The organism is Pontibacter mucosus, from assembly GCF_003054055.1.
Classification (GTDB): Bacteria; Bacteroidota; Bacteroidia; order Cytophagales; family Hymenobacteraceae; genus Pontibacter; species Pontibacter mucosus.
This window is the reverse complement of record NZ_QBKI01000006.1, coordinates 1-230,686: the sequence shown is the minus strand read 5'-3', so window position 1 is coordinate 230,686 and position 230,686 is coordinate 1. Positions and strand designations below refer to the sequence as shown.

174 protein-coding genes, 1 pseudogene and 1 riboswitch (1 of these 176 cut by a window edge) are annotated in these 230,686 nt (G+C 52.6%); of the genes and pseudogenes, 99 read left to right on the top strand and 76 right to left on the bottom strand.

Annotation, left to right across the window (positions count from 1 at the left end; all coding sequences use genetic code 11):
* Positions 1-1,551, bottom strand: partial view of a glycoside hydrolase family 10-like protein gene (locus C8N40_RS13205; protein ID WP_108212241.1) — the 5' portion only. The gene continues 30 nt to the left of window position 1, outside the view; only the first 1,551 of its 1,581 coding nucleotides appear in the window; its start codon is at positions 1,549-1,551; its stop codon lies beyond the left edge, outside the window.
* A 320-nt stretch (positions 1,552-1,871) separates the two neighbouring features.
* Between C8N40_RS13205 and C8N40_RS13200 the strand changes: the two genes are divergently transcribed.
* Positions 1,872-4,850 (top strand): serine hydrolase domain-containing protein, encoded by a 2,979-nt coding sequence (locus C8N40_RS13200; RefSeq protein WP_108212399.1) that lies wholly within the window; start codon positions 1,872-1,874, stop codon positions 4,848-4,850.
* Between the two features lie 153 nt (positions 4,851-5,003).
* Here C8N40_RS13200 and C8N40_RS13195 read toward each other — a convergent pair whose 3' ends face one another.
* Together C8N40_RS13195 and C8N40_RS13190 are read right to left on the bottom strand one after the other, a co-directional pair.
* Positions 5,004-5,468 carry a hypothetical protein gene (locus tag C8N40_RS13195; RefSeq protein ID WP_108212240.1) on the bottom strand — a complete coding sequence of 155 codons (465 nt, stop codon included), beginning with the start codon at positions 5,466-5,468 and terminating at the stop codon, positions 5,004-5,006.
* A 76-nt stretch (positions 5,469-5,544) separates the two neighbouring features.
* Positions 5,545-6,150, bottom strand: a complete 606-nt coding sequence (locus C8N40_RS13190; RefSeq protein ID WP_146173570.1) for a hypothetical protein — start codon at positions 6,148-6,150, stop codon at positions 5,545-5,547.
* A 241-nt stretch (positions 6,151-6,391) separates the two neighbouring features.
* On the opposite strand from C8N40_RS13190, the gene C8N40_RS13185 reads away from it, so the two are divergent.
* Positions 6,392-7,279 carry a DUF3078 domain-containing protein gene (locus C8N40_RS13185; protein ID WP_108212238.1) on the top strand — a complete coding sequence of 296 codons (888 nt, stop codon included), beginning with the start codon at positions 6,392-6,394 and terminating at the stop codon, positions 7,277-7,279.
* Between the two features lie 358 nt (positions 7,280-7,637).
* Here C8N40_RS13185 and nagB read toward each other — a convergent pair whose 3' ends face one another.
* The 3 genes from nagB to C8N40_RS13170 all read right to left on the bottom strand — a co-directional run bounded on the left by nagB (position 7,638) and on the right by C8N40_RS13170 (position 13,080).
* Positions 7,638-9,605, bottom strand: a complete 1,968-nt coding sequence (nagB, locus tag C8N40_RS13180) for a glucosamine-6-phosphate deaminase (protein WP_108212237.1) — start codon at positions 9,603-9,605, stop codon at positions 7,638-7,640.
* Between the two features lie 44 nt (positions 9,606-9,649).
* Positions 9,650-10,717: an ROK family protein gene (locus tag C8N40_RS13175; RefSeq protein ID WP_245905113.1), complete on the bottom strand. Its 1,068-nt coding sequence runs from the start codon at positions 10,715-10,717 to the stop codon at positions 9,650-9,652.
* 839 nt (positions 10,718-11,556) lie between these two features.
* Entirely contained in the window at positions 11,557-13,080 is a 1,524-nt protein-coding gene (locus tag C8N40_RS13170) for a hypothetical protein (RefSeq protein ID WP_108212235.1), read from the bottom strand.
* 632 nt (positions 13,081-13,712) lie between these two features.
* On the opposite strand from C8N40_RS13170, the gene C8N40_RS23445 reads away from it, so the two are divergent.
* Positions 13,713-13,811, top strand: a complete 99-nt coding sequence (locus tag C8N40_RS23445) for a hypothetical protein (protein ID WP_170114104.1) — start codon at positions 13,713-13,715, stop codon at positions 13,809-13,811.
* A 213-nt stretch (positions 13,812-14,024) separates the two neighbouring features.
* Positions 14,025-14,159: a hypothetical protein gene (locus tag C8N40_RS23320; RefSeq protein WP_281259524.1), complete on the top strand. Its 135-nt coding sequence runs from the start codon at positions 14,025-14,027 to the stop codon at positions 14,157-14,159.
* A 71-nt stretch (positions 14,160-14,230) separates the two neighbouring features.
* Here the strand turns inward: C8N40_RS23320 and C8N40_RS13155 are convergent, their stop codons facing one another.
* The gene (locus tag C8N40_RS13155) at positions 14,231-15,622 is read right to left on the bottom strand and encodes a SusD/RagB family nutrient-binding outer membrane lipoprotein (RefSeq protein ID WP_108212232.1); all 1,392 of its coding nucleotides are present in this window, start codon (positions 15,620-15,622) and stop codon (positions 14,231-14,233) included.
* Positions 15,623-15,634: 12 nt separating this feature from the next.
* On the bottom strand, positions 15,635-18,871 hold the full coding sequence (locus C8N40_RS13150) for a SusC/RagA family TonB-linked outer membrane protein (RefSeq protein WP_108212231.1): 3,237 nt from the start codon (positions 18,869-18,871) through the stop codon (positions 15,635-15,637).
* Positions 18,872-19,141: 270 nt separating this feature from the next.
* Here C8N40_RS13150 and C8N40_RS13145 point away from each other — a divergent pair, with 270 nt between their 5' ends.
* The 4 genes from C8N40_RS13145 (at position 19,142) to C8N40_RS13130 (ending at position 23,974) form a co-directional block, all read left to right on the top strand.
* A complete protein-coding gene (locus C8N40_RS13145; protein WP_108212230.1) occupies positions 19,142-20,491 on the top strand; it encodes a D-alanyl-D-alanine carboxypeptidase in 1,350 nt (449 codons plus the stop codon).
* Between the two features lie 111 nt (positions 20,492-20,602).
* A complete protein-coding gene (locus C8N40_RS13140) occupies positions 20,603-21,616 on the top strand; it encodes a dipeptide epimerase (RefSeq protein WP_108212229.1) in 1,014 nt (337 codons plus the stop codon).
* Positions 21,616-22,704 (top strand): aminotransferase class I/II-fold pyridoxal phosphate-dependent enzyme, encoded by a 1,089-nt coding sequence (locus C8N40_RS13135; protein WP_108212228.1) that lies wholly within the window; start codon positions 21,616-21,618, stop codon positions 22,702-22,704. The genes C8N40_RS13140 and C8N40_RS13135 overlap by 1 nt, the downstream gene beginning before the upstream one ends.
* A gap of 88 nt (positions 22,705-22,792) precedes the next feature.
* Entirely contained in the window at positions 22,793-23,974 is a 1,182-nt protein-coding gene (locus tag C8N40_RS13130; RefSeq protein ID WP_108212227.1) for a C40 family peptidase, read from the top strand.
* A 92-nt stretch (positions 23,975-24,066) separates the two neighbouring features.
* On the opposite strand, the gene C8N40_RS13125 is transcribed toward C8N40_RS13130, so the two are convergent.
* Positions 24,067-25,110, bottom strand: a complete 1,044-nt coding sequence (locus C8N40_RS13125; protein ID WP_170114103.1) for a serine hydrolase domain-containing protein — start codon at positions 25,108-25,110, stop codon at positions 24,067-24,069.
* Between the two features lie 256 nt (positions 25,111-25,366).
* Here C8N40_RS13125 and C8N40_RS13120 point away from each other — a divergent pair, with 256 nt between their 5' ends.
* Entirely contained in the window at positions 25,367-26,626 is a 1,260-nt protein-coding gene (locus tag C8N40_RS13120; protein ID WP_108212225.1) for a DUF819 family protein, read from the top strand.
* A gap of 180 nt (positions 26,627-26,806) precedes the next feature.
* Here the strand turns inward: C8N40_RS13120 and C8N40_RS13115 are convergent, their stop codons facing one another.
* Positions 26,807-27,727 (bottom strand): N-acetylmuramoyl-L-alanine amidase, encoded by a 921-nt coding sequence (locus tag C8N40_RS13115; protein ID WP_108212224.1) that lies wholly within the window; start codon positions 27,725-27,727, stop codon positions 26,807-26,809.
* Positions 27,728-27,899: 172 nt separating this feature from the next.
* A riboswitch (SAM riboswitch) is annotated at positions 27,900-28,001 on the top strand.
* A gap of 238 nt (positions 28,002-28,239) precedes the next feature.
* Here C8N40_RS13115 and C8N40_RS13110 point away from each other — a divergent pair.
* Positions 28,240-29,580, top strand: coding sequence for a Na+/H+ antiporter NhaC family protein (locus tag C8N40_RS13110; RefSeq protein ID WP_108212223.1), 1,341 nt, complete (start codon positions 28,240-28,242; stop codon positions 29,578-29,580).
* Positions 29,581-30,386: 806 nt separating this feature from the next.
* Here the strand turns inward: C8N40_RS13110 and C8N40_RS13105 are convergent.
* Genes C8N40_RS13105 through C8N40_RS13080 form a run of 6 tightly spaced genes read right to left on the bottom strand, consistent with a single transcriptional unit; the run spans position 30,387 to position 36,446 of the window.
* Complete coding sequence (locus C8N40_RS13105; protein WP_108212222.1) at positions 30,387-31,718, bottom strand: DUF58 domain-containing protein; 1,332 nt, start codon at positions 31,716-31,718, stop codon at positions 30,387-30,389.
* Positions 31,718-32,710 (bottom strand): AAA family ATPase, encoded by a 993-nt coding sequence (locus tag C8N40_RS13100; protein WP_108212221.1) that lies wholly within the window; start codon positions 32,708-32,710, stop codon positions 31,718-31,720. The genes C8N40_RS13105 and C8N40_RS13100 overlap by 1 nt, the downstream gene beginning before the upstream one ends.
* Before the next feature lie 3 nt (positions 32,711-32,713).
* Entirely contained in the window at positions 32,714-33,901 is a 1,188-nt protein-coding gene (locus tag C8N40_RS13095; protein ID WP_108212220.1) for a DUF4350 domain-containing protein, read from the bottom strand.
* Entirely contained in the window at positions 33,898-34,635 is a 738-nt protein-coding gene (locus tag C8N40_RS13090; protein ID WP_108212219.1) for a DUF4129 domain-containing protein, read from the bottom strand. Before C8N40_RS13090 ends, C8N40_RS13095 begins: the two co-directional genes overlap by 4 nt.
* The gene (locus C8N40_RS13085) at positions 34,619-35,509 is read right to left on the bottom strand and encodes a hypothetical protein (RefSeq protein ID WP_108212218.1); all 891 of its coding nucleotides are present in this window, start codon (positions 35,507-35,509) and stop codon (positions 34,619-34,621) included. The genes C8N40_RS13090 and C8N40_RS13085 overlap by 17 nt, the downstream gene beginning before the upstream one ends.
* Positions 35,484-36,446: a stage II sporulation protein M gene (locus C8N40_RS13080; protein WP_108212217.1), complete on the bottom strand. Its 963-nt coding sequence runs from the start codon at positions 36,444-36,446 to the stop codon at positions 35,484-35,486. The genes C8N40_RS13085 and C8N40_RS13080 overlap by 26 nt, the downstream gene beginning before the upstream one ends.
* An 81-nt stretch (positions 36,447-36,527) precedes the next feature.
* On the opposite strand from C8N40_RS13080, the gene C8N40_RS13075 reads away from it, so the two are divergent.
* Positions 36,528-37,247, top strand: a complete 720-nt coding sequence (locus C8N40_RS13075) for an RDD family protein (protein ID WP_108212216.1) — start codon at positions 36,528-36,530, stop codon at positions 37,245-37,247.
* Positions 37,248-37,531: 284 nt separating this feature from the next.
* Here the strand turns inward: C8N40_RS13075 and C8N40_RS13070 are convergent, their stop codons facing one another.
* The 4 genes from C8N40_RS13070 to C8N40_RS13050 all read right to left on the bottom strand — a co-directional run bounded on the left by C8N40_RS13070 (position 37,532) and on the right by C8N40_RS13050 (position 41,427).
* Complete coding sequence (locus C8N40_RS13070; RefSeq protein WP_146173568.1) at positions 37,532-37,897, bottom strand: hypothetical protein; 366 nt, start codon at positions 37,895-37,897, stop codon at positions 37,532-37,534.
* A 169-nt stretch (positions 37,898-38,066) separates the two neighbouring features.
* Entirely contained in the window at positions 38,067-38,735 is a 669-nt protein-coding gene (locus C8N40_RS13065) for a V-type ATP synthase subunit I domain-containing protein (RefSeq protein WP_146173567.1), read from the bottom strand.
* A gap of 246 nt (positions 38,736-38,981) precedes the next feature.
* Positions 38,982-40,283: an NCS2 family permease gene (locus tag C8N40_RS13060; protein ID WP_108212213.1), complete on the bottom strand. Its 1,302-nt coding sequence runs from the start codon at positions 40,281-40,283 to the stop codon at positions 38,982-38,984.
* A 376-nt stretch (positions 40,284-40,659) separates the two neighbouring features.
* Positions 40,660-41,427: a S1/P1 nuclease gene (locus C8N40_RS13050; RefSeq protein WP_108212211.1), complete on the bottom strand. Its 768-nt coding sequence runs from the start codon at positions 41,425-41,427 to the stop codon at positions 40,660-40,662.
* A gap of 302 nt (positions 41,428-41,729) precedes the next feature.
* On the opposite strand from C8N40_RS13050, the gene C8N40_RS13040 reads away from it, so the two are divergent.
* Positions 41,730-42,167: an acyl-CoA thioesterase gene (locus C8N40_RS13040; RefSeq protein ID WP_245905112.1), complete on the top strand. Its 438-nt coding sequence runs from the start codon at positions 41,730-41,732 to the stop codon at positions 42,165-42,167.
* Here C8N40_RS13040 and C8N40_RS13035 read toward each other — a convergent pair.
* The gene (locus C8N40_RS13035; protein WP_108212209.1) at positions 42,164-44,626 is read right to left on the bottom strand and encodes a penicillin-binding protein 1A; all 2,463 of its coding nucleotides are present in this window, start codon (positions 44,624-44,626) and stop codon (positions 42,164-42,166) included. The two genes, C8N40_RS13040 and C8N40_RS13035, sit on opposite strands and share 4 nt — an antisense overlap.
* Positions 44,627-44,959: 333 nt before the next feature.
* Between C8N40_RS13035 and C8N40_RS13030 the strand changes: the two genes are divergently transcribed.
* From C8N40_RS13030 to glgX, 3 genes are all read left to right on the top strand, one after another.
* Positions 44,960-46,417 carry a potassium/proton antiporter gene (locus tag C8N40_RS13030; RefSeq protein ID WP_108212208.1) on the top strand — a complete coding sequence of 486 codons (1,458 nt, stop codon included), beginning with the start codon at positions 44,960-44,962 and terminating at the stop codon, positions 46,415-46,417.
* A 58-nt stretch (positions 46,418-46,475) separates the two neighbouring features.
* A complete protein-coding gene (locus C8N40_RS13025) occupies positions 46,476-47,240 on the top strand; it encodes an oxygenase MpaB family protein (protein WP_108212207.1) in 765 nt (254 codons plus the stop codon).
* Positions 47,241-48,576: 1,336 nt separating this feature from the next.
* Positions 48,577-50,694: a glycogen debranching protein GlgX gene (gene glgX / locus C8N40_RS13015; RefSeq protein ID WP_108212205.1), complete on the top strand. Its 2,118-nt coding sequence runs from the start codon at positions 48,577-48,579 to the stop codon at positions 50,692-50,694.
* Positions 50,695-50,760: 66 nt separating this feature from the next.
* Here the strand turns inward: glgX and C8N40_RS13010 are convergent, their stop codons facing one another.
* Positions 50,761-52,575, bottom strand: a complete 1,815-nt coding sequence (locus C8N40_RS13010; protein ID WP_108212204.1) for a hypothetical protein — start codon at positions 52,573-52,575, stop codon at positions 50,761-50,763.
* 277 nt (positions 52,576-52,852) lie between these two features.
* On the opposite strand from C8N40_RS13010, the gene C8N40_RS13005 reads away from it, so the two are divergent.
* The 4 genes from C8N40_RS13005 (at position 52,853) to C8N40_RS12990 (ending at position 57,315) form a co-directional block, all read left to right on the top strand.
* A complete protein-coding gene (locus C8N40_RS13005; RefSeq protein ID WP_108212203.1) occupies positions 52,853-54,394 on the top strand; it encodes a sensor histidine kinase in 1,542 nt (513 codons plus the stop codon).
* Between the two features lie 2 nt (positions 54,395-54,396).
* Entirely contained in the window at positions 54,397-54,849 is a 453-nt protein-coding gene (locus C8N40_RS13000) for a response regulator (RefSeq protein ID WP_211318111.1), read from the top strand.
* 175 nt (positions 54,850-55,024) lie between these two features.
* Positions 55,025-56,257, top strand: a complete 1,233-nt coding sequence (locus tag C8N40_RS12995) for an ATP-binding response regulator (RefSeq protein ID WP_108212202.1) — start codon at positions 55,025-55,027, stop codon at positions 56,255-56,257.
* Complete coding sequence (locus tag C8N40_RS12990; protein WP_108212201.1) at positions 56,254-57,315, top strand: response regulator; 1,062 nt, start codon at positions 56,254-56,256, stop codon at positions 57,313-57,315. Before C8N40_RS12995 ends, C8N40_RS12990 begins: the two co-directional genes overlap by 4 nt.
* Positions 57,316-57,930: 615 nt before the next feature.
* Here the strand turns inward: C8N40_RS12990 and C8N40_RS23315 are convergent.
* A complete protein-coding gene (locus C8N40_RS23315) occupies positions 57,931-58,065 on the bottom strand; it encodes a hypothetical protein (protein WP_281259523.1) in 135 nt (44 codons plus the stop codon).
* Between the two features lie 321 nt (positions 58,066-58,386).
* Between C8N40_RS23315 and hemA the strand changes: the two genes are divergently transcribed.
* Positions 58,387-59,649, top strand: a complete 1,263-nt coding sequence (gene hemA / locus C8N40_RS12980) for a glutamyl-tRNA reductase (RefSeq protein WP_108212396.1) — start codon at positions 58,387-58,389, stop codon at positions 59,647-59,649.
* 41 nt (positions 59,650-59,690) lie between these two features.
* Here the strand turns inward: hemA and C8N40_RS12975 are convergent, their stop codons facing one another.
* The 7 genes from C8N40_RS12975 to C8N40_RS12945 all read right to left on the bottom strand — a co-directional run bounded on the left by C8N40_RS12975 (position 59,691) and on the right by C8N40_RS12945 (position 64,068).
* Positions 59,691-60,221 carry an ankyrin repeat domain-containing protein gene (locus C8N40_RS12975; protein WP_108212199.1) on the bottom strand — a complete coding sequence of 177 codons (531 nt, stop codon included), beginning with the start codon at positions 60,219-60,221 and terminating at the stop codon, positions 59,691-59,693.
* A 102-nt stretch (positions 60,222-60,323) separates the two neighbouring features.
* Positions 60,324-61,166 carry an alpha/beta fold hydrolase gene (locus C8N40_RS12970; protein WP_170114102.1) on the bottom strand — a complete coding sequence of 281 codons (843 nt, stop codon included), beginning with the start codon at positions 61,164-61,166 and terminating at the stop codon, positions 60,324-60,326.
* A gap of 234 nt (positions 61,167-61,400) precedes the next feature.
* Positions 61,401-61,601 (bottom strand): hypothetical protein, encoded by a 201-nt coding sequence (locus C8N40_RS12965; protein ID WP_108212197.1) that lies wholly within the window; start codon positions 61,599-61,601, stop codon positions 61,401-61,403.
* A 156-nt stretch (positions 61,602-61,757) separates the two neighbouring features.
* Positions 61,758-62,180: a hypothetical protein gene (locus C8N40_RS12960; RefSeq protein WP_108212196.1), complete on the bottom strand. Its 423-nt coding sequence runs from the start codon at positions 62,178-62,180 to the stop codon at positions 61,758-61,760.
* 126 nt (positions 62,181-62,306) lie between these two features.
* Entirely contained in the window at positions 62,307-62,723 is a 417-nt protein-coding gene (locus C8N40_RS12955; RefSeq protein WP_108212195.1) for a hypothetical protein, read from the bottom strand.
* A 91-nt stretch (positions 62,724-62,814) separates the two neighbouring features.
* Positions 62,815-63,444 carry a hypothetical protein gene (locus C8N40_RS12950; RefSeq protein ID WP_108212194.1) on the bottom strand — a complete coding sequence of 210 codons (630 nt, stop codon included), beginning with the start codon at positions 63,442-63,444 and terminating at the stop codon, positions 62,815-62,817.
* A gap of 81 nt (positions 63,445-63,525) precedes the next feature.
* Positions 63,526-64,068 carry a hypothetical protein gene (locus C8N40_RS12945; protein ID WP_108212193.1) on the bottom strand — a complete coding sequence of 181 codons (543 nt, stop codon included), beginning with the start codon at positions 64,066-64,068 and terminating at the stop codon, positions 63,526-63,528.
* A 69-nt stretch (positions 64,069-64,137) separates the two neighbouring features.
* Between C8N40_RS12945 and C8N40_RS12940 the strand changes: the two genes are divergently transcribed.
* Together C8N40_RS12940 and C8N40_RS12935 are read left to right on the top strand one after the other, a co-directional pair.
* Complete coding sequence (locus C8N40_RS12940) at positions 64,138-65,136, top strand: acyl-CoA synthetase family protein (protein ID WP_108212192.1); 999 nt, start codon at positions 64,138-64,140, stop codon at positions 65,134-65,136.
* Between the two features lie 22 nt (positions 65,137-65,158).
* On the top strand, positions 65,159-66,073 hold the full coding sequence (locus tag C8N40_RS12935) for a zinc-dependent peptidase (protein WP_108212191.1): 915 nt from the start codon (positions 65,159-65,161) through the stop codon (positions 66,071-66,073).
* Positions 66,074-67,101: 1,028 nt separating this feature from the next.
* Here C8N40_RS12935 and C8N40_RS12930 read toward each other — a convergent pair.
* Positions 67,102-68,268 carry a sigma-54-dependent transcriptional regulator gene (locus tag C8N40_RS12930; RefSeq protein WP_108212190.1) on the bottom strand — a complete coding sequence of 389 codons (1,167 nt, stop codon included), beginning with the start codon at positions 68,266-68,268 and terminating at the stop codon, positions 67,102-67,104.
* Positions 68,269-68,347: 79 nt separating this feature from the next.
* Positions 68,348-68,887, bottom strand: coding sequence for a DUF4126 family protein (locus C8N40_RS12925; protein ID WP_108212189.1), 540 nt, complete (start codon positions 68,885-68,887; stop codon positions 68,348-68,350).
* 266 nt (positions 68,888-69,153) lie between these two features.
* On the opposite strand from C8N40_RS12925, the gene C8N40_RS12920 reads away from it, so the two are divergent.
* From C8N40_RS12920 to C8N40_RS12905, 4 genes are all read left to right on the top strand, one after another.
* Complete coding sequence (locus C8N40_RS12920) at positions 69,154-69,969, top strand: MlaE family ABC transporter permease (protein ID WP_108212188.1); 816 nt, start codon at positions 69,154-69,156, stop codon at positions 69,967-69,969.
* Between the two features lie 9 nt (positions 69,970-69,978).
* On the top strand, positions 69,979-70,752 hold the full coding sequence (locus tag C8N40_RS12915) for an ABC transporter ATP-binding protein (protein ID WP_108212187.1): 774 nt from the start codon (positions 69,979-69,981) through the stop codon (positions 70,750-70,752).
* Between the two features lie 9 nt (positions 70,753-70,761).
* Positions 70,762-71,790: an MlaD family protein gene (locus C8N40_RS12910; RefSeq protein WP_245905111.1), complete on the top strand. Its 1,029-nt coding sequence runs from the start codon at positions 70,762-70,764 to the stop codon at positions 71,788-71,790.
* 160 nt (positions 71,791-71,950) lie between these two features.
* Positions 71,951-72,688, top strand: coding sequence for an EcsC family protein (locus tag C8N40_RS12905; RefSeq protein ID WP_211318110.1), 738 nt, complete (start codon positions 71,951-71,953; stop codon positions 72,686-72,688).
* A gap of 71 nt (positions 72,689-72,759) precedes the next feature.
* On the opposite strand, the gene C8N40_RS12900 is transcribed toward C8N40_RS12905, so the two are convergent.
* The 3 genes from C8N40_RS12900 to C8N40_RS12890 form a co-directional block, all read right to left on the bottom strand.
* On the bottom strand, positions 72,760-77,253 hold the full coding sequence (locus C8N40_RS12900; protein WP_108212185.1) for a DUF7619 domain-containing protein: 4,494 nt from the start codon (positions 77,251-77,253) through the stop codon (positions 72,760-72,762).
* A 207-nt stretch (positions 77,254-77,460) separates the two neighbouring features.
* Complete coding sequence (locus C8N40_RS12895) at positions 77,461-77,910, bottom strand: 6-pyruvoyl trahydropterin synthase family protein (protein WP_108212184.1); 450 nt, start codon at positions 77,908-77,910, stop codon at positions 77,461-77,463.
* Between the two features lie 147 nt (positions 77,911-78,057).
* Positions 78,058-79,344, bottom strand: coding sequence for a citrate synthase (locus tag C8N40_RS12890; protein ID WP_108212183.1), 1,287 nt, complete (start codon positions 79,342-79,344; stop codon positions 78,058-78,060).
* 599 nt (positions 79,345-79,943) lie between these two features.
* Here C8N40_RS12890 and C8N40_RS12885 point away from each other — a divergent pair.
* Positions 79,944-80,540, top strand: coding sequence for a DUF4268 domain-containing protein (locus tag C8N40_RS12885; RefSeq protein ID WP_342749969.1), 597 nt, complete (start codon positions 79,944-79,946; stop codon positions 80,538-80,540).
* 2 nt (positions 80,541-80,542) lie between these two features.
* Here the strand turns inward: C8N40_RS12885 and C8N40_RS12880 are convergent, their stop codons facing one another.
* The 4 genes from C8N40_RS12880 to C8N40_RS12865 form a co-directional block, all read right to left on the bottom strand.
* Positions 80,543-80,857 carry a hypothetical protein gene (locus C8N40_RS12880; protein ID WP_108212181.1) on the bottom strand — a complete coding sequence of 105 codons (315 nt, stop codon included), beginning with the start codon at positions 80,855-80,857 and terminating at the stop codon, positions 80,543-80,545.
* A 627-nt stretch (positions 80,858-81,484) separates the two neighbouring features.
* Complete coding sequence (locus C8N40_RS12875) at positions 81,485-82,684, bottom strand: MFS transporter (protein ID WP_211318109.1); 1,200 nt, start codon at positions 82,682-82,684, stop codon at positions 81,485-81,487.
* A 171-nt stretch (positions 82,685-82,855) separates the two neighbouring features.
* A complete protein-coding gene (locus C8N40_RS12870; protein WP_108212180.1) occupies positions 82,856-83,281 on the bottom strand; it encodes a hypothetical protein in 426 nt (141 codons plus the stop codon).
* A gap of 45 nt (positions 83,282-83,326) precedes the next feature.
* Positions 83,327-83,794 (bottom strand): MaoC family dehydratase, encoded by a 468-nt coding sequence (locus C8N40_RS12865; RefSeq protein WP_108212179.1) that lies wholly within the window; start codon positions 83,792-83,794, stop codon positions 83,327-83,329.
* A gap of 671 nt (positions 83,795-84,465) precedes the next feature.
* Between C8N40_RS12865 and C8N40_RS12860 the strand changes: the two genes are divergently transcribed.
* The 4 genes from C8N40_RS12860 (at position 84,466) to C8N40_RS12845 (ending at position 91,052) form a co-directional block, all read left to right on the top strand.
* The gene (locus tag C8N40_RS12860) at positions 84,466-86,394 is read left to right on the top strand and encodes a PrkA family serine protein kinase (protein WP_108212178.1); all 1,929 of its coding nucleotides are present in this window, start codon (positions 84,466-84,468) and stop codon (positions 86,392-86,394) included.
* Positions 86,395-86,497: 103 nt separating this feature from the next.
* Complete coding sequence (locus tag C8N40_RS12855; protein ID WP_108212177.1) at positions 86,498-87,760, top strand: YeaH/YhbH family protein; 1,263 nt, start codon at positions 86,498-86,500, stop codon at positions 87,758-87,760.
* Between the two features lie 352 nt (positions 87,761-88,112).
* A complete protein-coding gene (locus C8N40_RS12850; protein WP_108212176.1) occupies positions 88,113-89,627 on the top strand; it encodes a SpoVR family protein in 1,515 nt (504 codons plus the stop codon).
* A gap of 528 nt (positions 89,628-90,155) precedes the next feature.
* Positions 90,156-91,052 carry an aldo/keto reductase gene (locus C8N40_RS12845; RefSeq protein ID WP_108212175.1) on the top strand — a complete coding sequence of 299 codons (897 nt, stop codon included), beginning with the start codon at positions 90,156-90,158 and terminating at the stop codon, positions 91,050-91,052.
* Between the two features lie 1,302 nt (positions 91,053-92,354).
* On the opposite strand, the gene C8N40_RS12840 is transcribed toward C8N40_RS12845, so the two are convergent.
* Together C8N40_RS12840 and C8N40_RS12835 are read right to left on the bottom strand one after the other, a co-directional pair.
* Entirely contained in the window at positions 92,355-92,687 is a 333-nt protein-coding gene (locus C8N40_RS12840) for a hypothetical protein (RefSeq protein WP_108212174.1), read from the bottom strand.
* 239 nt (positions 92,688-92,926) lie between these two features.
* The gene (locus tag C8N40_RS12835; protein WP_108212173.1) at positions 92,927-93,481 is read right to left on the bottom strand and encodes a 3'-5' exonuclease; all 555 of its coding nucleotides are present in this window, start codon (positions 93,479-93,481) and stop codon (positions 92,927-92,929) included.
* Positions 93,482-93,828: 347 nt separating this feature from the next.
* Between C8N40_RS12835 and C8N40_RS12830 the strand changes: the two genes are divergently transcribed.
* Positions 93,829-94,500, top strand: coding sequence for a porin family protein (locus C8N40_RS12830; protein ID WP_245905110.1), 672 nt, complete (start codon positions 93,829-93,831; stop codon positions 94,498-94,500).
* 94 nt (positions 94,501-94,594) lie between these two features.
* Here the strand turns inward: C8N40_RS12830 and cphA are convergent, their stop codons facing one another.
* Both cphA and C8N40_RS12820 read right to left on the bottom strand, forming a co-directional pair.
* Positions 94,595-97,225: a cyanophycin synthetase gene (gene cphA, locus C8N40_RS12825; RefSeq protein WP_108212172.1), complete on the bottom strand. Its 2,631-nt coding sequence runs from the start codon at positions 97,223-97,225 to the stop codon at positions 94,595-94,597.
* Positions 97,226-97,504: 279 nt separating this feature from the next.
* Positions 97,505-98,620 carry an MBL fold metallo-hydrolase gene (locus tag C8N40_RS12820; protein WP_108212171.1) on the bottom strand — a complete coding sequence of 372 codons (1,116 nt, stop codon included), beginning with the start codon at positions 98,618-98,620 and terminating at the stop codon, positions 97,505-97,507.
* Positions 98,621-99,518: 898 nt separating this feature from the next.
* On the opposite strand from C8N40_RS12820, the gene C8N40_RS12815 reads away from it, so the two are divergent.
* From C8N40_RS12815 to pcaF, 12 genes are all read left to right on the top strand, one after another.
* Positions 99,519-99,878, top strand: coding sequence for a hypothetical protein (locus tag C8N40_RS12815; RefSeq protein ID WP_245905109.1), 360 nt, complete (start codon positions 99,519-99,521; stop codon positions 99,876-99,878).
* Between the two features lie 8 nt (positions 99,879-99,886).
* Positions 99,887-100,978: a toxic anion resistance protein gene (locus C8N40_RS12810; protein ID WP_108212169.1), complete on the top strand. Its 1,092-nt coding sequence runs from the start codon at positions 99,887-99,889 to the stop codon at positions 100,976-100,978.
* Positions 100,978-101,154 (top strand): hypothetical protein, encoded by a 177-nt coding sequence (locus tag C8N40_RS22690; RefSeq protein WP_170114101.1) that lies wholly within the window; start codon positions 100,978-100,980, stop codon positions 101,152-101,154. The genes C8N40_RS12810 and C8N40_RS22690 overlap by 1 nt, the downstream gene beginning before the upstream one ends.
* Positions 101,151-101,996, top strand: coding sequence for a hypothetical protein (locus C8N40_RS12805; protein ID WP_108212168.1), 846 nt, complete (start codon positions 101,151-101,153; stop codon positions 101,994-101,996). The genes C8N40_RS22690 and C8N40_RS12805 overlap by 4 nt, the downstream gene beginning before the upstream one ends.
* Positions 101,997-102,142: 146 nt before the next feature.
* Complete coding sequence (locus tag C8N40_RS12800; protein ID WP_108212167.1) at positions 102,143-103,030, top strand: AraC family transcriptional regulator; 888 nt, start codon at positions 102,143-102,145, stop codon at positions 103,028-103,030.
* 160 nt (positions 103,031-103,190) lie between these two features.
* On the top strand, positions 103,191-104,312 hold the full coding sequence (locus C8N40_RS12795) for a muconate/chloromuconate family cycloisomerase (protein ID WP_108212166.1): 1,122 nt from the start codon (positions 103,191-103,193) through the stop codon (positions 104,310-104,312).
* A gap of 3 nt (positions 104,313-104,315) precedes the next feature.
* Positions 104,316-104,612 carry a muconolactone Delta-isomerase gene (catC, locus tag C8N40_RS12790; RefSeq protein WP_108212165.1) on the top strand — a complete coding sequence of 99 codons (297 nt, stop codon included), beginning with the start codon at positions 104,316-104,318 and terminating at the stop codon, positions 104,610-104,612.
* Between the two features lie 44 nt (positions 104,613-104,656).
* Entirely contained in the window at positions 104,657-105,574 is a 918-nt protein-coding gene (gene catA, locus C8N40_RS12785; RefSeq protein ID WP_108212164.1) for a catechol 1,2-dioxygenase, read from the top strand.
* 115 nt (positions 105,575-105,689) lie between these two features.
* On the top strand, positions 105,690-106,472 hold the full coding sequence (gene pcaD / locus C8N40_RS12780) for a 3-oxoadipate enol-lactonase (protein ID WP_108212163.1): 783 nt from the start codon (positions 105,690-105,692) through the stop codon (positions 106,470-106,472).
* A gap of 25 nt (positions 106,473-106,497) precedes the next feature.
* Entirely contained in the window at positions 106,498-107,847 is a 1,350-nt protein-coding gene (locus C8N40_RS12775) for a 3-oxoacid CoA-transferase (protein WP_108212162.1), read from the top strand.
* Positions 107,848-107,890: 43 nt separating this feature from the next.
* A complete protein-coding gene (locus C8N40_RS12770; protein WP_108212161.1) occupies positions 107,891-108,388 on the top strand; it encodes an FUSC family protein in 498 nt (165 codons plus the stop codon).
* A 16-nt stretch (positions 108,389-108,404) separates the two neighbouring features.
* Positions 108,405-109,613 carry a 3-oxoadipyl-CoA thiolase gene (gene pcaF, locus C8N40_RS12765; RefSeq protein WP_108212160.1) on the top strand — a complete coding sequence of 403 codons (1,209 nt, stop codon included), beginning with the start codon at positions 108,405-108,407 and terminating at the stop codon, positions 109,611-109,613.
* A gap of 992 nt (positions 109,614-110,605) precedes the next feature.
* Here the strand turns inward: pcaF and C8N40_RS12760 are convergent.
* Positions 110,606-112,009 (bottom strand): M16 family metallopeptidase, encoded by a 1,404-nt coding sequence (locus tag C8N40_RS12760; RefSeq protein WP_108212159.1) that lies wholly within the window; start codon positions 112,007-112,009, stop codon positions 110,606-110,608.
* Between the two features lie 6 nt (positions 112,010-112,015).
* Positions 112,016-113,476, bottom strand: a complete 1,461-nt coding sequence (locus tag C8N40_RS12755) for a M16 family metallopeptidase (protein ID WP_108212158.1) — start codon at positions 113,474-113,476, stop codon at positions 112,016-112,018.
* A gap of 193 nt (positions 113,477-113,669) precedes the next feature.
* On the opposite strand from C8N40_RS12755, the gene C8N40_RS12750 reads away from it, so the two are divergent.
* Positions 113,670-115,052 (top strand): alpha/beta fold hydrolase, encoded by a 1,383-nt coding sequence (locus C8N40_RS12750; protein WP_108212157.1) that lies wholly within the window; start codon positions 113,670-113,672, stop codon positions 115,050-115,052.
* A gap of 116 nt (positions 115,053-115,168) precedes the next feature.
* Positions 115,169-116,812 carry an ABC-F family ATP-binding cassette domain-containing protein gene (locus C8N40_RS12745; RefSeq protein ID WP_108212156.1) on the top strand — a complete coding sequence of 548 codons (1,644 nt, stop codon included), beginning with the start codon at positions 115,169-115,171 and terminating at the stop codon, positions 116,810-116,812.
* Positions 116,813-116,919: 107 nt separating this feature from the next.
* On the opposite strand, the gene C8N40_RS12740 is transcribed toward C8N40_RS12745, so the two are convergent.
* On the bottom strand, positions 116,920-118,464 hold the full coding sequence (locus tag C8N40_RS12740) for a hypothetical protein (protein ID WP_092098931.1): 1,545 nt from the start codon (positions 118,462-118,464) through the stop codon (positions 116,920-116,922).
* A 156-nt stretch (positions 118,465-118,620) separates the two neighbouring features.
* On the opposite strand from C8N40_RS12740, the gene C8N40_RS12735 reads away from it, so the two are divergent.
* The 6 genes from C8N40_RS12735 (at position 118,621) to C8N40_RS12710 (ending at position 123,869) form a co-directional block, all read left to right on the top strand.
* Positions 118,621-119,787 carry a 2-isopropylmalate synthase gene (locus tag C8N40_RS12735; protein WP_092098929.1) on the top strand — a complete coding sequence of 389 codons (1,167 nt, stop codon included), beginning with the start codon at positions 118,621-118,623 and terminating at the stop codon, positions 119,785-119,787.
* A 1-nt stretch (position 119,788) separates the two neighbouring features.
* On the top strand, positions 119,789-121,180 hold the full coding sequence (gene leuC, locus C8N40_RS12730; RefSeq protein ID WP_092098927.1) for a 3-isopropylmalate dehydratase large subunit: 1,392 nt from the start codon (positions 119,789-119,791) through the stop codon (positions 121,178-121,180).
* A gap of 4 nt (positions 121,181-121,184) precedes the next feature.
* Complete coding sequence (gene leuD / locus C8N40_RS12725; RefSeq protein ID WP_108212155.1) at positions 121,185-121,781, top strand: 3-isopropylmalate dehydratase small subunit; 597 nt, start codon at positions 121,185-121,187, stop codon at positions 121,779-121,781.
* Positions 121,769-122,890, top strand: a complete 1,122-nt coding sequence (gene leuB / locus C8N40_RS12720; protein ID WP_108212154.1) for a 3-isopropylmalate dehydrogenase — start codon at positions 121,769-121,771, stop codon at positions 122,888-122,890. The genes leuD and leuB overlap by 13 nt, the downstream gene beginning before the upstream one ends.
* 247 nt (positions 122,891-123,137) lie before the next feature.
* Entirely contained in the window at positions 123,138-123,632 is a 495-nt protein-coding gene (locus C8N40_RS12715; protein WP_108212153.1) for a DinB family protein, read from the top strand.
* 15 nt (positions 123,633-123,647) lie between these two features.
* A complete protein-coding gene (locus C8N40_RS12710) occupies positions 123,648-123,869 on the top strand; it encodes a hypothetical protein (protein WP_108212152.1) in 222 nt (73 codons plus the stop codon).
* Between the two features lie 350 nt (positions 123,870-124,219).
* Here C8N40_RS12710 and C8N40_RS12705 read toward each other — a convergent pair whose 3' ends face one another.
* The 6 genes from C8N40_RS12705 to C8N40_RS12680 form a co-directional block, all read right to left on the bottom strand.
* Complete coding sequence (locus C8N40_RS12705) at positions 124,220-125,200, bottom strand: helix-turn-helix transcriptional regulator (RefSeq protein ID WP_108212151.1); 981 nt, start codon at positions 125,198-125,200, stop codon at positions 124,220-124,222.
* Positions 125,201-125,341: 141 nt separating this feature from the next.
* Positions 125,342-125,779 carry a contact-dependent growth inhibition system immunity protein gene (locus C8N40_RS12700; protein ID WP_108212150.1) on the bottom strand — a complete coding sequence of 146 codons (438 nt, stop codon included), beginning with the start codon at positions 125,777-125,779 and terminating at the stop codon, positions 125,342-125,344.
* Between the two features lie 34 nt (positions 125,780-125,813).
* The gene (locus C8N40_RS12695; RefSeq protein WP_245905108.1) at positions 125,814-126,518 is read right to left on the bottom strand and encodes a formylglycine-generating enzyme family protein; all 705 of its coding nucleotides are present in this window, start codon (positions 126,516-126,518) and stop codon (positions 125,814-125,816) included.
* Positions 126,519-126,599: 81 nt separating this feature from the next.
* On the bottom strand, positions 126,600-126,926 hold the full coding sequence (locus C8N40_RS12690) for a hypothetical protein (protein WP_108212149.1): 327 nt from the start codon (positions 126,924-126,926) through the stop codon (positions 126,600-126,602).
* Positions 126,927-126,991: 65 nt separating this feature from the next.
* Positions 126,992-127,591, bottom strand: coding sequence for a hypothetical protein (locus C8N40_RS12685; protein WP_108212148.1), 600 nt, complete (start codon positions 127,589-127,591; stop codon positions 126,992-126,994).
* Between the two features lie 46 nt (positions 127,592-127,637).
* Positions 127,638-128,615 (bottom strand): GlxA family transcriptional regulator, encoded by a 978-nt coding sequence (locus tag C8N40_RS12680; protein WP_108212147.1) that lies wholly within the window; start codon positions 128,613-128,615, stop codon positions 127,638-127,640.
* Positions 128,616-128,777: 162 nt separating this feature from the next.
* Between C8N40_RS12680 and C8N40_RS12675 the strand changes: the two genes are divergently transcribed.
* The 5 genes from C8N40_RS12675 (at position 128,778) to C8N40_RS12660 (ending at position 133,653) form a co-directional block, all read left to right on the top strand.
* Complete coding sequence (locus C8N40_RS12675) at positions 128,778-129,071, top strand: SRPBCC family protein (protein WP_211318108.1); 294 nt, start codon at positions 128,778-128,780, stop codon at positions 129,069-129,071.
* The gene (locus tag C8N40_RS22975; RefSeq protein WP_211318107.1) at positions 129,005-129,214 is read left to right on the top strand and encodes an SRPBCC family protein; all 210 of its coding nucleotides are present in this window, start codon (positions 129,005-129,007) and stop codon (positions 129,212-129,214) included. The genes C8N40_RS12675 and C8N40_RS22975 overlap by 67 nt, the downstream gene beginning before the upstream one ends.
* A gap of 46 nt (positions 129,215-129,260) precedes the next feature.
* Entirely contained in the window at positions 129,261-129,782 is a 522-nt protein-coding gene (locus C8N40_RS12670) for an SRPBCC family protein (RefSeq protein ID WP_108212146.1), read from the top strand.
* Between the two features lie 113 nt (positions 129,783-129,895).
* The gene (locus tag C8N40_RS12665) at positions 129,896-130,375 is read left to right on the top strand and encodes a VOC family protein (RefSeq protein WP_108212145.1); all 480 of its coding nucleotides are present in this window, start codon (positions 129,896-129,898) and stop codon (positions 130,373-130,375) included.
* Positions 130,376-130,599: 224 nt separating this feature from the next.
* On the top strand, positions 130,600-133,653 hold the full coding sequence (locus tag C8N40_RS12660) for a lantibiotic dehydratase (protein ID WP_108212144.1): 3,054 nt from the start codon (positions 130,600-130,602) through the stop codon (positions 133,651-133,653).
* A 15-nt stretch (positions 133,654-133,668) separates the two neighbouring features.
* Here C8N40_RS12660 and C8N40_RS12655 read toward each other — a convergent pair whose 3' ends face one another.
* On the bottom strand, positions 133,669-134,793 hold the full coding sequence (locus C8N40_RS12655; RefSeq protein ID WP_170114100.1) for a sensor histidine kinase: 1,125 nt from the start codon (positions 134,791-134,793) through the stop codon (positions 133,669-133,671).
* An 85-nt stretch (positions 134,794-134,878) separates the two neighbouring features.
* Here C8N40_RS12655 and C8N40_RS22685 point away from each other — a divergent pair, with 85 nt between their 5' ends.
* Positions 134,879-135,040, top strand: a complete 162-nt coding sequence (locus C8N40_RS22685) for a hypothetical protein (protein WP_170114099.1) — start codon at positions 134,879-134,881, stop codon at positions 135,038-135,040.
* A 19-nt stretch (positions 135,041-135,059) separates the two neighbouring features.
* On the opposite strand, the gene C8N40_RS12650 is transcribed toward C8N40_RS22685, so the two are convergent.
* The gene (locus C8N40_RS12650) at positions 135,060-135,797 is read right to left on the bottom strand and encodes a LytR/AlgR family response regulator transcription factor (protein WP_108212142.1); all 738 of its coding nucleotides are present in this window, start codon (positions 135,795-135,797) and stop codon (positions 135,060-135,062) included.
* A gap of 556 nt (positions 135,798-136,353) precedes the next feature.
* Here C8N40_RS12650 and C8N40_RS12645 point away from each other — a divergent pair.
* Positions 136,354-138,996, top strand: a complete 2,643-nt coding sequence (locus C8N40_RS12645; protein ID WP_108212141.1) for a S8 family serine peptidase — start codon at positions 136,354-136,356, stop codon at positions 138,994-138,996.
* A gap of 158 nt (positions 138,997-139,154) precedes the next feature.
* Positions 139,155-139,313: a hypothetical protein gene (locus C8N40_RS22970; RefSeq protein WP_211318106.1), complete on the top strand. Its 159-nt coding sequence runs from the start codon at positions 139,155-139,157 to the stop codon at positions 139,311-139,313.
* A 666-nt stretch (positions 139,314-139,979) separates the two neighbouring features.
* Here C8N40_RS22970 and C8N40_RS12640 read toward each other — a convergent pair.
* Both C8N40_RS12640 and C8N40_RS12635 read right to left on the bottom strand, forming a co-directional pair.
* Entirely contained in the window at positions 139,980-140,780 is an 801-nt protein-coding gene (locus C8N40_RS12640; RefSeq protein ID WP_108212140.1) for a M57 family metalloprotease, read from the bottom strand.
* 303 nt (positions 140,781-141,083) lie between these two features.
* A complete protein-coding gene (locus C8N40_RS12635) occupies positions 141,084-142,049 on the bottom strand; it encodes a helix-turn-helix domain-containing protein (protein WP_245905107.1) in 966 nt (321 codons plus the stop codon).
* Between the two features lie 186 nt (positions 142,050-142,235).
* On the opposite strand from C8N40_RS12635, the gene C8N40_RS12630 reads away from it, so the two are divergent.
* Positions 142,236-142,526 (top strand): DUF983 domain-containing protein, encoded by a 291-nt coding sequence (locus C8N40_RS12630; protein WP_245905106.1) that lies wholly within the window; start codon positions 142,236-142,238, stop codon positions 142,524-142,526.
* 754 nt (positions 142,527-143,280) lie between these two features.
* Here C8N40_RS12630 and C8N40_RS12625 read toward each other — a convergent pair.
* Both C8N40_RS12625 and C8N40_RS12620 read right to left on the bottom strand, forming a co-directional pair.
* Positions 143,281-144,234 (bottom strand): calcium/sodium antiporter, encoded by a 954-nt coding sequence (locus tag C8N40_RS12625; RefSeq protein ID WP_108212138.1) that lies wholly within the window; start codon positions 144,232-144,234, stop codon positions 143,281-143,283.
* Between the two features lie 1,173 nt (positions 144,235-145,407).
* Positions 145,408-145,803: a DUF7793 family protein gene (locus C8N40_RS12620; protein WP_108212137.1), complete on the bottom strand. Its 396-nt coding sequence runs from the start codon at positions 145,801-145,803 to the stop codon at positions 145,408-145,410.
* 107 nt (positions 145,804-145,910) lie between these two features.
* Here C8N40_RS12620 and C8N40_RS12615 point away from each other — a divergent pair, with 107 nt between their 5' ends.
* Together C8N40_RS12615 and C8N40_RS12610 are read left to right on the top strand one after the other, a co-directional pair.
* The gene (locus C8N40_RS12615; protein ID WP_108212136.1) at positions 145,911-146,138 is read left to right on the top strand and encodes a hypothetical protein; all 228 of its coding nucleotides are present in this window, start codon (positions 145,911-145,913) and stop codon (positions 146,136-146,138) included.
* Positions 146,139-146,212: 74 nt separating this feature from the next.
* Positions 146,213-147,868, top strand: coding sequence for a PAS domain-containing hybrid sensor histidine kinase/response regulator (locus C8N40_RS12610; RefSeq protein ID WP_146173566.1), 1,656 nt, complete (start codon positions 146,213-146,215; stop codon positions 147,866-147,868).
* Here the strand turns inward: C8N40_RS12610 and C8N40_RS23310 are convergent.
* The gene (locus C8N40_RS23310) at positions 147,863-147,997 is read right to left on the bottom strand and encodes a hypothetical protein (RefSeq protein WP_281259521.1); all 135 of its coding nucleotides are present in this window, start codon (positions 147,995-147,997) and stop codon (positions 147,863-147,865) included. The genes C8N40_RS12610 and C8N40_RS23310 overlap by 6 nt on opposite strands.
* A gap of 111 nt (positions 147,998-148,108) precedes the next feature.
* Between C8N40_RS23310 and C8N40_RS12605 the strand changes: the two genes are divergently transcribed.
* Complete coding sequence (locus C8N40_RS12605; RefSeq protein ID WP_108212134.1) at positions 148,109-150,697, top strand: phosphoenolpyruvate carboxylase; 2,589 nt, start codon at positions 148,109-148,111, stop codon at positions 150,695-150,697.
* Positions 150,698-151,213: 516 nt separating this feature from the next.
* Here C8N40_RS12605 and C8N40_RS12600 read toward each other — a convergent pair.
* Together C8N40_RS12600 and C8N40_RS12595 are read right to left on the bottom strand one after the other, a co-directional pair.
* Positions 151,214-152,362 (bottom strand): serine hydrolase domain-containing protein, encoded by a 1,149-nt coding sequence (locus tag C8N40_RS12600; RefSeq protein WP_108212133.1) that lies wholly within the window; start codon positions 152,360-152,362, stop codon positions 151,214-151,216.
* Between the two features lie 104 nt (positions 152,363-152,466).
* Positions 152,467-153,552, bottom strand: a complete 1,086-nt coding sequence (locus tag C8N40_RS12595) for an endonuclease/exonuclease/phosphatase family protein (protein WP_108212132.1) — start codon at positions 153,550-153,552, stop codon at positions 152,467-152,469.
* A 260-nt stretch (positions 153,553-153,812) separates the two neighbouring features.
* On the opposite strand from C8N40_RS12595, the gene C8N40_RS12590 reads away from it, so the two are divergent.
* Positions 153,813-155,054 (top strand): serine hydrolase, encoded by a 1,242-nt coding sequence (locus C8N40_RS12590; protein WP_245905105.1) that lies wholly within the window; start codon positions 153,813-153,815, stop codon positions 155,052-155,054.
* Positions 155,055-155,129: 75 nt separating this feature from the next.
* Here C8N40_RS12590 and pbpC read toward each other — a convergent pair whose 3' ends face one another.
* A complete protein-coding gene (gene pbpC, locus C8N40_RS12585) occupies positions 155,130-157,478 on the bottom strand; it encodes a penicillin-binding protein 1C (RefSeq protein WP_108212130.1) in 2,349 nt (782 codons plus the stop codon).
* Between the two features lie 270 nt (positions 157,479-157,748).
* Positions 157,749-163,184, bottom strand: a complete 5,436-nt coding sequence (locus tag C8N40_RS12580) for an alpha-2-macroglobulin family protein (protein ID WP_170114096.1) — start codon at positions 163,182-163,184, stop codon at positions 157,749-157,751.
* 476 nt (positions 163,185-163,660) lie between these two features.
* Between C8N40_RS12580 and C8N40_RS12575 the strand changes: the two genes are divergently transcribed.
* A complete protein-coding gene (locus C8N40_RS12575; RefSeq protein WP_108212390.1) occupies positions 163,661-164,344 on the top strand; it encodes an NAD(P)H-binding protein in 684 nt (227 codons plus the stop codon).
* Between the two features lie 183 nt (positions 164,345-164,527).
* Here C8N40_RS12575 and C8N40_RS12570 read toward each other — a convergent pair whose 3' ends face one another.
* From C8N40_RS12570 to C8N40_RS12560, 3 genes are all read right to left on the bottom strand, one after another.
* Positions 164,528-165,415 (bottom strand): ribose-phosphate pyrophosphokinase, encoded by an 888-nt coding sequence (locus C8N40_RS12570; RefSeq protein WP_108212128.1) that lies wholly within the window; start codon positions 165,413-165,415, stop codon positions 164,528-164,530.
* A complete protein-coding gene (locus tag C8N40_RS12565; protein ID WP_108212127.1) occupies positions 165,412-166,926 on the bottom strand; it encodes a thymidine phosphorylase family protein in 1,515 nt (504 codons plus the stop codon). The genes C8N40_RS12570 and C8N40_RS12565 overlap by 4 nt, the downstream gene beginning before the upstream one ends.
* Before the next feature lie 247 nt (positions 166,927-167,173).
* Positions 167,174-168,031: an ATP cone domain-containing protein gene (locus tag C8N40_RS12560; protein ID WP_108212126.1), complete on the bottom strand. Its 858-nt coding sequence runs from the start codon at positions 168,029-168,031 to the stop codon at positions 167,174-167,176.
* 244 nt (positions 168,032-168,275) lie between these two features.
* Between C8N40_RS12560 and C8N40_RS12555 the strand changes: the two genes are divergently transcribed.
* Together C8N40_RS12555 and C8N40_RS12550 are read left to right on the top strand one after the other, a co-directional pair.
* A complete protein-coding gene (locus C8N40_RS12555; RefSeq protein WP_108212125.1) occupies positions 168,276-168,905 on the top strand; it encodes a hypothetical protein in 630 nt (209 codons plus the stop codon).
* 371 nt (positions 168,906-169,276) lie between these two features.
* Positions 169,277-171,043 carry an APC family permease gene (locus tag C8N40_RS12550; protein WP_108212124.1) on the top strand — a complete coding sequence of 589 codons (1,767 nt, stop codon included), beginning with the start codon at positions 169,277-169,279 and terminating at the stop codon, positions 171,041-171,043.
* A gap of 157 nt (positions 171,044-171,200) precedes the next feature.
* Here the strand turns inward: C8N40_RS12550 and C8N40_RS12545 are convergent, their stop codons facing one another.
* Positions 171,201-172,151 (bottom strand): NmrA/HSCARG family protein, encoded by a 951-nt coding sequence (locus tag C8N40_RS12545; RefSeq protein WP_108212123.1) that lies wholly within the window; start codon positions 172,149-172,151, stop codon positions 171,201-171,203.
* A 271-nt stretch (positions 172,152-172,422) separates the two neighbouring features.
* Here C8N40_RS12545 and ypfJ point away from each other — a divergent pair, with 271 nt between their 5' ends.
* Together ypfJ and C8N40_RS23305 are read left to right on the top strand one after the other, a co-directional pair.
* Positions 172,423-173,325: a KPN_02809 family neutral zinc metallopeptidase gene (gene ypfJ / locus C8N40_RS12540; protein WP_108212389.1), complete on the top strand. Its 903-nt coding sequence runs from the start codon at positions 172,423-172,425 to the stop codon at positions 173,323-173,325.
* A gap of 37 nt (positions 173,326-173,362) precedes the next feature.
* Complete coding sequence (locus C8N40_RS23305; RefSeq protein WP_281259520.1) at positions 173,363-173,491, top strand: hypothetical protein; 129 nt, start codon at positions 173,363-173,365, stop codon at positions 173,489-173,491.
* Positions 173,492-173,694: 203 nt separating this feature from the next.
* Here the strand turns inward: C8N40_RS23305 and C8N40_RS12535 are convergent, their stop codons facing one another.
* The 6 genes from C8N40_RS12535 to C8N40_RS12510 all read right to left on the bottom strand — a co-directional run bounded on the left by C8N40_RS12535 (position 173,695) and on the right by C8N40_RS12510 (position 182,763).
* The gene (locus C8N40_RS12535; RefSeq protein ID WP_108212122.1) at positions 173,695-174,450 is read right to left on the bottom strand and encodes an SDR family oxidoreductase; all 756 of its coding nucleotides are present in this window, start codon (positions 174,448-174,450) and stop codon (positions 173,695-173,697) included.
* Between the two features lie 394 nt (positions 174,451-174,844).
* Positions 174,845-175,573 carry a phosphatase PAP2 family protein gene (locus tag C8N40_RS12530; RefSeq protein WP_108212121.1) on the bottom strand — a complete coding sequence of 243 codons (729 nt, stop codon included), beginning with the start codon at positions 175,571-175,573 and terminating at the stop codon, positions 174,845-174,847.
* 7 nt (positions 175,574-175,580) lie between these two features.
* On the bottom strand, positions 175,581-176,714 hold the full coding sequence (locus C8N40_RS12525; protein ID WP_108212120.1) for a VIT1/CCC1 transporter family protein: 1,134 nt from the start codon (positions 176,712-176,714) through the stop codon (positions 175,581-175,583).
* A gap of 31 nt (positions 176,715-176,745) precedes the next feature.
* Complete coding sequence (locus C8N40_RS12520; protein ID WP_108212119.1) at positions 176,746-177,891, bottom strand: efflux RND transporter periplasmic adaptor subunit; 1,146 nt, start codon at positions 177,889-177,891, stop codon at positions 176,746-176,748.
* Between the two features lie 4 nt (positions 177,892-177,895).
* Positions 177,896-182,266, bottom strand: coding sequence for a CusA/CzcA family heavy metal efflux RND transporter (locus C8N40_RS12515; protein WP_108212118.1), 4,371 nt, complete (start codon positions 182,264-182,266; stop codon positions 177,896-177,898).
* Positions 182,267-182,277: 11 nt separating this feature from the next.
* Positions 182,278-182,763, bottom strand: coding sequence for a hypothetical protein (locus tag C8N40_RS12510; RefSeq protein ID WP_108212117.1), 486 nt, complete (start codon positions 182,761-182,763; stop codon positions 182,278-182,280).
* Positions 182,764-184,164: 1,401 nt separating this feature from the next.
* On the opposite strand from C8N40_RS12510, the gene C8N40_RS12505 reads away from it, so the two are divergent.
* Positions 184,165-184,422 (top strand): hypothetical protein, encoded by a 258-nt coding sequence (locus tag C8N40_RS12505; protein ID WP_108212116.1) that lies wholly within the window; start codon positions 184,165-184,167, stop codon positions 184,420-184,422.
* On the opposite strand, the gene C8N40_RS12500 is transcribed toward C8N40_RS12505, so the two are convergent.
* Positions 184,410-184,706, bottom strand: a complete 297-nt coding sequence (locus tag C8N40_RS12500) for a hypothetical protein (protein ID WP_108212115.1) — start codon at positions 184,704-184,706, stop codon at positions 184,410-184,412. The two genes, C8N40_RS12505 and C8N40_RS12500, sit on opposite strands and share 13 nt — an antisense overlap.
* Positions 184,707-184,711: 5 nt before the next feature.
* Here C8N40_RS12500 and C8N40_RS12495 point away from each other — a divergent pair, with 5 nt between their 5' ends.
* The 17 genes and pseudogenes from C8N40_RS12495 (at position 184,712) to C8N40_RS12420 (ending at position 206,147) form a co-directional block, all read left to right on the top strand.
* A complete protein-coding gene (locus C8N40_RS12495; RefSeq protein ID WP_108212114.1) occupies positions 184,712-185,293 on the top strand; it encodes an RNA polymerase sigma factor in 582 nt (193 codons plus the stop codon).
* A gap of 59 nt (positions 185,294-185,352) precedes the next feature.
* Positions 185,353-186,363 carry a FecR family protein gene (locus tag C8N40_RS12490; protein WP_108212113.1) on the top strand — a complete coding sequence of 337 codons (1,011 nt, stop codon included), beginning with the start codon at positions 185,353-185,355 and terminating at the stop codon, positions 186,361-186,363.
* A 90-nt stretch (positions 186,364-186,453) separates the two neighbouring features.
* The gene (locus C8N40_RS12485) at positions 186,454-189,870 is read left to right on the top strand and encodes a TonB-dependent receptor (protein WP_170114095.1); all 3,417 of its coding nucleotides are present in this window, start codon (positions 186,454-186,456) and stop codon (positions 189,868-189,870) included.
* A gap of 21 nt (positions 189,871-189,891) precedes the next feature.
* Positions 189,892-191,412 carry a RagB/SusD family nutrient uptake outer membrane protein gene (locus C8N40_RS12480; RefSeq protein WP_108212388.1) on the top strand — a complete coding sequence of 507 codons (1,521 nt, stop codon included), beginning with the start codon at positions 189,892-189,894 and terminating at the stop codon, positions 191,410-191,412.
* 5 nt (positions 191,413-191,417) lie between these two features.
* The gene (locus C8N40_RS12475) at positions 191,418-192,221 is read left to right on the top strand and encodes a glycerophosphodiester phosphodiesterase (RefSeq protein WP_108212111.1); all 804 of its coding nucleotides are present in this window, start codon (positions 191,418-191,420) and stop codon (positions 192,219-192,221) included.
* Between the two features lie 59 nt (positions 192,222-192,280).
* Positions 192,281-194,209: a PA14 domain-containing protein gene (locus tag C8N40_RS12470; RefSeq protein WP_108212110.1), complete on the top strand. Its 1,929-nt coding sequence runs from the start codon at positions 192,281-192,283 to the stop codon at positions 194,207-194,209.
* Between the two features lie 359 nt (positions 194,210-194,568).
* On the top strand, positions 194,569-195,192 hold the full coding sequence (locus C8N40_RS12465; RefSeq protein ID WP_108212109.1) for a hypothetical protein: 624 nt from the start codon (positions 194,569-194,571) through the stop codon (positions 195,190-195,192).
* A gap of 79 nt (positions 195,193-195,271) precedes the next feature.
* A complete protein-coding gene (locus C8N40_RS12460; protein ID WP_108212108.1) occupies positions 195,272-196,852 on the top strand; it encodes a calcineurin-like phosphoesterase C-terminal domain-containing protein in 1,581 nt (526 codons plus the stop codon).
* Positions 196,853-197,054: 202 nt separating this feature from the next.
* Positions 197,055-197,282 (top strand): transposase, encoded by a 228-nt coding sequence (locus tag C8N40_RS12455; RefSeq protein WP_170114094.1) that lies wholly within the window; start codon positions 197,055-197,057, stop codon positions 197,280-197,282.
* On the top strand, positions 197,198-197,524 hold the full coding sequence (locus C8N40_RS23440) for a transposase (protein WP_425440665.1): 327 nt from the start codon (positions 197,198-197,200) through the stop codon (positions 197,522-197,524). The genes C8N40_RS12455 and C8N40_RS23440 overlap by 85 nt, the downstream gene beginning before the upstream one ends.
* A pseudogene (locus tag C8N40_RS23435) lies at positions 197,521-197,956 on the top strand (transposase). The gene C8N40_RS23440 and the pseudogene C8N40_RS23435 overlap by 4 nt, the downstream one beginning before the upstream one ends.
* A 67-nt stretch (positions 197,957-198,023) precedes the next feature.
* Entirely contained in the window at positions 198,024-199,283 is a 1,260-nt protein-coding gene (locus C8N40_RS12440; protein WP_108212104.1) for a YdcF family protein, read from the top strand.
* 111 nt (positions 199,284-199,394) lie between these two features.
* Entirely contained in the window at positions 199,395-200,180 is a 786-nt protein-coding gene (locus C8N40_RS12435; protein ID WP_245905104.1) for a hypothetical protein, read from the top strand.
* 55 nt (positions 200,181-200,235) lie between these two features.
* On the top strand, positions 200,236-201,696 hold the full coding sequence (locus tag C8N40_RS23125) for a SusC/RagA family TonB-linked outer membrane protein (protein ID WP_425440664.1): 1,461 nt from the start codon (positions 200,236-200,238) through the stop codon (positions 201,694-201,696).
* Positions 201,590-203,551 carry a SusC/RagA family TonB-linked outer membrane protein gene (locus C8N40_RS23120; RefSeq protein ID WP_425440663.1) on the top strand — a complete coding sequence of 654 codons (1,962 nt, stop codon included), beginning with the start codon at positions 201,590-201,592 and terminating at the stop codon, positions 203,549-203,551. Before C8N40_RS23125 ends, C8N40_RS23120 begins: the two co-directional genes overlap by 107 nt.
* Positions 203,552-203,612: 61 nt before the next feature.
* Entirely contained in the window at positions 203,613-205,145 is a 1,533-nt protein-coding gene (locus C8N40_RS12425; protein ID WP_108212103.1) for a RagB/SusD family nutrient uptake outer membrane protein, read from the top strand.
* A gap of 105 nt (positions 205,146-205,250) precedes the next feature.
* A complete protein-coding gene (locus C8N40_RS12420) occupies positions 205,251-206,147 on the top strand; it encodes a glycerophosphodiester phosphodiesterase family protein (protein WP_108212102.1) in 897 nt (298 codons plus the stop codon).
* Positions 206,148-206,335: 188 nt separating this feature from the next.
* On the opposite strand, the gene C8N40_RS12415 is transcribed toward C8N40_RS12420, so the two are convergent.
* Entirely contained in the window at positions 206,336-208,489 is a 2,154-nt protein-coding gene (locus C8N40_RS12415) for a glycoside hydrolase domain-containing protein (RefSeq protein ID WP_108212101.1), read from the bottom strand.
* A gap of 1,005 nt (positions 208,490-209,494) precedes the next feature.
* Between C8N40_RS12415 and C8N40_RS12410 the strand changes: the two genes are divergently transcribed.
* The 7 genes from C8N40_RS12410 to C8N40_RS12385 all read left to right on the top strand — a co-directional run bounded on the left by C8N40_RS12410 (position 209,495) and on the right by C8N40_RS12385 (position 226,224).
* Positions 209,495-210,379 carry a helix-turn-helix domain-containing protein gene (locus C8N40_RS12410; protein ID WP_108212100.1) on the top strand — a complete coding sequence of 295 codons (885 nt, stop codon included), beginning with the start codon at positions 209,495-209,497 and terminating at the stop codon, positions 210,377-210,379.
* Between the two features lie 51 nt (positions 210,380-210,430).
* Complete coding sequence (locus C8N40_RS12405) at positions 210,431-210,886, top strand: hypothetical protein (protein WP_108212099.1); 456 nt, start codon at positions 210,431-210,433, stop codon at positions 210,884-210,886.
* 1,994 nt (positions 210,887-212,880) lie between these two features.
* Positions 212,881-222,393, top strand: coding sequence for an Ig-like domain-containing protein (locus C8N40_RS12400; RefSeq protein WP_170114091.1), 9,513 nt, complete (start codon positions 212,881-212,883; stop codon positions 222,391-222,393).
* Positions 222,394-222,398: 5 nt separating this feature from the next.
* Positions 222,399-223,394 carry a PorP/SprF family type IX secretion system membrane protein gene (locus C8N40_RS12395; RefSeq protein WP_108212097.1) on the top strand — a complete coding sequence of 332 codons (996 nt, stop codon included), beginning with the start codon at positions 222,399-222,401 and terminating at the stop codon, positions 223,392-223,394.
* A gap of 11 nt (positions 223,395-223,405) precedes the next feature.
* Complete coding sequence (locus C8N40_RS12390; RefSeq protein WP_108212096.1) at positions 223,406-224,629, top strand: OmpA family protein; 1,224 nt, start codon at positions 223,406-223,408, stop codon at positions 224,627-224,629.
* Positions 224,630-225,009: 380 nt separating this feature from the next.
* On the top strand, positions 225,010-225,168 hold the full coding sequence (locus tag C8N40_RS22670) for a hypothetical protein (RefSeq protein WP_170114090.1): 159 nt from the start codon (positions 225,010-225,012) through the stop codon (positions 225,166-225,168).
* Between the two features lie 102 nt (positions 225,169-225,270).
* A complete protein-coding gene (locus C8N40_RS12385; protein WP_108212095.1) occupies positions 225,271-226,224 on the top strand; it encodes a sugar phosphate isomerase/epimerase family protein in 954 nt (317 codons plus the stop codon).
* A 369-nt stretch (positions 226,225-226,593) separates the two neighbouring features.
* On the opposite strand, the gene C8N40_RS12380 is transcribed toward C8N40_RS12385, so the two are convergent.
* Positions 226,594-226,968 (bottom strand): hypothetical protein, encoded by a 375-nt coding sequence (locus tag C8N40_RS12380; RefSeq protein WP_108212094.1) that lies wholly within the window; start codon positions 226,966-226,968, stop codon positions 226,594-226,596.
* A 106-nt stretch (positions 226,969-227,074) separates the two neighbouring features.
* Between C8N40_RS12380 and C8N40_RS12375 the strand changes: the two genes are divergently transcribed.
* The 4 genes from C8N40_RS12375 to C8N40_RS12360 all read left to right on the top strand — a co-directional run bounded on the left by C8N40_RS12375 (position 227,075) and on the right by C8N40_RS12360 (position 230,523).
* Positions 227,075-228,532 (top strand): tyrosine-type recombinase/integrase, encoded by a 1,458-nt coding sequence (locus tag C8N40_RS12375; RefSeq protein ID WP_245905102.1) that lies wholly within the window; start codon positions 227,075-227,077, stop codon positions 228,530-228,532.
* A gap of 156 nt (positions 228,533-228,688) precedes the next feature.
* The gene (locus C8N40_RS12370; RefSeq protein WP_146173564.1) at positions 228,689-229,363 is read left to right on the top strand and encodes a hypothetical protein; all 675 of its coding nucleotides are present in this window, start codon (positions 228,689-228,691) and stop codon (positions 229,361-229,363) included.
* A gap of 67 nt (positions 229,364-229,430) precedes the next feature.
* Positions 229,431-229,880: a hypothetical protein gene (locus tag C8N40_RS12365; protein ID WP_108212092.1), complete on the top strand. Its 450-nt coding sequence runs from the start codon at positions 229,431-229,433 to the stop codon at positions 229,878-229,880.
* A 79-nt stretch (positions 229,881-229,959) separates the two neighbouring features.
* On the top strand, positions 229,960-230,523 hold the full coding sequence (locus C8N40_RS12360; protein ID WP_108212091.1) for a hypothetical protein: 564 nt from the start codon (positions 229,960-229,962) through the stop codon (positions 230,521-230,523).
* The last annotated feature ends 163 nt before the right edge of the window (positions 230,524-230,686 follow it).

Here is a 230,686-nt window from a genome sequence, read left to right as displayed (position 1 = left end):
CGAAGGCTCGCTCTCGTTCTGCTGGCGGTCCAGGGCGGTTACCACGTAAACATACCTGCCGCTCTCCAGAGGTGTTTCGTCGATGAACACAGTGTTGGTGCCGAAGACCTTGGCCACGATGCTGGCCGGGTTGTTCAGGTCATTTATACCTGGCTTCCACTTGCGATCCTCCCAGAAAGCGCGTTTCCAGATAGGCGTTTCCCAGATGTCTGCTTTCTCGAAGCGGTAAATCAGGTAGTAACGCACGTTCTGGTCGTGTTGCCAATGCAGGCGCACCCCATTGTCTGTCTGGCGAGCCTTCAGGGAGAACGGCGGCTCCAGTTCCTCACTTTTCTTCCACGCCATCACGGGCGGCAGGGCAGGGTATTTATAGTATGATGTGCGCAAAGAATCCTGCAGGTTATTCGGGTTGCTCATCACCGATTTGGAGCTGAAAAACACGCTGCCCGTAATGTTGGGGGTGTGCCTGGTAAGCTGCAGCTGGCGTGGCATCTGGTTCGGGTCGTGCCAATCCGAGTAGGTAGGGTCGGAGGCGATTTTATAAGCACCCAGTCCTATGTACAGGTGGCGCTGGAAGGAGTTCTGCGACCACCACTCCACCAGCGTCTTAAAATCGGCGGCTGGGTTGCCGATGTGCCAGTACAGTTGCGGCACCAGGTAATCAATCCAGCCCAGCTGCATCCATTTGCGGGTATCGGCATAGAGGGCCGTGTAGCTCGGGGCACCCGCGCGGGTATCGGAGCCGTCCGGGCCGTCAGCCAGGTTTTTCCAAACACCCGAAGGGCTGATGCCGAATTTTACCCACGGCTTCACTGCGTTTATACTATCCGATACAGCTGCTATCAACTCATCCACATTGTAGCGGCGCCAGTCGTCCTTGTTCGTAAAAAGGCCTTTGTAAGCAGCATAGGTGTTGTCGTCCGGGAACTTCAGTTTGCCCACCGGGTAAGGGTAGAAGTAGTCGTCGAAGTGCACTCCGTCTATATCGTAGCGGTTCACCACGTCCATCACCACGCTGGTAATGTACTGGCGCACCTCCGGGATGCCCGGGTTAAACAACAGCTTGCCGTCATACTGCACAAACCAGTCCGGCTTGCGTTTGGTGATGTGGTCCGGGGCTACCTGCGCCTTGGCATCGAAGGTGGCACGGTAGGGGTTAAACCAGGCATGAAACTCCATGCCGCGTTTGTGGGCCTCATCGAGCATGAACTGCAGCGGGTCGTAGGGCGGGTTGGTGGCCACTCCCTGTTTGCCGCTCAAAAACTCCGACCAGGGCTCCAAATTGCTGCGGTAAAGGGCGTCTGCGGCGGGGCGAACTTGCACTATTACCGCATTCATCCCGTTTTTCTGGTGCTCGTCTAAAATGTACTTAAACTCTTGCTGCTGCACGGCGGGCGAGAGGCCTTTCTGCCCCGGCCAGTCGATGTTGGCCACGGTGGCAATCCAGACGGCGCGGAATTCACGCTTCAGCGGCTGCTGTTGTGCCTGCGCGAACGAAGCAGAGGCTCCCACGAAAAGTAGCAGGAAATACTTGAGTAAAAATTTACGCATTAGCAGTAAGGGTTAAGATGGTATTATACTTTATTAAGTTGATGTTTTCCTAAAAGCAGTTTTTGGGATTGAAGCTGTACTTTATCGAAATATAGTAATAGGATGTTATTTAGGAAATAATCCGGCTTAAATTAACTGCTTAATTTGCACTATATTTTAGCGGGAGGAGGAGGGTGTAAGAATCTGTGATAACATGGGTCACCTTTCTTATAAAAGGTTTAAATTTACCCTCTGACATGCTAATCACTAACCCTTAACAAACCTTGAAAAAGCGTTCCTATCTTTTGCTCACCCTTATTGCCCTGCTGTTGTTTGGGGCGATGGATGCGGATGCTCAGAGGAGCACCTCTAAGACACGCCGCAGCACTACTCAAAAAGCGATAGCCAAAACCTTTAATCCGGCCACTGATCCGCCTTTCCTGAACGCCAACCAGGCCTGGGTGGACTCTGTGTTTAACACCCTGACACCGGAAGAGCGCATCGCGCAGCTCATCATGATCCCTGTCTACTCCAACAAAGACCAGGCGCACATGGATTCGGTGAGCAGGCTGGTGACAAAGTATAAAGTAGGCGGGCTTATCTTCTTCCAGGGCGGCCCGGTGCGCCAGGCACACATGACCAACCGCCTGCAAAGCGAAAGCAAGGTGCCCCTGATGGTCAGTATAGACGGGGAGTGGGGCCTGGCCATGCGCCTCGACAGCACCATCCGTTTCCCGTACCAGATGGCTTTGGGCGGCATCGAGGATGAGCAACTCATCTATGAGATGGGGGCCGAGATTGCCCGCCAGTGCCGCCGCTTGGGCATCCACGTAAACTTCGCGCCGGTGGTGGACGTGAACAACAACGCTAACAACCCGGTAATCGGCTTCCGCTCTTTCGGCGAAGACAAGTATAACGTAACCCGCAAGGCCATGGCTTACATGCGCGGCATGCAGGACGAGAAGGTGCTGGCCAACGCCAAGCACTTCCCCGGCCACGGCGACACCAACGTGGATTCGCACTACGGCCTGCCGGTAATCCATTTCTCCAAACTGCGCCTCGACTCGCTGGAGCTTTACCCGTTCCGCCAGCTGATGAAAAACGGACTGGGCAGCCTGATGGTGGCCCACATGAACATCCCGGTGCTGGACAACACCGACAGCCTTGCCTCCACGCTTTCGAAGCCTATCGTAACGGACCTGCTGAAGAAGGAGATGGGCTACCAGGGACTGGTGTTTACCGACGCCCTGAACATGGATGGTGTGGCTAAGTATTACCCGCCGGGGATTGTGGACGTGAAGGCGCTGTTGGCCGGTAACGATATGCTCCTGAACACGATGGACGTGAAGACAACCATCCAGGAAATTAAAAAAGCAATTGCCAACGGAGAGATTACGCAGGAAGAAGTGGATGCCCGCGCCCGTAAGGTGCTGGCCGCCAAGCAGTGGCTGGGGCTTGACAAGTATAAGCCGGTGGAAATCGAGAACCTGGTGGAGGATCTGAACAACCCGCACGCCAAGTACCTGAACCAGCAGTTGGTACAGGCCTCGCTCACGCTGCTGCGCAACAAGAACAACATCCTGCCTATCCAAAATATCGATACCCTGAAAGTAGCAGCGATTGCCATTGGCACCAGGCAGGAAACGGATTTCCAGAAAGGCCTGTCGCGCTATACCAAGGTTGATACCTTCTACCTGCAGCCTACTGCCTCATTAGCGGAACTGATGGCCCTTAAAGAGCAGTTGCAGGAGTATAACCTGGTTATCGCCGGACTGCACAGGCTGAACCTGAAGGCTGGCAGCAGCAACTTCGGTATCTCTGCCGAAATGAACCTGTTTCTCAAAGACCTTATCCGCTCCAAACCAACCATTGTGGGCGTATTTGGCAACGTGTACAGCCTGGCAGAACTGGAAAGCCTGGACAAGGCACATGCTGTGATTGCCGCTTACCAGGAAACCCCTGAAACGCAGGACCTGACCGCGCAGATGATTTTCGGTGGCATTGGCGCGAAAGGTAAACTGCCGGTAACCATCAACAATTTCTTTAGGATTGACGATGGCCTGAGAACAGAAGGCGGTCTGCGCTTTGCCTATACGATGCCGGAGGCCGTTGGCCTGAGATCAGCTGACTTAGCGGGCATTGACTCGCTGGTGGCGCAGGCGATTGCCGAGAAGGCGACGCCCGGAGCGCAGGTACTCGTTGCCAAAGATGGAAAGGTGATTTACCACAAAGCCTTCGGCCACCATACTTATGACAACGAACGCCCGGTGCAGGTAACTGACCTCTACGACCTGGCTTCCGTGACCAAGATTAGCACAGCGCTGGCAGCTTTTATGAAGCTGAGCGGCGAGGGCCGTTTCGATGTGGACCGCACGCTGGGCGAGTACCTGCCGATGATGGAAGGCACTAACAAAGAGAACCTCAGGTACCGCGACATCCTCACGCACCAGGCAGGCCTGAAGTCGTGGATAGCGTTCTGGAGAGAGACGGTGAAGAAAAACGGTAAATTTAAGTGGGACACCTTCAAGGCCGATTCGTCCCGCCGATTCCCGGTAAAAGTGGCCGATAACCTGTACATCCACCGCAAGTATGCCGATAAGATTTACAAGGAAATCGCCAAGTCGCCGCTGAACGAGAAGCCGGGCTATGTGTACAGCGACCTGTCGTTTATATTGGCACCGCTGGTGGTGGAGAACATCACCGGAGAGGATTTTGAAACGTACCTGAAAGAGAAAATTTACAGACCAATTGGTGCGACCACGCTGACGTTTAACCCTTACAAGTACTACAAGTCGGAGCAGATTGTACCGACAGAGTATGAGCCGCACTTCCGTAAGCAGCTACTGCATACGTATGTGCATGATGAGGGCGCAGCCATGCTGGGCGGCGTAAGTGGCCATGCCGGACTATTCGGCAACTCCAACGACGTGGCCAAACTCATGCAGCTATACTTGCAGGACGGTAAATTTGCAGGCCAGACCTACATTGGCGGCAACACCGTGAGCCAGTTCAGTAAGTGCCAGTTCTGTGACCAGGGCAACTACCGCGCCTTAGGTTTTGACCGTCCGGCCAAGCCAGGCCAGCAGAACAGCAACGCTGCACCAAGCGCCCCGGTTGAGAGCTTCGGCCACTCGGGCTTTACCGGTACCTACGCTTGGGTAGACCCGGTGAACAACCTGGTGTACGTGTTCCTGTCGAACCGCGTGAACCCAACCCGCGAGAACCCGAAACTGAGCCAGTTGAACACCCGCACCAATGTGCTGCAGGTGGTATACGATGCCATAGATAAAAGCAAATTAGCGCAGCGCACCAACCCATAAACAGCTGCTTTATACTTTAACAAAAAGAGGCACTAGTAATGGTGCCTCTTTTTTTGTGGGGTTTATACTTTGGAGGGCCAATTAAAATTTGGTTAGTTTAGAAGGCCATCAGATAGGCAATTAAGAATCCGATGATGATGTTAGTGGTTGTTTTTACCCTTCTCTCCATTCATCAGCTATTCCTTCACCACCAGCAAACTCTTTAGGATCCAGGCCTGCAGCAACTGTAATTCGGTCTATCAGAGCACATAGCTCTTCTCTTTCTCCTGTCTCTATTAGACCTGGTACTTTATTATTCAGGTCATTTAAAGAAAGTATAGCCGTTTTAAAAAGCTTAATCTTTTCTTCTTTAGGAGCATGCTCTCCGATAGCAATCAGACCTCCAATAAAATCATCGAATACCTGCTTCGACTTCTCACAGTTATCTTTTGTGTATTGCTTCAGCCCATGCCTGAAAGACTTTCTCCACCTTGTAAATGGATAGCTGGTTTTTGCTACTAACAACTTCTCCTTATAGGTCATGCTTTCTGCTTTTTCTATAGGATTTAATGCTAGTGCATCTTCTGCTATGCTAAAGCAAAGTAACGCTGTTATGAATGCTATCATTGAGGTTTTCATTTCTTATATAAATTGCCGCTGATGTGCTGGGACAATGCAAGCTTTAGGGTACGTTAATACTTGTAGTTCTATTATATCACAATTCTGAAGGTGGTTCTTTCACACGGTAAAGACCCATCATGTCGTCCTGCCAAATTAGTAATCCCCAATCAGAAAGAGCATCAATCAGATACGCTTGCTCTGCAAAGTCAAGAGGCCTTCTTTGATAGCCTTCTTCATCAAAGTAGTATTCAAGTGTATATTCTTTACCATGTGACCTAATAGAATCAATGCTTGCAGATGGTCTGATTACATACGCTTCTTTCAAAGCTTCTTCATTTAATTTTAAAAAGCTGTTCCCTTTTACAAGTGAGGCTATAGAAGCAGAGTCGACAGGTGCATCAGCCATCTCACTAAGGCTGACAAGTTCTCTTACAGTATCTACTAGTATGCGCAAGCTGTCCCCCTTGTAAGTTGCACCTACTGTCAGGTAAGACCAACCAATAGGCGGTGGAGGCACTGTTACTTCATATCTTTCACTCGGAGCTACATACTGAACCATGAGCGTGCTCACATAGCTTTCGTTTTTTCTCCCAAACTCATCAGCTTTCTTTTCTTCAGCGTTTTTGGTTTGGCAGCCAGCAAGCAGCAGTACAAGGAATGTGAATCTCCTATAGTAAATACATCTCTCTTTTATTTTCATGATTCCTATTAGCCCTAACCACTGAATAAACTCCACTATACTTATATTGTATACAAGCAGCACTTATGTATGAATGTGTAATACTAATTTATAGTACTAATACTTTGTTCAGTTATCAAGCTAAGACTCAGATTCCCCAGGCGCTCCTGCTTACATAGCCAGCCAAATTACCTATAACTTTCCTCCCTAAAATCAGTAAGTATAGCAATTAATAAATATAACCATTGTTTTATACTTGCCCATGATGCGATCTCTATTTATACTTTTTGTACTGTTGCTGAGCGTGCCCAGCGTGTTTGCCCAAACTGTTACAGAGCCGGATACGGTGTGGCGGCGCTCATTTGCGGCGGGCATCAACCTCAACCAATCGGCCTTTAGCGACAATTGGAAAGCCGGCGGTATCAGTTCTATTGCCTTTAACACCAACCTTGATGCGCGGGCCGATTACAAGCGGGACAAAATTAGCTGGGACAATGCCGTGCAACTGCAGTATGGCCTTATCAAAAACAAGGATGAGGAAGGGCGCAAAAGTATAGACCGCATCTACCTCGACACCAAGTATGGCTACGCCTTCTCTTCCGACTGGAACACTTTTGTGTCGGCCAATTTTCTGTCGCAGTTTACCAGAGGGTATGAGTATGATGTAGACGACGACGGGACAGACAGGCTGATATCTAACTTCCTTTCGCCCGGTTTCCTGACGTTTGCGCTGGGTGCGGAGTATAAGCCTAACCCATACTTCTCGCTGAGGCTGAGCCCGTTTGCACCGCGTTTTACTTTTCTGGCCGACGAGTCGGTGGGGGAGAACGAGCGCTATGGCGTGCCTGAGGGCAAACAGGTGCGCACCGAGTGGCTGGCTGCCATGGTGCAAGCCTCCTATACCCGCGACATTATGGCTAACCTGAATTTCAAGGCCAATTACCTCTCCTACATCAATTACAAAGAGCTGGAAGGGAAGAAGATTGACCACATGCTGAACGCCACGCTGGCGGCTAAGGTAAACCGCTATATCAACGTAAACCTGATGGCCAACTTTGTGTATGACTATGACCAGGACGCCGCCGTGCAGTATAACCAGTCGCTCGGGCTGGGTATACTTTATACAGTACAGGGCTTTAGCGCCAGGTAAGTATAAACGTGTGGCTGCTCGAGTTGCTAAAGCCCTCGCTCGCCTCCGGCGAGTGTGCGGCATCCCGCGGCCTCTGGCCGTTTAAGTTTATACTCTATACTTCAGGCTCTACTATTTTTTATACTTGCTGCGTAACTATACTTGTAAAACGCGGCGCGACGCCATCTTATAGCTCACACTCGCCGGAGGCGAGCGAGGGTGGTATTTATACTTTGTACACTTCTGTGTATTAGCGCCGGGTAAAGTATAAACCACAGCCTCCTAAAAAGCCTAAAGCCCGCTCAGAAACTGAGCGGGCTTTTTCGTAGCTCTAAAACCTTAATTTTTCCTATGTGTTTCCCTTGAGAGAGGGTGTGGTTTAGTAGTGAAAGCGTACGAATGCCTCCATGGCCTCATAATCGGCGAGGCCAAGTTTATGATATCTTTCTGCGGTTTCGCGGTTGCGTTCCTCAGCGCGTACCCAGAACTCGCGCGAGTCGTCGCCCGGGAATACCGGCGTGTCTTTCTGTGACTGGTGCTTGAAAATTGCCTGGCGCTTGCGGATAACCTCCTGCGGCGACAGTGGCACAGCCATCTCGATTTCATAGGTCTCGAACTCGTGCCATGCGCCGCGGTACATCCACAGCCAGCAGTCGTTTACCCACGTTTCGCCTTTGTCTCTCAGGCGCTGCAGGGCATCTACAATGATTTTGAAGCAGACAATGTGCGTTCCGTGCGGGTCGGCAAAGTCGCCGGCGGCAAATACCTGGTGCGGCTTCACGCGCTGCAGCAGCTCCATGGTCAGCTCAATGTCTTTGTCAGAAACAGAGTTCTTCTTGTGCTTGCCTGTTTCATAGAAAGGCAGGGCCATGAAGTGGATGTGGTCGTCTTCCAGACCGGCGTAACGGGCACCGGCAATGGCTTCGCTCTTACGGATAAAGCCCTTCACGTTCAGGATGTCCTGCGTGTCTACCTGGTTCGGGTGCTTCTCCTCGATAAAGCCACGCATGTCATCGTAAATCTTCTCCAGCTTGGCCGTGTCGTTGCCGATGCTTCTGTTAAAGTCGATGGCGAACTCCACGTAACGCAGCACGTCATCGTCCCAAACGGCGGTGTTGCCGGAGGTCTGGTACGCCACATGCACGTCGTGGCCCTGGTCTACCAGTCGGATGAAGGTACCACCCATGGAAATCACGTCATCGTCCGGGTGCGGGGAGAAGATGATAGCGCGTTTCTGCGCCGGCTCGGCACGCTCCGGACGCTGCGTATCATCGGCCTTTGGCTTACCACCCGGCCAGCCGGTAATGGTATGCTGCATCTGATTAAAGACGTCGATGTTGATGTTATAGGCAGGACCAAACTCGGTGGCCAGCTGCGCCATGCCGTTGTTGTTGTAATCTTCTTCAGTCAGCTTCAGGATTGGCTTGCCCAGCTTCTCGGAAAGCCAGATAACCGCCTTTTTCTGCATCTGCTTGTCCCAAACGCAGTCTTTTACCAACCAAGGCGTGTTAAAACGGGTCAGGTCAGAGGCAGCAGCCTCATCCAGCACAAACTCCACGCTGTTGGAAAGCTGCAGGTAGGTCGCAGGAACGTCGCTCGACATGTCGCCTTCCACAGCTTTCTTAATGATAGGTGCTTTCTTCTGGCTCCAGGCCATCAGGATGATTTCGCGGGCTTTGAAGATGGTGCCGATACCCATGGTGATGGCCTTGGTGGGCACGTTCTCCTTACCGCCAAAGTCGCGGGCAGCGTCGCGGCGAGTCAGGTCGTCCAGCGTAACCAGGCGTGTACCGGAGTTTGGCGCAGAACCAGGCTCGTTAAAACCGATGTGACCCGTACGGCCGATACCCAGGATCTGGAAGTCCAGTCCGCCCACTTCTTCAATCTTGCGCTCGTAGCTCAGGCAGTAATCGTGTATCTCCTCTTTTGGCAGCGTGCCATCGGGGATGTGCACATTCTCCCTGTCGATATCGATGTGGTTGAACAGGTGCTCGTTCATGAACGTAACGTAGCTCTGAGCGGCGTCAGGCTGCATCGGGTAGTACTCGTCCAGGTTAAAGGTGATCACGTTGCGGAAGCTCAGTCCTTCCTCGCGGTGCAACCTTACCAGCTCGGCATACACACCCACCGGGGTAGCGCCGGTTGCCAGGCCCAGTACGGCGGCCTCGCCAACCTCCTGCTTGCTTCTGATGATGTCGGCAATGCGCTTGGCAACCTTCACAGAGGCAATGTGCTGATCGGGATATACAGTTACCGGAAGCTTCTCAAAACGAGTTTCTTCCAGCAGGTTTAGTCTTGGAGCGGATAGCTGCGGGTTATAGGCAGCTTTCTTTTTAAGTAGATGCATAGTGCGTGTATACTTTTACTTTGTTTTACCTCGGTTTAATTCATTTAGCGGGCCTGTTCCAGCTGTTTCTCCAGTATGTTTTCCAGCACCGTAGCGGTGGCACCCATCATATTTGCCTGTGGCCCTAATGCCGACAGTGCGATATTCGTTGACTCCCGTAGCTGCGCCATGCAATACGTGTTTATCGATTGCTGGATGGGCGTGGTGATCAGCTGACCGGCTTCGGCCATGTTGCCACCAAGTATAACCAGCTCAGGGTTGAACAGCTGTATCAGTATGGCGATGCCTTTGCCCAGGTTAACGCCCGTTTCAGAGAGCAGGTTAATGGCAAACTGATCGCCCTGTTGGGCCGCCTGTATGATTTGTTTTGGTTCCAGTTGCTCCAGTTCCTCGGCAGAGAGCTTGCTCAGCAACGACTTCTGACCGGATTTTATACCTTCGCGGGCGGCACGTACCATGGCGATACCGGAGGCCAGGGTTTCGAGGCAGCCGCGTTTGCCGCAGTGGCAAAGTGTGCCGTCCTCCACGAGCGGGATGTGCCCGAACTCGCCGGCAAAGCCAGCAGCCCCGCCACGCAAATTCCCGTCCATAATCACACCGGTACCCACCCCCCAATCGATGGAGATGACCAACACATCCTGCCTGCCTTTGGCCTGCCCGAAACGGAGCTCTGCCAGGGCGGCGCTTTTTACGTCATTCTGTATAAACACCGGCTTGCCCAGCTTGCGGCTCAACACCTCCTGCAGCGATTCGTCCAGTACGTCGGTGCGGAGGTAGGTCCGGCTATCGCCTTCCTTGCTGGCTACCAGGCCAGGCATACTTACACCAATGCCCACCAGCTTCTCTTTGTCAATGCCGGATGTCTCGATTAAATCCTGCACCCAGCCGCAGAACGTATCCAGGCCAGTTAAGTCCTCGGGCAAGGTATAGCTGTAGGTGCGGATGGGGGTAATCTGGTTATTGTTGTTGTCCATGATCGCCATGCGTGTGCTGAAGCGGTTCATGTCGATGCTGAGGACAAAAAGGGAGTTGTTGCGGAGTCCGTAGAGGTCAGGTTTGCGGCCGCCCACTGATTTGCCAAGCCCTTGCTTCTCCACCAGTCCCTCTGCCATGAGTTCACCTAATAAACCCATGGAGGTAGGAGAGCTGATGTTGAAGCGAGAGCAAATGTCGGCATTTGTGCGGGCTCCCTTAACATATAAGTGTCTGATTATCTTGATTTTTTGAGAGAATTTCTTCTTCTCAACATTATTAAGACTATCCAGATACTCTGTATGCGATGTTAAGGTGCTCATACACATAGCGCGGTAAAACCTATCGTTACAAAAGTATTTAAAGTTTACGAAAGACCAAAACTTTTATAAAGTTTTTTACTAAAGTAAATAAGTAACGGGAAAAATATAAAGTATGTTTTAACATAGTTAGATTTGATACTTTGGCTAAAGCCTCTTACAAAGTATAAAGTGCGCAAGTATGCTTCTGTTTTCAGCTTGTTGTCCATACTTATACTTTTAACACCCTCTGAATCAGCCTGTGTTATACTTTCATACTTTCAAAAACGTGGAAATATGAAGGGTGTTAGCGGGCTGAGGTAATACACTCTGCTATCGCGAAGTATGATTGCTGCTGCAGGCAATAAAAAAGGCTCTCCGTCAGGAGAGCCTTTTTTACCAGGGGAAGTTGGACTTATTTATCCCACCATACTTTGCCGTAGAGGCCATCGGTGCCGCCAAACTGGCGCTGTACAGCCTCGTTAAAGTGAACAGTGTTGTTCTGGGCTTCCAGGTCCGGGTACATTTGTATGCTGGAATAGCAGCCCCACATGGAGATATTAAATTGCCGCGGTAAATTTTTCTTCCATCATCAGCTCTGTCTCCGAAACCCTGCATAGACAATTGATATTAAATAAATGGCTGCCTACTCCTGTGGCTGGATACTAAGTGCTTTAAGGTTAGATCTCTATAGTATCAGCCACAAAGGTCTTAATTATTCTCACTGTAGGGCTTCCATCATTAGGGACAACATCAAATGTGACCCTTACATATACCTTTACCTCCCGACCGTAACCAACGTCAATTTGATCAAAACTTGTAATACGGCCAACCTTTAAAAAGTTGCCATTAAAAGTTTGTATTCTTTGATATATACTTCCATCTACTGATTCATACAAACCATGTTCAATAGGATCGATACTCCAATGATCATCTATCAGAACCTCATGATTAACATTAGTTATGCTTGCAATGTTTAACACCTCAGGATTATAAATAATGTTATATGAGCTGTTATCCAGTTGAAACTTATAGTCGCTTAACAATCTTCCTCCTTCGGGGTTTTCTAAATGGTCAAGTTTAATCCTAACAAGAGGACGGGATGATAAATAAAATACTCCTAAAGGTTTATTATATGCAGGGACAAATCCTGTTGTAAATGTCTGATTATATCCAGGAATTGAGAAGGCTGGAGACGTAATTAAAAAGTCAGAAGTTAACTGACCAGTAAGACTTACATCTGCTTTTATTTTGAGATTTACGTTCTCTTCAGGGGTTGTTGTTGTGTTCTTTTTGAATATCCCACTAATAAAGTTGCTAACAACTCCACTACCTCCACTTTTTACACCGCTGATAATAGCACTTTTCAATGCATCCATGATTTGACTGCCAAAAGTTGGTTTCAGTTTGTCGGCATCACTTGACCCATTAACAGTTATCGTGCTTTTGTTTCTGCTTTTGTCTATGCTGAAGTTAGGTGATAAGGTAAAATCTATACCAGGGGTACTTACTGTTCCTGTCAACGATCCTGTTACAGTTCCATTTAGACTTATGTTTGTAAGTTGTCCAGATCTTATGGGCCAAAAGAAATTAAAAGAAGAGTAACTCTGAGTACTCATATTCTCATCATATGCCAATTCATGTTGTAATACATACCAAGTTGAACGTGCCACCTGCCATTGTTCTATAGAAGAGGCAAATCGCGAATTTGTGTTTACATCAACAAATTCTTGGGCTGAGAAATTCAACATAGGTGAGCTCTGGGCATATGGACCCTCAATTGCCAACTTTTGAATTATGTTTGCTGACGATATATAATTTGCACTACTTGGAACATAATAATACATGCGTATGAGGCCTCTGTATTTGTTATATAGAATAAAATACAAGTTGTCATGCGTATGTTGCGTATTAAAAGTATTGTAAACTAACATCCATCCATCAGACGATTTGTAATCATTAGCTATCTCAGAGGTAAATTGCCTTGATGCGCCTGAAGCCCAAGGCACCAAAATCAAAGGTGTACCAGGAGGAGTAGGCATTAAGTCGATGTTTTCCCAATTCAATGGATAAGTAGCAATTGCATTTGAACTTTTGTTGAGAGAAGTTAAACTCTTTACAGGCTCAACTTGATGGTCTTCTTTACTACAGCTTATTAGAAATAAGAAAAAGAAGACAGGCAAAATCTTGTACAATGTTTTCATTATTTAAATATTTTTAGATGTGGAAAATACTTATAATTCAATTATAAGTATATACATATCAATATCATAGCAATGATTGGTGTTAATTGTAACTATAAATATTTAAATAATTATTTTAATTGTTTAAGTGTATGTCTAAATAAATGCTGACGAGTGTTTTTTTCAGATATCTTTGTTGTAAAGAAGGGTGAATGATGTATTTATGAGTATTTAATAACAGTTGACTAACTGTTTTAAGTGATTTTATAAAAATAATAAAATATTATACGAATAAGATTATGTTGTAACCTTATGAGCAAGTACGCTTTAGATTAGTCAGTACTGTTCAAAAACTTCTTAGATGGTGTTAAATAAATTGTGATTTAGAGAGATGAGTTTAAATAGGGTGTTATTTTTGATTGTTCTAAGTTGAAGCATAATATAAACAAGTGTTGTGTGCTTTCAGTATTATTATGAGCGCCTGGTGCTGGGCGAATTGAAAAGATACTTCTCCCGAGCTGTCCCGTATGTGCACTTGCTGCTGACCTACTACCTGGCAGGCCGCTCAGAAAGAAGCGGTCTCTTCTACATCAACTCCAAGAAGCCGCCGGTGAGGCTCCTGCCGCATCCACTCCCACAAAGTCTTTGAGGAGGTGGCCAGCCAAGGCTGGTTCTTTGGCCTCAAGCTGCACCTGGTGATCAGTAAATACAGATTGCAGGTACGGTTCTTGGTTACACCAGCCTGTGGCTGACAATATCCCGAAGGTGCTCAGCTTCCTGCTCTCCGGCCTAAAGGGCTAGCGCTACGGCGACAAGGGCTAACTTACCTCACTTTTCGAGGAGTTGCTGGGAGAAGTCCTGCACTTGGTCACTAAGGTGCGGCGCAACATGAAAAACTTGCTCCTTACCCTACAAGCTAAGCCTGTTCAAGTGAGGCAGCATCAAGGCGGTCAACTACATTCTTAATGACCGTCTGCGATATCGACCACACCCGACACGGCAACCCGCTTAGATCCCTGGCCCAGATCTTCTCGCGCCTCGCTACCTACACCTTACTGGACCAAACAAGCAGCTTTAAACCAGCCAGAATTCATGATTAATTGCTTAGATCAAGTATAAATGGAAAAGCCCCCGATATCGGGGGCTTTTCCATTTATACTTGATCTAGGGGCTATTTATCCCACCATACTTTGCCGTAGAGGCCATCGGTACCGCCGAACTGCCTTTTTAACGCTTCGTTATAGTTAGCTGTGTTGTTGGCAGCTTCCGTAGCTGTATACATTAATCTGGTTGGAACGGCTTTCCCTTCCGGAGAAACTAAATTGTTAGGGTACCCGGTTCTGCGCCACTCTGCCCATGCTTCGTAGCCATGCATGAACAAGTGGATGTAACGCTGTGTAGCAATTTGCTCTAGTGCAGTGTCAGGCTTATAAGCTACTTCAGCATTTGCAAGGTAATCTGCTGCTTCTGTAGTGCTTCCGGTCCATTGTGCGATAGATTGTTTAATAGCTTCGTTATAGTTGGCTTCTGCTTCTGCATCACCACCTTCAATCCAGCCACGCTTGGCAGCCTCTGCCTTTGCAAACAACGCCTGTGCGTACGTAAGCAGATAAACAGGTGCATCTTGCTTCCAGAGCTGACCTCCCAAGGTAGAGTATTTGATAGGGTCGCCTCCGTTAGGAGAACCAAATCTTAAACCTGCGTATTCCTGTGTGTCGTTTGTATTGGCAAAAACAGGAAGGCGGGGATCAGCATTAGCTTTTAGTGTGTTCACGAGGTTTTCGCTCAGAGACCACCATGTTAAACGATTTTGACGGCCAATTTGTGAGTACCAGAAATTTTCATTGACCTGAACAGGCAGGTGCTTGAAAACAAAATTGTCAGCATTGGAGGTCATGATTCCAGCTGCCAAAGCCTTGTTGAACTCCTCTTTGCCTTTGGCTGGGTTTACTTCTGAAATTCGGAGTGCCATTAGTAGCCTTACAGTGTTCCCAAGCTTTCTCCATTTCTCTACGTCACCCCCATAAACAATATCATTGCTTATAGCACCGGATACAATCTGCTCATTTGCCTCATCCAGAAGTATAAATAAGTTGTTATAGATGGATTCCTGGGTATCGTAGGCTGGTGCAAAGTTCTCATTGCCTTTCAAGGCCTGAGAGTATGGCACGTCGCCCCAGCGATCGGTGATATTCCAGAAATAATAAGCTTTCAGAATTTTAGCCACAGCTTTCTGATTGGCTATCGGACCTTCTTTGCCATCTAGCTCTTCTGAGTTAATAACAGTTTCAAGGTTCATGAGAGGACCGGTGTACCACCCATAAAAGTTAGTAGCCCCTTCTGGGTAAAGAGAAGCCCCAACATATTGTAATTCCGACAGGTACTGGGCCATAAACTGAGCCTGTGTAGAAGAACTTAAGCCGGGCAGGCTGAGCATCGAGTTCGCCAATAGCTGCCCGCCAGATGCCTTACTTGGCTTGTTCGGGTTCACGTTAATGTCCTCGTCTATCTCACAACTTGTGAGAGACAGACAGGCTAATAGAAAAATATATAGTTTCTTCATGAGTTTGTCAATTTAGAATGAAATGTTCAGGTTTACCCCGTACGATCTTACCGTATTCAGACCGCCTGTTTCTAACCAACCGAAGGAAGATGCGCCGGTTGCAAGTTCTGCAGGGTTCAGGCCTTCAGGTGCTTTTTGCCAAATCATCAATGGGTTTCGGGCAATAAATGCAATACCAACTTTCTGGAATGGTAAGCTGCCCAAGGAGGCTTTATCCAGGCTATAACCTAATCTAATCTCTCTTAATCTCACATAAGAAGCATCATATATCCATTCCTCGTAAATTCTGGTACCCAGTGTATTTCTGTAGTAAATTCTGGCATCTACAAATCCAGTAAATTCTTTACCAGAAACGTCTTCGCCGTCAATTTTTACGCCTGGGCCGTAGATACCACTAACTTTTACACCACCACCTTCAGCTAGTGGGTCGCGTACATTTTTGCCATTTTCGTTGATAGCGGCTGTTTCAGGAGCCAGACCAGCCTTCACTGCCAGCATGCGAGACCAGCTGATAAACTGACCACCCAGCTGATAATCAATCATAGCGCCTAGGTCAAATTTGCCAATGCGGAAAGTATTCTGGAGTCCACCGGTGGCATCTGGTAGTACGCTACCAAAATTATGTGTCGCAGTAGTATACAGTGGCATATTGTTGCTGCCGAGCAGTATTTTGCCAGTTTCAGGATCGCGCTGGTAGGCCTGTCCTACGATGCTGCCGAATTGTTCCCCAACATTAGAGTATAGGTACATATACACGCCACTATAATAGTTTGATGCTAACTCACGGGAGTCCAGACCAGGGTAAAGTTTTTTTATAGTGCCTCTGTTTCTTGCAGCGTTAAATGCTACATCCCAGGAGAAGTTTTGGGTCTGAATTGGTGTTCCTGTAAGAGCGATTTCAATGCCTTTGTTTACCATCAAACCTGCATTTACGTAAGCGGAGCTGTAGCCACTTGCTCCGGATACATTCAGCCTGATTACATCATCTTCGTTACGCTGTTCATAGAATGTTACATCAGCTCCTAAACGACGGTTAAAGAACTTTAACTCAGCGCCTACTTCATATGAGGTAGCAAAGGATGGTTTGATGAGTGGGTTGTTGAGTATATCAGGAACATAAGAGGTGTTAACGGTCCCGCCCTCATTACCGTATAAACCGCCTGTTTCGTAGTTAACAGAAGTAGCATATACATCTACATCGTTACCTGCCATGGCATAGCTCGCTCTTAGTTTACCAAAGGATAATGGCTGCCAGTTAAGCAATTCACTAAACACGAACGAAGCAGATACCGATGGATAGTAATAAGGGTCTGGCAGGGTGGAGGAGTGGTCTCTTCTTAAAGAGAAATCAACAAAGTACGTGTCTTTGTACCCAACTGTTGCCATACCGTAAACGCTGTATAATTGCTTTCTCAATAGGTAAGAAGGGTAGTCTTCTCTTCCGCTATTAGGTCTTTCTCTGGATCCTTCAATATTATAGAAACCTGGGCTGGTCAGACCGCCCACAGTACCCTGCGACAGGAAGGTGTAATGTCTTTCGAAGAGATTAGAGCCGACATTTACATTTAGAGAGAAATCATTCCAGTCTTTAGTATACTGTGCCAAGAATTCGTAGTTAGTTTCTCTATTCTGATATTTTGCTACAGAGTAGGCTGCATCTAGGCTTCTACCGCCAGCTGCTACTCTGCTTTCAATATTTTGTGTAAACATATCAGAACGTACGAAGCCACTTACTTTTAAAGCTGGTAATACCTGGTAGGTTAAACCTACGTCGCCAAAGAAGCGATCACGGCTGTCGTTATTCAGGTTCTCGTAAGCCTCAAAGTATGGGTTGTTCCAGTCAGATGGTCGCCAGTTTGTGATCTCACCTTGAGCGTTTGGACTGCCAATGTTCCAGTGGTAGAAAGTACCGTCATCATACTTGTAATTCTTCAGGCGTTTCATGTCCAGGTTGCGCTGAAACCACTGCATAAAGTTTCTGGAACCTTCATAGTACCCTTGTGAAGGACGCTGCGCATCGTTGTTAGCATAGTTGATGTTAGCCGAAGCGGTTATCTTGTCACTCAAATCTAGTGAGGCACTCAAGCCAAGATTATTTCTTTTCAGCCATGTGTTCGGCTCAACACCCTCAATGCGCGTGTTATTGTAGCTTAAACGGAAAGAGGAGTTTTCGTTACCGCCGGAAATACTTACCCCATTGTTCAGGTTGTATCCTGTTTCAAAGAAGTCTTTAATGTTATCCGGCTGAGGTACAAAAGGCTCTAATTGACCATACATTGGGTCCTGAGGATAGAAGCTGTGCATGTGGCGAACCATGGTGCCGTCCATTTTTGGTCCCCAGCTTTCGTCTGTGCCATCAACATACTTTTCGCCATTTGCCAATGTGTTCCAGGTCTGTTTGTTGCCTCCACCTCCCCCATAGATGTTCTGCATCGGCATGAAGTTGCCAACTCTTTCCACAGAGAAAGCAGAGTTCAATTGCACATCAACCTTTTTAGGGCCCTTTTGGCCCTTTTTAGTGGTAATCATAACTACCCCATACTGGCCACGAATACCATACAGGGCAGATGCAGCTGGGCCTTTAAGCACGTTAATAGATTCAACATCTTCCGGGTTGATATCCTGAGCTAAGTTACCATAGTCAGCTCCGCTTCTGCCGGCGAAGTTTGCGTTAGAGATTGGTGTTCCATCTACTACAATCAAAGGTTGTCCACCTCCGGTCACAGAGTTTACACCCCTGATCTGAATTTTCTGAGTGCCCCCCATACTAGAACCGGAAGAGCCAGTCATCTGCACACCAGCCACTTTACCGGAAAGAGAGCCAAGCACGTTCTGCTCTTTGGTAAGGGTAAGGTCATCGCCTTTCACCTCTTGGGTAGCGTAGCCAAGCGAGCGCTCATCTCGTGCAATGCCCAAAGCGGTTACCACCACTTCCTGCAGCTGTTTGTTGTCAGGGTTCAGGCGCACGTTAAATACGCGCTGGTTGCCTACCCTTGCTTCCTGCACCTCGTAGCCCAGAAAACGGAAAAGCAGCACCGACTCCTGGTTGGGCACATTAATTTGGAAGGAACCGTCCGCAGAGGTGGTGACCCCGGTGGTGGTACCCTTTACAATAACACTGACACCGGGCAGTGGAATGCCGCTATCAGCGCCTGTTACCGTGCCGCTTACGTTAACTTGCTGGGCAAGGGCCGTGCCGCACCAGCAAACTAACAGCAACAGTAAAGTTGACAGGTATAATTTTCTCATGAGTGTTTTAGGTTAGTTAAAATTTAGATTAGCCAACTAATTTACTTATATTAACTATATAGCCAAATTTCTATAGATAAATTTGGTAGTTAATAAAGGTGTTGTGACATTAAAAATGGTTTCGTTATTGTTTTAGATGAAAAGATTGGACTGTGGGCAGGAGTAAGTCCCAATGGCTTAGCAAACAGACAGCCTGGCCGCAAACATTTTTGATTATATAGCACTTTTTACTTATTTAAGCGTTTCAACCTGCTTCGAAAGCCTATCCCTATGCGCCTGACAAAACTATCGTATACTTACGGCCTGCTTTGCAGCCTTTTCCTGACGGCGGCCTGCGGCAGCAAGGTACCATCAGCCTCGAAAGAAGCGGCTCGTTTTGGGCCTGCTGAGATAAAGCGGGAGGTGGCTGAGTCGCAGGTGCTGCGGCAGAGTTTTGTGGGCTTTGCCTTGTATGATCCGGAACTGGGGCAGATGGTGGTGGAGCACAATTCCGACAAGTACTTTGTGCCGGCCTCCAACACCAAGCTGTTCACCTTCTATGCCACCCACAAAATGCTGGGCGACTCCATCGCTGCGCTGAAGTATGTGAGCCGTGGCGACTCGCTGATCTTCTGGGGTACCGGCGACCCAACCTTCACACACATGGACCTGAAGAACTCGCTGGCCTACGACTTTCTGAAGAACCGCCCGGAGAAGAAGTTATACTATGTGGAGGCTCCCTACACCAGTACGCCCTTTGCTACCAACTGGGGCTGGGACGACTATAATTATTACTATCAGCCGGAGCGTAACGTGTTTCCCATCCACGGCAACGTGATTAAGTTTTACAAGGAAGAGACGAATCCCACTTTCACGATAACGCCTTCTCACTTTGAAAACAGCGTGGTGGTGGATACCTCCAAAACCCGCTCCCGCACGACCTTTGTAAGGGGCTGGCGCACGAACAACATCACCTACTACACGCGCAACCTCACCAACAACTTCTCAACCGAAGTGCCTTTTATCACGTCTCCGGAGATGGTGGTAACGTTGCTGTCGGACACACTGAAGCGAGAAGTGGAGCTGCTGAAAATGCCCGTGCCTGCTGGCGGCAGCGTGTTCTATGGCATGCCCACTGATACCGTGGTGAAACGCATGCTGCAGGTGAGCGATAACCTGATGGCTGAGCAACTCATGGCGCTCTGCTCGGGCACTATCTCCGATACCCTCTCGGTAGAGCGGGCCATCAAGCACGTAAAAGAAAACTACCTGGCCGACCTGCCGGATGAGCCGGTGTGGATTGACGGATCGGGTCTGTCAAGTATGAATATGTTCACGCCACGCAGCATCATCGCCCTGTTACAAAAGCTCATGCAGGAGCGGCCGCAAGAACAACTGCTTCCCATGCTGGCGGTAGGCGGCAAGCCCGGTACGTTCCGCAACATCTACAAAGCCGAGGTGCCCTTCGTGTTCGGCAAGTCCGGTACCTTGTCGCACGTACATAACCAGAGTGGCTACATCATGACCAAGAGCGGCAAGCTGCTACTTTATAGTTTCATGAACAACAACTACAAAGTACCTACCTCTGCCATCCGCGACGAGATGGTACGCATCATGACGGAGGTACATAACCGCTATTGAGAGATTTAGAGAGTTAAAAATTTAAAAGGAAGTATAACCCGGTAATTCTTCGTAACCTGTAAACTGATCTGACACCTAAAACTTAACCTATACAACCATACTTACACAATCATGAAACTTACCATCCGGTCTTTCGACCTACCCCTTAAGTATACGTTCACGATTTCCTATGATTCGCGCGATGTGCAGCCCACCCTGATTGTGGAACTGGAGCACAACGGGCAAAAAGGCTATGGCGAAGCTACCAGCAATCCCTACTATGGCTTCACGATAGAAAACATGACGGCGGCCCTGGAAAATATCCGTGGGCTGATTGAGGAAACGGAGCTGGATAGCCCCGAGGCTTTCTGGGCAAAAGTACAGCCGCACCTGCAGGACAACCCTTTCGCGCTGTGCGCCCTCGACCTGGCCGCCAACGACCTCTATGGAAAATTACAAGGACAGCCGCTTTATAAAATTTGGGGCCTGAGCACCGAGCATATCCCGCTCACCAACTATACCATCGGCATCGACACCATCGAGAACATGGTAAAAAAGCTGAAGGAAATGCCCTGGCCGCTATACAAGATAAAGCTAGGCACCAAAGAGGATGTGGCCATTATACAAGAGCTGCGCAAGCACACCGATGCCACTTTCCGGGTAGATGCCAACTGCGCATGGGGCGTGGAGGAAACTATCGAGAACTCGAAGCAACTCAAGCCACTGGGGGTGGAGTTTATCGAGCAGCCTATGCGTGCCGATGACCTGGAAGGCATGAAGAAAGTATACGCGCAGTCGGTGCTGCCGCTGATAGCTGATGAAAGTTGCATTACCGAAAGCGATGTAGCCAAGTGCGTGGGCCACTTCCATGGCGTGAACGTGAAGCTGATGAAGTGTGGCGGCCTGACACCTGCCCGCCGCATGCTTAAAGAGGCGCGTGAGCTGGGCCTGAAAACCATGGTGGGCTGCATGACCGAGTCTTCGGTAGGCATTTCGGCCATCGCGCACCTGCTGCCGATGCTGGATTACGTGGATATGGACGGCGCCCTGCTGCTGAGCAAGGACATCGCCCGCGGCGTGACCATCACCGACGGAAAAGTAACTTACAGCAACGTAAACGGAACAGGAGCCGAGCTACTGGCCTAATGGGCGCCCCATTTTATACGGACCTTCTGCCCGGCCGAACCGTTACCTTAGACGGGGAGGAGTTTCTCTATTGCAGCGGCACGTCTTACCTGGGCATGGCCTGTAACGAGGCGTTTCAGAACCTGGTGGTAGAAGGCCTGCGCCGCTATGGCACTAACTACTCTAGCTCGCGGCGCTCTAACCTCAGGCTGGAAGTATACCGGCAGGTGGAGGAGCAGCTGGCACGTATAAGTGGGGCAGAGGCAGCTGTAACCATGTCGTCGGGTTTTCTGATGGGGCAGACGCTGGTGCAGGTGTTGCGCAGGCGGGGCCGATTTTTGTACGCGCCCGGTGCGCACCCGGCCCTGTGGGAAAACGATACCGCCGCTGCCCAGGCAAACGCCCAACTCAGCTTCGAGGACTGGACAAGGCAGGTGGTGGAGGAAGTGCAGCAGTCTAAAGAGGCTTCCTTTGTAATCATCTGCAATGCGCTGGACCCGCTTTGGGCCAGGCCTTATACTTTTGACTGGTTAGGCCAGTTGCCGGCACACAAAAGTATAACCGTGGTGGTGGATGATTCCCACGGCTTTGGTGTAACTGGGCCAGATGGGGTAGGCATTTACCCGGAACTGAGCAAGTATAAAAACGTGGAACTGGTGGTCGGTAGCTCCTTTGGCAAGGCCTTGGGCATCCCGGCGGGTTTTATACTTGGCTCGCGTACATTGGTGGAGGAGGTGAAGAGCAGTCCATACTTTGGGGGAGCGTCACCGGCGATTCCGGCTTACCTGTACGCCTATTTGCAGGCCGGCGAAATTATAGCGGAAGCCAGGCAGCGCTTGCAGCAGAACATTCATACTTTTACAGGATTGGTGGAGCAGCCTGAGGCGCGGTTCAGCTTCATCCCGGATTATCCGGTGTTCAGCACCAGTATGGAAAGTATGGCCGAGCACCTGCACCGCCACCGCATCCTGATTTCCAACTTCCGCTACCCGACGGCCGAGAGTCCGCCCATTATCCGGGTTATCCTTAACAGCCTGCACACTGCTGCGGATTTGCAGCGACTGGCTGAAGCAGTAAACCAATTTAACCCGGATAATGTCTTTAAATAAGAAGTAATTGTAACGCAGATACTTAAATAAAATCTGAATCCTAGTCACCTTAGCTGTAGCCCTTAAGGCGACAGAGAACTTAAACATCATGATGAAGAAGCATTATTTTATACTTGCCCTTGGGTTGCTGGCGGCCGCCTGCACGCCAGGGAAAGAGACCGCTACCTCGGCCAATGGCGCCATGGAGGCGCACATTGAGGCGGTGCGACAGGAGTATGCCCCTGATAAGCGCGTGGCCTTGTTTAAAATAGAACAACGCGGCAACGTGCTGGCCGGCGAAACCAACATGCCCGAAGCCAAGCAGGAACTGCTGGGTAAATTAAAAGCCGAAAACATCGCTTTTGTAGACAGCATCCAGGTGCTGCCCGACGCAGAACTGGAGGGCAAGACGTATGGCGTTATCACCATTTCTGTAGCGAATCTTCGCTCAGAGCCCAAGCACCCGGCCGAACTGGCGACGCAGGCTACCATGGGTACGCCGGTGAACGTGCTGAAGAAACAGCGTGGCTGGTACCTGGTGCAGACCCCGGACAAATACCTCTCGTGGGTGGATGCTGCGGGCGTGAGCCTGATGGACAAGGCCAGCTTTGAGAACTGGCAGAAGAGCCCGAAACTGCTTTACACCAAGCCTTACGGCTTTGCCTACGCCACTGCCAGTGCTACTGCCGGCACCGTATCGGATATGGTGTATGGGGATGTGGTGGCCCTGAACGAGAAGCAAGGAAATTTTTATGCCGTTACCTTCCCCGATGGAAGAAAAGGCTTTATCCCTGCCGCTGAGTCTGCCAGGTATGACGAGTGGGTAGCCAGCCGCAAGCCGACAGGGGAGAACCTGGTGAACACGAGCAAGCAGCTCATGGGCCTGCCTTATCTGTGGGGTGGTACTTCCTTTAAAGGCGTGGATTGCAGCGGCTTTACCAAAACGGTATACTTCATGAACGGCCTCGTGCTGCCGCGCGACGCCTCGCAGCAGGTGCATGTGGGCGAGCTGGTAGATACCTCTAACGGTTGGGATAAGCTGCAGCCCGGCGACCTGCTTTTCTTCGGCTCACCAGCCAAGGACGGCAAGCCGGAGCGCGTGGTACACGTGGGCATGTGGATTGGCGGCAACCAGGAGTTCATTCACTCTGCAGGTCGTGTGCGCATCAGCAGCATGAACCCACAGGCCGAGAACTTCGACGAGCCGGAGCTGAAGCGTTTCCTGCGCGCCAAGCGCATCACCCCGGAAGATGTAGTGGTAGATTTGCGCAAAACCGCTCTTTACCAGTAGAAGGCACAGCATCACTTTCTTATACTTCAAAGAGGCGCATCACGTATGCGCCTCTTTTATTTTCAGGCTATAGTAAGTATAAACTTAGCAGTTTATCGCGTCAGTTCCTGCAGGTGATACGCCAACGCAGATTTGGGGCTAAACTCCGGAAACCCCTTTAACTCCTGCAGCAGTTCGTGCAGGAAAGTATGGTTTTGGGCGATGTTGGAGAAGCAGGCCACCAGGGTATCGTGCTCCGGCTGCCGCAGCACCAAATTGGTAAAACCCGACGTGTCGCCGCTGTGGCAGTATTCATACTTGCCGTTCCCAATGTCCGATACAAACCAGCCCATACTATACTTCCAACCCTTCGAATCGTCGATACTTGAGTATTTGGTTTTCGGTTGATTAGTTATGTTAAATAATGGGTGGTTCTTCAATGCCTGCCACCACCTGAAGTAATCCAAAGCTGAAGTATAAAGGCAGCCGTCCCCGCGCGTGGCGGTGCCGATGTTCTGGTCTGCAATTATAAAGCCGCCATTGCTAGCCTGTCGGTAGCCCATGGCCCGGTCCGGAATTGAGGCATCTACCCCGTAAAGTATAGAATGCTGCATCCCGAGAGGGTTAAAAATATACTCCTGCAGCACATCGGCATAGCTTATCCCTGAAACGCGCTCTGCCAGCAGCCCCAGCAAGACGTAAGCAGTGTTGCTGTAACGGTATTGGGTGCCAGGGGAAAAGAGTAGCGCCTTTTGCTGTGCGGTTATCTGCAGCACGTCCTCGTCGGTTAGCTGCGTTTGCTGGTTTTCAGGAATGTGCTCTTCAAAATCAGGAAGGCCGGAGGTGTGGTTAAGCAGGTGCAGCAGCTGTACCTCGCGCCAGTGTATTAGCTCCGGAAAGTATAAAGCGAGCCTTTCTGTGAGTTGCAGCAGCCCTTGCTGCGCCAGCAGGTGCACGCACATGGCCGTGAACTGCTTCGACACCGAAGCCAGCCGGAAGGTAGTATCGGGGGTGATGGCTGCGCCCGTTTGGAGGTTGGCAAGGCCCCGGCTGCCCGAGTATACCACCTCTTTTCCTTTGGCCACAAGCAATACTGCACCGGGAGTGTTGGCAGTATAGTGGCGGTCCAGCAGGGCGTCGAGGGTATTTGGTAACATGGCGGGCATCTGTTTTCGGGGCGATACATCTGTTCTGCTCTAAATTTAGGAAATCACCACGTAAAACTTGCTTTAGGCTATACTTACCCTTGCGGAAAGCAGCAAAGTATAGGAAAAATGGTATTAAATCGGCGCTAAGTGTTGGCATTGGGCGGTAGTAATTCTAACTTTAAAGCTTCGGGCCTTATGTTACGACGTAGCACGAGGATTTCCGAACAAGCATCACCCTTAACAACTTAACACTACTACCAACCTCATGACCGAAACTAACGCACCGCTGATCACCAACGATGCCGTAGTGCTGGGCCTGCTGCTCTTTATCCTGGCCTTTGTATTCCACACCTCTACCAGCACCAACCGCTTCTGGATGAAGTTTTACCGGGTGGTACCTTCGCTGCTGCTCTGCTACTTTATCCCGGCCTTATTTAACACCTTCAACATCATTTCCGGGGATTCCTCGCAGTTATACCACGTGGCCTCACGCTATTTTCTGCCCGCCTCGCTTATCCTGCTTACTCTCAGCATCGATTTTAAGTCGTTGCGGATGCTGGGCAGCAAGGCCGTAATCATGTTCTTTGCCGGAACGCTGGGCGTGATGTTCGGCGGTCCGCTGGCCCTGTTCCTGGTGGGCTCGGTGTTCCCGGACATCCTCTATACCAGCGGCGACGAAGTATGGAAAGGCCTGTCCACCATCTCCGGAAGCTGGATTGGCGGTGGCGCTAACCAGGCGGCCATGCTGGAGGTGTTTGGGGCCAGCAAGGATGCTTTCGGGCAGATGATTGCCGTGGACGTGCTGGTGGCTAACGTGTGGATGGGGGTGCTGCTGTACTTCTCGCAGAAACCTGAGAAAATCGACAGGATTCTGGGAGCCGACAGTCGTCCGATAAAAGAACTCGAAGCGCGCCTGGAGGGCTTGCAGAAGGGTAAAAGTATACTTCCAACCACTTCTACCACCATCGTACTGCTGGGAGTAGCCTTCGGCTTTACGGGCATTTCGCACTTCCTGGCCGACATCATCGCGCCATATTTTGCAGAGAATTACCCGGAGCTGGCCACATACTCCATCACCAGCGGCTTCTTCTGGCTTGTAATCATTGCCACGACCGCCGGACTTATACTTTCCTTCACCAAAGCCCGTAACCTGGAGAGCTACGGAGCCTCGCGTTTCGGCTCGGTGTTTTTATACTTCCTGGTGGCTACCATCGGTATGAGCATGGACCTTGGGGCTGTTCTGGATAACCCGAAATTGTTTTTAGTGGGGGCCTTCTGGATTTCCTTCCATGTGCTGATTATGCTGGTGGTGGCGCGCATCATCAAGGCGCCGTTCTTTTACGTGGCTGTGGGCAGCCAGGCCAATATCGGTGGGGCAGCCTCTGCGCCCATCGTGGCGGCGGCATTTAACCGTTACCTGGCCCCGGTGGGCGTTTTGCTGGCGGTGCTGGGTTATGCGGTAGGCACTTACGGGGGCTACCTCTGCGGGTTGATGCTACAGTACGTCTGGAATATACTGGCGTAGGGAGTTTAGGAGTTTGAGAGTTAAAGAGTTTGGGAGTTAGAGCGTCTTCCTCTCAAAGTATAAAGCTTAACCTGGCTCAAGTATAAAGTATAAAAATCGGCCCCGGTAGGAGAGTGGTTCTCCTGCCGGGGCCGGTTTGTTTATGATTTCTCTGTAGGTTGGGCTTAAGCCTAACTTATCTTAGAGATACTTCTGGTACAGGTTGTAAAGTACGGCTTTATCGCGGTCGGTGAGCTCCATGTTTACCTCATCCTGAATAAAGTGCAGCTTAAAGGCCCGGATAGCGGCCGGCAAATCGCGCGTATCATAGCCGATGATGCGGAGCGCCTCCTTCGGGTTAAAATGCGGTGGAATGGTCAGTACCGAATCGAGCGGTTGCAGGATGAGCGCTGCCTGGGTGCCGGTGCTGTCAAGGACGATGATTGGGGCAGCTGGCTGTAGGTACTCTTTCACCACGTCCTCATCATACCACAGGCCAAAGCCATGCTCGGCCAGTTTCTTCCACGGGAAAGTCTGGTTGGGGTCTACCTTGCGCACCGGGGCAATGTCGGAGTGGCCGATAAAGTTCTCAGACGGAATCTTGTGTTTCTCCTTCAGCATGGCCAGCACCTCCAGCAGGCTGTTTATCTGCTCATCCGAAAAAGGCTCAGTGCCGTTGTTGTCCAGCTCAATGCCGATAGAGGAGGAGTTCAGGTCGGTGTTGTTGCCCCAGCGGCTGTTGCCCCCATGCCAGGCGCGCAGGTTATCGTGCAGCATGTGGAAGACCTTGCCGTTGCGGCCAATCACGTAATGGGCACTCACGCTGGTTCTGGGCAGGGTGAAGGTCCGCAGGGTGTGGTCCGTGGAGTTCTGCGCCGTATGGTGGATCACCACATAATTGGCCTTGCGCATGTTAAAGTTGGTCGTGCCCACCCAGTAATCCCCCAACTGCAGTGGAGAATCTTTTGGGTTGATAGCCGGTACTGTGCGCAGTTCCTTGGCGTAAGCCTTTAGTTGCTTTTTGTGTGAACGGTTGGTGCTGGCGTAAGGGTTGGGCGTGCAGCTAAAGAGGCCGGCGCCCGCCAGCAGCAGGGATAAAAGGGCAGTAGAAGTATACTTCATGCAGGTTAAGAAAGTATAGGTTGTTCAAAGTATAAACTTGAGCGAATTTACCATCATATGCAAGTTTAGACACTGAACAATTCGGGTACCCAAGTATAAAGTTTAGGGGAAAATGCGGCTGGATTTGATTTTGTCGCTTTGCTGGCTTTACCTTTGCAGCATCTTTATGCAAGATTTATAAAGAAGAGGGGAGAGAGCAGGCTCTGAGAACCTCTAGCAACCACGGCCTCGCCGTAAAGGTGCTAACACCTGCCCAGTTTGGGACCTATAAATTTATCTACATGCACTTACTACATCAGCTTCTCGCTACCATTTTCCGTGCCTATACTGCCGTAACTGCGCCTAAACAGGTGCTGTGCTGCTGCTGCTGTTGATTCGGCCATAGCGCCGACACATTGCTGGTTCAGGCATCCTTATTCAATTTATACTTTCTTTTAACCTTTCCGGAGCAACTGCCGCGTGCGCATCTAACGCTATAGGTAGCCATGCCTGTTTGTAGCTCCACATTACATATGCAACATATTCAGAAAACCGGCGGCTGGGCGCTCATACCTTTCCTGGTGTTTGTACTGACGTTTTTAGGTGCTGGTATCCTTCTAAATGACTTTTATGCGCTGCCGGCACCGGTGGCCGTAACACTAGGTATTATCTCCGCCTTTTTTATACTAAGGGGTTCTTCAGAGGCCAAGGTGGCCGCCCTGATACGTGGTTGTGGTGATTCTAAAATCGTTACCATGTGCCTTATTTACTTACTGGCTGGTGCTTTTGCCTCGGTAACAAAGGCGGTGGGAGGCGTGGATGCCACGGTAAATCTGGGCCTGAGTGTGCTGCCGGTACAGTACCTGGCGCTGGGTGTGTTTCTGCTGGCGGCCTTTTTGTCCACAGCTACGGGCACCTCCGTGGGAGCAATCGTGGCCCTGGGGCCAATCGTGGTGGGGCTGGCGGAGCAGAGCCATACTTCCATGCCTTTGCTGCTGGGGGTGCTGTTGGGCGGTGCTATGTTTGGCGACAACCTCTCCTTTATCTCCGATACAACCATTGCTGCCACGCAAACGCAGGAGTGCAGCATGCGCGATAAGTTCAGGGTTAATATCCTGATTGCCGGTCCTGCTGCCCTGGTAACCATACTCCTGTTGCTACTAACAGGCTGGTATACGACAGGTGCAGCGGAGGCGCAGCTCCCGGAGCTACAGGCGGCAAACTTCTGGCAAATTGCTCCTTACCTGCTGGTTATCGGACTTGCCGTTTCCGGCATAAATGTGTTTGTCGTGCTTGTTTTAGGAACCATCGCTTCCGGCGCCGTAGGGCTTTGGCAGGGGCAACTGGAGGTGCTGGCCTTCGGCAAGAGCGTGTACGAAGGTTTTACAGGCATGACAGAGATTTTCCTGCTCTCGATGCTGACAGGTGGGCTGGCACAGATGGTAAGCGAGGCAGGGGGGATTACGTTTCTGCTGCAAAAGGTGAGCAAAGCGGCAAATGGCATGCGCTCTGCGCAAGTGGGGATTCTCTCGCTGGTAGGCGGCACCAACTCCGCTATTGCCAACAACACCGTTTCCATCGTGGTAACCGGGCCGGTGGTGAAAGAAATCAGCCGGAAGTATAGCATCGACAAGCGCAAAACCGCTGCCCTGCTGGATATTGCCTCCTGCGTGGTGCAGGGCCTGCTGCCTTACGGGGCGCAGATCCTGCTGCTGGTTAGCTTTACAAACGGGCAGCTGAACTTCCTGGATCTCTGGGCGAATGCCTGGTACCTGTACCTGTTGCTGCTGTTCAGCCTGCTGGCTATTTACACGCCTTTTGTAGATAAGTATCTAGATAAGCAACCAGCAGCAGAACAAGCGGTGGCGGTGTGAGTGTAATAGCTGAATTATTGAAGGGAAGTCGTCCCCTCAAAGGAGTATGAAGTATAATCTTCGTCCTAAGAACAGGGCGAAGTAAGTTTGCAATTCCGGGTCCAACCACCCCTGCCCCTCCTTGTCAAAGGAGGGGAGTTTGTATTTGCTTCTGCTGAAGTATAAGTTCTATAGCTGTTGTCCTTGCGCGGACAGGTTGAGACCTGTCCCTACAAAGTATGAATCCAACAGGCGATTAACATCCCCCTACCCCCTTCGAAGGGGGACTCTGGCTGAAGCTCCGTTAGCAGTGGCTATCGATTCTTTCCCAGCCTTTGGGTTGAGCGCCTTCTAGATTTCCGGTTTCGCTTCAGCGAAATTGTGACGTCAGGAGCAAAGGAAATGTAGACAGTGCGATGCCCTTATCGAGGGCCCCTACCCCCAAGGCGAGGCCTCCCGTCCTTGAGGGAGCCAAAGCTAGACATGCAACGATGGGCATGTGAGTCTGGAGGATGAGCCGTAGCTAGTAAGGATAGCTTGGTTAAGGTTACAGAAAGCAGCGGCTATGAAAGTATAGCCAAAGTATAAGTATGGCTTTTCAAGCCAGTTGGGTTACAAACCCAACATCATAGGTAGGCACGAGTTGCAAACCCGCGCCAGCAATGGAACACAAGTCTGAAGACTTGCGCCAGGAAAGTATAAAGTATAAAAACAAAGTATAACCGAAACAGAACGATATCGAAAAACCTTTACTCTCACCTTAACGCACACTACTCTAACTTTACTAACCTTACACAAAAAAAGGAGACAAGCTTTGTCTCCTTTTTTTATAGTAGCCCCCGTGCCTTCAGTTCAAGGTACTTGTTGATGGTATTTACCGTGAGGTCTTTGGGTGGAGTGAGGATGGCATGGATGCCGTGCTGCTGCAGCTCCTTGACCACCTGCCGTTTGTCGTGGGTAAACTTTTCGGCGATGGCTTTGGTGTATACTTCCTCGGTCGTGGAGGCAGGCTCGTGCAGCAGGCCGTGCAGCTCGGTGTTTTCAAAGAAGATAACCACGAGCAGGTGGTGCCTGGCCAAAGCGCGCAGGTAAGGCAGCTGGCGCTGAGCACTGTTCAGGGTCTCAAAGTTGGTGAAGAGCAGGAGCAGGCTGCGCTGTTTTAAAGTATGGCGGATGGTGCCGTAAAGGCGCTCATAGTCCGTTTCCTGGTACAAGGTTTTCTGGTTGTAGAGCACCTCCAGAATGCGACGCAGCTGGTCGGCTTTCCGCTGGGCCGGCAGTATGTTGCTGATTTTGTCGGAGAAGGTGATGATGCCTGCCTTATCCTCTTTTTTAAGGGCAATGTTGGAGATAACGAGCGAGGCGTTGATGGCATAGTCCAGCAGACTCAGCCCCTCAAATGGCATCTGCATTACGCGCCCCTTATCAATGAGGCAATATACCTGCTGCGATTTCTCGTCCTGGTAGCTATTCACCATCAGCTCTGCCCGGCGTGCGGTGGCTTTCCAGTTAATGGTGCGCTGGTCGTCTCCGGCCACGTAAGGACGAATCTGCTCAAACTCGGTGCTTTGCCCAATCCGTCGGATTTTCTTCAGACCAAACTCGTGGAGCCTGTTGGAGATGGTAAGCAGCTCGTACTGCCGCATCTGAATAAAGGACGGGTAAACCGGCACTTCCTGGTTCTGGGCGAATTTGTAGCGGCGTTTTACCAGCTGTAGCACGCTCATGACAAACACATTGATGGCCCCGAAGCTGTAGCTACCGCGTTTGGTGGGCCGCAAGGTATAGTGGATGATGTGCATACGGCCTTCGGGAACAATGGCCTTGAACAGGCTGTCGCGTTTCTGGAACTGGAAGGGAAGCTCGTCAATGACTTCAGTGTGCAGGGTAAAGCCATACTTGTTTTCCAGGTACAGGTACACGTCGTTGTCGCTGCCGTTGGAGAGCTTTTCCTGCATGCTGCGACTGGCATGTACGCCCTCCCGGTTCCGGTACAGCAGCAGCAAATCCACCAACGTCAGCAGCACCAATACGGCTACGGCCACCTTGGCCAGCACCAGCAGCAAGGGCACGAAAAAGGCAAGCACGAAAAGGCATGCCAGGCCGGCCAGGCCCAGGTAAAAGCGGTTGGTGAAGTATAAACTGCGGATAAACGGCACTAGCGCGGCACTTCTATTTTCTGAACAATCTGTTTAATCACCTCGTCCGGCGTAATGCCCTCCATCTCGCGCTCCGGCGTGAGCAGGATGCGGTGGCGCAGCACCACAGGCGCCAGTTCCTGTACATCCTCCGGCGTCACAAAGCCGCGACCACGCAGGGCAGCCAGGGCCTTGGAGCTGTTGAGCAGGGCAATGGAAGCGCGCGGCGAGGCGCCCAGGTATAAAGACTTGCTCACCCGGGTCTCCGCCACAATATGGGCAATGTACTCGAGCAGTTTTTTATCCAGGTGCACGGCCTGCACCGCCTGTCGCAGCGCCAGCAGCTGCTCCGCCGACAGCACCGCTTGTACCTGGTCCAGCTCCTTTTTCAGCTGCGGGCCTTTGTGCTGCAGATCCAGTATCGCCACTTCCTCCTCCAGGCTCGGGTAATCTACCAATACCTTGAACATGAAGCGGTCAAGCTGGGCCTCGGGCAAGCGGTAAGTGCCTTCCTGCTCAATCGGGTTTTGGGTGGCCAGCACGATAAAGGGCGCGGCCAGCGGGTATACTTTGCCGTCGTGGGTTACGTGTTGCTCCTCCATCACCTCAAACAAAGAAGCCTGAGTTTTGGCTGGGGCACGGTTTATCTCGTCAATCAGCACGATGTTGGCGAAGATGGGACCCTGTTTATACTCGAAAGAGGCCGTGCCCGGGTGGAAAACCGAGGTGCCCAGCACATCCGACGGCATCAGGTCCGGGGTGAACTGGATGCGGCTGAAGTCAACGTCTACGGTGCGAGCCAGTAGTTTGGCTGTCAGGGTTTTGGCGATACCGGGCACCCCCTCGATGAGCACGTGCCCGTCAGCAAGTAGGGCTACTAATAGCGTTTCCACGAGCCGCTCCTGGCCCACAATTATCTGCCGGAGCTCCTGTTTTATACTTTCGGTAGCGGCGCGCAGGGCGCTGTAGTCGGTTTTGTTTTCCTGTGCGGTGATAAGTACGTCTTCTTGCATAAGCTATACATTGGCCTTGGGCCGTATGGAAGTTTGGCTGTAAAAGTCTTCTAAATAAGTGTTGAGCATCAGCAGGGTCTGGTCGTTGAGGGCGCTGCTCTGGTGTATACTTTGGATAAGCGCGAAAATCTGGTCTACCAGTGCCGCGTCAGCCCCGGACTTAACTTTTACCCGCTCGCGCAGCTCCTCGTCCAACGTATGGGTGGCCAGGTGGTAGTGCAGGCGCAGGTACTCCAGAAAATAGGCAATTTTCTTCTCGGCGATGTTCTTGTGGCTGCCGTGGTTGAAGTATAAACCACCGATAGCTTTCACAAAGTCGAGGGTGGTGTTGCGCGGCGGCTCCATGACCGGGATAGTGCGCTGGGTGCGCTTGCTCTTGAACAGCAGGAACAGCACCAGCCCAATCAGGCTGAGGTAATAGGCCCAGGTGAGTGGCTCATGGCGCATCAGCACCCGGAAAACCGACTGATCCTCCTCGCGGCCCAGGTTCTGGTAATCGTCCCAGATAACGGGCTGCACCGGCAGGTGGGAGAGGGCCGTGGCGGCATAGCCGCTCTGGTTTAGCGTCAGGAGTTGGTAATTGCTGAAGGCTAGCGGTACGGAATTGATATAAAAGCTACCTTTTCCAAGAGGCACACGCATGAAAGTAAGTTGGCCGGCCTTGTTCCTGCCCAGCGCCTCATGGCCACGCTGTGAATCTACCCAGATGCTGCGCATGTGGCTATTAGGAGGGAAAGTATAGACCTGCTTTTCTGACTGGCTGGTAAAATAAAAGCCGGTTGTATCAGAGTTGGTGGTGTTGAGGTAATCGGTAGTAAAATGCAGCGTGTCCCGCAGGTAAGAGCTGAACTCGTCTGCCGCAATGAAAACCTGATTGCCCCGGTGCACAAAGTCGAGCAGCAGGTTGGTGTCCAGGCTATCGGCTTCGAAGTATTTTGTGATAAACACATAATTCCCGCTTAGGGTGGAATCCTGTAGCACGTTGTAGGCCGGCTCCCGTACCAGTTGCACCGGCTGGCTTGGGAACATGTCCGGAAGCAGCTCATACAAGGCGTAGGTGCCGTAGGGGATCTTGTCCTCCCGCGAGAAGGTCTGCGACCAGTCCACCGGCTTAGGGCGGAAGTACTCCAGCAGCAACAGGGCCACGAAGAGCAGGCCGATCAGGGCGATATAGCTACGGTAGCCTTTCATGCGCGCTGCTGAACCAGGTGATTGAATTGGGTGAACTCCTCGCGGGCCGAGGTATACAGTTCGTCGCTGAGGGCTGCGCCGCCGTACCACACGTACTCAAACATGCCCGTAAGTTGCTCAAACTCCCGGCGCACCTGCTGGTTCGGAATTTCGTGGATGTAGCTGCGGTTGGTCTTGCCTGGTTTCCACTCAATCAGGCCCGTGTTGGTGAGGAACTTCAGGCTCTGGAGGTAGTGCAGGCGCACCGCCTTGCGGTAGTTTCGCTCTCCTACTGCCTCGGCTATCAGCGCCTTCATGTCCATCTCATGGATGTTTTCCTCGAACACATCGTAAGGCGTGGCCATACTTCCGGCCCTGCGGCCAAACAAACTACCGGTATCCACCTGCTGCATTTTTATCACGATAAAGACAATGGTACCCGCAATGGCTATGTAAAGCAGGGCTTCCCACAGGCCGCTGGCCCGGCCTTCGTAAAATACCTCGCGCAGCCAATTCTGGAAGCGGCGCTTCAGGCGTTCCCACAGGCTTTCTCCCTCCGGAATGGCTTCGTAGTATTGGAAGTCTTCATCCGTGCGCAGCTTCTCCACCTTTTCAGCATCGAAGGGGCGGACTACTACAGGCTTGGCAGCGTTAGGGATGCTGTCTGGCTGCTGGGCGTGGGCGATGGTGCCAATACCGAGCAGCAGGCAAAGTATAAGTATAAACGTAGACGTATGCCTAAAACTCACCCTCATTGGCAGCAGTATTCGTGTCGGTTTTGCCGATAAGTTCTACCTGCTCCATCAGGCCCACACCGTCTTTCTCCTCCACCAGGTTAAAATACTGGAAGCCAATTGCCAGAACGGAGATGCAGTAGGTAAAGGTGGTAAGCAGGGTCGTGATAGTGTTCGATATGATTAGTAGCGCATCGCTTTCAGCACCGGGCACCAGCAGGCCGCGCAGTATCATCACAGCGCCCAGCGGAATAGCCGCCAGCCAGGCAATCACGGTTTGTATAATGCCCGCCACGATCATAAGTCCCAGGGTAGCCCACCAGTTGCCTTTGATCAGGTAAAAGCAACGCTCAATCGTGTCCACAAAACCGGTCTCCTCGCGCACCATTACGGCCAGGAACAGCGAGAGCACCACCATCAGGTAAATGCCCAGGCCAAACAAGAAGATGCTCAAGATGCAGACCACGCCGATGACAATGCTGGAATAAGTAGCTTGTATAATATTTCGTTTGATATGATCCCATACTGCCGCTGGCCTTACCTCGCCCTCCTCATCCATATACGCCGCCATAAACCCGTAGATAGTAAGCGCCACCACCACGTAGGCCAGTATCGCAAAGAAGATGGAGATAAGTTGATTGAGCGAGGTGACCTGGCTAAAAACAGTAAACTCGCCCACGTTGCTGTAGGGGCCTTCGCCGTTAAGCTGCTGGAACAACCGCGACTGGTAGATGCCTGAAAAAATACCCGCCAGTATGGCCACCGGCGACACATACAGCAGGATGCTTTTAGATAAAGGCTTAAAGTTTTGCTTGATAAAGGTGAAGGTGGCGTTCAGTTTCTCCCCGAAATCCCTTTCTTCTCTTAAGTTAATTTTCTGGCGGGTCTGGTACATGTTTTTGGTGCAGTGAACGTGGGTATAGTATAAAGTAATAGAGTATAAAGGCGGCAGAGGAAAGTATGATAAACAGGCTCAGGGCCAGCGGCATACTGGTATGGCGCGTCACAAAACCTTCCAGAAACCCCGCTGTGATAAACACCGGCACCAGCCCCATCACGATTTTAAGTCCCCGGCGGGCGCCTTGTTTAAAGGCGTGCATGCGGGAGTAGGTTTTCGGGAAAAGCAGGCTGTTGCCCATTACAAACCCGGCGCAGCCCGCAATCACAATGGCTGCTATCTCCAGGGTGCCGTGTATCCAGATGGTAAGCATGGAGGTAACCAGCAGGCCCTGTTTGTAGAAGAAGTACTGAAAGGCTCCCAGCATCACGCCGTTCTGAAACAGCACCCAAAAGGTGCCGATGGAGAAGAACACGCCCATCACAAAGGCCAGAAAGGACACCCGGATGTTGTTGATGGTGATATAGAGGAACATCTCCGCCTCGCCACTGCTTTTGTAAACCGCCATCGGGTCGCCCTTGCGGATGTTCTCCAGGGTCATGTTCACGTAGTGGTCACCGAGTATGAGGCGCACAAAAGTATCGTCCATGGCGGCCGACAGCGCCCCTAGGCCACAGGCTACAGCAAAAACCAGAAAAGCGTAAAAAAGTTGCCGGTGGTGCTGCCGGAAAAGGTAAGGGAGCTCATACTTCCAGAAACGGGCGATGCGGTTGCGCTTCTCTTTCTTGTTGCGGTAAATGGCCTGGTGGGTACGCCCGGTCAGGCCGTTCAGATATGCGGTGGTGTCAGATTCCGGGTAGAAGGTGCGGGCATAGGCCAGGTCGTCGGTCAACTCAATAAACCTATCGGCCAGCGCATCGGGGCTGGAGGCCGGCTGGGTTTCGTATGACTTCCACTTAAGTTTGTTTTTGCGGATAAAGGCAGCTTCGCGCACGGGTACGGCATTTTTAACTCTACCAAATATATGTATATTGTGATGTAAAAAGAAAATGAAAACAAGCTTATTTTACTGAGGATGAATACCGTTAAAATCCGGACCACGCAAAACGTGGAGGTAGAGTACCCGCTGGCCAGTGCAGGAGACCGTGTGGTGGCGCATATGATTGACCTGGCCGTTTACTTTTTGTGGCTGATGATGTGTGGCATCGTGATGGCAACAACTAATATGGACTATGGACCGGTTCTATCTGTTTTGCTGTTTCTGCCGCTGATGTTCTACCACCTGCTGTGTGAGATTTTCCTGAACGGGCAGAGCGTTGGCAAAATGGCCCGCGACATAAAAGTAGTGAAGCTGACAGGCGAGGCCCCGACCATTGGCGATTACCTCTTGCGCTGGCTTTTCCGGCTGGTGGATACGTTCGCCTCACAGGGCCTGATTGCGCTTATTACGGTGATTGTCAGTAATAAAGGTCAGCGCCTCGGCGACATGGCGGCCGGCACCTGTGTTATCCGTACCCGCGCTATCCGGAAGGCAGAGGCGGTTACGGTAGAATCAGAAGCAGGGTATCAGATCCGTTTCCCCGAGGTGCATCTGCTCACCGACAAGGATGTGGCGCTTATCCGCAAGCTCCTGTTCAAAGCCCAGAAGTATAACAACTACGAGCTGCTGGAGAAGATGGCTAAACAGGTGCAGGAGGTTACCGGCATCCAGCCTGGCGAGCTTTCGGAGTGGGATTTTCTGCAAACCGTCCTCAAGGACTACCATCACTATACTCATGGGGAGATTGAGGTGTAGGGGTGAATTTAAGGGGAAAGTGTGAGGGCAAAGTCTGTTTTGTACATTGATGCCAGCCTTTGTTTGCAGAGCCGGGCCCAACCACCCCTGCCCCTCCTTAGCCAAGGAGGGGAGTCTGTAGTTACTGAGGCTGAAGTATAAGTTTTATAGCATCAGGTACTGGAGAATCATCCCCCTGCCCCCTTCAAAGGGGGACTTGGTTACTGTTGCATCAGCAAGGTTTGTGGCTATCGAATCTGTTCCCAGTCCTTGGGTTGAGCGCCTTCTAGATTTCCGGTGCCCGTCTAGGGCATTGCGACGCCAGGAGCAAAGGAAATGTACACCGCGCGATGCCCGAGGACGAGCCCTCTCGGGCTTGAGAGCACCAAAGTCGGAAATGCAACAGTTGGTATGTAAGTCTGGAGGATGAACGGTAGTTTGGAAGTATAGCTTATGTCCAGTTGCGGGAAGCCGTGGCTAGGAAAGTATAAACCGGCAAGTATAAACCGGCAAGTATAAAAGTATAGCTCAAGTATAAAGTATAACACACGCGGACTAGGAAGTCTGCAGCAACCTTCGCCCCAGACAAGTATGTCCGGAACAGCGGTATGGATCAAGTATAAAGTATAGCCAAAGTATAAATATGGCTTTTCAAACCAGTCAAGTTGCAAACTTAACACTATAGTAGGCACGAGTTGCAAACTCGCGCCAGCGGGGTAGTAAGGCACAAGCGGACGCTGGGGCAAGAGAAAGTATAAAGTATAGCTCATCTATAAACCTATAGCCCCGGCAGCTTCGAAAAACTGCCGGGGCTATACGTTTATACTTAGGATAGTGGATTTACAGCTGCGGCTGCTTCTTTACCGAAGCCAGTTGCTGCTTCAACTCTTCCACACGGTTCAGCTCCGTCTGTAGCTCACGCTTAATTTTCAGCTCGCGCTCGCGGGCACTCTTCTTGTACTCGGTCAGCTCCAGTTCCATCTCATCATAAGCTCTGCGCTTCTCGTTAGCAACAGCTCTGCTGCTCTTATGCTGCACCGCCATCACACCCAGGGCAATCAGCAGGCCTATAATGATACCACTGTTGAGCAGCACGTAAAACTGCTTTGGCAGGTCGATACCCAATATCGAAATATGGGTGATGTCGTGCATGCTCTGCTGAATCTCAGCCTCTTTCTTCTTCACCTCTTCCTGCATCGCCTTCAGTTGCTGCTCCTGTGCAGCCACGTCTTTGCGCGCCTCCTGCAGCTTGGCATCGGCCTCTGCCTCGAAGTTGTCTAACTTTTTGTCCTTGGCAGAAACGGTTTCCTGCACGGTTTTCCAGAACGACTCCAGCGTGGTGATCTTGACGACCTTGTAGCCCTGCCAGGTGTTGGAGCTGGTTTTAAGATTCTCGTATTGTTTCTCCAGTTTTGCGTTGGCTGCAGGTGCTTTTTCTGCTGCATTACCCTGCGCTTGTACCAATGTAGCAGAACATACGAGGGCTAGGGAGAAAAAGAGTGCCTTCATAATTTAATTATTTGGTTTGTACTAAAAGTTGTATTGCTGCGGCAGGCGGAAAGCGCAGTGAAGCAAAAGAATTATATCTTTTTTAGTCCTGTAGCCAGTATGCCTGATCCTGCAGCGATTTAAATATGGTTTAAGATTACTAAAAATTCCGGTAACTCAACAGTACTTCCAACACAAATATGCTAAAAGCAAGTTCAGTATGTGGAAAGATTCCACACTTCCGGGCAGGAACTGGCGGAGGAGGTGCTATAGTAGCAGGGCAAGTATGGCGAAGAAGTCGATGATCCAGAGAGCCGGGCTTACCTCTTTTCGCTTCCCGGTCGCCACTTTCAGGGCTGTCCAGCTCAGGAAGCCCCAGATAATGCCCTGGGTGATGGAGTAGGTGAAGGGAATAAGCGCCATGGCCAGAAAAGCCGGAATAGCCTCGTCCATTTTATACCAGTCTATCTTGATGATGGGGCGCACCATAAAGGCACCTACCAGCACCAGGGCAGGGGCTGTGGCAATGGCCGGAATCATGGAAAGGAGCGGGGCCAGAAACAGGAAAGGCAGGAACAGCAAACCGCCTACCACTGCGGTTAAACCGGTGCGGCCACCGGCCTCTATCCCCACCGCCGACTCTACATAGGCCGTTCCGGGGCTGGAGCCGACAAGCCCGGCCAGGGTGGTGGCCACGGCATCGGTCGTCAGCGAGCGCTGGATGTTGCGCGGCTCCCCGTGCTCGTCCATCAAGTCTGCCGCCTCTGCCAGCCCTACAAACGTAGAGATGCTGTCGAACATATCCGTAAAGACGAAGGCAAAGATCACGGGCACGATCGCCAGTTGAAAGGAGTTAACCAGGTCCAGTTGCAGGAGCAGGCTGAAGTCGGGAGAGGAGAGTACGCCCTGCCAGTTGATGATTGGGTCCAAATCGGTAGCCCACCAGCGGCCCAGCGGGTAGGCAGCCAGCGTGGTGAATAAAATGCCCAGCAAAATGCCGCCTTTCACGTTGTGCACCACCATGAGGGAAGTTACCAGCAAGCCAGCCAGAAAAGTGAGCAGCGTGGGTGTCATGTCGCCTACCCCGATAACCGTGGCCGGGTTGGCGACGATGAACTCAGCATTGATGAGCCCGACAAGGGTGATAAACAGGCCGATACCGGCGGCAATGGCAAAGCGCAGCGGCCGCGGGATGGCCCGCACGATGAGGGTGCGTATGTTGAAGACCGAAAGGATAAGGAATACAATGCCCGACCAGAAGACAGCTCCCAGCGCCACCTGCCAGCTAATGCCCATGCCTAGCACCGCCGAGAAAGTGAAGAAAGCATTCAGGCCCATGCCGGGCGCCACCAGCACGGGGTTGCGGGCGTACAGGCCCATCATCAGGCTGCTGAAAAACGCCACCAGCACCGTAGCCGTGAGCACACCGGAGAAAGGCATGCCCGCCTGCGCCAGTATGGTAGGGTTTACCACAATGATGTAGGCAGTGGCCAGAAAAGAGGAGATGCCGGCAATTACCTCTGTTTTGATGTTGGTGTTGTTGCGCTTCAGTTGGAAGAATGACTCCATGCGTTCTCGGTGTTGGGTTATGTTTTCCCTAAAATGAAGAGGGCAAAATTACGGGAACTTGCCGTAAGATAAAACTGATAATCAGGAGACTGTATAACAGGCACATATACTTTATACTTTGAAAAGTATAGATACTTCATTCAAGCCGTTCCGTTTTTCAAGCAAACTCTTGCTTCCGGCCTTCTGCCTTTTGCACATTGAAAGTATAGACTGCTGAAGTATAAAGTATATATCCTGTGGCCGGAGGCCGTGGGATAGTGCATACTTGACGGACGCGAGTGAACGTATAAACTGTACAAGTATAATTCCCCTAAAAGCAAACAGCCACAGCACTCGGTTAAAAGTGCTGTGGCTGCGGAAAAGTTTAAGTTACGGTTTAACCGTAGATTTCGTTCAGGAGACCTGCCAGGCGGATGCCGGCCTGCAGCAGGCGCTGCTCAACCAGGCTGTAGTTCTCGTAGGCGTAGCGGTAGCCCAGCTTCTTGTCCTCAGGCAGGTTGTATACCTGTGGCCGGTACTTCATCGACTCATAGGCCCAGTCTCTTACCGTGGCTGCCTGCCACTGCTTTACCTGCTCCTTGCCCGGTTCGCCCAGGAAACGCACAATTTCCGTAAAGCTCAGGTTTTTGCCGTCGATCATGTCGCTGTCCCACACGCGGTGCAGGTTGGATGGCTGGTAAAACCACTGCACTTTCACGGCATTTCCGCCCTGGTCGTCGCCACCGCCCACGTGCAGCGGTTGGTGGATGTCGCCTACCAGGTGCACCAGATACTTCAACAGCTCCTGTTCCTTCGCCTTGTCCAGGTTACCGGCCTTCAGCGTTTTAGTGATTTCCTCAATCTTTTCTACGATGTCGCCGTTGGGGTTCTTCTCTGCCTGCTCATAAGTCTGCCCGTCCTGAATGGTTACCCAATGCCAGTCGTGGGTGTGGTCATAAGCCTTGTCGCTCTTGATGTCGTCCATCCAGACCGATACTTCTGCCAGTGAGTTGTCGTTCAGCAGGTTCATGATTTTCTTCCTGGCTTTTTTGCTCAGGTGCTGCTCGGCTACCTGCCCGACGGCGCGGTGGCCGTTCTGCCCCCAGGCGAAGGCCTGGCCGCACAGCAGCAGGCACAGGAAGAAAATGCCCGATATTTTTTTCATGGAGATGTTATGTGTTGTGTTAAATTCTCTGCAAAACAACAAAATTTATGCGGAAAGGCGGCGCATGCCGGGGAGTTTTGTGTGCAAACTTTGCGAGGGAGCCAGTAGCGGCAAGCCAGCATCTGATTTCACGGTCACTATAGGTGTTGTTATACTCCAAGGCAACCTGGTAGAAGGGAGGTCCCGTACTTTAGCTGCTGATCAAACAAGTGCCATACCCCTCAACGCTGGCGAGTGGTTGCCGGAAACCCAAAACCCATTTTCGGTTTAAATGTTGTAGCTTTGAGAAAAACACGAAAACGATGAACAACCAATACGAAGGCACGGTGATGTGGTCTCACCTGGATGCCAACATGCACATGCGCCACTCCGCTTACGCTGATTTTGCTGCCCAGGCCCGCATCGTGGTGCTCGAGCGGCTGGGGATGGACATGAAAGCCTTTAAGCACCTGCACATCGGGCCTATACTTTTCAGAGAGGAACTGACCTACCTGCGCGAAGTGGGCCTCAACGAGCAACTGACCGTGACGGTAGAACTTACCAAAAGCCGCCCCGATGCCTCCCGCTGGTCTATCCGCCACGAAATATACAGGACTGATGGGGTAAAGGCGGCCGTGGTAAACGTGGATGGCGCCTGGATGGACCTACACAAACGCAAGCTTACCACGCTGCCGGCCGAGCTTCTGGAGCAATTCAACACTTTAAACAAAAGCGAAGATTTTCAGGAAGAAGGGGCTTAATTGTTCCTTCTTCGCTTCCGCTCTTCTCTTTGCTGCTTGCGGCGCTCCTTCCAGTTCTCTTTCCACTCCTCGTAGCTTTGGGCGGCTTTCCTGCCCACGTTATCAAACAGGCGCTCCAGGAAGTTCTCTCTTGGCGGCTCGGCCCGGAACGAGTCGCAGGTGAGGGCTTCCAGCAACCTGGGTGGCAGCGGCTCGAAGCGGCTGCTGTAGTAGCCCTTGTAAGCCGGGTCTATGGCTACGCGACGGATGAATTCGCCCCAAATAGGCAAGGCGGTGCGGGCGCCCTGGCCCAAATCCAGCGTCCGGAAGCGTACCTCCGGGCTCTCGCCGCCAACCCACACACCCGTTACCAGTTGGGGCGTGATGCCAATAAACCAACCGTCTGCGTGGTTTTGGGACGTGCCCGTTTTACCGGCAATGTCCATTTTTAGTCCGTATCCGGAGCGGAGTCTTACTGCACTGCCTTCTTCCACCACACCCTTCATCAGGTGCAGCATCACGGCAGCTGTTTCCTCCGAAATAACCCGCTTGGCACCCTCGCCATCACGGTGCTCCCGCAGTACGCGGCCCTCACGGTCTTCTATGCGGGTAATGTATACCGGCTCCACCTGCATGCCCCGGTTCGCAAAAGTGGCATAGGCCGTCACCATCTCCATCAGCGACAGATCAGCCGTGCCCAGCGCCAGTGAAGGCACCTCCGGCAGCTTGGACTCGATGCCGAGGCGGTGGGCCATGGCTACCGTTCTGCCCACACCCGCCTGCATAATCAGCTGCGCCGATATGGTGTTCACAGAGTGGGCCAGGGCGCCCTTCATACTATACTCGCCCCCATACTGTTCATTGGCGTTCCTTGGCGACCAGTTGTCATACTCCGGGTAAGTGGTGCGTTCGTTGGGGAAGAAGTCGCATGGTTTAAGGCCCTGCTCCAGGGCGGCGGCGTACACAATCGGTTTAAAGGTGGAACCGACCTGACGTTTGGCTTTTACGTGGTCATACTTGAAGACGTGGTGGTTGATGCCGCCAACCCATGCCCGCACGTAACCCGAATGCGGCTCCACGGAGAACAGGCCGGTGTTGAGAAAGCGCGAGTAGTAGGCCAACGAGTCCAGGGGGCTCATGTCTTTCCTGCTGTTTCCGCCCCAGGCGTATACCTGCATGGGCACCGGCTGCCGGAAAGCCTCCTGAATATCCGCTTCTGATTTCCCGGCCTCCTTCATTTTCCGATACCTGTCTGAGCGCTGCATGGCTACCTGTATCACATCCGAGTTGCGGCCCCAGGGATTGCGTCCGCGCCAGTGCGCGTCGAACTGCTTCTGCAGCTGCGTCATATGCTTTCGCACGGATGCCTCGGCGTGGCGCTGCATGCCGGCATCAATGGTGGTGTAGATCTTCAGGCCGTCTTTGTAGAGGTTGTATGGCTCCCCGTTTGGTTTCCGCTTGCCCGCGGCCCATACTTCCAGCTCCTTGCGCAGGTGCTCCCTGAAGTATGGCGCGATGCCGTCGTTGTGGGAGGTAACGTTATACTTCAGTTTCAGGGGAAGCTGCTTCAGCGAGTCGGCTTCGGCGGGAGTGAGGTAATTATACTTGGCCATCTGGCCCAGCACCACGTTGCGGCGAATTTTGGAGCGATCCGGATCAAGGCGGGGGTTGTAGGTGGTGGTGGCCTTCAGCATGCCAATCAGCACGGCGGCCTCCTCCACTTTAAGGGAGTCGGCGGAGGTGCTGAAAAAGCGGCGGGAGGAGCGTTCGATGCCATACAGGTTGCCCCCCATGGGCACGGTGTTCAGGTACAGCTCCAGCAGTTCTTCTTTCGAGTAGATGCTTTCCAGCTTGCGGGCAATGATCATCTCGCGCAGCTTGTTTACCGGCATGTCCCAGAAGCCATACTTGCGGCGCGGGTACAGGTTCTTGGCCAGCTGCTGGCTTAGGGTACTGCCGCCCCCGGAGCTTTCGTTCTGCATCAGCAGGGTTTTTATGAACACACGCGCCAGGCTGCGGGCATCCACGCCGCTGTGCTCGTAGAAGCGGGCATCCTCGGTGGCAATAAGCGCCTCAATGGCGGCAGGGGCGATATTGGCATACTTCACGTTGGTGCGGTCCTGGATGTAGTAACGGCCCAGCAGCACCCCATCGGCCGAGTATACTTCGGAGGCGGTGTTGTTACGAACCGATTTCAGCTCTTTTGTGGAAGGCATGCCTCCCAGAAAGCCGGAGTAGACGGCAAAGTAAAAAATCGTCAGCAGCAGCACCCCCACCACCGAAAGTTTAAGGAAGGTGCGGAGCAGAAACCTGCCCTTTCCCTGTCGCCATTCCGCTGCCTTTTGTTGCCAGTAAGTGCGGGTGAATTTAGGTTTCTGGCTCTTCCAGAAAGCGGAAAGTTCGCCGTGGACCAGGCGCACAAAGGGCGCCATAACCTTGGTAATAATGAATTTAAGTATCTTTCTGAGCCTTGCCCTCATGTGGAGTCTAACGTGCTGTTTCGCTGTGGCAGCTGCTACTGCTGTGCCCGGTTAAAACGCAAAAGTACAGCTTTTGGTGCATTTACGGGAGCTTGCAAATTTTGCGCCACAGTGGCAGAAAGCTAATCACCGGAAATCAGAAACCACTATATTTGCAGTATCCTCCAGTGCCTTTACGTTTTCGCTCCTCCTGTAGCCGGCGAAAAGCATTATCCGGGAATTATACTTGCTGCACTATAGAATCATGCCTTTATCCAGAAGGGCGGGGCTGGCAAATTTTTTTAAACTCGTAGCGTAAGAGTGGTGTAAATCCTAAAAGTATAAAAGTCATGTATGAGTTTTACCGTTGAAGACATCCTCTTTGCTGTTGCCATTCTGCTGTTCCTGAGCATACTGGTTAGTAAGAGCCTGGGCAGGCTGGGCATTCCGGCACTGGTGCTCTTTCTGGGTGTGGGCATACTGGCCGGGTCTGAGGGCTTAGGCGGGATATACTTTGACGATGTACAGACGGCGCAGTCGCTGGGAACTATTGCCCTGGTCCTGATCCTGTACTCGGGAGGACTTGACACGAAGTGGCAAAGCACCAGGCCCGTGCTGTGGCGGGGAATCGTGCTGTCTACCTTTGGGGTATTAATAACAGCCTTACTACTGGGCGTGTTTGCCTCCTACCTGCTCGGTTTTACGCTACTGGAGGGTTTGCTGCTCGGGTCCATCGTTTCCTCCACCGATGCCGCGGCCGTTTTCTCCATCCTTCGCTCCCGCAATATCGGCCTCAAGCACAACCTGCGGCCCACGCTGGAACTGGAGTCGGGCAGTAACGACCCGATGGCCTATTTCCTCACCATCAGCTTCACGTTTCTGCTCACCAACCCTGGTACTGCGCTTGTCAACCTGGTGCCCATGTTTTTTATGCAGATGAGCATCGGTGCGCTGATGGGCGTGGCGATGGGCTACATCATGGCCTGGGTTATCAACCGCATCAGCCTGGAGCAGGAGGGGCTTTACCCGGCCCTGACGCTGGCGATGGTGCTGTTTACCTACGCTTTTACGGCTTTCATAAGCGGCAACGGGTTTTTGGCCGTCTATACGGCTGGGGTTATACTTGGCAACAAGAACTTCATCCACAAGCGCAGCCTCACCCGCTTTTATGATGGGGTGGCCTGGCTCATGCAAATCCTGATGTTCCTTACGCTGGGCCTGCTCGTGTTCCCATCGCAGGTGATGCCGGTGCTGGGGGTAGGGGTGCTCATCTCCGTCTTCCTTATCTTCGTTGCCAGGCCTATCAGCGTATTTGTCAGCCTTATCTTTTTTAAGGTGTCCTTCAGGGAGCAGATCTACATTTCCTGGGTGGGTTTGCGTGGCGCGGTGCCTATCCTATTTGCCACGTATCCCATGCTGGCCGGCGTGGAGCAGGCGGGGATGATCTTTAACATCGTGTTCTTCATCGTGCTGATCTCGGTGATGCTGCAGGGCACCACCTTGAAAGTGGTAGCCGAATGGCTGGGACTGAGCGAGGAGGACAATGCACCCAAGCGCCTGCAATTGGGGGAGGAGCTGGGCTACAACGCCAAAAACGAACTGGTGGAGTTGCAGTTAGGACCGGGTGCCTCAGGCGTCGGTAAGTCGCTGGTGCAGTTGCAGATGCCTAAAAATTCGCTCATCGTGCTTATCGACAGGGGCGGTAAATTTGTGACGCCCAACGGAGCCACTGTGCTGGAACCCTACGACAAACTGATGGTGATGATTGACAACGAGGAGGAGCTAAAGCATGTGCGGGAAGTGCTGCTGTGATTTATACTTTGGCCACCGTTCTGCAGCACGATTTATACCTTGGTCTTGTTAGGCAGGTATGAAGCATTTTGTGCAGCCAAACTCGGTGGTGCGCCAAATCTGGGGCAAGAGCGACACCATCCTTTTCATATTTGCCGGTGCCTCCGCAGAGTTCGCCCTGAACAAAGCAGTGGACTGGCTATACTTTACCGGCCGCCTTCCCGCCGATCCGCTGGGCAGGCTCTTCTCCACGGTAGGCTACGCCCGCCGCATTGTTTTCTCGGATGAGGCAGGGGCCCACCGTGCCATCGACGGTATGGCCGCTATCCATGCCGGGGTGGAGGCCAAGCGCGGCTATTCTATCCCCGACTGGGCCTACCGGGACGTCCTTTTTATGCTCATCGATTACTCCATTCGGGCCTATGAGTTGCTGGAGCGCCGCCTGACAACCGCTGAAAGGGCTGAGGTGTTTGAGGTGTTTAACCGTGTAGGCACCCGCATGGGCATAAACGGCCTGCCGGAAACCTACAGCGCGTGGCAACAGGCAAGGGAGGAACACCTGCAGCAGAACCTGCAACGGAGTACCTATACTTCTGACCTGTACCGCCAGTACAGGGCGCACCTGGGTAACCTGCGCTACTGGCTGCTGTTGCAGGCGCAGGTGCTGGTAGTGCCCGAACTGGTGCGGGCTCAGCTGAACCTCTGGCGTGTGCCCATCCTGAAACCCGTGCTGGTGGCTTACAAACTAAGCCGGGCATTCAACGGCGACCGCCTCTTAAAAGAGCTTATACTTCCGCCTGCCTATAAGCGGGAGATAAAGGAGCTTGATGTGGATAGGGTTTAGTAGGATTGTTATGTTAAGTAAGGGGGGTGTGGTTAGTAATCTGTACCTCCACTGTCAGATCAGGGGAGGTTGTTCACAAGAATTCTCAGTTACGTAGGGGATACTGTTCTGGGAAGTATAGCTATAGTATCCTTTGTTGAGAAAACTTGTTGGGATAGAGGGCTGCTTCACACTAGTGGTTAGGCTTGTGCAACTGGCCCACAAGATCCTTTCAGGATGACAAAAATGGAGAAGCTTCCTGTTGAGTGCTGCTCGCAAATGAAAAACTCCTGTTGTCACTTGTTCTCAAGGGTATAATTTATACTTCATTTATTCTTTGTCATCTCGAGTACTCTCGAGGCGGGAGCCGAAGAGAGCCAGCGTAGCTGTGAGAGATCTGGGTGAAATTCTCTTCAGATTTCTCCCGAAGGTCGAGATGACAGCAAGGGCGGATGTTCCTTGTCTCAGGCAAGCAAGTCTCAGCAGGACCGGGTCCAACCACCCCTTTATCCCCTCAGAGCTACGCTCGCTACCTTCGAACTCCCGTTCTCGGTAGTCTAAGGAGGGGAGCCTGTAGTTACTCTTGCTGAAGTATAAGCTTTGCGGCACTAGTTCTTGCGTGGACAGGTCGCGACCTGTCCCTACAAAGTATAAAACACCCACAGTCCCTCCGAGGAGGGGAATTACACTTGCTACTTTCTCTGTCATCTCGAGCAGTGCGAGAGTACTATCCGGAATCCTAAAGAGATCTCTCCCAAGGGTCGAGATGACAGCAGGGGCAGCGGCTATCGACCTTATCCCAGCCTTTGGGTTGAGCGCCTTCTAGATTTCCGGTGCCGCTGTGGCGGCATTGCGACCGAAGGGTAGCAAAGGAAATGTAGACAGCGCGATGCCCTTATCGAGGGCCCCTACCCCCAAGGCGAGCCCTCTCGGGCTTGAGAGCTCCAAAGTATAAATGAAACGATAGGTTGGTGGGGCTGGAGGATGAACGGGAGCTAGCAAAGATAGCTTGGTTCAAGTCGCGGGAAGCGGCGGCTAGAAAGAAGAGACAGGCAAGTAAAAAAGGTACAAGCGGACGCTTGCGCCAGAGAAAGTTTAAACCGGGAATTATGGGTGTCGTTTAAAGTTCGCGCTTTTCAGCCTGAAACCCTACCTACACCACACTTTTAAAGTATAAACCCTGCCCAAAACTATAATACCCTTAACCAATCCCGCAAAGTATAAATCGGCAAACAAATTCCGGTGGTTAAAGTATAACCGTTGTACAAATTGCAGATGCTGCCCCTGAAAAGTATAGCTTCTCATTCCCATACTTTTAAAACCTGCAGCATCTCCACCTACTAACCACTGATAATTTATGGATATAAAAAGTTACCCCGGCAGGCCTTTCCCGCTGGGCGCCACCTGGGATGGAGAGGGCGTAAATTTTGCACTTTTTTCAGAGAATGCCACCAAGGTAGAGCTCTGTCTTTTTGATAAGGACGAATCTGAAACTGCCCGTCTGGAGGTGCCGGAGCGAACCCACAACATCTGGCATGTGTACCTGCCTGACCTGAAGCCCGGCCAACTCTACGGGTACCGTGTACATGGGCCATATGAGCCGCAGAACGGGCACCGGTTTAACCCCAACAAGGTCTTGCTAGATCCCTATGCCAAAGCTATCTCGCGCACCATTGAGTGGCACGATTCGCTTTTTGGGTACGAGCTGGGGCATGCGGAGGAGGATTTGAGCTTCAGCAAAACAGACAGCGCACCGTATATCCCTAAATCCGTGGTGATAGACACGGCCTTCGACTGGGAGGGCGACAGAAAACCCCGCATCCCATACCATAAGTCCATCATTTACGAGACGCATGTAAAGGGCTTTACCAAACTGCACCCCGACATCCCGGAGGAGATAAGGGGCACCTATGCGGCACTGGCCCACCCGGTGACGATTCAGTACCTGAAAGATTTAGGCATAACAGCGGTAGAGCTGATGCCGGTGCACCACTTCATCAACGACAGGCACCTGGTAGAGAAAGGGCTCTCGAACTACTGGGGCTATAACACGATTGGCTATTTTGCCCCCGATGTGCGCTACTCCAGCAGCGGTACCCACGGCGAGCAGGTGGTGGAGTTTAAACAGATGGTGAAGGAGCTGCACAAGGCGGGCATCGAGGTGATTCTGGACGTGGTGTACAACCACACAGCCGAGGGGAACCAGATGGGCCCGACGCTCTCCTTCCGGGGCATTGATAATGCAGCGTACTACCGCCTGACAGAGGACAAACGCTACTACATGGATTATACAGGCACGGGCAACACCCTGAACGCCAACCTGCCCAACGTGCTGCGCCTGATCATGGACAGCCTGCGCTACTGGATTCTGGAGATGCACGTGGACGGCTTCCGCTTTGACCTGGCGGCTACCCTGGCCCGCGAGCTGCATGAGGTGGACCGCCTGAGCGCCTTCTTCGACATCATCCACCAGGACCCGGTGATCTCGCAGGTAAAGTTGATTGCAGAGCCCTGGGACATTGGAGAGGGCGGTTACCAGGTAGGGGAGTTTCCGCAGGACTGGGCCGAGTGGAACGGCAAGTACCGCGACTGCATCCGCGATTACTGGCGCGGGGCCGACAGCATGCTGGCCGAGTTTGCCGAGCGCTTCACAGGTAGTTCCGACCTGTACAAGAACGACAACCGCCGCCCGACGGCCAGCATCAACTTTATCACCGCCCACGATGGATTTACGCTGCACGACCTGGTGTCTTATAACGAGAAGCATAACGAGGCCAACGGAGAAGACAACAACGATGGCGAGAGCCACAACCGATCTTGGAACTGCGGCGCGGAAGGCCCGACGGACGATCCGAAAGTGCTGGCACTGCGGGCGCAGCAGAAACGCAATTTCCTCACGACCTTGTTCCTGTCGCAGGGCGTCCCCATGCTGGTAGCCGGCGACGAGCTAAGCCGCAGTCAGCAGGGCAACAACAATGCCTATTGCCAGGATAACGAAATCTCGTGGCTTGACTGGCAGCAGGCCGACAAGGAGCTGTTGGATTTTACCCGCCGCCTGATACGTTTCAGCAGGAAGCACCCGGTGTTTAACCGCAGGGGGTGGTTTCAGGGCAGGCCCATTAAAGGCAACAACTTAAAGGACATTGCCTGGTTTCTGCCGGAGGGCCGCGAGATGACGGAGGAGAACTGGAGCCATGACTTCGCCAAGTCGCTGGGAGTATACCTGAACGGCAAGGGCCTGCACTCCAGAGGCCCGAAGGGCGAGCAGATAACAGACGACAGCTTCTATGTCATCTTCAACGCGCACCACGAGCCGCTGAAGTATAAACTGCCGCCCAAGAAGTATGGCGAAACCTGGCGTAAGGTAATTGACACGGCCACCGGAACGATGGATGAGCAGGGAGAGGAGTTTGTCTACAGCAAAACCCTGGAGGTGGCGGCCCGCTCAGTGGTAGTGCTGCAGCAGCCTCAGTAAAAAAGTATAAACAAGTATAAAAAGTATAAAGGCCGGCAATAACCGGCCTTTATACTTTGCAGGGCGCTAAATGGCCACCGCTTTTTCCAGTTTCTGAAACTGGAGTTGGTCCTCGACCGCCATCAGTTCGTCGAGCATGATGGCTTGCTTTTCCAGCTGGTCTTTAAGCATGGCCGGAATGAGCTGTTTGTAGTAACTAATGCCCTGCTGCAGGTTGTCACGGAAGGTTTGCAGGTACTTTAGTTGTTTATCCGTCAGCTCTTCCAGCTGCTCCTCTTTCTTCTTGGTCCAGTAGTCTACATACATGGCCAGCTCGTTGATGAACATGTGCGGGCGGTAGGTCTGGTTCAGCGCGTTAAACCGGCCGTAGATGTGGCCCACCATCTCGTGCAGCTTAAAGATACCCGAGAAGTACGCCAGGTTCGGGCCGGGGCAGATGGTGACAGCCTTGGTCGCCGCCTTTTTGGTCATGTTAAAGAGCAGCAGGGCAGAGGTAGCCAGGCCATCGCAAAGACATTCCTTGGCCAGTACCTTGGCTTCTTCGGCCTGGTATACTTCAGGGGCCAGTTGCTGTGCCTTCAGCTGCTCCAGCTTGCGACGCTGGTATTTGCGGGAGGCAGTGCAGATGGGCTCATCCGTGAATTCGGTGTTAGAGACCAGGTGCTTCTTCTCGCAGGGGCTGCCGGGCTTGCCGCGGTCGATGCGGTCCAGCTTCTGCTGCTCGCTGGAGGTGCCGCGCATGGCGTTAAAGGGCACGCCGAGTGGTGAGATCGGGCTCAGGTACAGATCATCCGAGGTGGCCTTTACCAGTTGCTGCAGCGTAGGCTCATCCACCGTGGTGGCCTCGGGTACCAGCAGGAACGGCGTTCCCCAACCGGTGGCATCCACCCCATAGTGTTGCCTTAAGAAGGTGTCTTCCTCTGCCGTGCCGATGCCGCCCTGCACGGTCAGGCGCTGCGCCGGAATGGTAACGGGAACATGGATTCCCTTGGAGGCCAGCGCCGAGCTGAAGAGGCTGTAAAGCTCCTCGCGCAGGGCCTCACGGCTTTGCCTGAACTCCTCCAGGATGGGGCCGAGCAGGTAGCCGTCGGTGGCAAAGGCGTGGCCGCCGCAGTTCAGCCCCGACTCAATCCGGAACTCCGATACCCAGATACCTTTTTTGGCCAATATCTTGCCCTGCACCATTGCCGAGCGGTAGTCGCTTACCTTGATAATCACTTTCTTCTGGAAATTACCGGCTGCATCTGGTAAAAAGCAAGGAAACTGCTCCATATACCCGTAAAGGCGCATGTTCATGCCAGCCGAGAATATAATGGACGACTTTACGGTGCTTTTGGCGAACCCGCGCAGGGCAGCCAGCGCATCGGTATACTCCTGCGGCAGCGGCTCTCCGTTTTTGCCATAGTTCACGCGGTCCAGCTTCGTCATGATGTTCACATCTATACTTCCGGGCACCACGACGCTGCGGAGCTGCTGCTGCAACGCTTCTTTCTGCTGTGCATCCTGGGTTTGCAGCATCTGCTCATACTTCACCTTTAGCGGAGAGGCATCGGGCAGCAGGGTAAAGTATTTTGTCAGCTCTGTGTCGGCTTCGAACTCCTGCTGACGCAACTCTTCCACCTGCTGTGCCACCAGCTCATCGGCCAGGTTCAGGAAAGCCTCCACACGGCGGGCCCTGTAATCCTCCTCTTTCTGGGTGATGGGCAAGTATGGCTTGTTGTAGAGCTTGCTGTAATGCTCGCGGGTGTATTCCAGGAGGGCATCGTCGCTGAGCGAGGCAACAGAGGATATGCCAAACCGGGCCACTTTAAGCGCAGTGTCAATGGAGAAAGCAAGTCCCATTACCGGGATGTGAAATGTGTGCGGAGAAGATTGAACCATGGTGGTTGAGTAGAACTAAGTATAAAATGAAGAAATATCGTATGTTTAAGTGTTTTCCCGCTTTGCCGAAGTATAACTGCCGTGGCAGGCACGTTCGAAAGCAGGCCCCAGAACATCGGGAAAACGGTTTCACAAGGTAGGCACATGCCGGGGCGGCTTAAATGAGTAGCGTCAGCAACACGAATGACATACGTCATTTTATATGTATATTTATTAATGTATGCGGTTTTGCAGGATGCCGCATTTGTCTTTATCTTTATAGTAAAAACACACCCCTTTGGAAGAAAAACAGCAGAAGGACCATAGCTTGGAAAGCCGTAGCCGGCTGAAGGCCATTATCGAAACCGCCGTGGATGGGATCATCACCATAGACACACGCGGTATAATGGAGAGCGCGAACCCGGCAGCAGCCCGCATCTTTGGCTATGAGCCGGAGGAGATGATCGGCCGGAACGTGAGTATGCTGATGCCCGAGCCCGACCACAGCCTGCACGACAGCTACATTGCCCGCTACATGCGCACCGGTGTGGGGCAGATTATAGGGAAAGGGCGCGAAGTGCTGGGAAAAAAGAAGACCGGCAAGCTGTTCCCCTTCTTCCTGAGCATCGCCGAGGTAAAGCTCGAGGACCGCACCATCTTCACCGGCATTGTGCACGACATCACCGCCCTGAAGAAAACCGAGGCCGCCCTGCGCGAGAGCGAGAGCCGCATCAACTCCATCATCCAGACGGCCGTGGATGGCATCATCACCATTGATACGCGGGGGGTGATTGAGATGGTGAACCCGGCCGCTGCGAAGCTCTTCCAGTACGAGGAGCGCGAGCTGATTGGGCAGAAGATAAACATGCTGATGCCCGAGCCGGACCGCAGCCTGCACGATAACTACATGCAGCACTACCACGAGACCGGCGAAAGGCGCATCATCGGCATTGGCCGCGAGGTATCCGGCCTCAAGAAGAACGGCATTGTTTTTCCGCTCTACCTAAGTATAAGCGAGGTAATGCTAAACGACCGCAAAGTATACACGGGGTTCATTCACGACATTACACAGCAGAAGCTGAGTGAGGAACGCCTGCGCCGCTACGCTGCCGAACTGGAACGCAGCAACCGCGAGCTGCAGGATTTTGCCTACGTCTCGTCGCATGACCTGCAGGAGCCGCTCCGTAAAATACAGGCCTTCGGCGACAGGCTGAAGACGAAGGAATACGAAAAGCTCAGCGACCAGGGAAAGGATTACGTGGACCGGATGCTGAACGCGGCCATGCGCATGCAGAACCTGATCAACGACCTGCTGGACTTCTCCAGGGTTACCTCCAAAGCCAAACCTTATGTGCAGGTGGACCTGGAGCAGGTGCTGCGTGAGGTGCTCTCCGACCTGGAGATCATGATCGAAAACACCGGGGCCAGGATAGAGCATACGCCGCTGCCCGTCATCGATGCCGACCCCACCCAGTTGCGCCAGCTGTTCCAGAACCTGATCAGCAACGCCATCAAGTTCCGGAAGGAAGGCAAGGCGCCGCAGATACACATCAGTTCCCGCGACCTGCAGCTTAAGGAGCACTTAACCTCTACACCGGGCGATGAATTGGTGGAGATCCGGATCCAGGACAACGGCATTGGTTTCGACGAGAAGTACCTGGACCGCATCTTCAATATTTTCCAGCGCCTGGAGGGGCAAAAGTATGAGGGCTCCGGCATAGGGCTGGCCATCTGCCGTAAAATTGCCATCCGCCATGGTGGCGACATCACGGCCCGCAGCAAGCCTGGCGAGGGCACCACCTTTATTATAACCTTAGCGAAGAAGCAATTCAATAACTAGTTATGATTCCAAACAACAGAAGAACTATAGTGATACTTATTGCTGACGACGACGCAGAAGACCGCATGCTGGTAAAAGAGGCTCTCGACGAGAGCCGCCTGAAAAACCAGGTGCAGTTTGTGGAAAACGGGGAAGAACTGCTGGATTACCTGCACAACCGCGGCAAGTATGCCGACAAAGAGCAGTACCCTACCCCGGGCCTGATTCTGCTGGACCTGAACATGCCCAAGAAAGACGGGCGCGAGGCGCTGAAGGAAATAAAATCCGACGAGCGCCTGCGGGTGATTCCGGTGGTGGTGCTCACCACTTCCAAAGCCGAGGAAGACATCCTCCGCACCTACGACCTGGGCGTGAGCTCCTTCATCACCAAACCCGTAACCTTTGCCTCGCTGGTAGACGTGATGCGAACGCTGAGCAAGTACTGGTTCGAAATTGTTGAATTGCCAAAACCCTAAGAAGTTTAGGAGTTTAGGAGTTTAAGAGTTTAAGAGTTAGAGAGTTTAAGAGTCAGAAGGGAGTATTATGATGCTGCACATGGCTTGCTTTTAGCGACTTTACTTCCCAAACTCCTAAACTCTCTAACTCTCTAACTTCCCAACTCTCTAACTCCCCAACTCTCTAACTAAAACTATGCCTGATAAGATCAAAGTACTGCTGGTTGATGACGACGAGGACGATTATATCATTACCCGTGATATAATGGACGACATCCCCGGCCGGTATTACCTGCTCGACTGGACTTCCTCGTTCGACGAGGCGCTGGAGCTGATACGGCAGGAGAAGTATGACGTGTACCTGGTGGATTTTTTCCTGGGAGCCCATAATGGACTGGAACTGATTGAGAAAGCCGTGAAGGAGGGCTCCAAAGCCCCTTTTATACTTCTGACCGGGCAGAGCGACCGCGAAACCGATGAGCGGGCGATGCGGGTTGGGGCCATGGATTACCTGGTAAAAGGGACGTTCAACCCCTTCGACCTGGAGCGCTCCATACGCTATAGCCTGGAGCACGCCAAAAGCCTTACCGAAATCCAGAAGCTGAACGAGGAACTGGAGCAGCGTGTGGAGGAGCGCACCCAGGAACTGGCAGAGGCCATCAAGGAACTTGAGTTCACGAACCAAAGCCTGGAAGAGGCCCAGCATGAGATACAGAAGGCACTGCAGAAGGAGCGGGAGCTGAACGAGCTCAAGTCGAGGTTCGTGACTATCGCCTCGCACGAGTTCCGGACGCCGCTGAGTACGGTCCTGTCATCGGCCTCGCTGCTGAGCAAGTATAAAACCGAGCAGGAAGACGAGAAAAGACAAAAGCACGTGGACAGGATAAAATCAGCGGTGAGCAACCTTACCTCCATCCTGAACGATTTCCTCTCCATCAGCCGCATAGAGGAGGGCCGCATTTACAATGTGCCAAGCACCTTTCACCTGGAGCCCTTTACCCGCGAAACAGTGGAGGAGATGAACGGCTACCTGAAAAAAGGCCAGCATATTGCCTACCACCACAGCGGCTCCGTGGATACCGTAACCATAGACAAGCAGCTGCTCAAGAACATATTTTTGAACCTGCTCTCCAACGGCAGCAAGTACTCTGCCGAAGGCAAAACGATATACCTGGACACGAACCTGAACGACGAGACGCTTACGGTGCAGGTACGGGACGAAGGCATCGGCATTCCGAAAGCCGACCAGACACACCTCTTCACACCATTTTTCCGCGCTCAGAACGTAACCAATATACAGGGAACGGGGCTGGGCCTGAACATCGTTAAAAAGTATGTAGAGATTCTGAGCGGGACGCTTACCTATGAAAGCGAGCTCGACAAGGGTACCACATTCACCATCACTTTTCCAAACATTGCTGAAGCATGAGAAAGATCTTATTGATAGAAGACAACCCTGAGATCAGGGAAAACACGGCTGAAATTCTGGAACTGGCTAACTATAACGTGCTGCAGGCCGAGAACGGCAGAGTAGGCGTGGACCTGGCCCGAAAAGAACAGCCCGACCTGATCATCTGCGATATCATGATGCCGCAATTGGATGGCTATGGCGTACTGCACCTGCTCAGCAAAGAGCCCGCCACGGCAAGTATCCCCTTCATTTTCCTGACGGCTAAAACAGAGAAAGAGGACTTCCGCAAAGGCATGAACCTAGGCGCCGACGATTACCTGACCAAACCCTTTGACGATGTGGAGTTGCTCGATGCCATTGAAATGCGCCTGAAGAAGAACGACATCCTGAAAACCAACTTCCGGAAGACGGCAGAGGGCATGGAGGAGTTTATAGAGGAAGCCAGGGGCTATGAGGAGCTGGAGAAACTGATTTCATCGGAGCGGCGCACTTCCATACTTAAGAAAAAGCAATACCTGTTTATGGAGGGCAACAGGCCCAACTCACTCTTCCTGCTCAACAAGGGTCGCATCAAAACCTTTAAATCGAACGAGGAGGGAAGGGAGTACATCACCCACCTTTACAAAGAAGGCGAGTTTATAGGCTATCTGGACCTGCTGGAGGAAACCAATTACCGCGAATCGGCCATGGCCCTGGAGGACTCCGAAGTTTACGTGATCCCAAAAGACGATTTCTTCTCGCTCCTGCACCGCAACCGCGATGTAGCGGCCAAGTTCATCAAAATTCTCTCCGACAACTTGGCCGACCGTGAGGAGCGCCTGCTGAAACTGGCTTATAACTCGGTGCGTAAGCGCGTGGCCGAGGCGCTGCTGCTGGTGGAGAAGCAGTACCAGCGCGAGCAGGGCAGCGTGCAGCAGATCACCATCTCCCGCGACGATTTGGCCAGCATCGTGGGCGCATCCAAGGAGACCGTTATCCGCACCCTCGCCGACTTTAAAGACGAAAAACTGATCGACAGCCAGGGCAGCCGCATCACCATCCTGAACCAGGCAAAGCTGGAGCGCATGCGGAATTAATCTTCTAGCTAGTGTTCAATAGACAAACAGAGACGCAATGAAATGCGTCTCTGTTTGTATTTAGAGCGTTTCGAGTCCGATTGCCTTGCTTTAAGGTGTTGCACAAAAGCTTCGGCCTCGCGGTGTCCGAAAATCCCGCGAGTGTCTGACGTTGGTTATACTTTATACTTTGTCTGCATCAGGATTTACAGGATTTGGGGATGAGCAGGATTTCTGCAGTACCGGGCCCAACCACCCCTAGCCCCTCCTTGGCTAAGGAGGGGAGCCTGATGTTACTCTGGCTGAAGTATAAGTTTTATAGCCTCCGTTCTCGCGCGGACAGGTCGCGACCTGTCCCTACAAAGTATAAATTATTTTCTCCCTGTCATCTCGAGCAGCGCGAGAGATCTGGCTGGAATTCTAAACAGATCTCTCCCGATGGTCGAGATGACAGCAAGGGCAGCAGCTATCGACCTTATCCCAGCCTTTGGGTGGAGCGCCTCGAGAGGTTCCGGTGCCCGTAAGGGCATTGCGACGTCAGGAGCAAAGGAAGCGAAAGCAGCGCGATGCCCGAAGGCGAGGCCTCCCGGCCTGGGAGGGCAGAAAGCAAGCTATGGAAAGGTAGGTTTGTGGGAACTAGAGGATGAACGGTGATTTGAAAGTATAGCTTGGTTCGGGATGGGGGAAGTATAGACCGGAAGTATAAATGCATTTCAGAAGCATAAAGTATAAGCTGGAAGTATAGCCAAAGTATAAAGTATGGTTTCTCAAGCCAGTTGGGTTACAAACCCAACATCATAGTAAGCACGGGTTGCAAACCAGCGCCAGCGATGGGGGAACTCAGGGAACAGCTATCTTTAAAGTTTGAAGTATAGCCTAACTATAAAATCCAGTTTATCCATAAATCCTGCAAATCCTGATTCAGACAAGCATACAAATCCGACTAGAAATCACTATAAAAATGTAACTAAAGTATAAAACCAGCATCTTATACTTTAAACTGATATAAAACGCCCCATAAATTGACAAATGTCATGTTGCTGAAAGAGCAGATTGCTGAAATTTGCAGCGTAAATGATGAGACACAACACCATGCAGCAAACATTCAGGGCCCTTACACTATCCTACAAAGTAGCACCCATTGCCGTACGCGAGGCAGTATCGCTAAATGAAATAGCCTGTAAGAACCTGCTCGACAAGATCGGCGAGTTTACGGAAGCCCGCGATGTGCTCGTGCTCTCTACCTGCAACCGCACCGAGGTATACTATGCTTCAGAGAAGGACCTTTCCAAAGAGCTGATCAAACTCATCGCCATTGAGAAGGGCTTTATTGCCACAAAAGATGTGTCGCCATACTTTAAAAGTATAACCGGCCACGAGGAGGCTGTGCAGCACCTGTTTTATGTGGCGCTGGGCCTGGAGTCGCAGGTGGTGGGCGATATGCAGATAATGAACCAGGTGAAGAAAGCTTACCAGTGGGCGGCTGATGCCAACATGGCCGGACCGTTTCTGCACCGCCTGATGCACACTATCTTCGCCGCCAACAAGCAGGTGGTAAACGAAACTGCTTTCCGCGACGGGGCTGCCTCTGTATCTTATGCCACGGTAGAACTGGTGGAGGAACTGACCAGAGGAATGGAAAACCCGCGCGTGCTCATGATCGGGGTAGGGGAGATAGGCGCAGACGTGTGCGACAACTTCCGCAAGTCTTCTATCCGCAACGTGGTTATCGCTAACAGAACGCACCACAAGGCGCTGGAACTGGCCCAGAAAACAGAGGCCACAGCCGTATATTGGGAGCAAGTATGGGAAGAGGTGCAGAAGGCAGAAGTGGTGGTTTCTTCCGTTCCGGGCGATTGTTTCTTCATCGGCAAAAGCGCCCTGCAAAACCATGAGGCAGGCAAGGCCAAGTTCTTTATCGACCTGTCCATGCCGCGAAGTATAGATGCGGAATTGGAAACGCTGGAAGGCGTGCGTGTGATCAATATCGACAACATCCGTAACCGCTCCACCGCAGCCCTGGAAAGGCGCATTGCCTCCATTCCTTCAGTAAAGGAAATTGTGGTGGACACGGTGGCAGAATTTCAGACCTGGACCAAGGAAATGGCCATGTCGCCGGCGCTCCAGCAATTTAAGAGCCGCCTGGAGGAGATACGCCAGCAGGAACTGGCGCGCTACCTCAAAAACCTGGGCGATGCGGAGAGAGCGGCTGTAGAGGCCATCACCAAAAGTATGCTGAACAAGATCGTGAAGCTGCCCGCCATAGAACTGAAGGCTGCCTGCATGCGCGGTGAATCCGAAGAATTACTAAATGGACTTAGCACACTGTTTCAGTTGGAGAAGCAGGAAGCGTAATATTATACTCACATACTTGCTCTAAGAAGCCAGGCTATACTTTATTCAGTAGGCCTGGCTTCTGTGTTTTCCCGCAGTTGCCTGGCGTGTTCCTGAAACAGCTTCAGCGCCTCTTCGTTGCCTTGTTGTATGGCCAGGTCGAAAGCGGTGAGGCCGCGAATGTCGCGTAGGGTGGCATCGGCCCCGCTATCGAGCAAGGTTTTCACGAGCACATTTCGGCCGAATAAAGACGCAAACATCAGGGCCGTGCCGCCGTTGCCGGTCTGCAGGTTCAGGTTGGCATCTTTGGAGATCAGCAGCCTCGCAATGTCATCATAGCCTTTAAAGCTAACCCCCATCAGGGCTGTGTTGCCGCCTGCATCAGCGGCATTTACGTCGGCACCGGCCTCCAGCAAAACGTTTACGGCCTCCAGGTTGCCGTTATAGGCGGCCAGTATCAGGGCCGTGTAGCCGCGTGCATCACGGGTTTCAATGTCTATACCCGACGCGATAACTTGCTTCAGGTAGGCAACATCGCCTTTTCGGGCAGCATCCAGGAAAAGATCTTCGGGGTGGGTGGAGTAGAAAGTCATACGCGGATTTAGTTAAGGGTTACCAGCTTAGTACGGGAACAGGCGCAAAAAGGTAAACCGGCCGCTTTTTGCTCAGAAAGTAAGCATTCTCAAAGTATAGTTTTACTGTGGCAACAGGCCAAAATGAGTTGAAATGATGCGGTAAAAGTCCTGTTCGTTCTGGAGCCAGGGGAAGTGGCTGCTGCGGGGTATGGTCAGGTAATTGGCGTAGGGGTAGCGCTCCTGCACATACTTTTTGCTCTCCCCGTAGATGTCGTCATCGCCGTAGGTGATGGTAAACGGAAAACCCTGGTCAATCATGGGGTCCTGCTCCGGCTCTTTAAGTATGGCCCGGCGGGTGCGGTTAACGGCTTTGGCGCTGATGTGGTCTACCATGACCGGAACAGGATCGCTCACGTGGTAGCCTTTGTTGCAGTTGAGGCAGAACTGCGTGAACAGCCTCTCGTATGCCTCGTCTTTGCCCAGGAAACCAAGTATGGCATCTTTCACCATGTTCATCCACTCGTTACCGGCACACTTGCTTTTGTTGTAGCTGGCTGCTTCCTTCATCATCTGGGCCCACTGTGTGCCGGTGCCGGAGGCGGGGCTGCAGAGGAACAGGCTCAGGATGCGGTGAGCATTTTGGTAAGCGTACAACTGGGCATAGAGCCCGCCCCAGGAGTGGCCAAGCAAATGGAATCGCTCTGCCTTAAACCGCTCTGCCACTTTATCAATATCGGATAGGAGGGCCGCGATGGAGTAGTTGCTGTTGTAGCAGGGGGAGCTAAGGGTGCCGCGCTGGTGAAAAGTGATAACCTGGTAATGGGGTTGCAGAAACTCGGCCACCGGGCCCAGCCCATCGGGCACCCCAGGTCCGCCATGCAGCAGGATAATGGTCTCTTTTCCCGGGTTGGGGAAGGCCACGGTATACAACCTTGTCTCCTCGTTTTTGACTAAGATCTCCATCGTTTTTTCCATGGTAGTCTCTTACGGAAGATGCTGGCTTAGAGTGGCTACGAAAGTATAACTTAGGAAACGCGGGAAGTATAAGGATAGGTGTTGCTGACTGTCAGATGCCTCAGCAACAAAGTATAAATGGGGCTTTAGAGCTGGGCAGGTTCATAGATAAGCAGCGCGACTCCTGAGCTTGTAAGGCTGGGTTTCAGAAATGGCCTACGAGAAGCTATTGTAATCTCTATTTCAGGTCGTTTGAGCTTCTTTTTGACTTTTCAGGGTCAGGCCAAAACCAATTGCCAGAAAAGCTGCGAAGGTTGGATAGATAGTATAAAAAGCTTTATGTGCGGAAGTGACCGACAATCCCAAAGCCAGGAACATATGCAGGAGAGAAGTTACAATCATTCCTACTATTCCGATAATGAAGAATGGATGGAAGTTTTTCATTCTGTTTTATTTACTGGTTGATGGTTTAGCTGTCGGTAACCTGTATGGAAGTATAGGTAAGGGCGGGGCTGCTGGTAATGGAATGGTGTAGATGATGTGGAGGCACCAGTCGAAGATACAGCTATGCGGTGTTAGGCGCTTGTATTCTGTCGTTTTTTAGAACTTCACTGATTCGAAGATTTTCAAAACAGTATCTTCATCCTTGATGTCCAGACCTGAAAGGCTGAATTTGTTTTGGCTGTCAACTTGAATAAATAAACCAATAACACCTTTTCCTTTTTCAACAGGTTTTACTATTAAAGCTGGTTTTCCGTCAATCGTGATTGAAATTCGAGAATGAGTAGCTGTAGTTTCATTCTTAAAGTCATACGAGTACCACCCGTAATCATAGGTTAATTTATCCTTCCCATTCGTTATGCCTCCAGTTTTTGAATCATAACCTTGACTTGTAAAGCTTTCCCAGTTGGAAGGTACTTCGATTGTAAAGCCCTCAAAGTTCAAGGTCTTACTCAACTTGTCTTTCTCACAGCTCATGAGCAGCAGCGATAAGAGGAAAACTAATTTTAAATTATTTTTCATAGTTATACCCTTTTATCATCACGACCCTGAGATTGACAAATAGGTTGCATTCTTCTTAGCTACTGCTTAACGTGCGCTTGCTTAAGATGCCCGAGCGTGAGTGAGGGTAACTTAAGCAAGCGCACGTTAGACTACGATTATTCTTTTTAATTTCTGTTCCCTCCAATATTGGGTCACTAAAAACGATAAGGCTAAAGTTATCCAAAGCCAGTATTCATACTCAAAAGCCCAACCGATGAATATAGGAATAATTAATAGCCACTCTACAAGAAGAATAGTTCTAATACTGGATTTAGTAAACCTAAACCCAATCAGGTCTAGTAAAACTAAGACTCCAAAGAACCCCACTATGATTTTTAGTCCGTAAGTAAAGAACAGAAACGGAATTGAGACTAAACTTAGCAGAAGAGTTTGAATCCAACTCCCACCACCATAGTGTGGAACACCTAGTAGTTTGAAGAGAGCTATACTTACATAGGTTGTGATGTAGAATCCAACCAAATGAACCCAATTTGTTGCAAGTATATTTAATGTCTTTTTCAAATACTTAAATTGAAGCCTAACGGTCTGGTATAGCAGATGGTAAGGCGTAGCCGAAGCATAACTGCTATACTTGGTTGTGCATCGATTTTCTTCAATAACAGTGCAATACAAAGAGCGTTTCTTCAGAATGTTTTAAAATTTCTCCAGATTTTGGATTTATATTAAGAATCTCTACATCAGAAGAGCATTTTTCTTCTTTGAGCGTATTTATGACTGCCCAATAGTACTTCTTTTCTTTAATATAATACTCTAAATACTTTCTCGGCTTCTCTTTTGCTACCTTTAAATTCTGCTTGTTTATGATACTATCAATTTGGCCAACGCTTAACCAATCAGATTCTCTGCCATCCAGCAGGAAATCAGGGATTCTCTCCAAGTTAATTTTAGATTCTAAACTTAAATCAGATGTTAGAGGAACAGTAACGGTAGTAGGGTATGGAAATTCAGGATGTTTTAAGGTAAACCTTATATTTTTCCCGTTCACAAAGTTACCTTTTGTTTTGCTGCCCTTGTTTATACTTCTCCAATTCTTTCTTCCTAATCTGGTTTTGTACTCGTAATAAGAATTTGGGTCAAGCTGAAAGTACTTAGATAGCTCATCACCTACAGCCAATTTCAAATATGATTCTGCTTTTTCAATAACTTCTTTTGTCTGATAACTCTGTGATTTAACAGATTCAGAAAGAAAAGTTAACAACAATATAAATAGCAGCTTTTTCATGTTTCAATTGTTGCACAACTACCAGATAAACGTAAACCTACGCTTATCTGCACTATGTGCGAAGTAGGTTAGCCTGAGAAGCTATTGCCCCTGGTACAGGATTACATCGTCGGTATACACCACGTTGCTCTTGTTCAGGGCGCGGTCGTAGATGAAGACCTCGAAGCGAACGGTGTCGCGGAAGGGGTAGCTTTCGGTGGTGAAGCTGGTAATGGTGTAGCGGATTTCGCCCTCCAGTGCCTCCGGCTTTTCATCGCCGGATAGCCTCGGAAAACGGCCGTTGAAGTTGACAAAGCTGGGCTCGTAGGTGTTCCCACGCTTCACCTGTAGGTTCACGATGAAGTTGTCGAAGTACTGAGAGCCTGGGTTGAAGGGAGGTTCAAAGTCGGGGCCGGTTTGCGAGCCGTTATCGCCGCGGCTCAGGCCCAGGTCGCCGTCGCCATCCTGATAGTCCACCACCACCACCAGCGAATCGAAAACCACCCGGTTCTTAGTATAAGTATACTGTTCCACCCTGTCGAACGTAATGGCAGGTATGTCGCTGTAGTTAGGTTCTTCGCGGCAGCTGCCCAGGGCAAATGCCAACACCAGCAGCAGGAGGCTATACTTTAGCATGTATTTCATGTGGAGTATCAGAAAATGAAGCTAAATTTACTAAATCAAACGCAGGAAATATAGCAATTGTTGTATTCAATGGAATTTAAGACCCAGCATGCCAGTTTATTGGCTCAGCCGCAACCGTTCGACTTTCTTTCTACGGCTTTGGCGCTGTTCCGTTTCCAGGCGCAGCACAACCTTATCTACAAAAATTACCTGCAAAACCTGCACGTAAATCCGGAGGAGGTACAGGCGCTGGAGCAGATTCCGTTTCTGCCGATTGAGTTCTTTAAAGAGCAGGAAGTCGTAACCGGCACCTTCTCACCAGAGACCGTTTTCTATAGCAGCGGTACCACCCTGCAGGCGCGCAGCCGCCACCTTGTTTCCAGCCTGGAACTGTACCACCGGGTATCAGAGCGTATATTCGAAAGCTTTTACGGTCCGCTGCAGGACTATGTGGTGCTGGCCTTGCTGCCGTCGTACCTGGAGCAGGGCGGTTCGTCGCTGGTAGCGATGGTAGACCATTTCATAAAACGGTCCGGGCAAGAGGAGGAAGGCTTTTACCTGCGCAACCATGCCCAACTGCTGCAGGCGCTGCGGCAGGCCAGGGCAAGAGGCAAAAAAGTGCTGCTGATGGGCGTGTCTTATGCGTTGCTGGATCTGGCGGAGGAGCTGAAAGGGCAGGAGGATTTTGCAGGCGTCACCGTGATGGAAACCGGTGGCATGAAGGGGCGCCGGCGCGAGATGATTCGGGAGGAGCTGCACGCCCAGCTCACAAAAGGCTTTAATGTGCCTTCCATCCACTCCGAGTATGGCATGACGGAGTTGCTCTCACAGGGCTACTCCAAAGGCGAGGGCATTTTCTGGCCCGGCTACACCATGCGCATCCTGCTCCGCGACCTCAACGATCCCTTCGATATGAGCAACAGCACCCGCAGCAGCGGCGGCATAAACGTCGTAGACCTGGCCAACGTGGACTCCTGTGCTTTTATCGAGACAAAGGACATTGGCCGCCTGCACCCGGACGGCAGCTTCGAGGTGCTGGGCCGCTTCGATAATTCCGATATCCGGGGCTGTAACCTGCTCTTGAGCTAAGTATAAAGTATAAACCGCACCCATGGGATATCTTGCCTTTATACTTTTCGTAGCCGTTGTCGGGTTCGTTTTTTACCGCTGGGCCACCCGGAGCGAACGGCACCGCAGGCAGGTGCTGGCAACCGATTTTCCGGTGGAGTGGCGAAACATCCTGCAAAACCGCGTAGGCTTTTACCATACTTTAAAGACCGACGAGGAGAAGCAGCGCTTTGAAAAAATGGTTCAGCTGTTCCTGTCCGAGAAGCGCATCACGGGTATCGATGTGGAGATTGACGACCTGACGAAGGTGCTGGTCGCCGCCAGTGCCATCATCCCCATCTTCGGCTTCCGCGATTGGGAGTACCGCAACCTGGGCGAGGTGCTGGTGTTTCCGGGAAGTATACAAAAGTATAAAGATGAGAAAAGCGAGGTCGTTAGTGAGGTGCTGGGCCGCGTAAATCCCTTTCAGAACGACCACTACGTTACCCTCTCCAAGCCGGCCCTGGAGCAAGGCTTCCGGGACATGGCAGACCGGAAAAATGTGGGCATCCATGAGTTTGCGCACATGCTTGACCAGGCAGATGGCGAAATAGACGGCACACCCACCGCCTACCTGCCAGCGAAACTGGTGCAGCCATGGCAGGAGCTGATGTACCGTAAGATCCAGAAGATTCTCCAGGGCAAATCGGATATCGACGACTACGGCGCCACCAGCGAGGCTGAGTTCTTTGCCGTAGTCACAGAATACTTTTTCGAAAAACCCGGCCAGCTGGCTGAGAAGCACCCACGGCTATATGAACTGCTCACGCAAATCTTTCAGCAAAACCCGAAACGGCGTTTCCGCATTAATTTCAGGGAGCTGCTAAACCCGCACGGCAAGCGCCTCGGCCGCAACGAGCCTTGCCCGTGTGGCAGCGGCGAAAAGTATAAAAACTGCTGTCTGTTGAAGCGGAAGTAGGGGGTTCTTGTGGCAAGTGTAAGCTTACTTGCGGATTTATACTTGATCTATACTTGATATCATCTCCTATCGCTGGCGCGGGTTTGCAACCCGTGCCTACCTATGATGTTGGGTTTCCCCGAAATACTTCGGGACAGAGCAACCCAACAGGCTTGAAAAGCCATACCTTATACTTTAGCTATACTTTTAGACTTGAGCTATACTTTTATACTTACCAGTTTATACTTTCCTAGCTACCGCTTCCCGCGGCCTGAACCAAGCTATCTTTTCTAGCCTCTGTTCATCCTCCAGACTTACATACCCATCGTTTCATCTCAAGCTTTGGCTCCCTCAAGGCCGAGAGGCCTCGCCTTGGGGGTAGGGGCCCTCGATAAGGGCATCGCGCTGTCTACATTTCCTTTGCTCCTGCGTCGCAATGCCGCCACAGCGGCACCGGAAATCTAGAAGGCGCTCAACCCAAAGGCTGGGAACAGGTTCGATAGCCGCTGTCTTTGCTATGCAACAGGTATAGACTGTCCCCTTGAGGGGACTACAGGGGTGTAAAGCCAGTGGTAAAAGTTTTTGCTAAAAGTAAACACCCCTATAGACCTCTGGTCGCAAGTTTCGACTCTTGTCTCACTTGTCCTCAAGGGGACAGTTTCTGTAGAACTTTACAACCCTGCTTCCTTGGAGGGGCAGGGGGATGATAATCGTGTGCAGAGAGGGGCTAGGGCCGAGTTTACACTTGTAGGGACAGGTCCGACCTGTCCGCATGATACCCGCAACTATGAAACTCATACTTCATCATCAGTAATCACAAGCTCCCCTCCTTGGACAAGGAGGGGTAGGGGTGGTTGGACCAGGTACCACAAAATATGTTAGCGAAATATATAACCACTAAAGCAGGCACAGAAAAAAGAGACTACTCTACGCAATTTATACTTCTGATAAATTTTTCTTACCAATTAAACACCTCTCAAATGCCAAGTATAAAAAAGCCCCGGTAGAACATTACCGGGGCCTCTTCAGCAAATCATACTTTATAAGTACTACGCAACCACTGGCCTGGCATACGCCCTGGCGTCTTCCGCGGTAATTTCCGGGCCGCTCATAATCACCAGGCGCTCCACCACGTTGCGCAACTCGCGCACGTTGCCGCGCCAGTCGAGTTCCTGCAGATACTGCAAGGCCTCCGGTGTGATGGCCTTTGGCTTATTGCCGTAGTCGTTGGCGATGTCGTTGAGGAACTTCTGCACCAGGTCCGGAATATCCTCGCGCCGCTCGTTCAGCGGGGGCACGTGGATCAGGATAACTCCCAGGCGGTGGTACAGGTCCTCGCGGAAGTTGCGGGCCTCGATCTCCTCCAGCAAGTTCTTGTTGGTGGCCGCCACTACGCGCACATCCACCTGAATGTCCTTGTCGCCACCCACGCGGGTAATCTTGTGCTCCTGCAGGGCACGCAGCACCTTGGCCTGAGCCGATAAACTCATATCGCCGACCTCATCCAGGAATAGCGTGCCGCCGTTGGCCTGCTCAAACTTGCCGATGCGCTGCTTTACCGCCGAGGTAAAAGAGCCTTTCTCGTGGCCGAACAGCTCACTCTCGATCAGCTCGCTAGGGATGGCGGCGCAGTTTACCTCAATCAGCGGACCTTGGGAACGGTTGCTGTGCTCGTGAATGGCGCGCGCCACCAGTTCCTTGCCCGACCCGTTTGGGCCGGTAATCAGCACGCGGGCATCGGTGGGAGCTACCTTTTCAATCGCTTGCTTCACGCGGGTGAGGGCAGGCGAAGAGCCCACCATCTCGTACGTCTTAGAGATCTTCTTTTTGAGGATTTTCGTCTCCGTTACCAGGTTTGACTTGTCGAGGGCGTTGCGCACAGTCACCAGCAGGCGATTCAAATCAGGTGGTTTCTGCAGAAAGTCGTAGGCGCCTTTTTTAGTGGCCTCCACGGCCGTGTCAATCGTGCCGTGGGCCGATACCATGATAAATGGCGTGTCGGGCGTCATCTCCATGGCTTTCTCCAGCACCTCGATGCCGTCCATGCCAGGCATTTTAATGTCGCAGAGCACCACGTCATACTTGGACTTGCCGAGCAGTTGCAGGCCTTTCTCGCCGTCCTCGGCTTCGTCCACATTATAGTTCTCGAACTCCAGGATCTCCTTCAGGGTGCTTCGGATGGCCCTTTCGTCGTCTATGATCAGAATTTTGGGCATAGTCTTCTTTTAAAATCAGGTTAAGTATAGCTATTTCGCAGCCTCCAGTCAAGGCGGCCCTTATACATTTACACCAAATCTAACGCTGGTGCAGGCGTTTGCCATACGTGTGGGTGCGGCGGCAGTTTTTAAGTATAAAGTATAGAGCGGCATACGCTTTGGCAGCCTTCAGTCCACTGGCAACCACAAGCACATCCTCCAGGGCTCCGAAAACAGGGTCGGCGATGCCGGTCTTCTCGCAGAGAAACTTACGGAGGTAAAAACTGGCATACGTGGCCGCCACGGCTGCCACCGCACCCAGCGCGGCACCCTCGGCCATACTTTTATGTCGGCCAGCGAATACAGCAGCGCCTACTGCCGCCCCGGAGGCTGCCCGCATCAGCAGGGAGGGCGTTTCAATCCGGTCAGGGGCTATGGGCAGCTTATCGCCCAGCAGCTCGGTGGCGGCAAGCCCGGTGAGCGTGTTGGCCACATACCTGTGCTGCAGAAACCTGAAAGGTGTGCCCGACAAGTTAGTGTTCTGTTTATCCAGCAAGGCCCTGCTCAGTAACGCCGGTGCCGATAAGCTGCGCATGCCTGCCAGGGCTCCCATCGCAAGCGCTTTATACGTTGTTTCCATAGATTTATACTTGGTTTTTAACCGTGTACGGGCAAGAGCGCGCGCAAGCTGCTTAAAGTATAAAGCCAGGCAGGGTGCATCCCTGAAAAAAGATTCCTTAACTTAAACAAGCGAGCCAAAAACACAGTTTGGGATAAATGGCGTATAGGAATAGCTAAAATCGAAGAATATCTGATTTTACCATCCTCTACAGACTAAAAATACTTAATTTAGCTGCTCGTTTGCAGCCCGGGTGGCTTTAAGATACATACTGGATACAGACCTTAATGGAGTTAAAAGATAATAATGCCGGGACTGGCAGGAAGCGAAATTACTTTGTATCACGGCGCATAGACCGCATTTTTCTGGAGCTGTACAAGATCTACGCTTTCCATGTCCGGTTTTTTAAGGAGGTGTTTGTGCCACCTTACGAGTTTAAGGAGGTGGTGCGCCAATGCTATGAGGTAGGTGTCCGGTCGCTACCGCTCATCTCGCTTACCGGTTTCATCATCGGTATTGTGTTCACCAACCAATCCAGGCCGTCGCTGTCTGAGTTTGGGGCCACCTCCTGGCTGCCCTCGCTCGTTTCCATTGCCATTGTGCGGGCACTGGCCCCGCTGGTAACGGCCATTATCGCCGCCGGCCGTGTGGGATCGGCCATCGGAGCAGAGTTGGGGTCGATGCGCGTGACCGAGCAGATTGATGCCATGGAGGTGTCTGCCACCAACCCCTTTAACTACCTGGTGGTGACGCGTGTGCTGGCTACTACCTTCATGGTGCCGGCGCTGATGATCTACACCGTTTTTGTATCCCTGATGGGCGCCTACCTCAACGTGAACCAGAACGAACTGACAAGCTTTACGACCTACATCACGCAGGTGTTTGAGGCCATTTCCTTCCTCGATATCTTCTCCTCCATCATCAAGACCTTTATTTTCGGTTTCACGATAGGCATGGTGGGCTGCTACAAGGGGTATTATTCGTCTAAGGGGACGGAGGGCGTAGGCAAGGCGGCGAACTCATCGGTGGTAACGGCCATGTTCCTGGTCTTCATAGAGGAGTTGTTGTCGCTGCAGGTGATTAACCTGTTCCGGGCCATGTAAGCAGAACGTATGAAGAAGATCAATCCGAACATAAATTACGATAACAAGGTAATCGAGATCAGGGGGCTTAAAAAGGCCTTTGATGATTTCGAGGTACTGAAGGGCGTGGATCTGGACCTCTACCAGGGCGAGAACCTGGTGGTGCTGGGCCGATCAGGAACGGGTAAGTCCGTTCTGATTAAAATCATTTCCGGTTTGCTCACTCCCGATGAGGGCCTGGTGAAGGTACTGGGCCAGGAAGTGGACAAGCTGTCGACCAAAGGGCTGGAGCAGCTTCGCCTGAAAGTAGGCTTCTCGTTTCAGAACAGCGCCTTGTATGATAGTATGACCGTGTATGAGAACCTGGAGTTCCCGCTTATCCGCAACTCCAAGTCGCTCACCAAAGCAGAGCGGGACCAGCGAATTCACTTCGTACTGGACGGCGTGGGGCTGCTGCAGGCCATCAACCAGATGCCTTCTGAGCTTTCCGGCGGACAGCGCAAGCGCATCGGCATTGCCCGCACGCTTATCCTTAAGCCGGAGATCATGCTCTACGACGAGCCCACCGCCGGCCTCGACCCGATTACGTGTATCGAGATCAATGCGTTGATAAACGACGTGCAGGAGCGTTTCAATACCTCCTCCATCATCATCACCCACGACCTTACCTGCGCCCGCGCCGTGGGCGACCGCGTGGTGATGCTGCTGGATGGGCAGTTTCAGCGGCAGGGCACTTTTGAGGAAGTGTTCAACTCGGATGATGAGCGGGTGAAGATGTTTTACGACTACAACTTTGTTAACTAAAGTATAAAAATGACAGAAAATAAACGTTCCATCATGGTGGGCATCTTTGTCCTGATAGCCATCGTGATTTTCGTGATCGGTATCCTGACACTGGGTGGCCAGCAGAAACGGTTTATAGAGAGTATTACTGTGAGCACGGTGTTTGATGATGTGGAAGGCCTGAAGGTGGGCAACAACGTGTGGTTCTCCGGAGTGAAAATTGGTACTGTGAAAGCGATTGAGCTTTTTGGAGAGGCGCAGGTTAGGGTGGTGATGAACATTGAGCAGGAAGCCCAGAAGTATATCCGCCAGGATTCCAGGGCGCGCGTAAGTTCGGAAAGCCTTATTGGTAACAGAATTATCGAGATTATCGGCGGTACCCCTTCGAGGCCGGCCGTGCAGGATGGGGATATTCTTGCTGCCGAGCCCGGCATGAACACCGACGATATCATGAAAAAACTGCAGCAGAACAACGAGAACCTGGCAACTATTACAGGTAACTTCAGCCTGATAAGCGAAAAGCTGGTACGCGGAGAGGGAACGGTAGGAACGCTGCTGACCGACACCACACTGGCAAAAGACTTCAGAAACATGGTGGCCAGCCTGGAGAATACCTCCCGCAACGCCTCCCGCGCGTCGCAGGAGCTGAGCCGCTTTAGCCGTAAACTGAACACAAACGGTGGCCTGGCCGACGAACTGCTGACAGATACTGTTGTCTTTAGCAGGCTGCAGCAATCCATGACAGAGCTGGAGAAAGCCACGCAGTCGGCTACCCAGATGGTGCAGAACCTGGAGCAGGCCAGCTCCAAGGTTAATAACGACAATAATGCCGTAGGTGTGTTGCTGAACGACCCTGAGTTTGCCCGTCAGCTGCAGAGCACCATGCAAAACCTGGAAACCAGCACCGAGAAACTGGACGAGAACATGGAAGCGATGCAAAGTAACTTCCTACTGCGCGGCTTCTTCCGGAAAAGGGAAAAGGAGCAGCGCAAAGCCGCCGAGAAAGCCCAGGAACAACAGCAGCAAACCGAGCAAATCCCTGTAAAGCAAGAAAATTAGTAGTATAAAGTATAAAAGCCGGCAAACGCCGGCTTTTATACTTTAACCCGCCTGGCACCCGCAAACGTAGAGACAAAGTATAACAGGTACCAGAATCAGACGCTACGTATTGCGTCTCTCTAACTCCCAAACTTCCTAACTCCTAAACTCCCAAACTTCCATGCCTTCTCCCTACGAAACACAGGTTATGTATGAGCTGCGGCGGTGGCAGTATGAAGTGCAGCGCGAACCGTCATTCTTCAATGATCTGGCCCATAAGACACAGGTAAAGATCAACAGTTTCATTCCGGAGAAGGTGCACCGGGCTATTACCGCGACAATGAAGCAGATGATACGGGGCGTGTTGTTTGGGGCTGAGTACATCTCGCAGAAGCCGCTGGAGCAGGCACCCCTGGAGGTGCGGGAGGCACAGGTACGGGGGCAGATAAAGTACTACCAGCAGGCGGCTGCGGCCGAAGGAGGGGTAACCGGTGCAGGCGGCATTTTCTTGGGCCTGGTGGATTTTCCGCTGCTGCTAAGCCTCAAACTTAAACTGCTCTACGATATTGCCGCCAGCTATGGCTACGATGTGCGGGATTACCGGGAGCGGGTGTACCTGCTGCACATCTTCGAACTTGCCTTTAGCTCCCAGCAGCACCGCCGCAACGTATACCGCCACCTGGCCGACTGGGAGACACAAAAAGAGCTGTTGCCGGAGGATATCAATGCCTTTGACTGGCGCAGCCTGCAGCAGGAGTACCGTGATTACATCGACCTGGCTAAAATGGCGCAGCTGATACCAGTGATAGGTGCCCCGATTGGCGCAGTGGTAAACTACCGCCTTGTCACCAAGCTGGGCGAGGCAGCCATGAACGCCTACCGCATGCGCTGGAAGGAGCAGGGATACTTGCTACAGTAGAAATTCGATCATAAAGCAAAAGGGCCGGTATAACTACCGGCCCTTCTGGGTTATGTATGCTGCAGTATCGGTTAACGCACGTACAGTTTATAGGTAAACAGCCCGCGGTTAGTGTGCAGGTGCACCAGGTAAATACCAGCCTGCGGTTTAGGTAGACGCACGTGCAACACATCTGGCCGTGGTATAGCTAGTCGTTGCTCCAGCACCAGCTGGCCCAGGCTGCTGTATACCTGCAGTTGCTGTACATCGAAATCAGCGCGGTGCAGGTCCAGTATAAAGCTTCCGTTGTTTGGGTTTGGGGAGATGATGACAGCCTCGGCCAGCGTCAGGTCTTCCACCACAAAGTCTGCGGCGCTGTAGGCTTTGCCGCCATAACCCGTTATCTGCACCTTGCCCGTGGTGGCCCCGCGCGGCACCCTGACCTTGTACCTGTCACCGGAGGCTTCCAGCACCAGCGCTTCCTGCCCGTTGAAGGCTATTTTATCCTGCAGCCCCCTTACCCCGAAGTGCTGGCCGCTGATTTCCACCACCGTGCCCACGCTTCCCTTTGCCGGTTGCATGGCTGAGAATCTAGGTCCCGGAATCACCTCGAACGTGGCAAAGGCCGGACCTCCCGGTGTCTCCACCACCAATACGTTAGACTCGGCCTGCTCCGGCACCCGCACCACCAGGTGCCCGGGGCTTGCCTCCAGCACCTGAGCTTGCACTAACCCAAACCACACATTGATGCGGGCCTTGTCAGCGGTGAAATTTTCGCCCGTGATGGTGAAGGTGCTCCCCACGATACCGCTCTCTTCGCTCAGGCTGCTGATAGCAGGCCTGTACCAGACGGTAAAAAGGTGTGGTGTTCTGTGCTCGCCCCCTTTGGTGCGGATGGTGAAAGGGCCTGTCACAGCGCCTTCAGGCACCTGTACGGACACGGTGTTGCCCTTGTGGTTGACAATCGCGCAATCCAGGTCGCCCAGCTTTACAGCCTCTACCAGTTCTGGTAGCACGTGCAGTCCGTGCAGGTTCACGATATTGCCTACCAAGCCCTCTGCCGGGCTGAAGGAGCTGAGCACCGGCGGCTGGTATACTTCAAAATTCTCCGTTGCCGTAACGCCGCCGTCCGGTGTAACGACTTTCAGGGCACCCGTCGCGGCACCTGCGGGCACCAGCACGCGCAGCTCTGCGGTGGTGGCACTGACCACGGTAGCGGCTTTCCCGTTCAGGTATACTTTGTTGTCGGCGGCGTTGGTGGCAAAGCGTTTGCCTGTGATGGTGACCTCGGAACCTACCTTACCCGCAGCCGGCTCAAAAGCTGTAATGGTTGGTGTGGCCAGCACATCCTCCATCCTCACCCGCACTTCCTCGTCCACCACAGGCGGCATGTCGTAGATGCGGTTTACGGTGACGTTGGTGCGGACAGGGGAGTTGAAGTCGAAGAAAATGTCGGCAAAGTTCTCCACTGCCGTTTTCTCGGGCAGGTCTGCCTTTGGTTTGATGCTGAAGAGGATGTAGCCGTGGCTACCGGGCTCATTGGCCGTGGAGTCGGGCAGCAGGATGTTGTCGAAGGTCCAGGTAAGCACCGGGCGTCCCTTGCCGCTCACCTCAAAGCGGTGCGTATGCGAGGCAGCGCCCAGCTGAAGCGTGCTCAGGTCCAGGTGCTCGGAGAGCGTGTCGACCACCACCACGCGGTAGGCCACGTCGGTTCCCGTGTTCTGGAAGCGTATTTTATACTTGAGCGCCGTGTTGGTGGGAGAATAGTTTTCCTCTGTCCTGCCCACCGGCGTCACCAGCTTGTCGTTCGGGTCAAAGGAGTCGGTTATCAGCAGGCACTCCTCCGATACCTCGGCCTCCTCGTCATCGGTGGGCAGCAGGTTGACCAGGCCGGAGCTGACAGATGCCGAAGTGGCGTCGGTACAGCCCTCTATCGTGACGCTGGCCGTTTTATTGTCGCCGTTGCCCTCTGGCTGGTCGGCCTCCAGGCGCCAGGTGTAGCCCATGGAAGGCACCCAGAGCACCATGCTGTCGCCGGCAGCCAGCTGGAACTGCTCTATGGAGGCCAGCCTGCCATCCCTGTACTTGCGGAACAGTTCGTGTTTATCCATATCGGCCTTGCCCGAGTTCCTGATAACAAAGCGGATCATGCCTGTCTGGGAGTCGCAGCGGCCTGTGATGGAAATGGTTGGAGTTGGTTGTGCAGGCGCGTTGTTCGATGGCGTTATCCAGACGCGGGTGCAGACGGTGCGGCCGCGCACACTCTCGTCGCCGCAGGTTACGATGTCTGTGATGGTGATGGTGCCCTGCTGGCCGGCTGCCAGGTCGCCGACAGCGAATTCATAGGTTCCGTCGGGCAGGCGTGTATAGGCTTTATCCGCGGAGAGCAGTTCTACCTCGGAAGGCAGTTGCAAGTATACTTTGGCATCGGGTGCTGTGGCAAAACCGGAGTTTACGTAACGCACCGTAGTAGTGCTCTCGAAGCAGCGCCGGCGGCGGTCGGAGGAGACGCTGACGGAGAGGTAAGGGGAGAGGGTGACCTGGTTGCCATGGTGAAGCGTTTGGGTTTGCCCAAGCGATGAGAAAGTTACTTGTATGGCTTCGTCCTGGCAGGCAACGATTTTTTTAGTAGCCTCGTTTGCTGGCAATATTTGCTTTACCTGATAGGTTCCGGAGCCAACAGGCAGCGAATAGTTGCCGTTTTTGTCTGAAAACGAATAGTATGGGCCAGGTGTGGCTTCGACTAAAATCCCCGGAAGTGGGCTGTCGTTCTCGTCGAACGAACAGTTATTGTTCTTGTCGTGATATACAGTGCCAGTTATATTGTTCGTGTCGGGCAAGGTAATTGGCTCGTTGTTCGTAAAGCTCGCTACCGTGTTGTTTGGGCTTAAAACGACGATACGGGAACCCGACTTGTTTACCGAAAAAGAATTTTGGAGAATATGGAAGATATAGGAGTAGTTCCTTGAACTCGCCACCAGGGCTTTTGTGTGGGCATCATACTTGTAAATGTGTCCCCAATTGGAAAGATACATGTTGTTCTGCCCGTCAAAATCCATATCATAGGCCGTAAACCCGTCCGGGTAAGCGTTTGGTGGCATAAAGTCTCCCAGGAACTCTCCATTTAGGGTGAACTTTTTAGATTTCCGGACAAGCATAATGTAAAGCGCCCCTTCTTTATCTATACTGAATTTAAGCCGGCTGTTAAACACGCCTTCCTTAAAATTAATAGGTGCACCGGTTTCATTGTTGATGTACGATTGCCTTTTTATAAACTTCCCTTCAGGGCTATACTGGTACAGAAAAATGTCATCAGAAACATAGGCATTGCCCTGCGGGTCCAGTTTAAGGTATATGGGATTGGCTAAGGTTGTTCGGCTCGCTGTGCCTGTACTGGAAGCGGGCGCAAACCTGGAGATAAATACACCGTTAGGGGTGAACTTCTGAACGCTGCCCGCAGTCTCCTTCGAAAGCACATAAAGGTTGCCTGCCTGGTCTATTTCCATACTTGTGATCTGGCTAGTAAACTTTCCGTTGTCCGTGCCCTTGCCTCCAAAGGCGAACAATAAGTTTCCTTCCGTGTCATACTTCTGGATGATACCATTGCTGAACGCAACATAGTAATTCCCCACCTGGTCCGACTTGATGGCATAGGGGTACAGTTTATCGGCGCTTCTGCTTCTGAAATTGCCGAAATCCAACAGGAAATCACCTTGCGGAGAAAACTTTTGAACACGGCTATCATTATCCCTGTCGGCTACATATATGTTTCCTTCCCCGTCAAGGGTCAGGCTCATACTGGGGCCGGTAAACTGACCGTTCCCGGTTCCTTCAGACCCGAAATTCATATGCCAGTACCCCGTAGTATCAAACTTAATAACCTGATGGGAATAAAGCTCAGTTATATAGACATACCCTTCCGCGTCTAAGGCGATATCACCAGGATGGATTGCCCAACCACTACCGAAATAAGTGAGGAGTTTGCCGGACTTATCGAATATCTGAATGCGGGCATTATTGGGGTCGCTAACGTACAGATTCTCTTCCTTATCGAGGGCAAGGCTGTTCGGCATGTTGAATTGCCCGGGTAGCTCTCCAAAACTCCCAATCACGGAAAGTAGATTTCCCTGCTGATCGAATTTCTGAATACGATGGTTTTCAGTGTCTGCTATGATGATGGTGCCGTCTTTGGTTACGACTAAGGCTTTGGGATCATTTAGTTGGCCAGGTAAGCTGCCTTCTTCTCCAAAGCTGAGTAATATCTCGTTGTCAGGACTAATCTTCTGGATGCGGCTGCCAAAGCTGATGGTGTACATATTCCCCTCGCTATCCACGCTGGTTGCCATGTGCGAGTTGGAATCATGGTACCGGCCTGTCAGATGGTACTCGTCTAGCATGGTGCCGGAGAGGTTGAAAACGCGTGTGCTGTAATCATCGGCAAGGTACAGTTTATTGTCTGGGCCTACGGTGATATCGTAGGGAAAGGAAACGGTATTACCGATGACGTAGCCGAGCTTGTAGTCCTGCGCGAGGGCAACTGAAATAGAAACACACAGAAAGGTTAAAGCAAGTAAAGTTGTTCTCATAGGCTAAAAGTGAACGGTGGTGCTAAAGTATAGGTGGTTCAGTAACAGGGGCTAAAGGTATACATTTTGATTTAAATATATACCTCTTCAAGCGAGGGCAGCGGTTAAAATATATTTGCTGGAGTTAGTGAATGCCTGCAAACAAAAACAGCGGCCCTTATACTTTCTAAAGTATAAAGGCCGCCGCCAAAGTATAAATACTGCGTTTTACCGGTTATCCTCTGCGTACCACTCGGCAAAGGAGTTCTGTGTTTCCCAGAGCTTGAGGTGGTGCAGCTGCACATGGCCCGGCAGGCGCTGCCGCAGGCGGTGCTGAAAGTCGATGAGCATGTTCTCGCAGGTGGGCTGGTAGGGGGTAAGCACGAGTTTGTGGTCATACTTGCGCAGCTGCTCCAGCAAGTCCTGCGGGCTTTCCTGTGCCAGCACCAGGGCGTGGTCGAAGGGCTGCACGATGTGCTCCTGCACCAGCTGCTTCAAGTCCCCGAAGTCCATCACCATCCCGTTCTTGGGGTGCTCTTCCTCCACCAGGGGCGTGCCGATTACCGTTACCTCCAGCTTGTAGGAGTGGCCGTGTATGCGGCGGCAGGGGCCGTCGTAGTGCAGCAGCGCGTGCGCCGTCTCAAACGTGAAAAGCCTGGTGAGCCTGATTTTCGTCATGAAAGTATAAAACTATAGTATAAGGTATACGCGCAAGGTAGTACCAGGGTAGAAAGTATAAAATGACGCCGGTCATTGCGGGGGAGAGGCAAAAGAAAAAGGCCGACCCGAGGGTCAGCCTTTCCTGTTTTTATACTTTAAACCAGATTAACGGTTCTCCACAGCTACGTAGTCGCGCTTGGTGGCGCCGGTGTAGATCTGACGCGGACGGCCGATTGGCTCCTTGTTCTCGCGCATTTCTTTCCACTGGGCGATCCAGCCTGGCAGACGGCCTAGAGCGAACATCACCGTAAACATGTCGGTTGGGATGCCCAGGGCACGGTAGATGATGCCGGAGTAGAAGTCCACGTTCGGGTATAGCTTACGCTCCACGAAGTATGGATCGTTCAGGGCAGCCTCTTCCAGTTCCTTCGCGATGTCCAGCACCGGATCATTGATACCCAGGGCGGTCAGCACTTCGTCAGCGGCCTTCTTGATTATTCTGGCGCGCGGGTCGAAGTTCTTGTACACGCGGTGTCCGAAGCCCATCAGGCGGAACGGATCATCTTTGTCTTTCGCCTTTGCAATGAATTTCTTCGAGTCGCCACCGTCTGCTTTAATAGCCTCCAGCATCTCAATCACAGCCTGGTTGGCACCTCCGTGCAGCGGTCCCCACAGGGCGCTGATACCGGCCGACACAGAAGAATACAGGCTGGCGTTGGCAGAACCTACCAGGCGCACGGTTGAAGTAGAGCAGTTCTGCTCATGGTCGGCGTGCAGAATCAGCAGTTTGTTCAGCGCGTCCACTACCACCGGGTTCAGCTCATACTCCTCGGTTGGGTAGGCGAACATCATGTGCAGGAAGTTGGAGCAGTAGTCCAGCTTGTTCTTAGGGTAGTTTACCGGATGGCCGATGGAGTTCTTGTAAGACCAGGCAGCGATGGTTGGCAGCTTTGCCATCAGGCGGATGATGGAAAGGTCAACCTCCTCTTTGGTCTGGTTCGGGTTAAGCGACTCGGGGTAGAAAGCCGTAAGCGAGCTGATCAAAGCCGACAGGATGCCCATCGGGTGCGCCGTAGACGGGAAGCCGTCGAGGATCTTGCGCATGTCCTCATTTACGAGCGTGTGCAGCCTGATCTTGTTGCTGAAGTCATTTAATTCCTGCTGGGTGGGCAGGGAACCGTAGATCAGCAGGTAGGCCACCTCAATAAAGTTCGACTTCTCGGCCAGTTGCTCTATCGGATAACCACGGTAGTGCAGAATGCCTTGCTCCCCATCGAGGAAAGTGATGGCACTGGTGGTAGCGCCTGTGTTTTTATATCCTGAATCCAGGGTAACATAACCTGATTGAGCGCGCAGCGCAGAAATGTCAACCGCTTTCTCATTTTCTGTTCCCTCTACAACAGGTAGCTGGTAGGATTTACCATCTAAAATTATTTCAGCAAATTCTGACATGTGTATTAGCTTTTTATTGCGTAGTAGTGTCTTTTTGTTTACAGCGAAATTATACAAAATTGTTCTAAAATGAAACGAACCGTTGGCTTTATATCTCCATTTTACAATGCTTTAATATAGGCGAGTAACTTTGCTATCATCATAAACGATAAAAGAGCGGAATGTTTCGGAAAGCAGCTTTAAAATGTAAATGCCTGGTCATAGCCACTTTATTTTCATACTTAAAGTATAGATTTTAGTTAATCGGTATATAAATATGATTGTCAGAAAACTAAAGACATTCACTTAAACATAAAGATTAAGATACTTTTGCTGCTGTTACCCGGTTAAAATACGATAATCAACCTGCTTAGGCTGCCTGGCAGGCCTGCGCGCTGCTACCTGTTCTTTGTGGGCGCTTCACCAAGCGTGTCGTTCGTGTTGCCAACCATTTAGATGGGCCGGTTTACGCCCTCGTCGCTGTTAAACAAGCCTTGCTGCTATAGTCGCTTAGGTAACTGATTCCCATGCGGTAATAAAGCATGAAAGTCTAATGAAGCACCTCTTGCTCGCTCCCATACTTTGGTACTACGGCCGGCCAGGCAAAACCCACTTTTCTCATGAAACAAAAGTTGCCAAACTGGTCTCTCTATCCTGTTGTTGCAGGGTCGATGACCTGCAAGAAGGAATGGTGGAAGTGTCGCTGGAAGGCATCGCAGCCAAGGGTAGTTTTAAAGTATAGAATCCGCTATTTTTGCAGCATGTATACCCGCGAGCAGGCATCCCAGTTAAGGCAGCAGTTCTGGACCACCTTCGGCCAGTACCTCTCTCCGCAGCTTTCGGCTGAGGGCTGGAAGGTGAACTGGCTCAACTATAAAACCGGGGTGAAGGATGTATACTTCCGGATGAACGCCGACAACAAGCGCGGGTATATCGCCATCGAGCTTACGCACCCGGACACGGAGTTGCAGCAGCTGGTGTTCGAGCAATTTGAGGAGCATAAGACCATGCTGCACGAAACGCTGGGTGAGGAGTGGGAGTGGGTGCTGCATGCCCCGGATAATACAGGGCGTGTGGTGAGCCGCATCTACAAGGAAATTGCCCCGATAAACGTGTTCGACAAAGAAGACTGGCCGGCGCTTATCTCTTTTCTGAAGCCCCGCATCATCGCCCTCGATGCCTTCTGGAGTGATGCCAGATATGGCTTTGAGGAATAGGCCTACCAGGTGGTGTCGTCGTCGGATTTGGTAAAGCCGATGCCGGGGCGGTAGCGGGTTCCCTTGCCGTGCAGGTGGTTCCAGATGTCAAGCTCCATCTTCTGTTTGTCCAGCCGCATAAACTCTTCCCATCGCTCCTTGTCTTCCTCGCTCAACTCGTTTACTAGCTGCTGCAAGTGCATGGTGGTGTCTTCCTGCTGCTGAGCCACTAAATTTGGGTTGGTGCGCAGCATGAGTTCGATTTTGATACGGAAGTAGGTGTTGAGCTCTTTATAGCGTGCCTCGTCCCAGTTCTCCAGGTTTGGGTTTTCCATCATAGTGTGCGTGCTTGGGTTTTATAGTATACCTTAAATGAGAGGCGAAGTTATGCTGATTTGCTTAATCCGGCGTTTCTCCCATACATCTTTGCAATTAAGTTGCTGGGTTTTTCGAGTCTGCACTAGCTATACTTTATACTTGTCTGAATTAGGATTTGCTGTATTAGGGGATGAACAGGATTTTATACTTTGGTTATACTCTATACTTTCGCTGGCGCGAGCTTTTAGCTTGTGCCGTTTTATACTTACCAGCCTATACTTCCCTGAGCCACCGCTTCCCACAACTTGAAACAAGCTGTCCTTTCTAGCTGCTGTTCATCCTCTAGTTCCCACAAACGTCTCGTTGCATTTCGGGCTTTGGAGCTCTCAAGCCCGAGAGGGCTCGCCTTCGGGCATCGCGCGGTGTACATTTCCTTTGCTGCCCTTCGGTCGCAATGCCGCCACAGCGGCACCAGAAATCTACAAGGCGCTCAATCCAAAGGCTGGGAATAAGTCCGATAGCTGCTGCTGATGCAACAGGCACAGACTGTCCCCTTGAGGGGACCATAGGGGTGTAATCGTTAGCAGAAATTCCCCGCCTTAGACAAGGAGGGGCTAGGGGTGGTTGGACCCGGAGCCGAAAACTCGTTATAAAGACTTGCTCACCTTCCGGGAAAAGATCAGGTGCACAGCCAGCGCCAGGGCTGAGAAAATAAGCCCTACAGCCACCACGCCGTTCCAGCGCCATACTTGCCAGGCCTGGGTGGCGAGGATGGTTCCGGTGGCCCCGCCGATAAAGTAGGTAAACATGTATACCGTGTTCAGGCGGTTACGCGCCTCGGGGTGAAGGGCAAAAATCTGGGTTTGGTTGGAGATGTGGGAACCCTGCAGGCCGAGGTCCAGCAGTATAACGCCTACCACCAGTCCAATCATGCTCTGACCCGAGAAGCCGAAGACTATGTAAGACACCACAAGCATGGCTAGCGTGACGATCTGGATGGAGCGCGTATCGAACCTGTCGCTGAGGCGACCCATGACAGAGGCCATGATGGCACCACCCGCACCCACCAGCCCGAAAGCGCCGGCTACATCACTGCCGGCAAAGAAAGGCGGGCCCTCCAGCAGAAAGACGAGCGTGGTCCAGAAACCACCGAAGCAGGCAAAGGACAGCGCCCCGCGCGCCGAGGCCAGCCTGAGCAGGGGCTCTGTGCGGAACAAGTGCACCAATGACTTCATCAAACTTTTATAATTACCCTTAAACTGGGGCTGTATCTCGGGCAGCAGAAAGTATAGGGCTAGCCATAAGAGCACCATCAACCCGGCAGCAATCAGGTACATGGCCCGCCAACCCAGGTGCTCGCCCACAACGCCACTGAGCGTACGCGAGAAAAGGATACCTACCAGTAAGCCACTCATCACGGTGCCCACGGCTTTGCCGCGTTCTTCCGGCCGGGCCAGGTGCGCGGCCATGGGCACAAACAGTTGCGGCACCACGCAGGTAGCGCCGATCAGCAGGCTGGCTGCCATCAAAGTATAAATGTTCGTGGAGAAGGCCGCCAGCAGCAGCGAGAGCACGATCAGCACAAAGTCGATCAGGATAAGCCGCTTGCGGCGCAGCATATCGCCCAGCGGAATGATAAAGAGCAGGCCAATAGCGTATCCTACCTGCGCCAGCATGGCCACCATGCCCGCGCTCGCCTCCGACACCCGAAAAGTGTCCGCCATTTTTACCAGCAGCGGCTGGTTGTAGTAGTTGTTGGCAACCACCATACCGGAGGCAATGGTCATCAGCCAGAGGGTAGTGCGGGTAAGCTGTGGGGCAGGGGCAGAAGTAGGGGCAGGCGTCATGGCAGGGGTTTTATACTTTGCGTAAGTTCAGGAGCTGCAAAAGTATAAAGCAGTTCTTTACAAACCCTGCTTTTACGGAGGAAGGTGGTTATCGGGTGAGCAAAAAGTATAATGCCCATACCCTGGGCAACTGCCTGGCCGGGAATGGGAGAAGTCTATTGGAAAAAGGGCCTACAGGCTATCCTCCTTTGTAGCGCCCGGAGGGTTAAACAGGCCCCAGTCGTCCCAGATGTAGTTCCAGGGATCGAAGGTGGCAACCCAGGCCACAAACAGCACCCTGTATTCCTCGATGGCGTTGCGCAGCAGGGGCAGGTAGGTGAATTCCTCAAAGCCGTACATCTTCAGGGCCGTGCAGTTGGTGAGCAGGTCGCGGGCTGCTTTGCGGATAAGCACAGCGTTCTCCATCTGCATGTCGTAAATGTCTGCGCCCACGGCACTGGCTACCTTCACCGTCAGCATGGCAGCGTCGGTCAGCATTACCTCCCGCAGGTGCTGCAGCAGCGCATTGTCCTCCGGTATCAGCCCCACAATAGAAGTAGTGAGGTGGAAAATCTCTTCTCCTTTGCGGTAGATGGGGAGGTCTTCTGGTTTTAGCATAGGAACCGGATTTAAAAGTATAGCGCTGCTGCAGCAGGGGCGTACCTAATCGTTAAAGTGGTACAGGAACGTGATGATGCCCGTGAAGGCGGGCTTTTTGCTGTTCTCAATCTCCAGCGTTACCTCCAGCCGGGCTTTGGCAATGCCGCGCAGGTTCTTCACCGACAGCAGCTTGGCGCGCAGGCGCACACGTCCGTTTACGGTAACCGCCTGGTTAAAGCGAAGGCTTTCGATCTCATAATTTACCTGCATCTTCAGGTTCTGGATGGAGGTAATCTGCGACCACAGGTAAGGCAGCAGCGAAACGGTCAGATAACCGTGGGCAATGGTAGCCCCGAACGGCGACTCTGTTTTGGCCCGCTCGGCATCCAGGTGAATCCATTGGTGATCCAGGGTGGCATCCGCAAATTTCTGAATCTGCTCCTGCGTAATGGTATGGTAATCCGAAACGCCCATTTCGGTGCCCTCATACTTGGTAAGTTCGTCGAGGGAGCTAATAACTAACTGGCTCATATCTGTTGTTGTTTGTGTTGGCGTGGCTGCAAGAGATGCGGTTATACTTCCAGGTGTTCATCAATCTTTGCTATAACGCATCTTCTAGACGCACAATATACAAATTAGCCTATAAACTTCAGCCCAGGCCCCTGTTACGAACACAGGTATTTGTGCCTAAGCAGGCACTATTTTGCTGCTGGTGGCAAAAATATTTAGCAAGGAGGTATACTTTTTATAACCTTAATAGTATAAAATATAAACCTTTTTGAATCTAAAGCGGAAAAGCGATGTTTCTAAGGTAGTCACTATTGCCACCCGTAAGGCAATAAATGCAGGCTCTTCCTCAGGGAGCGGCAGGTGACGGGGAGCAGGTCCCTGTAGTCTGTAACACAAGGCATAAGGCGTCAGTAGGGTGCCGATTGCCTGTAAAGTATAGGCAAACGTGCAGCGGATGGCCCTAAAAGCCATGGCTGCCTGGTTATCAGGGTTACAAAGTCCCGCATGAGGGATGCTTCTTTAAAATAAAAGGCACGGGCTGCCTCTCAGTCGTTTGGAAATCAGCTTATAAAAAAGACCTACAGTTATGCTCAGATTATTTGCTTAGCAGCGCTCCGGAACGTTAGCCACTCTCAAAGGTGCTGCTCTGTAATCTTGATGGAAATGATTCTGACATGTAAGAAACACCCGATATGAACATTTTAGAAAAGATTAAAACGAATTACAGCGCCTCCCTGAATGAGATGACAGTAGCTGCCTATCTCGAGGAGTGTAAGCAGGACCCGAAAATGTATGCCAAGCCCGCAGAGCGGATTCTGGATGCCATCGGGGAGCCTGAAATTCTGGATACCCGGCAGGACCCGGTACTCAGCCGCATCTTCTCTAACAAGAAGATAAAGATTTACCCAGCTTTCCGTGACTTTTATGGCATGGAGAGCACCATCGAGCAGATCGTTTCCTACTTCCGCCACTCGGCGCAGGGGCTGGAGGAGAAGAAGCAGATCCTCTACCTGATGGGGCCTGTGGGCGGTGGCAAAAGCTCGCTGGCCGAGAAACTCAAGCACCTGATGCAGCAAAACCCTATTTACGTGCTGAAGGCCGGTGAGGAGGTGAGCCCCGTGTTCGAGAGCCCGCTGGGCCTGTTTGCCGACTATACCGACGAGCTGGAGAGTGAGTATGGCATCCCATCCCGTTACGTGCCCAGCTGCATGAGCCCCTGGGCGTCCAAACGCCTGCGCGAGTTCGATGGCGATGTGAACCGCTTCAAGGTGATCCGGCTGTACCCCTCCATTCAGGAGCAGATCGCGATTTCCAAGACAGAGCCGGGTGACGAAAACAACCAGGACATATCTACACTGGTGGGCAAGGTGGATATCCGCAAGCTGGCCGAGTACCAGCAGAGCGACCCCGATGCCTATTCTTATACCGGCGGCCTGTGCCTGGCCAACCAGGGCTTGCTGGAGTTTGTGGAGATGTTTAAGGCGCCGATAAAGGTGCTGAACCCACTGCTGACTGCCACCCAGGAGAAAAACTACAAAGGCACTGAGCCCATTGGCGCCATCCCGTTCGATGGTATCATCCTGGCGCACTCCAATGAATCGGAATGGGCTAAATTCCTGAACGATAAAAAGAACGAGGCCTTCCTGGACCGTATTTACAAGGTGCAGGTGCCTTATGTGCTGCGTGTAAGCGAGGAGATTAAGATCTACGAAAAGCTCATCCGCGAAAGCTCGCTGCGTGACGCGCCTTGCGCCCCCAAAACCATTGAGTTGCTGGCCGAGTTTTCGGTGATGTCGCGGTTGAAGGAGCCGGAGAACTCGAGCATTTACTCTAAAATGCGCGTGTATAACGGCGAAACGCTTCGTGAAACCGACCCCAATGCCAAATCCATACAGGAGTACCGCGACGATGCCGGTATCAACGAGGGCATGCAAGGCATTTCGACACGTTTTGCCTTTAAGATCCTCTCCAAAGTCTTCAACTTCGACAGCGAGGAGATTGCTGCCAACCCGGTGCACCTGCTGTACGTGCTGGAGCAGGAGGTAATCAAGATGATGCTTCCGCCGGAAACGGAGACGAAGTACCTGCATCTGATAAAGTCGGTGCTGGCCAGCAGGTATGCCGAGTTTATTTCAGATGAGATACAGAAGGCCTACATCGAGTCGTACAGCTCCTATGGCCAGAACATCTTTGAGAAGTATGTGATCTACGCCGACCACTGGATGCAGAACAACGATTACCGCGACCCGGACTCCGGTGAGATTTTCGACAGAAGCATCCTGAACGAGGAATTGGAAAAGATCGAGAAGCCGGCCGGCATCGCCAACCCGAAAGACTTCCGTTCTGAGGTGACCAACTTCTTTTTGCGTTACAAGGCCAACCACGGCGGGCAGAGCCCACGCTGGGACTCTTATGAGAAGATCAAGAACGTGATTGAGAAGAAGATCTTCACAAACACCGAAGATTTGCTGCCGGTGGTTTCCTTCAACGTGAAAACGAATGAGGAAGATGAGAAGAAGCACCGCGACTTCACACGCCGTATGCGCGAGCGCGGCTACACCGACAAGCAGATCCGCATCCTGGTAGACTGGTTCATGCGCGTACGCAAAACGATGGCCTAAATAAGTTAGAGAGTTGGGGAGTTTAGGAGGGAAGAGTTAGAACTCGAGTATCTCCGAATTCCCAAACTCTCTAACTCCTAAACCCTTTAACTCCCAAACTCCCATGTCCCACATCATCGACAGACGCAAGAACGATAAGGGGAAGTCTACGGGCAACCGGCAGAAGTTCCTGAAGCGGGTGGAGAACCAGATAAAGCGCGCCATTCCGGATATCATGGGCCAGGAAAGTATAACCGACAGCAAAACCGGTGGCAGCGTAAAGGTGCCGGTACGGGGGCTGGATGAACCGCATTTCCACCACGACCCGAAAACAGGCAAGAAGTACATCGTGCAGCCCGGCAACGACCGCTACAGTGAGGGCGACCGTGTGCCGAAGCCTAAAAGCGGCTCGGGGAGTGGCAAAGGCAAGGGCTCCAACAGCCCCGAGGTAACAGAGGACGAATTTACGGTGGTGCTCTCCAGAGAGGAATTCCTGAAGTACTTTTTCGATGATCTGGCCCTGCCCAACATGGTGAAGAAGCTGATGGAGAGTACCGAGAGCTTTTCGATGCGCCGCGCCGGCTATACCCGCGATAGCGTACCTTCCCGGCTCAATGTCAAAACCAGCTACCAGCAGTCGCTGGGGCGGCAACTGGCTTTGCGGGGTGTGTTCGAAAAGAAGCTGAAGACGCTGGAGGAGCAACTGGCCAAAACCCGGAAAAAGGCGGAGCGGGAGGCGCTGGAGCTGGAACTGGAGAAAGTCAAAAGGCAGGCCAATACTATTCCGTTCTTTGAGGACATCGACCTGCGCTACAATAATTTTGAGCGCGTGCCTGTGCCGGTAACATCGGCTGTCATGTTCTGCATCATGGACGTGTCGGCCTCGATGGGTTACCACGAGAAAGATATTGCCAAACGCTTTTTCACGCTGCTCTACCTCTTCCTGACGCGGCAGTACAAGAACGTGGAGCTAGTCTTTATCCGGCACCATACTGAGGCCAAGGAAGTAAACGAGGAGGAGTTCTTCAACTCGCGTGAGAGCGGCGGTACGGTGGTGGCCCCATCGCTGAAACTAATGGACAGGATCAGGCGCGAGCGCTACGACGAGAGCTGGAACGTGTACTGCTGCCAGGCCTCGGACGGCGATGTGTGGTCGAAGCAGGATGCGCTGGAGTGTAAGAACCTGGTACTGGAAACCATACTTCCGGCGGTGCAATACATGGCCTACATCGAGATAAGCAACAAAGACCGTGAGAGCGACCTGTGGCAGGCCTACAAGCGCATCAGCAACGACGAGGATTTCTCCATCAGGCACGTGTATGAGCCCTACGAGATCTGGCCCGTGTTTCAGGGGCTGTTCCGGAAAAGAAGTGAGGTGGTTTCTTGACTGTTAGACAAAGGATTTTGTGACAAAAGACTTTATCGCTCTTTTGGATTTGCAATCCGAAAGTATATGGCCCGCGGATTTGTAATCCGCATCACAATGGTCGGGACTTCTGGCAAGCAAGCGGATTATAAATCCTTATAGTATGTGGTTCCGGATTGCAAATCCGGAACAGCAGTAGGTGAAAGTATAAATGTGGTGAAAAAAGCCAGTTGCGGACCGATCATACTTACACGCTGGCTGAATCTTAAAAATTGATAAAGACTTATGTCTTTTGTCCTTTGTCAAACAGTCCTTAGTCTAAATAAAAACCTGCAGGCATCTTGCTACATAAAACGCAAAAACACCCTTAAAAATGACAGAGAAAGATCAATATAAGGCCATGTTCTGTAATCCTAACTGGGATTACCAGACGCTGGAGGCTGCGGATGAGGTGATCAGCAGGATAGGGAAGGAGTACCTGAAGCTGAAGACCTACCCCAACCAGATAGAGATAGTCACCTCGGAGCAGATGCTGGATGCCTACGCCCTGACCGGCCTGCCCACGTCGTACCCGCACTGGAAGTTTGGTAAGGACTTCGTGCTGAACCAGAACAACTATACCAAAGGTCGCATGGGGCTGTCCTACGAGCTGGTAATAAACTCCAATCCCTGCATCAGCTACAACATGGAGAACAACTCCACCTGTATGATGCTGCTCGTGATAGCACATGCCTGCCAGGGCCATAATGCCTTTTTCGCCAACAACTACATGTTCCTCGACTGGACCTCGGCCGACTCTATAGTTGACTACATGGCTTTTGCGCGGGAGTATATTCTAAAATGCGAAGAGGAGTATGGCGAGGAGGAGGTGGAGCGCGTGCTGGATGCAGCCCATGCGTTAATGTACCACGGGGTAGACAAGTATAAAAAACCGTCGAAGGTATCGGCCCTGCAGGAAAACGAGCGCCTGAAGAAACTCACCCTGATAAAACGCGAGAACTATAACGAACTGTGGCGCACGCTTCCTTCCCAGCCCGAAGTGCCGGAAACCAACAGCAGCGACGAGCACAAATTCCCGAAGGAGCCCGAGGAGAACATTCTATACTTTATAGAGAAGTACGCGCCAGCCCTGCCACAGTGGAAGCGCGAGATCATCCGGATTGTGCGCAAAGTGGCGCAGTATTTTTACCCGCAGGGCGCTACCAAAGTGATGAACGAGGGCTTTGCCACTTTTTCGCATTACCACATCATCAACAAGATGTTTGAGGAGGGCTACCTGAACGATGGCTTTATGTTGGAGTTCCTCAAGAGCCACAGCGGCGTGCTCTACCAGCCGGAGTATAACAGCAAGTTTTACTCAGGCCTCAACCCCTATACTCTAGGTTTCAATATTTTTATGGATATCAAGCGCATCTGCCAGAACCCTACTGCAGAGGACAAACTGTGGTTCCCGGACCTGATTGGCAAGGACTGGCTGCAGCAGGTGCATTACGTGATGGAGAACTTCCGCGACGACAGTTTTATCCTGCAGTACCTCTCGCCCAAGGTCATCCGCGACATGCGCCTGTTCATGATTATTGACAACGAGCACGAGGACGATTATGAGATCGGGGCCATCCATAATGAGCGAGGCTACCGCCGAGTGCGCGAGCACCTGAGCCACCAGTACGACCGTGCCTCGCTGGTACCCAACATTCAGGTAACCAAAGTAGACCTGCACCGCACCAGCAAACTCTACCTGACGCACTACATCCAAAAGGACCGCCGCCTGGACGCCAAAAGCGCCAAGGAAACGCTGGAACATATCCGCTACCTGTGGGGCTTCCCGGTGGAACTGCACTCCAAAAACAAGCTGGGCATAAACGAGACAAATATTGAGGTGAAATGATCACTTCCTGTTAAGAGGAGGAGGCTTAACCTCTCTTCTACCTTGCTGGCGCGGGTTTGCAACCCGTGCCTATTATGAAGCCGGATTTGTAATCCGACTGGGCCGGCCTGTCCCGGGTGCAGTCCCGGGTGCAGTCCCGGGGAGGCCCAAACGATAGCCCGTCACGAGCGTGGACGCTTGCACTATAACAAACAATTTTACCAGCATGAAAAGGTATAGCCTTGATTGCGGCACCTTTTCTTTTTGGCATCCTGTAAGGATCTTGGTGGCTAGATGCAGAAATATGACCTCCGTGCGTCAGGGTTACTTGCCAACATGAAAGAAGCTTTTAGTGTTAGTAAAGCCAGCATGTAAAGGTTTCCTTCCTACTGGTTCGGAATATACCTTCCCTAACTCTCTTTACGCGCAGGATTGCTAACACCATCTCACTGCTTCAAAGCGCTGTGGGGGTATTTTCTGCTTCTTATCCAGCAACCATCTATACTTTTACCAGTTATTTATACTTTAGCAGATCATCAAATCAAGGGTATGAAGTATAAACAACTCGGAAAATCTGACTTACACGTGAGCGAGGTAAGCTTTGGCTGCATGTCACTGCAGGGCGATGAAAATGGAAGTATAAAACTGCTGCACCAGGCGCTGGACAAGGGCATTAACTTTTTTGATACCGCCGATCTCTACGACAAAGGTCAGAATGAAACGACAGTGGGGAAGGCTTTTAAGGAGATGCGCGACAAGGTGATACTGGCCACCAAAGTAGGCAACCAGTGGCGCCCCGATGGCAGCGGCTGGGACTGGAACCCACGCAAGGCTTATATCCTGCAGGCGGTGGAGGAGAGCCTGAAGCGGCTGCAAACCGATTATATTGACCTCTACCAACTGCACGGCGGCACTATGGACGACCCTATCGATGAAACCATAGAGGCCTTTGAGCAGCTGAAGGAGCAGGGCAAGATCCGGCAATATGGCATCTCGTCCATCAGACCGAACGTGATTCGGGAGTATGTGCGCCGCTCCACTATAGCCAGCGTCATGCTGCAGTATAGCTTGCTGGACCGCCGCCCCGAAGAGGAGGTGCTGGAACTGCTGCAGCAAAATGATATTGGGGTACTGGCTCGCGGCAGCCTGGCACAGGGACTACTGGCCGGTAAACCTGCCAAACCCTACCTGACTTATACTTTGGAGGAGGTACAGCAGGCCGCCGGGGCAGTAAATACTGTAGCGGGCAACACCAGAAATGCCTCTGAAACGGCAGTGCAGTTCGTGTTGCATCACCCGGCAGTAACCTCTGCTGTACTCGGCATCCGTACGGATCAGCAGCTGGAAGGCGCACTTTTGGCTGCCCAGGCCGCCCCGCTGACAGAGGCAGAAGTGCAGCGGTTGCAGGCAGTGCTGGAGGCTGGTAAGTATGAGCAGCACCGGTAGTTTCTTCTGTTTTTCTAAAAACAAGAGGAGTTTCCTGCTCGAGTAAGCCATACTTATACTTGGGCTATACTTCCCTAGCCACGGCTTACTGCAACTTGAATCAAGCCATCCTTATTAGCCACCGTTCCTCCTCCAGCCCCACATACCTACAGTTGCATTTATACTTTGGTGCTCTCAAGCCCGAGAGGGCTCGCCTTCGGGCATCGCGCTGCTTTCGCTTCCTTTGCTCCTGACGTCGCAATGCCCTTACGGGCACCGGAAATCTAGAAGGCGCTCAACCCAAAGGCTGGGAATCATTTCGATAGCTGCTGCTTATGCAACTTCAGCCAAAGTCCCCCTTTGAAGGGGGTAGGGGGATGTTAATCGCCTATAGAGACAATAGAAGGGAGTAAGTGTGAGAGCCACTGCCCCTGCTGTCATCTCGACCTTCGGTAGAGATCTGTTTAGAATTCCAGATAGATCTCTCACAGCTACGCTGGCTCTCTTCGGCTCCCGCCTCGAGAGTACTCGAGATGACAGGGAAAGGAGTAAGTAAAATCCCCCTCCTCTGGACTTGCCAAAACGGGAGTTTTGAGCTAGCGAGCGCAGCTCATAGGGGTGGGTTTATACTTAGTAGGGACAGGTCGCGACCTGTCCGCGAGAGGACAACAACTATGAAACTTATACTTCAGCCAAAGTAGCTACAGAACTCCCCTCCTTGATTAAGGAGGGGCAGGGGTGGTTGGACCCGGTACTGCAAAACTCCCTCCCTTCCTCGAAGGGTTCTAGGCTTAAGAGACAAGTACAGCAGCGGCCTTTCTATACTTTAGGCATCTAGCCTGGCGCACCCATGAGGCCCTTTCTCAGCTCGCGAGCAAACGTATAGGTGGCATTTTATACTTTCGCCAGTTGAAAACTGGCCCCATAATAGCTCCAAGTTGTAAACTTGAAGCAGCAATCGACTGGTGTCCTAAGTGTAGCCTCGGAGGGGTAGGGGTGGTTGGACCGGTGTCTGCGAGAGTGTAAAGCTGCACCTCAGAAACGGCCAGCCACAAAAAAAGCAGCAGCAAATGGTTTTGCTGCTGCCTTGTGTATGCCAGCGCCGTACTTTTGCGGCAGGGCGCCCGGGCTGCTTAGTCGTAGCTGTTCTTTTTCTTTTCTAGCTTAGCGGCCTTCTTTTCCTTGTCGGTTTTGGCCGGCTTCTTCTTTGTTTCCTTTTTAGCGTCTTTAGACTTTGCCATAATCTTAGGGTTAATGGTTTACCTAAAGATACACTATTTTCGGATGCGTTGCTTGCAGTTGAGGCCTTCCCGGAAAAATTTCTCAGGTTTCCGGAAAGCCCGGCCAGGAGTAGTGTACTTCCAGCTCCCCGGCCTCCAGGCCCAGCGCGATGCCCTGCAACAGAATGCGGGAGCTGGGGTGCGACGGGTCGCTCAGATCGTTTTCGATGTCGCGGATGGTGGTTTGGAACGGGTCGCCGCTAAAGAAGCAGAACCACAGCACTTTTCCCGTTTCCTCTTCTGCCTCATCGTCGTGCATCACCTGCAGCTCGATTTCCCGCAGCCGTGCAATCAGCTCGTCCAGTTCTATGTGGTTGTCCAGGTACTCGTTAAATGCCGCGCTGGCGATGGAGGTATACTGAGGTACTTGTGTCATAAAGGGTAAACGCAAAAAAAGTATAAAACGGCTGCTAAAGTATAGAACTGATTACAAATTTGGGTTTATACTTCTGAACTGATTTCTGATAAAACCATTTTAGCTCCCCATCATGTAGCTCTACCACGAAGCGCCAGCCTCTTTTGGGGGTATGTCTTATTTTCCGTACTACGCCCAAGGCCCCGAAGGTTACTACATATTATTTCTTTAAAATCAGGAACACCTCTAAAGTTATGCAGCTACACACGGCCTATCTTGCTGCCCATCTTATCAGCGAACTCCGCCTCTGAGGTTGTGCCAGTCAGCTCCAAGGCTTTAATAGATAACCTGGCGCAGGCATCGGCGTCTGATGCCGCCCGGTGGTGGAGAAAGTTGATGCGGTGCATGTTGCAGAGCGTTTTCAAATCATACTTGCTCATGCCTTTCCAGATGTTTTTGGAGAACTTCAGACTGCAGGCGTAGCGGGCCTCCGGCAGCGGGATGTTGTATGTTGCCAGCGTCTTGCGCAGCACGCTCATGTCGAAGCTGGCGTTGTGGGCAATCAGGAACTGCCCCTCCAGGTAGGGCTGCAGCACCGGCCACAACTCCCGGAAGTCCGGCTGGTCTTTCACGTCGGCCGGCCGGATGCCGTGCACGGCCACGTTAAAAGAATTGAAGTGCGGATAGTACAAAGGCTTGATGAGCCAGGAGCGCGTTTCTACAATCTGCCTGTCCCGCACCACCGTCAAACCTATCTCACAGGGGCTGTCGCGTTGCGGCGTGGCCGTCTCAAAATCAACAGAAATAAAATCCATGGCCAAAGGTAGGGAATTGTACCGATTCGTACTGCCGGTAGGGAGAAACGGCAACTTAACTTTAAGGCATGGCCAATGCTCCCGTTATACTTTTTCTCGCCTAACAGTAAAGCATACCTATACTTTTTCAGCTTCATTTTTTCAGGGAAATGTTACCCCAATCGAAGAACTTTTCTATCACTTAACCAAGGTGTGTTTTATAGCTGGTTAGTAGCGTGTTGATAGTCAGTTGTATAGGATGGTTAATAAAGGAGCCAAGGTTCTGCCACTCAAAATAACATAGCAACCACCTATATAAGAAGGCACGTATATTGCCCGTTTACTACCAAACTAACATACTTATCATTATGATGAAGAAGTTTTTCTTTGCAGTAGCTCTGGCCTTTGGCACATTCACTGCTGCGCAGGCGCAGGCAACATTGGGCGTAAGGGGTGGTGCGAACCTCAGCAACCTGTCCGGCGACCTGAAAAACGAAGACAGATTCGAAAACAAGGTGGGCTTTCACGGAGGTCTTATCGTGAACTTCCCGGTAGTGGAGGATTTCTTCTCCATCCAGCCGGAGCTGTTATACTCCAGAAAAGGCTTCAAAAACAACAGCGAGGAGTATACGAGCCTCCCTTTGTTAGAGAAAAGAAGACGTGAGGGCAGCGTGGACTATAACTACCTGGAACTGCCGGTGCTAGGCCACTTCAACGCCGGTCCGCTATACTTTGAGTTTGGCCCGCAGCTGAGCTACCTGCTGAGCGTGAACAACAAAACAGAGTTGTATGATAGCAACGGCACCCGCATCTCCAGCGAGAAAGACGCCAAGAGCAAGGACGGCCTTTCGGAGTTTGAGGTAGGTTACGCGGCCGGACTTGGCTTTAGGGCCAGCAACGGCATCAGCCTGGGCATCCGCTACAACGGCGCCTTCTCCGACTTCGTGAAAGAGGACGTGAACTTTGAAGGAGACCTGACGAACGCCCGCCACTCGGTGTTTATGCTCACGCTGGGGCTGCGTTTCCCGTCGGGTAACTAAGTATAAAGTATAAACGATGAAAGCTGCCAGCCTCGCCCTTTGGGTGGGGCTGGCTTTTTTAATTAGCTTCCATGGGCCTTCTGATTCCCTACCGTTACGGCTCGCTCTTAGCTTCCCGATGCTGGATAACCCTGAAATTCTCCACCAGCTTTACGGCCTCCGGTATGTCTTCTGAGAAAAGCGCAATAAAGGAACCCTCCGGCGCATACTCCAGAGCATAGGCCAGGGCGCGTGTTTCCTGGTTAATTTCCTTTGGTTCCAGCTCCGGCTTCACCATGTAAATGCCCTCCTTGAGCAAATGATTGATTTCGTCGCCGTTGCGGCCGCGCAGGTCCTTGTCCTGCCGGATAATGATCTCGTCAAACACCTCGGCGGCCAGCCTGCCCACCTGCTTCACATCCTCGTCGCGGCGGTCGCCGATGCCTGCAATAATGCCGATTTTGGGGTGGGCATCAGTGTGTTTGATAAAATCACTGATGGCCTGCATGCTGGCAATGTTATGAGCATAGTCGATGAGCACCTCCGCTTTGGGCAACCTGAACAGGTTCATGCGTCCGGGAGTGGTTTCCGGTGAGGGAATGAAGGTGCGCAGGGCCGTCCGGATTTCGTTTATTTCCATGTGCGAGATGTACGCGACCAGAGTGGCTGCCAGCACATTGTAAATGTTAAATTTGGCCTTGCCTCCGAAGGTAAGGGGGATATCAGCCACCCGATCCACCCGTATCTTGTAGGTGTTTTTGAAAATGGAGATAAAACCTGCTTCGTACACGGCAGCCAGTCCGCCCTTGGCAATGTGCGCCGTAATGCGCGGGTTTTCCTCGTCAAGGCTGAACAGGGCGATTTTGCAGCGCAGACCATGGCTCATCTCGTATACCAACTCGTCATCGGCATTCAGAATGGCATAACCCTGCGAGCATACGGTTTTAGGGATAACGGCTTTCACACGCGCCATATCCTCCACGGTATGGATATCGCCCAGGCCCAGGTGGTCCTCCGACACGTTCATGACAATACCAATATCGCACTGCCTGAAGGCCAGCCCGGTACGCAGCATTCCCCCGCGGGCGCACTCCAGCACGGCATAGTTCACCGTGGGGTCCTTCAGCACGAACTCGCTGCTATAGGCGCCGGTCGTGTCGCCCTTCACTACCCGTTTGCCTTGTATGTAGATACCGTCGGTGGTGGTGTAGCCCACTTTATAGCCCTTAAAGTTGAGAATGTGTGCCGTGAGGCGTGTCGTGGTGGTTTTACCGTTGGTGCCGGTTATAGCCACTATCGGGATGCGGGACGGGGAGCCAAACGGAAACAGCATGTTGATGATTGGCTCGGCCACGTTGCGCGGCAAACCCTCGGTAGGGGAGATGTGCATGCGCAGGCCCGGGGCGGCGTTCACCTCTATCACGGCTCCGCGTGCCTCCGGCAACGGGATGGCAATGTCGGAGGTTATCACGTCAATGCCGCAGATGTCCAGGCCAATGATACCGGCGATGCGCTCCGCCATCAGCACGTTGTAGGGGTGCACCAGGTCCGTCACATCGGTGGCGGTGCCGCCGGTGCTCAGGTTGGCGGTCGTTTTCAGATACAGTACCTCTCCGGCGGGTAGCACGGCCTGCAAAGTAAGCCCGCGATCGCGCAAAATACCCCGTGTGATTTTATCTACCTTGATATGGGTGAGGGCTTTTTCATGGCCCACCCCACGGCGCGGGTCTTTGTTTACCTGGTTTATCAGCTGCCGGATGGTGGACTTGCCATCACCTACCACCAGGGCGGGCGTGCGTCTGGCCGCAGCCGTGAACTTGCCGTCTATCACCAATATTCTGTAGTCGAAGCCCTGGATAAATTGCTCCACCATCACCTCCTCCGAATAGCGCTGCGCCTCACTAAAGCCTCGCAAGGCCTCTTTCCAGGTTTGCAGGTTTATGCTGGCGCCTTTGCCCTGGTTGCCGTACAGGGGTTTGGTTACGATGGGGTAATCCAGCTCGTCGATTGCATGCTCCAGTTCGCGGGAGGTCTTTACAATCCTGCCCAGCGGCACCGGAATGCCTGCCTCTTCCAGTATGAGCTTTGTCTGGTTCTTATCGCCGGCACTTTCCACGGCAAAGCAGGAGGTATTGCTGGTCATGGCCGCCTGGATGCGTTTTTGGTGTACGCCGAAGCCCAGCTGGATAAGCCCCATCTCCTTGTTCTGAATGTAGGGGATGTTGCGGTTCACCGCTTCGCGCACAATGGCCTCGGTGGAGGGGCCAAAATACTCATCCTCCCGTATCTGGTGCAGCCTGGCCACATCCTGTACCACGCTTACCCGCTCACCGCGCACCAAAGCCTCGGTAATGCGCACGGCTGCCTGGGCGGCATATTCCCCGGCACGCTCCTGCTGGTAGGAAAACACGACGATATCCACTCCGGGCTGATCGGTGGCGTAGCGCCTGCCATAGCCGCTGTCCATGCCACCTACTGTTTGCAGCTCCAGGGCAATATGCTGCACTACCTTGCTCAGGGAGGTGCCCTCATTCAGCAGCCGCACAAAGCCGCCTTCTGTGCCCACATAGGATCTGTGCTTGTGCAGACCGGGGAACAGCCTGAGGAGCCGTTGCGCCAGGTTCGGGATTTCATTGGTGAGAGTGTTTTGCAGGTCCTCCAGGTCCAGCTTGAGCACAATGATTTTCGGATGCTTAATGGACCAGTAGTTTGGACCACGCATTATCTTAAGTTCTAGGATTTTCATAGTTTCAGGATAAATAGGCCTGGCGTCGCCTTCAGGAAGTATGTGCCATAGTTTATCGCCTAATGGGGAGGATGACAAGGAAGATGTATATTTCTATACGTAATTCTGTCTGCAAGAGAAAAGCGTGCCTGAGGAAATTACTAGCGGCTGTCTGAAATTAAGTATAAATGCGGCCAAGGTTCGGGTGATACGCACCTTTTATGGAGGCAAGGGCTGCCGGAGGCTTTGATAGCCACTGGCAGCCCTTGCCTTGGAATTGTCAGGAAATGCCTGGTTTGATTAAGGCCGCCACCAGGCGGTTTTCGGAGCAGCACCATTCAGGATAACAGGTTCTCCGATAAGCGGCGTAGTGATGGGTACCTGTCGCGCTGCGGCCTCTTTGGTAACGCGTTCGATGGGGTCGGTCCAGCTGTGCATGGCCAGGGAAAAGGATCCCCAGTGGATGGGCATGAGCAGCCTGCCCTTCAGGTCGAGGTGGGCCTGCACGGTTTGCTCGGGCATCATGTGGATACTCTTCCAGAGCTCGTTGTACTGGCCGCACTCAAGCAACGTGATATCGAAGGGGCCATACTTTTCGCCGATTTCCGTAAAGCCCGGGAAATAGCCCGTGTCGCCGCTAAAGAATATCCTGTCCTTCTGACCCATGATGACCCAGGAGGTCCAGAGGGTTTTCATCCTGTCGGTAAGGCCGCGGCCGGAGAAGTGCCGGGAGGGCGTTGCGGCAAAGGTGAGCCCCTGCAGAGTCGCTTCCTGCCACCAATCCATCTCCGTTATCTTTTCGGCCGGCACGCCCCAGCGCTCCAGGTGCGCGCCCACGCCCAGTGCCACGTAAAAATGGCCGGTTTTCCCGTTGAGTGCCTGTATAGAGCCATAATCGAGGTGGTCGTAGTGGTCATGGGAGATGAGGACAGCATCGATAGGGGGCATCTCCGCGGCAGTGATAGGTAAGGGGGCGAACCGCCTGGGGCCCATGAAAGAGAGCGGGGAAGCGATATTTCCCAGCATCGGGTCCAGCAGCAGGCGTTTGCCGTCTATCTCCACGATGAAGGAAGAGTGCCCCAGCCAGGTGACTATGGTAGCTGTATCCTGTACTGTCTTGGTTTGGGCAGCTTTTACAGGCAGGTAGGGGATGGGGCGGTCAGGCAGCTGCTCGACTGTCTCTCCAAAGATCCGCGTGTGTAACAGCTTGAGGTATCCCTTAAAGCCGATGTCCATGTTGGTAGGTACAGGGTTCTGGAACACGCCCTCCGCGTAGTTCGGCGACTGCTGCATCTTTTTCAGGCGCGCACACTCTGCCTCAGCTCCAAACTGAGGGGATAGCCGCAGGAAGGAGCAGCCGGCTACGGTCACCAAAAGTATAAAAATGCTGAGGGTGTAAAGTATAAAGCGGGTCATGAAGGCAAAAGGCTAGTTGCTGCCGGTTGAAGAGCAAAGGTACAAATTACTTGGAAATGGGTTTGGCTGTAATGAAACTGCTGCATGGTTTCAATGTTCGCGAAATTTATACTTGAGCTATACTTTTATACTTGAGCTATGCTTGCCATTTATACTTTCATAGCGCTGCTTCCTTCTATTTGAACCAAGCTATTCTTGCTGGCTACCGTTCTTCCTCTAGTTCCCACAAACGTCTCGTTGCATCTCTGGCTTTCTGCCCTCCTAGGCCGGGAGGCCTCCCCTTCGGGCATCGCGCTGTCTACATTTCCTTTGCTCCTGACGTCGCAATGCCCTTACGGGCACCGGAACCTCTCGAGGCGCTCAACCCAAAGGCTGGAATAAGGTCGATAGCTGCTGCTAATGCAACTTCAGCCAAGTCCCCCTTTAAAGGGGGCAGGGGGATGACAATCATCTGCCGACAATTCCCCTCTTGGGAGGGGCTGGGGTGGGTTTATACCTTGTAGGGACAGGTCGCGACCTGTCCGCGCGAGAACAGCAGCCATGAAACTTATGCTTTAGCATAAGTAACTACAGGCTCCCCGCCTTGGCTAAGGAGGGGGCAGGGGTGGTTGGGCCCGGCACTGCAAAACCCCTTCCCAGTTCTAAGAGTAAGGACACACCTGCACGATATCATAAAAACCTGGCACAACCATTAGAACTTTCAGGATTTGTTCCTGTTCTTAGCAGTGGCGGGTGGCGGTAGAAGCGCATCATCTACCCAACCTTAATCGCCGTATAAAAAAGTATACGCTTAAACATCAGCTAAAAAGTACAATCATATATGCTACTCTTTTGGATTTTCGTTATAGGGGCAGTACTGGGCTATATGTACGGCCACTACTTAAAACCCAACCTCAGTTTGCGCAAAGCCATACAGGAGGCGCGACAGGCAAGCCAGGCAGTGCTGCAGGAAGGGCATCAGGGCGTCTACCGGACCGTCGTGTCAGACCATAACGAACAATCGGAGCTGGTGGTGGAAGTGAAAGAACTGGCTGTGACCCAAGCCGGAATGGTGAAAGTAGAGTACCTGAGCGCCTTCTACAAGAACCCGTCGTTCCGTACAAAAAAAGGGGAGGCCCTGATGCGGGAAGTGCGCGAATTATTAGGAGATTATCTGCCATTATCCGATATTGAATGGTACGAAACGACGGAGCGCCAGGAGCAGGCCCGCAAAAGCCTGCAAACACTGGACGCACTGGGCAAAAATAATGTTGGCTAAATAAAACCATGGAAAACAACACAGAGATCACCATCACCGAGAACAAGGAACTGCTACAGCAGCGGGCCACAGACCTCTCTAAGACCATCGACCCCGAGAAACCCGAAAGCCTCACCAATTTTGGAGTGGAGACACAGCGCAAGCTCGGGCATTACTCCAACGAGTTGCTGGCCAAGGTGAAAGCCAAAGACTCCGGTGATGCGGGCACGGCCATTAACGAGCTGCTCACCCAGATCAACATGATCAAGATCGACGAGGGGGAGAAGCGCAGCTTCCTGTCCCGGCTACCATTTGGCAAAAAAATAGAAGACCGCTCTAAAAAGCTGGCCATCCAATACAACTCCATCTCCGATAACGTGGACGATGTGGTGATAAAGCTGGAGAAAACGCGCCAGAGTATACTAAAGGACTCAACCAGCCTGGAAGTGATGTTTAAGCAGGCCGTGGAGTACATCCACGAGGTGCGCGCGGTGATTGCGGCCGGCAAGATGAAGATAGAGGAGATTGAAAACGAGCTGATTCCGAAGTTGCAGAGCGAGGTTGAGAGCAGCAACCAGGATGAGCTGGTGGTGCAGCGCCTTAGCGACCTGATCGCCTTTAAGGACAGGCTGGAGAAGAAGGTGCACGACCTGACCCTCTCCCATACTATCGCCACGCAGTCCATGCCACAGATCCGCATGATCCAGACGACGAACGACGTGCTGGCCCAAAAGATACAGAACTCGATCGTAACAGTCATCCCGGTGTGGCGCCAGCAAGTGGCCATTGCCCTGGGGCTGGAGAAACAGCGTAAGGCGCTGGAAATACAGAAAAAGGTAACCGATACCACCAACGAGATGCTGCTCAAGAACTCGCAGTTGCTTAAAACCAACGTGGTGAACGCCGCCAAGGAAAATGAGCGCGGCATTGTGGATGTAGAAACGCTCAAGAAAGTGAACCGCGACATGGTGGAGACGCTCGACGCGGTGGTGAAGATATCGGAGGAGGGAAGCCGCAAACGCATGGAAGCGGTAAAAGAACTGGCTGCGGTACAGGAAGAGCTCAACAACAAGATCATTGGCTCGTTCAGCAGCAAGACCAAAAAGATTGAAACAGAATAATGGCTGCGGAGAAAGATAAAAAGCAATCACCGGATAAGCTCCTGACAGGGGAGCAGGAGGAGTTGCTGGATTTATACTTGCACAAGCTCGACTTTTACATGGAGGAGCTAAAAGCTGCCGATGCCGTACAGGTAGAAATTGAAACGCAGCACCTGAAAAAGATCCTGCATAAATGAAAAAGCTCTTGCAAGCGCTCTTCGGGCTGAACGGACAAACCGGCAACAGGAAAGTGGTAGGAAGCCCCGAAAGTACAGATACGGGAAGTATGCCTTACCTCCGGGAGTCGGAACAGCGGCTGATGGCGCTGGAGGATCTTTATGCAAAGTATAGGCATACCCCCCATGCGGCGCAGTTTAAGCTAGCTATTGAGAAGACCAGGCGCATCCATGCCTACTTAGTGTCGCGCGGCAGAGGGCACGAGCTGGAGCTTTTTCATGTGCAGCACACCGATCATTTCCTGAGTACTTATACTGCCATTCTGGATGCCCATCAAGAGCCAACGGAGCAAATACAGCCTCAACCGTCGAGGCGGACGCCGCAGCCGGTTAGCAGGCCGGGCGGCGTGCTGGGCCGGACAGTGGTGTTTGGCCCGTTCCGCAGCGAGCACAAGGAAGTGAAGGCCGCCCGCACCGTGAACCGGGAAACAAGCCAGCGGGCCTACCAGGCCACTGCCGAGGCGAAGATCGAGGTGCCGCGACTCTCCCTTCCCGAAATCGCCATTAACACCTACGCCACCATCGTATACTTGCGCGAGGATATCTCAGACGGGCTTACCACGAGCGAGATCGGGTTTACCTCGACGCCGGAGGAGAAGGAGGCCTTTGTCAATTACATAAGCTCCCGCCTGGGCATCGACCACCTTACTTATGCGGGCAATGCCATGGTCTACGTGCCCACCCACGACACCAAGCACCCGGCGGAGATGCTGCCGGTACTGCACTGGCACGGCACGCCCTATGTGCTTAGCCTGGAGGATTACCGCCTCTACCCGGTGCGCACCTACAGAACCAGGCGCTGAGGCAAAGCTTGGCCGGCGTTTCTATACTTTTCCGGGGTGGTTATACTTGCTAAAGCTCTGGGGGTAGGGTAGAAACAAAGCATCCCTCTGCTGGTTCTTTAGCTTTAAAGAATCTGTCTTATATCTGCCACCCAACACCCCGAGCCATGCCGGACAAGCGTTTCTACAAGGGCCTCTATGGCACCAACTCCATCGAGTTTGCGAAGGGATTGATTAACGTGCACCCCTTTGGGGAGATCGGCAGGCAGTACGATGGGCAGGTAAAGCTGCACGCGCACAATAACCTCTTCCAGATATTTCTGATGGAACAGGGAACGACCGTCCTTTACCATGCCGCCGCGCAAACCACCATCGAAGGGCCTGCCCTCATCACGGTTCCCAAAAATTACGAACACGGCTTTTTGCACCAGGGCGAGGTATCCGGGTGGATTATCAGCTTATCAGACACCGTGCTGGAGCACATGCTGCAGCGGGAGGCGGAGGTGGTTTATACCCTCGATAACATCTACCTGTTCGCGCTATCACCAGACTTCCCGGATGCCATGGCAGTGTCCCATACTATTCAGAAGTGCGTGCAGGAGTATAACCGGCAGTATCCGGGGCGCTTGCTGATGCTGCACTACCTGGTAGGGCAGTTGCTGGTACAGCTCTACCGCCTCTCCATCGGAAGCGGGAAGCAGGAGATGGGGGCGGACAATGTGAGCAAGATATACTTCCGCAGGTTTCAGCAACTCATCAAAGAAGAGCATTCCTATAAGAAAGGGGTAGAGGCGTATGCCTGCCAACTCCATATCTCCACGGGTCACCTCAGCCGGGTGTGCCGAAGTATAGCCGGAAAATCCCCTAAAGATATCCTGATAGATTACTTTATCACCGAGGCGCAGCTGGCTCTGGCAGACGTGGAGAAATCCGTGTCGGAAGTATGCTTTGCGCTGGGCTTCGACGACCCGGCATACTTTACCAGGCTCTTCAAGAAAAGAACCGGCCTGACACCCATGGCCTTCCGGAAGCAGATCGGCGTGAAGCGCGCTTAGGTACCTTTTCCTCTGAGAATGTTCGATTTGTCATACTATTAATCAGAAAGTCCTACTCCTCCAAAGCAAGAATGGGTAAATTTGTTTATAGTAGTGAGTGCTTACTTCCTTAACGGATTAAAGCGCTTACTATTAAATGATTATCCCGTATTGTTATACTATGAGAGAAGCGAGGATTGAGCGAATAGAGACCCTGATTGTGGACCTGCCCACCATCAGGCCACACCACCTGTCGATGGCTGTGATGCGCAACCAGACCATGGTGATTGTGCGACTGTTCTGCAGCGATGGCATAGAGGGGGTAGGCGAGGCTACCACAATTGGCGGCCTGAGCTACGGAAATGAGTTTCCGGAGGGGATGAAGTTCACCATCGACACTTACCTGGCCCCGCTACTGACAGGCAAGCCGGCCACCAGCATAAATGCGGTGATGGCCGAGCTGGAGCACCAGGTGCAGGGCAATAACTTCGCCAAGTCCGCCATCGAAACCGCCCTGCTCGACGCGCAGGGTAAGCGCCTGGGCGTGCCGGTATCCGACCTCCTCGGAGGGGCTGTCACCAACACCCTGCCTGTGCTCTGGACCCTTGCCAGCGGCGACACCGACAAAGATATACAGGAAGCCCGCGACCTGCTGGCCAATGGCCGCCATCATACCTTCAAGCTTAAAATCGGAAGGAAAGACCCCAGCGTGGACATAGCCCATGTGGCTGCCATCAAACAAGCCGTGGGGGCTGACGTGAAGGTTACCGTGGACGTGAACCAGGCTTGGACCGAAAGCGCGGCCAAGCAGGGAATTGCCAAACTTCAGGAGGCTGGCGTGGACCTTGTCGAGCAGCCGATCGTAAAGACGAACTTCGACGGGCTGGCCCGCCTGACCAACTATTTCCGCGTACCCATCATGGCCGACGAGGCCGTCGCCACGGTATCCGATGCTTTCAAGTTGGCCAAAATTGGGGGCGGCAGCGTGTTTGCCCTCAAAATCTCCAAAGCCGGCGGCCTGACCAACACCCAGCGACAGGCGGCCATTGCCCGGGGCGCTGGCATCAGCCTCTACGGCGGCACCATGCTGGAGGGCACCATTGGCACCCTTGCCTCGGCCCACCTCTTCAGCACCCTCTCTGACCTGGACTGGGGCACCGAGCTTTTCGGCCCGCTCCTGCTCACCGACGACATCGTGAAAAAAAGAATCACCTACGCCAACGGGGGAATGGAGCTGCCACAGGGACCGGGCCTGGGCATTGAACTGGATCTAAACCAAGTAGAAAAGTATAAACGAAAATAAGCCATGCTATTTCACGTACACATGACCGTTAACATCCCCCTGGACCTGGACAAGGCCTACGTGGATGAATTGAAAGCCAAGGAAAAAGCCCTCTCGCAGGAACTGCAGCGGCAAGGCAAATGGACGCATATCTGGCGCATCGCCGGTCAGTATGCTAACGTCAGCATCTTTAATGTAGACAGCCCCGGCGAGCTGCACGACATCCTGATGTCACTGCCCCTATATCCTTTCATGCAGGTGGAGGTAACCGCCCTTTGCCAGCATTACTCTTCCATTAAAAACGAGGAAGAAGCACACTAACGCACCTTATCAAACCAAACTATAATCTATAAAACTTTACGACCATGGAAAGAAGTCAAATTGATGCCGTTATAGAAAGAATCACGTCCACAGAGGATCCAAGCAAAGGCTCTGCCCGCGTGAAGGAAATCGTGAACCGCCTGACCCGCGACCTGTTCTACGCCATTGAAGACCTGGATATACAGCCGGAGGAGATCTGGCATGCTGTGGATTGGATGACAAACACCGGCAGAAGCAACGAGTGGGGTTTGGTGGCAGCCGGTCTCGGTCTGGAGCACTTCTTGGACCTGCGCATGGACGAGGCAGAAGCAAAAGCAGGCATCACCGGCGGTACGCCCCGCACCATCGAAGGGCCGCTTTATGTACCGGGCGCTCCGGAGTCGGTTGGGTATGCAGAGCTGGAGACAGAGCCCGAGGTGGGCGCTGAAAGGCTGTACATGCAGGGACAGGTGAAGGACCAGGACGGCACGCCGATCCCGAATGCCAAAGTGGAAGTATGGCACTGCAACCTTAAGGGCATGTACTCCATCTTCGATACCTCCCAGCCTCCTTACAACCTGCGCCGCAGCATCATCACCGATGCCGAGGGCAAGTATAAATTCAAGAGCTTTTTGCCGGTTGGCTATAGCTGTCCTCCGGGCGGTAGCACCGACCAGTTGCTGAACGCCCTCGGTCGCCACGGCAGTCGCCCGGCCCACATACATTTCTTTGTAACAGCGCCCGGCCACCGCAAGCTCACCACGCAGATCAATATCGAGGGCGATCCGCTCATTTGGGACGACTTTGCCTTTGCCACCCGCGAAGACCTGGTGCCACACATTACCCGCTACTCCGCATCAGAGGCCAAAGAGAAATTCGGCATCGACGAGCCTTTCGCCTCCATCAACTTCGATTTTGAAGTGCACAAGGAGAAGGAGGGCGTGTTTGCCGCAGAAATCGAAAGAACCCACGGGCCGCGCTAACCTGGGCTAAGCAACCGGAAGTATGGCGAAAGAAAGCCATACTTCCGGTTGATCTTGAAGTAAAAAAATTCCAGCTGCGCGCCAGCACCACCATTACTGATTACTTACCTGCCTTATGCCAACTGTTAATCTAACGAACCATACCTGCTTTTATACTGTCGAGGATGCTGGGAAAGAGGACACCATCGTGTTCTCCAACTCCCTAGGCACAGACTACACGATGTGGGACGAGCTGGTGCCCATACTTCGCCCATACTATAATATCCTGCGCTACGACACGCGTGGCCACGGGCAAAGCACCATTCAGGCAGACACGGTAAGTATAGCGGAGCTGGGGCAGGATGTAGTGGAATTGCTGGATCACCTGGAGCTTGGTAAAGTATACTTCTGCGGCCTGTCCATGGGCGGGCTGATCGGGCAGTGGCTGGGCATTCACGCTCCGGAACGCTTTAAGAAGGTTGTGCTGGCTAACACGGCTTCTAAAATCGGCACCGAGGAAGGGTGGAACTCCCGCATCAAACAGGTGAGGGAGCATGGGCTGGAGAGTATACTAGACGGCACGGCGCAGCGCTGGTTTACCCCAGCATTTCGTGAAAAGCATCCCGATGTGGTGGCTGCCATCCTGGAAAAGTTCACGCAGAACTCAGTACAGGGCTATACGGCCTGCTGCGCCGCCGTGCGCGATGCTGACTTCCGGGAGAAACTGCAGCGCCTGCAGGTGCCGGTGCTTGTCATCAGCGGCGAGCAGGACGAGGTAACCACCCCAACTGACGGGGAGTTTATGGTCAGCCGTATGCCCCAGGCCCGCCACGTCACGCTCGATGCCAACCACCTCTCCGCCGTGGAGTTGCCCCAGGCCTTTGCTGAAAGTATGTTGCACTTCCTCCAAAAAGATTAAGACTTCTACAAAAGAATTAAAACATATGAAATCGGTACCACAAATTAGCCTTGAAGAAGCCGTTGCTTTGGTAAAGGATGGCGATATACTACTGCAGGGCGGCTTTGGCATGACGGGCAACCCGGTGCACCTGATGCACGCCCTGGCCGAAACCAACACCAAAGACCTGACCTTTATTGGCAACAACGTCGGCGAGGCCGGTATCGGCGGCGGCAAGCTGCTGCGCAATGGGCAGATCAAAAAGATGATCGGCTCGTTTTTCACCAGCAACCCGGAGGCCGTGAAGGCGGCCCAGGAGGGAAAGGTGGAGTATGAGCTCCTGCCACAGGGAACGCTGGCCGAGGCCATTCGTGCCGGCGGGGCAGGCATTGGCGGCTTTTTTACCCCCACCTCCGCCGGCACCGAGCTGGCCAAGGGGCGCGAAACAAAGGTAATCCAGGGCAAGGAGCAGGTGTTCATTGAGGGCATTCGGGGCAATGTGGCCTTCATCCGCGCTTGGCGCGCTGATACTGCCGGCAACCTGACCTACCGCATGACGGAGCAGAACTTTAACCGTGCCATGGCCACAGCTGCCGACCTGGTGATAGCCGAAGTGGAGGAAATTGTGCCGGTGGGCGAGATAGCGCCGGAGCACGTACATACGCCAGGCTCTTATGTCGATTACCTCGTAGAGGCCAAACTGACGCTGGAAGACCTGGGTTCCTCAGCATCGGTAGCCTCGTCTAAAAAAGTGGATGAGAAACGCATGCACATGGCCCGCCGCGCCCTAAAAGAACTCAAGAAGGGGGATGTGGTCAACCTGGGCATCGGTATCCCGACATTGGTAGCGGATTTAATTACTCCGGCAGACGGCATTGTGATGCACACCGAGAACGGGATGCTGGGCGTAGGGCCAACCCCGACAGACGGAGGCGGGGCGATGGATTACCCGGTGAACGCCGGCAAGATTCCGGTAACGGCCCTGCCAGGCGCCAGCTATTTCGACAGTGCCGATTCGTTTGCCATGATCCGGGGCAGGCATGTGGATGTGGCCATTATGGGCGGTCTGGAGGTGGACGAGAAAGCCAACCTGGCCAACTGGGCAGTGCCGGGCCAGCCGCTGCTGGGTGTGGGCGGCGCCATGGATCTGGCCTCCGGAGCCAAAACGCTCATCATTACCATGACGCATGTGAACAAAGACGGATCTGCCAAGGTCGTACCTAGCTGTCAGCTGCCGCTCACGGCGCTCAAGGCCGTGGACATGATCATCACAGACCTGGCCGTGTTCCGGTTCATCGACGGGCAGCTGACGCTTACGGAGCTGATGCCGGGCGCCACACTGGAAGAAGTGCGGGCAAAGACTTCAGCAACATTTAAAGAGGCACTGATGGCATAAGAAAAGTCCCGGGTTTCGTGTATTGTTAACGTATGACCAAGCAATGGCAGACAGAAGGTATGGTTTGGATATGGACATGGTTCTATACATTATCCGGTGTACCATTGGCTTCCTCATCGGTTATGCACTATACCTCGCTTTCCCGCAATTCGAGCTTTACTGGACGATGATTTCCATCTTGCTTGTCCTGTCTCCGGAATTAAAGGATTCGTCCAGGCTTACGGTGGAGCGCGTGAAGTCTAACCTGATTGGGTCGAGCGTCGGGCTGCTATGTGTTTTGCTGCCCGTTCCCGAAGTGGCCATGATGGTGCTGGGAATTGCCGTTTCCATCATCATCTGCCATTATTTTAAACTGATGAATGTGGCCCGGACAGCGGTGGTGGCCCTTGTCATTGTCGTAATCCATGAGCAGGAAACCATGACCAACTGGGCGGCAGTAGAACGCTTTCTGTGTGTTACGTTGGGCTGTCTGATCGGCTATGCCGTCTCCGGCACCACCTCGTTTTTATCTGATAAATTGAGAAGAAAACAAACCAGTTAAACCAACAATTACAAGTATGAGCAAAGAAGCCTATATCATAGATGGAATCAGAACCCCGATTGGGAGCCTGGGCGGTAAACTTTCTCCGGTGCGTACCGACGATCTGGCGGCCATGGTTATCCGGGAGCTGGTAAGCCGCAACCCCGGCATCCCGCAGGAGGCGGTGGACGACGTTATACTTGGCTGCCATAACCAGGCCGGCGAAGACAACCGCAACGTGGCCCGAATGGCGCTGCTGCTGGCCGGCTTGCCGGTAACAGTGCCGGGCGAAACCGTTAACCGCCTGTGCTCCTCAGGGATGTCGGCGATCATCCACGCGGCGCGTGCCATCAAAGCCGGGGATGGGGATGTGTTTATCGCTGGCGGCGTGGAACACATGACACGCGGTCCGCTGGTAGTTTCCAAACCCAGCAAGGCCTTCGGCACCGACTCGCAGATGCATGACTCGAGTTTCGGTTGGCGTTTCGTCAACCCGAAGATGAAAGAGATGTACGGGGTAGACCCGATGGGCATCACAGCCGAAAACCTGGCCGAGAAGTATGAGATTTCCCGTGAGGATCAGGACAAGTTTGCCTACCACTCACAGCGGAAGGCAGCGCAGGCGCAGCAGAACGGCATCCTGGCCGAGGAGATCATGCCGGTAACCATCCCCCAGCGCAAAGGTGACCCAGTGGTGGTATCTGAAGACGAATTTATCCGCCCCAACACCACGCTGGAAACTCTGGCTAAATTGCGTCCGGCCTTTAAGGCAGACGGCACCGTTACTGCTGGCAACGCCTCCGGGTTGAACGATGGCGCCGCGGCGACCTACGTGGTGTCCGGTGAAGCGGTGGAGAAGTATGGCCTTAAGCCTTTGGCTCGCATTGTGAGTTCGGCGGTGGTAGGAGTGGAGCCGCGCATCATGGGCATCGGCCCGGTGCCAGCTACGCAGAAGGCACTGGAAAGAGCAGGCCTCCGCCTGTACGACATGGACATTATTGAGCTGAATGAGGCCTTCGCCGCCCAAAGCCTGGCCTGCACCCGTGCCCTGGGGCTGGAGGACGAGGACCCGCGCGTGAATGTAAATGGAGGAGCCATTGCCCTGGGCCACCCGCTGGGCATGTCGGGCACCCGCATCGTATATACCGCAGCTTTGTCTCTGCAGCGAACCAACAAACGCTACGCCCTGGCTACCATGTGTGTAGGCGTAGGGCAGGGGTACGCAGTGGTGCTGGAGAAAGTATAAATTGTTAGGCTGAAGGTGCGGTGGCTGTTGACTCAAGTATGGGTTAGCTGTTGCCGCATCTTCTGCCTATACTTTATACTTTGGCTATACTTTTATACTTGCCGGTTTATACTTTCCCCTCGCTGGCGCGGGTTTGCAATCCAACTGGCTTGAAAAGCCATACTTTTATACTTCTGCTATACTTCTTATACTTGCCGATTTATACTTTACTTTCGCTGGCGCGAGCTTGTAGCTCGTGTCTTTTTATACTTGCCAGCTTATACTTTCCTAGCCAAAGCTTCCTTCCATTTGAGCCGAGCTATCCTTTCTAGCCACTGTTCATCCTATAGTTCGCAAATACGTCTCGTTTCATCTCCAGCTTTGGCTCCCTCAAGGCCGGGAGGCCTCGCCTTCGGGCATCGCGCTGTCTACATTTCCTGCCCTCGTACCTCGGGCTGCCTGCGGCACCGGAAATCTAGAAGGCGCTCAACCCAAAGGCTGGGAACAAGTTCGATAGCTGCTGCCACTACTGTCATCTCGACCTTTGGGAGAGATCTGATTAGAATTCCCGATAGATCTCTCGCGCTGCTCGAGATGACAGGGAAGGTGGCAAGTATAGGCTGTCCCCTTGAGGACAAGCGAGAACGAGAGTTCGAAGCTTGCGAGCAACGCTCAATAGGGGTGTAATCGCTTGCTGGATTAATACTTTGTAGGGACAAGTCGCGCCTGTCCGCACTATAACAGTTGCTATGAAACTTATACTTCAGCCAAAGTAATCACAGGCTCCCCGCCTTGGCCAAGGAGGGGCCAGGGGTGGTTGGACCCGGTTTCTGCAAATCTCCTATTGCTTCTTTTGGGCAAAGCACTCACGGCAACTTATACTTGGCCTAAAAGTCCCTCTCCTAAAACCTCTCACAAGAAACATGCACTGCCCTACCACAAAGTATAAAAGAAAAATGCCAGGCCCCGGAAGCAACTCCGGGGCCTGGCATTTTTGGAAAGTATAAACAAACTTATTGCACGGCAGGCATCTTCTTCAGGTCGTCCTGAAATTTCTTCAGTTGCTTGTCGATCACTTTTTTATCGCCTACCACTACCAGCGTCATTTCTTTCGGGCGCATGTAGGTTTTGGCGATTTCCTGTACTTTCTGCGGCGTCACGGCATGTATGTTTTCCACCTGGTTGGTCAGGAAGGTTTCGGGCAGGTCGTGCAGGTCGAGGAAGTTGAGCTGGCTGATGATACCGGAGGGGGTGGAGTTGCGCAACACAAAAAGACCGGCCTCATAGTTCTGGATGCCTTTCAGCTCTTCTTCGGTTGGTGGCTCCTTACGCAGCCTGTCGATCTCATACACGATCTCCTTAAGCGAGTTTCCGGTATGCTCAGTCGTCACATCAGCCTGCTGGTACCAGTCGCCTACCTTATACCTGGCCGAAATGGAGCTGTAGGGGGAGTAGGTATAGCCTTTGTCTTCGCGGATGTTGCGGGTGATGCGTGAGCCAAAAGAGCCTCCCAGCAGTGAGTTGGTAACCCGTAGTGCCATGTAGTCGGGATGAGAAGGGGGAACTACAGGCAAGCCGATAACGAGCGTGGACTGGGGAGCACCGGGACGGTCCACCACAATCATATCGCTTTTCGTAACAGGCTTAGCCACCTGAATCTCACGTGCCGGGCCTTCGCGCCAGCCGCTAAGCGAAGAAGTAATGGCTTCTTTCATGGCACTTTCATCGAACCTGCCGGCTACATACACATTGGTACGCTTCGCCCCGAACTGATTCTGGTAGAAGTTTCGCACCTGCTCCAGGGTATAGCCGTCTATCTCCTTATCGGAAGGAAGGTCGCGGCCATAGGGATGGTCGCCATATAGGGCCTTGGTAAACCTGATTTGCGCCTGCATGCCCGGCTGCGCGCGGGCCAGGTTCATCTGCCGCTTAAAATCGTTCTTCACACGCTCCAGCTCCGACTCCGGAAAAGAAGGGTTCTGCAGCAAGCCCGCCATCAGGGTGACCAGCTCCGGTCCATACTCGGAGAGCGCATCGGCATAAATGATGGTTTGGTTAGCGCCGATGCTGATGTCCAGCGAGCCACCCATGCGCGCCACTTCCTCGGCTATTTGGGTAGCGCTGCGGGAGGTGGTGCCTTCCTGCATCAGGTGACCGGCGATGTCTGCCAGTCCGTTCTCGTTGGCCTGCTCATGTACGTTGCCGGTCTGCACTACCAGGTTTATGGTAACCTTCGGTAGTTCTCCGTAAGGCACCATAGTAGCTTCCAGGCCGTTGGGCAGTTTAAATTCTTCCTTGGCAGGCAGGGTAAAGTTTTTGGGCTGCCCGCCTTCCGGTGGGGTCTGTTTCTGTGCCACAGCTATACTTGTGCTTATAGCCAGCAGCACGCTCAGCGATATCGAAAGTATATTTTTCATGATGCTCTAAATTTGGGCCTGTGGGTTAATGACAAGTATGGTGCGGTTAGTGGGCCGCAGGTATTCCTTGATGGTCCGCTGGATCACTTCCGGCGTTACTTTTCTAAACTCCGCCTCCAGTTCGTTGATGCGGGCGGGGTTATCGTCAAACAGGGCGAAGCTTGCCAGCAGGTCTGCCTTGCCAAAGCCGTAGAGCTCGCTCAATTGGTCGTAGAGGGAGGAACGCACCTTTACCATGGCCAGGTCGAGCTGTTCCTGGCTGATGCCTTCCTGCTGCAGCCTTGCCACCTCCTGGTCCAGCACGGTAAGGATAGAGTCGGCTGAAACATCCTTGTCGTACACCAGGTTGCCCATCCACAGCATCGGGCCGTTGTAGTTAAACATGTTGCCCAGGTAGGCGTTTATGCCACCGGTAACCGAGCCTGTATAGCCTTTCTCCTGCACCAGCGCCTGGTACAGGCGGCTGTCGTTGCCCTGCAGCAGTATCTGGTCCAGCAGGCCCATGGCGTAATACTCGGGTGTGTTGCGCTCCGGCATGTGGTAGGCAAAGGCCAGGGCCGGCTTGTTGGCCAGCTTGTCATCCTTGGTAAAGCGCTGCTCTTTCTCCTGGCGCGGCTCGGTCAGGTCTACCGGTGCGGGCAGGGTAGAGGATGCGATTTGCCCGAAGTACTGCTGCACCCACTGTTTGGCCTGCTCCGGCTCAAAATCCCCGACAATCACCAGGGATGCGTTGTTGGGCGAATAGAATGTCTTGAAAAATGACTGCACGTCCTCCAGGTTGGCGGCATCCAGGTCTTTCAGGTCGCCATAGAAGTTGTGGGCGTTGTACCAGTTCTTGTTAGCATACTGCGGCATGTCGAGCCACGGGAAACCGCCATAGGGCTGGTTCAGTACGTTTACCTTCACCTCGTTCTTCACCACGCCCTGCTGGTTGGTCAGGTTTTCCTGCGTGATGTTGAGGCCCTTCATGCGGTCGGCCTCGGCCCAGAGCATGGTCTCCAACTTGTGCGCCGGCACAATCTCAAAGTAGTTGGTGTAGTCGAAGCGCGTGCTGCCGTTCAGGATGCCGCCGTTCTTCTGCACCAGCTGGATAAACTCCATCTTGCCCAGGTTCTCCGAGCCCTGGAACATCATGTGCTCAAATAAGTGGGCAAAGCCGGTGCGGTCCTTTGGCTCAATCCGGAAACCGATATTGTAGTACACCGCCACCGTTACGACAGGGGCCGTCTTGTCAGGTGAGAGCACCACTTTCAGGCCATTGTCCAGCTTGTAGTAATCTACCGGCACCTGATAGGTTGGGGCGGCGGTAGCCACCTCGGCTGTATCGACAACCTCGGCACCTTCGGTGGTACTAGCAGTAGGCGCCGTTGTTTTCTGGCTGCAGGAAGCCGCCAGAACTGCCGCACCAAATACCAGCGGTATCAGTCGCCGCCTGGTCGGATGGAATAGGTTAGGGATAAATTGCATAGGAACAATTAGTTAGGATTAGGTTTCAGTATTAAATATAGCACTATACGATTATTGTGCAGTATAGTGCAAAATATTATTAGTTAATCTAAAAATAAATTCTGAACCATACGTTATACTTGAAATTTATTTTTGCAGCTCCTGCGCATTCGTCACCCCAGTCTTAAATAGCTTAACCTGACCACCTTAAACTATGAGCAAAAGTATACTTTCAGTTCTCGTCTTTTTTGCCTGTTCCCTGGCCTTTCCGGCCCAGGCCCAGCACCTGAAGCGCCGGCCTTTTCTGGGCGTGCAGATTGCGCCGGTCTCTGACTCACTGGCAGTGGTAAATCAGCTCGGGGATGGAGAAGGAGCCATGGTGGTGGCCGTCATCCCCAACAGTACTGCTGCCGCGCTCAGGCTTAAGCCAAACGATGTCATCATCAGCATCAACAAGGAAACCATCCGGACAGCGAATGATGTGGTGGCCAAGGCCCGTACTTTTACTACTGCTGAGCCCGTTTTGGTGAGCATTATCCGAAACAAGAAGCAATTGACGCTGAAAGGGAAGGTCAAGGAAATGCCCCGGGAGGAGGATGCTGCCGCTGAGGTGATCTATGATGAAGTGAAGGTTGACCACGGCTACGCCCGCCTGATAGCGAAGAAGCCCAAAGGCAAGGGCAAATATCCCACGGTTTTCTTTCTGCAGGGCTACGGCTGTAGCTCCATCGATAACCTGCCCCCGTACGACCCGCAGCGCCGGTTGATGGATGGCCTGGTGGCCAAAGGTTATGCCGTCTTCAAGATGGACAAGCCAGGTGCAGGTGACAGCCAAGGCAGTGGGCCTTGCACTGAGATTGGTTACGAAGAGGAACTGACGGCTTTCTCGGTTGCCCTAAAAAAGCTGCAAACCTATGACTTTGTGGATACAGGCAATGTGTTCCTGTTCGGGCACTCGCTTGGCGCCAACACGGCACCTGTTATCGCCGCCGATACAAAAGTGAAAGGCATCATCGGGTATGGCATGGCAGGAAAACCCTGGTTTGAGTACATGCTGGACGTGTTCCGGGAGCAGCGCGCTGAGATAGGGTTTGACCCTGTGCGGATTGATGAGGACATGCAGGTGCTGGGGCCGCTGACGTACGAGCTGCTGGTTGGGAAGAAGCCGGCAGAGGAACTGGCGCAGGATCCGAAGTATAAACAGCACCTGGAGCAAAGCTTCGAGTACGATGGCAAGGGGCATATCTTCGGGCGCCATTATCGCTTTATGCAGGAAATACAGGACGTGCCCTATCACAAAACCTGGCGCGATGCCGACACAAACGTGCTGATAATATACGGTGGCGCTGACCTGCCTTCCATCAGCCCGCATAACTCGCAGCTGCTGGTAAATGCGCTCAACACCATGCGCCCCGGCTCAGCCACCTATCAGTTCCTTTCCGACACCGACCATGGCTTCATCAAGGTCGGAACCAAACAGGACCTGCTGCGGCTGCAGCAAAGCGACGATTTTGAGGCCTACGTGCACGAGCACTTTAACCCGGAGCTGGTGGAGATGCTGGATAGCTGGATGAAGGGAATCATGCAGCACCAATAAGGCTGGGGGAAAGGTTTTACGGAAGTATAAAAAGTATAAACCTCTGGATACTTCCTGTAAAGTTCTGAGGCATACGCAGAAATATCTCTTATCTTTGCAGCCCTAAAATTGATTGTATGATTTCAGTAGACGCGGTTGCAGTAGAATTTAACGGGGCAGCCCTTTTCAGTAACGTTACCTTTAACATCAACGAGAACGACCGGATTGCCCTGATGGGGAAAAACGGCGCCGGAAAATCCACCTTGTTGAAAATCATTGCCGGCGTAAACAAGCCTACCCGGGGAAAAGTGTCGGCGCCGAAAGATGCCGTTATTGCCTACCTGCCGCAGCACCTGCTCACCGACGACGACTGTACCGTGTTTGAGGAAGCCTCCAAAGCCTTTGCCAGAATTCTGGAGATGAAGAAGCAGATGGAGTTTCTGAACAAGGAGCTGGAGACGCGCACCGACTACGAGTCAGATGAGTATTACGCCATCATCGAGCAGGTATCGGAACTGAGCGAGAAGTATTACTCGGTGGAGGAAATCAATTATGATGCGGAGGTTGAGAAAACCCTGAAGGGCCTCGGTTTTACGCGCGAGGACTTTTCGCGCCCGACCAAAGAGTTCAGCGGTGGCTGGCGCATGCGCATCGAGCTGGCTAAAATCCTGTTGCAGCAGCCCGACCTGATTCTGCTCGACGAGCCCACCAACCACCTCGATATTGAATCGATTCAGTGGCTGGAGGAGTTTCTGGTGAACAACGCCAAGGCGGTGATGGTGATCTCGCACGACAAGGCCTTCGTGGACAACATCACCAACCGCACCATCGAAGTGACGATGGGCCGCATCTATGATTATAAGGTAAACTACAGCCAATACCTGCAGCTGCGGCAGGAGCGCCGCGAGCAGCAGCAAAAGCAGTATGACGACCAGCAGAAGGAGATTGCCGAAATCACGGCTTTCATCGAGCGTTTTAAAGGCACTTACTCTAAAACCCTGCAGGTGCAGTCGCGGGTGAAGATGCTGGAGAAGATGGAAATTATTGAGGTGGATGAGGTGGATACTTCAGCACTAAACCTCAAATTCCCGCCTGCCCCGCGCTCCGGTAACTACCCTGTTATTGTAGAAGGGCTTACCAAGAAGTATGGCGACCACACCGTTTTCCAGGATGTGTCCCTGACCATCAACCGTGGCGAGAAAATAGCCTTTGTGGGCAAGAACGGTGAGGGTAAGTCCACGCTGGTGAAAGCGATTATGGGCGAGATTGACTTTGACGGAAAGCTGCAGTTGGGCCATAACAGCATGATTGGCTACTTCGCCCAGAACCAGGCTTCGCTGCTGGACGAGAGCCTAACCATTTTCCAGACGATTGATGAGATTGCCGTAGGGGATGTCCGTACGAAGGTAAAAGACCTGCTGGGCGCCTTCATGTTCAGCGGCGACACAATTGAGAAGAAAGTAAAGGTGCTGTCTGGCGGTGAGAAAACGCGCCTGGCCATGATCAAGCTGCTGCTACAGCCGGTTAACCTGCTCATACTGGACGAACCTACCAACCACCTGGACCTCAAAACGAAGGGAATCCTGAAAGACGCCCTGAAAGCCTTTGACGGAACCATCATCCTGGTTTCGCACGACAGGGATTTTCTGGATGGGTTGGCTACCAAGGTGTTTGAGTTTGGCAACAAGCGCGTGCGGGAGCACTTCGAGGACATCAACGGCTTCCTGCGCAACAAGAAAATGGAGAACCTGCGCGAAATTGAGCGCAGCACAACGAAGTAACAATTTTATACTTTGCAGAAAGTATAAATCCGGAATTAAAAAAGCGGTGCAGGGGAAGGCTTGCACCGCTTTTTTGCTTTGGGCAACTGGGTTATACTTTATTCCACCTACTTCAGCTGGCTGAACTTCCGGCGGATAATCTCCTGCACCGGGATGTTTTCAATCTTGCTTTCCAGCCAGGAGATGATGTCCAGGTAAAGGAAAGGGCGGCGCTGGAAAGGGTTTTCCGCAATAACCGTAAGCTTCTCTTTCAGGTCAACAAAGGCATGCTTTAGCTCATGGGGCGGTATACTTCCCAGCCTGCGCAAGAACCTGAAAATCTCCACCTGCATCTCGTGCTGGTCGTTCATTTTGCCCAGGAAACGGTATACAGAGCGAATCTGCAGCTCCAGCTCGTAATCGTCCCCGGCCTCGTAGTAGGCAATCAACCGCAGAATTCGGGCAAAGCACTGGATGTCTACGCGCAGGCTGGTGTCCTGGTAGTTGATGATCTTGTTCAGGTAGCGGATGGCTGTCTCGTTATCGCCGCTGCCAAAGTATAAACTGGCTATTTTAAAGTAGAAGATAAGCTGCCGGTGCGGGTCGAGTTGCTGCTGGAACTGCTCCAGCTTTTTGAGCAGGTTGGGCAGCCATACTACGCCGCCCTCAAAATCGCCCCGCATGAAGAAGGCATTAATCCGGTTGGTATAGCCGTAGAGAAACAGCTGCGCCTCGGTGTTTGGCGTGTGTCTTCTGTCCTCGTCCTCTGCAAACTGCTCCAGTTCCTGCAGCACCTGCTCAAAGCGGGAGTAGTACTGCAGGTTAAACAGCGCGGCCAGCAGGTTATGCAATCCTTTGATATAGAGTGAGGACTGGATGTTCTTCATCTCTGGGTTGTCTTCAAACAAGTTTACCCACTTTTGCGCAAAGCGGTAGCAGGCTTTGAAGTCCTGGCCCAGGTAATGGTACCATACATGCGCCTGGTAATAGTATAGCTTCTCCATGAAGCTGGCCGAAGCGATATCAATGTCGGGCAGGTTCTCCCGGAAATAGGCCTCGAAGTGGGCATAGTCTTCCTGCGTCTTGGCGTGACCCGCCTGTATGTATACCCCGTAGAGGCGCAGTGCCAGGTTCGAAAGCTCGTGTGCCCGCGACACATGCATGGCCAGCTCGGTTGCCTCTTCCGACAGGGAGTCGGCGCGGCCGCTCAGGCTTCGGGTGATAAACTGCGACTCTATCTGCTTCTCAAAATCGATGGCGGCGAGGGCTATGTGCTGCAACTCTGCCTGCTTGGCGGCAGTCTTCACTTTGTCCAGCAGCTTCAGGCATTGGCGGTAGAGCCCTTTGTTATAGAGCACGCGGGCATGGCCCAACTGCTCCAGCAACTGTATGTCCAGGTTCTGGTTGGCATGGTAAAGCCGCAGGCTGGAGAGCAGCTGCTTGTACAGGTTTGCTTTCAAGTTGGGCAGCTGCACTTTTTTCAGCTCCGGCATTTGCTCCAGTATCCGCTCTTCCTCGTAATCCGACAGCCTGTCGAGCACATCGAACAGCTGCAGAAATTTTAAGCCCTCATTAGTGCCCTGCCGCTTGGTGAACAGGCGGAAGTGCCGCTTCTCGGAGCGGGTAAGCGACTTAACGAGCTGGAAAACGGGATCGGAACTCAAATTAGCCATGGTAAAAGTGTAAACGTTATTTGTTTGATTTACAGCAAGTTGTGTTTGTATGTTCTGCCTATAGAAATAGTAGCGTTTTGGAAATTTGGTTTCCCTTGCTGCAGATTCTCCGGGATATTTAGAGCAGTACCATAACTGTAAAAGACCAAATAAAGGATGTCAGCAGAGAAAATACAAATATTTGATACCACCTTGCGTGACGGGGAGCAGGTACCCGGCTGTAAATTGAACACAAATGAGAAGCTTGTTATCGCCAGACAACTGGAGCTGCTGGGCGTGGATGTAATCGAGGCCGGTTTCCCGATCTCCAGCCCCGGCGACTTTGAGGCGGTTAGAGCAATAGCCCTTCAGACAAAGGAGGCAACCGTTTGTGGACTCTCCAGAGCTGTGGAAGGCGACATTCGTACGGCAGCGGAAGCCCTGAAAGGGGCTGTTCGTCCGAGAATCCATACCGGCATTGGCACTTCTGACCTGCACGTGCAGTATAAGCTGCGCACCTCCCGCGAAGAAGTTATTGCCCGCGCTGTGGAAGCGGTGAAGCTGGCCAAAAGCTTTGTGGAGGACGTAGAGTTCTATGCCGAAGATGCCGGTCGCACCGACAACGAGTTCCTGGCCAGAGTCTGCGAGGCAGCTGTTAAGGCAGGTGCTACTGTGCTGAATATCCCTGATACGACTGGGTACTGCCTGCCAGAGGAGTATGGGGCCAAGATCAAATACCTGTATGAGAACGTGAAGGGCATCGAGAATGTATGCCTCTCCACACACTGCCATAACGACCTTGGCCTTGCCACGGCCAACTCTATAGCCGGCGTTGTCAACGGCGCCCGCCAGATAGAGTGTACCATTAATGGGGTAGGGGAGCGCGCAGGAAACACCGCTTTGGAAGAAGTCGTGATGATCCTGCGCCAACACCCATACCTGAACCTGATGACCGGCGTGAACAGCAAACTGCTTACCGAAACCTCGGCGTTGGTATCGCACATGATGCGCATGCCGGTACAGCCGAACAAGGCCATCGTGGGCTCCAACGCCTTCTCGCACTCCAGCGGCATCCACCAGGACGGGGTAATCAAGCACCGCGAAACATATGAGATCATTGATCCAAAGGATGTGGGAGTAGACAGCTCCTCCATTGTGCTCACGGCCCGCTCCGGCCGCGCAGCGCTGGCGTACCGCTTCCAGAAGCTGGGCTATAACTTCGATAAAGAGACATTGGATAAGGCTTACGGCGTGTTCCTGCAGGTAGCAGACGAGAAGAAAGAAGTAGGCGATAGCGACCTGCATGTGTTGGTAGAAAAGCAAAACCTTGTTACGGCAGGATAAGATGGGAAAGACCTTATTTGACAAGATTTGGGATGCACACGTCGTGCGAACCATTGCAGGAGGTCAGGATGTATTTTACATCGACAAGCACCTGATACACGAGGTAACCAGCCCGCAGGCGTTTGAGGAACTCGAGAAGCGCAACTTGCCGCTGTTCCGCAAGGAGCAGATTGTGGCTACCGCCGACCATAACGTACCTACCAAAAACCAGCACCTGCCTATCGAGGAGCCGCTGTCGCGCTCGCAGGTGGATAAGCTGACGGAGAACTGCGCCAAGTATGGCGTAGAACTCTACGGCTTGGGCCACCCGTACCAGGGCATCGTGCACGTGATTGGTCCGGAGTTGGGCATCACCCAGCCCGGCATGACCATCGTATGCGGCGACAGCCATACTTCCACGCACGGCGCTTTCGGCACGATTGCCTTCGGCATCGGCACGAGCCAGGTGGCGCAGGTGATGGCTTCACAGTGTTTGCTGCTCTCGCGCCCCAAGCGCATGCGCATCACTGTAGAAGGGGATTTGAAGCCAGGTGTTACCGCCAAAGACCTTATCCTCTATGTGATCGCTGCCCTCGGAACAGGAGGGGCCACCGGCTACTTCGTGGAGTATGCAGGAAGCGCCATTCGCTCCCTAAGTATGGAAGGCCGCATGACGGTTTGTAACATGAGCATCGAGATGGGCGCTCGCGGTGGTATGATTGCCCCGGACGAAACCACCTTTGCCTACCTGAAAGGCCGTCCGTTTGCGCCACAGGGCGAGCGTTGGGAAGAAGCAATAGCTTACTGGCAAACTTTATACTCTGATGAGGACGCCACCTTTGAGATGGAGTATACTTTCAACGCCGCTTCTATCACCCCGATGATCACCTACGGCACCAATCCGGGCATGGGCATTGCCCTGAATGCAAATGTGCCTTCCCAAGTAAAGGCCAGTGAGCAGGTGAGCTTCGAGAAGTCGCTGCAGTACATGGGTTTCCAGGCGGGCGAGTCGCTTCTGGGCAAGCAGGTGGACTACGTGTTCATCGGCAGCTGCACCAACTCCCGTATCGAGGATATCCGCATGGTGGCCAATTACGTGCAGGGCAAGAAGAAAGCCAGCCACGTGGAGGCCATTATTGTACCAGGCTCGAAGCAGGTAGAGCAGCAGGCCATCGCCGAAGGGCTCGATAAAATACTGGCTGAAGCGGGCTTTGAACTGCGCGAGCCGGGCTGCAGTGCCTGTTTAGCCATGAATGAAGATAAGATTCCGGCAGGCGCTTACTGCGTGTCTACCTCGAACCGAAACTTTGAGGGGCGCCAGGGACCTGGGTCACGCACTTTGCTTGCGAGCCCACTGGTGGCGGCGGCATCTGCCGTGGAAGGAAAGATTGTAGACGTAACTGAATACCTCTAAGGAAATGGAAAAGTTTGAGATACTCCGAACGTCAGCCGTGCCGCTGCCGATCGAAAACATAGATACAGACCAGATTATACCTGCCCGTTTCCTGAAGGCCACCTCCAGGGAGGGTTTTGGCGAGAACCTGTTCCGCGACTGGCGCTACAATGGCGACGGCACGCCTAAAGCTGATTTTGAGCTGAACAACCCGCGTTATCAGGGGCAGGTATTGGTGGCTGGCAAGAACTTTGGCTGCGGCTCCAGCCGCGAGCATGCTGCCTGGGCGCTGTCTGATGCCGGCTTCCGCACCGTGATCTCCAGTTACTTTGCCGATATCTTCCGGGGCAATGCCCTGAACAACGGCCTGCTGCCCGTGCAGGTGTCGGATGAGGTGTTAGAACGCCTCCTGGTGCAGATTGAGCAGGATCCGGAGACAGAGCTTATTGTGGACCTTCCTGCCCAGCAACTGCACGTGCCGGTTTGGGAAAAGAGCATACCGTTTGAGATTGATCCTTATAAAAAGGAGTGCCTGCTGAACGGGTACGACGACATTGATTTTTTAGTGAGCCAGAAAGAGGCGATTGAGACTTATGAAACAAAGAGAGTATGGGTGTATTAACTAAGAAAATAGCAGTGCTGGCCGGGGACGGAATAGGTCCGGAAGTATGCCAGGAAGCCATTAAAGTGCTGAATGCCGTAGGCGATAGGTTCGGCCATACTTTTACGTTTGACCACCAGCTGATGGGTGCCTGTGCCATCGACGCCACGGGCGATCCGCTGCCGGAGGAAACGCTGCAGGCTTGTTTTGAGGCCGATGCTGTGTTGCTGGGAGCCATCGGCGATCCAAAGTATGACAACAACCCGGCGGCCAAAGTAAGACCGGAGCAGGGCTTGCTGCGCCTGCGCAAGTCGCTGGGCTTGTATGCCAACATCCGGCCGGTAACAGCCTATGAAATGCTGATTCCGCACTCCCCGCTAAAAAATGACCGTATTGCCGGGGCCGATATGATTTTCTTCCGGGAGCTGACCGGGGGCATTTATTTCGGGGAGAAGGGCCGCACCGAGGATGGCGCCTACGATAACTGCACCTACAGCCGCCATGAAATTTCCCGCATCGCGCACCTGGCTTTTAAAGCAGCGCAGAACCGTCGCGGAAAGCTGACGCTGGTGGACAAGGCCAATGTGCTGGAAACCTCGCGTTTGTGGCGGGAGGTGGTGCAGGAGCTAAGCCCTTCGTACCCGGACGTGAAGGTGGACTACCTGTTCGTGGACAACGCGGCCATGCAACTCATCCTCAATCCAAAACAATTTGACGTAATCCTGACGGAGAACATGTTCGGGGACATCCTGTCGGACGAGGCCTCAGTGATTGCGGGTTCATTAGGATTACTGCCTTCTTCTTCTGTGGGAGATGCGGTGGCATTATTCGAGCCGATCCATGGTTCTTATCCGCAGGCCAAGGGCAAGAACATCGCCAACCCAATTGCCACCATACTTTCCGCTGCCATGATGCTGGAGCACTTTGGTCTGCTGCAGGAGGCCGGCCTGGTGCGCTACGCCGTGGAGGAAGCCCTCGACAAGAAAATCGTAACGCAGGATCTGGCTTCTCCGGTAGTAGCTTACTCCACTGAGCAGGTGGGTACTTTTGTCGCTTCCTGCGTGATGGGTGGCGTATTGGAAGGCCTGCACAAGGAGAATGTGCAGCTTGGCATGAGCACAGTGATTTAGAATTAAGGTTAATTTCTTTGCCATTGTAAGCAGCCCGGTAAGTTTATACTTGCCGGGCTGCTGCTTTTTGTAGCTGATGGAAATATAGAGTTTGGCAGTGGTAATGTAGCTTCGCAAAGCCACAGTAGAATGCGTTTCAGCATGAGTAAAATAATGTCGAAAAAATCTGAACACTGCTGACAAAGGGCTGTCACTGGGCGGGTATAGCTTTGCTGTAAATAAAAGTTATACTTAAAAAAAAGAACGTATGGAAAATGCAGTTGCCAACCCCCAAACCGCTACCGTTATTACACCAACTGAGCTGCTGGAGCACTGGCAGGGCCACCGGAGCCTCACTCGCCGGGTAATCGAGGCCTTTCCGGAGAAGGAACTTTTTGAGTATTCTATCGGCGGTATGCGCCCTTTTGCAGCCATGGCGCAGGAGCTTTTAGCCATTGCTGCTCCGGGTATGAAGCAGGTTGCCAGCGGACAAGTTGAGGAGTTGAATGAGGAGATCAAGGAGGCTACTACGAAAGAGCGTATCCTGGCGCTCTGGGATCAGAGCACGGAGGAGATCAACAAGTACTGGGCACAGGTTCCAGAGGAAAGATTCCGCGAACGCATTCTGACTTTCGGCAAGTATGATAACGTGGTGTGGTGCACCATTTTATACTTCATCGATAATGAAATCCACCACCGGGCACAGGGTTATGTCTACTTGCGATCCCTCGGCATAGAGCCGCCAGCCTTTTGGGAGAGATAAAACGCAACGTATACGATGAAGAACGTTTTGGTTTTCAGAACATCCGTGAACACGAGCCGGGCAGCGCATCTGCTTCGCCCTGTGCTGGATGGTTTGATGGGCCACGGCGAAACCTGGAACTTCGACCTGGAGGATTGCGATCGCATTCTCCGGGTCGAGGCTACCACGCTGCAGGCAACTACCGTTATCCGCCACCTCAAGCGGGCAGGATTTTGGTGTGAGGAGTTGGAGGATTAAGTAACCTAAGTTTCGGTAAACCTACCCCTAACGCTTACTAGGAGGCAGGGCTGTAAAATTCTACTGCAAACTGTCCCCTTGAGGACAAGTGAGAACGGGAGTTCGAAACTTGCGAGCAGAGCTCACAGGGGGGTAAAGCCACTGGCAAAAATCTTCCTTAAAAGATAAAACTCCTCCATGAACTGCGTTCGCAAACTACGCACTTGCGTACTTGTTTGTCCTCAAGGGGAGAATCCAACTCTTGCTATTTTCAGCTTAGATTGCAAGAGAGGAGTAGTTGATTTAGAACTTAACGCCTCTACTCTGAGGTTGGGAATTGCTGCACGTTAAGTTGTAAATCTCAGCTTGAGTTAAGTATAGCTTTGTACTCCCGCCTCCAGGTTCATCCGGGCTTTTTCCAGCAGCTCGCTTACCCGGTTTCGGAAGCTTTCAGGGCCGACTATTTCGGCGCAATCCGCGAACATCATGTACCAGCGCGGTATACCATCCTGCATATCATTGGCCAGAAAGGTCATCTCCACTTTATCACCCACTATACTTTCCGACACCAACCCGTAGTACTTGCTACCGGACCGGATATAGCGGGCCGCTTCCTTGTCTACCCGAATTGTGACCTCTGTGCCAGGTGCCGGAGACGCTGTTTTCCTGTAGTTCTGCAGGGGTCCGTGCTCTTTGGTGAAAGGGTGCTGAGTGAGCCGGATGCCCTGCATCCGGTCGGTGCGGAACTGCCGGTAGTCGTGGCGCAGGAGGCAATAAGCCATCACGTACCAGTAATTGTTTTCGTTAAACAAGCCTATGGGCTCTATGATACGGTCTGTTAGTTCGTCGTTGTAGGGAGTGCGGTACTGCAGCGTTACCTGTTTTTTCTCGGCAATGCTGCTCAGCAGTACGTTCAGTGCGTCGGGCGTACGCTCGTTAAACAGCTCCAGCGAGGTCTCCACCCAAATCTGCGACTCCAGCGCGGCCACCTGGTCTTTGGCACTGCCCTTCAGCACCGACTTCACCTTATACATGGCCGATTCGTAGTGGGAGCTGAGCGCTTTGTCGCTGAACTTCTGCATGAGCTTTTCAGCGGCTACGAAGCTGGCGGCCTCTTCCTGCGTAAACATAACCGGCGGCAGGCGATAGCCGTCTACCAGCGAATAGCCGATGCCCGCTTCGCCCGTGATGGGCACCCCGGCAGCTTCCAGCGAGCGGATATCGCGGTACACGGTGCGTAGGCTCACCTCAAAACGCTCGGCTAGGTCCTGCGCCTTCACCACGCGCCCTGACTGCAGGTGAATCAGGATGGCTACAATGCGGTCGAAGCGGCTTAAGTTTTCGTTTTTCATAGTTTGGGGTTTGTAATTAGCTTGGTGGTGCTCGGTGCGCTTTGCTTCCTGTCCAAATTGAACTTGGGTAAGCCTTTCGTTTATCGTGCTGTGCTATAAGATGGCGTAGCTAACCTATAGGTTTTGTTGTGCAGGATTTTTTTAGTTGATTTTTTTAAAATCAGCAAAAGTGCTAAACCATTCTTCTTTGATACTCCTGGCATTGTAATGACTTTCTAAAAGGCTTATATCTCGGTTGAATATACCGCACATCCTTTTCCAATTTTCTCTTTCTGCTTTCCAGTACTCTTTGTCGCTTTTCAAAACTACTTGCAATAAGTCACCATCATATAAGTCACCGTCAGCCAGTATATTTTCATCTAATTTATCGAGTGCTAAAGGTATCAGATACCTAAGCCCAATGTTCTGCCCAATCATGATTCTTAGGTCTTCTGTTTCAAAGTCCTTAAGTGGCTTCTTTCTAAGTCTGTGGCAGGTTGTTACCAAGTGACTGTTGTATTTTGGTTCACCCCAATAGTCCCTTTCTAAACTTTCTAATGTCTTTAAAAGCCAATTATCATCAAGCTTGGTTTTGCTCACTTTGTCTGTTTTCTATTACTTAAATGTCGCACAACTACTTCATTTTATTCGTCGCTACTCTGAAACCTAGATCGTCTATTTTAAACGAGAAAGGATGGCTTCTTCTTCGGGTTGTCGCCATAACACTTCTTTCCTCATCGCTCCAGCCGCCACCCCGGAAAACCCGGTAAGACCCATAGACGTTTTCGTCATAAATGTCGGTACACCATTCCCAGACGTTCCCCAGCATATCGTAAAGGCCCCATTCGTTGGGTTGCTTTTTCCCTATTTCCTGCGTTTGGTTTCCAGAGTTGCCCTTATACCAGGCTATGGCATCTAAGTCCCCGTACCTGATGTTCTTTTCCCCTGCCTGGCAGGCATACTGCCATTCCGCCTCCGTAGGCAACCGGAATCCATTTGCATCCGAATCAAACGCTACTTCTTTTGTTTCTAAGTCAATAGTATAGCATAGGCTTCTTCCCATCTGCTCCGATAACTTGTTGCAGAAAGTAACAGCCTCGATCCACGAAACTGTCTCAACGGGAAGATTGTTACCTTCAAAAGTAGCTGGATTTTCATTCATCACAGCTTTATATAGGTCCTGCGTAATCGGGAATTTGGATAAGTGAAATGATTCAATCCCGACCTCCCATACCTTTTTGATGCGGTCGTCCCTCATTTCAACCTTTCCTGCAGGAACCGCTACAAAAAGCTCGTTAGTTACGCTTTTGTCTATCGTTCTTTCTATGACTGGTTTCACTTTATCTCAATTAATCCATGAGGGTTGGGTCATGTAGCTGTGCGCAATAGCTTATAGGGGTTGGTGAAGCCTATATAAATTTTATCCTGGCACATTCGGCACATCAATTTTTAAATCTCCTTTACCCTGACGAAACGTGACGTTTATAAATATCCACCATTCTTTACCAGCGTTAACAATTAAGTTATCGAATCCTGGCTCTGAAATCGTCATGGATTCTTGTATTGATGCGTACAGTTTAAGGATATCATTTTCTTGGATTTCAATCGTGAGGCTCAAGGCCAGGTCTGAGAAAAAAGTAGAGTTTATGATATACCCGCCATTGCTTAAGATTTTACCTTTTAACTCCTCAATGGCTTTATTTCTATCCTGTTCTGTAAATACTTGCCAGTTTAATTTTCTAATCACTTACAAAATAGACTTTATGTTTAATGGTGTGGCTACAACAGTTCTGTACGGTGCGTTTAAATGCACTATAGGTCTTGTTGGCGTTTATTATTCTTCCACGGGTTCACCACTTTTTTCAGGTAAAAGGTATCCTGTCCAGTAACATAAACTGTGGGTATTCTTTTTTCGAAGTCAAGCTTGTAAAGCCGTAGAGAATCCAAAACAGGTGCATTATGAATTTCTTCATAACTTCTTATTGATGAGTTCATATTGCTTGTCCTAATCAACCTGCTCCGAGGATTGCCTGTTACCCCTGTCTCGTAATACTGAATTATCAGGTTCTGCTGCTTCTTACCTCCATAAATTGCAATGTCTGTATGAGTTGGTCTCAAATCGCTGAGGGACATATATAAAATCATTGCAGACACAGCAAGCAAAACGGATACAAGCAAACCTACCAAATGCTTCTCGGCTTTAATTAGCCCAAACACCATAAAAGCAAAGGTTGCTGTTAATGTTCCCCAGAACAATGCCCCTTGGTCGAGTGCGACAAAAAATTTGCTTCTTGCTTCTTGTCCATGAAAGCCAGTATAGCGCAGAGGCATATAAATTCCAGTAATCAGCAAGAGAACTATAAAGCCTACAATGAATTGTGGTAAGTACTTTCTTAGGCTACTTCTATTCATGATTAAAATTGACGCCAACTAAAGTATATAAAAGTGGAAACCGCACCTACACCGGCATTACCCGCTGGTAACGGCTGCGGTACTGCACTGGCGAGAGCCCGGTGATGCGCTTGAACACGCTCCGGAAGGCCTTCACATCCGTGTAGCCCACCTGGTACATCACCTCATTTACGTTCTCCTTCGAGGTTTCCAGACTCATTTTGGCCGCCTCTATCTTTACCCGCTGCATGTACTCGATAATGGAATTGCCGGTGGCTTTTTTGAAGCGGCGCTCTAGGTTGCGGCGACTCAAGGCTAGCATGTCAGCCAGCGTATCCACCGTAATTTTCTCCTGGAAGTTTTTCTCGATATACTCTTGAGCCGTCTTGATTGCCTCATCCTCATGCTCTTTTTGTCCGCTGAAAATGGTGAAGGGGGACTGGCTGCGTCGGTCGATGTCGATCTGGAAGGCCTTGGACATAAACACGGCCACATCGCGGCCTGCATACTTTTCTATCAGGTAAAGTATAAGGTTGAGGTAGGAGAAGGCGCCGCCGCTGGAGTAGAGGCCCTGCTCGTCAGTGATGATGCGATCCTGCACCAACTGCACCTTGGGGAACATCTTGCGGAAATGGTTAGCAGCCATCCAGTGGGTGGCGCACTGGCGGCCATCCAGAAGACCGGTGGATGCCAGCAGGAAAGCACCTACGCAAAGGCTGCCCACTTCGGCGCCCGCTTGGTGCTGCTCCACAATCCAGGGGATAAAGTCGCGGTTTAGCTCCATGGCTGCGGCAAGGTCTCCATCCAGCGCAGGAATGATAATAAGGTCCGGTTTCTCAGCGTCGGAAAGCAGCGCGTCGGTGTAGACGGTGTAGAGCCCGCCGGCCACCTTTACCTGTTCGGTCAGCCCCACCAGCTGTATCCGGAACAGCGCGGGTTTGCCCGTGTTTTGCAGGAATTTGTTCACCTCGGTGAGCACCTGGCGCGGTCCCTCGATGCTGCCCAGTATGGCTCCCTTAGGCACAAGAATGGCGATGTTTTTCATAGTTTTTCAGGTCAGGATTTTGTCGTAATCAGCCCCTTTTATTGGCGTAAAAGCACTCGCAATAAAACGCCTTTTTCACCTAAGTTTGTATTGTTGCCAGCAAGCACTGAAAGCAACAATGGCTTGATAGCTAAGGGAGTAAACATACTAAAATTTACGACTATGGAAAACAGAACCATCAGAAAAACCATCACCATCAATGCCCCTAAAGAGCAGGTTTGGGAGGCGATGATGCAGGACAAGTATTACCAGGAATGGACAGCCGCATTCAGCGAGGGCTCAAAGGTTGAGACGGATTGGGAGTTGGGAAGTAAGGCCGTTTTCACGGACAAGAGCGGCGGTGGCATTGTCGCGAGGGTAGTAGAGAAGGAGCCCTATAAAAGGTTAGCTTGGAGTTTAAAGGACTGGTGCATGAGGGCAAGGAAGATTACGAAAGCGAAGAAGCCAGGCAGGTAAAGGGCAGCCGGGAATCCTATGTGCTCACGGAAGAGAATGGCAAGACCCGGCTGGATATTTCCTCCGAAATGGGGGAGGAGTACTACGAGCAGATGTCGCAGGCCTGGGACAGGGCGCTGCAAAAACTGAAGCAACTGGCCTAGGGCCTGACAGAGAAAGCAGTTTGATAATTAACATAAAAACAGAACTATGGAAAAAGCACCTGAAGCCGTGGAAGCAACTACTGGCCGCGCGTTTATACTTTCCCGCACCTTCGAGGCAGACCGGGAAACCATTTTCAAAGCCTGGACGGAGGAAGACCAACTGGCGCAATGGTGGGGGCCCAAGGGGATTCCCCTGCAAATTGTTAGGCTGGACGCCCGCCCGGGCGGTTACTTCCATTACAACCTGCAACTGCCCGACGGGAGCCTGATGTGGGGCCGTTTCGATTACCGCGAGTTGGCGGAGCCGGAGCGAATCGTGTATGTGTCGGCTTTTTCGGATGAGGAGGGTAAGGTGGTGCGCGCGCCGTTCAGTGCGGACTGGCCTCTTCAAATCCTCAACATCGTGACGCTGGAGGAGGAAAATGGCAGGACCACTCTCACCTCTAAAAGTATACTTGAAAATGCAACCGCGGCCGAGCAGGAAACCTTTGAGCAGGCCTTTGACAGCCTGCGTCAGGGGCTAACCGGCACCTTTGACCAATTGGAAACTTATCTTAATAAAGTATAAAGTATGAATTCCTGTGGCCGGAGGCCGCCTTCTACCTCACACTCGCCAGAGGCGAGCGAGGGCATAAGTCTTAATAAAGTATAAAGTATAACCACCTTAAATATCCAGAAACTATGATTACCATCAATCCTTATCTGAACTTTAAAGGCAACACCGAAGAGGCGTTCGACTTTTACAAATCTGTTTTCGGAGGCGAGTTTCTCGGCCTGATGCGCTTCGGAGACACCCCGGGCTGCGAGAACATGCCCGAGGCAGACAAATCCAAGATCATGCACATTGCCCTGCCAATCGGCAAAAACAACATCCTGATGGGTACCGATGTGCTCGAAGGCAGCGGAACAAACTGTGTGGGACCCGATTTCAAGGCAGGAAACAACATCTCCCTATCGCTGAGCCCTGAAAGTGAGGAAGAGGCCGATAAATTATTTGCCGCCTTATCAGAAGGAGGGCAGGTGGTAATGCCGCTGGAGAAAGCCTTCTGGGGAGATTACTTCGGGATGGTAGCCGATAAGTTTGGCATTCAATGGATGGTGAGCTACGCCTACCAGCAGGAAACGGCAGGAGCGGAGCGTGCAGCGGCTGCAAATGCTTAATCACAAAGTATAAACTACTCAGGAAGCGGGCGGGAAAGTATAAATTCCCCGCCCGCTTTTTTTGTGGCTATACTTGCGGAGGGGCAGCGAGGCTTAATGCTTAGGTTAGAAGCTTGAGAAATGGTAAGCAGCCATCACTTCAGGGAAGCCTACGGGCACAGCTTCGGCTGTAGTATAAATCCCGGTAAAGTGATAACTTAGGGCAAGACCCTAACCCGTACCTGATGGCGACATTCAGATTTCACCCTGGCCTGCTGCTGCGCACCCCCGCGCTTCCCCTTACTTCCTACGATCCGGAATCACTGCCTGCGCCGCTCTCAGATTCATATTTTCTGGCAGCCCTGCGTTTGGCGAGTCCGGTGCTGTATCAGGTGGTGGAGGGTAGCAACTTTACCTATGAGGATCTGACTCCGAAAGTGAAAGCGAGCCTGCAGAAGTATGTGAACAGAATGTGTTTCCGGCCCACCCCATTCGGGCTTTTTTCCGGTTTCGCATTTACCAATTGGGGCAAGCCCGAGCCATTTATACTTCAGGAAGAGAAGAGTAGATCGCATCTTTCCCTGTCGTTTTCCTGCTCCCAGCGGCTGGCAGCGGAGCTGCTGGCTAACGAACTGGCACCCGTTCAGCGGTTCCGGCCAAACCCCTCACTTTACAAGGTTCCGGGAGGTTTCCGATACATTCGTTTTCAGGAGGATGCCACGGGCAGCAAGCGGGAATTCTCCATCGACAACCTACAGGGGGGAAGTATACTGGATAAGCTACTGCGGGCTTGCTCCGAAGGCTACACCCGACAGCAGTTAATAGGGGAAGTGGTAAAACTGGCGGATGTGGAGGAAGCGGAGGCGGCCTTTTACGTGGAGCAGTTGCAGTCGGAGCAGGTGCTGGTACCGCTTAGCGGCATGCGTGTGACGGGACCGGATAGCTTGTTAGGGCTGCTGGAGGAATGCAAGGCGCAAGGTGTTACAAGTCACAGGGTAGAGCAGATTTGTTCTCTGCTGAGTGGGCTCAACAAAACAGGGCAGGCCATCAGCACCTCGAAGTCAGCTTTATTCGAAGAACTGTCGCAGAAAGAATTAGCTGACCTGGCTATTTCTCCGGAAAATGACCTCCAGGCTACGCTGGAGAACGCGATACAGGGCACGCTGGATGCAGCCTACCAGACGAAACTAACTGAGGCCCTCGACTGCCTGCAGCACCTGGTACCTGCGCCCGAACCAAAGGGACTGCGGGAGTTTGTCAGCGCCTTCAGCAAAAAGTTCGACCGAAGGGCCGTACCACTGCTCATCGCCCTTGATCCGGAACTGGGCGTAGGGTACGAAGATCTGGCGGTACGGCACCAGGCGCCGCGGCTGCTGGAAAGTATAAAATTGGAGGAACCTCTCACAGCAACACAGCCCCTAAACTGGACGCCTGCCCACCGCCTGCTGCTGGAAAAGTGGCAGTCGGCCGGTGCTTTCCCGCATGAGCTCATACTTTCCGGGCAGGATCTGGAGCAACTGCCTGCATCGGAGGAGACTTCGTTGCCGCCAAGCTTTTCGGTCGTGTTCAGGCCCATGGGGGAGCAGGTGTACCTGGAGCAGGCGGGCGGCATCAGCGCCACGGCCCTGCTGGGGCGCTTTACCCCACTTCACGAGGGCGTCAGAAGTATGGCCCGGGACATTGCAGCGGCAGAGGAGAAGTATAACCCGGGGGTAGTTTTTGCTGAAATTGGCTACTACAACAATGCACACACCGCCAACATCGACCGGCGCGAGGTTGTGCGCAGCTACGAGGTTCCGTTGCTGGTGCCATCGGCACATCCTGCAGAAGAACAGGTGCAGTTATCGGAGCTATGGGTTCGGGTGGAGGCGGGGCGCATCGTGCTGTGGTCGGAGCGCTTGCGGAAGGAGGTAGTGCCGCGCCTTGGCTCCGCCTACAACTATTTCCGCGACGACCTGGCCGTTTTCCGTTTCCTCTGCGACATGCAATACCAGGGGTTGCGGAGCAACTTCACGCTCGAACTGAGCCACTTCTTTCCCGGCTTAACCTATTACCCGCGGGTGCGTTACCGACAGACCATTCTGCACCTGGCTTGCTGGCATCTGCAGGAGAAGCAACTGGAGGCTATCTTTGCAAAGGGCGAGGGAAGCCCGCTGCTCCGGTTGAAGCAACTGGCCACAAGCCTGCGCTGGCCGCGCCATGTGGCCCTTACCCAAAACGATCAGCAACTTGTGTTTGACCTGGAGCGGGAGTCGAACTTGCACCTGCTGCTGGAAAGTATAAAAGGCAAGTCCAGCGTGCAGGTACGGGAGTTTCCGTTCACCGCGGCAGAAAATCAGCTGGTTACAGACGCCACGGGCCAACCTTACGTGCACCAGTTCATCACGGCAGTGTATCAGGAGCGGACCGTCTACAAGTCACTGCCCGAACTTTCAGCACCAAATCGTAAATCACAAAAGCGAACCTTTGCCCCCGGCGAGGAGTGGCTATACTTTAAAATCTATTGTCATCCCTCCCGGGCCAACCAGTTACTTACCCACACGCTTCTGCCGCTTTGCCGCAAGTTGCAGCAACAGGGAGCTGTTGCGCAATGGTACTTTTTGCGCTACCGTGACCCGGACTACCACCTGCGCCTGCGGCTTAAAGTACCGGCAGGGGCAGGTCAGGTGATGGAGCAGGTGAGCAGAAAAGTAAGTGGCTTGCTGCAGCAGGGGCTGGTGCAGGATCTGCAGCTGGCCGTGTATGAGCAGGAGCTGGAGCGGTACGGGTCGGAGCTGATAGAGGCCGCGGAGCAGGTGTTCTGGGCCAACAGTCGTTGGGTGGGGGATTACCTGCGCCACGTGCCCTTTGGCGAGGAGGAGTATGCCTTCTACCGAATGGCCTTCCTCGGCTTAGAGGAAGTGCTGGAGGCGTTCGGCTTTTCTGCAGAAGAAAAGGAAACGCTGCTGGAACAGCTCTACCATACTTTCTACCAGGAGTTCGGTGCGACGAAAGCGCTGCGCCTGAGCCTGGCGGCCACGTACAGGGAGCTGAGTCAGGTGCCGGGGATACTTTCTGATGAAGGCTCACCGCATCGCCCACCACTCAAAGAGCAGCGAAAAACCCACCGGGAGGCGCTACAGGTGATGGCAGGGCTGGCAGAAAAGCTTCCACTCCAGAGGCGTCAGCAGCTGGCCTCCGACCTGATGCACATGCACCTCAACCGCCTGCTTTCGGACCAGAGCAGGCAGCAGGAACTGGTGATTTATTTCTGCTACTGGAGGCACTGCCGCTCTGTCCGGGCGCGCTCTACTGTCTGAGCCATTCCTATACTTCTACACAATCACCGCAGCCCGCAAGCCTTGCGCAGCAGGGGCAATGTTGTTGGGGGATGTGACCCTGGTTTCGGTCATGAAGTGGCCATCCGGGGTGGCGTAGGCTGCAAAAGAGGCCCGCTCGCCGTAGGCATGCGCGAGTCGCCGCTGCAGGTTGTCGAGCCCGATGCCGTGGCCACCTGCCTGGTTCTGGTTCCTGAGGTTCCTCGTCGTGATACAAAGCACCCCGTTCTCATGGTTTATCCTTACCTGGGCCGCATCCTCCTCCTTGGTCAGGTCTCCGTGCTTAAAAATATTCTCAGCCAGCGTGATGAGCACCAGCGGGATGAACCGCACGCCAGCCAGGTTATCACCGTAGCATAAGTTTACCTGCAGCCTGTTGTTGTGCCTGATCTGATGGATGTTGATCAGGTGCTCCAGGTGCTCAATTTCCTCCAGCAGGTCCGATTCCTGCAGCTCGTTCTCGTTCTGCAAGGCATAGCGCATCATCTGCGACAAGGACATAATGGCCTCCGCTGCCTCCGAAGAGGTTTTCCGGACACTGTTATACACGTAGTTCAGGGTGTTAAATAAAAAGTGTGGGTTGATTTGCGCCTTCAGGAAAGCGTTTTGGGACCTGACCAGCTCGTGCTGCAGCTTCTGCTTTTCGATGATGTGCAGCAGGTGTTGCTTGGCTGCCTCCTCGGCCCGCTTCAGTTCCTGCAGGTAATTTCGCAGGAAGAAATAGCCCGTGGCAAATCCTATAAAGTATACTGCCCGCCAGATAGCCCTAAGCCAGTAGTGGAAGTCAGAAGTTAGCGGGCGTGTTAACACAACCTGCATGTATTGCGTAAGCCACAGTTCCAGCAGGTAGGTAAGGGCAGCATACACTGCTATCTCACAGACAACCAGCAGGGGAATAAGCCAGTAGCGTGTTTTCCTCCTTTTTGCCAGGGGAAGCACCAGGCAGGCGTGGCAGTAAAAAAGGCTGATGTGCAGCGCATAGTGGCCCAGGTAATCCCAGAAAGAGTTAAACCTGCCGTTCAGGGCAGACACCAACGATATTTCATAAAGTATAAACAGAGCCCAGGTAATAAGGTGGCCTTTAAACTTTTTGGCAAAGCCGATTATATTATTTAGCACCATAAGCCGTTTGTCCTGAGTATGAAGTAGTTGGTGTAAAATTAAGCAGAGTGTAATTGAATAGTTATATCTTATAAAGAAAAAACCTATGGCAACTAATCGAATCTCTAAACTCGTTGTAAGCAAGCGCACTTTGTTCAGATTCTCAGGCAAGGAAGCTGCCGGGCGCGCCATCAGCACAGACCCTACCACTGTTACCATCACCTCCACTTTCCTGTCCGACACGGCGCAGGTTACGGCTAAAAAGTAATCGGATACTGGTAACCGGCTTACCTGCCGGTTACCAGTATTTTATCTGAAAGATACTCCTGGAACCCCTGCCTGTAGGTATCCCCGATGGGAACCTCCAGGTTGTTACGAAGCCATATCGAGCGGCTCTCTACCCGTTCGATATGGCTTTTAGCTACTATATAGGACTTGTGCACCCGCATAAATCCCCCGAAAGTATAAAGCGCGTCCTCCACTTCCTTCATGGTGAGGTAGGCAATGTGGCGCTGCCCCAGCGTATGCAGCAGCACATAGTTTTTCAGCCCCTCCACACAAACCAGTTCCTGCAGGTTTATCTTAATGAGCTTGTGCTTCTGGTCGCTTTTGATAAAGAAGGTTTGCTCGGCGGGTGGGGCAGAGGCGGCACTGCGCTCTATATTTTTCAGCAGGAGATCCACCGTCAGGGCAAACTTTTTCAGGCTGATGGGTTTGAGCAGGAAATGATCGGCCTGAACATCGAAGGCCTCCAGGGCATATTTCTGGTGCGCGGTCGTGAAGACTAAAAACCGTGTCTTGTCCCGCAGCGATCTGGCCAGGTCCAGCCCTGAAAGGCGGGGCATGTCAATGTCCAGAAACACGAAATCATACTGCTCCTCCTCATCCATCAGGGCCGCCACAGGGTCCTGAAAGGTTTTAACGAGCTGCAGCCGCGGGGTGTCGGCAATGTAATCGGAGAGTACTTCAATGGCATGGTTCTCGTCGTCGATTACCATACAGCGATAGGTTTTCTGTAGGCTCATGGTGTTGTAGGTTTAGTGGTGCAGTACCCTGCTCAGGGTGTAAACAGATCTCTGGCAATCGGCGAACACGTATGGCCTGAACCGGTGTTCCGACAAGGCCTAGCTGTTGCGTTCTGAGATTCTGAAACTCCTAAAACAGGTATATCTGAAGTATAAAGGCAATATATATAACATCCTAAATGCTTCTTATCAGGGTGTCTGTTTGACTAATTTCCGGTCATAAAGTACAAAAAATAATGTACAGTGCAAGTAGTAGCCAGCAGATCTGTGCCAGGCATCAGTCCTATACGTAGCCAGCTGGTTTGCGGCGCATCAAGCCTCAGGTGATGTTTTTTTAAACGTAATCAGGCTTCAGAATAAAGGAAGAAGCGCGGAGGCATCGCCTGGTAAAGGCTGCAAGTTCGTCAGGCGGAAGAGGGAGTTGGTGTAATATTCTGTTTGGGGATGCGGCTAAACCGTAATATCAACGTGCTGGTGGTATGGAGCGGGCAGGAAAGTATGAATAGGAGCTTCTGCCCATACTTGTCGCATATTTCTATTTTAGAATGGCAAACCTATGATGTATAAGAGGCTCCGTAAGTGGCGCATCAACGCAAGTTGGATGGTTGTTTTACTCGCCTGTCTCACGTTGGTAACCTTTGGGGTGCAGGGGCAAACCCCGCAGGTCAGGTCCAGGCTAGCACCGGCGCTCACAACTGGCAGCGACCGGCCGGCCTCCTACAGGCTGCAGGTAACCAGCAGAGAGGCTTTTGAGGAGTGCCTGCGAAAGTATAACATCAGCGCCAAAGTATACGCAGAGCCCAGGGCGCCGCAGTTGGTACTGGTATCGGGTGTAAGCGCCGCGCAGCTTCGTGATCTTGCCGCATGCCCCGCTGTAAAGTACATAGACCAGGGAAACAGACAACCCACCGAGGAAGCCGAGCTGCGCGATGCGGATTTGTCGGCCAACCATATCCCTGCCGTCCATAGCCAGTACCCGCAGCTGAGGGGGCAAGGGCTGGTGGCCTCGGTCAAGGAGCGGCCCTTCGATCCAAATGACCTGGATTTGCGAGGCCGTACCTTGCCAGCTGCGGAAGCTACGGAAGGATACTCGCCACACGCTACCACCATGGCTACCTACATGGCGGGTGCAGGCAATTCAGGGCCTTCGGGATTGGGCGTGGCCTCGGGCGCTAAACTAACCTCTTCGAGTATGGAAGAGCTTTTGCCGGACCCGACCGCGCAGCTGCTTGAGGCAGGGGTGAGCGTACAGAACCATTCCTATGGCGTAGGGGTGGAGAATTATTACGGGCTGGAGGCGCAGGCCTATGATGCGCAGGTTATCGAGGCGCCTCAGCTACTGCACGTATTCTCCTCCGGCAACAGCGGGGGTGAGGCAGGTGCCACAGGCAAGTATGCTGGCATTCTTGGTTTCGCCAACCTGACAGGCCAATTCAAGCATTCAAAAAACTCCCTGAGCGTAGGAGCTTTAGACCCGGATGGAAGTATAGGAGCCAGAAGTTCGAAGGGGCCGGCCTACGATGGCCGCGTGAAACCAGAACTGGCAGCCTACGGAAAGGGAGGAACATCAGAGGCTGCGGCAGTTGTCTCGGGCATTGCACTCCTGGTGCAGCAAGCTTATAGGGAACAGCACGAATCGCAACTGCCGCCAGCCTCTCTTGTTAAAGCCATCCTCATTAACAGCGCAGACGATGTGGGCAGGCCGGAGGTGGATTTTGAGTCCGGCTTCGGAAACGCCAATGCTCTGAGCGCCATCCGCACCACCAGTAACAGGCAATACATCACCGAAAGTATAGCGCAGGGGCAACAGTTAACCTTCCGGATTTCAGTGCCTGCCGGTGTGCGCCGCCTTAAAGCTACCCTGGTGTGGCACGACCCTGCGGCAGAGGCCGGAGAGGAGCAGGCCCTTATCCACGACCTGGACCTGAGCCTGCACCATGCTGCCACCGGGCAGGTGTGGGAGCCCTGGGTGCTGAGCCCTTACCCGCACCCCGACTCCTTGAGGCAACCAGCCAGGCGTGGCAAAGACCGAATCAATAACGTGGAGCAGGTGACGCTTGACTCTCCGAATGCCGGCGTGTATGAACTGCAGGTGCAGGGGCACCGGGTTATTTCCGGGACTCAGCCTTTTGCCCTGGTTTATACTTTCGAAGCGGGCGGGGAATGGAAATACCCTGTAGCGGGAAGCCACCTGGTCGCGGGGCAGGTAAACCGCATTCGCTGGCAAGGGATGCAACAGGGCAGTGCGCGCCTGGAGTACCGCATAGCTGGGAACGATGTATGGCAGCTGATTACTGAAGGAGTGGACGCCACCGCTTTCGGCTATGACTGGCTTGCACCCGATACAGTGGCCGAGGTACAGGTGCGCTTAAGTATGGCAGGGGAGGTGCTGGAGTCGGACACGTTTCTGCTGAGCAAGGCACTGCCCCTGACGATTGGCTATGCCTGTCCAGGCCAGGTAATGGTACACTGGCCGCGGCTTTCTGCGGACGCGCAATATCAGGTATATAAAATGGGGGAGGCTTATCTGGAGCCGCTGGCACTGCTGTCGGATACGCTCCTGGTGCTTGATGAGGAACAGTTGCAGGCGCTACGTGCGGGTTATCTGGCTGTTGCCCCTGTGGTGGCGGGCAAAACCGGGATGAAAAGTATGACAGTGAGTTATGCGGATGAAAGCGCGGCTTGCTATATTTCCCGGTTCCTGGCGGCCAGTTATGTGGCGGAGCAGGTGGTGCTCGAACTGCGACTTTCCTCTACGCACCAGTTAGCCTCCCTCACACTGGAGCGGCTCGATAACGGCACATTTCGCTCGCTCAGCACTGTTAGCCCGGTCAATAGGCAGGATTTTAAACTTGAAGACTCATCTCCCGGACCTGGCAAGAATGTGTACAGGGTAAAACTGACGACTGTTAGTGGTTTGACTTATTACAGCCAGCCCGAGGAAGTGGTGCATACTGGCGCCGGGCAGATGCTGGTTTATCCGAACCCCGTGGAGGCCGGTCAGCCGCTCTTTATTGCCCTCAGCAGCGAAACAGCCCAAGTGGAGTTATTGGATAAGCTAGGCAGGCTGCTGTACCGGGGCACCCGGGAGGGGATGGTAAAGGAGATCTCTACCATGCAGCTTCAGGCTGGTTTATACCTGGTACGAGTGCGCACCGATAGAGGTAATTTGCTGGTGGAGAGAGTGCAGGTGCGGTGAGGCCAAAAGAAGTATAGCTTGGTTATACTCTGGCTATACTTTATAATTTCTATGGCGCAAGCGTTCGCTTGTGCCTTTGCTCTTTCCTGGCCTCCTCCCGCTGGGGCAGGTTTGCAACACGTGCCTACCTATGGTGTTGGGTTTGCAACCCAACTGGCTTGAAAAGCCATACTTTATACTTGGGCTATACTTTTATATCTGCCGGTTTATACTTTCCGCTGTTCCGGATGTCCTTATCCGGAACCACTTCTGCTGCGGACTTCCATGTCCGCGTAGGCCATACTTTTATACTTTGCCCATACTTTATACTTTCATAACGGCTTCCTTCCATTTGAACCAAGCTATCCTTGTTAGCTTCCGTTCCTCCTCCAGCCTTACATAAGCTACAGTTGCATCTATACTTTGGCTCCCTCAAGGCCGGGAGGCCTCGCCTTCGGGCATCGCGATGTGTACATTTCCTGCCCTCGTGCCTCGGGCTGCCTCGCTGTCGCTCGTCACCGGAACCTCTCGAGGCGCTCAACCCAAAGGCTGGGAACAGAATCAATAGCCGCTGCTGCCCCAGCTGTCATCTCGACCTTTGGGAGAGAACTCTTTTGAATTCTAGCCAGATCTCTCGCGCTGCTCGAGATGACATAGTGAGTAGTAAGTATAAACTGTCCCCTTGAGGGGACTATAGGGGTGTTAATCGTTAACTGATAATTCCCCTCCGCGGAGGGGTTGGGATGGGTTTACACTTGTAGGGACAGACACGACCTGTCGGGGCGAGAAAGGCAGCAATTAGACTTATACTTCAGCCAACGGAACTACAGCGTTCCCCGCCTTCGCCAAGGCGGGGCCAGGGGTGGTTGGGCCCGGTACTGCAAAAGTCCTGCTGCTTAAACAAGGCAGAACGTTCCTGAAACTTCCTACTAAAAATAAACACCCCGCCCTGCCGGTTGCCAGCAGGGCGGGTGTGATGTATGGTTGATTAGTTCTTTACTTCCTTAGTACAGGTAGTTGAGCGCGGTTCTGTCGTTAGAGTTAAAAGGTCTGTTCTGGCCGGTGCCGATGCAGGCAAGCATCCAGGAGTTAGGGTCGGGACCAGTTGGCGTACCCGGGATGTGGATAGCACCAACCGTGGAAGCACCCTCGTTGTAGTAAGCGCCGCCGCAACTGTAGCTCCTGTTCATGTAATCGGTGTGGCGGAAGCCGATGGTGTGGCCGATCTCATGCGCAAGGATAGTTGCCAGGTAGCTGGTGCCGGGGCTGGAGCCCAGGTAATCGGAATTCACCTTAATCGAGTTGTAGGGGTTGCCACCGGAAGGGAAGCCGGCAGAAGCCAGGTAAGAAGAGCCGCTTGGCGCTTTCGACACCAGAATGTTGTAGCCTGAGGATACGCGGCGGAACTTGATGCGCAGGTTCTCGGCGTTAAAGCGGCGAATCGCCTCATCCAGCGCCGTTACATAGGACGATGGGAGGCTGGTAGTGATGGCAATGTTGATGGTGCGGCTTGTGCCCACGTTCACCAGGTTGGAGGTGCGGTACTGTTCCTCCTCGCCAACGCGAAGTGCCTTTGCCTCAGCAGAGCCCCTCAGGTTTTCTTCTGTCAGGATGATGTCACCCTCAACCAGGTAGCCCTCAGCAATACGTTCTACCTGCTGGGTGTTAAAGCCCAGCTCGCTGATCTGGTCCAGGGTTAGTTGCGAGATTTCGTCCTGGGAGACGGCCTGTTCCTCTTCTTGGCACGAGGAGAATGTGAAAATGGCGGCTAACGCAGCCAGGGGGAGTAAGCGACTTGCTCTCATAAAGGTTAAGTTTTGAGGTTTAGAAATGATTGATATGAGAGAAGTACGCAGGCGGACAAGCCAGGTAAAATGTATTACACCAACCACAAGCTGGCATACACATACGATGTTATAAAGTACACGTGCCACAAGCCAAGGAGTCTGTCCTGCTGTAGATAACAGTTACTCCGGACTTAAAATGAGCGGGTGATAACACTGTTTTGCGCCAGGGAAACAGACCGGTCAGGTGCAGGTTCTAACCCGGTGCTTTTATACTTTAAGGGCAAAACCCTTACTTGCCGGCAAATTAAACTGACACAGGTGCTATTGGTGCATGGCTCTGAACTGCTCGGGCGTGCAGCACAGCTGCTTTTTAAAAAAGCGGAAAAAGTAAGCGTTGTCCAGGTAGCCCAGTTCTGCCGCTATCTGCGAGCTGGTTAAGTCGGCATGTACCAGCAGCCGCTGCGCCTCCAGCAGGAGCCGCTGCTGGATCAGTTCCTTAGTGGTTTTGCCGAGTTTTTTCTTGCAGACCTCGTTCAGGTGCTTGGGGGTTACATACAGGTGCTCCGCGTAAAAGGCCACCGGCCGGTGCGCTTTGTAGTGCAGGTCGATGAGCCGCTCCAGGTTCTGAAGCAGCGTTTGGTCTCTTCCGGTACCTCCGGCTATACTTTCGGAGGGCTGGAAAAGGCGCGTCAGCTCAATCATGAGGATGTCCAGGTACCGGCTGAGCATGACGCCTCGCATGGGCTTGTCGTCCTCATACTCTTGCTGCAGCCGGAGCAGGACAGGCCGCAGCAATTGCTCGTCATCACCCGAAAGGCGTAGCACCGGAGTGGAGAGCAGGGCATTGAAGAAGGGGTAGTCGTAGAGCACCCTGTCGGGATACTGCCGCGAGTAGAACCCATGCGTAAAGAAGATGACATAGCCGTCCGCATCGGCCGACAGGTCCCAGCTGTGCACCTGCCCCGGCGTCATGAAAAACACGGTGCCTGGCTTTACCTCATATTCCCTGAAATCGATGGTATGGTTGCCCGTGCCTTTTGTCACGATCATGATGATGTAAAAATCGTGCTTGTGGGGCTCCCGGATAAACTGGTGCTCCTCCAGGTGGGTGGCAAAAGAACTAAAGTAAAAGTACCGCTCCTTCTGGCTGAGGGCTTCAAAATCCTGAATCTGGTAAATCGGTAAATGTTCTTTCTGCATGTTTGCTTCGGGCTTGCCTGCGGTATTCGCAACGATTCGGGTGCTATACTTGTTGGTAAGGTATAACCGGGCATAAAAGTACAGCATTTAATCATTTTTATGCCGAGCTTATGCTCTTTAGTTGTTGTATCTTTGTTGTATCACAAATCAAGGTTATTGGCCATGAGCGAGGGAAACTCTTTACTATACAGTATAGTTACTGCAAAATGTCCGCGTTGTCGTGAGGGGGCTATGTTCCCGCCGGGCACTTTGTACACCACCAGGTTTGCAGACATGCACAAGAGCTGCCCCAAATGCGGGCAGACCTTTGAGCCGGAGCTGGGTTTTTACTATGGGGCCATGTATGTGAGCTTTGCCTTTAACGTGGCTATCTTCCTGGTTTTCCTTTTCATCTTATACCACTTGCTGGGCGAAGTTACCATGGCGATGATGATAGGTGTGGTAGCAGTGGTCGTACTAGGTTTCCTGCCAATTATTTTCCGGTTGTCCAGAGTTATCTGGATCAACTTTTTCATCCGGTACGAGGGGCCAGCCAGCCGGATTCCCAGAAAAGCAGAAGCCTGATTTAATAAATCCAGGAGCAAGTATTGCCACCACAACAGGCCTTGCGGCAAGTATAGAGACCAGTATTTAAAATTTATTCATAAAGCCCAGTTAGTGCCACATTGCCCCCCGGCTTGCTGCAACGCACATTGTAAGTATGGCTGGTGCAGCTCGTGGCTTTCTGAGGATTTAGGATGTGTGTGTGGAGCTCCTGATAAGGGAGCTCCTTTTTTTCTATACTTGCTCTTTACTTCGGCCTAGTGCTTTGGGTGCCAAAGGGTGAGCGAGGCTGCGCAGGGTTTACTTTAAAGTCTTTAGCAGGTCCCTGAGGTTTTAGCACCCCCACCTTCGTTAAGCCCTGGGAAGAACTTATCAGCGCGTGGCTTAAACATTCGTGTGAACCTCTCTATTGGAAAGTCATTTTCGCCGTCATAATTGGTGATGTTTTCCAGCAATACCTACTTCAAAGCCAAGCGCCCCGTCTCATTTCCTTACGCCCGCATCTGTTCTGCAAAGCCAGTAAGTTTATTCATCTCTTTATCTGCCCCGCCTTTCATTTATCTATGGCTGGCAAGGAGAACTGAGCCGTTTTTAGGCCAATCATCACCCCTGAGAACTCCCCGTATGCTGTCAACCTTTACTTAAACTCACAGAGCAGCGCTAGCATTCTCTTTACACTTTCTGGTGCGTTTATCATTACTGCTTTGTTGTCAATTCATTACAGCATCCGCTGCCAGGTCAATGTTTTGGTTCCCGGATACAACTCACAACGTTATTACTGTATAAGAAGCCAGGTGAGATAGGCAACGTACAGCGTCAGCAGCACGGCACCTTCCCAGCGCACTACCTGCCGTCCCTTGCCCGTGAAGATAAAGACAAACAGCAGCAGGCTCGTCAGGATATTGACCGAGATATCTGTAATAGAACCTGCCTGCACTGGCAACGGCGTGATGACAGTGGAGACACCAAGTATAAAGAAGATGTTGAAGATATTGGAGCCTACCACGTTCCCAATGGCGATGTCCACGTTGCGTTTGCGGACTGCCACCACCGAGGTGGCCAGTTCCGGCAGCGAGGTGCCGATAGAGACGATGGTAAGGCTGATGACGCGCTCAGACAGCCCCAGCAGCTGCGCCAGGTTCACGGCACTCGTCACGATGAGGCGGCCCCCGATAACCAGGCCCGCCAGGCCCAGCACCAGGTATAAACCTGACTTTAGCAGCGTATACTGCGTAGCCGGCGTCTCTTCTTCATTCGTGCCACCAACGGCCAGGGTGATGTTATAGACCAGGAAAATAGAAAAGAAAAGCAGCAGCACAATGCCGTCGGTTCTGGAGATGAAGTCTGCGCTTGCCTCGTCCAGGAACGCGTCGTTGGCGAGCACCAGCACCGCCACCGCCGCCAGCAAGCTAAGCGGAACCTCCAGCCACGTGGTGTTGGATTTAACGGTGAGCGGATAAATAAGGGCGGAAATGCCCAGGATACCCAGTACGTTAAAGATATTGCTGCCCAACACGTTGCCGAGTACCATGTCTGTGTTGCCGCTCAAAGAGGCAAATACGTTCACGACCATCTCTGGTGCTGAGGTACCGAAGGCCACAATCGTAAGGCCGATAACGATGTTAGGAATACCAAGCCTGACGGCGAGGCTAGAGGCACCATCCACAAGCTTATTGGCACCAAAAATCAAGGCTACAAAGCCTACCAGGAGGAGAATAAAATCCATCATGCTACAGTAAACTCTAAAAAGTTTGCAAAGTTTAGCCTAAAATTCAGATTCGCCAACTGGCGGGTGCTACAGATAGGAATTTTAATTTGCTATGCCTTACTTGCAAGGCTCAGGCATTGGGTACAGCCTGTGCCTGATTGCTTCAACAGGAGCAGCAGGGTAAGTATAAAGTCCTGTTGGCTTGCTTGCTGCCCCGCTTTTGTAAACCCATAAATAATAAGTGCATGTTAAGGTCCCTGGCATTGCTGTTCATCTTTCTGGGATGCCTCTACTTTCTGTTATACCCATGGCTCAGGAACACGGTCGGACGTAAAAAGCTCTTCAGGTGGTTTTTGATAATTTACGGAGTTGTTGCGCTTGCCTCCACTTTGGGTAAGGTTTTCCTGAATTAGAGGTAGTGTTTCCCTTTTTTAGTTGGCTATACTTTTTATACTTGTCGGCTACTCCTTATACTTTCCCCTTTCTCTGGCGCAAGTCTTCAGACTTGTGTCTTACAATGATGTTGAGTCTGTGACTCGACTGGCTTGAAAAGCTATACATATACTTCGGCTATACTTTTATACTTGCCGATTTATACTTGTCAGCCCATACTTTCATAGCCGCTGCTTCCCGCAATTGGATACAAGCTGCCCTCTCTAGCTTCCGTTCATCCTCTAGTTCACATAAACCTACTGTTGCACCTCTGGCTTTGGAGCTCTCAAGCCCGAGAGGGCTCGCCTTCGGGCATCGCGCGGTGTACATTTCCTTTGCTACCCTTCGGTCGCAATGCCCTTAGCGGGCACCAGAAATCTACAAGGCGCTCCACCCAAAGGCTGGGATAAGGTCGATAGCCGCTGCCTCTGCAACTGGAAAGTAAAGTATAAATTAGTAATACAGAACTGTCCCCTTGAGGACAAGCGAGAACGTGAGTTCGAGGCTTGCGAGCAAAGCTCTACAGGGGTGTAATCTCTTGCAAGGTTTATACTCGTAGGGACAGGTCGCGACCTGTCTGTGCGAGGACTGAGGCTATAAAACCCATACTTCTGCATCAGTAAAAACAGGCTCCCCGCCTTGGATAAGGAGGGGCCAGGGGTGGTTGGACCCGGCACTGCAAACGGGATTACAAAGTATGAAACGGACTAAGCTGCGTCTAAAAGGCTTAATTAATGGTTCGCTACCCGGGTATGGATACCATTAGTCCTTAAACCGCGCAAGCCATTCCAGCGCGCTTTTCCGGTCGGTGAACATGCGGGTCGGGTTTATGGGCTTGTTTACCATAATGTAGAAATTGGCCGTCATTTGCAGCATCGGGGAGCTTATCAGGATAGCGCTGGCAGATACCAATTCATTCCCTTCGTTGGCCAGGAAGTCCCTGGCATCTTTGGTGGACTGCTTTATGCGGGTAATGTCAAACAGGCTGGGATACGTTTTGTCCCGGACATACTCCAGGCGCTCACGCACACAGGCTTGGGCATATGCCAGGTCTACCATGGCTATGTCTTTATAAATGCAGAGCAAAATCCCATCCTCCACGAAAAGTTCAAGGTGTTCTGTTGTTCTGATGTTAAGACTCTTCTCAAAATTTGCCATGCAACCCTGATTTAATTGATGGTTCAGATGTTCACTAGTAGAAATGCAAAATACTCAAATTAGGTGGCAAAATACGGCACAACAACATCCTGGATACGGTATAAGCTGTGCTGACTGTTTCTAAAAAGAAGGAGATAATTCATCACTATGCAGTAGGCCAGCAGCTTACAGGGGGCATATGCGCTTATTTGGGAGTAAAAAACGTTGCCATTTCCGCTACCACAGAGAAAAAGAAAGTAGGAGAATGGCCTTATCCAAAAGTTGATTATTACCAGGCAAAAGACCATTTTGCAATAGTATTGATAGGGCCTACCTTTGCTGTAGAAAGAGGGTAGGCAGCCGCATTACCGCCTTTACGCCTTATAGACAGTTTCCAGTGAAAGTCCTGAAGGAGAGAATAGAAGAGATAATGACACTGATAGCCGAGGTTGCCAATGGTAACTTCGGCTATCAACTGGAGGTTTCCGAAACCGGAGATGAGCTAGATGCCATTATCGCAGGCATCAACATGCTGGGGCAGGAGCTTCAGAACTCTACCGTATCCAGGGACTTTATGCAGAGCATTTACCACGGCGTGGTGGACATGCTGCTGGTTCTCAACAACGATTTCACCATACGCAATGTAAACGAGGCCTTTGAGGAAACGACCGGCTTTCGGGAGGCTGACCTTCTTGGCTTGCCCCTCGACACGCTCTTCCGGCAGGATGACCGCGAGAAGCTATCCGCAGAAATCAAAAAGTTTGAGGAAAAAGGGAAGCTGCTGAACGCAGAGCTCTACATCACTTCCAAAAACAAAGAGGCGATTCCGGTATCGTGCTCTTTTTCTTTCCTGCGAAACAACGGCCAGGAGCACAGCGGCATCCTGATTATTGCCAAGGATATAACCGGGATCAAGCAAAAAGAGCTGGAGCTGCAGGAGGCAAAAGAGAGGGCAGAGGCCGCAAACGAGGCAAAAAGCAATTTCCTTTCCAGCATGAGCCACGAGATCCGTACGCCTTTGAACGGTATCCTCGGATTTACCAACCTGCTGATCGACACCCCGCTGAACGAAACGCAGAAGCAGTACGCCACTTTAATCAAGACCTCGGGCAGCAACCTATCCAAACTGCTCAACGACATCCTGGACCTGCACCGCATTGAGCAGGACAAGATAGAGGTTGAAACCATTGCCTTTGATATCCGCGAAGCGATTGCCTCACACTTGGAACCCTACAAGCAACTGGCCAGAGGCAAGGGCTTGTCCTTTGCCTATACGTTTGATGAGGCCATTCCACGTGTCGTGGCAGGCGACCCCACGCGCATCAACCAGGTGCTCATCAACCTCGTCAGCAATGCGATAAAGTTTACCGAGTCAGGAAGTATAACCATGCACGCCAAGCTGGATGCGGGTACAAGCGATGATGAGTCCATTTCCTTGAAATTTTCGGTAACGGATACGGGGGTAGGTATACCCGCTGACAAGCAGGAGCTGATTTTTGAGTCGTTCACACAGTCCGACCAGGCCGTGTCGCGTAAGTTTGGGGGCTTTGGACTGGGGCTGGCCATCTGCAAAAAACTTGTGCGTCTGATGCAGGGCGAGATGGGTGTGGTCAGTCCTCCTGCCGGAGCAGCCACGGGAGCTACCTTCTGGTTTACCGTTAATGTTGGACAGCTTCCGGCGGATGCCACGGAGCCGGAGGAGGAGTATGAGGTGAACTTTGAGTTCAGCAAACCAACCAAGGTACTTGTGGTGGACGACAATCCGATAAACGTGTTTTTGATGCAGGACGTACTGGAGAATTTCGGTGCGCAGGTAACAACTGCTGAAAGCGGGGCAGAAGCGGTGCAACTTGCGTTGGCGGATGCGTTCGATCTGATCTTTATGGATATCCAGATGCCGGAGATGGATGGCCTGGAAGCGACAAGCAAACTGAGGCGCGCCCATATCACCTGCCCCATTATCGCTTTCTCCGCCAGTGCTTATAAAGAGGATATTGTCAGAAGCCTGGAGGCTGGTATGAACGATCATTTGTGCAAGCCGTTTACACCCAGAGAATTGAAGACCCTGCTGAGTAAGTGGTTATAGATTCTTCCAAAGTATAAAAAGCGGCCACACGTCTTTATACTTCCCCTGGCTACCATACCGCAAGTATGGTTTGCCGAAGTATGGCTGTTTTACAAGTATAGCCAGGGCTGTTCTGACAGCTGCATCCACCCATTTTAACAGCTCATTTATACTTTCATTTGCAGGTTATGCAGGAAGCGTTGCAAAAACTCCGAATTTTTTGAGTTAATTTAGGCTAAGGACTTACCAAACTTTAAGCCTATGACCACTCCCCGAACTTTGCGCGCCGACGCCAGCCTGGATGCTTTCAACATCCTGGTGGGCACGCGTTACGAAATGTATAACAGCCTGTTCTCTTCACTGCCCTTTCACCGGGTCGAGAAAACAGGCGTGCTGCTGTCGTTGCTGGTGCTGCATTGCGAAGAGGGGTTTCAGCGGCAACAGAGCCCCCAGGAAATTATCCGCAGCTTTTTTCAGCAGTATACCAGCTACCGCACAGAGCAGGAGCAAAACGACCTGCTCTTCCGGTTCGTGCAATACGCAGAGCGGCAGGTGGTGCTCTTTGATGCGCTGGAGGAAGCTGCTTTCCGCAACACCCACGACCTGCACGGCCTGGGTACGTTGAAGCAGTTGAGCGCCACGGTGCAGCAGGAGCATGCCCAGCAGCAGCTGGCGCAAAAGCTGCAGGACTTTGCCGTGCGCCTGGTACTCACAGCGCACCCCACGCAGTTCTACCCGAGCAATGTGCTGGGCATCATCAACGATCTGTCGCAGGCCCTGGCAAGTGACAACACCTCCCTGGCACATTCTTACCTGCGGCAGCTGGGCAAAACACCGTTCTTCAAAAAGGAAAAACCCACGCCCTATGAGGAGGCCGTCAGCCTGGTGTGGTTCCTGGAAAACGTTTTTTACCGCGCCGCCGGCAACATTATTTCTTACCTGACAGCCCAGTTTCCGGAGGCCATGCAGCCGGGCATGAAACTGATACGGATGGGCTTCTGGCCGGGCGGCGACCGGGATGGCAACCCTTTTGTGAAAGCCGATACCACGCTGCAGGTAGCCGACGCGCTGCGCAGTTCTGTTATCAGGGCCTACTACCGCGATGTTCGCCAGCTCCGCAGAAGGCTGACGTTTAAAGGAGTGGAGGACATTGTAAAGGATCTGGAAGCCAAGCTGTACAACAACCTGTTCGTGCCTGGTTACAAACTCGATTTGAAGCAGGAAGCCATACTGGAGCCGCTCGTACAGATCCGGCAATTGCTGCTTGAGGAGCACAACAGCCTATTCCTGAGCCTGGTGGAGGCACTCATTCACAAGGTGGAGCTTTTCGGACTGTTCTTCGCTTCCCTGGATATCCGGCAGGACTCATCAGTTCACGCACACTTGTACGAGCAAGTGGCAGCGCGTACCAACCTGCTGCCTGCGGACTATGCGGACCTTCCGGAGCAGGAAAAAATAAGCGCCCTGCTCGCCATAAGCGAAAGTATAACGGCCGAGATTTTTACCGACGAAGAACTGTTGCAGGACACGCTGCAGACAGTGGATGTGATTCGCACCATTCAGGAGCGCAACGGGGAGGAGGGATGCCACCGCTACATTATCAGCCACTGTACCAGCGCGCTGAACGTGCTGGAAGTATACGGCCTGTTCCGAATCACCGGCTGGCAGGCAGCGGAGATACGGGTGGACATCGTGCCGCTCTTTGAGACCATTACAGACCTGCGGAATGCCGGCGGTGTGATGCGGGAACTATATGAGCAGCCCGCCTACAGGAGCCACTTGCAGCGGCGCGGCAATGTCCAGACGATTATGCTTGGTTTCTCGGACGGCACCAAGGACGGCGGCTATCTGATGGCCAACTGGAGTATCTACAAAGCCAAGGAGGACCTGACGAAAGTTAGCCGCGACTATGGCGTAGAGGTTGTCTTCTTTGATGGCAGGGGAGGACCTCCGGCGCGTGGCGGCGGGAAGACACAGCAGTTCTATGCTTCGCTGGGTAGCAATATCGCCAATAAGGAGATTCAGCTGACGATACAGGGGCAGACGGTGAGCTCCAATTTCGGCTCTGTGGATGCAGCGCAATTTAACCTGGAGCAGCTGCTGCACGCGGGTATCAGCAACACCTTGTTCAGTCGCAAGCAACTTACCCTTTCTCAGAAAGATGACCAGCTGCTGCAGGAACTCTCTGAGGTGAGCTATGACGCCTATGTTGAACTGAAGAACCATCCGGTTTTCCTGGAGTACCTGAACTACGTGAGCCCGCTGCGCTACTACGGCGAGGCCAACATCGGCAGCCGCCCTTCCAAGCGCAAGTCCGGTAAACTGAACCTGGATGACCTGCGCGCCGTGCCCTATGTGGGGTCCTGGAGCCAGCTGAAGCAGAACCTGCCCGGTTACTACGGTGTGGGCAAGGCCCTTGAAGCGCTGCACGAGCGAGGCGATTGGCCCCGGGTGCAGCAGCTGTACAGGAGCTCGCTATACTTTAAAACACTGCTCGATAACTGCGAAATGGCTATGAAAAAGTGCTTTTTCCCGGTAACTGCCTATCTGGCCGAGCATCCAACCTACGGGCCGCTCTGGAAGCAGATCTATGAAGAGTATGAGCGCACGAGGAAGTATGTGTTGCTACTGGCCGGGGCCGACACGCTGATGGCTGACAAACCCCTGGACATGCTCTCGATTAACATGCGCCAGCGCATTGAGCTGCCACTGATCACGGTACAGCAGTTTGCCCTGGCCAAAATAAGGGAGCTGGAGGAACAGCAGGCCACAGAGGCCAAAAAAGTATACGAAAAGCTGGTTGTGCGCTGCTCCTTTGGAATCATCAACGCCGAGCGAAATTCTGCTTAAGCGGCATTTATACTTCTTGGCAGGTACCTTTGGTTTGCAAAGTATTAATGCCTGCCGGAAATACTCACAAAGCCCTGGGCTTCATCTAAGAGCACAAAAGCAATTGAATATGCTGTGTGCTGGTGATGAAGCCTGGGGCTTTGCTTTTAAACCTAGGACGGGGTACGCTTGGGAAAGGTGTAAACACACCCTAAGATCTCTGCTTTCCAGCTCAGAAACCGCATTTAGGCTGCCCCAAAAGAGGGGAATCATATGACACTGGCAGGACTTCTTCTCCTCGGAGGCAGGGTCGTTTCATCCCTTTATTTTGTCATCCTGAAAGGAACTTGGTTGCAAATAGCAGAAGCTTCACCTCCCTTCCACCAAGTTTCTTAACAGAATGACAATTAGCTTTGAGGCCTTGTGAGTAGCATGAACCGGTCCTGTCCACAGAGAGATAGGGGTAGGTGCACCACAACTTGAAGGAAAGTGTAAACCAATCAGTTTCGAATAAATCCAGGCCGCAGGCTACATTAGTTATTTCTCAATCAAATGCCGGTACAGGCTGTTGATGGTAGCGGCCAGGGCCTTGTTATACTCATCGCTGTCCGGGGCACTGCAGCCGTTTGTGATCACTACAAAGCCATACTTCTGTTTCGGATCAAAAAACATGGCGCTGTAGAGGCCGTAGGCCGAGCCGGTGTGTCCTTTCAGTTTCTTGCCCGGAATAAGATCCTTCGCGGTGGTTAAGGCCAGGCCGTAGCCGTTGCGGGCAATTTCCTGCTGCATCTGCTTAGCACTCTTTTTTGAGATGATGCGGGTGCCTTTATACTTGCCTTTGTTTAGGTGCATGGCCATGTACTTGGCCAGGTCGGTGGCGGAGATTTTCATGCCGCCGGTAGGGGAGAAAATCGGGGTGCTCTGGCCCATCACATAACTCCGGATGGCCTCCCGGCGCGGGGCATAGGCCGATGGGGAGGGGGAGAAGCTGTTCGAGTCGGGATTATAGGCGTAGAGTGTAGTAAAGCGGCTGCCGTCCAGCGAGTCAACATTATACCCCCCGTACAGGCCCAGCGGGTCCAGGATGTGGTGCTTTACGTACTGGTCAAAACGCTCTACGGACACTTTTTCAAGTATGGTGCCAGCCATGTTAAAATTGAGGTTGCAGTACTGGTAATCCGTTCCTGGCGCGTAGCTGTTGTAACACTTCTCCCACTCCGGATTTTTGGCCGGGTTGATCGAATTGAGCGTGAAGTATCCCTGGCTGTCGTTGATGCTGGAAGTATGCGAAAGCAGCATTTTCAAGGTGATGACCCGCTCCGGGTATCTGGGGTTCCTTACTTTAAATCCAAGTAAATTACTTACATCATCCTCCAGCGATAATTTACCGGCCTCTGCCAGCTGCTGCAGGGCCGTAGCAGTGAACGACTTGGAGATAGAGGCAATCCGAAAAATGTCGCTGTTGCTGAGCGGCGTTCTGGTTTCCAGGTCCTTCAGCCCAAAGGAATTGGCGTAGACGATGTCTTCTTTTTGCACCACGGCCACCGAAAGTCCCACCACGTCATACTGCTGCATGATGTTCCTGATCTCTGCCTCGGCCTTCGCTACCTGGCCGTAGCTGCTGGTGGCAGCGGAGAAAAGTATAAATGTCAGGAGAAAGAGCCTCCACCCGGTTGTTTTGATCATAGTTTCTTGCTTTAGCGTAAGGTTGCTGTAAGATACTAATCTGCCCCGGATTTTGCTGCTCCATTTCTTACAGTGGATGGGTGAATGTGCGGAAGTTGGTGAGCTTATTTCCCCGGCTCGTGCACATGCGATTCTTCCACCTCATGCATATCCATTTTCGCTTCTGCCCAACTGTGATCTTCCTCGTCCGCCTGCAGGCCTTCCTGCTCGGCTCCATGCGCCACGTCATATACCAGCTCCACCAGCATCGGGAAGTGGTCGGATCCAAAGTATGGGAGCCTCTCGATATGGGCCAGCGTGAAATGCTCGCTGTGAAAAAGGTGGTCGAGGGGCCAGCGCGCAAAGAAGATGCCGGCATGGAAGGTGTTGAACATGCCCCGCCCGATACGTGGGTCCAGCAGGCCGCTGATTTTCCGGAAAAGCCGTGTGGTGGCAGACCAGGCCACATCATTCAGGTCGCCGGTAATAATGATGGGGTCCGTTTCGTCGGCCACGCTCTTTCCCACTACCAGCAGTTCTGCGTCGCGCTCTGAGGAGGCCGGGTTCTCGGTGGGGCTGGGCGGGGCCGGGTGCAGAAAATGAAAACGCACCTTCACTTTAGATCGCAGTTCCACCAGCGCGTGCATCGAGGGCACATCCGGCTCAACCAAGAACTGTATGGCCGTATCTTCCATCGGCAGCCTGGAATAAACGTGCATGCCGTAGCGGTTGTCCAGGGGGCATTTTATCGTATACTTGTACTCTTTTTCCAGCACGCTCAGTAGTTGCTCCCACCACAGGTCAGTCTCCAGCGTTACCAACACGTCGGGCTCATGCTTTTTAACCATAGCTATCAGGCTGTCGGCGTTGCGGTTTGTCATCAGTACATTGGCCGTGATCACGCGGATGCTGTTGGCCTCGTACCGGTTCCGCGCCGGTTTCACCTCCACAGGAAAGAGGCTGGTGTAGGGCAATATCCAGCCAAACTGAAAGCTAAAGCAGCCGAGCGCCGCACCAGCCATCAGCCAGGAACTAAAATTTGAGAAATCTAGGAAAAACAGGTCTGCCAGCAGCAGGAAAAAGGCCAGCAGCATGAACTGGAAGCGTGGGAAATCCAGGCCACGCACCCACCAGGCCGTGTGCCTCCAGAGCGGCAGCAAGGTCACGTAAAGTATAAAGTACGTGAGCACGACCAGTAGCTTGTAAATCATCAGCGATGCCTTTTATACTTCCGGGTAATCAATGGTGTGTTTGGTTAAGGACAATACGAGTCCGGGAGGAGCAAGGTGAAAGTATAGGCGAAATATGATAACTTAGGAGGGAAGGAATACAGGAGCTTTTGCCGCATCTATAGAAAGTAATATATTTCTGAAAAACTACCCTGATTAGTTCGTGGCCCTTACCCAAACTTCATCAAATGGCAAGAATTATACTTTTCCTCGCAGTGCTGGTATGCCTGCATAAACCTGCTATGTCTCAGCGAAAAACCGATAAGCACCTGCGGGAGATACTCAGCAGCGCGGGCAACGAAAACGTAAACAAGCTGCTCAGCAACCCGGAAGCATACCGCGTGCAAATCATTTACACGGAGATTAACCGGGATAAGCACAACAAGCCCTCTTTCCGGAATTATTACTTCAACTACGATCCGGATTTATACTTTAACCCGGCTTCCACGGTGAAGATGCCCCTGGCTTTTATGGCGCTGGAGAAACTAAACACGCTCCGTGAAGCAGGAATTGACAAGAATACCCCCGTGGTGTTCGACAGCAGCTTTGTAGGGCAGCGGCCGCTTTACGAAGATGCCTCCTCAGAAAGCGGAATGCCTTCGATAGCGCACCTCATCAAAAGGGCCTTGCTGATCAGTGAGAATGATCCGTACAACCGCCTTTTCCAGTTCGTGGGCCAGCAGGAGATAAACGAGAACCTCCGTCGCAAAGGCTACAAGGATTCCCGTATTGTGCGCCAGTTCATGGGCTTTACTACGGAGCAGAACCGCCACACCAACCCTGTCCGCTTTTTAAACCCAGACGGCACGACTAAGTATAGCCAGCCTGCCGCCTATAACCCCAACCCCATCGACTTTAGCAAGGAGATAAAGTTAGGAAATGCACACTTCGACAGCAACGACAGCCTGGTGAATGGCCCGTTTGATTTTACTATACATAATAACATGCCGCTGCAGGATATGCAGCAGTTACTGCAGTCGGTGATGTTCCCAGCCTCGGTGCCTAAAAAGCAACGGTTTAACCTCACGCAGGACGACTACAGCTTCCTGTACCGTTATTTGTCCCAATACCCCTCCGAAACGCCATACCCAAAGTATGACACGGCGGCCTTTTACGACAGTTACGTCAAGTTCTTTTTCCGAGACAGCACCCACCGTATGCCAGAGCAGGTGCGGGTGTTCAATAAGGTGGGCTGGTCCTATGGCTTCATGACGGACGTGTCGTATGTGGTTGATTTTGAGAACCAGGTGGAGTACATGTTATCGGCCACGGTATATGTGAATAGCGACGGTGTGATCAACGATGGCAAGTATGACTACGATACCCTGGGCTATCCTTTCCTCCACGGCCTGGGGCAGGTTATTTACCAGCACGAACTGGCAAGGGAGCGTAAGTATAAGCCAGATCTGTCGGCCTTCCGGGTTGCGTATGAAAAGCGCGACAGCCAGGATACCCGCCCCGCCCTGCGAGAGGTGGATAATTAAACCGGGTCAACGGAGGCTTCCAGCTTTGGGGGAAATAGCTGGACTGACAAAGTATAAAAATCGCAACGCTATACTTTACAGAAAGCTGACCGTGATGTAGCTGTCCGTATTCCGGCCCTGGTCATCGGTGCAGGATATTTTATACCTGCCGGCCCGCTGCGGCTCAAAAAACACCTTCTCATTTGCGGCGGTGGCGCGCAGAAATTTATCGTTGATGTACCAGTATACCTGCTTTACCTCGTTGTGGGTGTTGCTGTGCAGCATCAGTTGCTGGTGTTCCTCCCGCTCCAGAATATACTCCATGCCGGAAGCCGGGGAGGTGATAGCCGGGGCGTACTCTTTAAAGATGCGGCTACATGTTGGGTTGTGCGCCGGAATCTGCTGGTAGGGTATACGCTCAGCATCGTAAAACGTGAGCAGTTCCGGGGCGTGGTTGGGGTAAAGCTGCTGCACAAAGCCTGTCGCCGGCTGGCAACTGGTGCAATAGCTATACTTTTTATCGGCGGAAACGGCAATCTTTTTTAGGTGGCTGCACTTTTGGGTGTAGGAGATGCCAGGTATAAAGGTATCTAGCAACTGGTTTTTGCAAAAGCTGTTGGCTGGGTTGCCGCTCTCAGCGCACACCGCTCTTAAACCAATGCTTTTTGGTTGCTGAAACCATCCGTCAGCGGAGTTATAGTCAATGCTGTTGAAGATGTCGAAAAGGAGGGGAGTGGCTGAGTCGGTGCCGTTAAGTTCGGGCACGCCCTCGCCGGAGAAATTGCCGACCCAAACGCCCACCGTATACTTTTTGTTGTAGCCGATGCTCCAGGCGTCCTTACGCCCGTAGGAGGTGCCGGTTTTCCAGGCAATCTTGGGCAGGTTCGGGCTGTTGTGGGCATTGTGGGGCAGGTCGGGGCGCGTGAGCTGCGTCAGAATCTGGCTCACCATGTAAGTTGATGCGGGCGAAAGTAACTGCGTTTCTGCTTGCGTAGTGTCCTGTTGCAGCCAACGCGCAGCGCTATACTTTCCCTGCTTGGCAAAAGCGGCGTAGAGCAAGGTCAACTCCTCCAACTTCACATCACATCCTCCCAGAATCAGAGAGAGGCCAAGCTGGTTGCCCATCTGCTTCATCTGCGAAAACTCTGCCTGCTTCAGCTTATGCACAAAAGTATAGACGCCGAGCTGGTCGAGCACTTTTACGGCTGGTACGTTGAGCGAAGTGGCCAGGGCATGCTCAATGGTGACGTTGCCGTTGTAGTTGCCGAAGTAGTTTTGTGGGCGATACCCGGCATAATCCACGGGTACATCAGTAATGACGGTTCTCGGCGTGAGCAGTCCTTTGTCGAAAGCGGTGGCATAGAGGAATGGCTTTAAGGTGCTGCCCGGTGAGCGAACTGCCCGCACACCGTCTACCTGCCCGTGGTGTGCGAAATCATTGAAATCAGCGGAACCCAGGTAGGCCTCCACGGCCTTTGTTTGATTGTTGATGACCAGCACCGCCGCGTTGTGAATGTTTTGGTAGCGCAACCGCTGCATATAGTTGTAGGCCAGCTGCTCCACTTTCTCCTGCACCTGCCGGTTTAGTGTGGTTTTGATGATGGGCTGATTCTTATACCTGCGGTACATGCGGTAAGCAAAGTGCGGCGCCACTTTGGGCGCTTCCTGTCTGCGGGCTTCCAGTGGCTCGAGCAAAGCATCCTCAATCTCCGCAGCCGGAAAAGCCTCTTGCTCCCAGTAGTATTGTAGCCATTTATTTCTGAATTCAACTATTCTTTCATTCTGCTCGCCAATCCGAAGCGAAGAAGGTTTGTTCGGTATAACAGTCAGCGTAACCGCCTGGGCCAGGCTCAGCTGCCTGGGCGACTGCTGAAAGTATAGAACAGCGGCAGCCTTTACACCTTCAATGTTGCCGCCAAAGGGCACCAGGTTCAGGTATAGCTGCAGGATTTCGTCTTTGCTGTAATACCACTCCAGCTGCAGCGCCCGGAACATTTCGGTGAGTTTATTAGCATACGTGCGCTGCTGCGGATAAAGCAGCCTAGCCACCTGCATGGTAATGGTAGAGGCACCGGAGGTTTTCCTGTTTTGAAGGATGTTGTTTGAGAAAGCCCGGGCAATGGCAAAGGGGTTGATGCCTGGGTGGTAGTAAAAATACTTGTCTTCTTTCAGCAGCACCGCCTTCTTCAGCACCGGACTGATTTCATCCGGCTCCAGCTGCATGCGCCACTTATCGTCCCGGCTCAGAAAGGCATTAATCACGCTGCCATCGGAGGCCGTGATGACGGGGGAGTAGGAGACGTTTACCTTGAGTGGGTAGAGTTGGTTAAGAATAGCAAAGGCAAGGCAAAGGGTCAACACAAAGTATAAAGTATACTTCAGCCAGGGCTTGCTATAGGTTAGCAGCCGGTGGATTGGGGTATACTTTTGGTTTTGTGTTGGCATTTGGTTTATCTCTCCTGGGTTTCATCCCCCTAACCCCTTCAAAGGGGGACTTTTATTCTTGAAGACTATCCCCTTGAGGGGATTATAGGGGTGTTATTTTTTTGAGGTATAACACTAGTCCTGAACCTTTATGTATTTTCCCCGCAGGTGTAAACACCCCTGTAGTCCCCTCAAGGGGACAGTTGGCGCTACTCTGGATTTTCGACCATGATTGCTTCATGACCCCAAATAATTCAGATTTCTCACTGCGTTCGAAATGACAGTAGAGGGTTACCTCACTCTCACTACGCCTCCCCCCGAATAGCTATGGTACTCTGCGTTATACATGGCATCTGCCCCAATCGGGCCTAACTGGAAGGTACCCTTTGACACCGCGCGCACCTGGTAGAAGAAGTACTGCTGCTCCGGTTTGGCGGTAGCGTAAAGGTTTATCCGGTCGTCACGGATGTCGATGTAATCCGGTGTGGCGGGTTTTTGAGCCTCCAACCAACTGAACTCGCGGGCGGTCATCAGGCGCGGGTTTTCTATTTCGAAACCGGCCGGCAGCATGTCGGTGATGGCCACGTTGGGTATACTTCTGCCGTCCAGTGACTGCAGCTCCACGCGCACGATTACCAGGTAGTTTTGCCGAAAAGTATTGTTCGTGATTTCTTTGCCATTTCGGTCGAAGAAGGTTTTACGCACTTTCAGGTAATTGTCTTCGCGCTTCACATCGCCACTCTGACTAGTGCCTTCCAGTTCCCAGAAATAATACAGGCTGCCGTTGCCCTTGCCGCGTATGCTGATTGGCCCGCTGCCGATGTTGCTCGTCAGGGTCAGGTCTTTGCCGGTGAAGGTGCCGATTTGCTTGCCGTTCTGGTATACCTGCGCGGTTTGGTTGCCCTGGTTTCTGCTCGAGAGCTTGCCCAAAGCCATTAGCGCAAAAGCGCGTTCCTGCGTGTTGTACCAGCGTTTGGAGCGCAGTTCTTCTGATAAATGCCGCGCCATGGTGCCAACCTGCGGGTTGTCCGGGTCCACTTCTATCAAGCTGTTCAGAGAGATGGCCATGTCGCGGAGCGGGGAGTAGAAGCTGCCGTCCAGGGCACGCACTGAGGTTTCGCCGGAGAAGGAGCGGGGCAAAATCTGGTTGAAGCTCTCGCGGCTGCCGTTCAGGGCATACGTGCTGGCAAGCAGGTAGCGCGCATCCAGCGACAGCAGTTCCGGCTTGGCCTTGTAGTAGTTCATCGTAGACCAATCCACCTGGCCGGCTATGCTGAGCACATAGAGCGAGTAAGTCGTTTCGCGGGCGGCAATGTACTTGCTCTGCACCTGGCGCTTGGCGTCGTAGTAGCGGTACTCTTCCAAGGCCTTGCCTTTTACCTTTTGCTGCAGGTAGCGCAGGGCCTTGTCCAGCACCTCCTGCGTTACCGGGAAGCCGGCTTTTTTGGCCTCCAGCAAGAAGTGTGTGGCGTAGGTGCTGCTCCACCAGTCGGTGTAAGTGGCGCCGGGCCAGTAAGTGAATCCGCCGTCGTACTGCTGCATCAGCTCAATTTTGGTGATGGCCTCCTGTACCAGGTAGTTCGGGTTAAACGTGCGGCCTTGTTGCTCCTGGTTCAGCGAGCGGGCCAGGTCGGTAAAGTATAAAAGTGGAAAAGCCGTGGAAGTCGTCTGCTCCAGGCAGCCGTGCGGGTAGCGCAGCAGGAACGTAATATCATCGGTAAACTGCGCCAGCGGCGAGCGGCTTACCACCAACTTGGCCGACACGGAGGAAGGTATAAAGTCGTTAGCCAGCTTGATGTCGGCCGTGGCGCCATTTTTTATACTTCCGGCCTCCGTTACTTTGGTTAGCGGCGCGATAGGGCGAACGGTGATGTCGGTGTTGCTGGCAAACGACTCGTTCAGCGTATTGACCTGTACCTTCACCGTTGCCTGCCCAATGGCGGGCGTTGCTACGAGTTTATAGGTTACCTGCGCCTCCGCGTTCGGATTTATACTTGCTGATTTTTTTGCTTCGCCCACCACACGCAACGGACCTGTCACGGTGATGGTACTGGCGGCTGTGGCTTTGGTGGCTGTGGTATTGCTCAGTGTGACCGGCACCAGTATCGTATCACGAGGGCTCACAAAACGAGGAAGCGCCGTGCTAACCACCACCGGGTCCGATACGCGCATCATCTTCTCCGAAGAGCCAAAAGCATTGTCTTTGTAAGCCACGGCCATGATGCGCAAGGCTCCCGAGAACTCAGGTATACGCACGTTCACGGTGGCCTCGCCGTTGCCGTTTGCCTTTAGTTGACCGCTCCACAATGACACCAATTTTACCCGTTTGTTGGTCAGCGGATTGATGCGTTTGGCCAAGTCGTAGCCGTCGCCGCCCGTGCTGGAGCGACTGCCTAACTCTGGAAACAGATAGGGGTACAAGTCATAGCCCGTCACCTCCAGCGCCCGTTTCTGGTAGAAAAAGCAGTGCGGGTCGGGTGTCTGGTAATCCTTAATCTGCAGAATGCCTTCGTCCACCACAGCCAGTGTCACCTCCGCGTTAGGAACCGTTTTCACCTTCACTTGCTGTACTTTGTTAGAGCGGGACGCCTCCGGGGCAAGTATAGCGACGTCTAGTTTTGTGCTCTTCTTGGTCACTGTCAAAGGCTTAAACCCGCGGGCAATGGTGAGCGGCATCTGGTTGTCCTTTACCTGGCGCAGCGCGATGGCGGTAATGTAGGCCGTTGGCAGATGCTCGTCTTTGATAGGCAGTGTGAGTGAGGCGGCTTTCTTGTCGGTTTTAAGGTAGTAGTGGCTTAACACGTTGTTCTGCTCCACTGTTACCAGAATTTTTCCGGCAAATGGTGACTTGAACAGGATTTTGGCCTGCTCGCCTACTTCATACTTTTCCTTATCCAGCGAGATGTCCACCTCGCCTTCGGTGTTCACGGCAAAGGAAGTGCTTTCGGTATCGCCCCAGCCGTAGGCGTAAAACTCCTGCGCTACGTAGTTGTAGGCACCAGGCCGCATCACCCGTATTTCGTACTCACCAGACGATACAGGTGTGAAGTTGAACGTAGCTCCCGAGGCAGGTATAGCGATGTTCTGGCTGATAAGAACATTCTCTCTACGCTGCGATTTATAGTTATACTCCTCGCTGTGGCGCTCTATCACCGACTCGTAGGTATAGCGCACCAACTGCACGCGGGCCGTGGTGGAAACCGGTGAGCCCTTGCGGTCAAGGGCAATAAGCGGAATGTTCATCGCACGGCGGGTGCTCACGTAATCATCAAAATTTTTGATGCCGAAGAAGGCCTGCTGCGTGCTCACGTCAAACTTGTTGAGGCGGTTAACCGGACGGCCACTTTCATCAAAAACAGTGGTGTAAAGCGAGCCGTCCAACAAACCGATATCCTGGAAATCCTCCAGCTCAAAGGTTTCCTGTCCTTTGCCCTGCGCATCGGTTTCCCCCTGGCGGGTGCTGGTCTGGATGTTGATGGAGCCGGAGGTATGGATATCGAAGGTATAATCGGGGTAGCGCTTGGCCTCGAAGGTTTTCTTTTTGAGGCTCAGCTGGGCTTCGTAGTTGCGGTTGGCAGCGGGCGGACCGAACAGGTTTTGGGCAGTCAGGTTGAGTATAAGCTTCTCGCCGGCATTGTAAGTACTCTTGTTCAGCGTAGCCGTCACCTTCAAGCGGTCGGGCATAAACTCTTCTACACCGATTTTTTTGGCGCTCAGCAGCACATCGTTACCCGAGTATACTTCCAAAGTATAGGTGCCCGTCACGGCCGCTCCGTTCAATATAAAGCTGGTTTCGCTGGCGCCCTGTTTGTTGAGTTTGCCTTTGGTGCTGCGGTATTCCTTTCCGTTTGGTAAAAGCAGTTTCACCTTGATGGGCAACCCGGCCACTGTTTTCCAATCCGGCGTACGCACCACCGTGTTAACATGAATCGTATCGCCGGGGCGGTAGAGGTCGCGGTCGCCGTAGATGAAGGCGTCGTAGTTCAGGTCATTCAGGCGTTTGCCACCCACCTCAAAGCGCGAAGTATTTACCTGCGTCTGACTGTAGGGCATGTAGTTAAAGTCATCGCCTTTGCGGGCCGTAATCATCCCCATCTTAAAGTCCGGGGCATTGTTGCTGATGTTGCTGAAACGGGCCACCCCGTCTTTATCGGTCGTGCCCTGGTGCACCACCTGATTGTTGGTGCTGATGAAGCGAATCTCAACACCTTCCATCGTAGTGGCCTCGCGGATGGAGTTGGCAAACACCACCACCTCGTTTTTGCCCTGTTTGGCAATCAGACCAATATCCGACACCGACACGATTTTGGAATCCTTCAGCCAGTTTTTGTCGGTGCTGGCCACAGTGATGACGTACAAGCCTTTGAACTGGCTGTCGAAGTCGAGGTCGTTCAGGTTGAGGTTGAGCAGGTAAGAACTGCCCTGTTTGCGCAGGCTTTCGGTGTTGTACTCCCGCTCAAAAAGCGTATTGCCGTTGTTCTCGTTCACGTCGTAGTAAGAGCTGGAGTAGTATTCCTCGGTCTCCTCGTCGTAATAGCCGTCGTACATTTTGCCCTCGCGCAGGTAGTGCAGAATGTTGTTTTCGTATACTTTGCTGATGCTCACTTTAATGCGCGGCACCTGGTTCAGGTTTAGGGCGAGGTTGCGGGCGCCCTGGCTGCTGAGGTAAACGCTCTTGCCGCTAACGAAGCTGATATCGGGTTCCACGCTGGCAAAGGTGACACTGTGCCGGTAAGGCCGCCCCATCGGTTTGCCTTCCATACCCATCAGGTCGCCGGAGAGGGTGAGGGTGTAGGTGCTGCTCTGGTTGAAATTGCCTTTCAGCACCAGGCCATTTTGCAGGCGCTCCACGGTATACTCCCGTCGCGGACTGACCTCTATTAAATTGCCAATGTTGCTGTTGGTAACAGGCTGTGTGGTGAGGATGTAGATGCGCTCCTGACCCTCTTCTAAGGCCGTAATTACTTCCGAAACCATCATGCGCTGACGGCTCGGCAAGAGGATATCCCGCTCGATGGTATGGTCGGTCTGGTTGGTGCTACCGGACACGCTCAGGCCTTTAGCTATACTCAGGCGCAGCGGAATTTCCTTGTCTTGCTGCCCCTCCACATTTTTCACGCGGATAGTGATGTTGTCGCGGTTGCCGCTGGTCAACTCTACGGGCAATTCTTTGGTGCCCGCATAAACTTTCAAGTGCTCCCGCAGCTCCTGGAACAGCACCGGGTAGTTAAAGTCGAGTTGCAGACTGGCCTCCAGTTGGTTCGGACTGTTCTCGTTTGCGACCCAATAGCTTTTTACCTGTTGCAACCTCAGGTAGGGCGTATGAAACGTAAAGCCTTGTCCGGCCGGAATTTTATACTTGGTGGCGGCGTGCTGGAGCAGGTTTTCGGTCAGTTCAGCTCTGTAGTCTGTAGTAGGGGCAAAGGGCTTGTCCGGCGAGAACACCAGTTCGTTCGGCGCTGTCCATTTATACTTGCCGGCCACCTTGGGTGTGATGGTTAGGTAGGGAATGCTATCCCATCTGTTCAGCAGCGAGTCGCCTACCAGGTCCTTGTCGAAGGTGAACACCAGGTTCTGCTCCCGGTTGATTTCCTGTTCGAAATTTTTGCTTTTCAACCTGAGTTCGTCGTTGTTGCCGCGACATGCCGCTATACAAAGTATAAACAGGAATAAGCCGAATCGATGCAGGTAGTAAAGCGGGAGGGGAGGGGCTTGTGTTGCTTTCATTGTATGAATAGTAGAAGGGCAAGTATATAGTTGGTTGAAGTTTATAGTTGTTGGTTGCGCCTTTTTGTTTCTACGGCTAAGTATGATGTAGCTACTTGCCAAATGACCTCCATTTTGCATAGTACAGGTCATTTTACGCGCATACTACCTGTTCCCGGTCCTACACCTTCATCCAGGGGTTTCGGTCTGCTGCTTATAGTGTACCCATCAGTTGGTTCAGCCATTGCAAATCGTAGAAGGAAATATAGCAAAATTGATGTAGATATGCCTGAAAAAGGAGGTTTGACTAATAATTATCAGATTAAAGGGTATCAGGGCAATTGATACTTACACAGGTGAAGTAGGGAGGGGCTAAAATAGCTTAGCTACCTGGCCGGGTTAGGGCAAAAGTCTAAAATGATGCCGGGCAGTTTACTTTGTTTGAAAACAAGGGCGCGAGTAAGGCGTTATAACATGACACTAGAAAAATAATGGTAATGAAAACAGCACTCGTTATTGGCGCAACAGGTTTGGTGGGAAAGCAGCTCGTGCAACAGTTGCTGGCAGACAGCCGCTTTCATAAAGTAATTGTGTTTGGCAGGCGGCCCCTGGGCATAGCGGATGCCAAACTGGAGGAGCACCTCATCAACTTTGATGCGCCTGAGGAATGGCAGCACCTGGTGAAGGGGGATGTGCTCTTTTCCTCGCTCGGCACTACCCTGAAGCAGGCCGGTGGACAGAATCAGCAGTATAGGGTAGACTACTACTACCAGTTCAAATTTGCAGAAGCCGCCACCCAGAACGGAGTGCCGACCTATGTGCTCGTCTCCTCGTCAGGCGCCAACCCCAAATCCCTGATCTTCTACTCCCGCATGAAGGGAGCACTGGAGGAGGCTGTAAAAAAGCTTGGTTTCCAGAGTATCAACATCCTGCAGCCCGGCCTATTGCACGGCCACCGTGACGAAAGCCGTTTCGGGGAAGTGGCTGCCTACAAGGTGCTGCACCTGCTCGATAAAGTGGGGCTGGCGGGCAAGTACAGGCCTTACGAGGATAGGGTGGTGGCGCAAGCCATGGTGAACGCCGGTATCGCCGCAGTGCCGGGCGTGCACATCTATACCCTGGGGGATATTTTTAAGCTGGCAGAAGGCATGCCTCAGGAACGCAGGCAGCATTCCACGTAAGCTGCCTCCTATTCCGTTTTAAGTGCTTATGGCGTGCGGGAAGAAGGTATACTTTGACAGGTTCAAGTTGCAGAAGTATAATGTGTTGGAAGACCAGGGTGCTGGGCTTTTAATTTTGCACGTAATTTGGAGATACGCATGTTCAACTGCCTCCGGTTGAGAGCATCAGGTTTTCTATACTTTCTAAAAACTGTCAGCAGTTATAGCCTCTGCCAGAATCGCATCCACGCGAATAGCGTTGGATGGATGGGTGATGGTGTTGCAGGTGACTACTTTGGCAGCACCCGCGCTCTGTAAGGCCTCGTAGGCACCTGCTCCAAATACCGCATGCACGCCAATACAGACGGGGCTGATGCTGGTCAGTTTTTTCAACTGTTGTATCGTTTCGATCATCGTGCGTGCCGTCGAGATAATGTCGTCCACAAGCACAGGGGTATGATCTTTATACTGTACCAGGACAGGTTGGGATACCTCTACGTGTTTATCGCCCAGGCGCGTTTTCTGTAGCACCAGGCTGGGAAATTCTGCCAGTCCTGCCACCTCGCTTACCCACTGCATACTTTCTTCATCGGGGCCGATAAGGATAGGCTTCGGTACGTGCTGTTTCACCCAGTCGGCCAGCAAGGGGGCCGCATGCAGGGCAAGCGCAGGTATAGTATAAAGCTCCTGTAAACCGTGAAAACGGTGTAGGTGCGGGTCAATGGTAAACAGACTGTCAGCTATACTTGAGATCAGCTTCGCAAAGTACCGGGATGTGATGCCTTCTCCTGACTTGAACTGCTTGTCCTGGCGCATGTAGGCAAGGTAGGGAGCCACCAGGCAAACATGCTGAGCTCCTAATTCACGCAAGGTTTGGGAAAGCAAGTATAAAGGCAGTAGCTTTTCGTCGGGATGGTGCAGCGTGCACACCAGCACAACCTGCCTGCCTTTCACTTCGCTGAGGATCCGAATGTAAGTTTCCCCATCCGGAAAGGGCCTGATCTCAGCTTGGCCGCGCTCGGCACCTAGTATGGCTGCCAGCGAGTCCGTTAGTTTCTCATTTCCGGGTAATGCAAAAAGGAGCTGTTTCATACTTCCGGGGCAATTTGTATAACATCCCTGACACTGTTCAGGTACTCGAGTGCGTAGGTTAGCTCGCCCTGCGTCTCCGCGTAAATGGTCAGCAGGGGCTGCCCTTGCTGTACCTCGGTTCCGATAGGAGCTTTAAAGAGTATCCCCGCTCCCGGTGATGTGGGCGCACCGGCGAGTTTAGCAATTTTTGCCAACTTGCGGTTATCTATCTTGGTAATGAAGCCATTTGCCTGGGCAGGAATGTTATGCCGGAGCGGTGCTGTGACCGGCTCTTTAAAGCCTCCCTGCGCGTGGCAAATGCTGTAGAACTTTGCCAGCGCAGCGCCACTCTCCAGTATCTCCTGTGCCTGTGCATAGCCTTTTCCTTTTTCTGCCACGCTGGCCGTCTCAAGCATCAGGCCCGCTATTTTCAAAGCGCGGTCTTTCAGGTCTTTTGGCGCATCGGGTTCGTTGCGCAGCACGGACAGCACATCCAATGCTTCCAGCGCCGGACCAATGCCGCGCCCTACGGGCTGGGAGCCATCCGTTATCAGCACCTCCACTTCCATCCCGATGGAGAGGCCCACAGCCCGTAAGTAATACTCCAGCAGAAAGGCTTCCTCCTTGGTTCGTACTTTTGCGGTTTCGCCTACCGGAATGTCGATGATAGTATGGGTAGAACCCGCAGCGGCTTTTTTAGAAAGAACAGAGGCAATCATCTGCCCCGGGCTGTCCACATCGAGCGCCTTTTCAACGTAGATGATCACGTCGTCCGCAGGGCTTAGCTTGACGGTGCCGCCCCAAACCATACAGCCTCCCTCTTGCTGCACCACTTTCTGAATTTCATCCAGCGTCAGGTTGACAGGCGTCATGGTCTCGATCACGTCGGCGGTACCGGCGGGGGAGGTGATGGCCCTGGAGGATGTTTTGGGGATGGTTAAGCCAGCCGCGGCAATGATGGGTACCACGATAGGGGTAGTGCGGTTGCCCGGCAGGCCGCCAATGCAATGCTTGTCAATGATCAGGGGCTTGTGCCAGCTTAGCCTGGAGCCTGATTCAATCATGGCCTTGGTAAGGTATATCACCTCGTCCAGTGCCAGGTTATCGCCGGAGCAGGCCGTCACGAAGGCAGCGATCTCTATATGGGAGTAAAAGCCCTTTATGATATCGGAAACGATTTCCTGCAGTGCGCGCTCGTTGAATTTCCTGTCAAACATTTTGGCCCTGACGTGGCTGAAGGAGCGGATGGGGCGCAGGTGCTCGATGGTTACCAGGTCTCCCTCCTGCACCAGCAGGCTCTCAAAACCATAATCCGACAGCGAGGCCTCCCCGTCGTGCAGCAGGTCGGAGGAGATAACCACCAGTGTGGCGATGATGCTCCTGGCCTCAAAAATGACCTCCACCCGGGTGCTGGCCGTAAAGCCTTCCGACCGGCATACCTGCGAATCGGCCCGCACAAAAATCATGTTCTCGGTATGCGTGTCTATACCTAGTCTCCGGAGGCGTAAGATATTGCCAGGGCTTCCTTCCATACTTTCAGGATTACTTGTTTCAATACTGATGCAGCATCAAAGAACTATACTTGCGGGGGTGAACGATAGCCCCTCCTATACTTGGGTGGGGGCCTTTCACCTTAAAATTCAAACCCAAAGGCTACTGTCATTCCGTCAAGAAACTTGGTTGATAAAGAGGGCCTCTATCCCCGTAGATTAAGCCTTTGCTACTTGCAACCAAGATTCTTTCAAGGTGACAAAAACCGAGAATGAACCATAGCCCAGGCTATACCTGGGTATGGCCGCACAAGCTTCTTACTTCCTGCATAATGCCATCCAGGCGGTGGTGCCTGATGCCAGCTTTGAGCAGCAGGGACTCATTGGAAAGCAACTCTTTGCAGAGGACCAGGTTCTGCTCCAGCAGATGCTGCTTTTCAGCCTTCGTGAGTGTGGTAAGGCAGGTTAACGGGTATAGCTCAAATACATCCGTCAAATCCTTCAGGCTTCCTTTAGCAGGGAAGTCCCACCCAACCAGGTGCATGTTCATGCAGGTGCCATACCGTATGGCATCGTCGGTGAAGCGGGTATTGGTCACCACCCATCCCTGGTGAAAGCGTACGTCAAATTCATTACCCGTCAGCTCTACTTTCTCCACATCCTTAAACCGGGAATGGATGTACATCGGAACCTTCACATCACTCTTGGTGCCCAGCAGGTTATGAAACTTGCACTCAATCATATAGGTCCGCCCTTCTTTGGTGGCTACAATATCTATTTCATGACGTACACAGTGGCCGTTTATAAACTCTCCTATACGTGTGCTGTAGCCCTGGGAATTCAGGATTTCCGCTATGAATTTCTCAAAAGGAAAGCCACTTGGCCCTAGCTCCATGATGCCCCGCTTTAGGCTATAGCGCGCAGCGGTACTTTTGGAAAGCTTTTTTAGGATAGCGTATGCCAGCCGGTATATTTTCTTGGTGGATATGCCTTCGTACAGGCTCGGTTCCAGTTGCCGGAGCACTTCTTCCACCATGGCGGGATCGGCACCTGATCTTCTCAGAGAGGATGTCAGCTTGCGTAGGGAGAAGGGGACTACCTCACCAGATGATTTTACAACTTCTATCTTATCGGTTATTTCTGCCATAGTGGTCGGGAGTGTTTAGCCGCAATACGAAGCAAGCGCATCAAACTGCCATTCAAGTGCAACCAAGCTGCTGATTGTCGGTTTATTGCATGCTGTTATACTTCGCGAACAATGAGAATGCTGCTTCGTTAATTAAATATAATAAGATTTATTCGAAGTGAGTAACCGGATGCTTTGTCCGGTGTGGTGGCATCAGGGACCGGATGCAGCAACAAAACCTGAGTAGCAGCAAGTAGTGGGAAGTATGGAAAAGGAAAATTTAAGCCAGAAACTTGTTTTCACAGCGACAGCCCTTGTGGGGTATGTTGCCTTGATTGCAGCCGCGCGCCGCTGGTACCTGCAATGGGGAGCCACGGCAGATGAAATAGCTCAGCCCTTGCCGGGGGATGAGTTGATGGATCATGCCTCGGCAAACCATGCCATCACAATACAGGCTCCGGTACAAGCAGTATGGCCCTGGCTCAAACAAATCGGGCAGGATAAGGCAGGCTTCTACAGTTACTCTTTCCTCGAGAACCTGGTGGCCGCAGACATTCATAATACAAACCGCGTTGTGCCGGAGTGGCAGCATTTGAAGGCCGGCGATACCATTAGGCTGGCATCTAAAAAGGTGTATGGCGACAAGCCACTGCTGCCGGTAGTGGCCCTGGAGGAAAACCACTACTTGGTGCTGAAAGGGTGGGGAGCCTTCGTGCTTAAACCCCTTGACAGCCACACAAGCCGCCTGCTGATACGTTCGCACGGACGAAGGTATGGGTGGGGAATGCGCCTGCTGCTCTTTTTGCTGCTGGACCCGATTCACTTCCTGATGGAGCGCCGGATGCTCATTGGCCTGAAGGAGCGGGCTGAGCGTGCCTGGCAGCAGGATACCTGAATATGCTCTTCCTTGTGTTGATAGTTCTGAGTATCCATACTTAACGCTGAATGTCAGCACATCTTGGCTCTAAATCCTAAGCCTTTTCGGGCCTTATCTCAGGAAAAGTCCTGCTGTTCTTCCTTCACCGTTACACAACCAGGATGCCATTTTGTGTATTAAAGTATACTGCCAAGTAAGGAATCTCTGTGAAAGGAGAGGTCATGATGCCCTTTTTTCCCTTTTCCATGTCGGAATACTGGCAATAGCGAGATTTTTTGTGTTGGATGGGGAAGGCCAAAGGTAACAACTACCTGGACAGTTAATTAGCGGGTGATTTTTAAGCTGCATCAGCTTGCCGGGCCGTATACTGTAGGGTATTTTACAGCCCTATGCAGCAGGACACTTCTACCGCCGTAGCTCCATCGCACCCGCCTAAGCTGAAAGAGCTGGCGGCCACAGCCATCTGCGGGAATGATATCACTTCTTCCTGCCTGTATGTATCGGCGCTGGCCATCATTTATGCCGGCCAGTACGCCTGGGTAGCGCTCCTGATGGTGGGAGGGGTGCTGTTTTTGTTCCGCAGTATTTATGGCGAAGTGGTGGGCGCCCTGCCCTTGAACGGAGGTGCCTACAACGCCTTACTCAATACCACCAGTAAAAGTACCGCCTCGCTGGCGGCATGCCTTACCTTGCTTTCCTACATGGCCACAGCGGTTATTTCGGCCAGCGAGGCGATGCATTACGTGCACCACTTCTGGCAAGGGCTTCCCATCCTGTATGCTACCATCGGCCTTCTGGCCCTGTTCATGGGCTTGACCATTATGGGCATCGGCGAGTCCTCTATTGTGGCGATCATTATTTTCATCACGCATATTTCCACCCTGACGCTTTTGGTGCTGGTCGGCTTCTTCTACCTCTTCAGCCAGGGGTTCGGTACACTTGCCCTTAATTATAGTCAGCCGCTGGAAGGAAGTATATGGAAGGCGCTGTTTTTCGGCTTCGCGGCTGCCATGCTCGGGATATCCGGCTTTGAGAGTTCAGCTAACTTCGTGGAGGAGCAGGCACCGGGCGTTTTCCCCAAAACCCTGCGCAACATGTGGCTGGCGGTCACCATCTTTAACCCGCTTACCGCCTTTCTGGCCGTCGCCATCATTCCCATCGCAGCTTCTGTCGAAAACCAGACTGCCTTGCTGGCTTACCTGGGGGAAGTGGCGGGGGGCAGTTGGCTTGCCGTGCTTATCTCGGTGGATGCGGCCCTGGTATTGAGCGGGGCCGTGCTGACTTCCTATGTTGGGATGACAGGGCTGGTGCAGCGCATGACACTGGACCGCTGTCTGCCCCAGTTTCTGTTGAAGATGAACAAAAGAGGCTCCGCTTACCTTATCATGATAAGCTTTTTCCTGCTGTGCGTTTCCATTCTCTTCATCACACGCGGCGACATCGGGGCTTTGGCAGGTGTGTATACCATCTCCTTCCTGTCTGTGATGGCCCTGTTCGGGCTAGGAAACATCCTGCTTAAGTTTCGCAGGAACCGGCTGCCGCGTCCGGTCCGCGCTTCCGCGCTGGTGCTGTTCGTGGCTATTTCGGCGGTTTTGGCGGCGCTGGCAGGAAATGCTATTCTGAATCCGGCCTATGTGTGGGTATTCCTGGAGTACTTCATCCCGACGGTTGCCGTGGTCTTCATCATGCTCTACCGGATCGAGCTGCTCATCTTCGTGGCCTACCTGCTGCGGCAAATAGAGCAGCAGCTAAACAAAAGGCTTCCTTTTACCTCGCGCAAAGTAATCCGCCTGATCCACCGGATCAGATCACAGCAATTTGTCTTCTTCACCAGGGGCGACAACATCGCCAACATCAACAAGGTGATGCGCTACATCGTGGAGAATGAGCACACCAACCGTATCAAGATCGTGAACGTGCTGAAGGAGGGGGAGGCACCTCCCAAAAAACTGATGCACGAGGTGGAGGTGCTGGACCTGGCTTACCCGGAGCTCGAGGTGGACTTTGTGATCCTCCGGGGACATTTCGGGCCGAAGCTGGTCCAGGAACTCTCCAATAAATGGGGGATACCGAAAAATTTCATGTTCATTGGTTCGCCCGGCGACCGTTTCCCCTACGGATTGCAGGAAATGGGCGGTGTCCGGTTGGTTATCTGATATCAGAAGAGGCGTTATACTTACCTGCATGGCTGCCGCTACAGCGTGAACGAAGGCCTGAAGCAGTATTACAGAAACAGAATGTCCACACGCATACTTCTCTGATACAAACCCGTAGCACGTCCAGCACTCGTACCTCAGCCAGCGGATTTATACTTTACTCCAGCGGAATGCGGGCGGCGTTTTCGGCCAGCCATACGTCAAAGGACTTCAGCTCGGGGTTCAGCGCCCTGGAGAGGCTAACATCCCGGACGCTGTTGCACACCTCATCAAAGTCGCGGTAAAACTGGAACATGTTTCCCAGGTCATCGGCGCCGGGGAAGCCAAAGCTGCGGAACGTCTCCGGGGACACGCTGTTGTACAAAACCTCCTGACCCAGGGCTTTGGAAAAGGCCGCGGCCATCTCCTGGCCGGTCAGGTGTTCGCCGGCAACGCCCACCGTTTTACCGATCAGCTCCTGCCCTCTTTTAAAAATCCCGTAGGCGCACTTCCCGATATCCTCTGAGGCTATCCCGGCCATTTTTTTGTCACCCATGGGCAGGGTTAAGTATAGTTTGCCGTCCGGTCCTTTTTTCGGGCCCATGCCAAAGTATATGAAGTTGTCCCAGTAAAAGGACGCGCGCAGGAAGGTAGTGGGCACGCCCAGCTCCGTAAACAGGTGGTCGGCTTCGCCCTTGGCGTCAAAGTGCGGCACTTTATACTTGCCCTGCAGGGTGGGCATGCGGTCGTCGTCCAGCGGTACCCATTGGCGCGTGTCTTCCAGCGTAGACCAAATCACGTGCTGCAGGCCTGCTGCTTTGGCGGCCTCTGCCATACTTTTGGCTTCGGCATACTCCTTCTCCGGGGAGAAGTGCGCCCAGAAGAACGTAACGCAGTAAGCTCCGTAGGCGCCTTGCAACGCACGGTTTATACTTTCCTTGTCGTCGATGTCGGCTGCTACCACCTCCGCTCCCAGGGCGGCAAGTGCCGTGGCCTTCTCAGAGTTGGTATCTCTGGTGATGGCGCGTACCGCGAATTCGCTGTTGCTGTCCTGAAGAATTGCCCGTGCAACCCCGCCACCCTGGGCGCCCGTCGCACCAAAAACCGTGATTATCTTTTTCGAAGCCATACTTGTTGATTGTAGTATAAGACGAATATTTGTACTCCCACAGTTAGACTTACGCATGCGTCGCAGTTGGGGCTAATCAACCGCGCTCCGAAGTATTGGAGCCAGCAAGTTTTAGGCAAGGGCGGTGCTGCAGGCTATGGCACCAGGATATTGAAAAAATAAGACATCCTGGTGAAGCTGCCCACCGTTATACTTTTCTGAAAGAAGTATGCACCCGAAGTGAGTGGAAGTATAAAACTACTTCCACTCACATTCCTTAATGTCAGAAGTTATGAAATGGCGAGGCAGAAGAAAAAGCACCAATATTGAAGACCGTAGAGGTCAGGCAGCAGGCGGTTTCGGAGGTGGGGGCAGAGGTATCAACCCCATGCTGCTTGTCCCATTGTTCCGCCTCCTCTTCTCTAAGGCAGGCCTGGTGATTGTGGCTGTGCTGGCGCTGGTGTTTTTCCTGACAGGGACTAACCCCCTGGCGCTCCTGCAGCAATTTGTGGGAGGGGAACCGCAGTTTGCACAGACAACAGACTACCAGCCAAGCCCGGAAGAGCAGGCGCTGGCCGAGCAGACGGCCGTTGTGCTGGCAGACACAGAAGACGTCTGGAACAAGATCATGCAAGGTTACCGGGAGCCCACCCTGGTGCTGTTCTCAGAGCAGGTAAGCTCAGCTTGTGGACTAGCTTCATCTGCCACCGGTCCCTTTTACTGCCCCGGCGATGAAAAGCTATACATCGATCTAAGCTTTTTCAGTGAAATGGAACACAAGCTTGGTGCTGCAGGAGACTTTGCGCAGGCTTATGTGGTGGGGCATGAGGTAGGGCACCATGTTCAGAAACTCACCGGTACCATGGATCAGGTAAATGCCCTGCGGGGCAAATTATCCCAAGCAGAGTTTAACCAACTGATGGTCAGAGTAGAGTTACAAGCCGATTTTTATGCCGGGGTTTGGGCGCACCACACCCAACGGGCAACAGGTTTTTTGGAGCCAGGCGACCTGGAAGAAGCCCTGAATGCAGCCAGCGCCATCGGCGATGACCGCCTTCAGAAGCAAGCTACCGGAAGAGTGGTACCTGACTCCTTTACCCACGGCACCTCTGCTCAAAGGGTGCGCTGGTTTCGAAAAGGATTCGAGACAGGCGATGTGTCGCAGGGGGATACCTTTAATGCTGTCGAGTTGTAGCGTAACAGGAGCAACAAGTATAAAAGCCCTTCCGGTGATGGAAAGGCTTTTATACTTTGTTACCGAAAAGAGCAAGCAGTACAGGCAGCAACCTGCACCGCTTACCGCTGCACTCTTTATACTTCGCCTCCGCCTGCCCCATCACCTCTTCCAGTACCTCCTGTAGTGCGGCTTTTACATCGAAGCGCATAAAAAAACAGGGGTAGAACAGCTTACTGATTTTCTATACTTTAAGTGCTTTTCAGTCAGAGGAGTTTGCAGCTAAAAACCAGGATGTGTACAGAACAGGTATAGTTAGCCCGGGGCAAGTACCATGCTGCAGGTGGTTTTTGCCAATTCCAGTATAACCATGCCCTATTCCTGTTGGAATTACCTCGCCACCCAGCCTCCATCTGCTACCAGTGCATGTCCGGTCGTAAAAGAAGAAGCGTCGGAGCAGAGCCATATGACAGCCTCGGCAATCTCTTCCGGCTCCCCAAAACGTCCGATGGGTTCCCCCGCTACCATAGCCTCTCGTGTTACATTGTTCTTTTCCAGAAAGCGGTCGATCATGGCAGTTTGTATGGCACCCGGACAAACGGCATTAACCCGTACACCCGACTGCGCATACTCCAAGGCGGCAGTTTTGGTGAGGCCAATAACTGCGTGCTTGGAGGCCGTGTATATGGGGATGCCCGGAAAACCGATGACGCCGGCTATGGAAGAGCAGTTGACGATGGCACCCTTGCCCTGCCGAAGCATAAGCGGAATTTCATACTTCATACACAACCACACGCCCTTCACGTTTACGCCAATGACCTTATCGAAATTTTCTTCGGTTACTTCGTGGGTAGGGGCAGAGGCACCCTCAATGCCGGCGTTGTTAAAGGCGTAATCCAGGCGGCCAAAGGTGTTTACAATTTGATCCATCATGGCTTGCACGTCGCTGTTTTTCGATACATCGCATTTTATAAAGATGGCTTCTCCACCGGCAGCCTGGATTGTCCTTACTGTTTCCTGGTCTTCTTTCCAATCTACAACGGCCACTTTGGCGCCTCGTTGGGCAAACATAATAGCGGTGGCTCTGCCTATGCCAAAGCTTCCTCCGGTCACAACAGCCACTTTGTTTTCAAATTGCCTTTCCATAAGTATAACTTAAGTGATTTTAAACAGACAGGGGTTAACGGGTCAGAACAAAAACGGGGTGGACTGCCGGAATAGGGGTAGGGCGTAAACCGATTTATAAAACGGGATTACAACAAGGACAATGGCTTCAGCGTGATGCTCCAACCATACTTTACAGGAGGTGTATTATAATGATGTCGGGGTAGATTATGTATTTTATTACATACAATGTGGTGGTTTTGTTTCAGGTATATGGCCTGAAAGAAGCAGGCAAGCATTTTTTTGACAAGCTGGATATGAATTCAAAAAATAATGGCCGCTCCCCCTGGGTGGAATGTATAGCCACCCAGGGACTGCATTGGACTACTGATACGGCGTCTAACCGGGAAAGAGCATCAAGCATCGGGTGTGAGCGCTACGCTTGTTTTTTAGCTGCCGCTACAGCTTTGCTGTTTGCGCGCTTCTTATACTTGCTTACATAAAAGTGCTCAAGCCGGCTCATCAGGTATAAAGACAAAATCAGCCACAGTATACCTACCAGGTAACCCGCCGCAACGTCGGTGGCATAGTGCATGCGCAGGTAAATGCGGCTGAAGCCAACCAGTATCACTGCCAGCGTGAAGAACACCGACAGCACCCAGCGCCATACTTTGTTTCTGACAGTAGTCCAGATGATGTAAAGGAGCAGGCCATGGAAAACGCCGCCGTTCATGGTATGGCCGCTCGGAAAACTGAAGCCTGTTATTTCCAATGGAGTGAGAAAAGGCCTGGGGCGCTCATAATAGTGTTTCAGGAGCTCGTTTAGCAGAGAAGTGGAAAAGGAAATGACAAGAACCCGGAGCCCGTTCCAGCGCATGTCCCGGTAAAAGGAAAACAGCAACGCAAGTATAGCCGGCATGATGACCAGGTACCGGGCAGAGCCCAGAAAGGAAATGAGGTGCATCGCTCGCGTCATGGCAGGGGAGGCGATGCGGTCTGTAAAGGCAAACAGCAAGGCGTCAAAGCCGGTGTCCCGGTCAGCGAATACATCATGAATCAGGTGAAACAATACAAACAGACTGGCCACAAACAGCAGGCTGACCAACAGGAACTTGACAGTGAGCAGGGCCACCAGGTGCACTATGATTCGATGAAGCCCTTTCATCCCTGAATTACCCGGCAATGCTTACGCCAATCAGTTTGCCAATGCCAAAGGTAATGGCCGCAGCGGCCAGGCCGAACAGCACCTGCCGGAAGCCCGAGAACCAGATGCTTTTGCCGGTAAAGAGCGTAATGGCCGCGCCAATCACAAACAAGCCCGCTGCACTGAATGCCAGGCTTTGGAAGATGGCCGCGTAACCGGACGTATAGAAAAAGGGAATCACCGGCAGGATGGCCCCTACAGCGAACAGGATAAAGGAAGCAATGGCCGCCTCCCAGGCGGAGCCTTTTAGTTCCTCGGTGTTTATGCCCAGTTCCTCCTTCACCAGTATTTCATGGGCCTGCCCGGTGTCCTGTATGGCAGCGGCCGCCATGTGATGCGCTTGCGCTTCGGGTATGCCTTTGGCCATGTAAATCAGGGCCAGTTCCCGCTTTTCGCCTTCCGGGTTGGTTTCAATTTCGAGCATTTCGAGCGCCATCTGCCGTTCATAGAGTTCCTGCGAGCTCTTCACCGAAATCCACTCGCCCAGGGCCATCGAGAGCGCCCCGGCCAGCAAACCGGCCATACCTGCCAGCAGCACGCCGCTTTGTCCCTCCGTAGCACCCGCCACGCCCATCACCAGGCTCATGTTGGAAACCAGCCCATCGTTGGCGCCCAGCACGGCAGCCCGCAACGCGTTCCCACCAATGGTGCGGTGCTTGCCCTCGATGCGGGAGAGGTGCTCGCCGGTGACCTTGCTTTTGTTATTGAGCAGCGTCTGCAGGATTTTGACGTGGTTCGCTTCGTCGCCGGAAATGGGAATGTGGCTTTTTTCTTTTTGAGTCAGTTGCGCGCTGGTGATGCTTTTCTCCGTGTCCAGCAGCACACCAATCACATAGCCGTAACCGAAAATTTTCCCGATACGGTTCAGCATGCGGGCGCGCCAGGAGGGCGGCGGCAAGCCGATGGTTATCCCTTTGCTGCGCAGGCTGGCTTCCATTTTAGTGGCGTGCTCGTGCTCAATGGCACCCAATTCGCGGAACATACTGGCAATGGCTGGCACTTCTTCCGCCGCTGCGATACGTTCGTACAGAAAAGCGGCATCTACTTCTGTTTGCAGACTGGTTGTATATTTTTTATCCGGTAGTGTGTCTGTTGCGGCCATAGGATATCGATAATGTTATGTAAAGGAAGCTTTACTCTTCTTCCTTGTTTTTCAGCTTCATAAGCAAAGCATAAGCCCCGTTGGTGACGTAGGTCTGGCTTTCCGGGTGTAGGGTGGCGCTTGGAAGAAGTGCTGTATAACCGTTCTCAGAATTGCCGGTCTTGGCTTCCACCATTTCGTAAATGCTGCTGTCCCGTACCGCGAAAACATATTGCTTGTTGCCGTAGCGCACAATGGCCTCGTCAGGCAAGGTATAGGCCTGCTTGCTCTGTACCTCAATGTCCGCATTCATGAACATACCCGGTACCAGCGACGGGTCTTCCTTCTCCAGATGGCAATGCACTTCTATTGCCCGGTCGCCGGTTACGTCCTTGCCAATGTAGATGATTTTTGCTTTATACTTTTTCTCCGGCTGATTGGCCCGGTAGGCCACTACCTGTTGCCCGATTTCGAGTTTATCCAGGTCCTTTTCGAACACGGTGAGCATCAGGTGCAGGTCGCGCGGGTCCACCAGCTCAAACAGCACGTCAGTCGGCACAACATACTTGCCGGTGTTCACATTCACCTTCGTGACGTAGCCGTCGATAGGGGAGTAGAGGCGCATGGTGCGGGTGAGCGTACTTTCCGTTAGGCGGCCGGGATTAACCCCCACCATGCGGAGTTTCTCGCCCAGCGCCTTCAGGAGCACCTGCTGGCTTTCGTAGTCGGCCTTTGTTTGCTGAAAAACCTTATCGCTGCTGGCCTTGCTCTGGTTTAGATCGCGCTGCCGGTTAAACTCCTGCTCCAGGTACCACAGGCGGGCTTTGGCTGTCAGGTAGTCCTGCTGCAGCTGGATATAGGCCTGGTCTTCCAGTTCAGCCATCAGCTGTCCCTTTTTCAGGTGCATGCCGGGGAGCAGCGTAGTTTGTTTCAGGTAGCCGCCCAAGGGAACACTTACGGAAATTACATTTTGCGGAGGAGCTTCCATCACGCCGTTTACCTGCAGTACCGTTGAGATGATTTTTTGCTCCGGCTTGCCTATTTCTACTTTGGCGTTCTTACGCTGTGCCGGGGTAAGTTGTACCAGGTTCGTCTCCTGTGGCTTATCACTGGCCGTTGATTCGACAGACCGCTCCGTGCCGCAGCCTGCCAGCAGACCGATAAAAGCAGCAAAGTATAGAAGGAGTAGTTTTTTCATGGCGTTACCAGCTTCGGGTTAGGGCATTAATCTCAAGTATACTCAGGTTGTAGTTTCTGACGGCCTCGAGGTAGTTGCTCTGCAGTGTGATGGCCTGGCTGATCAGCAGCACCCACTCCAGGTAGTCGATCTCGCCGCCCCGGAATTGCTCGTCGGCTGTAGATATGATAGATTCAGCATTGGGCAGGGCGGTCTCTTCGAAATAGGAGAGGTTTTCCTGGGCCAATCGGTATTGCTCCTGTGCCTTTCGCAGTTGGGTTTCCAAACCTAGCTTTCCGGCATGGTAGCTGTTCCGGCTAACCTGCTCCTGTAGCCGGGCGGCCTGGATCCGCGACTTCTGCGCCCCGAAAAACAGCGGAAGCCCCACCCCGAACTGCACGGCAGAAAAGCGATCGGAGGAAGTATAGTTTCGTTCTACCCCATCCACATTCTGCAGGCCTTTGATGCTTTGGTTGCTGTAGCCTACCTGCAGTTCGGGCAGCAGCCTGGCCTGTTCCACTTTTGTCTGTGCCTGACTAATTTCCTGTTGTTGCTGTAACAGCTTCAGGTAAGGGTGTGCTTCCAGTACTGCCGTATCACCGGTGGCAGGTAAGGTCATTTTCATCGGATGGGCAGCCGGAACGTATACCGTATCTGTCTGGAGCAGTAATTGAAACTGTTGCTGAAGTCCGGCTATTTCCTGTTGCAGCTGCTTGAGTTGTATACTTACCTGCCCGCGCTGCGTTTGGGCCGTGTTTCTCTCCAGGATGTTGCTGGCTCCTTTCTCGAAGCGAAGTTCCGCGTTGCGCAGAAAGGTGGAAAAGAGGCTGTCGGTACGGAGCAAAAGCTGCTGTTTTTCGCGGACATACAGCATGTCGTAGTATACCCGCGTCACCTGCCATTGCAGCTCAAAAGTGGTGAGTTCTGCCTGCAGCACGCGCTGCTGCCACTGGCGCCTGAGCAGCCGTTTTTGTTGGGTATATAGGGTTGGGAAATTGATGCTCTGCACCACGCTGAAGCGGGTATCGTTGTAGGCGGTGTTGATTTGCCCGTATTCCCCGGCAAGCACCGTTTGCGGGATATCCCAGGCGGTTCCCTGGAGCTTCTGTTGTGCAACTGCCTGCAGCCGCTCGTTCTGCAGTGCGAGATTCTGGTGGAGTGCCTTAGCAATCGCCTGCTCCAGCGTAATGGGCTGCTGGGCGGAGGCCAGGTTCGGAAGCAGCAGCAGAAGCATGACGCTAACACTGGTTGCAACCGCTTTGTTTGCCGGCTTGTCATGGTGCGCGGCTTTCTCAAAAAGAATGTATAGCGAGGGAAGCACGAACAGGGTAAGCAGCGTGGCAACGATCAAACCGCCAATTACCACCGTGGCCAGCGGACGTTGTACTTCGGCCCCGGCCCCCATGCTCAGGGCCATCGGCAGAAAGCCCATGCTAGCCACGCTTGCCGTCATCAGCACCGGGCGCAGGCGCGTTTTGGTGCCTTCCAGCACAATCTCCTGCAGGCTGAGGCCTCCGGCCATCCGCAAGCGGTTAAACTCGGCCACCATCACAATTCCGTTGAGCACGGCCACGCCAAACAGTGCGATAAAACCCACCCCAGCCGAGATACTGAACGGCATGCCCCGTATCCACAGGGCAAAAATACCACCGATGGCTGACAGGGGAATCGCCGAGTATATGAGCAAGCCGTAGCGCACGGAATGGAAGGCAAAGTATAGCAGCAGGAAAATGAGCGCCAGCGATATCGGTACGGCCACTGTCAGACGATCGCGGGCGGCTTTCAGGTTTTCAAATTCGCCACCGTACACCACGTAATAGCCGGGAGGGAAGGTTATCTGCTGTGCTACCTTTTGCTGCAACTCATCCACTATACTTTGCACGTCGCGACCCCGCACGTTAAAACCCACCATAATGCGCCGTTTGGCGTCTTCACGCTGTATCTGGAAAGGCCCCTCCTGCAGTTGTACATCCGCCAGCAAGTATAGCGGCACCTGTTGCCCGGAAGGCGTCGGGATGAGCAGGTTCTGCACGTCGCGCAGGTTCTTCCGCAGCTCGCCCTGCAGGCGCACGACCAGGTCAAAGCGCCGCTCCCCTTCAAATACCAGGCCGCTGCTGACACCGGCAAAAGCGGCATTGACGGTCCGGTTGATGTCGGCGATGTTGGAGCCGTGCTGTGCAATGGCAGCGTGATTATACTTGATAACGATCTGTGGCATGCCGGTCACCGTCTCCACATAGAGGTCAGTGGCGCCTTCTACGGTAGTGGCCAGTTCACCCAACTGGCTGGCGTAGCGGGCCAGCGTGTCCAGGTCCTCCCCGAATATCTTGCAGACTACGTCCTGGCGGGCGCCCGTCATCAGTTCGTTGAAGCGCATCTGCACCGGGTACTGGAAGCCGGCCGTTATACCGGGTACATCCTGTATGGCATGCCCCATTTTCTCGGCCATTTCATCAAAGGAGGTGGCAGAAGTCCATTCTGCCTTTGGCTTCAGGATAACCATCATGTCGCTGGCTTCTATCGGCATCGGGTCGGTCGGTATCTCGCCGGAACCAATCTTGGTCACCACTTTCTCTACCTCCGGAAACCTGTCCAGCAGGATACCAGCCGCCTGCTGGGTCGAGCGGATGGTGGTATGGAGGTTACTGCCCGTCAGCACGCGGGTGTCCACGGCAAAGTCGCCTTCCTCCAGGGCAGGTATAAACTCACCACCCAGCGACAGCAACACCAGTACCGCACCGGAAAAGAGAAGCACTGCCCCGGCAATGATCGTTTTAGGAAACTCGATCACGCGGCGCAGCTGCTTCTGGTAAAAACTCTCCACCTTGGCCATCATCCTGTCAGAGAAAGAAGGTTTGTGGCTGATTTTCTTGCTCAGGAAAAGCGCGCTCATCATCGGCACGTAGGTCAGCGAGAGAATGGCGGCGCCAATCAGGGCGAAGGATACGGTTTGCGCCATGGGGCGGAACATTTTGCCTTCTATACCCACCAGCGCCATGATGGGCAGGTACACGATCAGGATGATGATCTGCCCGAAGACGGCGCTGTTCATCATCCGGCTGGTCGAATGCTGCACCGTATCGTCCATTTCCGGCTGAGTCAGGCGGGTGGCCGTGGCGAAGCGCTTGTTGGAATGGAACGTATGGAGCACCGACTCCACGATGATCACGGCACCGTCTACAATCAGGCCAAAGTCCAGTGCACCCAGGCTCATCAGGTTGCCGCTCACGCCAAAGGTGTTCATCAGGGTGACGGCAAAGAGCATGGAGAGCGGGATAACCGAGGCCACAATCAGGCCGGCCCGCAGGTTGCCCAGGAACAGGACCAGTACAAACACCACAATCAGGGCGCCCTCCAGCAGGTTATTTTCCACCGTGCTGATGGCGTTGTTTACCATCTTTGTCCTGTCCAGGAACGGCTCGATGACCACACCCTCCGGCAGCGATTCGCTGATCTGGTCGATGCGGGCTTTCACATTTTTGATGACTTCGTTGCTGTTGGCCCCTTTCAGCATCATCACAACGGCACCGGCCACCTCACCCTGGTCGTTGTAGGTCATGGCGCCGAAGCGGTTGGCATGCCCGTAGCCTACCTCCGCCACATCGCGCAGGTAGAGGGGCGTGCCGTTTTCGGTATTGGCAACGGCTATACTTTTGATATCTTCTATACTTCCCAGCAGGCCTTCGCTGCGGATAAAAAGCACGGCGTCGCCTTTGTCGATGTAGGAGCCACCGGTGTTCTGGTTGTTGTTCTCCAATGCCATGAACACATCCGAGATGGACAGGCCATAGGATTTGAGCCGGGAGGGGTCTATCGCAATCTCATACTGCTTCAGGTAGCCGCCGAAGCTGCTCACATCCGCCACGCCGGGTACCCCCAGCAATTGCCGCCGCACAATCCAGTCCTGAATGGTGCGCAGCTCCATGGCATCATACTTGCTCTCGTAACCCTTTTCGGGCCGCACCACATACTGGTAAATTTCCCCCAGGCCGGTGGTGACAGGACCTAATTCCGGCGTGCCCACGCCCGCCGGTATCTGCGGCTGCACGGCCTGCAGCCGCTCTGCCACCTGCTGCCGGGCCCAGTATACATCCACCCCATCCTCAAACACAATGGTTACCAGCGAAAGGCCGAAGCGGGAGAAACTACGGATCTCTTTTATGCCAGGAATGTTGTTGTTAGCCTGCTCTACGGGAAAGGTGACAAGCCGCTCGATGTCCGGGGCGCCCAGCGATGGCGCCACCGTGATCACCTGCACCTGGTTGTTGGTGATATCGGGCACCGCATCAATCGGCAGCCGTGTGAGGTTGTAGACACCCATCAGGATCAAACCGATCACGAAAAGCCCGATGATGAGCTTGTTCTGTATGGAGAAAGATATGATCCTGTTCAGCATACCTAGTAAGCTTAATCGTCGACATCACCCTCGCTGCTGCTCAATTGCTGGCTTACGGGCCGGTCTTGCTGCAGCTCAGTATGTCTGATCTGGCCGCCTAAGTACCCGACGCGCGCCATGGCTGCAAAGGCCAGTAACGTGAGGACGGTGGCTAAACCAAAGTGTACGCTGGAAGAAGAACGGTACTGCCGCAGCAAGGCGGCCAGGGAGGCTATACCTGCTGCGGCCATCACCCGGATAGCCAGCTCTGCAGCTTCTTCATGTCCTTCCATGGCCGTCACTGAGATGCCAGGAATATTTTCCAGCCGTTCTTCGGCAGGCTCCCCGGTCAGGTATACTGGTACGGCCATAATTGTCATGGCCACAATGATGGCAGCTGCTACCGACCTTGTCGTTTTCTGATTTTGAGCCATGCCCCACAGCATGACGCCACCGCCGATCAGGGTTCCTGCGATCGGGAAATGATTCAGCAGCAGGTGAATATGAGTTAAGTCCATGGCAGTGCTTTCGTAGGAAGGGCCTCTGATAAGGGTGTGATTATCCGTCAGTTGTTGCTCAGCTTTAGGCCGGGCTTGATGTCAGCTGCCGCCCCTCCATCCGGAAGGCGCCGGCGCTGAGGCGACCTAAGCTGCTTCAGGCTTTGCCATGCTATGGGGTAACCGGTCAGTGGTTTCAGGGTGCATCACCCCGGCAACTTCAAGCACACATTTTTATACTTCCCGGCTTATTTTATCCATCTGCTGTTGATGAATAAATTAAATGTACGAGAGTAAAGGTAAATTGTAAATGATAATAATCATGTTTTGTAGTTGAGTCTAATCTTGCTCTCTTAAGGCATTGGTAGAAAAATGAGAATACTTAAGTAGAAGCTACTAGGCTGTGCCTGAGAAATGGAGTATAGTTGAATCTGCTGTGATTGTGGCAATCGGAGGGAAGATAGATAGCAGATGAGCCACGGCAGATACGAGCTAAGCCAGCGGCAGTAGGAACTGGTTAAAAAAGAGCTGCCGCAGCCAGTCATTCTGGAGGACAGTAAAGGCAGGTCCCGCAGCTGCTCAGGCTCCCGTAACTGGAGGAGAAAAGGCTTTGGTAGTGATTTCGGACAGTGACTACCTAAGCCAGCTTGTCTGAAAGGGCCTGCGGGAGCAGTTATAAAGGCCCACATACCCAAGAGGGACCTGCCAGGGGGAAGCAGGCGCAGAAGAAAGGAAACGCCTGTGGGCAATACGGAGCTGTACCGCCGGAGAAACATCATCGAAAGACTCTTCGGCATGCTGTACAAGATGTGGCCGGTTTGCCTGTCGGGTCAACAAGCTCGATGACAGCAACCGGGCTTTTGTTCAACAGGCTTTTATGAAAGTCTGCCCCAAACCTTATCTTTCAGACATACCCTGTGTCGCAGCAATAAGCCACGGTCTCCCGCAGTGGTCATCGCAGTTGCCTTAACTAAACTCTCATCTATACAGAGCAGCCTAAGCCTTTCTTGTATTGTAATGTGCTCCCTCTATGTCTTGTGGGGTGCTTTGCCTTCTAACTTCTAAAAATGAGGTGTAGCAAAAGCGAGTAAGCTCATCTTCCGTCAGATGTTGCCCAAAACAATACGGTTGGGAAACAGCAAAGAAGCTGGATACCGGTAAGCCGCTGCTCCTGTAACAGAGGTAGGGGAGACGTAAGCTTAGACGTCTTTCCAACGCTGCATGTAGGTGTACTCTACAAGCCCGGAGGCTTCATACAGCCCTCCGGGGAGTAGCCGCTGTAGCCTTAAGGACAGGAAAACAGTAAATGCTAGAGACTTAACACGGGCTTTTCCTTATGGTAATTTAGAGGTAACAATCGATTCCTACCTTCACATGGTTTTTAAACGGATTACAACCATTTTAAGCTAAAACTACAGGCAAATGGCAACAAATCAAGTACAAGATTTTTCACTACTCCTGGCAGGCACTGAATTGGAAACCCCCACCGGAATCGGTCGATTCAGGTTATACAAAGAGGGTAACTTCCGGGGACAGAATGTATTGGTTGAGTTCTTCAATGGAAAGACCAAATGGTATCCCGAAGGAGCCCTGAAACTTGCCGAAGCGGGTGAAAGACGTGTACGCCCGGTTATGTGTCGGGCAAGAAGGCAAACAAACGAAGTTTACTACGCATTATAGTTTAAAGTTACCCGTTCGAGTTCATTGTTCACATAAACGCCATGCAGGCTACCTGCATGGCGTTTCCTGAAATCGCCCGAGAATACCCCGCAGCCTTTAGCTAACTCGAAAACAAGTGCTGGTTGCAAGGTAATAGCCGTTTCCTGATTTACCAGGCTTTTGGCCTTTAAGCCCTTATGTTTTGCTCCCCATTCCTTAAAATCAGCAAGAATAACATTGAGGTTATATAGGAACAATATATTTGCTGCTGTGCCTTCCTTCGAAACTGTAGGTACCTGATGCAAGGCAAATGAAGAATTTACCTGATACTGATTTATTTAAGCTTGTCCAGCAGGACGATGAGCGGGCGTTTACCGTCCTGTTCGACCGTTACAAGGTCATCCTTTTCCGCCATGTGCTCAAGCGGACGGGGTCTGAGGATGAGGCCAGTGAGATTCTGCAGAACATTTTTCTGTCCCTTTGGAAAAACCGTGGCTCCATTGTCATTGAGGAGAGTTTGTCACCGTACCTGATAGGGGCCGCACGTAAGAGTGTCCTGGCACTTTATGCCAGCAGCCAGAAAGAGTTGAAGCAGGTGCATGTGTTGCTTGAGCAGCCTGCACAGGTTACCTACCCGCGGGAGGAGTATATCATTGCCGAGGAACTTGAGCAGCAATTGAGGCGGGAACTCGCCAGAATGCCGGAGACCATGAAGAAAGCCTTTGAACTGAGCAGGTATGAGCATTTGTCTGTGCGCGAGATTGCCAACATCCTTAACCTTTCAGAGCAGACGGTGAAAAACAATATCACCCTGGCCCTGCAACGGCTTCGCGGAAAGCTCAAGCCAAGCCAGTTTATTCACGTTGCCCCCTTTCTTCACTTTTTAAGCTAACACAAAGGTAATAATTCCTTAACGGTACCTGCAGCCCTGTTTGCCAATTATAAAGGTGAATGGGAACAACATCAGACACCGAAAAAGCAAAGGCCCTGCTCAGAAGATACCTGGCCGGTCAGTGCACCGCGCAGGAGCGGGCGCAGGTAGAAGCCTGGTATGCTGGCCTCGAGGCCGAGGCACTTCTTGCTTCCCGGCAGGAAGCAGCGTCCATCCGGAAAGTGGAAAAAAACTTAAAAGATGCGCTAGCTGAGGAGAGAAGCAGCAGGAGGCTGCGCTTACTGCCTGTACAGGCAATGTTGAGGGTTGCGGCCATACTTGTACTGGCTGTAACGGCCGCCCTGTCTTATTACAAGTATAAAGCCGCAGACCAGCGGTCACCAAACCCGACAGAGATAATCGCGCATAACGGGGAGCGGAAAGAGCTTTATCTGAAGGACGGATCAGTCGTTTACCTGAACGCAGGCTCCAGGCTTGTTATCCTTCCTGACTTCGGCCAATCATCAAGAGAGGTTTTCCTGACTGGAGAGGCTTTCTTCAAGGTGGCATCCGATTCCCTTCGTCCTTTCATCGTCAAGACTCACGCGGTAACAACGCGTGTACTTGGTACTTCCTTCAATGTGCAGGCCTACGAAAATGAAAGCACAGCCTCGGTTGCCGTAGCGGGGGGCAAGGTGAGCGTGGCCAAAGAACGGCAGATGGACGGAAACTTCTTTGAAGAGAAACTACTTCCGGGCCGGCAGCTAACATTCAGTAAGGCCGACCAGAGATATACTGTCAGTGACACGGATGTGGCACAGCTCAGCGCCTGGCGGCATGGGCTGGCCTATTTCGACAACGAGTCGGTTGATGCGATTGCCAGGAAACTGGAAAGAAAGTATGACCTCCGCATCCGTGTCACAGGGGATGATAAGCCTGAATGCAGGTATACTTTTCGGATCAGCGACGAGCCCATCGAGAAAGTACTGGAAATTTTGTCGCGCGTAGCCGGCATCACCTATACCATTCAACCAGACACCATATTAATCAGCACGGAAGCATGTAGCAATATTACGCCTAATGGAAAGTAGCGGGAAATGCTGAGAACATTCCCCGCTAGCGCCTCTGCTGAAGCAGCAGGGGCAATCCTTAACGATTTACCATCATTAAAACAGCCAAAGATGCAATTAATTTACCGTATATCAAATTATAACCAGGAGCGGGCAAGACGCCTGTTGCTCTGGATTTTCTCCGCACTGCTTTTATTAGCAGCGCATGCCGTATCCGGCGCTAACAAGGTAGTAGCCAAAACGCTTTATGACACTTATGTGACAATCAGCGCCAGGAACGAGCCCATCAAGAACATCATCGCCGAGATTGAGCGCGAGACGGAGTTTTCCATTGCCTATAATTCAGGGGTATTTGATGTAAACAAAAGAATCTCTCTGGAGGTGAAAGAGGAGTCCCTGGACAAGGTATTCCAAAAGATACTGCAGGGGTACAATGGCTCTGTCAGACAGCTCGACGATACCCATATCGTTATCCGGGTAGAGCAGCCTGAGCGCAGCAACAATACACCTCAGAAAGGCAAAGCGGCACAGGTACCAACCATCATCATTTCCGGTGTGGTGCGCGAGGAAAACGGACCGGCGCTGCCAGGCGTGAGCGTGCACGTGAAAGGCACCGCGAGGGGAACTACAACCGATGCAGAAGGGCGCTTCTCTTTAGAGGTGGAACAAGGCACTACGCTGGTGTTCAGCTACATCGGCTTTCTTGCCCAGGAAATCCCTGCAGGCAACGCGGGCACGCTGAACGTAGTGATGCGTCCGGATGTGAAGCTGCTCAACGAGGTAGTGGTAGTGGGCTACGGCACAAGAAGAAGGAATGAGGTGATTGGGGCAGTAGCCACTGTACCTGTTACCGACAGCAACAGCAGAACCTACAGCAACACGGCAGAGGTATTGCAGGGAACAGTGCCGGGCGTGACGGTGGTGAACAACGGGGGCAGCCCCACCTCCAGCCCTACGTTCAAGATCAGGGGCATCGGCTCCATCAACGACGAAAGCCCGCTGCTGGTAGTAGACGGCGTAGTGTATAATGGTTCCATCAACTCCATAAACCCCAAGGATATTGAGAGTATCAGCGTCCTGAAAGATGCCTCCGCGGCAATTTACGGTGCCAGGGCCTCCGGTGGTGTGGTCCTGATCTCCACCAAGCGTGGCGTTAAAGGAGACCCTAAGGTAAGTATAAACTATCAGCAGGGCTTCCAGCAAGTCGGTAAAAAACTGGAGGCGCTGAATGCAGCCGAGTTCGCGGATGTAGTGAACAAGGTCAGAGCCGAAGGCAACCTGTCTCCAGACCCTGCGTTTGACCCGGCCATATTCCCGGATGCCCGCACCACGAAGACCGTTTGGATGGACGAGATTTTCCAGACAGGAAAGGTGTACGACCTGACCGCCTCTATCAGCGGAGGTTCCGATAAATCCTCTTTCTTTGCATCCGGCGGTTACCGGAAGCACGAGGGTGTTCTGCTGAACACGCATTCAAACAGGTTGTCTGGCCGCATTAACTCGTCCTTCAAATTACGGGACAACCTGACCATCGGGGAGAACTTCTCCTACTCGCTTACCAATGGTCAGTCCGGCAACACGTCCAGTGCGCAGGAAGGAACCATCCTGACAGCTATTTTTTACCCGCCGAACGCAACCATTTACCGTGAGGACGGGTCGGGCAGGTTTGGGGGTGTGCCTGCACAGTACTCCGGCTCTTTCGGGGACGTGATTAACCCGGTAGCTTACCTGAAGCGCCTGGATATAGACAACCCGGTAAACGAGGTGATGCTCAACCCCTACCTAGAGTGGGACATCATCCCGGGGCTAAAGTTCAGAAGCAACTGGAGCTACACCCGCATCAAGAACGATCTGAAGCAGTTCAACACCAAGATCACGGAGCCGGGCAAGATCTTCAATTTTAACGAGCTGACCCAGCGAAGCAGCACCTTTACCTCCTTTTTGAACGAGCAGACCCTGCAGTATGACTGGCGCCTGGGATCAGACCATAGCTTTAATGTACTGGTAGGCCATACATTTGAGAAGTGGGCCAATGAAAGCTTTGGGGTAACAGCCACTGGCTTTGAGAACGAGCTGGAAGACCTGCGCTACCTGGACAACTCCACGCAGGCCATCTCCATTGGCAAGTACAGCGGCAGCGGATCGGAAACTGCCCTGGCCTCTTACCTGGGACGTTTGAACTATGCCTATAAAGGCAAGTACCTGTTGGATGCCACCATCAGGAGGGACGGTACGTCGAAGCTTACGAGCAAGAACCGCTGGGAGTGGTATCCTTCCCTGTCGGCCGGGTGGGTGCTTTCCAAGGAAGGCTTACTGGCTGGCGTGGACATGATATCTAACCTGAAACTACGCGCCAGCTGGGGTAAAATCGGTAACCTGGGCGTGCTGGGCAACTACGCCTTCAGTATTCCGCTTTCAAAAACGCAGGGTCTGCTGGGTGAGTCTACCACCATTGTGCCTGGTTTTGCCGAAACACAGCTGTCTAACCCGAACCTGAAGTGGGAAGTGTCGGAGCAAACCAACATCGGCCTGGATTTCGGGCTGTTCAACGAGCACTTTACCGGTAGCCTGGACGTGTTCTCAAAAGTGAATGAGCAGATGCAACTGAGCCAGGTGCTGCCGGGGGTAGCCGGAACGCCAAGCGGACAGATAATCAACGCCGGTAAAATGAAAAACCGTGGCCTGGAGGCTGGCCTGACTTACCAGAACAACGTGGGCGAGTTTAGCTACAGCCTGACTGGGAATGTGGCCTTCCTTGACAACGAGTTGGTGGAGCTGTACGATGGTAGCACATCTTTCATGACGGGTACGCGCGTGAGAAGCCTGCCGATGCCAAACATTGCGATGGTGGGAGAGGCGTTCAACTCCTTCTACGGCTACAGAACGGCCGGCCTGTTTCGCTCTGACGAAGAAGCAGCAGCCTATGTTAACGGGGAAGGCAAGCGCTACCAGCCCAACGCACGCGGAGGGGACTTCAGGTTTGTAGACATCAATGGCGACGGTGTGATCAACGGCAACGACCAGGTGGTGCTGGGCAACCCATTCCCGGAGATGAGCTTCAGCCTGAACGGGAACTTTGCCTACAAAGGTTTCGACCTGAATATCTTCTTCCAGGGGGTGAGTGGCAACGAGGTGTTCAACGCCGTGAAGTATACCGGCCTGAATGCTTCCTTCCCGGGCTATAACATGCTGAGCGAGATAAAGAATGCCTGGACACCGCAGAACCCGGATGCCTCCATACCGCGCATCTCCTACACAGACGCCAACAACAACTTTGGCAGAATCTCGGATTTTTACATCGAGGACGCCTCTTACCTGCGCCTCAAGAACCTCACGCTTGGTTATACTTTGCCAGAGAGTGTGCTGAAAGGCATCCAGCCACGCTTCTACCTGACTGCCCAGAATCTGTTCACTATCACCGACTACTCCGGCATGGACCCGGAGGTAGGCCTGAGCAACCATGGCCTGGATCTGGGCATGTACCCTGTTGCCAAGACCTACCTCTTCGGCGTGGACCTTACTTTTTAATTATACCTAATGCTTGTTAAGATGAAACGATATATCCTTGTCTTACTGTCTGCTATTACCCTGGCGGGCACTGCCTGCGAAGAGCAGCTTGATCTGGAGCCACAGGGAGCTCCCTCTTCCGCCAACTTCTGGAAAACGGAGGAAGACGCCATTGCGGGTATCAACAGTATTTACGCGCTGTACAGCAACAACAGCATGTACGGGGCCGGTGCCTTCTGGTACACGAATGCCAGCGACGACATTGGCACCAAGGCCACCGGCAACGCCGACCGCTACAAGTACTTCCAGCTGGATGGCAACGAGTCCGAGACCAGGAGCGTGTGGTCGATCCACTACCAGGCCATGAAGCGCGCCAATGACGCCATCCGGAACATTCCTTCTATCCCGATGGAGGAGAAAATAAAGAACCGTCTGTTGGGGGAGGCCTACTTCAACCACGCCGTGATGCACCTGGAGCTGGCCTACCGCTACGGGGATAATCGGGCCGGTATTCCAATACAGAACCGCGAGAACCCGGAGGACATCTATGTGCCAAGGGCAAAGAGCCTAGCCGAGAACTACGCTTACATCGCGGCCGATTTGCAGAAGGCGGCGGAGCTGCTTCCTTACTTTGCGGAGTTGAACAAGGCAGACTATGGCAGGGCGCACAAGACCGCTGCCTGGGCTTATCTGGCCAGGACTTACCTGTACGCCAAAGATTGGGAAAACACCGTGAAGTATGCCGACCTGGTGATCAACAGCGGCCAGCACAGGCTTCTGGATAACTATGCCGATGTGTTCACGATTGCCGCTAACTGGTCACCGGAGTATATCTGGTCGGTTACCAACAGTGCCAAGTTCCCCAACAGCGTAGGCTCTATCTTCCCGGGCGTGCTGCTGGAAGACAAAGGCTGGGGGCTCTATAATGGCTGGGGGCAGTTTTACCCCACCAAGGAGCTGGTGGACTCCTTTGAGCCGAATGATGAGAGGAAAGCCGTTACCATACTTGAAACGGGCGATAAATTCATGTTTTTCGGTGAGGAGCGGGTGTATAATGTGGGCAGCTTTAAGGTTAGCTCCAGCAACCGCACCGGCTACCAGTTTAATAAGTACATGGAGCCCTATAGTTACCCCAACCCAACTGGTACCTACATCAACTCTAACGGCAACCGCCCCACGACGGCCATGAACGTGCCGCTGCTGCGCTATGCGGACGTAATTTTGATGAAGGCGGAGGCGCTGCTAATGCTGGGCCGAAACGCGGATGTGGAGATCAACCAGATCCGCAAACGCGCCGGACTGGAGCCGCTTGTTGGCGCTACGATGGAGGACCTGAAGCGGGAACGAAGAAGCGAGTTCGCAGGCGAGTGGACGGACCGTCACTGGGACCTGGTACGCTGGGGCGACGCACAGAAAGTATACGCGCAGCCACTGCATCATGCCGATGGGCATGTTATCTACCAGGGCAGGTCTTTCAATCCCTCAGTGCATCACGTGTGGCCTATTCCGCCAGATGAGATCCGAGCAAGTAAGGGAACGCTGACACAAAACGAGGGCTGGTAAGCTGAATGATGATGAGACACATAGCCATACTTGCCTTGCTTTTAGCCTTGCTGGTACCGGACGCCCTTGCGCAGAAGACCAGTAAGCAGAATAAAACGAAATACAGCCTCATCGCGCACCGCGGGGGCGTGGTAGACAGTGTGACAGCCGAGAACAGCCTGGCAGCCCTGCAGAAAGCCGCCGACAGGGGGTACTGGATGGTGGAGATTGATCTGCGGCTGACAAAGGACAGCGTGCTGATCACGCATCATGACCGCAACTTCAAGCGCTACTATGGGGTGGATACCCCAGTCGGGGAGATGACCTGGCAGGAGGTCAGCCAGCTGGTAGGAGACAGGGGCAACAAGGTCCTCAAATTCGAGGAGACCCTCCGGTTCTGCAGTGAGAACGGCCTAGAGGTAATGGTGGATAATAAGATCAGGGGCTACGACCCTGTCCTGTTCCACAAGGTTGTCGACTTGCTGAAGCAGTATAACCTGCACTCGAACGCCCTGATGATCGGCACGGAGGAGTCCACGGAGTTCTTCACCGGAAAGATCAGGCTGAGCTGTACCCGCCAGCAGCTGGAGGATAACATGAAGAAGCCTGGTTACAAGGCTTCTGATTATTATCTTTTTTCCGGGGACATCTCCCAAGAAGAGGCCGTTTGGGCCAGGAAAAACAAGATTCTGGCGGTTGGTGTGATCAATGCCTGGGGCATCAAATCGGATGATAAAATAGCAGAGGCCCGCAGCCGGGCCGACGCGCTGAAGGCGTCGGGAGTCAAGCACTTCCAAATCGACTCAGTTTTTGATGTTTTCTTTCAATAAGATTGTAGACTCTCAGGCCGGCAGCCTCCCTGGTTGCCGGCCTGCTTATTTCTAAACGGATGAAGTATAACTTATTACTGCTGCTGGCAGGACTATTAACCATAAATGAGTCCAGGGCTCAGGCTGATGCCGGCTTTACCCATGATGTGCAGGGAAAGGCAGTCCCTTGGACGCACACGGACTTTAAGAACAAGCCCGAGAATTTCAGTTTTGCCATTGTGGCAGACAGGACCAACGGGCACCGGGTAGGTGTCTTCCGGAGCGCTATAGAAAAAATTAATGACCTGCAGCCGGAGTTCGTGCTGAGTGTGGGAGACCTGATAGAAGGCTACACAACGGACACGGTGGAGCTGCGCAGGCAGTGGAACGAATTCGAAGGTATACTGAAACCCCTGCAGATGCCCTTCTTCCGGGTACCTGGTAACCACGACGTCTCCAACGAGGTACAAAAGGAGCTTTGGGCAAAACAGTTTGGCCGCGACTACTACCATTTCACCTATCAGAATGTCCTGTTCCTTATCCTGAACTCTACAGATGGGGATGGAGTGCCTTTTAGTGAGCAGCAACTGGCCTATGCTGAGCAAACCATCCAACAAAACCCGAACGTTCGCTGGACCTTTGTGCTGATGCACCACCCGGTCTGGAACAAGCGGGAGGAGAACGGTTTCCATCGGGTGGAAAAGGCGCTGGCTAACCGAAAGTATACCGTCATTGCCGGGCATACGCACCGCTACATGGCCTCGGTGCATAACAACAGTAACTACTACGTGCTGGCCACTACCGGGGGCAGTACCCGCCTTCGGGGGGCTGCGTTTGGGGAAACAGATCACATCAGCTGGGTCACGATGACAGAGGAGGGACCATCGCTGGTTAACCTGGAGCTCGATGGCATCCTGAAAGACGATTTCTCGAACGAGCACACTCGTAAGCTGGCTACTACCCTTGCCGAGGACGCAGCCTTTAAACCGGTTGTTTTACTGCCAGCGGCGGGAGACGCAGGGGAGGGGAAGGTATACCTGAACCTGCGGAACAATGCGGAGCTGCCGTTGCAGCTCGAGACACGTTTTTTCCAGCACCCGTCCCTGCATGTTTTAGGCACCCTTGATAAAGTAACGCTGCCGCAGGGCGCTCAACAGCAACAAGCTCTCAGCATACGCCAGCTCGGCAACAGCGGCTTTGCTGCGGGCGATACACTGCACATGCAGTATAGCCTGAAGTATGTTTCAGATGAAAAAGGGTTGCCGCACCTGTCAGGCACTTTCAACCTGCCGGTAAAACCGACTGCCCCGGAGGTGATTGATAAAAGTATGCCTGTCTTTACCTCCTCCAAATTGGTGGAGATACAGCATGATTTTGAGGGATCTAAGGTTGTTTACACCTTGGATGGGAGCGAGCCGGGAGCTGATTCTAACGTATACACAAAGCCTTTCACAATTGACCGCACCACGACTGTTAAAGCAAAAGTCGTCACCGAAAATGGCGACGCTGCCAGCTTGTCTGAGACCGCTACGTTTGAAAAGCTCGCTTTCATGAAATCTGCAAAGGCGCGGAAGAAGGGATTGGCAAAGGGGTTAAAGTATACCTACTATGAGGGCGCTTTCAAAAAGCTGCCTGATTTCTCTTCCTTGACACCGATAACGACAGGTGTGCTAAAGAGCTTTGACCTGGACGCGATCAAACAGCGGGCAAATCAGTTTGCGGTGCTGATAGAGGGGTATGTGGACGTACAGGAAGACGACCTGTACACGTTCTTCCTGACGTCAGATGACGGGGCCAAGCTCTTTATCGGTGAGCAGCTCATTGTGGATAACGACGGCTCGCATAGCGCCAGGATGAGAAAGGGGTACGCTGCCCTGAAGAAAGGGCTGCACCCAGTCCGCATCGAGTACTTCGAGGACTTTGACGGGGAGTTAATTCAACTCGAGTATGCCGGAGAAGGAAAAATCCGGAAGGGAGTACCCTTCAACGATCTTTATAGGAGTAGGTAAACTGCCGCATGCAAGCTATAAACAGTACAAGCTGGTGATACTAGTAGTACCCCGGGTACGCTCAGCTTATTCCTGAGCGTACCCAAATCCCACAGGCAGGTAAATCGTTTGTACGGAATCAAATGCTAACACCAGGCAGGTAGCGTATGGTTACTGCTATGCTGCGAAAGCGCTCCTGCCTCACCCTGTAGCCAGCAAGCTAACGACGAACACATTGGATCTCGTATGGGGAAAAGACAACAAACGGGTAATGGAATGTTTACGGTTTGTTAACAGCTTCCGCATACCTTCGGGATACCCTTTATTTTGTCGATGTGACCATATATAGGAGATGGAATTCTTTGTATAAACGCATAGCCATGTCTGAAGCCAACGTACGCCGCATCTGCAGGGGTGGTCTTATTGTAATACTACTCTTCTTTGGTCCCGTGGCCTGCGTCTTCTTTGAGCCTTGTCCGGATGTCAAGCCATACTTTGCTATTCAAGGGCTGCACACGCAGCACTTGAGGCTCACCGGGCAGGGCCAGAACCCATGGGAAACGCCTGGAGACAGTGAGCCTGTCAGATGGGGGGATTACTTCCTGTTGGCTTCCTTTGAGAAGCGCTACCATGCTGCAGGCAAAGGGGGCGCGAGTCTGTACGCCCTGTCTTGCGATGAGAGCGGCCACTCCGGGACAAAGGTGGGAGTTGACACGCTCTACCTTATCGCCCTGACCGACTACAACGCAAACTATAGACAAGGTGATACCCTAAACAACATACTGCTGGTCAACGACTGGACCTCACCCCCAAAAGACTCTTCTGGTTTTTACCCGTTGGCGCTATACTTCGAGCAGAACAGGAATACTATCCGGGAAGAGGCCTTCGGGCTAAGGCTGACCGAGCCGCCAGGCACTGCCGGGGCGTACCGCTTCAGGCTGGTGTATGCACTGCGCAATGGGGACACCTTCGAGGCCACTAGCGCAGATGCTAGGCTGTTCTAGAAAGCAAAGCTAACATTGCTTCCATTGTACAGGCATACCCTTATAATTAACCACTTATCCATTAACCCTAAACTATAACATGAAAAAAGTAATCTTAGTAGGAGGTATGCTGCTCCTGAGCCTGGGGGCTGAGGCACAGTCTTCCGTTACGGGCTATGTGTTTGAAGACGCCAACGGCAACGGGAAACGGGAGCGGCGCGAACAGGGCGTTGCCGGCGTAGCCGTCACCAATGGCCGGGAGGTCGTGCTGACGGACAAGCAGGGCAGGTACTTGCTTCCGGTGGGGAAGGACAACATTATCTCCCTCATCAAGCCCAGCGGCTACCGGGTGCCCCTCAACGCGCAGAACCAGCCGCAGTTCTACTACATCCACAAACCCAATGGCTCACCGGAGCTGAAGTACAAAGGAGTGGCGCCTACGGGCAAGCTTCCCAAGTCGGTTGACTTTGCCGTAGTGCCTGCCGAGGAAAAAGAAAGCTTCACGACACTGCTGTTCGGCGACCCCCAGCCCTACAACCTGCAGGAGGTGGACTACTTTGCCCGCGGCATCGTCGCTGAGCTGGAGGGCGTCCAGGGGGTGGCCTTTGGCCTGAGCCTGGGTGACCTGGTGGGGGACGACCTGACGCTGTTCAATCCCTACATCAGGGCGGTGCAGAGGGTGGGCATCCCCTGGTACAACCTGCAGGGCAACCACGACCTGGACTTCGATGCGCCGGCTGACTCGCTCTCGGACGAGACTTACGAGGCTCACTTCGGGCCGGCCAACTATGCATTTAACTACGGCAAGGTGCACTTCATCGTGCTCGACGACGTGCTCTACCCTGACCCGCGCGACGGCAAGGGCTACTGGGGCGGTTTCCGGGAGGACCAGCTGGACTTTGTGGAGAATAACCTAAAGCATGTGCCCAAGGACCACCTGGTGGTGCTGGCCTTCCATATCCCCATCAGCGAGCCGGAGGGGGACCCTTTCCGCGATGCGGACCGCCAGCGCCTCTTTGACTTGCTCAGGGATTTCCCGCACACGCTCTCGCTGTCAGCGCACACGCACCTGCAGAAGCACGACTTCTTCACCCGCGAGCAGGGCTGGCGTCAGGATAAGCCCCACCATCATTACAACGCCGGCACGACCTCCGGGGACTGGTACTCCGGGCGGCTGGATGAGAAGGGAGTACCCGAGTCCACCATGCGGGACGGAACGCCCAAGGGCTATGCCTTCCTCCGGTTCGAGGGAAACAAGTATGTGATTGACTACAAGGCGGCGGGGCAGCCACAGGAGTACCAGATAGAGCTGTTTGCCCCCAAGGTGGTGGCGCAGGGCCGCAACACCTCGGCCGGCATTTACGCAAACTTCTTCATGGGCAGCAGGCAGGACACAGTGCTTTACCGCGTGGACAGCGGAGAGTGGAAGCCCATGAGTTATCAGGAGGATTACGACCCAGCCTTTATGGGCAAGCTGCACGAGTGGGACTATGCCGAGGAGATCATGGCGGGCAGGAGGCCTTCCAATGCGGTGCGTTCCACCCACCTGTGGCGGGGCAGCATCCCTACCAGGCTGGAGGTAGGGGAGCACACCATCGAGGTAAAGGCAACCGATATGTTCGGAAGGACCTTCACCCAAAAGGGCACTTACCGGATAGAGGCACCGAAAGCAGTACAGTAAAAGGTATTCAAACCTCTTAGCAGGCTCAGAGAACCTAACAGTACAGGTTCTCTGAGCCTGTTTCCATAACCCGGACCTTTGGCGATTTTACCAGAAGCTGGTAAATAATACCGAGTTCAATAAAATATCCTATAGGCTATGTCTGCAAAATGGGATTTAGTTAAAGTAGCTGTGGTTATGGCACTTGGAGGGAAAACAGCAGGTGAGTCACGGCAGATACGAGTTAAGTCAGCGGCAGTGGGAATTAGTGAAAGAGGGGCTGCCGCCGCCATCGGTCAGGGAGGACGGCGAGGGCAGGCCCAGCCGCTCTGACCGGGAGCTGCTCAACGGCATGTTCTGGATTCTGTGGGCAGCCCCTGGCGGGATTTGCCAGCCAAGTATGGGCCTTGGCAGACCGTTTACGACAGGTTCCGGAAATGGCAGCAGCTAGGCGTGTTTGCGCGGATTCTGAGCAGACTACGGCTACGCCTGCAGCAGGACGGCTACCTGGACCTGAACACCTGGTTTGTCGACGCCACTGTCAACAGGGCGCATAAAGCTGCGGCGGGAGCTAAAAAAAGAAGGCCAGGCCCTAGGCAGGTCCCGGGGCGGTTTCTCCACCAAGGTGCACCTTTTGTGCTGTGGCAGGGGCTTTCCGCTGCAGGTGCTCCTGACCAGCGGGCAGGCCGGTGAGGCCCCCCCAGCTGCTCGGGCTCCTGGCGCTGGAGGAGAGAAAGCCCAAAGTGGTGGTGGCCGACAAAGGCTACGACAGCCAGCTCATCCGAAAGGCGCTGCGGGAGCAGCTGATACAGGCGCAGATACCGGAAAGGGACCTTGCCTGCGGGACACAAGCGCAGAGGAAAGGGCAGGCCGCCCAAAGTGAGCAAAGAGCTGTACGGCCAAAGGAACATCATCGAAAGACTCTTTGGCAGGCTCAAGGAAATGCAGCGGTTTGCCTGCCGGTTCGCTAAACTCGCTGACAGCTATGTGGCCTTCGCTCAATTCGCTTTCATGCGAATCTGCCTCAAACCTTATTTTTCAGACACTAAGGGCTGTATAGCTGCGCTATGTGTAGTCATTTCTTCAAACAGACTTCTGCCTTCAAAAAGCATAGCTTTATCGTAATATGCATGTAACGCTGTGTTAATGTTCCAGAGGCAACTTTGCCGGAGAAGCAACAAGCATCGGTATCATGCAAAAGCAACTCCTGCTTATATGGGCACTAAGCCTCTGGACATTCACCTGCCTGGCACAGCAGGTACATCCCGTTGCCAGCTACAGGATGGTAGAGGGCAAGTCCATCGTTCAGTCCAAGAATTATTACCTCCTGACACTTTTTCAGGAGGTAGACGAAGTAAAGGAACTCCTACGGAAAGACACACAGCTTCGGAAAGTACTGGAGGGTAAACAACAGCACCTGAGCCGCTCCCTGATCGAATGCGGCAAAGAGGCTACGTGCTTTTCAAGCGGCATGAAGTTCACGGACAGTGAAATAAAGCAGGTTAGCGAACGCCTGTCCAGGCTTTACAAGAAAGACAACGCCTTGGGCATTCTGGTCTCCCAACACCTGATTCCATCCCGGGCTTACATCCTTTTTGAAGATGCGGTCCCTCAGGACATGCTGGTGAAGGCATGGGAGCAGGATGCCCGCGGAATTAACCATGTGATTGGAGTTTATGCGGAGGGGGCAAAACCGTACTACCCCCTTATTGATTCCATCAGCTATGATGTAAGTAGCAGCACTTACCCGAGATTTGTCTATACTGTAACAGAGGCCGTGCTTCAGGAGAGCAGGGATGCAAACTTATTCTTTACCCCATCGATGAATTACGCGCTGCGTTTCCTGGAGGTAAACCACCGGGGTGAGGCGGCAGATTATGAACCCATGCCCTCAACGGTGAACAAGGCCGCCTTTGACCGCATCAAGGATATTGATTGGAACGCATACCCTTATACCCTTATCCTGGTACCAGGGGCTGGGCCTGACAATCCGGAGGAGGCGCTGAGTGGAATCGGCATGCTCCGGTGCCGGGTAGCTGCCCAGCAATACTTTAAGGGGTTGGCTCCATTCCTGGTTGTGTCGGGAGGCCGGGTGCATCCGCACAAGACCCGGTATAGCGAGGCATACGAGATGAAAATGTACCTGATGGAGACGATGGGTGTTCCGGAGCATGCCATCATCATGGAGCCCCACGCTCGTCACACCACCACCAACATGCGGAACACAGCACGGCTCATCTTTCGCTATGGCATGCCGTACGATAAGCCCTGTATCACCTCCACCTCAAAGTACCAGAGCGACCGCATCACGGGCAGCCTGTCAGCAAGATGTCAGAAGGAGTTGCTGCATGTGCCTTTCAGAAACGGAAAGCGGCTGTCCAATACAGAGGCAGAGTTTTACCCCGTGCTGGATGCGCTCCATATTAACCCATTAGAGCCGCTTGATCCATAGATTTTCACTTATTCACACTTATCGATGAGTATAATAACTGCCTTGCTGCTGTGCGGGAGCATGATGCTACCCGCTCCAACAGACAGCATTAGCCTCACCTCTCGGCGTGCCTTGAGCATAGAGTCTCTGGGTGCCTGCCAGGGCGCCTCCTTCATAAACGGGAAGGCCTACCTGTACGGGGACAGAGAGGTGGGCGTAATCCGGGAGTATGTACCGCTGCAGGACAGCCTGGCTTATACACAGCGGGAGGTACTGTTGACGATTGACGGGAAGGACGTCATTAACCACCCAACCGGTATTGCATACAACGGGCAGGGACCGACTTTCATAGGCAATAGCGTCCGGCTGAACAAGGAAGGTACTTCCTGGAAGGCCCTGATCTATGCGGTAGACTGGGAAGGGATGCTGAAAACGGGTACGCTTGACGGCAACCTGGATAAGGTGATCGAAGACGACGCCTGCATTCAGGGGACCAGGCCGGAATACGTGCGCTACGGGGATAAGTGGTACGTGGCCACCGCAGACTACGGCAACAGGGCCAACGAGGTGCGCCTCTATGATCCGGAGGCGCTTTCCCGGGCATCACGGACAAGCGAGGAAGGGGTGCTGTTTAAAAAGTTCACCTGTGGGCCCTGGGTGCAAAACCTGCACTGGATCCCTGAAAAAGACATCCTCGTGCTCATTCAGAACCAGGTGGAGGGCCGGAAATGGCGCTTCACCTTCCTGGACCTGAGCAAATCCATCGATCAGGGACGGGAGGAGGTGCTGAAGGTTGTAGACCTGGATTATGCCGATGAGCTGGAAGGATTCACTCTTCTGGGCGAAGGTGCCGGGGCACTGGGGGTTACCTCTTCCAGAAAAGCTAACGCCCATCTGATGGAGCTCTTGTGGGAATAATTGGCTCTTCGCGAGGAGTCTGGAATATAAACATGAATATTAAACCAATACGATAATGAAGAAAACGTTTACCCGCACATTTATGGGGCCGGTTCTCAGCGTGGTGGTGGCGGGCCTGATGCCCTCCTATGCTGCCAGTGCCTCCAAGGAGTCGGTACAGCTGATCCAGCAGACCCCTGTCACGTTCACTGGCGTCGTGACGGATCAGCAGGACATGCCCCTGCCTGGCGTGAGTATCAGCGTGAAGGGGACAGGAAATGGAACCGTCACCGATCAAAACGGGGCCTTTACGCTCACAGCGGCGCCTGGTTCTACGATTGTCTTCTCATTTATAGGATTTCTGACGCAGGAAGTGACGCTAAGTGGCCAATCGACACTGAACGTGCAGCTGAAGGAAGATATGTACATGCTTAACGAGGTTGTGGCAGTGGGCTATCAGACAGTGCGTAGAAGTGATGTAACCGGTGCCATTTCCAATGTAAAGGCAGAGGAGCTTAACCTGTCGGCGCCAACTGTAGGCCAGAGCCTGGTGGGCAAGGTTGCGGGGGTGCAGGTATCGCAGGTGAGCGGCGCGCCCTATGTAGGCACCAAAATCAGGGTGCGGGGCGTTGGTTCCATCAATGCCAGCTCCGATCCGCTCTATGTGATCGACGGGTACCCTGCCGGAAACGATGTCTTTATCAACCCCAATGACATCGAGTCGATTGACATCCTCAAGGACGCGGCCTCCGCTGCCATCTACGGTTCCAGAGCCGCGGGCGGGGTAGTACTTATCACCACCAAGCGCGGCAAGGAAGGGAAAGGGCGCCTGGAGTATGACTATCAGTTTGGCATCCATCAGCTAAGCAAGAAAATAGACCTGCTCAATGCCGAGGAGTTTGGCCAGCTGATGATTGACGCCCGTAACGGGACTTACCGGGATCTGGTCGTGAACGCGGGCAAGCCCTGGTCAGACGCCATGTACTCGGATGATAACGCTACGCGTATCGCCAATGTGGGAAATGCCTCGGCGGTGAGTATACCGACCTACCTGTATGATTTTCCGAGCCAGCGCCTGATCAAGCCGCAGTACGACACGGACTGGCAGGATGAGCTGTACCGTAATGCGGCCATGCACCGCCACAACCTCTCTTTCACGGGTGGTACCCAGAGCATGCGCTATGCGCTGAGCGGCGGCTACCAGAAGCAGGAGGGCATCATCGTCAGTACCGGGCAGGAGCGGCTGAACTTCCGGGCAAATTTGGACGCAGATGTGAACAGCAGGCTGAAGGTAGGAGCCAACCTGGCGCTTACATCAGCTGATAGCCGGGAGGTGCAGGAGGGCCGCTTCAACCAGGGGCCGATTTTGGGCGCGCTCGTGTACATGCCTATTTTCAGGGCCTATAACGAAGATGGTTCTCTGGCAAAGAATGAGGCCGCCTCACAGTCCGCGGCCTACGGCTTCCAGAACATCGAGCCCGGTTGCCCTGGCCAGGGAAACACAGATCAGCCGGAAGGGCGTGCGGGGCACCTATAACGGCTATGCTTCACTCCAGATACTGCCGGATCTGTTCTTTAAGACAAACCTGGGCCTGCAGACCTACAATGAAAAGTATGAGTTTTATAACCCTACCAGTCTGAGCAGCGGCGCCAATCCCCCGGGCTCTCCGCAGGCCCTGGCAGCCGCCAGGGCCACCGCCCAGACGATAGCCCAGGAGGACCAGCTGGCGGAGTTCACACTGAACTACAACAGGGACTTTGCCCGCCATAACCTGAACGTACTGGGGGGCTATTCAGCACAGAAGACCTACAGCGACCTGATCAGCGTGTCAGCGCGTGGCTTCCAGAATGACCGTATCCCGGAAATCACGGGCAAGGGGGCTGAGGCATCAGACTTTTTCATGAATTCAGGTACGGGCAAGTCGACCCATACGCTGCTGTCGTACTTCGGCAGAGCCGCCTACAGGTTTGACGACAAGTACTTTCTGACGGCTACTTTCCGTGCAGACGGCTCTTCCCGGTTCGGGCCACTCAACCGCTGGGGCTACTTCCCGTCCGTATCGGCCGGCTGGACCATCTCCAATGAGCCCTTTTACCAGAGCACGTTCGGAACGAACTCCTCTGCGAAATTACGCGCCAGCTGGGGTCTGAGCGGGAACAACAACATCGGCAACTACAGCCACGAGCAGGTAATGGCCAGCCCCGGCGGTGTGGCTTTCGGATCCAACACCATCGCCACAGCTATCTGGTCTGAGGGTATCAAAGACCAGAACCTGGGGTGGGAGTCCACCTCCCAGTACAACATCGGTCTGGACCTGGGCCTGTTTAACAACCGCCTGCAGGTGATCTCCAACTTTTATATCAGCCGCTCCTATGACCTGCTGTTCAACCAGCCTATCTCAGCCGTTTCCGGGGTATCGTCCATGTTAACCAACCTGCCCGACTCCAAAGTAGAGAACAAGGGTTTTGACATTCAGGTGGACGGAAGTATTGTGTCAACGAAGGACTTCACCTTCTCCATGGGAGGAAACATCTCTGTCAACAGGAACAAGGTATTGGACATGGGAGGCGCCAGCACGATCTTCTCCAGGGGGGCCGAGCGCTCTTACCTCACCCACGTGACCCAGGAGGGCTATCCGATTGGCATGTTCTACGGCTTTAAGGTAAAAGGCATGGTGCGCGAGTCTGACCTGGAGAAAATTGCCATTGACAACGCCAACTTTGACGAGGCTACCCAATCCTTCCCGGAGGGGTATGTGCTGCAGGGGCCGCCGCGTTCCATGGCCTCCAGCAACCCGCTTAAGCCCGGTGATTTATACTTTGAGGATGTCAACGGCGACGGTGTTGTGAACGATGAGGACAAGCGCGTTATCGGAAGCCCGCACCCGAAGTTCACCTATGGCCTTTCTGTGCGCATGTCCTACAAGAACTTTGACCTGAACTCTGCTTTCAACGGCGTGTATGGCAACCAGGTGCTCGATGGTCAAGACTACTACATCTTCAACATGGAGGGCTCCGGTAACCAGTATGCAGAGGTCGCCAACAGATACCAGTCAGAAGCGCAGCCCGGCGACGGTACCATCTACCGTGCTGCCCGTGGCGGCACGCAGAGCAACAGCACCAGGCTGTCGACTTTCTACCTGCAGGACGGCTCCTTCTTCCGCTGGACCAACCTGCAGATCGGCTATACGCTGCCCAAGGGAATTGACTACCTGGGTATCAGCAACCTGCGGATTTATGCCAACATAGACAACGTGCTGACCCTGTCAGACTATAAAGGCTATAACCCGGAGGTGGACTACAACAATGGCTCTAACCTGACCCCTGGGGTTGATTACGGAAAGTATCCGTTGGTGCGCGCCTTCAGCCTGGGAGCCCGGGTGACTTTCTGACAGGCTGCCTGATATAGTTCAAAGTGTTTTCAAAATTGTTTATTCCCAACGCAGAACGAAAATGAAATTTCCATACATAAAGGCTGCAGGCCTGGCGGTGCTGCTCACCCTGAGCGCCTGCGACGATGACTTCCTGGAGCAATACGATCCAAACGCCGTTTCAACAGCGCAATACTTTAAGACCGAGGGCGATGTGCTCATGGCCGTGAACGGGGTGTACCAGTCGCTCCGTAGCTCTAATACGATAGGGGAAGGGAGCTACCTTTTTACGGATGAGCGCTCGGACGATGCCGGCCGTAATGATAATCAGTCCAACGCCGGGGAGCCCTTCCAGTTTAATGACTTTTCCCTGTTGCCGAGCAACACTTACCTGAAGAACCACTGGGTGGCCATGTATGGGGCGATCTCCCGTTGTAACACCGTGCTGACCAACATGGAGCAGGTTACCTTTTCAAACGAGGCCACAAAGGCCCAGTACCAGGCGGAGGTGAAGTTTGTGCGGGCGCTGCTCTACTTCCACCTGGTGCGAAAGTGGGGAGACATTCCTTTGGTGACCCGGCAGCTGAGGACCTCTGACGAGGTGGCCGCCAATACGTTCCGTGAAAAGCAGGAGGTGGTGTACGGGCAGATTGTTGCTGACCTTAAGGAGGTCGTGGCAAGCCCTCTTCCTGACCGGCAAACGGGGGCGGGCACCGGGCGCGTTTCCAAGACAGCGGCCAACGCGCTGCTTGGGCAGGTGTACCTGACGATGGCCACCACGATTGACCCGGCCAGCAGGAGCAGCAACCTGCAGGAAGCCAAGGCATACCTGACGGCAGCCTACGGCATGCGCCCCTTCGGGCAGCTGAAGGAGCTCCCGTATGCGGATGTTTTTGATGTTGCGAAGGAAGCCAACAACCCGGAAATCATTTTCCAGATCGTTAACCGGCAGGGGGATGTAAACTACTCCTCTTCCATCGCCGCCACCTTTCAGGCGAAGGGGGAAACGATCAACTCCCTCAAGCCGGGGACAGGCGTAGGGGGCAGGGCCTCGCTGGACCTGGTGAAGGAATATGAGGAGGGGGACCCGCGCAAGGAGTTTTCCGTCAAGTTTGCGGAGGATCCTGCGGTGAAGGACTGGTTCATTACCAAGTTCCGCGACACCAGCCCTGCTGCCGGTACCAATGGCTATGGCGGCAATGACTGGGTCCTGATGCGCTTTGCCGATGTCATCCTGATGCTGGCCGAAGTGCATATGCACCTGGGTGAGGAGGCAAAGGCGATTGAGTACCTGGATATGGTGCGCGAGCGTGCGAAGATGCCAACTTATGCTGAAGCTCAGAAGGATCCTGCCTACAGCAGTAAATTCCCGACGCTGAAGCTCGCCATCCTCCACGAAAGGCGGGTGGAGCTGGCTTTTGAACGGCACCGCTGGTATGACCTGCTCCGGTTCTTTAGCACCGACGAACTGGTGTCCTTCTTCCACGCCAAGAACCAGGCAGACTACGGCACGGCCCAACTTGCTAACTTTAGCCGCAAGGACCGCTATTTCCCTATTCCGTTTGACGAGCATAAGCTAAATCCGGAGAAAATGTATCAGAACGACGGGTACTAAACCCGCCTGACAGGATCGCTTAAGAAGAAGATTCAAAAAGTTGCATCTTTCTGACTGGAGCTGAACACTTGTCGGAAGGATGCAGCAATCATTTACAGCGAAAAGATGAAGCAGAAATTACTACTTTTTCTATGGCTCACGCTGAGCCTGCAGGTGGCACAGGCTCAGGGGAGGCTCGCGCAGATAACTGACGCCCTCCGGACCCCGGACTCGGACAAGGTGCTGGTGGTGGCCCACCGCGGCGACTGGCGCAACGCCCCGGAGAACTCCCTGCTAGCCATCGAGCTGAGCATTGCCATGGGGGTGGACATGGTGGAGCTTGATGTGCAGCGGACAAAGGACGGGCAGCTGGTGCTGCTGCACGACAAGACGCTCGACCGGACCACCAACGGCCAGGGCAAGGTGGCGGACTGGACCCTGGACTCCCTGCGCACCCTCTCGCTGCGGAACGGGCTGGGGCGGGTAACGCAACATAAGCTACCGACCCTGGAGGAGGCCATGCTGCTGGCCAGGGGGAAGGTGCTGGTCAACCTGGACAAGTGCTACGACTTCTTCCCCGAGGTGTACCGGGTGCTGGAGGAGACGGGCACCGTGCACCAGGTGGTGATGAAGGGGAGCCACCCCTATGAGAAGGTGAAAGCGGACTTCGGCCCCCTGCTGGACAAGATTTTCTACATGCCCATTGTCAACCTGGACAAGCCGGATGCCGAGCAGATCATCGGCGAGTTTCAGCGCAAGCTTAAGCCGGTGGCCTTCGAGTTGGTCTTCACTACGGAGAGTTCCCGGCTGCTGGGGCAGTTTGATCGAATTCGGCGCAAGGGTTCCCGCGTGTGGGTCAACTCGCTGTGGGCAAGCCTGAACGCGGGCCATGATGATGACTTGTCGGAAACCGACGAGGAGGCCAGCTTTGGTTGGATTGTGGGGAAGGGGGCCAACATGATCCAGACAGACCGGCCGCAGGCCCTGCTGGAGTACCTGGAGAAGCGCAACCTGCGGTTCTAGGGATATGCAGCAACACTCAAAAACCCCTGCCTGAAAAAAACAGAGAGCCCCTCATGACAGGGGCTCTCTGTTTTGAGCTGGTAGTAAGAGTCTCCCATGGCTGTTGATACAGGAACGATACGAAATGAAAAGAGGTCCTGGCCGGTCTGGGGAGGCAGATGAACTCGTCCCTCCCCGAAAAGCTGTACTTACCGGGTGGCCGGTGGCTGTGGGGCGCCTGAGGATGCCGCCCCGGCTTCATCCATGCCGGATGCCCACCTGTTCTTAATGCCCCACTTCCTGTCTGGCTTATCGGATGCCCGGATGATTAGCCTGCCCCCGCTCATGATTTCCTCGTGTGTGAGCCAGTTCCGGTGTATTTTCTTTCCGTTCAGCGTGACTTCCGTAATGTATACATTGTCCTTGCGGAAGTTCTCCACCTCAATGGAGAGTGCCCTGCCGTTCGGCCAGCTTAGCTCAATTGTCTCGAAGAGCGGCACGTTTAGGTAGTATACCGGCCAGCCCACAGCGGCAGGGTGTATGCCCAGCGCTGTCAGAACAAACCAGGAGGACATGGCTCCTGCGTCGTCGTCCATGGTCCGGATGTAGGCCTCAGGCTGATTCTTGTAGATAATGCCGATAAAGGAGCCAATGCCCCGGCTGTTATCGTTGAAGTAGTGCTGCACCACGGTGTCCACGGCCAACTGGTGCAGCAGCGCCTGTGCCTTCCAGGGGGCAGCGGTGGCGTTATACAGCAAAGGAGCCTGTAAGTCCGGTTCATTGGCGCGGTTGTGGTAGTCCTGCCCGAAGAACTCGTCGAGTTGCTCCAGGAAGGCCTGCTCTCCGCCTGCCTCCTCAGTAAGCCCTATCATATCGAAGGGAACTGCCCAGCGGTACTGCCAGATGGTGCCCTGATACATGCCCCGCGCGCCCATTCTATTCACATCGTTGCGTGTCAGGTCCTTAAAATCCTTCCGCCAGTACTGTTTGTAGGCCATTGCCCTCTCCTTGTATTTTTTGCTTCGTTCTTCCTGGCCAAGCTCTGCCAGGATTTGCGACAGTGCCCAGACATCATAGGAGGACTCCAGGGCTTTGTCCAGACTGTTGTAATCGAGTCTTTCCACTTCCTGCACCAGGGAGTCCAGGATCTGCTCAAACGCAATGTTATAGCCTTTCCGGTGGGCATCAAGCAGCACCACGATGGCGTGCTCCGTGCGTACGGTGTTTGCGGGCTCGTGGTGGGCTGAGAAATCCTTTTTTCCGTAAGGGTAGAGGTTCGCGATGGAGAAAGCGATGTCCCTATATTTTTCCGGATAGGCGAAGGAGAGGAGTGGCAGCTGAGTCTTATAGTTGTCCCAAATAGCCCATCCATGATAGACAGGAGCGGGTGACGTCTGAAGCGAGCCATCAATGGCTCTGTAGGCACCGTCCTTTTCGGAGATCAGGTAGGGGGACTGCAGTGCCCTGTAGAGCAGCGAGTAAAACAGCTTCTCCCGTTCCGCATCACCTGTCACACGTATGCGGCCCAGCAGCCTATCCCATTCCCGTGTACTTTGCTGCCTAACCTCCTCCAGGGAGGCCTGAGTGAGAGCGGCCTTGGCATACTCCTCATCCACTGAGGAGAAGGCTACCGTCAGCTGCACTTCCCTTTGGCGGGGTTCCAGTGTGGCGATGAGCTGGTGCTCGCCGTGGGCAGCCCACGTGACGGGTTGCTGGGTTTTCAGGGCGAAGTATACGCGGTAGGTGCCGGCGCTGCAGGTGGTCTTTGAGTTTATCCAGCCACTGACCAGGTTTCCCTCCACCGTGTGCTCTGCTGCCACAAAGCGCCCGCCGAAGGCATGTCCCAGATCCACCAGAAGCCCTTTCTTACCCTTTGGGAAAAGGTACTGATGCACCCCGGTGTTCTGGTTGACGGCAAAGGCTGCCGTAATCTCATTCCGGAAACCAACCCGGTAAAAGCCGGGAGCGGCCTCTTCCTGGCTTTTAATGAGCCGTGAGGCCTGTGGATCCTCCCCGAGGAAGGGCTTTACCAACAGGTTGCCCCCGCTGCCCTGGCACCCGACCCCCTCGAAGCGGTTGTGGGTAAAGCCCAGGAACTCTTTGGCCAGATGCTCATATCCCGTGTGTGTGGAAGGGTAGGTCTGCGGGCCAATGCTCATCATTCCAAAGGGGTACGAGGCGGCAGGAGAGAGCTGCCCGTGATCCCCGGAGGTGCCCAGGAAGACATTCACCTTCTCTGTCAGCGTACTGTCCGTAGGTTGGTGGACGCTTGTACGTGGTGCCTGTGCCCTTACGGCGAAGGAGAAGAGGAGTAGGAGGTACAGGGAAGCAAGACTACCCTTGCGCTGTTGTGTTGTTGTCATGCGTGCTGGTTGTTTCTGGCAAACACCGTGGTGAGCTTAATAAAGGCCCGTGAGCAATGAAAGCCTTCTTTAACTAAATCAGTCAGGGCTAGAGGGGCAAACGTACAGATAAGATGTTAAGAAATTGTGACGAGAGCATCATTTTTAAATCAATGCTGGCAAGGGTAGTAATTGGGATAACAGGGAATATTGATGCGATTAGAAGGGGCATCCAGAACAACCTGCTGATCTGTAACCGCTTTTGTAGTATGAGCCTGCTCTGTTGAAAAATTAGGTTTCTCTGCCGCTAAGGCAGCCTACCAGCGGCTCGCAAAGTCAATCTTCTAACATGATGCGCATGCCATACGCATGTCATGTAGTTTTCCTGCCCAGGGTACTTTGCTTAAAGTTGAAGAAAGCATAACATCGTCTTTACACTCTTTCTGTTGCTGGTGGAGAGGTCGGTAGCTAAAACCTTTACCCGTGTTTGCATTCGTAAACAGGCCATCCTAAGGCGGATAAAGAACAGTAGATAAAAAAACTTGTAAAGTATAAAACCTTCATAATGAGGTGTTAAAAGTCCCACGATTGCAGACATTCGTCTAATGTTTTTCGCATTGATGGGAAGTACCTTTGTAGTGCGAAAATAATACAGAGTAAAATTATGTACAATTATTGGGGTTCAATTATCCAAATCAGCTGATGTGCCGGGTAGTCTGCACAGGGAGGAAAACAAGGTTGAGCAATGGCTGTAACCTGCCGGAGTGACCTGCGAGCGAAATCGGGAGCATGCAAGCGCCTGTCAAACTTCCTCCTGAACATTTAATGAGTAACACCTCTAATTAGCAAACAGGGTGCAATTGCAAATGCCCAGGAAAGACAAACAAATGGTTCCTGGCAGGGAGTCTCCCCGTAGAGGTTGCCCTTTCTCTTGACGGTTAGCCAAAGGATAGTGTTTTCAAATTAAACCTGGGGGGCGGCATCAGGCTGTCTTCGTCCTTTGTTGGTCTTAATTAATCCCAATGTATGACTTCTAGTACAGATTTCCCTGTTCATAAGGTTGACAGTTTTACCCAGACCCCTCTCACCGGGAATCAGTTTCACCTGAGTAGTTTTGATAACCATATCAAAGCACATACCTTTCTTGAGAAACCGCACAGGCACGATTTCTTTACCATTATCCTTTTCACGCAAGGCCTCGGTACCTATACCATTGACTTTAAGGATTTCCCCATCTCCCGGGGAACGGTATTCTTTCTGAGCCCGGGCCAGTTGCATAAGTGGCAGGTTGATGAGGAAGTAAAGGGGTACATCGTTTTCTTTAACCCGGACTTTTACCTGCTGGAGCACCCGAATTCAAAGCTGTACAGTTTTCCGTTCTTTAACGCGCTTTCCAACAACCCCCTGATCTCGCTTTCGGAGGAGAGTCTGGAGCAGTTCCTGGATGTTGTGCGACTGATGGAGCGTGAATACCAAATGCAGGCGTATAAGCAGGATGTGGTGATTGGAGACTTCCTGGATGTACTGCTGATCCTGCTGGCCAGGTCTTACAAGGGTAGAACGATGCCGGAGAAAACATCTCCCAGGCTGCTCTCGCAGATAAGGCAGTTGGAGAGCCTGGTGGAAAAGCACTTTATGGAGCACCGGCCGGTTACTTTCTATGCAGAGCAGATGCATGTAACTCCCAAGCACCTTAGCACGATCTGTAAAACTGCCACAGGAAGATCTACTGTAGAGATGGTGCAACAGCGGATTATACTTGAGGCAAAACGGTTGCTGGCCCACTCCAACTACACGGTCAGTGAAATCTCAGCCAAGCTAGGCTATTCCGATAACTCCTATTTCTCCAGGTTTTTTAAAAAGCATTCTAAAGAAACTCCTGAGCAGTTTAGGAAGGGTTGTTTCTTCTGACGGGCAAAGTGAGAATCGTACGCTTTTCTACCCCCTTAACAACACAGCATAATGCTTTACCTGAAAACAGAGCACATCATCATAGAGTATTTTGCCGCCGAAGAGCTGGTAAAGTCAAAGTGGCTGCAATACGTGCCTAGTGCGGAGTACAGGAACATACTCTATACTTTTCTGCTAATGCAAGAGAAGTATAAAATAAGCAAGTGGCTGGCCGATTGTTCTGATGCTAAAGTGGTACGCCCGGTGGATCAGAAATTTACGGTGGAGGAGTGGGGACCAAAGTTCTTAAGCTCTCTTCACCTGCAGTTCATGGCTATCATTAATCCGACAGATATGTTCGGGCGAATAAGCGTGAACTTCATCATGAGCCAGGTAAACCTGGTGGAACACCCGGTGGAGGTTTGTTTCTTTGACAAGCCGGAAGACGCCACGCTCTGGCTGGCTGTGCAAACACCTAAGAGCAGCTATGGCAAACCTGAAGGTTCACCAATTTCTGATGTGCAGTAAATGGGTGCTGCAGTAGTGTGACGCGTTTGAGGTGTGGAAGGGATATAAATAAGTCAGGTAGATAAATTTCTAGATTTTGTTAGCTTAGTTATGCGTATATAGGTGTGCGAAAGTCAAGGGCTAAGCATCAATTAGGTCTTATTTATGCCTTAGTAAATGTATTTGAAGCGAGAGTATAATGAGAAGGAAGAGGAGAGGCGTGTTAGCTGCTGTTGCCTGAAGGCCGAGCAAGGGTAACGCTACAAACTTAATATGGGCTTTCCCTTACGGTAATTTCCATGTAATAATCCATTTCTATCTTCACCTGGCTTTTAAAAAGTTTACTGCCAGTTGAACTTAAAACCAAGTGGCAGCAAATCAAGTCTTAAACTTTTCCGTACTCTCAGCAGGCACCGAATTAGAAACTCCAACCGGAATCGGACGATTCAGGTTGTACAAAGAGGGCAATTTCCGGGGGCAGAATGTATTAGTTGAGTTCTTCAGGGGAAAGACAATATGGTATCCCGAAGCAGCGCTAAAATTGCCGCAGAGGATGGCAGGCAGGTGCGCCAGGTAACCAATCGGGCAAGAAGTCAAACAAACGAGGCCTTCTTCTCCTGCTAAGGTATAGTTATCCATCAATACCTCCGGGTATGTTCTACAATCAAGTAAAAGGAGGGTGGCTGCACGCGTAAGTGACGCTGGCCGGGTTAAATTGCTGCACCCGTAGCAAGACAACCTGTACCCAGAGCGTGATGCACATGTGGCAACTGCTGCCTTCCATCCATCCTTCTCCCAATCTCAGAGCTCATAAGGCCACGGACAAAAGTCCCTCACCCTAATCCTTTTGGTGATTGTTTAGGTTTGCAGGTGCCTGAAATGTGTAGTTCCTGAAAGCGATAAAGCCCGGCGCATACCACGCATAAAGATTACAGTTTTTGTTTTGTGGCTCAGGCTTATGAAAGTGTGGTTTCCCCTTTTTCTGTAGTAGTAATGGCGTGCAGACTCCTTCACTAGACTTCCCCACAGATCCAGCCGCAATGCTATCCAGAGGTGCTTTCAAAAACTTACATATGTCAGGCCCGAAGGGCGGCAGAGAGAAGCTCGGCCATCATACCTGATTGTCTAACCCTGGGTTCTACATGGTCTGTTAACCCTCCGGTAGGCGCCTGATAGACTCCCTTTTTATAGATATGCAGGGAATGAAATTATTCTAGGAAGTCAATGCAGCTGGCATCATAAGGGAATCCAAGCACCAAGGGAGCAGCAAATCCGGTCTTAGCCTTAGGTCTTTCACTTGAGGGGAGGAATATGCAACAGTTGGAGGTGTATAGACTTCTGTTTCTCTTTGGTGATGCTGTAGTGTATTGAGAAGCAAATATTTGCAAATATTGCAAATTTCTAATATAATAAAACGGGCGCTTGCATGGGGGGGAGCTAATTGAATACTTTTGTCAGATAAAAGTAAATTTTGTATTGATAAAATTTTACAAGCACCCCGTTCTATGAAATCCAGCACTGCTACCCCTTCCTCGCAAAGAAGCGGTGAAGGCTATGATATTTTCAAAGCTTATTTGAAGATATTGCCGATACTGCTCATCTTTTGCGCCGGACTCTCACTGTCGCATGTTGCGCATGCCCAGACCCGGCTCACCCACGACTTCTCCACCCCTGCAGCCCTAAGTGGCCAAACACCATCATGGCCCTGGAATACGACTGCTACCATTAACATTGGGGGAGTAGAGTATGAGTTAACCGGTATGATAAATAGCAGTTGGGAGAACAAAGTTAATGGTGGTGCTAATAACAGCGCCAGTCTATACTTTAGTACAGCCAGTACAACTCAGGCAATAATTAAACGCAAAGACGGCCAACGATTCAAATTTTATGGACTCTGGCTGAGCTACGATTGTTTCAGTGATGCAACATATTATCCCCCGCCTCACCTAACCGTAACTTATACAGGGAGCAGTCTGCCGCAGGAAAAATTTAATGAGCGAAATCGCCAGGGATTGGTGCTTTCAAAAGATGTGGAGGTTAGCTCTGTTTCACTCTACTTTTCAGGTCTCCATACCTTAAACCTCGACAACCTGGTAGTTGGTCCTGCTGGAACTGCCTTATCCAGCAATGCTAATCTCTCCAACCTGACGCTCTCAGGTACTACGTTGTCACCGGCATTCAGCGCTAATACAGTCAACTACACGGCAAGTGTAGCCAATGCAGTAGCTTCGGTTACGGTTACCCCTACCAAAGCAGATGCCAGTGCGACTGTGAGTGTCAACGGAACAGTGTTGGCTGGCGGTGCGACCTCAAGAACAGTTAATTTAGCTGTTGGCTCCAACCCAATTTCAGTTGTCGTAACAGCGCAGAACGGGACCACCGTCAAAACCTATACTGTTAACGTAACACGGGCAGCACCCACCGTATCAACTCCCCCTGTGGCTGGGTATGTGAATGCGCTTCAGTTCGACGGTGTAAACGATTATGTAGAGATTCCGTCTCAACCTTCCAACCAGTTCGATTCTGAAACAGAGTTTACTGTTTCGCTTTGGTTCAAGGCAAACAGTATGAGCAGAGCTGGTCTTTTCAGCAGACCTTCAGGCGGTGGTGGCGATATGCAGTTCTGGCTGAGTGCAGAAAACGGCACATTTACTTACGGCATCGACAAACATGGCACTGGCTGGACCTGGCTCGGTACTGGAACAGCTTATAAATTGGGAGAGTGGGTACAGGTAACCACTGTAAGACGCAATGTCGGTGGCGAGCGCAGAATGGAAATTTATGCCAACGGCGTTTTAATTGGTTCAGATAGAGTAAACCACGCATCTTCAGCATCTAATGCATCCATACGCATTGGTACTGTCATTAATGCAGATGAGAGCTTTGCCAACGGGCAGATAGACAACGTGTCGCTTTGGAAGAAGGCGCTTACTGCAGCAGAAATCAAAACACTTGGAGCCACTACCTTGAACGGCAACGAAGCGGGGCTAGCAGCTTACTGGCGCTTTGATGAGACATCGGGCACTATCGCGTATGATGCAACAGCAAACGCAAACTATGGCACACTCAGAAATATGGATCTGGCAACTGCCAGAGTTAGATCAACGGCAGGTGATATCATCACTAAAAAGAATGTAGCCTACGCTGGAAAACTGACTGGTAGTGACCCCGAAGGTAAGCCTCTGACCTATGTTATGATGACCAGTCCATCTAAAGGCACACTCGGACTCAATCCCAGCACAGGTGCCTTTACATATACGCCAAGTACTGATGCTGTTGGCGCTGATAATTTCTCTTACAAGGTTAGCAACGGAACAACCGAATCAAATACAGCTACTATTAATGTAACTATAGTTGAGTTGGACGCCCCATCGGTTCCGGATTTGTTAAGTTCTAGCGATACTGGTATAAGCAACAGCGATAACATCACGAACGATAACACGCCAACTTTTTCCGGAACGGCGACGCCTGGTTACAACGTCACCCTGTATTCCGGTGGTAATGCGGTTGGAACTGCTCAGGCTGATGCCTCTGGTAACTGGACAATAACAACCAGTAGCCTGGCAGATGGGGTCCATCCCATGACAGCAAAAGCGGTAGATGGGACAGGAAGTCAAAGCCCTGCTTCAGCCGCCTTAACTGTACTGATTGATACAACGGCTCCTAGCACTACCATAACCGCTAGCCCTGCTGCTGCTACAAACTCCACCAGCGCTACCTTTGCCTTCACAAGCAACGAGACTGCCAGTACCTTCCAGGCAAGCGTGGACGGCAGTTCGTTTACCGCTGCTACTACACCGCTTACGTTGACAGAATTGCGCGAAGGTACGCACACCGTGCAGATACAGGCTATGGATGCAGCCGGAAATCTGGACCCTACACCTGCCTCCTATACCTGGACAGTAGATGCGACGGCTCCGGCCGTAACGGGTATCACCCGCCACAATCCAGCAACAGCAACCACCAACGCGAATACCGTTACTTTCTTGGTATCCTTCAACGAGGCAGTTACGGGTGTAAGTGCAGATGACTTCACCCTGAGTTCCGCAGGAATAACAACAGAGACCATAACAGGTGTAAGTGGTGCGGGAAATAGATACGAGATAACAGTCTCTAACATAAGTGGAAGCGGCACCCTGCGTCTGGATGTAAAGGCGAGTGGTACCGGCATCACAGATGCGGTCGGGAATGGGCTCAGCGGAGGCTATACCGCTGGTCAACAATATACAGTTGATACCACCAGTCCGGTTATCACCTCTGTTTCAGTACCTGCCAACGGAACATACGGAGCAGGTAAGCACCTGGACTTTACGGTTAATTTCAGCGAAAGCGTAACTATAGCTACCGAAAACGGTATCCCAGCTCTTAGCCTTACGATAGGCGCAGCTTCCCGGCAGGCGACTTACCTGAGCGGCTCAGGCACAACAGCGCTGACTTTCCGGTACACCGTGCAGCCAGGCGAGCAAGACACAGATGGCATCACACTGCCAGTTGGCATTGCCCTGAACGGCGGAACAATTACCGACGCTGTCGGTAACGCGGCTGTCTTATCTCTGAACGGGGTGCCATCAACAGCCGGAGTTTTGGTAGATGCCGTTGCACCGACCATTACGTCCATCAACCTTCCAAACGACGGTATTTATAACCTGGAGCGGGAGCGCTATTTGCTGTTTAGTGTAGCGTTCAGCGAAAAAATGCAGCGCATGCAGGGTTCTTACCTCGAGCTACGTGTGGGCACAGAAATCCGAAAGGCTACTTTAGACTGGGCTTATGAAAACACTGCTTATTATGCCTATGCTGTGCAGGAAGGCGAGCAGTGGGCTGGCCTGGAAGTGCTGGCCCTGAAATCGGACGCTACAATGCCGGCTGATATGCAAGGCAATACACTAAGCACTGGCTCAACATTCCCAATAGTACGCAGCAATGTGCGTGTAGACGGTATTCGTCCCTTTATTACGGGGCTAACGGTGCCAGCCAATAAGATTTACAAGCAGGGCGAGCACCTGAACTTCACTGTTCGCTTCAGTGAGAAAGTAGAGCTTCGCGAGGCAGGTCCAATATTTGGTCCGCTGAGCGCCAGGGCCGCATCTACGGAGGTGCCGGAAATGCCAGAACTACCGGAGGACGGAAAGCCCTTTATCCCGCTCATGATAGGAGATAAGGTAGTGCTGGCTCTTTTTAACGGAGGAAGCGGCACAGAGCGATTATCTTTCCGCTACACTGTGCAGGAGGGGGAGCTGGACATGGATGGCATTGAGGTAGCCCCGATGATTGTGACGATAGATAACCTCATCCCTGGTCCAAGACCTATGGAAAGTAGCTTGCCTGCTCCTGGCGGGTTTACCATTACCGACTTGGCTGGTAATCACCCTGATAATCTTGAGTTTGGGAGTGTTCCTTCCACCACTGGTGTATTGGTAGATGCTGTTGCCCCCTCGGTGGCAACAGTCACAGCTCCTGCTAATGGTACTTACACACAGGGGGATGCCCTCAACTTCATGGTGCAGTTTTCTGAGCCAATTGTAGTAACAGGCTCTCCACTGCTGCAAGTAGTTGTGGGAGATCAGGTGAAGCAGGCCGTATACCAGAGCGGTTCCGGCACAAGCACCCTTGCTTTCAGGTATACCGTGGGTGCAGGCGACCAGGATACAGACGGCATCAGCTTCCAGCACAACAGCATTTCGCTTAATGGAGGCACGATAGCGGATGTGGCTGGAAATGCGTCCAAGATCAGCTTTGGACCAGTAGATATGACAGATGTTTTGGTTGATGCCGTTGCTCCAACCTTGCAAACCGTGCGCATTGCCTCCAGCAATAGCAACAGCACGGTAGCAAAAGTAGGAGATGTGATCACGCTGCAGTTTGTGGCAAGTGAAGCCATCCAATTACCAATCGTTCAGATAGCTGGCAATGCGGTATCAGTAGTGGCTACTTCAGGCTTGGAATACCGCGCGACTTATTCGATGACGGCTGGCAGCAGTGAAGGCGTAGTGCCATTTACCATCAACTTCAGCGACCTGGCAGGCAACGCAGGCACGGCTGTCAGCGGCACTACCAACGGCAGCAGCGTTACCTTCGATAAAACAGCACCGACCGGAACGATTGCCATCAACGGTGGAGCTACTTATACTGCCTCCCCGGAAGTTATGCTCAGCATGACGGCGACAGACGCGCTAACCGGCGTGGAAGGCATGCGCTTCTCCAATGATAACACCACCTGGAGTATCTGGTTGCCTTTCGCGACAAGCCAAACCTGGACCCTGTCTACCGGCAATGGCAGCCGCAAAGTATACGCGCAGTTGCGCGACGGTGCCGGCAACATTGGTATGATGGAGGCGCAAATCGTATTGGATAATGTGCCGCTCACGCTCACCCTTTCCAGTGATGTACAGGCAGCCACTAACAAATCATTCGAAGTCTTCTTCGCGTTCAGCAAAGCCGTAACTGGTTTCACTACGGCAGACCTGACTTTAGTGAATGCTACGGCTTCCAACCTGACGACTTCGGACAGCAAGGTGTACAAGGCGACCATAACACCTGCCTCTGAGGGCGAAGTAAGAATAAGCGTGGCAGCCGGTGTGGCAGTTGATGCAGCGGGCAACCTCAACGCAGTCTCTAATACCCTCAGCACGCTCTATGACCGTACGCAACCTATAGTCACGCTGACCTCTATAGCCCCTGGCTTGGTTCGCGGGCCTTTTGAAGTAACCTTCACTTTCTCTGAGCAGGTAGCAGGCTTCAGCCTGTCTGACATCGCTGTGACCAAAGGCACTGCCTCAGCACTTACGCAGGTGGGGGATAAGGTGTATGCCGCTCTCATCACCCCTAACCAGGAAGGCGAAGTAGTGGTGTCAGTTGTACCTGATGCAGCGCAGGACGCAGCTGGCAACAGCAGTGTGGCCTCCCTGGGACTGAAACGTACGTTCGACAGCACCAAACCGACCCTTGTACTGTCTACCACAGCTTCGAATCCAACCAATGCTCCCTTTGAAGTAATCTTCACCTTCTCTGAAGAAGTGAGCGGCTTTGAGCCGGCAGATATTACCATAGCAAACGGTACGGCTTCTAACCTGACTAAAACAGACGGTAGGCGCTACAGCGCGCGTATCACGCCGGTAGCAAGCGGAGAGGTAACGGTGAGCGTGGCAGCAGAAAAAGCGCAGGACGCGGCGGGCAATTTTAATACTGCCTCCAACATCCTGAAGGTGCGCTATGATGCCGAGAAGCCCACGGTGGTGCTTGCCACCTCGGTGGACGGTGCGGTTAACGAGGCTTTCCCGATAAGTCTTACCTTCAGCAAAGAGATGACTTCCCTGGCTGCTGGTAGTATCGCGGTAACGAACGGAACGGTATCCAACCTGGTGAAAGCGGACGCCAAAACCTATACGGCTCTGGTAACGCCAGTGGCAGAAGGCAGGGTAGAGGTGAGTCTGCCGTCCGATGCAGTACAGGATGCAGCAGGTAACGGCAACCAGGCTTCCAACAGCCTTGCATTGGTGTATGATATCACCCCACCAGTCGCCACACTGGCAACTACCGCCCCGAACCCCACTAACAAAGGTTTTGAGGTAAGCATTTCCTTTTCTGAGAAGGTGTCTGGTTTAAGTTTACAAAGTATAGCCGTGACGAACAGCACCCTTTCAGCACTTACTTCGACGGATAACCAACACTTCACCGTGCAGGTAAGTCCGTCTGCAGATGGGGTAGTGAGACTCAGTATACCTGCGAGTTTGGCACAAGATGGGGCGGGCAATGGTAACCTGGCCACTACAGAGTTAGTCCGGCGCTACGACGCCACGAGACCACATGCAACAGTGGCCAGCACGGCCTCCAGCCCGGTAAATGCAGCCTTTACAGCACAGTTTACTTTTACGGAGGAAGTTGCAGGCTTTGACTTGGCTGACATCACTGTATCAAACGGAGTAGCTTCTGATTTTGAGAAAGTGAGTGCTACAGCTTACACTGCTCTTATTACCCCTGCCTCGAACGGCGAAGTAACTGTTGCCGTGGCAGCGGGCAAAGCCACAGATGAGGCGGGCAATGATAACCTGGCTTCCAACGTACTCAAAGTATCTTTCGACACAGCTAAGCCCACCTTATTACTGGCTACTGCAGCACCGGCTGCGGTAAATGCGCCATTTAACGTGAGCTTCACTTTCAGTAAGGCCGTGACAGGTTTCCATATCTCTGACATTACAGTTACAAATGGATCGGCGACTGAATTTGCAGTAGTAGATTCCAGAACCTATACCTTACGGGTGATACCTGCAGCGGATGGGGTGGTGACAGTCAGTGTGCCTGCCGACGCAGCGAGGGATGCAGCCTCGAACGGCAATTTACCTTCCAACACAATTTCCCTGATGTATGACGCAGCACGGCCTGCCGCAGTGCTGGCAACCACGGCCCCGGACCCGACAAACAGGGCCTTCCAGGTAAGCCTCACGTTCACTGAACCTGTGTCAGGCTTCTCCCTGCAAAGTATGGCAGTAGCAAACGCCACACTCTCGGGTGTAACGACAACGGATAACCAGCACTTTACCTTTGAGGTGACCCCGCTGTCAGACGGGCTAGTGTCACTCTCGGTGCCGGAAGGTGTGGTAACGGACGCGGCGGGCAATCGCAATACGGCTTCTGAAACGTTAACCAGAACCTTCAATGCCACCAGACCAACCCTTGCCCTGACAACCAACGCGACTGGCCCGACTAACGCTGCGTTCGAGGTGACTTTCACCTTCAGCAAAGAAGTAACCGGCTTTGAGCTCGGAGACATAGATGTAAACAACGGGGCAGCTGCTGCCTTTACGCAAGTATCAGCGCAAGTATACACGGCCTGTATTACACCGGATGTTGGGGGAGAAGTGATTCTTAATGTAAAAGAAAATGTGGCCCATGATCGGGCCGGCAACGGAAACACAGAGGCCACAGCCTTAAAAGTGAGCATTGACAAGACACAGCCAACGGTGGTGCTGGCATCCGGTGCGCGAGAGAAGTTAAATGCAGCCTTTGAAGTATCGGCTGTGTTCAGCGAAACGGTAACAGGATTTGCCGCTACTGATGTGACGGTTGTCAATGGCACGGTGACAGGTTTCTCGGCAGAAGGTGACAAAGCGTATACTTTGCAGATTACGCCGCAGGCAGACGGAGAGGTGCGCGTAGCACTTGCCGCCGGCGTAGCACATGATGCAGCCGGTAACCCGAGCCTTGCCTCAGAACAGCTTATCCGCTTCTATGACAGCTCAAGGCCAGCAGTGGAAGTGGCAACAGCGGTGAACAGCCCTGTTAATGACGCCTTTGCCGTGCGCTTCATCTTCTCTGAGGCAGTGGAGAGCTTTGAGCTAACCAACATCACAGTAGAAAATGGAAGTGTTTCTAATCTGACCAAGGAAAGCGCTACCCTATACACCGCCCTAGTTACGCCAGGCGCAAATGGTGTAGTAGCAGTCGCCGTAGATGAGAACCAGACGCAGGATGCTTTCGGTAATGGTAACCTGCCGTCTAACCGACTGCAGGTAAGCTACGATGTGAGCCAACCAACGTTGGTGCTGTCGACTACCGCGGTGGATGTAGTGAAGGCCCCATTTGAAGTTACCTTCACCTTCAGCAAGGAAGTGACAGGTTTTGCGCTGGAGGATATTACGGTGACGAATGGTTCTGCCTCAGCGCTGAAAGTGGTAAGCCAGAAAATCTATACAGCCCTGGTGACGCCGCTTGCCGACGGAGAAGTAAGTATAGCCGTGGCTGCTGATGTGGCCCGCGATGCTGCCGGCAATGGCAACCAGGCAACTAGCGCCCTGACCAGAGTTTACGATGCCACCAAGCCGACGCTGGTCCTGAGCACAGGAGCCACCACCCCGACAAACACAGCCTTTGAGGTCGTATTTACCTTTAGCGAGCCGGTTTCAGGGTTTGCCTTGGAGAACATCTCAGTAGAGGGTGGATTAGCGTCTGGACTAGTACCTTCCGTAGCCGGCATAGTATACACAGCCACTATTACACCATCGGCTGAAGGGGAGGTAGCCGTGAGCGTTGCTGCGGATGTGGTACATGATAAAGCCGGTAACGGCAACCTAGCCTCCAATGTGCTGCGCATGCAGCATGACAAAACCCGCCCTACAGTTATACTTGCCACCACTGCCCCGAGCCTGACCAATGCTGATATACCATTGACGATTGAGTTCAGTGAGCCGGTTACAGGCTTTGATTTAGCCGCTATCGAGGTAAGCAACGGAGCAGCCACTGACCTTAAGAAGATGAGTGAGACAAAGTATAGCGCCCTGGTAGTGCCTGCCCGCGACGGCGAGGTAAGTATAGCTGTCGCCGAAAATAAAGTAACAGATGCGGCCACGAATGGCAACACAGCCTCCAACCAGTTGAACCTGACTTATGATGGTACGGCACCTGCCGGCTATGCTATAAATTGGGGCGTTACGCGCGTAGACGTGTCGAACCTAGACGCTATCACGCTATCTGTTACCGGAGCTGAGCCAGGTACTACCTATACTTACCGCGTCACGAGCGGTCAGGAAAGTATAGCGGTATCAGGTACAGGGGAGGTGTCAGAGGAGAGTTTCCGCATCACCAACCTTGACCTGGACAAGCTCAAAGACGGGCAGCTGACTGTGAAACTTTACCTGACGGACAAGGCTGGAAATAAGGGAGAAGAGGTGACAGCGCAGGTCCTGAAAGTTACCCGTAACATCGCTTCCGTAACAGCGCCGGAGATCATCCAGGTGCCCATCCGTACTACCTTCGAGCAGGTACCCCTGCCGCCCACAGTTGGGGTAACTTACTCTACCGGTGAGACAGCGCAAGTGAAGGTACAGTGGGAAGCCGGCGCCTATGATGGCACCAAGGCCGGACAGTATGTGCTAACCGGCACACTGGAGCCTGCTGAGATGACTACTAACCTGGGCAACCTGACAGCTAGCATTCTAGTGGAGGTGCTGCCTAACAAAGCGCCAACCGCGCTTGCTTTCAGTGCTACCACCTTTAAGCCAGAAGCTACGGCAGATGAGGTGATTGGCACGCTCTCCACCACGGATCCGGATGACAGCGAGTTTGTCTATACTTTGGCAAGCGGTGAGGGCGACACGCATAACGCACTGTTCGAGATTCGCGGCGACCAGGTATACCTGAAGTCGAACAAGGGCCTGTCGGGAATGACAACCTTTACCATCCGCGTGCGCAGCACCGACCCATACCTGAACACGATCGAGCGCAGCTTCACGCTCGCCAAGCAGGCCTACGATCGCACCGTGGACCAGCTCAAGATCGTCAACGCCTTCTCCCCGAATGGCGACGGCATCAACGACAACTGGACTATCCCGGAGCTGAGATTCTACAACGAAGTCTACATCCAGGTGTTTGACCGCTCCGGCGTGCGTGTGTTCGAGACCCGTGACCCGGAAACAGGCTGGAACGGGCACAGCACCGGCGGCCAAGTACTCAAAGGTCCATTCCTCTACATCATTGAGGTGAAGGATATCAACTGGGTGAAAAGAGGTGTGGTGACAATCCTAAGCAAGTAATTGACATGAAGAAAATAGTTATAACCATTGCATTTGCACTTTCTGTTCTGGGCCTACAGGCTCAGAACAGAAAGCATGTAGCCAACTTCCCGCTGTTTCAGCAGTACTTCAACCCCTCGCTCACGGGCTACGAGGGCTCCATGGTCAAGACCTATTACCGAAACCAGTGGACGGGCTATGAAGACGCTCCAAAAACCATCTTCGCCTCCGCTGAGCTGGATCTGGCCGACGTACGGGCCTGGCAGAGCGGCAGCCGCCTGCGGACAGCAAATGCAGACCACTACAGCCGTCAGGCAGGGGCGGCGCACGCCTTTGGCCTGGCCGTGCTGCGCGATGAATTTGGTCCTTTCTCCGAGACCCAGCTGCACCTGAGCTACGGCATGCGGGTGCGCCTGTCGGAGGAACTGGCCTTGCGGTGGGGGGGAGCTGCTACCTATCGTGCCAACAGGCTGGACGGCAACCGCCTGGTAGTGGACAATGAGAGCGACCCCATCTTCCAGGATTACCTGGGCAGCACGGGCCGCACAGGCAAGGCAGACGTCAACCTGGGCCTGACGCTCTCCACTGACGACTTCTACCTGGGCTACGCCATGCAGGACGTGCTGGGGGGCAAATTGCTTCAGCGCGGAGACAGTTACCTGGAGGGGACCTATGCGCGCCACCACGTGGTGCAGGCGGGCTACCGCACGGCCCTCTCCGAGCAGGTGGGGCTTGTAGCCAACTCCGTGTTCCGTTACGATGACTTCCTGAAGGAGACGGTGGAGGGGCAGCTGAAGGGCGTGTTTGCCAATACTTTTTGGGCCAGTGCCGGATACCGCAAGGACCTTGCCTATACCTTCGGGGCGGGGGCCAGGCTCAGCCAGTTTCAGGTAAGCTATATCTATGAGGCGCCGGTGCAGGATGCCGGCTACATGGGTCGGGCTACCAACGAGGTGAGCCTCACTTATAACCTGATCCCAGTGAAATACCCGAAGTATAGCAGAAAAATAACCCTCTGGTAAGTTACAGCAACATGAAGAAAGTTATTTATACCATCGGATTACTGGTTGGCGTTCTGACAACGGGCTATGCCCAAACAGTGCTCCTACAGACAAATGATGAAATGGCCGGCGTGGCCTTGGTAGGAGAGGACTTGTTGGTTATCTCCAGGAAGGAAGCCGGCGGGCAGTACCTTTATACTGCTCGTCGCGATAAACCCGGGCAAGCGGCGCGGGCCACCACCCTAAATGCTGGTCAAATCAACGCCGTGGTGGGTGGCAACCATGCGAAGGGCGAGGTATACGTTTACCACAAGTTGGGCAGAAAGGCTGAAAAGATTAGTATTTACAAATGGAGCGACGGGGAGTTTGTAAAAGGAGATGAGCTGCCAGTGCCCCGCCTGCGAAACCATTCCTACAACCTGGGCCTGTTTCTGACGGAGGACCAGCGTCGCCTGTTCATATCAGCTGAACTTTCCGGGGCGCAGGGGTATGATGATTTGTACCTGAGCGAGTGGACCGGTGTGGCCTGGTCCAAACCACGGAACCTTGGTGAGAAGGTAAACACCGGAGGGGCAGAGTTCGCTCCCTTTGTGAGCGGCGACTCCCTCTACTTTTCCCGTCAAGAGGGAGAAACAGCCTATATCTACGGCGCCCCGCTGCAGGATGGGCTGCCAGGAGCGGCCGTGCGGCTGAAGGGCGTGTATAATTCGACGCAAGCCTACAATGCTTACTTCACGAAAGACAGCAGGCACACGGTGTGGGTTTCAGCGACAAGAGCCGGGCAGTCTCGTTACATAGCTTATGTGCTTGGAGGGCCTGAGACTGAACCTGTTCCTGCTTCACTAGCCGTGGAGCCTGTAATAGAAGTGGCGCCGGAGGCCGGCAAGGTGGAAGCGCCTGAAGAAATACCCACAAATATTAATACGGTTGTTGCTGCGCCGGTACGGGCAATCGCGCCTTCGCTTGTGCTCTACAACGAGTTCAACCGGGTGCACCTGAGCCTGGAGGAACTTGCCGGGCTCTCACGCTTCCTGCGTCAGCAGCCGGCCGGAGCCTCTTTGGTCGTGAAAGGCTATTCCGATGGCCATGGAGAGCCGGTCGTGAAGTATCGCGTGAGTAAGCAGCGTGCACAAAGCGTCAAAGCCTATATCCAGCGTTACTTCGCCGTAAAGGATTTTAAAGTTGAGGTGGAACATGAGGTGCTGCCTGACAAAGGAAAGGCTTATCGTAAAACTGAGGTTTACCTGCTGCAGTAACAACGTTTGATTCACAAGCGCGAGTATATGTTAAGGGCCACTCTTTAAATGAGTGGCCTCTTTGTTGTAGGAATAATTAGCGGCTGCTTACGAAATTATACGACAGGAAGGGTATACGTACAGGTAAATTTCAATAGCGAAGGGTCTTAAAGGTTGCTGTTGCTTCCCTGTCTTGATGAAAGATAGATTTGATTCCTTGCAGACAAGAGGCTGAAATACAGACTTTGTTGTTCTTCCTTACAAGAGATATGCGTTTCTAAATTAGTGTCCTACTATTGTCCGAAGTGTAAAAAAGAGCCTTCGGTGATAGCTGAATTTCTTTCGTGAAGCCCGCAGGGGAGTAAGCATCCGGCCCGAACAAGGAAGCGATAACTAGGAGCATGAAAGGCTACGAGACACTCACGCAACCGCCGCAGGCCTTGCTGTGCGATTACTTCCTGGTGCATGAAGTAAACCACGGCATCCACAAGTTTAAAAACGCTGACGAAGACGCCACGGCAGAAGACCTGTACGAGACGTTCTGCGGAGATCAAGTATAAAACAGGCGGTCAGGGCGATTGATTCTTTGCTTGCTTTTCCGGGTGCATTGATCTATTTTACAGTAGGTTTTCTGCCGTATTCCTCACCTTAATTAATAGCCTATGTCAACAGATCGCCGCAGGTTTCTGCAACAACTGGGCAGTGCCGCCGCCGGCCTGGCCGGAGTTTCCCTTTTAGGTGCTGATGTCTTTGCCGCACAGCCGGCCAAAAAGCTTTTCTTTAAGATTTCGCTCGCGCAGTGGTCGCTGCACAAGTCGCTGTTCAAAAAAGAGTTCGACACGCTGGACTTCCCGCGACTGGCCCGGGAAGTATACCAGATAGACGCGGTGGAGTACGTCAACCAGTTCTTCAAAGACAAGGCCACCGACCAGCAGTACCTGCGCCAGCTGCTGCGCCGCAGCCAGGACCACGGCGTGGTGAACCACATGATCATGATTGACGAGGAAAGCGACCTGGGCGATGCGGATCAGAGCAAGCGCCTGAAAGCCGTGGAGGTGCACAGCCGCTGGGCCGATGCCGCCAGGTTCCTGGGCTGCAGCATGATTAGGGTAAACGCCTTTGGCGCCGGCAGCAGGCAGGAGGTAAAAAACGCGGTAGTGGACGGGCTGGGGCGGCTGGGCGAGTACTGCCACCAGATTGGCCTGCAGCTGGTCACCGAAAACCACGGCGGCCTGTCGTCGGATGCCGAGTGGCTGGCCGACGTGCTGCGGCAGATAGACAAGCCCTACATCGGCTCCTTGCCGGACTTTACCAACTGGTGCCTCCGCCGCGAGGGACCCGGTTTCTGGGGCGGCAAATGCCTGGAAGAGTACGACCCCTACAAAGGCGTGGCCACCCTGATGCCCTTTGCCGCCGGCGTAAGCGCCAAAGCATTTGACTTTGACGCGAAAGGCAATTGCCTGGACATCGATTACACCAGAATGCTCCGGATTGTGAAAGACGCCGGCTACACCGGCTACATCGGCATCGAGTACGAGGGGGAGAGCCTTCCTGAAAAAGAGGGCATCCTGAAAACCAAAGCCCTGCTGCAGCGTGTAGGGGCAAGCCTAGGCTAAGTAGAGGCAAGCGCCGTAGTAGCACCTTTTAGGGGCAAGCAGCTCAGGATTCATTTTGTAGTTCTCTTGTAAGCAAGAAGCCTGATCATCAAGGATAATCAGGCTTTTTGTGTCATGTTGTTTTGTGTTATTTTAAGTATCTACTTACCGATGCAGAAAGTAATTTATATTTGTAAAATACTGATAATGAGGTATTTATTTTTAGGTTTAGCTTCCTTGGGTACACATAAGGAACATGGTTAAAATTGTCTTCGCTTGCTGACTCTCTGCCTAAAATCAAAGATAAATATTTTCAATTAATTCGTTACTCTCTTCCTGTTCCTTTGGAATGAATGCTCAACTGGTAGAAATACTAAGATGTCTTAACAATCACTTTTCCATATAAGGCTGCCAGTTGACGATGAGAACCTTCTCGTCGGGCAACAGCATATAGCCGTAGTCATAACACAGGTGGTAGGTGTTGCCTTTTTGGGTCCGGTAGATTTGGGTGAGGTAGCGGAAGTCGAAGCCTGCCAGCTCCAGGTACTGGCGGGGCAGGGTGGTCTTGCCCTGCGGGCTGAGCTGCTTTAAGATGCTGCGGTTCCTGCGCAAGGCGGCATTGACCTGTTGGATGCGTTTCTCCCCCTGGTTTTGTTGCTTCAGGGTGTTATTGGAGAGGTGGCGGCAGGGGTCGGAGCAGTAGCGCTTGTCGCTCCTGCCCACGATGGGGGTGCCGCACTGGAGGCATGTTCTGGATGGGCTCATAACTTAGCTGCGTTTCTACCCGCGTATATGCGTGTATACTCGCGTAGTAACACGGCTACGGCAAAAGAAGGTTTTACCTTTGTGGGTAGTAACTCTCTCATTTGCCATGGCTTACCTGCATCAACTGCCTGTTCTGTTCCTAAACCCGCTGGATCATGAGGGAAAGAGGTTCATCCGCATCTGGTTCAAGCCTAACCCCTTTATCTCCAAACGCCTGAAGGAAGCCGGTTGGACACGCTACAGCAAGACCTACAAGTGCTTTGTGATGCACCACACCAGCCAGGCCATTGAGATGACGCACCAGCACTTCCAGGGCCTGGCCAAGGTGGACACCAGGTACCTGTACCGTCCCAGGCGCCTGCGCCCCGTGCAGGGAGCTGTGATCCTGCAGCAAGAAAGTGCTGCTTTGATGGAACCACTGGAGAAGGTGCCGGTGCGGCCTGTCATGCGCCTGCAGCCCTTAGAGCATCAGGGCAAGCAGTATGTACAGCTCAGCTTTCAGTACAGCAAAGAGATCTATACCTGCCTGCAGCATAGCAAGGTTGCCAGGTGGCTGCCGGACATGCAGTGCTTTGTCATCAGCACCGAGAGCGATAGCCTCCACAAGCTTCTAACGGAGCTGGAGGCGGTAGCACAGGTGTGGCTGGCGCAGACAATGCACATCAAGGACATGGCCCTGCAGGCCAGGCTTTGGGAACAAAACTACCTTAAGGGTGATGGTTATATTGCCTGTCCGCTCGGCTATCTGGAGAAGCTGTTTCTCTTAAACTATAGTCCCAGCACCATCCGCACCTATCACAGCCTGCTCTTGCGCTTCCTGAACGCGCACAAGGACAAAGGGCTGGGAGGCATCAACGCTTTCTCCGAGGAAGCCATCAACCACTACCACCGCCAGATGGTGCAGGCAGGCACCTACTCTGTCTCGTTTGTCAACCAATCGATTAATGCCGTCAAATTCTACTACCAACGCATCCTGCTGCGGCATGAGGTGCAGTTAAATCAGGTAGAGCGGCCCGAGAAGCCTGAGCGATTGCCCCAGGTCTTGAGCAAGCAGGATGTGGCCAGGATATTGTCTGTCACCGAGAATTTAAAACACCGTTGCATGCTGCAGCTGCTCTATGCTGGTGGATTGAGGATTGGCGAAGTGATTAACCTGAAACTAACGGATGTGCAGTCGGATAGGAACCTGCTGCTCATACGGGGTGGCAAGGGCAAGAAAGACCGCACCACGCTGCTCTCCCAGAAGCTACTGGAGAACTTGCGCGCTTATTATAAACAGTACAGGCCGAAGGTGTGGCTCTTCGAGGGACAGGCAGGCGGGCAGTACACGGTGGAAAGTATCCGCAACGTGTTCCGGGCCAGTAAGGAGAAGGCTGGCGTGAAAGCGCCCGCTACGCCCCACACGCTGCGCCACTCCTTTGCCACCCACCTGCTGGAGCAGGGAACTGATTTAAGGTATATCCAGGTGCTGCTGGGGCATCGGAGCAGCAAGACCACCGAAATTTACACCCACATCACCACCCATGCCTTGGATAGAATCGTCAGCCCGTTGGATAATCTTTAGCAAACCACTATATTAGCTTTAACAAATACGCCCATGCACGCTTCATTCACTTCTACCCGAACTAGCCAGCAACTGAGTGCCAAAGCACGCTGCAGCAGTTACGTACATAGTGCAGATAAGCGTAGGTTTACGTTTATCTGGTAGTTGGCAATGATTATGAATGACAGAAAACTAAAATTTATAACTGGACTTCTTTCTGCCTCACTGTTAATCAGCTTGCTTCTGAAGTTGGTTAAGGTGCCAAGCGGAATGATTCTGTCTGGTTTATTTTTAGGAAGTATGTTTTTAGTTACCATTGTTTTAGGGTGTTTGGTTGTTGCTGCTGTTCTAAAATTAGCAATAAAGAGATACTCCTTTTTTACCTTGTTTTCAGTTGCTACAGCAGTCTCTTTTTTAATATTCCACTACTATTTATACTCTCCGACATTGAAGATTACTGTTCCTAAAGGCTTTAATGGAGAAGTAACACTTGTTTTGTCTGAAGTAGATGACAACATTTTAACCGTTGACAGCAACGGGATAGGCTATATAAACCAATGGACTTTTAATAAAACCTACACACAGCCTATTGTTGTTGATGCTGAAGGCAGTAACATCAACGGACGGCTTGCCAGTTTTAATCCCTCAACCTTTTGGGCTAAGGGCAAGACATGTTGTCTTCAGGGAAAGGAAATTAACACTTTAAGTTTCGAAGTTGCGCCGATAGAAAAGGTAGGCGAAAAGCAATACTACTCAAGAGATTTAACAGCATTGGTTGATACAGCCTTGGTTCTTGCTGTAGAGCCCAATAAATATACAAGAGTACAAACAACTGAGGTAACGAAAGAATAACCTTTGCCAACAAAAGCTATAGTGCATAAACGCACCATAGCCAAGCCGTTAGCATTAAGTTGAAAATATGAAAAGATTGACCCTCTTATTATTTCTAATGATTGTAGCGACTAATTCTTATGCATGTAGATGTGACATGTATGCTTCGCTTGAAACATTTATGAAAGAAAGATTTGAGGTATCCGATTTCGTGATTTCTGCAAAAGTTGAATTTGTAAAAGACAGCTTAACAAAAGGTGACTATGTAATGTCATCTGACCCAACGTACTGGCGGCAAGGTGGGTATAATGCTGTCTTGAAAGTGAACAAAGTATATAAGGGAGAAATCAAAACCGACATAATAGAGATAACTCCGAGATGGTCTAATTGCAGTCAGTACTTTAAAACAGGTGACACTTACATCATCTTTGGATATGTAAATAACAAAGGTGAGTTTGCAACAGACGTATGTTCTGGAAATTTCAGTACAACGAATGAAGACTGGCTGAAAATCTTTAGGAAAATTAGAAAGGAATAAAACATTATGCTAACCACACCCATAAGCCAGCTCCGCCGCCTTATGGCCAAGTACGTTGGGCTTAATAACAAAGTAAATAATGGGAGTAATTCAACTAATATTGCTTTTGCTGATTCTAATTCAGATACCAGCTTACTCTCAAGTTGATTACGATAAGATTAAGCGAAAAAAGTTAGAACCAATCACCATCGACACTGTCAATGAAGACGTGCTGATTGTAGAGAAACGCTATGCCACTCTATACTTCAAGAAAGCCGATGTCAGAAAGTATACTTTACCCCATAATAAACTAGGTGTTCGCATTGACCAACATCATAATAACCTTTTGGAAGCGGTAAATGCATCTGGTGACACAAGGCTAGTGGACTGGTGGAATGGCTACACAGACGATGAAAGGCAAAGCATCCATGGTAACCCCAATTTTGTGAACGAGCATAAGAAAGCCTTATCAGAGTTCTACTACGTTGGAGCCGACTTGATACATGACGGGAAATTCATGGTCGTAGACAAATCCTCTGGTGAAGAAGTCAGGAAAAGGCTTAAAATGAAAAGAGTTATAGGGCTATATGGGAGCCGCTATTTAGAGTTCCTCTTGCCAAACGGTCAGCAATTTTGGCACATTGTAACCCGCCTTGGAGAATAGAATTACTTAGCCCAACACGGTTTATACCCTATGCTTCGGCTGATGGCCTTGCACATGGTATACACGAGCACGTCAGACTGTCTAATAATCTCCTGCATTTCGCAACTTTCAGCTGGCTAAGTGGCTAAAGCATAAGATACTACTCTGCCTTAGCTATGAAATT

Coding starts and splice junctions, on each gene's coding strand:
- C8N40_RS12640 (WP_108212140.1), bottom strand. CDS start 140,780: ATGAGAGCAAGTCGCTTACTCCCCCTGGCTGCGTTAGCCGCCATTTTC.
- C8N40_RS12845 (WP_108212175.1), top strand. CDS start 90,156: ATGAAGTATAAACAACTCGGAAAATCTGACTTACACGTGAGCGAGGTA.
- C8N40_RS12665 (WP_108212145.1), top strand. CDS start 129,896: ATGATTACCATCAATCCTTATCTGAACTTTAAAGGCAACACCGAAGAG.
- C8N40_RS12745 (WP_108212156.1), top strand. CDS start 115,169: ATGATTTCAGTAGACGCGGTTGCAGTAGAATTTAACGGGGCAGCCCTT.
- C8N40_RS12950 (WP_108212194.1), bottom strand. CDS start 63,444: ATGAAAAAGCTGCTATTTATATTGTTGTTAACTTTTCTTTCTGAATCT.
- C8N40_RS12910 (WP_245905111.1), top strand. CDS start 70,762: ATGACAGAAAATAAACGTTCCATCATGGTGGGCATCTTTGTCCTGATA.
- C8N40_RS23320 (WP_281259524.1), top strand. CDS start 14,025: ATGACCGTCTGCGATATCGACCACACCCGACACGGCAACCCGCTTAGA.
- catC (WP_108212165.1), top strand. CDS start 104,316: ATGCTATTTCACGTACACATGACCGTTAACATCCCCCTGGACCTGGAC.
- C8N40_RS13140 (WP_108212229.1), top strand. CDS start 20,603: ATGAAACTTACCATCCGGTCTTTCGACCTACCCCTTAAGTATACGTTC.
- C8N40_RS12935 (WP_108212191.1), top strand. CDS start 65,159: ATGGGATATCTTGCCTTTATACTTTTCGTAGCCGTTGTCGGGTTCGTT.
- C8N40_RS12495 (WP_108212114.1), top strand. CDS start 184,712: ATGAAGAATTTACCTGATACTGATTTATTTAAGCTTGTCCAGCAGGAC.
- C8N40_RS12380 (WP_108212094.1), bottom strand. CDS start 226,968: ATGAGCCCATCCAGAACATGCCTCCAGTGCGGCACCCCCATCGTGGGC.
- C8N40_RS13135 (WP_108212228.1), top strand. CDS start 21,616: ATGGGCGCCCCATTTTATACGGACCTTCTGCCCGGCCGAACCGTTACC.
- C8N40_RS13050 (WP_108212211.1), bottom strand. CDS start 41,427: ATGAAAAAAATATCGGGCATTTTCTTCCTGTGCCTGCTGCTGTGCGGC.
- leuC (WP_092098927.1), top strand. CDS start 119,789: ATGGGAAAGACCTTATTTGACAAGATTTGGGATGCACACGTCGTGCGA.
- C8N40_RS12620 (WP_108212137.1), bottom strand. CDS start 145,803: ATGGCAAATTTTGAGAAGAGTCTTAACATCAGAACAACAGAACACCTT.
- C8N40_RS13060 (WP_108212213.1), bottom strand. CDS start 40,283: ATGGAGTCATTCTTCCAACTGAAGCGCAACAACACCAACATCAAAACA.
- C8N40_RS12715 (WP_108212153.1), top strand. CDS start 123,138: ATGGAAAATGCAGTTGCCAACCCCCAAACCGCTACCGTTATTACACCA.
- C8N40_RS12415 (WP_108212101.1), bottom strand. CDS start 208,489: ATGACAACAACACAACAGCGCAAGGGTAGTCTTGCTTCCCTGTACCTC.
- C8N40_RS12795 (WP_108212166.1), top strand. CDS start 103,191: ATGAGAGAAGCGAGGATTGAGCGAATAGAGACCCTGATTGTGGACCTG.
- C8N40_RS13125 (WP_170114103.1), bottom strand. CDS start 25,110: ATGTTACCAAATACCCTCGACGCCCTGCTGGACCGCCACTATACTGCC.
- C8N40_RS13090 (WP_108212219.1), bottom strand. CDS start 34,635: ATGAGGGTGAGTTTTAGGCATACGTCTACGTTTATACTTATACTTTGC.
- C8N40_RS12850 (WP_108212176.1), top strand. CDS start 88,113: ATGACAGAGAAAGATCAATATAAGGCCATGTTCTGTAATCCTAACTGG.
- C8N40_RS12900 (WP_108212185.1), bottom strand. CDS start 77,253: ATGAGAACAACTTTACTTGCTTTAACCTTTCTGTGTGTTTCTATTTCA.
- C8N40_RS13065 (WP_146173567.1), bottom strand. CDS start 38,735: ATGAAGGCACTCTTTTTCTCCCTAGCCCTCGTATGTTCTGCTACATTG.
- ypfJ (WP_108212389.1), top strand. CDS start 172,423: ATGAAATGGCGAGGCAGAAGAAAAAGCACCAATATTGAAGACCGTAGA.
- C8N40_RS12755 (WP_108212158.1), bottom strand. CDS start 113,476: ATGCAATTTATCCCTAACCTATTCCATCCGACCAGGCGGCGACTGATA.
- C8N40_RS12595 (WP_108212132.1), bottom strand. CDS start 153,552: ATGATTTACAAGCTACTGGTCGTGCTCACGTACTTTATACTTTACGTG.
- C8N40_RS13155 (WP_108212232.1), bottom strand. CDS start 15,622: ATGAAGAAACTATATATTTTTCTATTAGCCTGTCTGTCTCTCACAAGT.
- C8N40_RS12570 (WP_108212128.1), bottom strand. CDS start 165,415: ATGAAACAGCTCCTTTTTGCATTACCCGGAAATGAGAAACTAACGGAC.
- C8N40_RS12655 (WP_170114100.1), bottom strand. CDS start 134,793: ATGGTGCTAAATAATATAATCGGCTTTGCCAAAAAGTTTAAAGGCCAC.
- C8N40_RS13095 (WP_108212220.1), bottom strand. CDS start 33,901: ATGAAAGGCTACCGTAGCTATATCGCCCTGATCGGCCTGCTCTTCGTG.
- C8N40_RS12610 (WP_146173566.1), top strand. CDS start 146,213: ATGACACTGATAGCCGAGGTTGCCAATGGTAACTTCGGCTATCAACTG.
- C8N40_RS13100 (WP_108212221.1), bottom strand. CDS start 32,710: ATGCAAGAAGACGTACTTATCACCGCACAGGAAAACAAAACCGACTAC.
- C8N40_RS12580 (WP_170114096.1), bottom strand. CDS start 163,184: ATGAAAGCAACACAAGCCCCTCCCCTCCCGCTTTACTACCTGCATCGA.
- C8N40_RS12885 (WP_342749969.1), top strand. CDS start 79,944: ATGAAACAAAAGTTGCCAAACTGGTCTCTCTATCCTGTTGTTGCAGGG.
- C8N40_RS12485 (WP_170114095.1), top strand. CDS start 186,454: ATGCAATTAATTTACCGTATATCAAATTATAACCAGGAGCGGGCAAGA.
- C8N40_RS12920 (WP_108212188.1), top strand. CDS start 69,154: ATGGAGTTAAAAGATAATAATGCCGGGACTGGCAGGAAGCGAAATTAC.
- C8N40_RS12385 (WP_108212095.1), top strand. CDS start 225,271: ATGTCAACAGATCGCCGCAGGTTTCTGCAACAACTGGGCAGTGCCGCC.
- C8N40_RS12550 (WP_108212124.1), top strand. CDS start 169,277: ATGCAGCAGGACACTTCTACCGCCGTAGCTCCATCGCACCCGCCTAAG.
- C8N40_RS12810 (WP_108212169.1), top strand. CDS start 99,887: ATGGAAAACAACACAGAGATCACCATCACCGAGAACAAGGAACTGCTA.
- C8N40_RS12960 (WP_108212196.1), bottom strand. CDS start 62,180: ATGAAAAATAATTTAAAATTAGTTTTCCTCTTATCGCTGCTGCTCATG.
- catA (WP_108212164.1), top strand. CDS start 104,657: ATGGAAAGAAGTCAAATTGATGCCGTTATAGAAAGAATCACGTCCACA.
- C8N40_RS13030 (WP_108212208.1), top strand. CDS start 44,960: ATGAGTTTTACCGTTGAAGACATCCTCTTTGCTGTTGCCATTCTGCTG.
- C8N40_RS12525 (WP_108212120.1), bottom strand. CDS start 176,714: ATGGCCGCAACAGACACACTACCGGATAAAAAATATACAACCAGTCTG.
- C8N40_RS13170 (WP_108212235.1), bottom strand. CDS start 13,080: ATGAAAACATTGTACAAGATTTTGCCTGTCTTCTTTTTCTTATTTCTA.
- C8N40_RS13150 (WP_108212231.1), bottom strand. CDS start 18,871: ATGAGAAAATTATACCTGTCAACTTTACTGTTGCTGTTAGTTTGCTGG.
- C8N40_RS13190 (WP_146173570.1), bottom strand. CDS start 6,150: ATGAAAATAAAAGAGAGATGTATTTACTATAGGAGATTCACATTCCTT.
- C8N40_RS23305 (WP_281259520.1), top strand. CDS start 173,363: ATGGAAAGGCTTTTATACTTTGTTACCGAAAAGAGCAAGCAGTACAGG.
- C8N40_RS12840 (WP_108212174.1), bottom strand. CDS start 92,687: ATGACACAAGTACCTCAGTATACCTCCATCGCCAGCGCGGCATTTAAC.
- C8N40_RS12480 (WP_108212388.1), top strand. CDS start 189,892: ATGAAACGATATATCCTTGTCTTACTGTCTGCTATTACCCTGGCGGGC.
- C8N40_RS12565 (WP_108212127.1), bottom strand. CDS start 166,926: ATGGAAGGAAGCCCTGGCAATATCTTACGCCTCCGGAGACTAGGTATA.
- C8N40_RS12520 (WP_108212119.1), bottom strand. CDS start 177,891: ATGAAAAAACTACTCCTTCTATACTTTGCTGCTTTTATCGGTCTGCTG.
- C8N40_RS13040 (WP_245905112.1), top strand. CDS start 41,730: ATGAACAACCAATACGAAGGCACGGTGATGTGGTCTCACCTGGATGCC.
- C8N40_RS13085 (WP_108212218.1), bottom strand. CDS start 35,509: ATGTACCAGACCCGCCAGAAAATTAACTTAAGAGAAGAAAGGGATTTC.
- C8N40_RS12705 (WP_108212151.1), bottom strand. CDS start 125,200: ATGAAAAACGAAAACTTAAGCCGCTTCGACCGCATTGTAGCCATCCTG.
- C8N40_RS12535 (WP_108212122.1), bottom strand. CDS start 174,450: ATGGAAAGGCAATTTGAAAACAAAGTGGCTGTTGTGACCGGAGGAAGC.
- C8N40_RS12660 (WP_108212144.1), top strand. CDS start 130,600: ATGGCGACATTCAGATTTCACCCTGGCCTGCTGCTGCGCACCCCCGCG.
- C8N40_RS13010 (WP_108212204.1), bottom strand. CDS start 52,575: ATGGTTCAATCTTCTCCGCACACATTTCACATCCCGGTAATGGGACTT.
- C8N40_RS13120 (WP_108212225.1), top strand. CDS start 25,367: ATGACCGAAACTAACGCACCGCTGATCACCAACGATGCCGTAGTGCTG.
- C8N40_RS13075 (WP_108212216.1), top strand. CDS start 36,528: ATGAATACCGTTAAAATCCGGACCACGCAAAACGTGGAGGTAGAGTAC.
- C8N40_RS12740 (WP_092098931.1), bottom strand. CDS start 118,464: ATGGCTAATTTGAGTTCCGATCCCGTTTTCCAGCTCGTTAAGTCGCTT.
- C8N40_RS12775 (WP_108212162.1), top strand. CDS start 106,498: ATGAAATCGGTACCACAAATTAGCCTTGAAGAAGCCGTTGCTTTGGTA.
- C8N40_RS12645 (WP_108212141.1), top strand. CDS start 136,354: ATGATGTATAAGAGGCTCCGTAAGTGGCGCATCAACGCAAGTTGGATG.
- C8N40_RS13185 (WP_108212238.1), top strand. CDS start 6,392: ATGATGCGATCTCTATTTATACTTTTTGTACTGTTGCTGAGCGTGCCC.
- C8N40_RS12650 (WP_108212142.1), bottom strand. CDS start 135,797: ATGAGCCTACAGAAAACCTATCGCTGTATGGTAATCGACGACGAGAAC.
- C8N40_RS12630 (WP_245905106.1), top strand. CDS start 142,236: ATGCACAAGAGCTGCCCCAAATGCGGGCAGACCTTTGAGCCGGAGCTG.
- C8N40_RS12685 (WP_108212148.1), bottom strand. CDS start 127,591: ATGAATAGAAGTAGCCTAAGAAAGTACTTACCACAATTCATTGTAGGC.
- C8N40_RS13130 (WP_108212227.1), top strand. CDS start 22,793: ATGATGAAGAAGCATTATTTTATACTTGCCCTTGGGTTGCTGGCGGCC.
- C8N40_RS12880 (WP_108212181.1), bottom strand. CDS start 80,857: ATGATGGAAAACCCAAACCTGGAGAACTGGGACGAGGCACGCTATAAA.
- C8N40_RS22670 (WP_170114090.1), top strand. CDS start 225,010: ATGAAAGGCTACGAGACACTCACGCAACCGCCGCAGGCCTTGCTGTGC.
- C8N40_RS12830 (WP_245905110.1), top strand. CDS start 93,829: ATGATGAAGAAGTTTTTCTTTGCAGTAGCTCTGGCCTTTGGCACATTC.
- C8N40_RS12675 (WP_211318108.1), top strand. CDS start 128,778: ATGGAAAACAGAACCATCAGAAAAACCATCACCATCAATGCCCCTAAA.
- C8N40_RS23120 (WP_425440663.1), top strand. CDS start 201,590: ATGAGGCCGCCTCACAGTCCGCGGCCTACGGCTTCCAGAACATCGAGC.
- C8N40_RS12465 (WP_108212109.1), top strand. CDS start 194,569: ATGTCTGAAGCCAACGTACGCCGCATCTGCAGGGGTGGTCTTATTGTA.
- C8N40_RS12605 (WP_108212134.1), top strand. CDS start 148,109: ATGACCACTCCCCGAACTTTGCGCGCCGACGCCAGCCTGGATGCTTTC.
- C8N40_RS12865 (WP_108212179.1), bottom strand. CDS start 83,794: ATGAGCCAGTTAGTTATTAGCTCCCTCGACGAACTTACCAAGTATGAG.
- C8N40_RS12365 (WP_108212092.1), top strand. CDS start 229,431: ATGAAAAGATTGACCCTCTTATTATTTCTAATGATTGTAGCGACTAAT.
- C8N40_RS13115 (WP_108212224.1), bottom strand. CDS start 27,727: ATGAAGTATACTTCTACTGCCCTTTTATCCCTGCTGCTGGCGGGCGCC.
- C8N40_RS12370 (WP_146173564.1), top strand. CDS start 228,689: ATGAATGACAGAAAACTAAAATTTATAACTGGACTTCTTTCTGCCTCA.
- C8N40_RS12530 (WP_108212121.1), bottom strand. CDS start 175,573: ATGAAAGGGCTTCATCGAATCATAGTGCACCTGGTGGCCCTGCTCACT.
- C8N40_RS12835 (WP_108212173.1), bottom strand. CDS start 93,481: ATGGATTTTATTTCTGTTGATTTTGAGACGGCCACGCCGCAACGCGAC.
- C8N40_RS12470 (WP_108212110.1), top strand. CDS start 192,281: ATGAAGTATAACTTATTACTGCTGCTGGCAGGACTATTAACCATAAAT.
- C8N40_RS12760 (WP_108212159.1), bottom strand. CDS start 112,009: ATGAAAAATATACTTTCGATATCGCTGAGCGTGCTGCTGGCTATAAGC.
- C8N40_RS12560 (WP_108212126.1), bottom strand. CDS start 168,031: ATGGCAGAAATAACCGATAAGATAGAAGTTGTAAAATCATCTGGTGAG.
- C8N40_RS12770 (WP_108212161.1), top strand. CDS start 107,891: ATGGCAGACAGAAGGTATGGTTTGGATATGGACATGGTTCTATACATT.
- glgX (WP_108212205.1), top strand. CDS start 48,577: ATGGATATAAAAAGTTACCCCGGCAGGCCTTTCCCGCTGGGCGCCACC.
- C8N40_RS13025 (WP_108212207.1), top strand. CDS start 46,476: ATGAAGCATTTTGTGCAGCCAAACTCGGTGGTGCGCCAAATCTGGGGC.
- C8N40_RS12590 (WP_245905105.1), top strand. CDS start 153,813: ATGTCTCAGCGAAAAACCGATAAGCACCTGCGGGAGATACTCAGCAGC.
- C8N40_RS12750 (WP_108212157.1), top strand. CDS start 113,670: ATGAGCAAAAGTATACTTTCAGTTCTCGTCTTTTTTGCCTGTTCCCTG.
- C8N40_RS12460 (WP_108212108.1), top strand. CDS start 195,272: ATGAAAAAAGTAATCTTAGTAGGAGGTATGCTGCTCCTGAGCCTGGGG.
- C8N40_RS12505 (WP_108212116.1), top strand. CDS start 184,165: ATGGCAACAAATCAAGTACAAGATTTTTCACTACTCCTGGCAGGCACT.
- C8N40_RS12895 (WP_108212184.1), bottom strand. CDS start 77,910: ATGACGAAAATCAGGCTCACCAGGCTTTTCACGTTTGAGACGGCGCAC.
- C8N40_RS12575 (WP_108212390.1), top strand. CDS start 163,661: ATGAAAACAGCACTCGTTATTGGCGCAACAGGTTTGGTGGGAAAGCAG.
- C8N40_RS12855 (WP_108212177.1), top strand. CDS start 86,498: ATGTCCCACATCATCGACAGACGCAAGAACGATAAGGGGAAGTCTACG.
- C8N40_RS12820 (WP_108212171.1), bottom strand. CDS start 98,620: ATGACCCGCTTTATACTTTACACCCTCAGCATTTTTATACTTTTGGTG.
- C8N40_RS12860 (WP_108212178.1), top strand. CDS start 84,466: ATGAACATTTTAGAAAAGATTAAAACGAATTACAGCGCCTCCCTGAAT.
- C8N40_RS12490 (WP_108212113.1), top strand. CDS start 185,353: ATGGGAACAACATCAGACACCGAAAAAGCAAAGGCCCTGCTCAGAAGA.
- C8N40_RS13145 (WP_108212230.1), top strand. CDS start 19,142: ATGCGCCTGACAAAACTATCGTATACTTACGGCCTGCTTTGCAGCCTT.
- C8N40_RS12405 (WP_108212099.1), top strand. CDS start 210,431: ATGCTTTACCTGAAAACAGAGCACATCATCATAGAGTATTTTGCCGCC.
- C8N40_RS12875 (WP_211318109.1), bottom strand. CDS start 82,684: ATGACGCCTGCCCCTACTTCTGCCCCTGCCCCACAGCTTACCCGCACT.
- C8N40_RS12375 (WP_245905102.1), top strand. CDS start 227,075: ATGGCTTACCTGCATCAACTGCCTGTTCTGTTCCTAAACCCGCTGGAT.
- C8N40_RS12515 (WP_108212118.1), bottom strand. CDS start 182,266: ATGCTGAACAGGATCATATCTTTCTCCATACAGAACAAGCTCATCATC.
- C8N40_RS12395 (WP_108212097.1), top strand. CDS start 222,399: ATGAAGAAAATAGTTATAACCATTGCATTTGCACTTTCTGTTCTGGGC.
- pcaF (WP_108212160.1), top strand. CDS start 108,405: ATGAGCAAAGAAGCCTATATCATAGATGGAATCAGAACCCCGATTGGG.
- C8N40_RS12475 (WP_108212111.1), top strand. CDS start 191,418: ATGATGATGAGACACATAGCCATACTTGCCTTGCTTTTAGCCTTGCTG.
- C8N40_RS13175 (WP_245905113.1), bottom strand. CDS start 10,717: ATGGCAGAGGGACTGGTGGAGAAGCAAGGGCTTGGCAAATCAGTGGGC.
- C8N40_RS12635 (WP_245905107.1), bottom strand. CDS start 142,049: ATGCTGTACTTTTATGCCCGGTTATACCTTACCAACAAGTATAGCACC.
- C8N40_RS12905 (WP_211318110.1), top strand. CDS start 71,951: ATGCCTTCTCCCTACGAAACACAGGTTATGTATGAGCTGCGGCGGTGG.
- C8N40_RS12390 (WP_108212096.1), top strand. CDS start 223,406: ATGAAGAAAGTTATTTATACCATCGGATTACTGGTTGGCGTTCTGACA.
- C8N40_RS12670 (WP_108212146.1), top strand. CDS start 129,261: ATGGAAAAAGCACCTGAAGCCGTGGAAGCAACTACTGGCCGCGCGTTT.
- C8N40_RS12805 (WP_108212168.1), top strand. CDS start 101,151: ATGAAAAAGCTCTTGCAAGCGCTCTTCGGGCTGAACGGACAAACCGGC.
- C8N40_RS12915 (WP_108212187.1), top strand. CDS start 69,979: ATGAAGAAGATCAATCCGAACATAAATTACGATAACAAGGTAATCGAG.
- C8N40_RS12545 (WP_108212123.1), bottom strand. CDS start 172,151: ATGGCTTCGAAAAAGATAATCACGGTTTTTGGTGCGACGGGCGCCCAG.
- C8N40_RS12995 (WP_108212202.1), top strand. CDS start 55,025: ATGCCTGATAAGATCAAAGTACTGCTGGTTGATGACGACGAGGACGAT.
- leuB (WP_108212154.1), top strand. CDS start 121,769: ATGGGTGTATTAACTAAGAAAATAGCAGTGCTGGCCGGGGACGGAATA.
- C8N40_RS12425 (WP_108212103.1), top strand. CDS start 203,613: ATGAAATTTCCATACATAAAGGCTGCAGGCCTGGCGGTGCTGCTCACC.
- C8N40_RS12510 (WP_108212117.1), bottom strand. CDS start 182,763: ATGGACTTAACTCATATTCACCTGCTGCTGAATCATTTCCCGATCGCA.
- C8N40_RS12990 (WP_108212201.1), top strand. CDS start 56,254: ATGAGAAAGATCTTATTGATAGAAGACAACCCTGAGATCAGGGAAAAC.
- C8N40_RS12680 (WP_108212147.1), bottom strand. CDS start 128,615: ATGAAAAACATCGCCATTCTTGTGCCTAAGGGAGCCATACTGGGCAGC.
- C8N40_RS22685 (WP_170114099.1), top strand. CDS start 134,879: ATGGCAACTAATCGAATCTCTAAACTCGTTGTAAGCAAGCGCACTTTG.
- C8N40_RS23125 (WP_425440664.1), top strand. CDS start 200,236: ATGAAGAAAACGTTTACCCGCACATTTATGGGGCCGGTTCTCAGCGTG.
- C8N40_RS13000 (WP_211318111.1), top strand. CDS start 54,397: ATGATTCCAAACAACAGAAGAACTATAGTGATACTTATTGCTGACGAC.
- C8N40_RS12925 (WP_108212189.1), bottom strand. CDS start 68,887: ATGGAAACAACGTATAAAGCGCTTGCGATGGGAGCCCTGGCAGGCATG.
- hemA (WP_108212396.1), top strand. CDS start 58,387: ATGCAGCAAACATTCAGGGCCCTTACACTATCCTACAAAGTAGCACCC.
- nagB (WP_108212237.1), bottom strand. CDS start 9,605: ATGCATCTACTTAAAAAGAAAGCTGCCTATAACCCGCAGCTATCCGCT.
- C8N40_RS12800 (WP_108212167.1), top strand. CDS start 102,143: ATGCCGGACAAGCGTTTCTACAAGGGCCTCTATGGCACCAACTCCATC.
- C8N40_RS12735 (WP_092098929.1), top strand. CDS start 118,621: ATGTCAGCAGAGAAAATACAAATATTTGATACCACCTTGCGTGACGGG.
- C8N40_RS22690 (WP_170114101.1), top strand. CDS start 100,978: ATGGCTGCGGAGAAAGATAAAAAGCAATCACCGGATAAGCTCCTGACA.
- C8N40_RS13200 (WP_108212399.1), top strand. CDS start 1,872: ATGGATGCGGATGCTCAGAGGAGCACCTCTAAGACACGCCGCAGCACT.
- C8N40_RS12710 (WP_108212152.1), top strand. CDS start 123,648: ATGAAGAACGTTTTGGTTTTCAGAACATCCGTGAACACGAGCCGGGCA.
- C8N40_RS12420 (WP_108212102.1), top strand. CDS start 205,251: ATGAAGCAGAAATTACTACTTTTTCTATGGCTCACGCTGAGCCTGCAG.
- pcaD (WP_108212163.1), top strand. CDS start 105,690: ATGCCAACTGTTAATCTAACGAACCATACCTGCTTTTATACTGTCGAG.
- C8N40_RS13035 (WP_108212209.1), bottom strand. CDS start 44,626: ATGAGGGCAAGGCTCAGAAAGATACTTAAATTCATTATTACCAAGGTT.
- C8N40_RS12625 (WP_108212138.1), bottom strand. CDS start 144,234: ATGATGGATTTTATTCTCCTCCTGGTAGGCTTTGTAGCCTTGATTTTT.
- C8N40_RS12410 (WP_108212100.1), top strand. CDS start 209,495: ATGACTTCTAGTACAGATTTCCCTGTTCATAAGGTTGACAGTTTTACC.
- pbpC (WP_108212130.1), bottom strand. CDS start 157,478: ATGCCAACACAAAACCAAAAGTATACCCCAATCCACCGGCTGCTAACC.
- C8N40_RS13195 (WP_108212240.1), bottom strand. CDS start 5,468: ATGAAAACCTCAATGATAGCATTCATAACAGCGTTACTTTGCTTTAGC.
- C8N40_RS12930 (WP_108212190.1), bottom strand. CDS start 68,268: ATGCCCAAAATTCTGATCATAGACGACGAAAGGGCCATCCGAAGCACC.
- C8N40_RS12360 (WP_108212091.1), top strand. CDS start 229,960: ATGGGAGTAATTCAACTAATATTGCTTTTGCTGATTCTAATTCAGATA.
- C8N40_RS12940 (WP_108212192.1), top strand. CDS start 64,138: ATGGAATTTAAGACCCAGCATGCCAGTTTATTGGCTCAGCCGCAACCG.
- C8N40_RS12870 (WP_108212180.1), bottom strand. CDS start 83,281: ATGCTAAAACCAGAAGACCTCCCCATCTACCGCAAAGGAGAAGAGATT.
- C8N40_RS12975 (WP_108212199.1), bottom strand. CDS start 60,221: ATGACTTTCTACTCCACCCACCCCGAAGATCTTTTCCTGGATGCTGCC.
- C8N40_RS12555 (WP_108212125.1), top strand. CDS start 168,276: ATGGAAAAGGAAAATTTAAGCCAGAAACTTGTTTTCACAGCGACAGCC.
- C8N40_RS12965 (WP_108212197.1), bottom strand. CDS start 61,601: ATGAAAAACTTCCATCCATTCTTCATTATCGGAATAGTAGGAATGATT.
- C8N40_RS12600 (WP_108212133.1), bottom strand. CDS start 152,362: ATGATCAAAACAACCGGGTGGAGGCTCTTTCTCCTGACATTTATACTT.
- cphA (WP_108212172.1), bottom strand. CDS start 97,225: ATGAAAATCCTAGAACTTAAGATAATGCGTGGTCCAAACTACTGGTCC.
- C8N40_RS13110 (WP_108212223.1), top strand. CDS start 28,240: ATGCAACATATTCAGAAAACCGGCGGCTGGGCGCTCATACCTTTCCTG.
- C8N40_RS12945 (WP_108212193.1), bottom strand. CDS start 64,068: ATGAAATACATGCTAAAGTATAGCCTCCTGCTGCTGGTGTTGGCATTT.
- C8N40_RS12440 (WP_108212104.1), top strand. CDS start 198,024: ATGCAAAAGCAACTCCTGCTTATATGGGCACTAAGCCTCTGGACATTC.
- leuD (WP_108212155.1), top strand. CDS start 121,185: ATGGAAAAGTTTGAGATACTCCGAACGTCAGCCGTGCCGCTGCCGATC.
- C8N40_RS12970 (WP_170114102.1), bottom strand. CDS start 61,166: ATGGAGATCTTAGTCAAAAACGAGGAGACAAGGTTGTATACCGTGGCC.
- C8N40_RS12890 (WP_108212183.1), bottom strand. CDS start 79,344: ATGTCAGAATTTGCTGAAATAATTTTAGATGGTAAATCCTACCAGCTA.